Raw genomic sequence first — 168,909 nt, forward strand, 5'->3', positions numbered from 1 at the left:
TTCAAGGGCAACGCGCGCCACTTCTCTTCTGATAGGATCAAAGCCGGATAAGATCACGGCTTCCGGCGTATCGTCCACAATCAGGTCGATGCCTGTCATCGTCTCAAGCGTGCGGATATTCCGTCCTTCCCGCCCGATAATACGCCCTTTCATCTCATCGTTCGGAAGTTCCACGACAGAAATCGTCGCTTCGGACGCGTGGTCCGCCGCACACTTCTGAATGGCATTAACCACGTATTCCTTGGCTTTCCTTCCGGCTTCTTCCTTTGCCTGACTTTCCAGCTCTTTAATCATCTTAGCTGTGTCAAGCTTTACATCTTCTTCTACGCTTTTTAACAGATACTCTTTTGCCTGTTCGGAGGTTAATCCGGAGATTCGTTCCAGTTCCTGTATGCGCTGCTCATTCAGTTTGGCAACTTCCGCCTGGGTAGCTTTCAGCTTCTCCTCACGTACTGCAAAATCTTTTTCCCGCCGTTCCTGCGCGTCAATCTTTTTGTCCAAATTGGCTTCTTTCTGCTCGACGCGGCGTTCTGCACGGGATACCTCCTGCCGGCGGTCCTTGATTTCACGGTCAAGTTCGTTTTTCGACCTGATCGATTCCTCCTTCGCCTCCAGCAGCGCCTCGCGTTTTTTGCCTTCCGCTGTTTTGACAGCTTCGTCAATAATGGCGCGGGCACGGTCTTCCGCACTTCCGATCTTGGCTGCCGCGTCCTTTTCCATCTTGGATTTGGCAGCTGCATACGCGATGAAGAATGCTGCTACGGCTGCAATTGCTACTGCGATTATTGTGACGATAATCGGATTACTGGCCACAGGAGCACCTCCTTATTTCATTTTCATTGTACATATAACGAACTGTAAAATTGCTTCCATTCGATCATAAATTACAACGTTCTAATAGTATCCTTTTTTGGCGCATCTGTCAAGGTCAGCGGCAGTTATTCCGCTGCTGTTCCATCACCCGCCGGATGGCATCGGAAGAAAATCCCCGGCCGGCAAGGAACCGGTATATTCTGCCTTTTTCTCGGTAATCCGCAGTCTCCGGATCATATTTTTTCCTGACCAGAAGCCGGGCAATCAGCTCCTCTTCTTCTGTTTCGTACACTTCTTCCAGCGCCTGCTCGATCAGTTCCGCGGAAATCCCCCTCTGCCGCAGTCCTGCCCGGATCCGATTCCTGCTTTTTGTCTGCTGCTGGCTGCTGATATAAGCGCAGGCATAGCGGTAATCATCCACATAATGGTAGGATTTCACATAGGAAACCGCCTCATCTGCCACCGTTTCCGGATAGCCGTCCCGGCGCAGTTTATCCCGCAGCTGATATTCCGTCCGGTCCTGCCGCTGCAGCAGATACATCAGGCGCTTTTTCGCCCGGGGAAGCAGAACATCCCTGAAAATCTCCTCCAGGCTCTCCTGCGCAATCTCCGAACCGGCCCGAAGCGCGTATACGGATACTTCGCGGCTGTATAGCGGAAAACTGCTTCCGTCCTCCAGCGACACCACTCTGCGTCCGTTTTTCGCCGGTGAAATCTCTGTAATCTCCATGATTTACTGTTCCTGCGGACTGCCTGCCGCGCTTACGGCATCCGGGTCCGCTCCTGCTGTCCTGGCTTCTTCCGGTTCTTCCAGGCCGTACGCGACACGTACCTGACGTTCAATCTCATCAAAAATGTCGGTATGCTCCCGCAGAAATGCCTTGGCATTCTCCCTGCCCTGTCCGATCTTTTCTCCATGGTAAGAGTACCATGCACCGGATTTATCCACGACTTCACACTTGGCCGCCAGATCCAGCACATCCCCTTCCCGGGAAATCCCCTGTCCGAACATGATATCGAATTCTGCTTCCTTAAACGGCGGCGCGATCTTATTCTTTACGACTTTAATCCTGGTACGGTTGCCCACATTTTCGCCGTTCTGCTTAATCGCCTCAATCCGCCGCACATCCATGCGGATAGAGGAATAGAACTTCAGCGCGCGGCCGCCGGTGGTGGTCTCCGGATTACCGAACATCACGCCTACCTTCTCACGCAGCTGATTGATAAAGATCACCGTACAATTGGACTTGGCGATCACTCCGGTGAGTTTCCGCAGTGCCTGGGACATCAGGCGGGCCTGCAGACCCACATGGGAATCCCCCATTTCGCCGTCGATTTCCGCCTTTGGCACCAGTGCCGCCACCGAGTCCACGATCACAATATCCACAGCGCCGGAACGAACCATGGTCTCTGTAATCTCCAGCGCCTGCTCGCCATTGTCCGGCTGGGAAATGTAAAGATTGTCGATATCTACGCCTATGTTACGCGCATAAGCCGGATCCAGCGCGTGCTCCGCGTCAATAAATCCGGCAATGCCGCCCCGCTTCTGCACTTCCGCAACCATATGCAGGGCAACCGTGGTCTTGCCGCTGGATTCCGGGCCGTACACCTCAATCACACGGCCGCGGGGAATCCCGCCCAGTCCCAGCGCAATGTCCAGGCTGATGGAGCCGGTGGGGATAGTCTCCACGTTCAGTGCCGCGCCGGAATCGCCGAGTTTCATGATCGCGCCCTTGCCGTACTGCTTCTCAATCTGGCTGATCGCCGCGTCCAGTGCCTTTAATTTATCATCTTTTGCCATAGATTCTTTCTCCTTTTTCGAACTAGCGTTCGCTTGTATTGTATTAACTATATTACACTCTTTCTGCAAAGTCAACGGTTTTCGAATCCGTGTTCGATTCCGGGCGCACCATCAGAAAAAAGAGTGCAGCCGCGCTGCACTCTCATCTTATCCCGATCCGGAGAAAGCCGTCAATGTCAGTTTTTACCAAATTCCGCGAGGACCAGACCTTCATTGCGCTCCAGCGTCATTCCGATACTCCAGGAATTTACAAACAGGAGAAGGGGGCGTCCCTTCAGATCTTCGATCTTTTTCATATCCGAAGTACCGGTCAGATGTTCCAGATCAATGGTCTCATTTTCAATCCACCGGATGTATTCATAGGGAAGGTTTTCCAGACGGATTTCCACGCCGTACTCCTTCTCCAGGCGGAACTTCAGCACATCAAACTGCAGCACGCCTACCACGCCTACGATAATTTCCTCCATACCGGCATCATGCTCACGGAAAATCTGAATGGCGCCTTCCTGGGCGATCTGATAGATGCCCTTGACAAACTGTTTCCGCTTCATGGTATCGATCTGGCGCACCCGGGCAAAATGTTCCGGCGCGAATGTGGGGATTCCCTCGAATTCGAATTTTTCCTTTGCGGTAGTCAGAGTATCACCAATGGAAAAAATGCCCGGGTCAAACACGCCGATGATATCACCGGCATAGGCCTCTTCCAGTATTTTTCTTTCCTGCGCCATCAGCTGCTGGGACTGGGCCAGTTTGATCTGTTTGCCGCCCTGCACATGAAAAACCTCCATGCCCGGTTCGTATTTTCCGGAACAGATCCGCATAAACGCGATACGGTCCCGGTGGGCTTTGTTCATATTTGCCTGAATTTTAAACACAAAGGCGCTGAACGTGTCCGCAAACGGATCAATCATGCCTGCGCTGGACTTTCTGGCCAGCGGGGAAGTGGTCATGGCCAGGAAGTGCTTCAGAAATGTCTCGACGCCGAAATTGGTCAGCGCGGATCCGAAAAACACCGGGGACAGTTCCCCCGCGGATACTTTTTCCTGGTCAAATTCCGCGCTGGCGCCGTCTAACAGTTCGATTTCGTCCAGGAGCTGCTCTCTGGCTTCCGCGCCGATCAATTCTTTCAGTTCTGGGCTGTCAATGCCCAGATCTGTCTCTGTGCCCTCTTTGGTGCCTTTCCGTGTGTCAGAAAAGGTCATAACCGTCTGGCTTGCCCGGTCGTAGACGCCCCGGAAATTTTTGCCGGAACCGATCGGCCAGTTCACGGGACAGGTTTCGATGCCCAGCTCTTTCTCAATTTCATCCATAAGCTCAAAGGTATCTTTCGCGTCACGGTCCATCTTGTTGATAAAGGTAAAGATGGGGATATGCCGCATGACGCAGACCTTAAACAGCTTTCTGGTCTGTGCCTCCACGCCTTTGGACCCGTCAATCACCATGACAGCGGAGTCCGCCGCCATCAGCGTACGGTAAGTGTCTTCGGAAAAGTCCTGATGTCCCGGTGTATCCAGGATATTAATGCAGTAATTTTCGTACTCAAACTGAAGTACCGAAGAAGTGACCGAAATTCCTCGCTGTTTCTCGATTTCCATCCAGTCCGAAACCGCATGGCGCGCTGTGGCCTTCCCTTTTACGGAACCGGCCTGGTTAATCGCCCCGCCGTACAGCAGGAATTTTTCTGTCAGTGTGGTCTTTCCGGCATCCGGATGCGAAATGATCGCGAAGGTTCTTCTTCTTTCTATTTCTTTTCTGTAATCTGTCAAACTGCTTACTCCATATTTTCTTTTCAAACTGCCGGGTACAGGCTTCGGTTCCGCCTCTGTCCTCCGGCTTTCACCTGCTTCCCCTCCGGCCCATGTCTAAAACAGCGGCGTGCCGGCAATCTTTCTGGGAATTTCCAACCAGGACAGCACGGTGGCGCCAATATCCGCGAAGGTACTTCTGGTGCCGTAATTTGTTCCTGCAGCTGCCTTTGGTCCCGCGATCACCAGGGGAATGTATTCCCTGGAATGATCCGTGGAAGGCGTGGCCGGGTCGCATCCGTGATCCGCAGTAATCATCAGCAGATCATCCGCTCCAAGCTTTGCCAACAGTTCCGGAAGGCGGCTGTCGAAGTAACTCAGCGCCTTCGCGTAGCCGTCTACGTCATTTCTGTGGCCGTACAGCATATCAAAGTCCACCAGATTGGTAAAGCACAGTCCGTGAAACTCCCGGTCCATCCATTCCAGTGTGCGGTCTATGCCCTCCGCATTGCCCGCCGTACGCACAAAATCCGTCACGCCTCTTCCTGCGAAGATATCGTTGATTTTGCCTACTGCCAGGACATCCATGCCGCTGCCGCTGATCTGATCCAGCATCGTCGTCCCGGTCGGCTCCAGAGAAAAATCATGCCGGCGGGATGTACGGGTGAAATTACCCGGTGTGCCGACAAAAGGCCGCGCGATCACCCGGCCCACCGCAAGGTCTCCGGTCAGCATGGCACGGGCCGTTTCACAGTACTGGTACAGCTGATCCACCGGCACTACCTCTTCGTGGGCCGCGATCTGAAATACGGAATCCGCGGATGTGTAGACGATCAGCGCCCCTGTCTTCATATGCTCTTCCCCGTAATCCCGGATGACATCCGTACCGGAATAAGGGCGGTTCACCAAGGTTTTCCTCCCGATCGCTTTTTCAAACCGATGAATAAAAGATTCCGGGAATCCGTTGGGGAACGTGGGCATCGGACGGTCGGAAATCAGTCCCGCAATCTCCCAGTGCCCGGTCGTTGTATCCTTGCCTTTGGAACGCTCTGCCAGGCGGGCAAAAGCTCCTTCCGGATGCGCAGACGGTGTCCCGCAGGTCACTCCGTCAATATTAAAATATCCCAGTTTTCCCATATTCGGCATATGAAAATACCGGCTTTTCGAACAGCTCAGCAGGGTATTGCTTCCTGCGTCGCCGAATTCTGCCGCATCCGGCATCTCACCGATTCCCGCACTGTCCAGTACAATAAGAAATACTCGCTTCATCATCCGCCTCCTGACTTTTCTGTCCTGCCGGCCCCCGCCAGTCTGTCTGCTGCCGGAACAGAGGACAACAAAACAGCTCAGAGTCTGGCTCTGAGCTGTTGGAATAAGAACCGATCCCTCTGATTCTTATTTGTATTTGCGTTTTCTCGCTGCTTCGGATTTCTTTTTACGCTTTACGCTTGGTTTCTCGTAATGCTCTCTTTTGCGGATCTCCTGCTGGATTCCGGCTTTCGCGCAGTTACGCTTAAAACGGCGTAATGCACTATCCAAAGATTCGTTTTCTTTAACGATTACATTTGACATAGAACCACCTAACCTCCCTCCAGTTGCGTATTGTGCATATTCAACTGTTTGGGTAATTTTGCACGAAACCAATTATATCATAAATCCAATATTCGTCAAGCTATTTTTTCAGCTGATTTGCAAGAATTTCTTCTGCAGCAGCTACGGCCTCCGGAATTCCGGCCGGATTCTTTCCTCCTGCCTGGGCCATATTCGGACGGCCGCCGCCGCCTCCTCCGACCATACCGGCTACCGCTTTGATTAAATTGCCTGCATGGGCGCCTGCCTTTACGGCTCCATCCGTCGCCATGGCAACCAGGCTCACTTTTCCGCCGACCGCGGATGCCAGAAGGACCACGCCTTCACCCAGCTGTTCTTTCAGGGAATCGCCCAGCTCCCGCAGGCCGTTCATATCCACGCCGTCCACAGCTTTGGCGATCAGACGGATGCCTGCGATCTCCCGGATCTCACCGGACACATCGCCTAATGCCGCCTTCGCTTCCCTGCTCTTTAAGGATTCTAGTTCTCCATGGAGCTCCTTGACTTCATTCTGCAGATGGCTGATTTTTTCAGCGACCTCCGAAGGCGTGGTTTTCAGCAGCTGAGCCGCCTCTTTCAGCTTCTGTTCCATATCATTGTAATATGCGAACAGCGCTTCCGAAGTCAGCGCTTCAATCCGGCGTACACCGGAGGCCACTCCGCTTTCTGAAATAATGCGGAAAGCCGCAATGGAGGATGTGTTTGCCACATGTGTACCGCCGCAGAGTTCCCGGGAGAAATCTCCCATTTCCACTACACGTACACTTTCTCCGTATTTTTCACCAAACAGTGCCATGGCACCGGATTTTTTCGCGTCTTCCAGGCTCATAACCTCTGTGACAACCGGAAGTGCCTTCTGGATCTCCTGGTTTACCAGATCTTCGGTCCGGCGGATTTCCTCTTCGGTCATGGCTGAAAAATGGGTAAAATCGAACCGGAGTCTCTGCTCATTTACATCAGAGCCTTTCTGCTGTACATGATCGCCCAGAACAGTCTGCAGGGCTTTCTGCAGCAGATGGGTGGCACTGTGGTTTCTTGCGATCAGGCTTCTTCTGCGGGCATCTACAGTCAGGGTCACTGTGTCGCCGTTGCGGATGATACCGCTTTTCACCTGGCCGATATGTCCGATCTTACCGCCCAGCAGATGGATGGTATCCTCTACTTCAAAGACCCCTTCCGGTCCCTCGATGACACCGGTATCGGCCGTCTGGCCGCCCATGGTGGCATAAAACGGTGTTTCTTTGGTAAAGATCGTGCCGTTCTGTCCTTCGGTCAGAGATTCAGTGATCTCATTTTCTGTCGTCAGGACTGTTACCGGAGACTTCTGGCTCAGGGTGTCATAACCGGTAAACTTCGAAGTGACCGCCGGATCGATAGATTCGTAAACAGTCACGTCCGCTCCCATGTAGTTTGTGGTTTTGCGGGCCTTGCGGGCAGTCTCCCGCTGATGCTCCATCTCTTTTCGGAATCCCTCGTAATCTGCCGTCAGTCCTTTTTCCTGCAGGATTTCTTCTGTCAAGTCCGGCGGGAATCCATAGGTATCATACAGCCGGAACATATCTTCGCCAGTCATCACTTTGCTGCCGTTTTCCTGCATGGTCTTCTGGATCTTTTCCAGAATCGACAGACCCTGGTCAATGGTTTTTGCGAACTGTTCCTCTTCCTGAGTCAGGACTTTGAAAATAAACTCCCGGCGCTCTTCCAGTTCCGGATAGCCGTCTTCGCACTCGGCAATTACCGTTTTGCTCAGTTCTGCCAGAAAGACTCCGTCAATCCCCAGCATACGGCCATGTCTTGCCGCGCGGCGGATCAGACGGCGCAGCACATAGCCTCTGCCTTCATTCGTCGGTGTAATACCGTCTGAAATCATAAATACAGAAGAACGGATGTGATCGGTAATCAGACGGATGGATACGTCATTCATGGCATCGGTATGATACGTGGTTCCCGAAAGCTGGCATACCCGGTCCCGAATGGCCTTCATCGTATCAATGTCAAAGACAGAATCCACATCCTGCACGACCACTGCCAGACGCTCCAGTCCCATGCCGGTATCAATATTCTTCTGCGCCAGTTCGGTGTAATTTCCCTTTCCGTCACTTTCAAACTGTGTGAACACATCATTCCACACTTCCATATAACGGTCGCATTCACAGCCTACTTTGCAGTCCGGTCTGCCGCAGCCGTATTTTTCGCCCCGGTCATAGTAAATCTCAGAGCACGGACCGCAGGGACCTGCCCCATGTTCCCAGAAATTGTCACTCTTTCCGTCTTCATCCCGGTAGAAACGTGTGATTTTTTCCGCCGGCACACCGATCTCTTCGGTCCAGATCCGAAATGCCTCGTCATCTTCAAAGAAAATGGACGGATAGAGACGCTCCGGATCCAGTCCCACAACTTCTGTCAGAAATTCCCAGGACCAGTGCAGGGCCTCTGTCTTGAAGTAATCTCCAAACGAAAAATTTCCGAGCATCTCAAAAAAGGTCAGATGCCGGGCCGTTTTTCCCACATTTTCAATATCACCGGTGCGCACACACTTCTGACAGGTCGCCATGCGCCGTTTCGGCGGAATCTCCTGTCCGGTAAAGTACGGTTTCAGCGGAGCCATACCTGCATTAATCAGCAGAAGACTCTTGTCATTGTGCGGCACCAGCGAGTAGCTCGGCACCGTGAGATGATCTTTGGACTTGAAAAAGTCAAGAAACATTCTTCGTAACTCATTTACTCCATAAGCTTTCACAGCGTTTCCTCCAAACAGTATTTTCCCTCCGGAAAGGGCTCCGGATGAAAAAATAAGATAATTTGATTTCTGTCTCTGCCTGCGGTCAGCAGTCAGAAGACAACATATTAAATATTAGCACAGCGCCTGCGGAAATACAACTGCGCCTTTCCGTTTCTCCCGCCGGATATCCGCCTATCCGTTTCCTTCCGCCGGACGTCAGTCTCCCAGATCGTCCTCCAGCAGTTCGTCTCCATCCGCGGCGGAAGTGGCCAGTGTGTCACAGCGTTCATTCTGCGGATGCCCGTCATGCCCCCGCACCCAGTGAAACGTCACGGAATGGGGTTCCATGGCTGCTAAAAGCCGTTTCCAGATGGCGCGGTTTTTCACCGGCTTTTTATCTGATTTTTTCCATCCATGGCGGACCCAGCCGTCAATCCAGTGCTGATTAAACGCGTCTGTCAGATATCTGGAATCTGAATACAGGTCCACCTGGCAGGGCCGGTTTAAGGCCTCCAGCCCCACAACTGCCGCCATCAGCTCCATTCGGTTGTTTGTCGTTTTCCGGTATCCGGCGGACAGTTCCCTGGTGTGCAGGGTTCCGCTTCTGTCCACGTATTCCAGGATTACCCCGTATCCGCCCGGTCCGTCCGGGTTTCCCCGGGCGGCACCATCGGTATAGATTGTCACTTTCATGCTGCTGTGTCCTTACTTCATGCTGCGGATGATTTCATTCGCTTTGCGGTATACATCTGCGGGATCCATGCCAATATTGAATTTCTGATCTTCATAGAGGATCCGGCCATTGACCATGGTCATCTTCACGTTCTGCTTGCTGCCGCTGTATACAATATTCGTTACCAGATTATTCTCCGGCTGCATATTCGGCTGCTGCAGATCCAGGATCACCAGATCCGCCAGCTTGCCTTCCGCCAGGCGGTCGCAGTCGGTCAGTCCCATGGCCTTGGCGCCTCCGGCAGTCGCCATATACAGCACTTTTTCCGCGCTGACGCATTCGGCATCCTTTTCCCGTACTTTTGCCAGGCCGGCCGCCAGAAACATCTCCCGGAACATATCCAGGCAATTGTTGCTGGCCGGTCCGTCTGTACCGATTCCGATATTAATTCCCTCATCGGTATAGCGCTTCAGCGGCGCGATCCCGCTGGCCAGTTTCAGATTGGAGGCCGGATTGGTCACGACGGAAAGTCCCTTTTTGCGGAATATCTCAATATCTTTGTCATTCATATAGACGCAGTGATAACCGCCGCCGCCGTACTCATACATTCCCAGCGCGTCGGTGATCTCCGTTGGGGACATCTGGTAGCGTTCGTAGCACTGCCGCACTTCCAGCTCGGTTTCGGAATTGTGCATAAATACCGGCGAGTGCAGCTTCTGCGCCAGAGCCGCGATTCCCTCCATATGCTCCCGGGATGTGGTGTACTCCGCGTGGAAGCCGATCATATAGGTGGACAGGTCGCTCATCTCATTGACTTTATAGTAATTCTCCTCCACCACATCCAGCGAACCGCCGAAATCGTTGAACCCGGGGACCTGAACGGTACGGAACCCGCAGTCAATGGATGCCTGCGCATTTTCCGGCGGGAAAAAATACATGTCAAAATTGGAAGTGATCCCGCTGGTAAGATATTCCATAATGCCCAGGATATCCAGGTGGTAGACATATTCCGGCGTCAGCTGATCCTCTTTGGGGAAAACCCGGTGAAACAGCCATTCCTGCAGCGGCAGGTCATCCGCATAGGACCGGAGAAAAGTCATGGCCGTATGCGTATGGGCATTTTTAAATCCCGGAATAATCAGATTGCGCTGCACGTCAATCTGCCGGTCAAAATCCGGCACCCGGGCCGGCTTTTTCTGCCCGTCTCCGATATAGACAATGCGGCTGCCTTCTACCCAGAGTTCCCCTTCGATAACGTCAAATGTCTCATCCTCATTGGTCTGCAGGATTCTCGCGTGATAAAACCGTGTATTCATGTAACTGTGTTCTCCTTCTGTCCGTGATTATAATGCGGCTGCCATATTTACGATGGATTCGGTCACCAGCTGCCGAAAGAGCGGAGCCACACGGTCCGCTGTCTCCTGGATCTCCGCATGGGTCAGGGGATGCTCCGCGATTCCCGCGGCAAGATTGGAAATGCAGGAAATTCCGCACACTTTCATTCCCATATGGTTGGCCGCCACTGCCTCGCAGGCTGTGCTCATTCCCACCGCGTCCGCGCCGATGGCCCGGCACATTCTGATTTCCGCCGGCGACTCGTAATTCGGTCCCGGCAGCTGCACATAAACCCCTTCCCGCAGCGGTATCTTCAGATCTGCTGCCGTACTCCGGATAATCTCACGCAGGGAAGCCCGGTATATATCACTCATATCCGGGAATCTGGTACCCAGTTCCTCAATATTCGGTCCCCGCAGAACCGACGGAACGAAATCCACGATCTGATCGCTGATCAGCATAAAATCCCCGGCCTGCATACCATCCGCGATCCCGCCGGAGGCGTTTGTCAGGAAAAGGATTTCCGCTCCCAGCTTTCCCATCAGACGAATCGGCAGCACCACGTCCTCCATGGCGTATCCTTCATAATAATGCACTCTTCCCTGCATAATCACCACAGGGACCTCCCGGACATAGCCAAAGACAAACCGTCCCTTATGGCCCAACGCAGTGGAAACCGGAAATCCGTCAATGTCATGATAGTCCACCACTGCTTCGATCCGGATGTGATCAGCGTAATCGCCCAGTCCCGATCCGAGCACCAGCGCGACTTTCGGTACAAAATCAGTCTTTTCACGCACCTGCTTATAGCAGTGCATCAGTTTTTCATAAATTGGATTCATAAATTAACTCCTTTGAAAAGTATATATGAGGTTTTATAGTAATATCTATTGGGGTTAAAGGTCGGAGACGCAAGTCGTTAGTACGACTGGGCAGTTACAAGCCCATGACCTTTAGGTCGTGGGTAGTTGACTTGCGTTTTCTGCCGTATGCTTCTGCAATCATAGGCTATCATACACTATTTTTCCGGAAATTGTAACTGCCCTCCCCGGGTCTTCTGCCAAAAACGGTCCAGGAGCTCCGGGAGCCTGTCTCGGTCCACGGCTTCCCACTGCTTCCATTCCCGCGGAAACAGTTTCAGATACTCCTGCCGCAGGAACCGTTCATCCAGCAGGCCGATCACGCCCCGGTCCTCTGCCGTCCGAATCACGCGGCCGGCTGCCTGCAGCACTTTGTTCATCCCGGGATAGCGATACGCGTAATCAAATCCGCTGCCGTTTTTCCTGTCATAATAGTCCCGCAGAATTTCCCGCTCCGTACAGATCTGCGGCAGGCCGGTTCCCGCGATCAACACACCGATCAGACGGTCCTCTTTCAAATCAATCCCTTCTCCGAAGATTCCGCCCAGGACGCAGAAGCCCACCAGTGTCTGTCTGTGGCTTTCTTCAAATTCTTCCAGAAACTGACGGCGTTTTTCCTCATCCATACCCGGGTCCTGGAAGACGCACCGGATCTCCTGTCCCCGTTCTTCCGTCATCTGCCGGAATGCGTTCCCCACCTCTTCCAGCATGCGGTAGGAAGGAAGAAATACCATATAATTGCCGGATTTGCCCTCTACGGTACGGCTGATATATGCGGCAATCCGCTGATACTCCCCGGCCGTCCTCCTCCGGTAAAGGGTGCTCACATCCCTGGCGATATACAGGAGGTGCTGTTCCGGGGAAAAGGAAGTATCCGCATAGACGGCGTAGTCATCCTCCCTGGCGCTTAAACAGCTCCGGTAATAGCGAATTGGCAGAAACGTAGCCGAAAAAAACACCGTGCTTCTGGCCCGGTCCAGGCAGTGCTGCAGATTTTCCGAAGGATCCACACAGTACAGATGCAGCAGGAACTGTCCTTCCTCATCATAGTCTGTATAAATCACGTACCGGTCACCGGTCAGTTCCGCCATATTTAGAAAATGCCGGAGGGAAAAGAACTCCTGCGCGATCTCCTCCCGGTCCGGATATTCCCTGTGTTCTTTCAGGAATGTCTCCAAAAGCCCGTATGCCCGCATTACCTGAAACTGAAAGGATCCGATGGTCTCCAGTGTCATAACCGAACTGCAGTCCCGCTTCCACTCCAGCATCTGCCGGCAGCAGGCATCCAGGGCGCTGCACAGTTTCTTCTCGCCTCTGACCAGACGCCGGAGACGCTGCAGCTCTTCCTTTACCAGCACGGCACTGTACATGCGCCGCCCGCGTTCCACCAGATTGTGCGCCTCATCCACAAGAAACACCGGATTGCCGGCGGTCCCCTCCCCGAAAAAACGTTTCAGATATACATTGGGATCAAAGACATAATTGTAATCACAGATAATCAAATCACACCACAGGGACAGATCCAGCTGGAACTCAAAGGGACATACCCTCCATTTTTCTGCCTGTTTCTGAATCCGGGAAAGGTCAAAGCAGTCCTCCGCCAGCAGCAGTTCATAGACGGCCTCATTCACCCGGTCAAAATGCCCCTTTGCCCGGGGGCACGCGTCGGGATTGCATTCCATCTGTTCCAGCGGGCACAGTTTCTCCTTGGCCGTCAGGCGAATGACTTTGCCGCGGTATCCCCGATCCATGAGGATCCGCGCAGCGTCCATGGCCGCTGCTGCCGTTACGCCCTTGGCAGTCAGATAAAAAATCCGGTCCGCCAGTTCTTCCCCTGTTGCCTTTACTGCCGGAAATACCGCAGCCATCGTCTTTCCCGCTCCCGTCGGGGCCTGAAGAAACAGCTGCTTTTTCCGCAAAATCGTCCGGTATACATCCCTGACCAGCTCTTTCTGCCCGCTGCGGTAGGAAAACGGAAACTCCAGGCCTTTGACAGACTTCTGGCGGATCTGTCCCCAGTCATACTGAAAATCCGTCCACTTCCGATAGGACTGCAGCATACCGTCGAACCATTCCGTCAGTTCTTCCAGTAAAAAAGTTTCCCGAAACCGCCGGATTTCTTCCGTTTCCAGACTGCAGTAGGTCATCTGCACCGAAACCTCAGACAGGGCATGCCGTGTTCCGTACAGATACGCGTAACACATGGCCTGGGCCCTGTGAACCTCCACCGGCGCCTCCAGCTTCATCACATCCGAGTACATGGTTTTAATTTCGTCAATTACCGCTTCTTTCGACCCGTCCTCCCGGACATGCGTAATCACTCCGTCCGCTCTGCCTTCCACAGACATGAAATAACGTCCCATGTCCACGATAGTCTTTAAAAAGACCTCTGGCTCATAGGACGTTCCCATGCTTTTCTGTATTTTTCTGTGCATGCGGCTTCCGGCCTGCATCGCTTCCTGCTGCACGCCGGCGCCTGCACGGTTATCGATATCTCCGCTGCGAAGCACAAACTCCACCAGTCCGCGCACGGAGATCCGTATGGTCTGTTCCTTCATAATCCGTTACTCTGCGATTGTGGATTTCTTTTCTTCTGCATGTTTCTGTATTCCGCGTTTTCTTCCGACTCTGGTCAGGGCCTCCAGCTTCTTTTTCTGCTGTTCAAAGCGAATCTGCCGGCGGTCGTTTTTTTCCAGTTTTCTGTCACTGCGGATTTTTTTCTTCAGTTCCCGTTCTTTCTTCAGCAAATGGCGGTCCTGAATCTCCTCATATTTGATCCAGACCCCGGAGCGCAGCACATTGCGGATAATTCCCGCATGCTGTACCACCGGCATCCGTTCAAAGGAACGGCTGCACTCGGTAATCAGACTGGTCAGCAGCAGACGGCTGATAGTGTCATAGTCTTCCGGTATTTCCGCTGCCATCGGAAGGAACGGATTATAGGACCTGGTTTTGCTGTCCCGCTCCATATCGTCATAGGCGTCCATCAGATACATGAACTTGCCCAGATAAAATCCCATGCAGTGCAGTTCTTCCGCATAGGCATCTTCTTTCCAGGCAAAGATCTCGGCAAACAGGTCGCCGGCCAGTCCGGCAATCACATCGATGTTCTTTTCCCGGGATGCCTCACACAGCATCGTCCGATGCATATATTCTGAAATTGCCTTTGCCTGACGGGGATACTGCTTCAGGATTCTGCGGTTGGCTTTTTTCAGCATGCCTGCCATCATCCGGCTGGAGTAGGAATGGTCATCCAGCCAGTCATCCTGCAGATTGTGATAGGCTGTCACCAAGGTCATATCCGCTACATACCTGATGGCATCATTGATCAGCGCATATTTCTTTTTTCCGGGATGTACCGCACAGGTAAACGGCACCGGCTTTTCATCCGGATAATAGACCGCGCTGAGCAGAATCGCCAGAAATGTCATATCATGATTCAGCAACAGAGGGCCGAGACGGCCAAACTCCCTGCGCAGGCACTGACACAGTCCGCAGCGGTACGCATGGTATATTCTGTTCTCTTCTTTTGAGAGCTCTCTGTCATTGATCTGTATGTATCCGAACATTCTGTCACCTGATTTATCATTGCAACTGATACTCTACAGTATAGATGTTACGTTTTGCCGCGGATACTGTCAAGAAACGGGACAGGGATTTAAGAAACATTTTAGAAGTAAAAAGAGCGGAACGATAAGCCGGGTTATGTCGTTGGGTGATCATCTGTCTGATACAGCTGTCGCCAGCTGCCTTTAGCGACCTACCTGAAGCTGGCGGGCCGCGTACGCTTCCTGTTCGGTCTTGCTTCGGATGGGGTTTACATATGCCCCGGCTGTCACCAGCCGGGCGGTAGTCTCTTGCACTGCCCTTCCACCCTTACAGGATTCGAAAATCCTGCGGTATATTTCTGTTGCACTATCCTTGGAGTCGCCTCCACCGGACGTTATCCGGCATCCTGCCCTGTGAAGCCCGGACTTTCCTCAGCTGCGTCCTTTCGGCGCCTGCAGCCGCGATCACCTGTTCCACTCTTTTTGCAAAACAATATTAGTATTTTAACATATTCCAGTTCCGGCGGAAAGGGTTTTCTCCATAAGAACTGATTTTTTCTCCGGCAGAATCAAATCATTTTCTCCGGAAGAGCCAAAAAAATTTTCAGAAACCAGCTATTTTCAGACATTGAAGCAGCTTCCTCCGATAAATTCCCGCAGGATGGAATTATGGCCGATACTCTCACTGGGAACCGGAAGGAAATAATCCAGCAGCATCAGCATGCGCTGTGCTTCCGAATATTCCGGGCAGTCATTTGGTATCCCGTATAGCAGCGGTTCCGCGTAGGTTTTCAAGACCGCCATTTCATAGATCAGGGAGGAGTTAAACATCACATCCGCTTCTTCCTGATAGGGAAAAATATGGCGTTCCTCTCCCCGGCGCACCGACGCCCAGCGGGCAATGGTCTGCCGTGCTGTCGTATTTCTTGTCCGCGCGTCACGGACCATGCGGCGGATCATGCGGCAGTCCGTGGTGGAAAGATAGCTGTGATAATCCAGGTTCAGCTGTGTCAGCGCGCTGATATAGATTTTAAATTTCGCGCTTTTGGGAATATTCTGGGACAGCCGGTCATTCAGTCCGTGTATTCCCTCGATCACCAGCACATCATCCGGGCCCAACTGCAGCGTCCTGCCGGTGTATTCCCGTTTGCCGGTCTTGAAATTAAAGGTCGGCATCTCCACTTCCCTGCCTTCCAGCAGATCCGTCAGCGTCTGGTTGAAATACTGAATATCCAGGGCTTCCACCGCCTCAAAGTCAAAGTCACCGTTTTCATCCAGCGGCGTATGGCTTCTGTCCTGGTAAAAATCATCCATGGAGATCGGATGGGGCTTCATTCCCTGGGCAGACAGCTGAATCGACAGGCGGTGGGAAAAGGTGGTCTTTCCGGAAGAAGAAGGCCCCGCGATCAATACAAATTTAATTTTCTTTTCTGCGGCAATCTGTCCCGCGATGGATGCGATCTTCCCCTCCATCAGCGCTTCCTGCACCAGGATAATCTCCTGTACCCTGCCCTGTGAAATCTTTTCGTTGAGAAAGCCCACGGTACGGATTCCCAGCATCTCGCTCCAGCGCATGCTTTCGTCAAAAATGCCGAACAATTTGTCCGCTTTCTGGAAAGACTCTACTTTAAACTGTTCTCCCTCCGGAAAAATCAGCATGAAACCGCGCTGATACTTTTTCAGGCGAAACTGATTCAGGTATCCTGTGGAAGGCACCAGCGGGCCGTAGCAGAAGTCATAATACTCTCCCAGCACATAAACAGTGATTTCTTTATTCTGGTGAAATTTAATCATCTTCGCCTTATCCGGCATTCCCCAGACATTCAGCTGGCGGCTGACATAATTGCGGTCCGCGGATATTTTTTCAATGGGCAGATCCATCTGCTGCAGACTCCGCATCCGTTCTTCCAGCAGTTTCAGCTGTTCCGCGGTAATGACACATGGCTTTCCGTTCTGAAACAGTTCACAGTAATATCCGTTATTTACCGAATAGTAGACACGGATGGTATATCCCTTCAGCGCGCGGAAAGCCGCCGCCTGCATCAGCATGGTCAGGCTGCGGCGGTAGGCCCTGGCCCCGTCCTTGTCTGTGACTGTCAGAAACTCCAGTGTCCCGTCCTGAAAGATCTGGTCTCTCAGCTCCAGGATACTGTTGTTAAAGCGGGCCAGTACAATCGGTTCCTTATAATGCTCCTGCTCTTCTCTGGCCAGAGACAGGTAAGTGATTCCCTCTGCGTACTCCTCTGTTTTTCCATCGATGGTAATCTGACATATTGTCTTCATTTCTCATTGCTCCATTTTTTCAGGGACCGGGCAATCAGTGCCTGCCTATGGCGGACTTCCTCCCGGCGCGCCGCATTCTCCGCTGTGTCTTTTGCGCCGTGCAGACGCTTCGCGATGGCTGCCGCGGTATGCTGCTCTTTCAGAAGCCATTCCGCCAGTACCGGATCTTTTTTCTGCAGCAGCCGCGGGCCGAAGGCCGCCTCCTCTTCCGTCAGTGTCTGCCTGCGGGCAGAGGGCACAAGACGCAGGATGACATAATATTTGCCTGCATCCTTTATCATGCGCTCCTGGGCAATCTCATAGCCCGCCTGACACATCGAACTGCGCACCAGGGGAATTTCCGACTGGGGAGACAGAATCAGTTCGCGGACCCCCGCCAATCTGGATGCTCCTTCGGACAGGATCCGCAGCATAAGGGCGCCGCCCATGCCGGCGATCACAATGCTTTCTGCCTCTCCCGGATCCAGCTTCGCAAGACCATCGGAACGCCGGGTCTGTATCCGGTCTTCCAGTCCGCTCTCCCGGATGTGTCTCTGCGCAGCCTCCAGAGGACCCGCATTAATATCCATGGCAATGGCAGACGGCACACGGCCGCGGGCCGTCAGCGCAATCGGCAGATACCCGTGATCGGTGCCAATATCCGCCAGACGGTACCCCGCCGTCACCATGGATCCGATTGCCTCCATCCGTGCCGAGAGCTTCTCTTCCCTAGTCAAGGTAATCCTTCAGCTTCCGACTGCGGCTCGGATGGCGCAGTTTGCGCAGGGCTTTTGCCTCAATCTGGCGGATTCTTTCCCTGGTGACATTGAATTCCTTGCCCACCTCTTCCAGGGTGCGCGCACGGCCGTCATCCAGCCCGAAACGCAGGCGCAGCACTTTCTGCTCCCGTTCGGTCAGGGTTCCCAGCACTTCCACCAGCTGCTCCTTCAGCAGGGTAAAGGCCGCGGCATCTGCCGGCACCGGCACGTTGTCGTCCTGGATGAAGTCGCCCAGGTGGCTGTCCTGTTCCTCGCCGATGGGGGTTTCCAGGGATACCGGCTCCTGTGAAATCTTCAGGATTTCCCGCACACGCTCCACCGGCATTTCCATCTCTTTGGCGATTTCCTCCGGCAGCGGCTCCCGGCCCAGTTCCTGCAGAAGCTGGCGGGAAACACGGATCAGCTTGTTAATGGTCTCCACCATATGCACCGGAATCCGGATGGTCCGGGCCTGATCCGCGATCGCGCGGGTAATTGCCTGGCGGATCCACCAGGTTGCGTAGGTACTGAACTTATACCCCTTGCGGTAATCAAACTTCTCCACTGCCTTGATCAGGCCCAGATTTCCCTCCTGAATCAGGTCAAGGAACAGCATACCACGTCCTACATAGCGCTTCGCGATGCTGACAACCAGACGCAGATTAGCTTCAGCCAGCCGTTTTTTCGCGTTTTCCCCTTCTCTGGAAGTAATGGTCAGCTGCTTTTTCTCTTCTTCGGACAGCTGGTTTTCCGTATCTTCCTCCAGTGCTTTGTCCGCATTGATTCCGGCTTCCATCTTCATGGCCAGATCAATCTCTTCCTCTGCTGTCAGCAGCGGCACCTTTCCGATTTCCTTCAGATACATGCGTACCGGGTCATCGATATTGATTCCGTCCGGCACAGACAGATCGATGTTTTCGATATCCACATCATCCTTGGACTCTCCGTCATCATCGTCATCGTCCATGAAATCATCGTCCCCGTGCTCGGACACCTGCAGGACATCAATCCCGTTTGCTTCCAGATAGGCGAAGATTTTTTCGATATCCTCCTCTGTCATCGGCGTATCTTTAAAATAATCGTTGATCTCGTCGGTCTCAAGCACATTCTTTTTCTTTTTTGCCAGATCCAGCAGACCCGGAAGCTTTTCAAGCAGGAGTTCCGGTGTCAGCGCGGTGCCGTTCTGTGTTTGAGCCGCTTTGGTTCCGGCAGACTTTTTGCTTTTTGTGCTTTTTGTGCTTTTCGTGCTTTTCTTTACTGTCTTTTTGCTCTCGGCCATACTTTTTTCTCCCTGATCTGCTTTAATATTTTCTGTTCTTCCATGATCTGCTGCATCCGGGCCAGATCCTGATGCTGCCCGCTTCTCAGCCTGGTATCAATACTGTTCTGCTTGATGCGGAGCACGGTGTCCTGTACTGCTTTGTTCCACTCTGCCTCGCTTTCCAGCGACACCAGCCGTGCGTGAAATACCGAAGCCGCCTTTTTCTGCTGTTCCTCGTCTTCAAAACGGCTGATGATTTTCGCTGGATTCAACATGCCCTGCTGATGCTGGGCGTAGATTTCCACCGCGACTTCATGAAGGATTTCATCTGTGAAATCCTCCGGCCCGATAAAAGGAGCCGTCACCTCAAACAGGGACTCGTCCTCTGTCAGCCAGGTCAGCATCAGTTTCTGGGACATGACGATCCCGTCTTCCTTTTCCTTCTTGCGGATGCCGGATTTCGGCTTCTGCCGCAAAACTGCGGCGATGCCGCCCCGGGTGCCTTCTTCCCGCACCAGTGCCCGGAGATTCTCAAATCCCATCTGATACTTTTCCGCCACTGCCTCGATGTAATTTTCCCGCTCCTGCTCCTGGGAAAATTCCAGGATTCTGCGGGCAATTCCGCGATGGAACCGGGTCTTGTCTTCCGGATCCGTCAGGTCATACTCCCGCTCCATCATCCGAATTTCATACAGGAAGCTGTTTTCCGCATGGTCGATCCGCTCCTGATAGGCCTCCGCCCCCAGTCCCCGGATGAATTCATCCGGATCTTTATAGGGCTTTAGGTTTACCACTTTTGCTGTAATCCCGGCCTGCTTCAGGATCGGAATGGCCCGCAGGGCCGCTTTCACCCCTGCGCCGTCGCTGTCATACGTCAGACAGACTTCTTTGGTATATCTGCTCAGCAGACTGGCGTGCCCGGATGTCAGCGACGTCCCCAGGGATGCCACCGCGTTGTCAAACCCGGCCTGATGCAGCGCGATCACATCCATATACCCTTCACATAGAAGCATATAATCTCTGCGTGACGCCCTGGCGTAGTTTAATCCGTACAGATTTCTGCTTTTGTCAAAAATCGGCGTTTCCGGCGAATTCAGGTACTTCGGCTCGGCATCTCCCATCACACGGCCGCCAAAACCGATGACTTTGCTTGAAGCATCCATAATCGGAAACATGGCCCGGTTCCAGAATCGGTCATATCCGCCCCGGTCTTCCCGGTAGGAAATCAGACCGCTGTCTTTTAAGAGTTCATCCGGATAGCCTTTCTGTTTCAGATAGGTGTACAGCTCATTGCTGTACGTTCCGGAACACCCCAGCCCGAAGCGGCGGATGGTTTCGTCCGTCAGCCCCCGTCCATGAAAGTATGCCAGAGTCCGTTCTCCCTGGCCGGTGTGCAGCTTCCGGTAGTAAAACCTGGCGGCCTCCCGGTTGATATCCAGCAGATTCTGTCTGCGGTTCATTCTCTGTCTGTCTTTTGCCGACAGTTCCTGGCGGGGCAGTTTCATGCCGGCCCGGTCCGCCAGCATCTGCAGCGCTTCCGGAAATCCCGCATTCTGATACTTCATCTCAAATGTGATGACATTGCCGCCGGCGCCGCAGCCGAAACAGTAAAACATCTGCTTGTTCCTGGACACAGAAAAAGACGGGGTTTTTTCGTTATGAAAGGGGCAGAGGCCAAACCAGGTACTGCCCCTTTTCTGTAATTTCACATACTGAGAGATCACGTCCACGATATCATTGCGTGACCGGACCTCTTCAATTAAATCTTCCGAATAAAACGGCATAATATCTCCTGTTTGTTTCTTCGCGCCGTCTGTCAGTGGGACCATGCCTTCGGCACAAAATGTTCTTCAAACATGGTGATGGCATACTGATCTGTCATACCCGCGATATAATCGCAGACCACCCGGTCCAGCGGTTCGCCGCTGTGATACATCTGCTGCATATATGCCGGCAGACATTCCCAGTGTTCCATATAGACTTCAAACAGCCCGCCCAGCAGGCCTTTGGTTTTTTCCTCTTCGCTCTTCGCGATGGGATTGCTGTACAGATGCCGGAACATATACTGGCGCAGGTCTCCCATAGCTTCCTGCTTTTCCGCGGACATACGGATCTCCTGCAGGCCCTGGCTGCTGATGATCACATCATGAATTAAAGTGTTCAGACGCTCTCTGGTGGATCCCCCCAGCGTATCCCGGATCGGGCCCGGCAGATCTTCCTCCCGCAGCAGCTTTGCGCGGATCGCGTCATCCATGTCATGGTTGATATAGGCGATTTTGTCGGACAGCCGCACAATCTGCCCTTCCAGCGTGGAAGGCATGCCGGCCAGCTGGTGATTCCGGATTCCGTCCCTGACCTCCCAGGTCAGGTTCAGCCCTCTGCCGTCACTTTCCAGTTTTTCCACGATCCGTACACTCTGTTCATTGTGGCGGAATCCGCCTTCGCACAGATCATTCAGCACTTTTTCCCCGGCGTGCCCGAAGGGCGTATGGCCCAGGTCGTGTCCCAGAGCGATGGCTTCCACCAGGTCTTCGTTCAGCCGCAGCGCTTTTGCAATGGTCCGGGCCGTCTGGGAGACTTCCAGCGTATGTGTCAGCCGTGTCCGGTAATGGTCGCCCTTCGGCTCCAGGAATACCTGTGTCTTATGCTTCATCCTGCGAAACGACTTGCAGTGAAGGATCCTGTCCCGGTCGCGCTGAAACACCGGCCGGAGATCGCACTGCGCCTCTTCCCGGTCTCTGCCTTTTGAATTTTCGCTGAGCATGGCAAAAGGGCTCAGATACTCCCGTTCTGTCAGCTCCAGCTGCTCCCGAATGGTCATCAGTCGTTTCACCGCCTTTCCGTAATCAACGAAAACGTCTCTGTATATATAATTCCGCGTCCGTACCGGATTTCCTTTTTTCTTTTTCAAAAAATCCGCAAAGCAGATCAAATGCCCGAAAACTCCGCCTGCGGCAGGCTTCACCGAAGCGCCTGTTTTAAAGCTGCCAGCAGTACCGTATCCTCTTCATAGCGCAGGGCCGGATTCCTGCTCAGGCAGGTCATGATCACTTCTGTCAGCCGCCGGGTGGCGCAGTGATTCAACACACAGCGGTTCTGCCTTCTGCTGCGTCCCGGATATTCACCGGTCAGCATCACATACATCAGGACGCCCAGGCTGTAGCGGTCTGCCGCTTCCGTTACGGCAAAGCCCCCATTTCTTCCGGTTCCCCGCTGACACAGGGGATAAAAGACGTGTTCTCCCCTGCCCGCCTTTCTGTCCGTTCCTGTCAGTTCCGGCGCTGCGTAGTGTTCGGTCAGCCACCAGGTGACTGCTCCGCTTCTTTCCCGGCTTTCCTGAAGCTGCAGCGCAGAGCCGAAGTCAATCAGGGCAATGCGTCCGTGTGCCTGCAGAATTACATTGGACGGCTTCAGATCCAGGTAAACCACGGGAACGGGGCAGGTATGCAGATACATCAGCACATCCATCAGCCCCAGCACCACCGCGCAGAACGTCTGCTTCGGAAATCCGTCCGTCAGCTCCCGGGCCGACGCCAGGGTCCGGCCTTCCATATAATCCATAAAAATAATGATATGGGTGTCTGTTTCTTTGTAGTCGATAATTCGTGGAATTGAACAGTGATTCAGATGGCGCAGAATCTGGAATTCATGCAGTGCCCTTTGATCCGGCACACTGCGGCGAATCACTTTTGCCACTCGATAGATACGGAGACGGCGGTGGCGCACCAGATATACCCGGGAGGTGCCGCCGGCTCCCAGTAATTTAATCCATTCGTATTCGTTCATGTTTCTGCGGGATCAAGCAGATTACAGTCTGATCATAGCACAAATTCCCGTCCCGGGAAAGTCCCGCAAAGGCAGGGATGCGTCCGGCAGAATTTCAGCGGCGGATAACCTTCCGGACAATGCACAGCGCAATGCCGAGGATTGCCAGCAGTGTAATCACGGTTCCGGATTGATTAAATACTTCTGAATAGCGAATGATCCCCGCAAATATTCCGGCTGCAGTCGGCACAAAATAAGTGATGGACTTGCAGACGCAGGAAACGATCAGCACCACCACAAAGCCGAACAGTCCCCGGCCGGGGTCCAGGCGCAGCACTCTGCCCGCCGTCCGGTAAGCCTTCCGGGTCAGTATCCAGATCAGCTGGATCAGTGTCCACAGGAGAAACAGAACTGACAGCACCAAAAAGCCCGTGCTGGCTTCCGCCGCCAGGGTCGGTCCGCCAGTCAGTCCTCCGTTCTGATATACAGACGCAAAATTAAGCAGAAGCACTGCCAGCATGACCAGCGCCGATACCATCTGCAGAATCCGGCTGGCCTTTTGCAGCGGAGCGGCTGCTTCCTTCTTTTTCCCTCCGGATTTCTGCGATACAGGATACGGCACAGCTTCTCTGCGCACCGTCTGTTCCTGATACAGGGGCGCGGTACGGTCCATATCCGCCTCCCGGACAGCGTATCTGCTGTCTTCCTGACCGGTATACTTCTGACCGGTACCGGATATCAGCAGATCCTGCGCTTCCGGATGATCCCGAAACCAGCCGGCCGCAAACGCATTGGTGGCGATCACCTTCTGGCCGTTTTTCCGCAGTTCCCGGACTGCGAGATCCATAAGATTTCTGGCATAGCGGATCCCTTCCGGAGAATCACTGCCATAAATATGCGTAATCTCCCGGACGCCTTCTCCTGCTGCCGGATAGTCAATCTCCGCCATCCGTGTTCCGTCCTCATCTTCCAATACTATTCTGTCTGAGTGAATCTTGTAATACATATTCCTCTGCTCCTGCCTGTGTCAATGACAGCATCCAGTATCTGCCTCTGTCAGATCAAAAACAAACCGCTTCCGGCTGAGCGCCGGTGTACCTTTAGGATACGCTCCATTTGTGTCCGTCCGGTGAAAATTCATTGCCAGAAGAAACTTCTCCGCATCTCCGTTTCCTTCCGGCACTTCCGCAAGCACGCACTGTTTTCCCGCGGCACGGCAATGTGCCAGCGCGGTCTTTACCATAAATGTGCCCAGTCCGTCCCGCGCCGCTTCCGGTATGATTCCGAGAAACCTGAGCTCTGCCGTTTTCGCCGGATCTTCCGGAAGCCCTTCGCCGGACACCGGGGCGCAGCCTTCCGTAAAGTCCCCCAGTATCATCAAACCGGAGGTACGGTCTGACGCGATGCAGAGATACACGGCTCCAAGTTCCGCTGCCATCTTCAGCGCCGCGTCATCCGGCACCGGCACAGTGTCCGGAGTTTCTGCGGATTCTGCCAGTCGTCGGCAGAACTCCCGCACCAATGGATACTCTTCTGCCTCTGCAGGCCTGATTTCAACCATCGCTTCCGCCTCTCTTTTGTCTTTATTAGGAAAGAATCTCTGTGGGATGCTGACATGCTCCCGCAGACAAGCCTTTGGATTTTCACTGCAAATTTATAACAAAAAAAATGCAGGAAGAGGGACTTGAACCCTCATGAGCGCAATGCTCACACGGACCTGAACCGTGCGCGTCTGCCAATTCCGCCATTCCTGCATAAATCATATGGTATTCTGTTGTATGTGCCTCAGAACGAATACTATGATACTCATTTCCCGCCCAGAAGTCAATAGGAAATTTCAATTTTTTTCTTTTTATTTTTCCCGGATATCTGTTGACATATTTCTTTTCATTTGCTATTATATTCAAGTCGCGTGAGGCGGCAGTTATCAATCAAATAGATGCGGAAGTGTCGGAACTGGCAGACGAGCAAGACTAAGGATCTTGTGATCGCAAGATCGTGTGGGTTCAAGTCCCATCTTCCGCACTGCGAAAACAGAAGCGCAAGCTTCTGTTTTTTCGTATCCACACATTTATCCCAACCTACGGAGATTTCTTTATGAAAAGACAGCCGGAAGGAACAGAATACTATAAGATCGGCGAGGTCTCAGAGCTTTTTCATATCGGTGTTGATTCCATCCGATACTACGAAAAAGTCGGCCTGCTCCATCCCGTCCGCAGCGCGGAAAACCACTACCGCCTTTACTCCCTGGATGATATCCGTACCATGAATACCATCCGTGAGCTTCTGGATCTGGGGTTTTCCACGGAGGAAATCCTGGCGTTTGAAAACGACCGCACACTGGATCACGTCACCGCCATGCTGAAACAGGAAGAAGCGGTCATCGACCGGGAGATGAAAGAACTGCGCCGCAAGAAAAAAGAAATTCACGGCCGCCTGCTTTCCATCCGGGAAAATCTGGCCCGGGACTGTTCCGGAGAAATCAATCTTCTGGAGCTGCCTGCCCGAAACTGCTTTATGATTTCCCGCAGTGACATGCCGGATCAGATGATCAACTATCAGCTGGCCCGCTTTACCGTGGATCTGAAAAAAAAGATGGCCACCATCGGTGCCTGTGACTGCTACACCCTGGATATCCACTCCCTCAATGACACCTGCCAGGATTACCGTACCAAAAATGTCTTCTTCTACTCCGAACACCTGGAGCTCGAGACCAACTATACCCTGCCTGCCGGAATCTATCTGAGCACCTGCTACCGCGGCGACTACAGCCACACCAGGGAAGTCGTTCCACGGATGCTCCGGTACGCGCAGAATCACCGGTTCCAGGTCATGGGCGACCCCATTGAGTTCTGCCATATCGATCGCTACGAAACTGCCCTTCAGTCAGAATATCTGACAGAAATACAGCTTCTGGTCGCAAAAGAATCCACCCGGTCCTGGAGGATCCGCTGACCTCCGGACCGGATGGATTCTTTTTTCTGTCTGAAGTAATCCGAAAATCAAAGATTATAAAATCTTTCATAGCGCAGGGAGGACAGATCCAGCATCGGCGCTTCGCCGGCCGCAATCTGCGCCATCATATACCCCACTGCCGGCGCTGTTCCAAACCCATGGCCGTTAAACCCGGTGGCCAGAATCAGTCCCGGCGTCTCCTCCGGTCTGCCGAGGACGCAGACGCCGTCGCTGGTGCAGTCGCACCATCCGGTCCAGCTGCGGATGATTTTCGCGTTTTTTAACGCCGGTACGTAGCCTTCAATAGCACGGCAGCTGGCTCCCAGCGTTGCGGCATGCGCGAAATTCACTTCATCCGTATCCTCGTCCATCAGTGCCTCCGGCCCTGCCACAGCCCCGAACACGAAGGAGCCGTGGCTGGTCTGATGCCCGTAGAAATCGGCATCGGCGCAGCCCAGCATCTGAAGGAACATTTTCGGCTCCATCTCCGTTACCAAACAGCAGTCAATCTCATCTTCCATCGGAATATCCAGTCCCACCGTGTTGATAATCGCACGGCTGGCGTATCCGGCGGCCACCAGGACATTGTCCCCTTCCAGAACCGTTCCGTCCGAAAGAATCACTTTCCGGACGCTTCCTTTTACCTTGCGCAGAGCCACTGCCTTTGCCCCGGTATAAAACCGTACGCCCATCTCCAGCGCGCGCAGGTAATAACCCAGGGTTGTGGTCAGCGGATTGGCATGGCCGTCTGTGGGACAGAAGCTGGCGCCAATCACCTGATCCGACAGATAGGGATTGAGTTCATGTACCTGTCTGGCATCGATCATTTCCACATCCAGCCCCATATTTCTGCAGCTGGTGGTCAGTGTCTGCAGCTTATTCAGATGTGCCGCCGTCTTTCCCATCCGAATATTGCCCTTTTGTGTATATTCGGTATCAACACCCAGCTCCTCCGACAGACCAGGCCAGAATTTCTGCACTGCCGCCATTGCGACGGGCAGCTCCCGGATATCCCTTCCGGACTGCCGCACACCGCCTCCGTTCCTGCTGGAACCGCCATGTCCGATGGAATCCGAGCTTTCCAGGACCATCACATCTCTGATGCCCCGTTTTGCCAGATAATACGCGGAAGCGCAGCCCACAATTCCGCCACCGATTATGATTACATCTGCTGTCTTCTTCATATCTCTGCTCTCCTATTCTGCCTGCTCACCCAGATCTTTTCCGGCGATTTCCATTGCAATCGGACGCATCGGCGACCTGGATGTCGCTGCTTCGATCTCACGTACCGGAACGTTCAGTTCTTTCGCGATCAGCCTTCTTGTCAGCATTCCGCAGGTCTGCCCCTGGCACAGTCCCATGCCGCAGCGCAGAAATCTGCGAAGCTCTTCAATGGTCATAATTCCTGCATGCACTGCTTTTCTGATTTCTCCTTTGGTAACTTCCTCGCATCGGCAGACAAGAATATCATCATCCGGCTCCGGAAGAAACGGTCCGATTTCCTCTAATTTTTTCTGAATATCAAACATCTGTTTTTTTCTCCTATCCGATTTTTCTGTCTGCAGTTCAGGCTTTTGCATAAAATCTTGCCCGGTCTTTTTCCGCAATCGGCACTTTCATGGTCAACAGGTTGGTTCCGTCATAAGCTTTGCCGGAACGCACCCGGACAATCTCGGCATCGCAGATCGCCTCCCCGCTTCTGGATAGACCTTTTCCTCTGTCTCCCTCCTGGGGCAGCGGCAAAAATTCATAAGGAATGGTAATTTCCGCAGTTCCCTCTTCCGGATTCTCGCTGACCAGAAAGATTGCCTGCCCGGAGCAGCTGGCCACACACATGCCGCAGTCCACACATTTGCTGCCTTCCACAGAAATCGGCAGCGACGTGATATGCTCCCCGATGGAGATGCAGTTCATTTTGCATGCTGTCTGGCACGGGTTGCAGGGAATATTCTGCGTACACTCGATCACCGGATGCACTTTTGCTTCCGAACGGAAACCGGGGAATCTCGCGATTTCATCATCCGCGATAAATCCATGCCTGAGAAGATTTTCAGAAACTGCGATTCCTTCCTCTGTGGCCTCCACCTTTTTTCCCCGGTTCTGGGGAGCAAACATTCCCTGACGCAGCGCATCCAGAGACTGCATCAGTTCCTTTTCTCTGTGATCCCGCTCTTCTTCCGTCACATAGCCCAGATATTCGGCCACAGCTTCTCCGCTCATGCGGCCTTCGATCATGGCGGAGGACGCCTCTTCGATTCCTGCCACATCACCGGCGGCGTAGATTCCAGGTATGGATGTTTCACCTGCCGCGCTGCATTTCGGAACTGTGCCGCCTGCGTCATCCATTTCCGCCCCGTCCATCTTCAGAAGCTGTGCCATTGGCGAAAGTCCTACTGCCACACAGACCGTATCCACATCGAAGTGTTTTTCCGTGCCCGGAAGAAATTCAAAATTCCTGTCTACTTCCGCAATGGTTACACCCGTAACACAGTCGGTGCCTTCCACTTCCAGGATCGTATGGGACAGATAAAACGGTACGCCGCAGCGCGCGACCTTGGAGGCATGCACGCCGTAACCGCCGATTTTCGGTGCCGCGTCCGCAAGGGCCACCACTTCACACCCTGCCTGCATCAGCTGGAATGCCACCACCAGTCCTACATTTCCGGTTCCAAGCATCAGCACACGGTTGCCGGGTTTTACCCGATACAGGTTCATCATGGTCTGTGCCGCGCCTGCCCCGATTACCCCGGGCAGTGTCCATCCCCTGAAGTTCACCATGTTTTCCGATGCGCCTGTGGCCACCAGAATCGCGTCCGCCTTATAATGATGGACCTCTGTACCGATCTGTACCTGTATTTCCTTCTCTTTGTAAAGTCCGATCACCGTAGCGTTAAGCACCACTTCCACGCCCAGTCTGTTCGCTTCCTCCAGGAGTTCCTCGCCGATCCGGAATCCGCGGACCCTGGCTTTGTGTTCCTTGGATCCGAAGAACTTGTGGATCTGTTTAAACAGCTGGCCGCCCGGTCTCGCGTTTTCATCAAATACGGTTGCTTTGATCCCGCGGGAGGCTGCTTCAATCGCTGCCGAAAGACCGGCGGGTCCGGCTCCAACTACAATAAATTCTTTTCTTTCTACCTTCATGTCAAGCCTCCTCCCTGGCGGATACCCCATACTGCGTCTGAATTTTCATACCCTCCTGCAGTGGCGTAATGCAGGTACGCACATTAGGCTGTCCATTGACGATCATGACACAGTCCGTACATCTCCCGATCGCGCAGAACACGCCCCGGGGCTCATGGTGTTTCGCGGTGTAACGATGGATCATGATGCCATTGACCCGCAGCGCCATGGCAATCGGTTCCCCCTCGTATCCCTGATACGTCTTTCCGTCACAGGTAAAAGTCACTTGTTTTCCTTTATGTTCCGTCCCAAGAATTGGATGCTCGCTGATTCGATCCATGCCATTTCCTCCTGTCTGTTTTTCTTTCTTATCGTCTGTTTTTTTCTATCTTCGCGTCTGTTTTCTTATCTTTCTTCGCAGCGCGGTTTCGGTTCCATCCCGCGCTGCCACTTTCCTATTTCCAGATTCCCCTGCTCTTTCGGATTCGGTAATACATGATGTTTTCCATGGCCATTACCTTTTCCATCGGCACAGGCTGAAACAGCGGGATTTTCATCTTAATCCGGATCCAGAATATGGAGTAGACAAACAGCACGCCAAGGACAGCCGCCGTTACCAGCCAGATTTTTGCCCGTTCCACAGGGTCTGTTGAAATATTCAGAATCATATACACGGTTCCCGCAATGCCGACCAGCGGAAGCACCGGCCCCAGCGGAACCTTGAAGCTTCGGGGCGCTTTCGGCAGCCGATGCCGGAACACCAGCAGATCCACATGGGCCGCGATATAGGAAGCCATCCAGAATACAGAGCCTACCAGAATCAGGAAACTGATACGGTCAGATGAATCCTGGCTGATATAAGCAAAAATCATAATCGCCACAGACACAAACCATACGCCGATATGCGGCACAGATTTTCTGTTCAGTTTTCCGAAAAACTGGGGCATCAGATTGGTCTTGGCCATACCGGAAAAGATGTTGGACAGTCCCTGCACCGTTGAATTCTGTGTGCTGACGACAGCCAGGGCGGAGACAACCGTCATCCAGATCTGCCCCGGTTTTCCTAACAGCGCCATACCATACAGCAGATGCGGCGCCGCGGAAGAAGTCAGATCCTGCCAGTTGGTATAATTGTGGAATCCCAGAACCATAATGGACTGAATGCCGCAGATAATGGCCAGCCCGATGAACATTCCCAGCGGCACATTCCGCTTTGCGTTCTTTACATTTTTGGATATCGGTATCGCGTATTCCGCCCCGATAAACAGCCAGAACGCCACTGCCGTCATGGATACCACATTCAGCGGGGTCGCGTTCATCACCGCCGGCTGGCTGACTTCCGCCCCGGTTCCCATGCCCAGCATTCCGATGACACCCATAATCAGCATGGAGCCCAGCAGCAGATAGCTGACCAGGTTCTGCACTTTGGCAAACATATCCACGCCCCGCAGATTCGCGATCAGAATAATCACAGAAGCCAGTACCGTCCAGAAATAATTGGGTATTCCGAAGGGCAGATGAATGATCTCACCCATGGCATAAGCAAAAATCGATGCTTCCACGCCGCAGGACAGTACATTGGATACCATGTATCCGCCAACCATCAGCACAATGGTGGGTATCGGTCCGATGCCGGCCAGTGTGTACTGTGCCAGCCCGCCGGTTACGTTGGGCATCAGCGCATTCAGTTCTGACATGGTGGCCATCGTCAGCATATTGAACAGGCAGGCAATCACCATTGCCGCGATAAACAATACACCGATCTGGCCTGCTCCCTGTCCCAGTGATACCAGACAGCTTGTGGCAATGACCAGTCCGACGGAGACGGACACCACATTTCCCAGGCCAAGTGTTTTTTCTTTCATCATCTGCTCCTCTCCCATTCCAGTTACAGCGCGTCCGTTCCCTCATCGCCGGTGCGGATGCGGATCACGTTGTCCAGACTGTAGACAAATATCTTTCCGTCACCGATATGTCCGGTATACAGCTCCTTCATCAAGGTCTGGGTCAAAGCATCCACAGCATCGGAATCTACCACCACCGCAACCTGAATCTTAGGAAGCAATTCCATTTCATAATTCTCGTCCACTTCGTATTCTTTGGTTCCCTTTTCAATACCGCAGCCCAGCACCTGAGTAAAAGTCATTCCTCCCACGCGCAGATCGCTTTCGCTTAAGCATCTTTTTAAGGTCTGAAATTTCGACATATCACAGATAATTTCTATTCTTGATAATCCTGCCATCGTATTTTCCTCCCGCTGTCTGTTTTCCTGCCGCTGCCGATCCGTCTGTCACCGCCGGCGCGGCTTTCTGCAGTTTTTCTTTCCTTACGCCATTTCCGGTGTTTCCCAGAGATTTAATTTTGTTCCGATTCCTTCTTTGACCGCCCTCCGGTATACGCTGCAGCCCCAGGCCACATCTTCCACCGGCATACCGCCTACGGAATAGATAATGACCTGATCTTCCGAAGTCCTTCCTTCCGCTTTTCCTTCAATGATGTCCGCCATATCGGTCAGGTCTTCCCCGGAGGCTTTGCCCTCATGAATCAGGTCGGTAAATTTGCATCCGATGATTCCCATTTTCGGATAGGTGGGATAAGGGTACTCGCTGGCCCAGGCTTCATAAAGCTTCCGGTTGTCCACCACGAATTTGCACGTGCCGAGGAACTCATCATCAAACCGCGCCGCGCTTGGCATGGAAATAAATGCTCCCGGTTTCACCCAGTCTCCGCTGATATAAGGATAGGTTTCCACGATCGCCGGATCATCATCCGTCATTGCCGTGGTGGTAAAAGAGATCACATCCGCGTCCCTGACGGCCTCTTCCTCTGTCTCACACACGATGATTTCATCAAACTGCGGATATTCTTTCTTAACAAACGCGATGAAAGAATCTATGGATTTTCTTCCTCTTCCCTTGATCTTTACCCGGTGAAGTTTCGGACAGACCGCCGCAAAAGCCGCAAGAGAAGTTTTTCCCATGACTCCCGGTCCGATCACTGCTGCCGTCTCCGAATCTTTCCTGGCCAGATATTTTGCGCCTACCCCCGGGATTCCGCCGGTGCGGTACGCGGACAGCAGGTTGGCGGACATGAACGCCAGCGGAGCTCCGGTATCCTTATCATTCAGGGTCAGAGTCAGAATGGAACGGGGCAGCCCTTTCTTTTTGTTTTCGATATTGGAGCCATACCATTTCACACCGGCCATCTGGTAGCGTCCGCCCAGATATGCGGGCATGGCCATGAATCTGCGGTCCTGGGTGTTTTTCGGCATGCCCGGAAATTTCGGGTCATCCGGGAACGTCACCATGCAGCCGTGAGAGTTATGGTTCTCCCCGCCCATCATGTAATCTCCCTTTTTCAGAAGAAGGAGCATATCCTCCATGGATGCAATACAGGCCGCCATATCCTTGACTCCCGCCCGAATCATATCCGGTTCGCTTAAATATAGAAAATCAATTTTTGCACTCATTTCCGCGCCTCCGTTTTCATAAAAAAAGGAGCTGTCCGCGTTTGCGAATCAGCTCCCTTGCCTCTTGTCATTCTTAAGTTACTTATACCCTAAACCCTGGTACCATACCAGAGTCAACAGGATATTTTGTATCTATTTGAATACAAGAAACAGATGCTATTTGGTTGTTTATTCCCATTACTTACTCTTTGAAGTGTTTTCTCGCGATTTCCGCAATCAGATGGGCCGTTTCCTCAATCCCGAAAATACTGCTGTCCATCAGAAAATGATTTCCCTCGGTTCCGCCCCATTCATACTCGGAATAATAGCGGTTGTAGTTTCTCCGGGTCCGGTCTGTTTTCTTGATGATCCGGATCGCCCGGCCCCTGTCTGCTGCGCCGTACACTTCCATCACGCGGCGAATCCGGAACTCCGCCGGCGCGTAGATAAAGATCGACAGCAGATCCGGCTCATCCCGCAGCACATAGTTGGCGCAGTGCCCGACAAATACTGCGGACCCCTCTGCCGCCGCTGTCAGGATCGTCTGTTCCTCCAGATCAAAAATCTCATCCTGCTCGGTTTTCTGAAGCATCGGATCGTATTTTTTAATGAGATAGTTGCCGAAATCGGTCACATCTTTGGTCTCATCTTTTTTCGCCACATTCAGCCCTTTTTTCTGCGCCGACGCGCTGATTTTCGCCTCATCATAAAAATGGATTCCCAATTCTTCCGCTACTTTTTCAGCAATGGCATGTCCGCCGCTTCCATATTGACGTCCGATGGTAATAATCATTTTCTTCATGACAAGCACCCCTTTCGCTCTTTTCATCCGCGGCTAATCAACCGCCCGTTTCTTCTTTTTTATTATACTCCATTTCCCGGTTTCTGAACCGTTTCCGCTACTGTTTTTTTGCTTTTCAGAATAAAAAATCACCCCGGTTCTGCCGCCGAAAGAGATTTCAGCGGTTTTACCGGGGTGATTTTTGAATTGTATGAAATGATATGAACTTCCCGCGGAGGATAACGGAATCGTTTCGTTCCTATCTTCTCGGAATATATCCGTGATAATTGACCAGATTGTTAGCCATGGTAAAGTCAGCCACTGCCACAGAAATGAATTTGTGGTACGGTTTCAGGAACGGGAACTGATCCTGCTGGGCCCATGCCGGTTTTTTCAGTGTTTTTGTGGCTTCTACCGCAGTCTGATACCAGCCGGACTGATTCTCAAACCAGAACTCCAGAATATGTTCCATGCCGCTGCCGCCGTTGATTTCCTTCTTTACCTTGCTGTGAAGGATTCTGGTGCATTCCGGCGCTGCCTCAAAGACAGGGATCACCTCTTCAAAAAGCCAGCGATCCCCTTCTTCTGCGGATACCCCTTCCGGATAGCCGATGGCAACATTCCAGCGGTAGTTCGCGCCGTCCTCAATGGTGCGGCCTTTTCCCTTGATATCATCTTCCCACCAGTAAGGCGCAAAACAGAAAATGAAAGGATTGGCGCCTTCCATATTTGTGCTCCGCGCTTCATTGCCGGAATCGCCGCCGTCATCACCGGGTGCCCCGCCGTTTTTCTTCATGGCTTCCAGCATGCCTTCCGTGATATTTCCCTGCCATAACAGAACTTCCGGCGGGAATGTCTCAGCGATGGCCTTAATGCCCAGGCGCTCATCAAAGTCGCTCACCATCCAGTGATGCTCGGTCAGCTGCATGGAGCAGTAACCAAAACGCTCCCCTTCCGGCGGTGTCGGGAATGAAGGATAAAACGCGTATTTTGTCACATAGGGCTCAAACTGTCCGATGCTGTCCGGTACATGGGTTTTATACAGCCAGCGCTGGAGTTTCGGTCTGTAGTCTTCTTTTGCGCAGTTAACATAGATGAAGCTGCGCATCGGCTCAAATTTAAAATCTGCCATAAAAAATACCTTCCTTTCTCACGGATATATCTTGCATAATATAATATTAACATTCCTGCCGACGTTTTACAATCGCATTTGTGCATCCTGTCAATACTATTTCTGCATGACTCTTAACTTCCAGTTTTTTTCCCGATGGGGGTGCGGACGTTTTCTTGGACAGCCTAGGCAACCAATCCAAGAGATCGCCTGTACTCCACAGGGCTCAAATACCCTAACGATTTCTTGATTCTTTTTTCATTGTACCAATGGAGGTGACGATCTAACTCACGTGAGAATTCTTCCACGGTCACACCCGTCCAGTCCTGATTGTAGAAGAACTCATTTTTTATTCGTCCAAATAACCCTTCACACACAAGCAGCATTATCTGGAGAGCACCCTTTCTGTGACATGGATCTGGTATATCCGTTTATCTTCATTCTCTCGATCCAACCTGGCCATCGATAGTGGCATCCTCGATCCGTATGAATGATTGGTTTGGATTTTGTGCCTATGTTCGCAATCACATCGTCGAGCATGCCGTTGACGAGATCGGCATTTGGATGTTCGCTTATTCTCCACGTGACCAGCATTCCATCGAAGCAGTCTACTGCCGGAGACAGATATCCCTTGCCTGCCGGAATAGCAAACTCACTGATATCCGACAAAAGAAGTTCGTATGGTTTCTCGCTGTGAAAATCCCTCTGTGCTTCGTTTGGAACAGCAGGACTGATTTCCCCCTTATACGAACTGTATTTCCTGGCTTTTCGGATTTTTCCTTCAAGCTCCTCTTCCTTCATCACTCTACGAACGACTTTCTCCGAGACCTTTATCCATGTCTTTTTTAGTTCTGCATGGATCCTGCGATGTCCATACCGAGCTTTGTTTTCAAGGAATATACGAACAACTTCATGACGCAGATACTCATATTTATCTTCTGCTGCAAAAGCCTTTATCTGATAGTAGTAACTACTCCTTGACAGTCCAGCCCTCAATCATTAACATAGAAAATATTATTTACAGAGAATTATTCACACGCGCTGGTTTACCGTTTACCATGATTTACCGTTTACTTTACATCATTACTCATACCTCCTAAAAAAATACATATAAAAAGGCACCTTAGACTAAAATCCAAAGTGCCGATAAAAAAGCGATATTTAGTTTATTTTGATTTTCTCAAAACGTTTGAAACAGTTGATTGCGAAATATTCATCATGCTTGCAATCATCTCTTGAGTCAATTTCTGATTTTTTGATAAGTCATTTATTATCTCATTGCGCTCAGTTAATGAAGTAAATGCTGGAATAATATATTGAACATTTTTTTCTACCCCTGTCGCGGTTACCGATTTTATCAGCGTAGTTCCATTATCCAAAACTGCACGTGCAAATTTTTCCCCCGTCTTGCCATTTGTACCAAAATTCAAGCTTACAATGTCTGACAATTCCGCTGATAATTTACCTAAATCCTTTGCATTGAAAACCGAAAGTAAATTTATACCCATGTTAACCTCTTTTCTATGAATTTAATATTATTATACTATTATTCTGCTATTAGAATAATATTAAAATAGTATTTTGTCAAGGCCAATATGATTAAATATAAATATCAACATCAATATAATTCACAAATTTATAGTTTCTATCATCAATTTCAAAACTGTCAATAAATTCCGATACTCGCTTATCTTCCCAGCTGTCTTTTATTCTATTTTTCCATACTGCAGCAAAATCATCTTTCAATATATTTCCAACTACAAATGGAGCCATTCCATCTAGTCGAATATCACCATTTGATCTAATGACGGCATTAGAATATGGAATTTCCCTATGTCGTTCTAAACCCTTTTTCACACTATTGGAACTCTTTATCCTCATTTTTCCATTATACTGTTCTTGTTTTTCATGAATGATACTTATCATTTCTTTACGCTGAATATCCGTAAGCAGTAATTCTCTATTTAGAAACGTCCGCCCACTTAAGCTTAGTTCCCCAGCAATAATTTCTTTCGCACCAATACTAAATGCAAAATCACACATAGCTCCGATTTCATTTATATTAGTAGGTGTAACACAATGAGCTATTTTTAACGGAATGTTGCTTTCGGACACTTTTTTAGCAGCTTCAACTGCTTTTTTCCAACTTCCTTTGCAATTTCTAAACCAATCATGATACTCTTCTCGCAAGCCATCAATTGATATTTGTAACCAATGATATTTATACTTTTCTAATTTATGAATTTTCTCAGTATCTAACAAAAAACCATTTGTAAGAAATGTAAATATTGTTCCATCATCATGTAAAATATCCATTATCTTAAAAATGTCATTGCCTATTAATAGAGGTTCTCCACCAGATATAATGCACTCAAATATACCTCCATGTTCTACAAGGTAATTTGAAAAACGTATCCATTCTTTTGATGTCATTTCATCTTTTACAATGTTTTCCGCACCGGAATTATTATAACAGTGTCGGCAAAAAGCATTGCAACGTGAAGTCAATTCAAATTGTAAAGATGCCAAAGGAAATGTATCAGATTCCTTATAGATACCCTTTTTTTCAATCATTCTACTGATAGCTTCGCCATCTGATAAATCCATCTTTTTTATACTATTAAAAAATCCTTTTCTATCCATACTTTATATAACCTTTTAGATTATTTCTTTTTCTCTTAACTCCGCAATGAATTGATCCACATCAATCCATTTGCCTTCTTCCGGAATATAAGTACAATACCATGGTTTTTCATCAATTATTTCACTTATACTATCTGAGCGACAGTCAAAACAATTATATCTATATTCACATAGTGAACATCCACTGACCCTATCTTTATTTAATTCTCTTATTTTCTTGCTGAGTATAATATCAGAATTTGATTCAATCATTCCATGCATCATTCTCCGTTCCATAACACAAGGATATATTTTTAAATCCGCTGAAATATATAATTTATTATTAAAGCAATTATGTCCGTTTATCATTTTAATTGACATTTCTTTGTTCAAAGGTTTCCTAAACGTTTCCTTTGTGATTAACTTTTTTCTAACTAACTCTTCTGACAATAAGCATGTATTAGCACGTCCAGACATACGCACAACATCTTTTGATGGATTCAATTCATACAAATCTGTGTTCTTAACCCCCAAACATAAGTCTTTCATGAGTACATTACATACTCTATAAGGAATATCAGCTGCCTCAAGTTTTTTAATAGTATCATTTGTTTTCTTATAAGAACCTATACTATCTGTTACTTTGTCATGTTCTGTTTCTATATATGAGTAAACAGACAATGCAATATGTATCCCATTCTCTTTTATGTACTTGATCCATTCATCATCCATAAGTGTTCCGTTTGTAAATACTTCAATAAATTCAAATTTATTTTTTGAATAATCAAGCATATCCTTAAGAACGGCGCCTTCCATAAAAGGTTCCCCACCAATAATTTGTATTCTTGTAATTCCTAAGTTCTTTAACTTATCTACAACTGTACGAAAATTTTGTAATGACATTGATTCATCTCTCTGAGGATGCGAATCATTGTAACAATGCTTACATTTTAGATTACATTTTGTAGTTATCTCTATCCATGCAAATGACGGAACCGTCTGACATTTTAGATCTTCTATATCATGCCTTTCATGAAAGTTCTTTTGAACAATAATTTCATTCTTAATAAATACATCAATTACTGATTTTAGCTCATCATCTATATCATCTTTGGTCATCTCATGTTCGTTTATTTGTTCTATCTTTTCCATTAATGCAGTATTGACAGAATACATTTTTCTTGATTTAAAACTATATATGCATCCATTTACTTTCCCTTTAACTAAATAGGTTTCATCGTTCAACGATAAATACACAATTATCCCCTCCCATATAAAAAACACGCCACCAATCAGTAACGTGCTTTTTATAAATATTCCGTTTGCAAAAATACTTTTAAGCCGGAAAACAAGAACCTGGGTTACAAGCAACCGGATAACACTCTCCCATAAATGGCGAGCACTCTTCACTTTCAATGTCAGCTTCCATCTCCTCTTGTGTTAGACATTCATATTCATACATTATAAACCACCTCCTAATACTGTATAAAAATAACAACTATATCATCAGCTAACACCAATTTATTATATAATATTTACACATTTCTGTCTACGCTATTCACTTTATAATTAAAATGTGTCTGACTTTTTTGTCATACAATTTATTTCTCTTGCTTTTTTACATTAAAATTTTTGATCTGTTCCCTTATCTGCTCTCTACGTTCCTCAGATATCCTTCTCGGTTTACGATAATTAACGTACTGTTTCGGCATTGAATAGGTCTTGCTGATATCTGTTTCCTTAATGCACTTGTAAATCTCCGGATACTTGGTAACTAACGCATCAAGTTTTCTCACGCCGATGGGGGTGCGGACAAAAACCTGGACTACGTTAGGACTCCGAAAGGAGCAGATGAATGTACACAAAAAAGCAAGTAGAAGAAGCATTGAGATTTTATCGAAAATGCGGATCTGCGACATTGACAGTGAGATGCTTAGGATATCCCAGCCGTGCGATGCTGTATAACTGGGCTGAAAACGAGGAGAAAGCAAAGAACCCACGAAAAGAAAATGGAACTTTACATTGTCCGTCGAAACCCAGGTTTTCAGTCGATGAGAAAATTAATGCGGTAAAACGTTGCTTTGAGGGGAAAGAGTCTGTAGAGTTAGTAGCAAGGGAGATTGGATGCAGCAATGTTACGATCTATAACTGGCGCAATAAATATATCCGGGAAGGAGTATTTTCTCTCATGGATGAAAATAGAAAAAACGAACTCAAAATGTTATAGATTCCAATGATGTGGATCAGCTCAAGCAACAACTATATGAACTCCAGACGGAGGTAGATATTCTCAAGGAAACACTCAATGTAATAAAAAAAGACCCCGGCGTCGACTGGAAGGACCTGAAGAACAGGGAGAAAGTAGCGGTAATCGACGCCATGAAGGAGAAGTACCCGCTACCGATCCTGCTTCGAAGGATGGGTCAGGCGTGCATTTCACCCTTTACCTGCCAACGGATTTTTGTTATTCAGGCATCCGTCCCGGATACATGATCGATAATTCTCCGCGGACTCTGCCCCAGTTCCGGATCGGCATAGTCCATTTTTTGTATATTTCGAAGGATGATAAATATAAAGCTTTTAGCAAGGCTTGGGAACTCGGGAAAACGCTGCGCTGCCGGTTCAGTCGGCGGAACGACGAATTTAAGGATTCGATCGCATTTGTCGTATAGAAAGCCGTCCGCACGTCTTTCGAAAATTTGAAAATGGGCAAAATCGCATCCCAGTTTTCATGCCAGCGGTTCCTGGCATGGGGATACTGACCGGACCATTTTTCTGTTACGCGGTCAACCTGCTCCAGCGCGGCCTTTTCATCCGCAGCTGTATCAATCGTCTTTAGGTCCTTGGCAAATGATTTCATGTCCTTGTTCGCGACATATTTCAACGTATTACGCTCCATATGGACAATACAGCGCTGCTGTTCTGTTTTAGAAAAGGCAGTGCTGATGGCATCCTTAATTCCCGTCAGACCATCGGAACAAAGGATCAAGATATCCTGTATCCCACGGTTTTTTAAGCTATTTAATACACTCAGCCAGTATTTGCTGCTTTCATTTTCGCCAATCACAATCGTTAGGATTTCTTTTTTGCCTTCATCATTGATTCCCAAGACAACATAGGCAGCAAGTTTTCGTATCACGCCGTCATCACGAACAGAAAAATGAACCGCATCAATAAAAACGATCGGATATACTGCGGAGAGCGGCCGGTTCTGCCATTCTTCAATTTTGGGCAGCAACTTGTCGGTAATATCAGAGACCATGCCTTCACTCACCTCGAAGCCATAAATGTCTTCGATCGTATCCGAAATCTGACGTGTGGACATTCCCTTTGCGTACATGGATATGATTTTTTCATCGATTGACGAAATATCTTTTTTACGTTTCGGAAGGACTTTAGGGGAAAAGGTGCTTTGCCGGTCCTGTGGGACATCTACCTCAAACTCACCATATTTACTGCGGACGCCTTTGGACTTTGTTCCGTTTCGATCATTTGGTTCAGAAGAACGCTCATACTTTTCGTAGCCAAGGTGGTTGTCCATTTCAGCTTCCAGCATTTCCTGGATCGTTCCGGACAGCAGATCTTTCAGGGCGTTCTGAATATCATCCGCTGTTTCGATATCGTACTCTTCAAACAGCCCCTGCATGATATTTCTTTTGTTTTCTGTCATGGGTTTCGGTTTGTAGATATTTCGTTTTTTGTTTGCCATAATCAAAGGCCTCCTATAAATTTGATTTTATCATAGAAGACCTGGATGATACGATTAAGTATTCATTTTTACAGAGAATATTTCATAGGCTGGGGGTGCGGACGTTTTCTTGGACAGCCTAGGCAACCAATCCAAGAGATCGCCTGTACTCCACAGGGCTCAAATACCCTAACGATTTCTTGATTCTTTTTTCATTGTACCAATGAAGGTACAGATCTAACTCACGTGAGAATTCCTCCACGGTCACACCCGTCCAGTCCTGATTGTAGAAGAACTCATTTTTTATTCGTCCAAATAAACCTTCACAAGCAGCATTATCTGGAGAGCACCCTTTCTGTGACATGGATCTGGTATACCCGTTTATCTTCATTCTCTCGATCCAACCTGGCCAGCGATAGTGGCATCCTCGATCCGTATGAATGATTGGTTTGGAGTTTGCGCCTATGTTCGCAATCACATCGTCGAGCATGCCGTTGACGAGATCGGCATTTGGATGTTCGCTTATTCTCCACGTGACCAGCATTCCATCGAAGCAGTCTACTGCCGGAGACAGATATACCTTGCCGGCCGGAATAGCAAACTCGCTGATATCCGACAAAAGAAGTTCGTCTGGTTTCTCGCTATGAAAATCTCTCTGTACTTCGTTTGGAACAGCAGGACTGATTTCCCCCTTATACGAACTGTATTTCCTCGTTTTTCGGATTTTTACTTCAAGACCCTCTTCCTTCATCACTCTGCGAACGACCTTCTCCGAGACCTTTATCCCTGTCTTTTTTAGTTCTGCATGGATCCTGCGATATCCATACCGAGCTTTGTTTTCAAGGAATATACGAACAACTTCATGGCGCAGATACTCATATTTATCTTCTGCTGCAAAAGCCTTTATCTGATAGTAGTAACTACTCCTTGACAGTTTCATTCTTCGAAGCAGGATCGGTAGCGGGTACTTCTCCTTCATGGCGTCGATTACCGCTACTTTCTCCCTGTTCTTCAGGTCCTTCCAGTCGACGCCGGGGTCTTTTTTTAATACGTTAATTGTCTCCTTTAAGATATCTACTTCCAATTGGAGCTCGTACATCTGCTTTCTGAGCGATTCGACTTCTTCTGAAGATATCTTTTCATCCATATCCGGTAATTTTCCCGGCCTGATATTTTTCGTGTTCATCAGAGAAGCTGCACCTCCTTGAAGATATCGCTTTCGCCACATATATATGCTGGCTCGGCTGTATTCGATCTCCTCTGATACTGATTTTACACTCTCTCCATTCTCAAAGCAACGACGAAGCACTTGCAGCTTAAACTCCGCCGGAGGATTTCTGGGGTGCTCGGTGGTGTTTTTAAGATTAAGTTTTTTTCGCTTTTCTTTTGTTTTTCCCTCGTTACGAATCCAGGTATACAGTTGCTTTCTGCTGGGATAACCAAGTTGACGTACCACATCTGTAACAGATCCTGTCTGATGGAAAACATGCAGTGCCTTTGTTCTCTGTTCTTCTGAATACATCATTGACTCCTTTCAGAGCCCTATATGTGTCCAGGTTTTTGTCCGCACCCCCGCTCCTTTTTTACACCTCTAAAATAAGTATTATACTAACTCAATGAGTATGGCAAAGATAGCCCGAAAAATCAATAGAAATGCTGATTTTTCGGGCTGTTTCTCGATGTTTTTTCGGTTGAGTGTTAAATCTTGCCGGGAGTTAAGGTTATACGTTAATCTCAGCGGTTGCGCCAAGCAGATCATGGAACTGATCCAGAACCGGACGTACCGTCTCTGCCAGGAATTCCTCCACCTGCTGCGGCGCGCGGCCGATGTAACGCTCCGGCTGCATCGCGGACTGCAGTTCTTCCAGGGTCAGCCCGAAGCTCTCGTCTGCGGCAATCAGTTCCAGAAGATTATTGTCCATTCCCTCTTCCTTCACATTGCGGCCTGCCTGCATGGACAGCTGACGGATTCTCTCATGCAGCTCCTGACGGTCTCCGCCCTTTTTCACTGCATCCATCATAATGTTTTCTGTGGCCATAAACGGCAGCTCTGCCATCATATGCTTGCGGATGACTTTCTCATAAACCACCAGGCCGTCCACCACATTCAGGCACAGGTCCAGGACGCCGTCGATGGTCAGGAAACCTTCCGCAACTGACAGACGCTTGTTGGCGGAATCATCCAGGGTGCGCTCAAACCACTGAGTCGCGGAGGTAATCGCCGGATTCAGCGCATCCACGATCACATAACGGGACAGGGAAGCAATCCGCTCGCTCCGCATGGGGTTTCTCTTATACGCCATGGCAGAAGAACCGATCTGCGTTTTCTCAAAAGGCTCTTCCACTTCCTTCAGATGCTGCAGCAGACGGATATCGTTAGACATCTTGGTGGCGCTGGCAGCGATTCCTGCCAGTACATTTATTACGCGGGTGTCCACTTTTCTGGAATAGGTCTGTCCAGATACGGGATAGCAGCCCTTGAATCCCATCTTCTCCGCAATCATCGGATCCAGTTTCTTCACTTTCTCCTGATCGCCATCAAACAGCTCCAGGAAACTTGCCTGAGTTCCGGTGGTTCCCTTGGAGCCCAGCAGCCGGAGACTGTCCAGCACATAATTCAGATCCTGCAGATCCATCAGGAATTCCTGGGTCCACAGGGTCGCCCGCTTGCCCACAGTAGTCGGCTGTGCCGGCTGGAAATGAGTGAAGCCCAGTGTCGGCGTCGCTTTGTACTTATCCGCGAACCGGGCCAGTTCATCGATGACGCTGACCAGTTTTTTGCGGACCAGTCTCAGTCCTTCTGACATCAGGATGATGTCCGTATTGTCTCCCACATAGCAGGAAGTGGCCCCCAGGTGGATGATTCCCTTGGCTTTCGGACACTGCAGGCCGTAGGCGTACACATGGGACATGACATCGTGACGCACTACTTTTTCTCTGGCTCTGGCTTCTTCGTAGTTGATATCATCTTTGTGGGCTTTCAGCTCATCGATCTGCTCCTGCGTAATATCCAGACCCAGATCCTTCTCTGTCTCTGCCAGCGCGATCCAGAGTTTCCTCCAGGTGCGGAATTTCATATCCTGAGAAAAAATATACTGCATTTCCTTGCTGGAATAACGCTCGGAAAGCGGGCTTGAAAATCTGTCTGTACTCAATTCAAATCTCCTTTGGTTCTGTAATCTCTGATCTGGTTACATGGCAGGAACGCGCCCCGGGCAGGGCACGTTCCTGATCTGCATCATCTGAAAACAGATGATCAGCGTGTGAATTTCTCTCCGGTCAGAAGCTCATAGGCTTCTTTGTATTTTTCCACGGTTTTTTCAATGACATCATCCGGCAGATGATAATCGCTGTCCGGATTTGCCTTCAGCCAGTCACGGACAAACTGCTTGTCATAGGACGGCTGACTCTTGCCCGGCGCATAGCCTTCTGCCGGCCAGAATCTGGAGCTGTCAGGAGTCAGCATCTCATCGCCGAGTACAATGTTTCCATCCTCATCCAGGCCGAACTCCAGCTTGGTGTCTGCGATTATGATTCCGCGGGACCATGCGTAATCCGCGCACTTTTTGTAAATCGCAAGGGTCAGATCCCGGATGGTTCTGGCATACGCTTCTCCATGTCCCGGGTATGCTTTCTCCAGGACATCGATGCTCTGCTCATAGGAAATATTCTCGTCGTGATCCCCGATCTCCGCCTTGGTCGACGGTGTGTAGATGGGTTCCGGAAGTTTCTCGGACTCTTTGAGTCCTTCCGGCAGGCGAATGCCGCAGACGGTACCGTTTTCCTGATAGCTGGCCCAGCCGCTTCCGGTAATATATCCACGCACGATGCACTCAATGGGCAGCATGTTCAGTTTTCTGCATTTCATGCTGTTGCCGTTGAACCGGTCCTGACGGAAAAATTCCGGCATGTCATTCACATCTACGGACAGCATGTGATTCGGCACCAGATCCTTCGTATAATCAAACCAGAATCTTGACATCTGTGTCAGGATGGCGCCTTTGTCTGTCACCTTGTTTTTCAGAATGACATCAAATGCTGAAATACGGTCTGTGGCTACCATAATCAGAGAATCCCCGATATCGTAAATCTCCCGGACTTTCCCTTCTTTGAATGGTTTGTACTCCTGTACGCTCATAATCTAATCTTTCCTTTCCTGTCAAAACGAATGCATGTCAAGTATAGGCGATTCCCGGGAAATCGTCAATCAGTTTTCCTTTTTCACCAGCAGGGAATGTCCCGTCATTTCCGCCGGCTGTTCCATCCCCATCATCTCAATCAGGGTGGGAACAATGTCTGCCAAGCATCCGTTTTCCTTCAGGGTATAGGCCGGATCATAGTTAATCAGTACAAACGGCACCGGATTGGTCGTGTGGGCCGTAAAGCTTTCCCCGGTCTCGTAGTCCACTTCCTGCTCACAGTTTCCGTGATCCGCGCACAAAAACATCTGGCCGTCCACTTTTTTCAGTGTATCCACCGCTCTGCCCACACAGGTATCCACGGCTTCCACTGCCTTGACTGCAGCTTCCAGCACGCCGGTGTGCCCCACCATGTCCGGATTGGCGAAATTAATGATAATCACATCATATTTGCCGGATTCCATGGCCTCACAGAGCTTATCGCACACTTCGAAAGCGCTCATCTCCGGCTTCAGGTCATACGTCGCCACCTTCGGGGAGTGCACCAGGATGCGGTCCTCGCCCGGATTCGGTTCCTCCACGCCGCCGTTGAAGAAAAAGGTCACATGGGCATACTTTTCTGTCTCCGCGATCCGGGCCTGCTTCAGGCCGTGAGCCGCCAGATATTCCCCAAAGGTATTTTTCAGTTCTTCCTTCTGAAAAGCCACCAGCTTGTTGGGAATCGTCTCATCGTAATCTTTGAAGCAGATAAAACACAGATCCAGGCGGGAGCCCCGGTCAAATCCGTCAAACTCATCCGCACAGAAAGCCCTGGTGATCTGCCGTGCCCGGTCCGGCCGGAAATTATAGAAAATCACCGTATCATGCTCTGCCACCTTTGCCAGGGGCGCGCCGTCTTTCCGGATCACCACCGGCACCACAAACTCATCCGTCACACCGGCATCATAGGAATCCTGCATGGCCTGCACCGGATCCTCTGCCGTCTGCCCTTCTCCCAGGGTCAGGGCCCGATAGGCTTTTTCCTCTCTGTCCCAGCGGTTATCCCGGTCCATGGCATAGTAGCGGCCGGAAATCGTGGCGATCTCACCGACGCCGATTTCCTGCATCTTCTGCTCCAGTTCCCGGATATAATCAATGCCGGAAGTCGGCGGCGTATCGCGGCCGTCCATAAAGCAATGTACGTATACTTTCTTCAGATCACTGCGTTTTGCCAGTTCCAGCAGTGCGTACAGATGAGAATTGTGGCTGTGGACGCCGCCGTCTGACAGCAGTCCGAACAGGTGCAGCGCAGAATCATGCTCTTTCGCGTTGCGGATTCCCTGCAGCAGCACCGGATTTTCATAAAACTCCCCATCTTCGATGGCTTTGGTAATGCGGGTCAGATCCTGATAGACAATCCGTCCGGCTCCCATATTCATATGGCCGACTTCCGAATTGCCCATCTGTCCTTCCGGCAGGCCTACCGCCAGGCCGCTGGCATTTCCCTTGACAAACGGATATTCCGCAAACAAACGGTCAATATTCGGCGTATTCGCCTGTGCCACCGCATTGCTGTCAGTCCGCGGATTCAGTCCGAACCCATCTAAAATCATTAATACAGTCGGTTTTTTTCCCATATTCTGATACTCTCCTATTTCTCTGTTTCAGGCAATAAAAAGCAGAGACGCCTTCTCGCCGCCGCGTAGAAATCCGTCCCTGCTGAAACTTATCTGTAGTTGACGATCTGTCCGAATTCTGCTTTCAGAGAAGCACCGCCTACCAGGCCGCCGTCAATATCCGGCTGTGCGAAAAGCTCTGCCGCTGTCTTCGCGTTCACGGATCCGCCGTACTGAATACGGATCGCTGCTGCTGTCGCTTCGTCATAAATTTCGCCGATGCATACACGGATTGCTGCGCATACTTCCTGTGCCTGCGCGCTGGTAGCTGTTTTCCCTGTGCCAATGGCCCAGATCGGCTCATACGCAATCACTGCCGCAGCTGCCTGCTCTGCGCTCACATTCTGGAACGCGATCTTGATCTGCTGGCGAATCCAGTCGATCGTGATGCCCTGTTCCCGCTGCTCCAGGCTTTCACCGCAGCAGATGATCGGGGTCAGCCCGTGTTCAAAGGCTTTTAACACTTTTTTATTGATATCCGCGTCGGTCTCATGGAAATAGCCCCTCCGCTCAGAATGACCCAGGATGACATATTCCGCGCCGGCATCTGTCAGCATATCCGGGGAAATTTCTCCGGTATACGCGCCTTTTTCTTCAAAATACATATTCTCCGCGCCGATTCGGATGTTAGACCCTTTCGCTGCCGCAACAGCAGGAATGATATCAATGGCCGGCACACACAGGACCACATCTGCTTCCTCTGTAGCTGTTAACGGTTTTAACTCTTCAATCAGGGCAACGGTCTGGCTGGGTGTCATATTCATCTTCCAGTTGCCTGCGATGATCTTTCTGCGTGACATAATGGATTCTCCTCCCATATCTGCTATCTGCTTATTCTGATTAACTTTTTTTATTTGTCGCTGGCTGCTGCGATGCCCGGCAGTTCTTTGCCTTCCAGGAACTCCAGGGAAGCGCCGCCGCCGGTGGAAATATGAGTCATCTGATCCGCGTATCCAAGCTGCGCAACTGCTGCTGCGCTGTCACCGCCGCCGATGATTGTGATGGCATCGGTATCTGCCAGCGCTTTGGCTACCGCTTTCGTGCCTGCTGCAAGTACCGGGTTCTCAAATACACCCATGGGGCCGTTCCATACAACGGTTTTGGCTGCCTGCACAGCATCCGCGAAGAGCTGGCGGGTCTTTTCTCCGATATCCAGGCCCATCTTGTCTGCCGGAATCTTGTCAGCGTCAACGGTTTCCACCGCGATATCCGCGTCATCCAGATCCGGGAAATGATCCAGCACGACCGCGTCAACCGGCAGAAGCAGCTGTTTGCCCAGTTTTTCTGCCTTTTCCATCATTTCCTTACAGTAATCAATCTTTGTCTCATCCACCAGGGAGGTACCGATTTCATATCCTTTTGCCTTTAAGAAGGTATATGCCATTCCGCCGCCGATAATCAGGGTATCGCATTTTTCCAGAAGATTGGAAATAACATTCAGTTTGTCCGCAACCTTCGCGCCGCCCAGGATAGCCACAAAGGGACGAACCGGATTGTTTACGGCATTGCCTAAAAAGTCGATTTCCTTCTGCATCAGATAGCCCACTGCGGCTACCGGTACAAAAGAAGTCACGCCTACATTGGAGCAGTGCGCACGATGGGCGGTGCCGAAGGCATCATTTACAAACACGTCACACAGAGACGCCAGCTCCTTGCTGAATGCCTCGCCGTTTTTCGTTTCTTCCGCACGATACCGGGTATTCTGCAGCAGAATCACATCGCCGTCTTTCATGGCTGCCACAGCTGCTTTTGCGTTCGGTCCCACGACTTCGTCATCTGCCGCGAATTTCACTTCCTGTCCCAGCAGCTCACTCAGGCGTGCAGCCACAGGCGCAAGAGAAAGCTCCGGCTTCGGCTCCCCTTTCGGCTTGCCCAGATGGGAACAAAGGATCACTTTTCCGCCGTCGGCGATCAGTTTTTTAATAGTAGGAAGCGCCGCAGTCAGACGGTTTTCGTCGGTGATTTTTCCGTCTTTTAACGGTACATTGAAATCACATCTGCACAGGACACGCTTACCTTTTACGTCAATATCATCTACAGTAAGTTTATTTAACATAATCACTGCTCTCCTTTTTTTGAATTCTCTGGTCTCTGTTTCTGTCGTACAGTCGCTCTTTTTATTTTCTCATTATCCCCGGGCAATGTCAAATCCTTCGCAGGAAAATCCAGGATTGAAATGCGTTCCCGCACCGAATCTTTCTTCCGCACGAAAATCCACTTTTCCGGCAGCAAAATCCGAAAATCGGACGGCCGCACCGCATAAAAAACGAGGGTGTGCATATCTTTCCTATACGCAGCACCCCCGCAAGAATCACAGAAATCTTATTATTTCAGACCTGCGAAATATTTGATTGTACGTACCATCTGGCTGGTGTAGCTGTTTTCATTGTCATACCAGGATACTACCTGTACCTGCGTCATGCCGTTGCCTAACGGCAGAACCATGGTCTGGGTCGCATCGAACAGAGAGCCATAGGTCATACCGATGATATCGGAAGATACGATCTCCTCGTCATTGTAGCCATAAGACTCATTGGCAGCGGCCTTCATCACCTGGTTGATCTCATCCACGGTAACTTCCTTATCTACCACTGCATTCAGGATGGTAGTAGAACCGGTCGGGGTAGGAACACGCTGTGCGGCGCCGATCAGTTTGCCTGCCAGTTCCGGAATTACCAGGCCGATTGCCTTTGCGGCGCCGGTGCTGTTCGGAACGATATTCACTGCTGCTGCACGGGAACGTCTCAGATCGCCTTTTCTCTGCGGTCCGTCCAGAGTCATCTGATCACCGGTATAGGAATGAATGGTGCACATAATTCCGGATTTGATCGGGGCGAAATCATTCAGCGCCTGTGTCATGGGAGCCAGGCAGTTGGTGGTGCAGGAAGCTGCGGAAATGATGGTGTCATCTTTGGTCAGTGTTTCATGGTTTACGTTATATACAATAGTAGGAAGGTCATTGCCTGCCGGTGCGGAAATAACGACTTTCTTCGCGCCTGCATTAATATGCGCCTGTGCTTTCTCTTTGGATGTGTAGAAACCGGAACACTCCAGAACTACATCAACATCCAGCTTACCCCACGGGCAGTTGTTTGCGTCCGGTTCTGCGTAGATGTGGATCTCTTTGCCTTCTACCTCAATATAATCTTCTCCGTATTTAACAGTCTCAGCATACTGATATCTGCCCTGTGTAGAATCGTATTTCAGCAGATGCGCCAGCATCTTCGGGCTGGTAAGATCATTGATAGCTACCACTTCATAACCCTCTGCGCCGAACATCTGACGGAAAGCAAGACGACCGATACGACCAAAACCATTAATTGCAACTTTTACTGACATGTTGATTCCTCCTACCTTTTCTCTATTCTTGTCTGTTTTTGTTTTTGTTAAATTATTATCAATCTTTTACACTGACATAATAATACCTTTTGCAAAATAATGCAACTATTTTTTTGCATTTTTTTGTATTGCTTTTTATGCGCCTTGTTCCGAAATATCCTCTGTGTTAAAATCAGAGGGATTGCAAAGGAGGTTTTACCCATGTACTGGGATACACATATGCACACAAATTTTTCCGGAGACAGCGACGCCCTGCCGCAGGACATGGTTCAAGCCGCCATCACCCGCGGTCTCTCCGGCATCTGCCTCACGGACCACGAGGATCTGGATTATCCCTATGATGACGTGAACTTTGACCTGGATCTCGCTGCATACGAACAGGCGGTGCGGCAGCTGCAGGGCGCGTACGGCAGACAGATTGAGATTCTCTACGGCATTGAGCTGGGTCTGCAGCCTCATCTGGCGGACCGGCATTCCGCCATTGTCTCATCCCACGCCTATGATTACGTCATCGGCTCTTCCCACCTGGTGCACGGCAAAGATCCGTATTATCCGTCCTATTATGAAAACCGTACGGAACGGGAGGCCTATGAGGAATACTTCCGCTCCATTCTGGAAAACATCTCCGCCTGGAAGGGCTTCGACGTGTACGGACATATCGACTATGTGGTGCGCTATGGCCCGAACCGGGATGCGGATTACAGCTATGCCGCCTACCGGGAACTCATTGATCCGATTCTCACTGCCTTAATCGACGCCGGCAAGGGCATCGAAGTCAACACCGCCGGCTGGAAATACGGACTGTCCCAGCCAAATCCCTGCACCGATATTCTGCGCCGCTACCGGGAGCTGGGCGGCGAAATCATTACCACCGGGGCCGATGCCCACAAATCGGAACACATTGCCTATGATTTTCAGCGTCTTCCGGATCTGTTAAAAAGCTGCGGATTCCGCTACTATACTGTATTCCGGCAGCGCAGGCCGGTCTTCCTTCCGCTTCCGTAAAACCATGAAAAATCTCTGCAGGAAAACTATTAAAATATCAGCTCTTATATAAAAAGCCGCAGTTCTGTCTTCGAAAAGGATCTGTCTCCTTTGCCGCCCCGGTGAAGGGATCCGTCCAGAACTGCCGGCTTTTTTTCTACTCTCTTATCCGATTTTTCTAATTGCTTCGCTTTCCTTAGATGTGCTTATGCTTATCTCCGCACTGCAGCTGCAGAAGAAAAAGCGCCCAGGCATCGCCTGCCGTTGTAATTCTTCGCGCCGCGCACTTTATAGTAGTACGTAACTCCTGCTTTTCCTGTGGTGTCTTTCCAGGACGCCGTCCTGGTGTTTTTGACGCAGCGGAACCCGGTAGCGCTGCTCGTGGAGCGATAAACTTTATAATACGCTGCCGAAGTTTTCTTCCAGGACAGTTTTACGCCGGAAGCACCTGCAGACACGCCCCGCAGGTCACGGATTTTCGGTGTCGGATACTTGACCATGCTCCTGCTTACATAGTATACAGAAGATCCGTATTTTACCTTTGCCCAGGCAGCCCCATGCTTATCACTGGTCCAGCGTACAAACTGCAGTTTTGTGCCCTTTTTCACAGACTTCCGGACACGATATGCGGTTCCCGCGCCTGACCGAAGATGTGTCTTGCTGCGGGCTACCAGATGGAAGCTGTTGGTCTGGCTGGTGGAAGCTGACAGTATCCCGCTTGTTTTTCCGTAGACACGGCTGCCGTCTTCCTTTGTCTGGTATGCGCGAACCTTAAAGTAATATTCCCGGTCGCTCTTAAGCCCGTTCAGCGTAAAAGCTGTGCCGGAAACATCCGTATGCCGGTAAGAACCGTTGCGGGAAGTGCTGTAATACAAGCGGTAGCCGCCGGCATTTTCCGCCGCGTTCCAGGAAAGCCTGATGCCTGTCCGGGATACGGACTGCACGTTCAGTCCATTCGCCGTTCCTACGGAAATTCCGGAGGGAGCCGCTTTTCTGATGCCGATATTCCCACTGGTCCACGACGCGGGCCGATACCAGAAGTTTAAATCCACATTGGTATTGATTCCGCCCACGCGGGCTGTTTCCGAACACTGCCAGTAATCCACCGCAGCCCGATTCCGGTACAGATTCGACGCAGATACCGATGAGGTGGACCGGTACGCATAATTGTAATAACGGGCCATCCAGAGCGGATACCCCGCCTGATACAGTGCCGTGCCGTCCAGTTTGTTTACAAAGAAATTGCTGGAGGCATATACCATGGCGTCATATCCAGCGTCTTTCATGGCCTGGCAGTAAGCTTTGGCCACCCTTGTCTGCGCCGCTTTGGACAGATGCGCCCTGGCCAGTCTGCCTCCGTCTCCTACATACTCCACATCCATAAAAACCGGAAGATCGATGCCGTAACAGTTTGTGCCGGAGCGTCCCGATTTCTTCTCTTTCACATAATCTCCCGGGTACCACCGGCCAGTCTCTCCCTGGAGCAGCTTCAGCGTATACGCGGCCTCTGCTTTGGCTTCTGCTGTGGTCTTTGCCTGGGAGAAAAAGTATACTCCTACATGCAGTCCTGCTGCTGTCGCCTGTTTCACATTATAAATCCAGTACGGATCCGTATAAATAGAGCCGCCGGAACTGGTCCGGTACCCGCACCGGATAATCACACCGCTGACCCCGGAATTTTTCAGTTTTCTGTAGTTTACCGTACCGTCATACTTGGATACATCCACGACCGGAATCACTTCGCAGCCCTCAGTATCTTCCGGGTCATGATAAAATGACACTTTGCCGGACGTGGTTTTCCACTGGGTCTTGCTGTAGGCGGACAAAACGGATACCCTGGCCGTACTGCTGTCCGGAAGCGCCTCCTCGGTGCCTGCGGCGCGCTGCTTCATATAAGCGCGGTACCAGCCCGGATCCTCGCTGTTCCAACCTTTCGGGCAGGTCACGCTATCCTGGGCACTCTTTGTTTCTGCCGCTTCCGCCGCCCGGGCATCCGTCAGCAAAGCTGCCGGTGCACCGGCCGCCGCGGTCACAGTCAGTACAGTCACTGCAGTCAGCCATTTTCTCATTCTCTTTATCATTTTCTTAAGTCATCCCTTTCTGCAGAACACTCCAGGGCATCGCCCGTTACAGACTGTGTCGTGTTCCAATATACAAAACTGCTGTTCTGTAGCTTAACAGGCAAGAAGATGGGACCGTCCGATTACAGACGGTCCCATCCGTTTCTCATATGCATAAATCGCGGATTCATTCCAAACATCTTCCGAAATAACCAGAAAGATGCCTCCAGGATCGGCATTTTTTCTATCGAAGCTTATACTCTGGATAAATATTCGCCGGTTCTGGTATCAATCTTAATCTTGTCACCCAGCTCTACAAACAGAGGCACATTCACGATGGCGCCTGTCTCTACGGTCGCCGGCTTTGTAGCTCCGGTCGCTGTATCACCCTTCAGACCCGGCTCACACTCTGTGATCTCCAGCTCTACAAACAGCGGCGGCTCTACCGCGTAAATCTCTCCATTGTGGGCGCACATCTTAACCATGTCATTCTCTTTGACAAACTTCAGAGAATCTCCGATGGCTTCCTTGGTCAGAGCAACCTGATCATAGGTCTCCACATCCATGAAATAATAAAGATCTCCATCATTGTAAAGATACTGTTTGTCTGAACGTTCGATATGAGCCTGCTCGCACTTCTCTGTCGGCCGGAATGTCTTCTCAACGACACCGCCGCTCTTGATGTTTTTTAATTTGGTCCGAACAAATGCGGCTCCTTTGCCAGGTTTCACGTGCTGAAATTCGATGATCTGGAAGATATTGCCCTCCAGTTCGATCGTCATGCCGTTTCTGAAATCACCTGCTGATATCATTCATCTTCCTCCTTACAGTCGCATACCGCGACACATACTTTCTAATTATTTTATCGGAAATCTGTAATTATTTCAAGTATTACTTGCCGGCGGACTCTGCCTCCTCAATTTCGGAAATCAGTCCCACACGCATGGCATGGCGGTCTCCCAGCTCCTGCGCATTAAGATAGGCATCCACAATCGCATATCCCATTTCCTCGCCGACTACTCTTTCGCCAAAGCAGATTACATTGGCATGATTGTGCTCTCTGGCCAGGCGCGCGGTCACCGGTTCCGAACACACCACTGCCCGGATTCCCCGGAGCTTATTGGCCGTAATCGCCATCCCGGCGCCGGTTCCGCAGATCAGCACGCCCCGCTCGGCTTCGCCGTTCTGGATCTTTTTGCATGCGGCTGCCGCGATTTCCGGATAATTGCAGCGCTCCTCCGTGTCCGTACCCACATTAATCACTTCATAGCCTTTGGATTCCAGATAGCTCTGAATCTTCTTTTTCATAGATACTGCCGCGTGGTCATTTCCGATTACAATTTTCATAGGTCTGTTTCTCCTTCTCCTTCTGATTCCAGGCTTCTGCCACCATTGACATAACGCGCTTCCCACCAGGCTGCGCTTTTTCGGTCAGACGGGTCCTGGCGTTTTACATACATCCGGTAAAACAAAAGCACAAAAAACTCCAGCCGCCGCTTCAGCACAATCTGAATTTCTTCTTTCCAGTGAATATAACGTACAAGGATCGATGAAATCCCCGCACGATTGGCACCGAAAATATCCGTAAAAATCTGGTCTCCGATAAACAGCGTATTCCTTTTGTCTGTTCCCATGATCTCCATAGCATAACGATAGCCATCCGGAGATGGCTTGTGTGCGTCAAAGACATAGTTCACATGAACCGCGTCGTTAAACATTTTTACACGGGGTTCCTTGTTGTTGGACAGCAGACAGCAGGTAAATCCTATGCGCTTCAGCCGTTCAAACAGCCGTTTTGCCCTGCCGTTTGCCGGTGCACCATGGGTGACCAGCGTATTGTCAATATCAAAAATCAGCCCCCGGTACCCGTCCGCATACAGCTGTTCGAAATTAATCCGGTATACGGATTTCGTATAAAGTGTTGGATATAATCTGACCGCCATTATTTCTCCGTCTCCCGATCCAGCATTTTCTTCAATTCCAGTACAAAAGTATTCACGTCCTTGAATTCCCGGTAAACCGACGCAAACCGGACATAAGCCACCGGATCCAGGTCCTTGATTTTGTCCATCACCAGTTCCCCGATTACCGTGCTGGCAATTTCCTTCTCTGCCCGGGCATAAATTTCATTTTCCACATCATCGGTCAGCTGCTTGATCTGATCCACCGATACCGGCCGCTTGTGGCAGGCCCGCAGAAGCCCGGCCTCTATTTTGGATCGGTCATACTGTTCCCTGGTATTGTCCTTCTTTATTACAATCAGCGGAATGGTCTCTACTTTCTCATAAGTAGTAAATCGTTTCTTGCAGTCATCGCACATGCGTCTGCGGCGGATAGACGCATTGTCATCCACCGGGCGGGAATCAATCACCCGCGTATTGTCACTGCTGCAGTATGGGCATTTCATCGCTCATTTCCTCCCGCTGCTTTTATACATTGAAACGGAACAGAATCACATCCCCGTCCTGCACCACATATTCCTTGCCTTCCAGTCCTACCAGGCCCTTTTCCCTGGCAGCTGCCAGAGATCCGCATTCCAGAAGATCCTTATAGTTCACTACTTCCGCGCGGATAAAGCCCCGTTCAAAATCGGTATGAATCTTGCCGGCTGCCTGGGGTGCTTTTGTCCCCTTCCGGATCGTCCAGGCACGGGTTTCGTCTTCTCCCGCAGTCAGGAAACTCATCAGGCCAAGAAGATCATAGCTTGCCTGGATCAGCTTCTCCAGGCCGGACTCCTTGATCCCCAGCTCTTCCAGGAACATGGCCTTCTCATCGTCGTCCAGTTCCGCCATTTCTTCCTCGATCTTGGCACAGATCACAAACACGCCGGATCCTTCTTCTTTCGCCAGTTCACGGACTGCTGCCACATGGGGATTGGAGGCACCGTCATCTGCCAGATCATCTTCCGATACATTCGCGGCATAGATCACCGGCTTTGCGGTCAGCAGATTCAGGGAACGGAAAAAGGCCTGTTCGTCCTCATCATCGCTGAGTTCAAATGTTTTGGCCAGTTTGCCGTCTTCCAGATGCGCTTTGATCCGTTTCAGGAACTCAACCTCTGCCGCCAGCTTCTTATCCATGCGGGCGCCTTTGCTGCCTTTGGCAATTCTGCGGTCCAGAATCTCAATATCCGAAAAAATCAGCTCCAGGTTGATCGTTTCGATATCGCTGGCCGGATCAATTTTTCCATCCACATGCACCACATTGGTGTCCTCAAAACAGCGTACCACGTGTACGATAGCATCCACTTCGCGGATGTTGGCCAGGAACTGATTGCCCAGTCCTTCTCCCTTGCTGGCACCTTTCACCAGTCCGGCAATATCCACAAATTCAATCACCGCAGGGGTTATCTTTTTGGAATGATATAATTCTCCCAGAAGATTCAGCCGCTCATCCGGTACGGACACAACTCCCACATTGGGGTCGATAGTACAGAACGGATAGTTTGCTGACTCTGCGCCTGCTTTCGTCAGTGAATTGAACAATGTGCTTTTTCCTACGTTTGGCAGGCCAACGATTCCTAGTTTCATAATGTTTTATATCTCCTTAAAAAACCTTTATTTTATGGGGTTTCCGCGATTTGCTAATCTGACCGAGTGCCACGTCGAGTGCCACCGAGTGCCATTTCGCATTAAGTTTTATATGACTTTCAATGCATCTGCTACGAGATTTATTTCTCTTAATTTTTCATCTTCCGTAATATGTACGTATAGATTCATTGTAATTCCGATATTTGAATGACCAAGAATTTGCTGTAATGTCTTGGGCTTCATACCCGCTTCAATGCATCTTGTTGCAAATGTATGTCTTAAGACATGCATTGAAAATCTCGGAATATTCGCCCTGTCACAATATTTCATCAAGCCTGTATCATAGGTGCTGTTTTTCACCGGGGTGCCATTCCGACACAAAAACACCGTATCTGACCATTCTATCGGTATAACTTTTAGTTCTGAGTTTTTTGCTCTCTGATTTTTCAGGATGCGGATTGCCTCATCTGTAAGAGGGATGGTTCGATATCCCGACTTGCTTTTCGGAGGACCGATTCTCCACTCTCCTACCTTGTAACGATACTCCATAGTTCGCTCAATCTTCATTGTTTTATTCTCAAAATCAATGTCACTCCAGCGAAGCCCGATGAGTTCACCGATTCGAAGTCCCGTCTGTAAAATAAAACGATACTGATTCTCATAACTGTAACCAACTACCGCAGCCAAGAACTTCTTCTGATTCTCTATTGTGAGCGCTTCCCTTTTCACAGAAGGCTGTCCTATATCGCTTTTCAGTGAACGTTTGCAGGGATTTACAATGATCACATCATTCTCCTTGGCAAACTCTAACATGTTATAAAGAGCGATTCTGGTCTGATAGATTGTCTTTGATCGATATCCTTCATCAGCCATCTTGTTAAAAATCTGCTGGCAGTGAATCGGTTTCACATCTGCAATCAGTTTACTGCCAATAACACATCGGATATTTCTCTCGTATCGTTCTCTGTAGTTTCGTGAAGTATTGGGTCTTACCGTCTTTTCCTTCATCTCAATCCAGTAATCAAACCAGGCATCTACAATCATATCTGTTGCCTGATCCCGATCACTGTGTTTGTCTATATATGAAGCATCAGCAAGCCACTGTCTCACTTCTTGTAATTTCTTCGAGCGTTTCGATCTTCGTTTTCCAAATTTATCAACAAAACGAGCACAATAAGTGCCATTGGGTTGCTGATAAATCCCGTCTCCAAGCTCCTTTCCTTTGAGATCTTTTCCCATTTACGGCTCCTTTCTAATTTAAAGAAGCCCCAAATCAGCTCGTATATTATACACTAATCAAGGGCTCTTTACAATGTAGTTTCATTTTTTACCAGGCGAAAAAGCCCGAATTCATCACGTTTTTGCCGAATCAGATTTCTATGTTATCTGATATATATTTCTCAAATTCCTTCCGCTTTACAAGCTTCTTTTTTCCGACATATAATACAAAAGGACATCTTGGCGAGCGAAGTATGCTCTCCAGTTTGTTAATTCCAATATTTGAATACTCTGCAGCCTCTTTAATAGTGAGGGCTACCTTCGCTTCAATCGGCACTGTCTGCTTCTTCTGCTCCGACATCTTCGCCAATGTAGAATCCTTATAGTCCTCAATATTAATCATTTCCATTCGAAGGCTCCTCCTTTCCAAATATTTCTTTTAAATCCTGATAATGATCTGATGCCATCTTCTCTCGCTTACTGTTGCCACCGACATAAACCGGCGTACACATTGCGAGAATGTGGACACAAGATGCAATGTTAACGTTGCTGTAGTTGAGGCTCTTCAGCCTCAGGATTTCTCGATAATCTACCATGGTTATCGACCTCCTTATAATGATAGTCACACGTAAGTATGCCGATATCATTATAGGAGAAAAGTTTCCGCTCTGCTGTGCAGTGCGGAAAGGGTGCACTAAAACAGCGGAAGACCTGCTCTATTATAGCGTGCAGTGTGCACTACGGGAGCGGTATATACATTGATACAAGCAAAAACAAAAAATATAACAGGATACGCATAAAGGTACACAATTCCTTTATGCAAAAATCCGTGCTCCTATGTCGCCCGCGAAGAAAGGTTGCTAACGCCAATCATAGCAAAGGCACTTCTGGTCCACTGGACCAGAAGTGCCTAAAAAGAAACATTGGCAAATTCTGATAAAGTTGTTCAAGAGTTTACACCCCAAAAGTGAGACTACAAATACTCTTATAATCAAGCAGTGATTCCTTTCCATATCACATCACCCAATTCTGAAACTGTAAGCTCTCCACATTGAAATCTGCTCCACGCTCTTTCATAATCAATATTACTAGTTGATGCCTCGATTCTGAATTCTTTATTAGGAAAATACTCTGTTGATACCACCTGGTTAATTTTTTCAAGCACTATTTTTAGCATACGCATTTTAAATAGCTTCAATTGGATTTGTTTATATAAAATATAACTATCTGACAAGCCATCCGTTCCAAAACTCCATCCAATATCTCTCACTTCCCTCAAGAATTTTTTTCTATTTTTCTCAACGTGTACGTTAAAATCATATGTAGGCTCATTGTTAATTAATTCAAGTGAATTGGATGTAGCATCATATTTACCCAGTCGTTTTACAAGCTTTTTAAAGTAATTTCTATTATATCCAAACTCCTTTAATTTAAAGGTAATCAATATGCCTTCTTTAATATTCAGCTCACAAATTTCATTTGAAAAAGATTTTATGTAAAACGTACTTTTCTTAGGAATACCTTTTACTTCTCCTATATGTATAGCGCTTAGCTTTTTATCCTCTCTTCCATTCTCTTCAGTCTTTTCAGTATATTCTGGTTTTATAAAAATATATGCTTTTCCATAAACAGCCAAGCTATACAGAACTCTATCAACATTTTGGCCAAACTCATATGAAAAATCGTAATGCATTTGTGCTCTAAACAATTCTACAATTTCATTATCATTTGATATTATTCTGTAAAAATCCCTTCTACGCAATTTATTATCATTTAGTGAAAATTCATAGCCAGAAAATAAATCACTGTAAAATCTATGCGAATACAAGTTATCATGGGGACGTTTATATATTTTTTTCCATCTTTCTTTTTATTCTACGAGTATTATTCATTCAAATCATCCTCCAATGAAAACCTAGAGCGAAACCGCTTTTCTTCAGGAAGCAACGGATTGACACAAATAATCCAAAAGACCTCAGAAGGATCCGAAGAGAATCCTGCCCTTAAAAAATCAGGACAAAACGCTGTTATTATTTTACTATCTGTCTTAATTTTTTCTCCAAACAATGCATATTCAGTTTCTATTACCGCAGATTCTCTTATTGCATTTTCGACAAATTGATTCCAACGTGTCTCAAGGATATCTCTCGAACCAATACCAAACAGAAATTTATCTCTCTGTGATATAAATTCAATTAACTGTGCAGCAACCTCCGTTGATTTTTCTTCTTTTTCTCTTATAATTAATATTTGTTTAGACACTTTTTTTACAATATTACGCCATTCTATATCTTTGAAAAATTCCCCCCACAATATTCCAAGCCCTCCAATTTGTGCCCATTCAACAATCGGAGAAGTAAACATATAGTATGCATATTCTACTCTATATAAATCTTTATTCTTTATAAAATCCGATCTAATATATTCTTGATACAACAGCATTATTTTTGTAAGATTCTCAAAATCTTTTTCAAATTGCTTTTTATCTGACCTAACAATAGCGTCAACAGTATCTTCTGCTATATGGTTATAACACTCACCTAAGAAATCAGGACATTCTTCTCTCCTATCCCAGTTTTTAATTGCAAAAGCACTTGAACACTTTAGTAACATTTCCGGGAGCTCTTTTTTATATTCCAAGAATTTCGATTCCACTCCAGCTAATCTACTGCCATCCCATTTATCTTCAGAATCTAAATGATAGCTATTTAAAGCCTCCTCAACCTGATTTGCATACATGTAGAAGTTTAATAACTTAGATTCATATTCATAAAATCTTGTAAGCATAATACAAGCTTCGTAATGCATGTTCTTTTCAATAAAAAAGCGGCTCAATGAATACGCATGCTCAATACCTTCTTTAATCATGTCAAATAAAGAATTTACGTAAACAAATTCTTCTTTTGCCACATACTGCTTAATTAACCAATTAGGAGTTATCCTGTGACCTTCTGCATAAACCTCCGTAATTATTTTCTTATATATGTCAATATAATCTCTTCCTCTAACCTCTTTAATAGAATCATACGATTTTTTTGTATCAATTCCTTCAATTACAGATTTACTAATTGCATCAAGATTAAGATTATGAAGATACTTACTTGACTCTAAAATCAAATCCAAATATAAAAGGGAAATATGTTCAACTATACCTGCAAAAGCGACATTTTCTTTCATATTGGTGCTATCCACAGCGCTTTTTATAACATTTTTTAGCCAATCTATTTGTCCCACATAATAACTTGCTTCTTTTTTTTCTATTGCAGTTTTACAAATTGACTCGAACACTGCAAAATAACTGTATAAAGTTCCCCAATCATTCTTTTTAATTAAATAATTAACGCACGAATGATTTATCGACATCAATTCATCTTCAAACCAATAATAATTTGGTTCTTCCTTTGGTCGTAGTGCAGTCCCTGTTCTTAGCGCCATTGACGCTTCCGTATCATCAGCAAAATGCCACTTCTGATACGTCCCTTTTCTTCTAAACCAATATGAGTCCTTCGAAATATACCTCTTAACATTCCAATACCGTTCAATTAAACCTACATTCGTGCACATGAACTTAAGAACGGGAGAGTTGTCTGTCAAATCTGGATTACACCCATATTTTTGAATCACTTTAAGCAATTCTATTTTATCCGAAGAAATCTTACAAAAATGGTTTTGATAATTTGTATCAGCAGCATATAGTTCTTGCTTTAAATTTTTTGAAACCACTCTTTCCAAAAGAATATGTGAATCATCTGCCACCCTAAAAATATCCGACAACTGATATATTCTATTTCCAGTTATTCCAAAAGAAAGTACAACAAGTATTGACCATATAATTAATATCCCTACAGACCCCCAGCCAACTTTATACCCCAATAACAACTCAACAAGCACAATCGTTCCGTATATGATAAATCCACTAATGGCATTTAAGCACGTTACCGTTAATTTATCATATTGAAATGCAATAGCTATTTTTTCTGGAGCATTAGCATATCTTGTTGAATATACGCTTGAAATATTTGAACAGTATAAACCCAGAATAACACCTGCTACACCTAACTCTCCAATAATTACATCTGCCAACATACTGCTATCGCAAATATTATTTAAGCCAAATTCCAAAATCTGTATATCCAATATTCTTAAAACAATCGCTAAAAGGAATCCCTTTACAGCCCCCGTAATAAATCGTCTAAAAAGAAGTTGTGTAAATGATCTATATTCTTTATTAGACTGTTTTCTGCTATCAATAGTAAAACAAACTTTTTTTATTTTAAAAATCAAGTCTAATATCTTTTTTCGTATTTTCCAGTATGTCGTCGTTCTCAATGTTAATCACCTATTCTCTGACGGTTATTCAAGGTCCTTCCTTATTTCATATTCCTTTTTGTAATCATTTATTCTTTCCACTGAGTTTCTTTTGCTATATCCGTAACAAGTCGACCATTATAAGTAAAAAACGAAGGACCTGGAACATTTTTATATCCTTTAAATTGTCTTGCTACGTAAACGTCAAATCATCCGCCACCGCCCAAAGTAAGGCAGCTGACCATCTGTCAGCTGCTTTTCTTATGGCATCTTTCCGGAAGGCTGTCCGACCATGGCAGCAGTGGATCCAGATCATCTGGATCTATCGTTCCATCTTCATCTGCCAGCTCCGGCAGTTTCTCCAGCAGATCATCCAGGTAATAATAAATGTTCAACTGGTTCAGTTTCGCTGTCTCTACAATCGAGTAGATCACTGCGCTGGCGTCTGCGCCTTTCACGGAATTGATTATTACCCAGTTCTTCCTGCCGATTGTAAATGGACGGATAGCTCTTTCAGATGCTGAATTGTCCATCGGGACATTTCCATCTGTCAGGAAGACCCGCAGATATTTCTCCTGCTTCAAGCAGTATTGAATTCCGTCTCCGGCTTTCCCTCCCGGAAGGACCTCCGTCACTGACTGCAGTTCTTTCAGCCACGCAAAGAAGTCGTCAACGAGCGGTCCGATCTGTTTCTTACGTTCGCTGAGTCTTTCTTCTGCACTGAGGCTGCCCAGAGTGTTTTCTATGTCATACATCTTCGCGATCCGCTTCAGAGCCTGCCCTGCAATTGTACCAGCCGCACCTGCTTTGTCATTCTTCTTCTGCGCTTTGACGGCATCTGCAAAGAACCTTCTGCCATGCACCCAGCAGTTCGCATTTGTAAATCCCGGGATCAGCTTCTCCAGCATGTGGTACTGCTGCAGGCCGTCTGTCTCGACAACGCCATGATAGTCTCCAAGGAATGCCTGCGGATATTTGTGGTCCCGTCCCCTGCAGTACTGATAAAGGACGATCTGCCGGTCCCTGCTGAACTGTCCCGACCGGTACACCCACATGAAGTTCTTGTGTCCGGCGGAACTTTTCCTGTCAGCCGGATCAGAAGGATCATTGTCATGGATCACCTGGCAGGTGGTTTCATCCGCCTGTATCACCGGCAGCTTTAAGAGTTCTTCCTTCAGCCTTTCCCATACAGGTGTCAGATATTTCTGCGAAACACTTATCGTCCAGTTGGCCATTGTCTGCCGGGATATCTTTATCCCGTTGGCTCTGAACTGCTGCTCCATCCGGTACAGCGGCATCGCGTTGGTGTACTTGCCATTCAGGATTGCCGCTTCAAGGGAATGGGTGACTACCGAGTTACGCAGCAGGTCTTTCGGACGATCAGCCCTCAAGAATTCATCCAGTCCTTTGCCGTCATACCTTCCGGTCTGGACTGGCACTGGGCGACCACCTCCTTCCAGTGGGCAAGTCTTACTTCATGTGTTGATTGATCCATCTCTGAGTCCTCCTCTGAAAAACCTGTAGTTTTGTGAGTTTTCCAGAGTATCTCAGAAATCCAGCCGCCTGACTAGGCGTGCGATTTGACGTTTACAGAACGCAAAGGGAAAAGTACCGATTGTCTTCTCAGAGAATCTTTTTACGTCCGGAAGAATCACCATTTATTTTTTCATCTTCCTTGTAATACACTACCTTATATCTATATTCAGTAATTTGCTTATAAGGAGTAACATAGAACAGAGGGCAATGGATAATCCCGAGTCAAACTTTTTCAAGATCACTCCTCTACTCTGGATTGCTGACGATATTGTGGAATCAGCGTCATACATATGTTTCTTTATCTTCCTCGTCATCGTCTTAACTTCTGGCTCAAACAGCAAGCCAACCATCAGCATTATGCTGATTACCTGTCAGATATTATATGACATATTTAACTTCAATTATCCGACCCTCCGAGAGACACTGACAAAAGGCTTAATCACTGACAAGAAGAATGATGACAATAAAAATAATCGCAAGTGACAGGCGAGAGATTGTCATATACCAGACAAAGCCTTAACTATTGCCTCAATAAGCAGAAGTACCGCCAGTACCCCTACGCAGACAACAGCCCTCTTGAAATATTCCTGTGCCATGACCATGTAATCAACTTTTTCGTTGATTACATTCTGATTGGTCTTGACAGCATTCAACAATTCAAAAAGAAAATCTTTCTTTTTTTCCAGAGTATCCTTATCTGTCAATAACCATTCCGGGAATCCGACCACCTTAAAATTTTTTCTTGAGAGGCATTTTATCGAAAATATTATCGCTATACAAAGATATACAATCGTGACAACCACAATAACAATTGTCAAAAGTGCAGGCACCGAGACCTCTTTTTTTATAAAATCTTTCGCCAGGCTGAGCATAATCGTTGTGGCAACAGCGAAAGTTCCTATAAAGATCGATGCTTTGGATTCCACCTCTTTTCTCCTGTCATCTTCAGAAGCCTGGTATTCCTTTGCTATTTCAATAAGTTTGTCAGTCTCCTCTTCAGAAAATTTAAAGGATTCTTTTTTGAATAATTTCGGTTTTGGAACATCTCCTTCTAACAATGGAAAGAAAATTTCCCGGATCACTTTGAGTAGTTTAACCATGCAGCAACAATCCTTCTATCTCATTACTTATTGGAAATCCAAGCCTGTTTTCTATCCATGCCCACTGACCATTCGGGTTACATTCTAGAAATACTGGTTTCCCACTATCGTCAAGTGCAAAATCAATGGCAGAATATACAAGTCCAAGCTTTCTTGTCAATTCAATGCATTTATTACTGATATCCTGTGAGAGCAAGAAAGGCCTGTGTTCAAGGACTCTGGTGCTCCTGCGCCAGTCGGTCTTTGCATCTTCATCATTCTGCGAAATAATCTCAGCTGTAAATACCTTATCACCAACCACAATACTTCTCAGATCCGATCTTTTAGATATTTTTCTTTGTATGTATGCTGGAAATTCACCTATACTTTCTTCTGTAACCTCTTCCGGATCGATATCGGCTGTAAATATAATGGTCTTTGCTGTCTCCGGGTCGACATTTCCTGACCTGACTGCCTTTATAACGAAGCCTTCATCAGCATCAATTTGTTTCATGCTTTGCTTTACGAAATCCGCATCATTTGACAAAATAGTCTCCGGAATATCAAACCCTGCATCTCTGGCCATAGACAGCTGAAACAGCTTGTTCTCCGCTTCACGAATTCTGAATACGTCATTGATCCAGAAACAATCCTTAAGATTCTTGTAAACTCCATCAAGTACCGATAAAGTCTCTCTCATCAGGTACTTTCTTTCAGTTCCCGAGATATCTGCAATATACTGAAAATCCGGAAGCCCTGGTCTTCTGAAGTAAACAGCTGAGATCTCACTCAGGTCAACTTCTATCTTCTTGGCTTTGTCACAGAGTATGTACTGATCCACATCAATTCTGAATCTGACATCAACAACTGTAAAAAGGTCTTCAGTATTAAATCGATAGTATTCTATGCCGTCCTTCTGGAGCAACTTAATGATGAAATCAACAGTGACATCATCTTTATTGGTTATAATAAGAATCTTCTTCATCGTCTCTTTCTCTATCAGCAAATGTTTTGCTGAACATTTCAATCATATATCCGGGTTCTTCATCAACTCCTTCACGACTGACTTTTGTGATGGTTTCTGACTCCAGAGTCATTCTCTCTTCGTCATCTTTTTCACGGTCTGCATGCGTTAGGGTTTCACCCTCAAAAACAAGCGTCCCCTCAGTGGAACAACCACGATGAAGATGACTCTCTGTCTGTAAATTCATGGCACAGGCGCTCTCATCATCTGATTCACGCTGTTCTCTTGTTTTGGTCATCATCTCTAGACAATAACCAGGCTCCTCATCATCTCGTTCACGTTGCGCCTCAGTCTTCGAAAAGAGCTCCCGGTTACGAAGTGAACCTGCCTCGATGAAAGGTCTCCCGTTCAGCATATTCATGTCTGTGTGATAGTCGTAACGAAACAGCTTCTTTGGAGAATTCGCTCCATGTTCACGTTCTGTTTCTTTTGTGAGTAATAGTGGTCTCAAATAATATCTCCTCGTAATTCAGAATATATGGTTTAGTTCTGTCAGCACTTCGGCTCGATCTTCGGCTTAAAGGGCACAATCTTTGATTCTGTTTCAAGAGTTCCCGGTTTTAATCCCATCAGATCTTCCATGTCTCTTGAATTAAGGCAAATACCAGCATCATAGAAAGCTCTCTTAAGCTCTACTGCATTCAGATAACCTCTGTCAAAAAGAACATCTACAGCCCCTTGAAAAATAGTATTGCTGAGACTGCCTAAAACGTCTCCTGGCTCGTGCGTTCTATTTCCCCATGCCTCTCTTACAGGAATCGTCAAGTTTTCTATTTTCTCCTGCATATCCTCCAGATCAGCACTGACAACATCATTAATATCAGAATAGATTCCCATGGGTAGAGTGAGTCGAAGAGCTGGAAAGTTGACATAGTTCAGAAGGATTTCATACATTTTCCTTATGAAAAGACTTATGCTCTTCGGCAAACATTCAGATATTGTTGTTCTTCTCAAATAAACTTAATTGCTGTAATTCGTTATCCGTGGCGATATCAGATTCCAGGATGTGTGTGCTAGTAATAACACTTCCCGGATACATGATGTACTCTATTCCGCTTGCCACAGCCATTTCCTGGGCTGCCTCTTTCTTTGCCTTCACCACCTCATCATCTATCATGTTGTGGTCCTATGTCAAGATTTAGCGCAAGTTAAAATGAGAAATTTATCCTTATCTTAACTTACTAAGCGCAGTTCGTCTGTCTGCTCGTATAGCTTTTCAAAGTCATCCGGTGACATTTTTTCACAAAAAACAGCACCCTGTTCCTACAGAGTGCTGTCTGCCCCTTGCTTTTCCGATGCATTTCATCCTATTTCACATTTACCCTGAACGTCACTGTCTTCCAGGCGGACGCTTTGTATTTGTTATTTCCTGCCGCTTTCACCTTGACCTTTACCTTGTAGGTACCCTTCTTAATGCCCTTCTTTACGGTAACCTTGCCGGTGGTCTTGTTGATGACAATCTTCTTGTTGCCGCTGACTTTAGCATATGCTAATTTTCCCTGTCCCTTCTTCGTGAAGGCAACCACCTTAGTAACCGCCAGCGTCTTATTTTTCTTAAGCTTTCCGTTCTTGCCTTTCGTACTTCCTTTGACCGTAGCAGTCCTGGCTTTGATTTTCAGCGGATTGCCCTTCTTAGAACCTTTTACTGTAATGCTAATCTTCTGATCAGGCTGCTCTATACTGCCTGGTACCTTATGCCATGTGCCCCAAGCTGTGTCATAGTACATACAAGCAAGTATATCATATGTGCCGGCTTTTTCCGGAGTGAATGTCGCCATAACAACTTCCGCACCATTCCATACACATACATCACTTATAATTAGCTTCTTTCCGTTATATCTAACTTCAGTCGCCAAATAAGTAAAGTAGTTATTGCTTTCACCCTGACCATAACCCTCAACCTTGGCTTTAACAGTTATTGGCTGATTGACCTGATGCACGCTGCCATTTGCAGGTGATACAATCTTTGCACTCGGGACACTCTCAGCATACGCATTGATACCGAACGCCCATGTTGTAATCAGCAGAATAGCGGCTGCAAAAACAGTCAGCACCAAGTAATGAAAGATAGCGGAATTCCTTTTGCGCATCGAACTAGACTTCTTCATTTTCATACTCTCCATTTCTTATTTATTTTATTGTTTATTACCATGCTGCACCTCCGATATTTATAGTTAAGATAATTATTGCATGCATCGTCTTCTTCAGTCAAGCACTTTAATGCTTTGCAATTACTTTGGTTCCGCAATCTGCCGATTTGTCGTCTTAAAAAAATATATTTTTTTCAAAAAAATCCCCGGCCTGTTCCAGATCCCTGTAGACAACGGTCAGTTCTTTGGAAATCGTATCCGGGTGTGGCAGCAGTTCAAGGATCATTTCCCTGGTTTCGGCATCCAAATTGGCTACGGAGTACACAATACTGTCCATCGCCTTTTCTGTTATGATGTTTCGGCAAAATACACATTCATCACTTCCCGCCTCTCACTTTCACCCCCAACTGAAAAACCATGCTCCCCATCATACAGCCAAATCCATTGTGGATCATATCGTCCCATTCAAATAATCCCCGCATAAATACCAACTGACTGGTTTCTATGACTGCTGATACCAGCAGCCCAAACAATAAGGCCCGATACCATTTTATCTTATGGTTTGCAATGATCGGTAATAATGCCCCGGCCGGGAACAGCAGGATACAATTCAGAAGAATCTCTTTTAACAACGTCAAGTCTTTGTATTTCAAAACAGCCTTCCACGACCAGAACGGCATTAATTCATATTGGCGAACCGTGCTTGTCCTGGTAAATACCGTGGATTCAAATACGATTCCGAGAAATATCACCATCATCACAACAGCCACTGCCTGTATGATACGAATCTTTTTTCTGTATACGCATCCTGCTGCCACGATGACTGTCATAAGAAGCAAGATACTGAATGCCACTATCTCATTCCCGGACCATTCTTTATTATATGTTGTCCATATATGATAAATATCCATTTACTTACAGCTCCAAGTTATTCTCTAATGAGTCACAGCACAATTCCACAGGGAAATCATGCTTCACACGCCGCGCGGATTTTCATAGACCGTCTTTTCCCATCTGCATGGATCATTTCATCCGCATGAATCAAATTACACTCCAGGGCTTTACTATACCCTATGGAGCTCCATCCTGGTCAATACATAAATTGTATTTTCTATTTTTTTAATCATTCGTTTATAAATCATCAGTTGGCTTGCCAAAATCCAGCTGATGCATCTCCTTTGCAGGATCGTTATTGCATGTTATCCTTGCATGTGATTTCAGCTGTGGTTTCAAATGTTATTTTAAATGTTATTTCGTTCGTCCAAAAACACAAACTGTCATTTTTTGTTTTTTATATCGACAGCATCTCTGATTACTGATACAATACTTTAGATGGCGCATTTTCATTTATATTTGTGTAATAAATAATAACATTTGGAGAATCCTTATGAAAAAATTATCGATCAGCAAGATGGCTGATACCGTAACAAAAAACAGAAAAGAACTGAAGCTCACCCAGGCACAGCTTGCAGAAAAAACCGGAATCAACCGCGGCATGATCAGCCGCCTGGAAAGCTGCGACTATATTCCGTCCATTCACCAGCTTCAGGCAATCGCTGAAGTCCTTCACTTTGAAGTGGTTGATTTATTCGAAGAAGACAAACCGGCTATGCCCAAACCGGCCATCGACAGAAAATACAATATCGCCGTCGCCGGTACCGGTTACGTCGGATTATCCATTGCCACGCTTCTTTCGCAGCATAACCACGTCACTGCCGTTGACATCCTTCCGGAAAAGGTCAACCTCATCAATCAGAGAAAATCTCCCATCCAGGACGAATACATCGAACGATACCTTTCCGAAAAAATACTGGATCTGACCGCAACCCTGGACGGCGAAACTGCTTACAAAAATGCTGACTTCGTGGTAATCGCCGCTCCGACCAATTACGACAGCAGAAAAAACTTCTTCGACTGTTCCGCCGTGGAATCCGTCATCGAGCTGGTATTAAAGGTAAATCCCTCTGCCACCATGGTTATTAAATCCACGATTCCAGTGGGATATACGGAATCCGTCAGAAGGAAATACCACACAGAAAACATTATATTCAGCCCGGAATTCCTCCGTGAATCCAAGGCCCTCTATGACAACCTCTATCCCTCCAGAATCATTGTGTCCTGCGACGAAGCATCCAGGGAACAGGCAGAAATCTTTGCCAGACTGCTCCGGCAGGGCGCCCTCAAAGAAAATATTGACACCCTCTTTATGGGATTCACCGAAGCAGAAGCAGTTAAGCTTTTTGCCAATACCTATCTGGCACTCCGGGTATCCTACTTCAACGAGCTTGATACCTATGCGGAAACCAAAGGCCTGAACACACAGGAAATCATCAACGGTGTATGTCTGGATCCGCGCATTGGCACGCACTACAACAATCCAAGCTTCGGGTACGGCGGATACTGCCTGCCCAAAGACACCAAACAGCTTCTGGCAAACTTCAATGATGTCCCCCAGAATATGATTTCCGCCATCGTGGAAAGCAACCGGACGAGAAAAGACTTCATTGCCGATCAGGTGTTACATATGGTTGGCTACTATGACTATAACAACCATGGTGACTATACACCGGATCAGGAAAAAACTTGTGTAATCGGCGTATATCGCTTAACCATGAAAGCGAATTCCGATAATTTCCGGCAGTCTTCGATCCAGGGTGTCATGAAACGAATCAAGGCAAAAGGCGCTGCTGTCATTATTTATGAACCGACTTTAAAAGATGGAGAAACCTTCTTTGGTTCTGCCATCGTAAATGATCTGAAAAAATTCAAAAAGAAAAGTCAGGCAATCATTGCCAACAGATACGATTCCTGCCTGGATGATGTCAGGGAAAAAGTCTACACCCGGGATATCTTTAAACGTGATTAACCGCAGACTGACTTCCGTTTGTCTTTCAGCGCAATTAACCGCAGACTGGCTTCCGTTTGTCTTTCAGCGCAATTAACCGCAGACTGGCTTCCGTTTGAAGAGGCGCCGCAGCAGCATGCCTTGTGGCGCCTCTTCGAACGTGCCTTGCCACATCGGACGGATCCCCTTATTGGTCCTATTACTTATACAGATCCTCGATGGATATGAAAATCATATTTTCGTCCGGTTCTGCATCAAATCCGGATCTTGAAATAAAGCCGTATCTATAGCATTTCAGTCCTGTATTTTCCACCTGGTGAATCTCTTCACGGATCCGGCTTGCGCTTAAAGGCGCCTCACGGAATTTCGCTTCGTAAAAAATATATCCCTTCGAATCCTCTGTTACCACATCAAATTCACCGTTCCTGTGATTGATCGGATCATTGTAATAATATTTACCGATGCGTTCAAACGGTTCTTCCATCAATCCCTTTCGATTCCGACGGATCAGATATTGTCTGCACACTCGTTCAAAGATATGCGGTACATAGCTCTCTGCGAAATCCCTGGCAATATAGCGTTCATAGAACATCTCCGGATCCATAATATTTCTCTGCGACTGATAGCGGAAAATATAACGGTAATAAAACAGGGACAAATTATCGATGATAAAATAGCCGGCCTTACGCTTGTTATTCTCATCATTGATCGGTGCTTCCTTTGTCACAACTTCCATGCGAATCAGCTTATCAAGCACGTCTACCAATGTCGGGCCACTGCTCACATGTGACTGTGACAGAATGTCACTGTATCTGGAATATCCTTTCGCCAGCGTCTCGAAAACTTCATTGGCATTTGTTATTTTTGAAATCTCCGAACTCAGATACATAGCTACTTCATTTTCAAGACGTGCTCCCGGCTCAGCGATCAGTTCAATGATATTTTCTTTCACGGACAGTTCCGAATCGATCAATCTGTTATAATAAGGAATTCCGCCGAATACACTGTAAAGACGTACCCTGTCCTCTTCCGAAAAAGAGGAATAGAACAGCGCCGAATCATAGTAATCCATCTGTCCCAGGTCAATTGTCAGATCAATACGGCCATACAGCGGATTCTCCCTCTCCAAAAGATTTTTCATAACATCCACATAGGAACCGCAGATAATAAAATGGATCTTAGATGTTTCCCTGTATTTATCAATCAGCGACTGCAAAATACTGTCCAGTCCCTTTACTACTTCCCGCAGATAAGGATATTCATCCAGGATCAAGATTACCGGCTCCTCTTTTGCGCCTGCAAAAAGATATTCCAGCAATTCCTCGATATTCCGGAAAGAAGGCTTGGGAAAATGGTAGATTTCTGCCAGAAGTTCACACAGGCTTTCAACATTATTCATCTCTGTCGTTTTCTTGCATTCAAAATAAATACTTCTTTCGCTGCATTCCTTAAGACTCTGCTTGATCAGCTCGCTCTTTCCAATTCGCCTGCGTCCGTATATCAGCCCTACAGACATAGTATCCTTAGCGTACATTCTTTTCAGTTTCTTTAATTCAGCTTCTCTTCCATAGAACTTCATTTGCTCGATCACCTCCAACTCGGTTTGTATCGAATTAAATTATAATCCCTTTCGACAGTAGCGTCAATTTCATTCGGTCACGTCCGAGTCAGTTTTCGCCGAATTATTATAGACAGTGTTCAGCGAGTGATTGTTTGCGCTCTCAGCAACAGATACTTGATCTCTCCAAAAAATTCCCGAAGCATATTATTCATCAGATATCGTCTGGCCGATCCCGCCGAAATGCCGCACACATTCTGCAATCCCTGACTTTTTGCGATCTGCAGGGCTCGAAACATATGAAAATCGTTCGTGATAATTCCGACTGACGCATCTTCCCCAAAATACGCCCGGCTGTTCGCGATATTTTCAGCTGTTGTCTGCGATTCTGTTTCCAGAAGAATCCGATCCGAGGATATGCCGTGCTCTTTTAGATATTTTGCCATACCCTCCGCTTCCGTGAACGGTTCATTGTAACCCTTCCCGCCGGAAACAATACACAAAGTCCCGCTGTTCTCCTGTAAATACGCAATTGCGCTATCCAACCGATAGCGCAGTACCACACTGGGGCCATTCGCATGCACCTGCGCGCCAAGAACGATAATATAATCCAGATCTGCCTGACCTTTTTCATGAAATTTGCTGATCATACATCCTTCAACAATCACAAAAAAAGCCAGCCCCAGGCAGATGACTGCCAAACATATTTTTTGGATAATTCCAGGCAGCCTGCCCCAGAGATTCTTTTTCACCGCAACAGCAAACAAGGCAAACACAACAGCAAGGCCCAGCCACACCACGAAAAATCGTGTGCCGGATCCCACTGTCCCCACCGCAATGCCATATACCAGGCACAGAAGCGCCAAAAGAATCCACACGGTAAACACTATCTTCCTTTTCATTCCTGCCAGAAATTCCTCCTGCAATTATTTCAGTTTTTCTTCCCACTCAGCTTCTTTAAATCCGACTAACACAAAGTCTTCACCGACCACAAGCGAACGTTTCACAAGCATACCATCTGAAGCCAGAAGTTTTAACTGTTCGTCTTCCGTCATTTCCGGCAGTTTGTCCTTTAACTGCATTTCTTTATAGAGTTTTCCGCTTGTATTAAAAAATTTCTTCAGAGGAAATCCACTCATCTCATACCATTTTTTCAGTTCTTCATAAGACGGATGCTCCTCTTTGATCGGACGCTCCAGATATTCTATGCCTGATGCATCCAGCCAATTTAAAGCCTTTCGGCATGTGCTGCATTTTCTGTAAGCTAATATTGTAATCATAAGTGCTTCTCCTCTTTCATAACCTGTTCGAAAATGGTACACTAGTAAATCTCTAAATGTGCAAAGAAAAACAGAGCTAACATCGTTTGCACAATGCCGCTCTGCAAAAGTTTAACTTTTTCTATTTGTTTCATTCTACTCATTTGGAAAACAACTGTCAACCACTATCTTGAGAAAATCAAAAGTATTTTTAATCTTTTCATTCTCTTAATAAAAACATGCGTAATCAGGTTAGCAGCGACCAGTGTTGTTTTCTGTTATCTGATCGTACGCTGCCAGATCTTTAAATAAATAAGTCACCTAATTTAGAACTTTACCAGCGATAACAATTTGCTGTACCTGTGAACTTCCTTCATAGATAGAGCATACACGTACATCCCGGTATATTCTTTCGATTTCATACTCTCTGGAGTAACCATAGCCGCCATGTAACTGGAGTGATTTATTTACAATATCAATTGCATTTTCAGCTGTATAATATTTTGCCATAGATGCTTCTTGATCTGCTGCTACACCTTGATCAAGCAAATACGCAGCATGATATGTGAGCAATTTGGCGGCATTTAACCTTGTTTCCATATCTGCAATCATAAACCGCAACGCCTGCATTTTCGACAATGTTTTTCCAAACTGTTCACGCTGAGTAATAAAATCAATCCCAAGATCCATTGCTTCCTGTGCCATTCCCAGGCACATCGCCGATACACCAATTCTGCCAACAGATAACGTTTTCATAGCGTTAATAAATCCCATATTTAACTCTCCAATCAAACAATCCGCTGGTACTCTTACATCCTCTAAAACCAGATCACTGACCGGTACTCCTTTTTGGCCCATTTTTTCTTCAGTTTTTCCGGTGGATACTCCCGGTAAATGCATATCAACAATGAAGCAGGATATGCCTTTTACTCCCTTTTCACGATCCGTTTTTGCATATACGATGGAATAATCCGCAATTGGTGCCATTGTGATAAAACATTTCACACCATTTAACACATAACAATCCCCATCTTTTTCTGCCTTCGTGCGAATAGATGCTGCATCTGAACCGGCATTTGGCTCCGTTAGAGCAAAAGCAATAATCGAATCACCACTCGCCACTGCTGGGAGGTACTTCTTTTTTTGTTCTTCTGTACCTGATAATACAATTGGTGCAGTAGATAAGGAATTAGCGGAAGAAATAAACAGAGTAGCTGCCGCGCTTTTCTTTGCAATTTCTTCCATTACGCACACATAACTACGCATGTCTAATCCTAAGCCGCCATACTCTTCCGGGATTTTTAAACTAAAAAATCCTAATTCTCCCATCAATTTTACAATTTCTTTTGGAAACGTATCCGTTCTATCTATCTCAGCTGCGATTGGTTCCAATTCCTTCTCTGCAAAATCCCGTGCCAGCTTTCTAATCTCTTCGTGACCCTCGTCAAAGTAAATACTATTTTTCATCCTTTTTTGCTTCCTTCCCCATATAATCTCCAAGCCGTCCCCATTCTTCAAAGAAGATTTTGGGATCCATCACTTTAAGATTATCTGCTACTACCGGTTCAAACTCCATACAATTCATAATATCTTTTTCAAGATCTATGCCCGGTGCAATTTCAGTAATGGTAAGCTGATGATTGATCAATTTCATAACGCAGCGTTCTGTAATATAAATAACTTCTTGCTCCGGATCTTTATACCTTGTTGAATAAGTGATCTGTCCTACACGATTGACAAATTTTTTGATTTTTCCTTCCTGTGTCACAGTTATCTTTCCGTCACCTAATCTATACTTCGCTTTTCCTACTAATGTTCCGCAAAAAATAACTTTAGGCGTTTTTTGGGTAATATTTATAAATCCTCCAGGACCTGTAAGTCTGTTTCCCATTTTACTAACATTATTATTTCCATATTTATCGATTTCCCCAATACCCAGGATGGTTACATCTAAAAAACCACCATCTATCATGTCAAACATTGCTCCATGATCTACAATTGCCTCCGGATTATAGGCGCTGCCAAAATTTGGTAAGGCAGCTGGTACTCCTCCAATCATTCCACTTTCCGTTGTCATTATTACATCATTCTGAAAACCCTCTTCTGCAATAATGCTTGCGGTATCCGCAGCCATGCCAACTCCAAGATTAATCGTCTCGCCCTTCTTTAATTCCATTGCGCATCGTCTTGCTATAACCTTTCTGACATCAAATGGAACTGGGGCAATATGATCAACGGGCTTCTTTATATCCCCATTAAAAGCTGGCTCGTAATAAACCCCTTCTGTCTGCCAGCACGCCCTCTTATCCTGTGCAATGACTACATAATCTACTAATATTCCTGGAATTTTTATTTCCTTTGGATGTAAAGTTCCTGCCTTTGCCATATATTCGACCTGAACAATAACAATACCACCGCAATTATGGGCTGCAGTTGCTACTGCAAGACCTTCATTTAATATACTTTCGTGTGCAAAACTTATGTTTCCATTTTCATCCGCAATCGTGCCTCTTAATAATGCGACATCTAATTTAAATGAAGGATAGAATAAATATTCTTCGCCATCAATCTCAGTTAATCGAACTAATTCTTCTGTGGTACATTCATTCATTTTTCCCCCGCCAAATCGGGGATCAACGAATGTTCCCAATCCCACCTTTGTAAGCAGTCCCGGTCTTCCGGCCGCTATTTCACGCCATAAATTGACAATACAGCCCTGTGGTAAGCATGTACATTGCAATTTATTTTCAACTGCTAATTTATTAAGCGCAAATGCAGATCCAACATGTGCTCCAGACCATCGAGTGATCAATCCTTCACCAGCTTCTCCTAATACGGTAACTCCACGATCTCTCCAATCGCCCATTGCACTGCCCTGGCGCAAGGCCAAATCTGCAGGATGTCCACATTCTTTATAATTATCTCTAATCGCACAGGCTATCTCTTCCGGCCAACCTGCCAGCCCCAATCCAGCCAAAGCAACCGTTGCATGATCCGTAATACATTGTGCAGCCTCTTTTGCTGAAACAAATTTTGCCATTTTCTCTTTCTCCCGATTGAATAGTGAAAGCCTGTGACAAATTTTATTTACCACAGGCTTTCATTATTTTACTGTGACAACAATCTGATAATCTTATGATTTACATCCTAAGCCTAACATTTCTCTTCTTTAAATTCCTTCTCACGTTTTGCAACAAATCCATCCTTAATTGGAATAATCAATACAATCGCCAAAATGCAGACACCTGCAAGTACCAGATATGCCACATTGTAACCACTCCTTGCTGCTACCATCGCAGTAACCATTGCACCCGCGGAACCAAATAACTGACATATAACAACAATTACGCTATAAGCATTTTGGAAATTGTAGCGTCCCCAAAAACGAACTGTAAATGAAGTAGAGAAGTTAGAGGATCCACCTAAAATCGCTCCAAGCAAGATAAGGGCAATCCACATTAACGCTGTTACACCTAATGTAGTAAATACACATGCAACCGCTCCACAGATAAGCATAATAATCTGTGCCGGCTTTGTACCGATCTTATCGTCTAAGGCCCCAATAAACCAGCTGCCAAAACACCCAATGAATGCACATGCTGACATCATTGCAATTGCAGTAGGACGCTCATATCCTGCTTCTAATAATCTGGGGATCAGCTGTGACGGAACAGCTGATGCCAGGAACATACCGCACCCCAAGTTAATTCCTAAAACCCATGTTTGCCAAGTAGAGAGTAATCTGCGCTTTGTCCAGGGACTATTTGCTGCTAATCGCTTTCCCTCTGCAAGCATTGCATCTGCCTGCTCTCGTGTCATGCTGTGATCATTATCCGGATATCCTCCACACTCTTCTGGATAATTTCGAAGTATCACAAAGCCTAATACGGTTAATACAGCAATAGCAACACCATAGAATACATAGCTGCCAACAAATCCAAAATTTTTCAGTAATGTTGTGAATAATAAAACACCTGTACCTGCACCTAATGTAAACCCAATGGTGATAAGGCCAATTACAAGAGCTTTTTTCTTCGGAAACCAGTTTGCAACTAAGTTATTTACGACGATTAATGACATCGTCTGACTGCAAAGAAATGAAATAATGTAAATGGTTACAAATCCCGCCTGGTTAGGAATGATTCCCCATAAGGCAACACTTACAGTCCATATCAAGCCAACTGCGATTTCAAGATACCTATAGTTTGTTTTACCACCTTTTGTGATAAAGCCAAGTACAACAAACCAGATCAGTGCACCATAACCGCCATAGGATTGCAGTGATAATAAAACAGTTCGATTGAATCCTTTTTCAACAAACATATTGACTGCTAAGTTCATTGTCGCCGGTATTGCTGTACAGAGAACAATGATTAACATACCAAAGAGAACCAAAAACCATCCACGGGCTCCAAATGCATATTTTTTCATAATGTCCACCTCGCTGGGGTTACCAAACTCTGTCTTCTATGTCATATTCTGTCTTTCCAATCAAATCTTCAAAGCCTCTAAATGGCCAATCCACATTTCCATCCCAGGTCTCATATGGTAACGGGTACATAGGTAAAGGGACTTTTCGTTCATACTGACTGTATGGTTGATTAAACTTCATAGGCTTATGGAATGGAAGATCTGCCATATCTTTCGTATCCTTCCGCTTCATATACCCAATATTTTTATCCGTCATTTCAGCATCATCCACCCAGCTCTTATAGAAACTGTTTCGGAAATCTCTCCACCATTTCAAATGCCATATTTTCCATGAACCATCTTCGAGCTTAATAAAATCAGCACTATATTTGCCCCAAGCCCAATATGCCTCCATCTTTGCCTGCCCTTCCTTATAGCATTCCGGCGGCGTGTGCCTCTGATCCTCATAATAAGTTTCTATACCTGGTGACATAAATACTGCTCTTGCCGTTTTACCATCTCCTGCTACTTCAATCACTGGAGTAGTTACACAATGCATAAAGAATGCTCCCTTAGCAAATCTCGCTGTTCCTAATATTTTCAGGAAAATTGTTTCAATCCCTTCCCGGCCAACAAAAATTCCTGAATCTCCTACGTCCATACTGACATCAGGCACATCCAATGCAAACACTTCCTTAATTTTTTCCGGGAACAGAATCGGATAATGCATATATTCGTATTTACACATAACCTTTTTGATTTCTTCCATATCCAGCAGACGCTGTTTTTCTACTCGCAGGGCTTCTATGTCTGTTTTTAGTTCAATGATCTTTTTTTCTAATTCTTTTACTTCCATAAGGCTCCCTCGAAAATACATTATGTGATACGTGCTGCAAAAGCCGGCCTGCTTTTCTATAATTTGATTATACCGGTTCACGCCCCAACTTGTATAATAGTGATAAAATATCGAATGATAATCAGATTCTATTATTATCTAAAACCTTCTATACCAAAAAGATATGAAAAAGAACAGATAACGTATAATAAGTTTCGCAAATTCAATTGAATAAAAATAGACATAGTCTATTGCCATCGGTAAAATTAAGTTACCACACAAAATCCACCAAGGAGGCAATGACTATGTCCGATAACATTATACAGTTAAATCAAGACCTAATAAAGCATGATCTTAAAGATCTTGTCCGCAGCAGTGTTGAAGAAACGCTGAATGCCCTGCTCGATCATGAAGCGGATGAACTTGTCAACGCTTCAAAGTATGAACGTACAGAGAATCGTAATGGCTACCGCTCAGGTCATTATGAGAGAAACTTCACCACAACTGCAGGAGACGTGAAATTAAAGGTTCCTAAATTGAAAGGCATCCAGTTTGAGACAGCCATCATCGAACGCTATAAACGCAGGGAATGCTCCGTCGAAGAAGCTCTGATCGAAATGTATCTGGCCGGGGTATCCGTCCGCCGCGTAGAGGATATCACAGAAGCTCTTTGGGGAACTAAGGTATCTCCAGGAACGATCAGTAATCTCAATCAGAAGGCTTACGAACATATCGAAACCTGGCGCAGCCGAAAATTGACCGGTGAATACGCATACGTTTATGTTGACGGTATTTATCTGAAACGCAGCTGGGGCGGCGAAGTGCAGAACGTGTCCGTCCTTGTTGCTATCGGCGTATCTACAGACGGCTACCGCGAGATCATCGGCGCTGCAGAAGGCATGAAGGAAGATTTTGAAAGCTGGCATAACTTCTTTATCTGGCTTAAAGAGCGGGGCCTTACAGGAGTCAGACTAATCGTTGGTGATAAGTGCCTTGGTATGCTGGAATCCATTGCCGATGTATTTCCGGAAGCGAAATATCAGCGCTGCACAGTACATTTTTATCGGAATGTCTTCAGCGTAGTCCCTCGAGGCAGGATGCGGGAAGTATCCTTAATGCTGAAAGCCATCCACGCGCAGGAGAACAAAGAGGCAGCACGCGAAAAGGCAGCTTCCGTTGTTGCGAAACTTCGTGAAATGAAGCTCTCTGCAGCCGCAAAGAAAGTTGAGGACGGTGTAGATGAAACTCTGACCTACATGGACTTTCCTACAGAACATTGGACCCGTATTCGGACAAACAATGTAACAGAGCGAGTCAACCGAGAAATCAAGCGGCGTACCAAGGCAATCGGGGCGTTTCCAGATGGGCAAAGTGCTTTGATGCTGGTTTGCGCCAGACTTCGTTACGTAGCGGCTTCGGATTGGGGAACCAAGCGGTATCTCAACATGGATCATCTGTTCCAGATGGAACTTATGAACAATACGGAAACAGCTGAGGCGTCTGCCGTCTAACTACCAAGAATCCGATGGTTGAAATTGAATTTGCGAAAAAATCTTGACACTATCAAAGAACACGTCTATCGCTTACAAAACAGCCCAAAGACGAACCGACTTACATTTAATGACGCTTCTATCAAAAAAGCTGTCGGATTAACTGAACTCAGCCAATCCGACAGCTTACTTTTTTATATCCGATTTATTTCGATATTTATATTTTTCCAAATTGATTTTTTCATTATCTTCTTTCAAAAAGTCTAATAAGATCTCTATTGCTGGATTATGGTTCAGCTTATTCCAAACCAAATCCGTTTCCATGTATTGAAATGAGTCTATCAATGGAATAAATTTAACCATTTGACCATACATTTTTTCCATGGAGTGATTAAGAACCGCTATACCATTTCCTGCACTCACCTGCAATACCATTGAATTCAGTGAATCAGCCGCTATGATTCCCTTCGGAAACTTAATGTCATTTTCTGCCATTCTATTCAGCAAATAGTTATACGGCAGATGATTATCCTGTGATTTTGTAATGATGAATTTATCACCAATAAAATCATTCAATGATACCTCTGTTTCTAATCGCATCGGGTGATAATTATTAACGATCACATCCAAATGATCGTAATAAAATGGCCAGAAATCACTAAAATCCTCTTCCGATGCCTCCATATTCATCTGAAATGCAAAATCAAAAACATTACTATAAATCAAGTCCTGCGCTTCTTTGGCTGAACACCACTGCAAATTGATATCAATGTCCGGGTGGACTGTCTTGAATTGATTAATGAATGGTGTAAATCGACCATATTCAACCCCAGTACAAGCAATGCTTAAATGCATTGCAGGGCTATCACTAATTCGTTTGATTTCCTGCTCCAAATCTGCTAATGCATCGAGCAAAAATGGAGCCTTTAGATATAACGTTTCTCCCGCACTAGTAAGAGTTACATTTCTGTTGTCGCGTATCAGCAACTGTGTACCCATTTCTTTTTCAAAATCGGAAATCTTTTTACTTAAGGCAGGCTGACTGATAAACAGTTCCTCTGCCGCCCTCGTGAAATTCCGGTTTTTAGCGACACTTATAAATGCTACTAATTTATTTAAATCCACGGTGCTTTCTCTCTTTCGTAAATGGTAAAGATTGAGTGTCTTTAACCAATGTTCAACTTCTGGGATAATCAGTCTTGAGAATCTTAAGAAATCTTAGACAGGGGGTTGAACATGGATACTTCATTAACAGTCAAAACAATGCGCCGTCAGTCATGGGCGCTCATGGTCCAGGAACAGGCAAACAGCGGTCTTTCTGTCCGCGACTGGTGCGCACAGAATGATAGAAGCAGCAAGGTCACCACTCTCATGGCAGCCTTGCTGTTAAACACATAACTTTTATCTTGAAAAAACTATAAATCAATATGGTAAATAATTCGGTTTGATATCACTATATTTCTTAACTAAATCATCCCAGTCTTCAGGTAATTTTAATTTCACACATGCAGGTCCTCCATGCTCGCCCCCTCCTGCTAAATTGATACAGGTAGCATCATAATCACTTCCCGCTACAACAATAGTCATATGATCGGTCGACCAGAATTTTTTTGTGCTTAGACTATGATCGAATGGCAGCCGAACTCCTTCTGGCAAATGATTATTATCTATCATCCACCGATAATTCACAGCTTCACCCGGCTGGCGACAGTATTCACAAACGTAATCCATAACCTCTTTTTGATTTTTAAATCCTTCACGCGCTAATGCCCTAGCAAAACCAGGACTCATCACATATGTACATCCTTTATCCCAACCTTGATAATGGATATAAAACATTGTGTCAAAACATGATTTTCCATCTCGTCCATGTCCTTCTGTTCGCTCCTGTGCCCAGGAAACTGTTACAGCAGAATCTGATTCTTCTAATCCATATGTCACATGTAACGGCGGCCATGGACTTTGCTCCATATTGTCACCAATACAAATGCCCCTCCTTGCTTCATGTCCTGGCTCACACATATCCTCTAATCCGGGACGAACGCCTGAAATATTCATAATAATATAACTATACGCCAATGCAATTGCTGAGGACGCTTTCGAATATCCGCTAAGCGCAGCCGTATCCATTGATACTCCGATCTGCTTTGCAACCTTTCCACTGACAGTGATAATTGGACACCAGCTTGCGACGGAACAGGTCCAACCTTCCAGATGAATATTGGGTTCTACAATAGCCTCAACCGCTGCAATCAGCACCGGCATATGGGTTGGCAAACATCCAGCCATAACTGCATTTACTGCAATTTTTTCTACAGTTGCGTTTCCCATCATTGGAGGAATCTGTGCTACAACGTAATCTCGCGGCAAATCTGTTCCCTTCAGCATCTCCTCGATTGCTTCTTCCGTAGGAGGATAAATTGGAAGTCCCGTAGTCCATCCTTTTTGATAATAATAATCACTGATTTTTGAAATGCTTCCAGTATATTCAAAGGGCTCTGCTCCAGAATTATCCTTCTGATACGGAGTCCTTTCTATATCGCTCAGTGGTGCAGTAAGTCCCTCTACAACCTGATTTCGCACTCGATACAGTTCCGGATAAATAACATGATCCACTAAATCCTGATCTAATTTTGGCGCCCAGCTCAAATCATGAATTGTGGTTTTTACAAATCGTAAATGCGGAACAAGTCTGGAAGTTGCTGCCTTAACACCAACACCATATAAATCGTCTTTTGTAAGCATTACAACTGGAATGCCTTTTTTTTCAATCCATGCACAATTATAAGCTTCAAACATACAGCAGGATCCCGCATCACCATATGCACCAATTACACCATCTACGTCAGATAACCATTCCTCCATTTTCACTCTGAAAACTTCATCTTTTTCAATTTCTGATGTATCACGTTTATACTGAATCAATTTAAACTTTGTTGTTGGATGCTCTTCCTTTAGAATATCTGCCATTACGTTCAGCATTAATGGTGCGTGACCTTTAAAATGAGCAAATAAGCCAATTGTTTTTCCATCAATTTTGTCCAAACGCTCAGATAGTGGTTTTGCACCTGTTACATCTACATGTGCCCAAGGACTAAATAATTTCATGCTATCACCTCGTTACTGTTCAATTCTCAAGTTCTACCCTAAGTATAATTTCCAGCTCGTCTGGTGTATAAGCTTTATATTCTATCGTTTCATAACCAGATTTTATAATAACGTCTTCCTCCCCGGCATCCGCCTGCTCCATCCAAGCCCCTTGGCCCAGTCAAGCGAATCCGGATCATCATAATCCCAGTTGTCCGGAATCAGATCCAGATACTCTTCCGGCGACAGCTGATTTTCTTTGGCAATCTGCTTCCAGTATGCTTTCTCCTTAGCCTGATTGATCCCTCGAAGGAAACGGATATATCCGGAGATACCGCCTACATCGTCTAACACCGGCAATCCATCCGCAGCCAGGCAGACCGGTTTGTATTTACTGTAAATCGTAATCAGCGCTTCATCGATCTCATCCTGTGTAATGCGCCCTTCCTCGACCAGATCCTCGCAGCCTAAACTTCCTGTGATTTTCACATACCAGTTATCACCATAATCATAATTATAATACAGCGTGTCTGTGCATGAAGCAACAAATGGCTGATTCCACGGCTCATCCTGGCCTGACGCAAGGATCTCATCGATCTCAGATCTTAAATCATCGTCCATAAACTCTTCAAAAGATTCACACAGATCCTCGCTATCCGCAATCTGATCATGCAAGCCTCTGTCTCTGAACGCCAGTACCTCACCGATGCCGAGGCGCTCTAACACCTGGTTTGGAGATGTTTCAAACAGCGGAAACAGTGATTCCACAGGTAGGTCATCGATAAAAATAATTTCCTTTCGAACAATACCAAACCGCTTATCCTGCTCTGATAAGGACAGATCCTCATTTTCCTGTGCAATGTGAGCCCAAAAGATACGCTCCGTACCATCTTTCCTCCGTTCATAGCTGACAGCTACCTTCGCACACTTCTTTTTCACATACGCGATATCTTCCTTGGACTGCACAATGCCTTCCCCATGATTCAGGGACATATAGGGACCGGTATATTTCTTACGCAGCCATGTCTTGAAGCTGCCATTCTCATAATCATCTGCCCAGAAACGATCCTGCTCATCCATCATTGGAGACTGCAGCAACACTCCGACCAAAGCCATCCAGTTTGATACTTTACCGCCTGTTATTTTCCTGAACACATCATCCGGCAGTTCAAAATGATGCAGATGACTGTTCTGCCAGCCGAATGCCTTCTGAATCACATAATGAAGCGCATATAACGGCATATCTTCAGGCACTGCAATATCTCTGGAAATAGTTGGACCATATTGAAGCTTGCCATAAGACTTCAGAACGCGCTGCTGCTCTTCTCTCTCTTTCTGTTCCCGGCCGATAAACTGTGGATTTTCTTCCAGAAATTGTGGATGAGCATCCTCTATATCATCACTGTGGATGAGTTCCAGATGTAAACGCACAATATCCTCGCCCTGACATCTCGCTTTACTGAAATCCATGATACCATCCGGCAATTCGCGGAAACATAAAATGCCTGGATACTGCTCCACATGATATTCATTGATAGCAGCCTGACGTACCTTTTCTTTCTCTTTATATTCGATAATCTCCGGTATATTGCTCATCTCTGTCCAGCCCTCCTTTTCGGATAAATCGATTGTCTTCTTTATCGTGTGCTCTTTCGCTATCTCGATCCTTCTGCGGTATTCCGCGCTTTTTATTGCATCTGCAGATCTGTTCTCACTGTTGTATAACCCACGGCTGTAGGGAAGATATTGCTGCACGGCTTTTTCTGTCGTATTCAGAATCTGCGCTATCTCGGCTGTGGTCTTCTTTTCATTCAGATAATGTTTGATCTCCAGACTGGTTCGGCTGGACCAGATCCCTTCGGTGATTAAAACTTTACGTACCTTGACCGGCGATACCGACAAATTTCCAGCTGTTTTCTCAACGGATTTGGTATCCAAATAATCACATATGATATTCAAATATAAAGTGTCATCTATTTTTGTTTCCACAGTAGTATCCTCACCATTTTTGTTAAGTGAACAAGTTGAAGGCAAAAAACAAAGCGCTTATTCTCCCTGCAATTATATAATCCAATTATAAATCATCTTATTTTCGTGTCAACCTAATGATTTCATTTCATAAGTTTGGCACAGGGAATTTCTCCTGTGCCAAATTATAAATCAGATTTTATAATAATCTTAACTTCCAGCCTTTTTGACACTCAACCAATCAGCAGCCAGTAGCGGTCTCACTTACACATTACTGGCTGTTTCCTTTATTCTGTCTCCGGAGCGCCTTTAATAAACGCCATGATCTCCGCGTAAGAGCGATCACTTTTTATAACAGCTTCCATCAGTTCTTCCTTCCGCATCTCATTGCGGAGTTTGATCAGCTCTGCCAGCGTTTCTTTCTCTGCTTCGTATTTCGCTTTTGCTTTCTCCAGAGCAGCCTTCTGCTGTTCGATCTTTGCATCCAGTGTGTCTGTGTTGACCTTACGTCTTCCGCGTGCCATCTTGCTTTCCCTCCTACATCCTGACCTTCCGCACCTTCGGGTTCAGCTGGTCGCTGATCTCCCGGGCTTTCCTTTTTACATAGTTCGTGTCGATTCCAAACGCTTTCAGTATCGTTTTCTGTGTTGCCGTGACTGCATGATCAAGCCGGTACACGCCGTCTGCCTGGCGGATCATCTCTATCTTTTCAAGCTCCCGTATGGATGCCGGCACGTTCCTATAGTTCGGCTTTTCCAGAAGTTCTTCTTCCTCATCTTTCAGCTTCGTGTACATACGGTTCCGGATGATCAGCGCGACAAACGCGATCAGCATCTTTCCTTCAAGAGATTCACCCGTATATACCCTCAGACTCCGGTTGCCCAGGAAGCTCTTATCCGCTTTGAACAGCTTTTCCGAGGCGTCCCTGCTCTTATAGAGATCAAGCGCTTCTTTTGCAGACATTTCAGCTGAAGTAATGATACAGAAGTATCCGCACATCTTCAGTTCTTCTTCTATGACAGAAGCCTTTTCTATCCCGCAGACAAAACACTGGTCATCTTTTCCTTCGTGATAATACTCAAGGCTGAAGTACTTCTCATAACTCTTATCAATGATGACCGGCTGTCCTTCCTGCTTTTTCAGGTATGCTGCGATCCGGTCGATCTTTGATTCCAGGTCTTCACGCTCCGAAGCGGCTTTACTGTAGCTGTAATAAATGTGCAGATACCGATCCTTTTCATCCGAATAGAAGACCTTTGTCTTTACGGTCGTACCATTTACCTGGTACCGGCGGATCGTATACTGCCGTTTCTCCTCAAAGCTTCCCTGGACTTCCCGGATCTTATCGTTCACAAAAGACTTCATTCCCTTGACCATGATCACGAAATCATAGCCCAGATGATCCATGTACCGGATGTTCTCTCTGGAAAAATACCCTCTGTCCAGGATCAAACCAGCATTCTTATACCCATACGATACGGCCTTGTTCAGCATCAGCTGAAGCTGAGAGATATCGACGATACTGCCCGGATAGGTCTCGTAGAACAGCGGCTCCCGGTTGTTGCAATCGTACGCTATGGAATAGTTGAAGATCGGAAGCCCCCGGTCTTCCTTGGCATGTCCGAATTCAACGATCTCGATATCACCGGCCTGGCAGTTCTTATTGGTAGAATCATAGGAAATATAGATCTTATCCTGCTTTTTCTTGACCGCGTTCCATTCCTTCTGGAAAGAAACGCTGTCCTCCACTGAGATCTGGCTGATGAAGGTCGATACGGTGGAGTCGCTGTAGATCTTATACTCCGGCGTGAAAAGTGGATGGTTATAGGCATAATCCGGATAGTACTGTCCGGCATTATTCTCTGTAGTGAGATAATACGCTGCCAGATCAAGAAACAGACCTGTGCCGCGGCCATCGCCGTAAAGGCCGCTGATGATCTTGTCAAGAAGGCTTTCCACCATCAGTTTTTCGATCACGATCCATGTCCCGATGCGCAGGCAGCTGCTCCTGGCATCTCGTCCATGATCCTCCGGCAGTTCAGCGTCCGGAAAGTAAGTCAGAAAGTTTGGATTCGGATACATCATTTCCGGATCGTCTTCACATTTCTTACCGATCGTTGTGCGTTTGGGGATATTGTATTTCTTGTCCGGCTTATAAATCCGGTCATACTCGTAATTGATGTAGACGACCCCTTTGATCGTCCGTTCATAAATCTTACCCTTGACCTTGGGTATTTTGACCTTGAAATCGTAGTACATTTAGATCGTTTAACTCTCAAAAATAAAGTGCGTATACATACTCAATAATCATACTAAAGATAGCCCGGAAAATCAATAGAAACGTTGATTTTCCAGGCTTTTCAAAGTCTTTTATTCGATTGAGTGCTAACCCTCATCGGAAGTTAAGATTAAAACTTGAATGTATCCTTAATTCCTAGCCATTTCTGATCTTTATCAGAAAGATTTAATGATACCCCATCTATACAATAGCCTTCAGCAGAAGCTGAACCTTTATATTCTCCGGAAATCTTCGGCCATTCAATACCAATCACTGGATCATTCCAGGCCATGCCTCCCTCATCATTTGGATGATAGAAATCATCACATTTATAACAAAATTCAGCAGTATCAGAAAGTACAAGGAATCCATGCGCAAATCCTCTAGGAATCAGGAACTGTTTCTTATTCTCTTCAGTCAACTCAATACCATACCATTTTCCATAGGTTTTGCTACCGCTTCTAAGATCAACAGCAACATCGAACACAGCTCCCTTGATTACACGAACAAGTTTTGCCTGCGGAAAGTTTTTCTGAAAATGAAGCCCGCGAAGAACGCCTTTTGTACTCATAGATTGATTATCCTGCACAAAGACGATATTAATCCCATTTTCTTCCATATCGCGTTGATTATAAGTTTCCATAAAATAACCACGATTGTCACCATGAACTGCGGGAGTAATAACACAGAGTCCTTCAATTCCAGAGATATTTTTCTCAACATTAATCTGTCCCATTATAACTGTGCCTCCTTCAAATATCTGCTTACAGCATCCTGCCAAGTCGGCAAAGGCTCAAACCCATTCTCAACAAGTTTGCTCTTATCTAGTCTACTGTTTACCGGACGAGCAGCTTTAGATAGTCCGTATTCTGTTGTTGTAACCGGAATAACCTTTGTGGTAAGTCCATACTGCTTATAGAACTCGCAGCAAAAATCATACCAAGATATATACCCCCCTTCATTCGTAGCATGATAATATCCATACTTCTCTGTCTTGCACATGTCAACGAGCAGGCGTGCCAGATCATATGTGTATGTTGGAGTGCCAATCTGGTCATTGACAACACGAACCTCATCATGTGTCTTTCCGACACTGATCATTGTTTTAATAAAATTCTTTCCGTTTAATCCAAATACCCAGGCAATACGAACAATGAAGTACTTTTCTAAGGTAGTACTTACAGCCAATTCGCCTTCCAGTTTTGTCTGTCCATAAACATTCAACGGCTTATAGTCTTTACAGTCCGGCTGCCAGGGTTCTGTTCCCTGTCCGTCAAACACATAATCTGTGGAAAGATACAGCATTTTACAATCCACTGCTTTGCAGGCATCTGCAATATTCTGTGTTCCTCCAACATTGACTGCTCTTACCTGTTCTATCTTGTCATCATCCTCTGCCATATCTACAGCAGTCCAAGCCGCACAATGGATTACAGCATCTGGCTTGATCTCCTCAATAACTTTCATTACAGCTGCTTTGTCTGTGATATCTATACCTACATAGGGCATAGAACCCACAGCCGATCCATCATCTATTCCGATATAGGTTTCTGTAATATCTGAACCTACACCTTCATACCCTCTTTTGTTCAATTCATTCATGACATCATGACCAAGCTGACCGTTGACACCAGTTACAAAAAATTTCATGTTATCAGCTCCTATATATGAGGTACTACTTCCACTGCCAATTGCAGTGCAGCCTCTACGCATCAGTTCTTTAACCACATTATGGCCAAGCTGACCGTTAACTCCTGTTACAAAAAACCTTTACCAAAGCTTCCTATTTTCTTTAAATCTCTCAAAATTCTTAGCTTTCTGCTTTAGCCTTGTACATCTCCTCATAGTACTTCTGATAATTGCCGGAGGTTACATTGTTCATCCAATCCTCATTCTGAAGATACCAATCGATAGTCAGAACGATGCCCTTTTCAAACGAGGTCTCCGGATACCAGCCTAGATCATTCTTGATCTTGGTCGGATCAATGCCATATCTTCTATCATGCCCTAATCTATCTTCCACATGCTTGATCAACTCCTCAGAAATGTCATTGTCCTGCAGTCTGTCATGCAGCTGCTCGATGATAGTCTTTACGATAAAAATGTTCGGACGCTCATTATGTCCACCGACATTATAAACTTCACCGATCTTCCCGTCGTTTACAACCATGTCGATTGCCTTGCAATGATCCTCAACATACAGCCAATCTCTGATCTGCATGCCATCGCCGTAAACAGGCAGTTGTTTGTGATGCTTCACATTGTTAATCATCAAGGGGATTAGCTTCTCCGGAAACTGGTAAGGGCCGTAGTTATTAGAGCAGCGCGTGATGTTAATTGGCATGCCATAGGTATCATGAAAAGCCATGACAAAGTGGTCAGCTGAAGCCTTGGATGAAGAATATGGGCTGTGCGGTGTTATCGGAGTAGTCTCCATGAAATAATCGTCAACGCCGAGTGCTCCATAAACCTCATCTGTACTTACCTGCAAATACTTCTTGCCTTCCTTCCAGATCTTGGCTATTGGATCATACCAAGCTTCTTTAGTTCTCTGGAGCAGATTTACCGTACCCATAACATTTGTCTGCACAAAAATCTCAGGATTTGCGATTGAACGGTCAACATGGGACTCAGCTGCAAAGTTGATCACATAATCAAAATCATATTTCTTAAACAGTTCGGCAACTAGTTCTTTGTCGCAGATATCGCCCTGCACAAACACATGGCGTGAGTCATCCTCAACACCTTTGAGATTTTCTAGATTTCCCGCATAAGTCAGCTTATCCAAGTTAACCAGAAGAATATCGTCATATTTCTTCAGCATATAATATACATAATTTGACCCAATGAATCCGGCACAGCCGGTAACCAAATACTTTTTCATACTCTCTCCTTAAGCGTCTTAGTCAACGCAACACGTCAATGTATTTTCCGTCCAGTACATCCTTCAAATACTGACCATATTGATTCTTCTTCAGAACCTCATAAACTTTCAACACATCTTCTTTTGTAATCCAGCCATTGAGATATGCAATCTCCTCAAGGCAGGCAATCTTTCGATGCTGGTGTGTTTCAACTGTCTTAACAAAGTTGGTGGCATCTACAAGGCTCTCATGTGTTCCGGTATCAAGCCATGTAAATCCCTGTCCAAGGAGTTCTACATTTAGAGTACCGTCCTTAAGATAAATACGGTTAAGATCAGTAATTTCCAATTCTCCACGAGCTGATGGCTTCAAGTTCTTTGCATACTCTACCACGCGGTTATCATAGAAGTAGAGACCCGTAACACAATAGTTACTCTTCGGTTTATCGGGTTTTTCCTCAATAGAAATTGCTCTGCCTGCTTTATCAAATTCTACAATTCCGAAGCGTTCAGGATCATCTACATAGTATCCAAATACAGTAGCGCCTTTTCCGGATTCTGCATTCTTAACAGCTGCTTGAAGCCTCTTCTTAAGTCCATGACCGGCGAAGATATTGTCACCAAGAACCATGGCAACAGTGTCATTCCCAATAAAATCAGCTCCAATGATGAATGCCTGGGCAAGACCATCAGGACTCGGCTGAACGGCATAAGTCAAATTTACACCGAACTGATGACCATCTCCTAACAGAGCTTCAAATCTTGGCGTATCTGTCGGTGTAGAAATAATCAGAATCTCTCTGATGCCTGCATTCATGAGCACCGATAATGGATAATAAATCATCGGCTTGTCATATATGGGTAATAACTGCTTACTTGTAACCATTGTGAGCGGATACAGTCTGGTACCGGATCCGCCAGCTAAAATAATACCTTTCATATAAGTATCCTTTATTCTTTCCAATAAGTTGTAGTTCCATGCCGATATACCTGCTGCTCTACAGGTGGAAATTCCATATAATTTCCATATACGGTTTTCAGCACATTATCGTATTCAGTAGTAACGTTAACCTCAAAATCTTCGAATGGCATCTTCTGCGTTTTTTCAAACCATTTGGCAGGGTATTTTTCCTTCTTGTAGTATGTCTGCGATGCTATATTTTCCAAATATTGTTTATCCGATGAATCATTACACTGCTTTATCATGCGGTCAATCATTTTACACAAAAATGATGCCGGAAGGAAATTCAAAAAAAGATAGACTATATCAGAGATAATTGTTTTTAATACATTACTTCTTTTTGCGCGTTTTCTAATTTTAAACGCCTCAAGGAAATAAATTTTCTGTATTTTTGATATTCTATTAAGTCTTTCGTTCTCATCCGAAGGAACATAGTCTAAAGGAAATATATCTATATAAATACCGTAATAACTTTTTTTAAAGTTCTCTTCGTATAATACAGTTCTTGTATCATGTACTTTCATAAAATTAAAAGGATACTCAGAACTATTTTCTGTAGATACTATTTTATAAATGCCTGTATCCTCTTTAGAAAAAAGATTATAGAATTTATTATATTCTTCTCTTGTCATTAAAATGTCAATGTCATCATCCCAAGGTATAAAACCTTTATGGCGTATAGCTCCAATAAGCGTGCCATATGCAACAGTATACTGAATTCCATGCTTTTCGCAAAAATCAGAAACATAGTGTAAAATTTGAGCACACATTTTCTTTTGCTCATCAATATCAATTTTTCTCATTTGCATTCTCCTTTTTTTTCTTTAGCAATCTGTTTAATATGGAATTAACGAAATAATCCTTAAACACAACTCCTTGTAATAAAACGCAACAAATCACATATACGAGCGCCCCAATAGCTACAGACATTATAAATCTAGTTATGATATTATCAAAAATGTATTGCGTATAATGAACGACAAGAAGCATAATCACACCATTAATCCAGAAAGAAATAATACTTTTTATTACAGGTTTGATATATATCTTTTCTTTTGCGCCAAAGACCTGTACAACTAATACTGTTATCTCTGCAGCTATTGTACCAATTGCAGCACCATTTGCCTGGTAAGACGGTATTAGGATGGCGTTTACAATAAGGTTTACTATCGCTCCTGAAAAACAAGAAATCACATAAGCCTTATCCCTACCTTGCGGAACAAGTATTTGCATTCTCACAATATTAGCATAACTAATACAAGGTACAGTAATACAAAGCAACTTCAATATCATTCCGCTAGCCAAATACTCAGTACCATAATATATCACTACGAAGTCATCAGCTATTACTGCAACGCCGCAAGCGACTACTGAAGCTGCAAAAGAAACAAATACAAAAGAATTACTTAACATTTTCTGAATTTGTTCTTGATTTTTACTTTCATAAAGCGCTGCCATTCTTGGAAGCATTACAGTTCCCAATGCTGTAATAAAACTAAGTAAAATAGAAATCAATTTTTCCGCATTTTCATAATAGCCAACCTGAGTCATAGAACTCATTGAACCTAACATTATTTTATCCATGGTTCTATAAATGCTTACAGCTATAACCGGTATGAACAGAATTATATTTGGTTTAAGATGCTTAGCTATTTCCTTTGTTTTAACTTTTATAAGGCGATTGTCCTTTAAAACTTTTGGCCAAATAAGCAACTGACTGAGCAAGGCGCCTAAGGACATTATAAGGATGTACATTACTACATCCTCTTGACTTCTAACCAATGCAAATATAGCAACGGCAGTTATCACTTTCACTATAAGATTTCTCGCTAGAATAATTTTAAAATCTTCTTGTCCAAAAAATAGCCATGTTACATCCAGCATATATGAAATCAAAAATGGTATGTAGCATAATGCAATTTGACTATTGACGCAAAAAAATATGGAATACGCCACATATGCAACCATTGCAAAAATTCCAATAGAAAATTGCATATAAAAAATCTCGCAGAAAGTTCGATTAATCTTATCCTTTTCTCCCAAACATTTTGCAATACTTCTATTACCATAATTATTAACGCCTAACATCACAACCAAGCAAAAATAATATGCAATAGAATAATTGTACGAGTATACCCCTATTCCTTCGGCACCAAGTATTCGCGATAAGTAAGGCGCCGTTATTAACGGAATAATCAGTACTGCTACTTGATAAATCAGATTATATAAATAATTCTTCGTAACTTTTGTATTCAAAAAATACCTCTCTAATTTTCATCTGGAATATATAAATTAAACCATCAAATTTACATCCTCACGTTTTTGCTTATGCGTTATAACCAAATATACAAACGCAAGAGAAAATGAGTAATGTGTTATCGTAAGTCTAAAGAAACTTAGCATAACGATTAAAGATATCAACAAAAACCAGGAAACCGAATATTCGTTCTTTAAATCCAGCCTTTTGTACACACCCTCGCAAAAAAATCCTAATACCAAATAAAAAATTACTACCCCAAACAGTCCACCATCTAAATATGGTGCAAAAAAACTTGTTGTGAATGAATTAAATAACATTCCGGGAACTAAGTAGTAAGGATTGTCAATTTTAAGAAAAATACTTTCTATGTTTGTTAACCACCCCGGAAAACCGCATATGCCAAATTTTCTAAAGATAACAAATATCGGTCTTAAAAAACCATAAAATGTGCCTGCTCCATTAGTATGCTGAGTAAAGAGGTCATTCATTTGTTCCAAAAACGGAACACTACCACAAAAATATACATAAATAGTTTCTCCAATTTCCGAACCTCTAGTTATAGTAATCGCAATAATAGCAGTCACTGCAATAATAATTAATATTCTTGCCGTTTTGAGAACCTTTTTATTAGTGCGCAGACTTTTAAAATCAATATTTCTTCTGTAAATTAAAAAGCATACGGCTAAAGCACCTATGAAATAAAAAATAAAGAAGCGTCCGCCAGTAACAATAGTCATAAATAATATGCCGATTATTGTTAATAAAATATTTTTATTTTTTCGATAGGGGGAGAATAAGTTAGCTATTGAATAAACAATATAAAAAGTCAAAAACGGTTCACAATAATAGTTAAACAGTATTGCTATGATTCCTGATCCCAAAACATCGTTTTGCATTGAGTACCGAATCATATACAAAGAAGCGCCGCTAAGCAATAACAATAACGAGCGAACTACCGGCATAAACATAATCAGGAAAAAAGCAATAACCATTGGTTTTAGCGCAAATTCTCTTACTTCTTTTTCGAAAAATTTACGAGCCCCCACAACCAAATACTTTTTTGACGATTTGTTTACTAAAGTACCTACAAAAAAAGAACATAGTCCAAGAGCAATAATAATAAGTGTACGATTTTCTATCTCGGGTAAACCATATAATCTAAAAGAATACATCGTGAGCACGACCACCCAGATAACAGCAAATAATACAGATGGTCTATATACTTTTTCTTTATATATTAACTGTACGATAATATACAGAACACATATTCCTATTATTAAATAAATTAACATATTCCCTCACTATCACTATTTCACAAAACAACTTTTTTGAAATAGTCAATAATCTTTATTGCATTTATACCAATATCAAAATTATTTCGTGATCTCACCTTCGCATTATTACCTAGATGCTTAGGATTTATTTTTCCTTGAATTATATTAGCAATAGTTTTACTTAATTCAAGTGGTGTAAGTTCTGCGTACAAGACACCACTATTCTCGTCTATCAATTCCAAGTTTGCTCCCGTAGCGGGCGCTATCGGGCATAATCCAGCCATCATATATTCAACTGTCACTCTTCCAAAAGCCTCTGCTCTTGAGCACAGAATGCCAAAATCATAATTGGAAAGAATCTCTGGTATATTGGTCACAAACCCTCTGAAAGTAAAAATACATTCCAGATTATATTTTTCGATTAACTCCTTTACGCTTTGATAATAATATCCCTCGCATAGGCCATAAAAATCTATATGTATACTTTTACGCTGATCAGTTGGCAGCATATTAATTGCTTCTACTAATAATTTTTGATTTTTAGCCTCACAAAATGAGCCACTCATTACTGCTTGTAACTTATTGTGATCTTTTATAGAAGCAGATGAAGCAAATCTTTTTGCATCTACTCCATCATAAATAGTTTCAATGCTTGTTATTCCTTTTCTTAACCAGGTTTTTTTTACTGCATTAGAAATTGCTAAGAATCTATTGCACTCTTTATTCATAGTGCTGATAATAAATGGATTTACTGAATAAAAGTGAAAATCCTCTTTACCAAATTCTCTCAAATGCCACACATTTACTCTGCCAGTTTTCTCGGCAGCTAATGCTCCAACATCGATCACACATGAATTAGTGTGGATAACATCTACATCATTATTCAGAATGATCTTTGAAATTCCTTGAATTGCTCCGCTTCTATATCTATAATACAAAAAGCTGTGATAAAGGTATTTTGCCACAAAAATAGCTGTGATATCGTGTTTTGGTATCTGCACTTGCTCATAGTTAATACTATAATTCTGAACCCCAAGAGCATCACATTTTTTATTAATATCATTTAATTTAGGGGTTACAACAATTGGTATAATCTCATGATCTTGAAGCTCATATGAAAGAAGTTCCAAAAAACATTGAGCACTTCCGTATTTATCGTCACTACTTAAAATGTGTAATATTGTTAACATTTCTCTACCTCGAGGAAATTAAGGCATAACTCCCATTATTTTTTTGTGATAATCCTTTATGCCCCTTATTATCATTTTAATTTTCTGCGTTTTTTTATCCTCAAATCTAACAACACTATATATATGATGTATAGTTTGCAACGCCGTTGTCAGTTTGCCAACAGAAAACTTTTTGTTATAATAAAGGCGGTTTCTTGCAATATAATAGTGTCTGAATGATTGGTGCATAGAATATCCTTTTGGTGATAACTCTCCAAGCTTTTGAATCAAGCATGCTTCATTATATTGACATATTTTCCCTCCATTAAGCAATATCTGCTGGCAGATGTCTTTATCCAAACGATCAATAAAATATGCTTCATCAAAAGTGTATTTCTTTCCATATTTTTTCAGGTCAATTACACTTCCGGAAGTAATACACCAATTGACAAGTTCAAATTTTTCATTATTTTCACCAATTTTTCCACTATATATAATTTGTGGAACATATATCCATGCTTCAACTTCTTTTGAGTCAATAAAAGTAAAAAATCTACATAAATCCAGATTCGAAATTCTACTATCTTGATCAAATAACATTATGTAGTCATAGCAATCGTTTTTTGCCGCTTTACATAATTCTGAACAGGCGACTCCCAAACCATCATTTTTTCCAGTTGAAATCACCTTTATCTTACTATTTTGAAATTCTCTGTGCGTTTCCGGAGTATTATCATATACATAAATTTTTTCAAATACTTCTTCATATTGATAAAGATTATCTAAATCGCTATCATTTGGTTTATACAGAGTAATGCCAGCACATATTTTAATCACAATATAATACAGCTCCTTATGCTTCTTCAAAATCTAGTTGTGAATTTAAAATTCATATATTTGGTAAGTTTTTGTTTAATGGAAACTATATGCTTTCTTTTAATTATTAACTGTAAAAGCTGAATTATATCAGAGCGAATCCCTTCTGTCGGAGTTGCAATAGGCCTATTTGTAAATGTGACCTCTGGATTACTTTTTTCTAATTTTCTTATAGCATGTCTATTCCATTTTCCTGAATCAATTCCAGGGCAAATATTAAAAATATTCTTACGAAGTATGGCCTTATCACAATATATAACGCTATCACTTATGCAACGTTTCAAATATTTTTGTTCAAATTCTAAATCGGTAATATTATTTTTGAACTCTTCTCTTACAAATTTTTTACTTGCAATAAAAGCCACAAAACTAATGTTGTAGGCATCCACTGACGATACATATCTTAAATATTCATTTATTTTTTTCTCTTTAAATCTAAACGGGTATCTAGGTATTAGGCAGCAGTAATCTATACTTTCTTTATATAATTTATTAATTAAAGAACATACATCATTATTTTTGATTCTCCCATTGATAAACGCATCTCCCAAAAATGAAATACAATAATCATATTCACCTGATGCCATAACCCTATATAGCGCACCCGGAAGCGTACAATTTGTTCCATAATTTATCGTACTAATATTTTCAAATTGCGTTGTGTCCCCTATAGTCAAAGCCATAAAAGAATACGGACAATCTGGCCAATTTTTTTTATAGAGTTCAATAAAGTTATTACATACGTCTTTATATGAACTATGTGTAACTAAAACAATTACTATTTTATTCATTTTTCTGTAAGCCCTTGATAATTTTACCTGGAACACCCACCACAGTGCATCCATCTGGAATATCTGTCACAACTACCGCATTAGCTCCAACTGTTACATTTTTTCCTATAACAACATTTCCTAATATACAGGCTCCTGCTCCAATAATACAATTATCTCCGATAATTGGAGCTAATTGATTACTTCTATCTTTTCTTCCTAATGTAACATTTTGATAGATAATAGTATTCTTTCCGACTTTAGAATTCTGGTGGATAACAATGCCTATTGGATGCCCAAAATTTACTCCACTACCCAAATCTACTGTCGGAGGAATATAACAACCTAGAAGTAAACATGTAAGTTTATATATAATTGAAGTCAATATTCTGAAGTGATGTATATAGAGGAATCTATACATTCTATATAATTTTATAAGTATGCTCTTTTTTTCTTCCGACTTATGTTTCATATCTCTTCACATACCTTTTCTTCTTATACAATCCAAATACCAGGTTCCTTCCAGTGTTTACCACGCTACTAATGCTCCCCTGCTTCTCCGCTTCATGGAACAGTTTGTAGTGCCAGCCAATCATTGTCTTTATGCTGTGCGTGCTCACAGAGCCGGCTCTACCTTTTCTATATTGTCCAAGGTATTCATCCAGCAGATAGCAATCTGCTTTCTTACAAATCTTCAGCCACATTGCATAATCGTTGTTCTTCTTAATATCCTCAATCTGAATCAAACCAACTTCATTAGCGTCATACATAACTGTCAAGCATCCCGGCCAACAATAATTAAACATACCTGTCTCTGTGATTTTCTTCGGGCCGGTAACACTGACTCCTGTTCTGTTGCCATCAACATCTATCTCTTCATAGTTTGTATACGAGAAGTGGTATCCATTACTTTCCATGAAAGCGATCTGTTTTTCTAACTTTTCTGGCATCCAGATATCATCGGAATCCAGAAATGCAATCCACTGGCCTTTAGCTTCTCTCAATGCCCTGTTTCTGCTAACAGCCGCGCCGGAATTCTTTTCATTTTTAAACACACGAATTCTTGGATCATCGATTTCAGTCAAGACCTCATCCGTATTATCTGTAGAGCAATCATCTACGATAATCAATTCCCAATTTGTGTAAGTCTGATTCAGTACTGATTGAATAGTCTCTTTAATATAAGGAGCCGTATTATAGGAAGGCATGATAATAGAACCTAAACCTTCTTCTCCGTGATAACTCTCAGTCCTATTCAATATCTCCCTCGCCTGCTTCTGTTTCTGATCATAAGTTTCCTGATCAACTTTTCCTTCACTCAAAAGATGGTCTCCGAAGTCCATAGCTGTAGCCATTCCATCCTCGGTGATACCTTCCTGCTTGATGAAAGCTTTCTTAACTGTGTCAAACACAATACGAACATCCTCAGCCAAGCCTATATTCTCGATGTATTTCAAATCCCAACCAAGCTTATCTTCCCAGGAAATAGCATTACGTCCATTGACCTGTGCCAGTCCGCTCAGACCAGGCTTTGCAGTGTGACGCGCTCTTTGTTCTTTTGTCATAAAAGTCATATCACGCACAAGCTGCGGCCTCGGTCCAATAACAGACATGGTGCCATTCAGGATATTAAAAGCTTCCGGCAATTCATCCAAACTGGTATTTCTAAGCCATGCACCGAACTTTGTAAGTCTTACATCGTCCGGAAGCAGCTCACCATTCTCGTCTCTTTCATCGGTCATGGTCCGGAACTTGTACATCTTAAATACAGTTTCCTTGCCATCCTCTCCGACAAGTCCTGGACGATCTTGTGTAAATAACACAGGCGATCCAAGCTTTGTTTTAACTAGAGCTGCCACTCCCAAATAAACTGGAGAGAATACAACAATTGCACCTGCAGAACAAGCCACATCTACAGCTCTCTTTATGTACTTCTCATAAAATCCCATCTTTCGCGTAAGAATTGGCTCAATCGCTTCGGCTTTATATGTAGTTTTATCTGCTTTCTTCCGCATCACATGAGCTGTGACAGCCGTAGCAGCAACAGCACTAACTGCTATTATTCCTAAAGTTTTACCTTTCGACACAGTTTCCTCTCCTGTTTACGTTGATACCTCACTATTAATCTATATATTCCAAAGCCAATCAAGGCCCCTAATGTATTGCTGATTACATCATCAATTTTACACCAGCCCAGATTGAATACATATTGTGTAGCTTCTATGAAGCTCGATGTGAGTAATGCAACTAATACTACTGATTTCAGCTTTTATGCGAAAGCAAAAAACCATATGGAATGAAGAACAATACATTTTCTATGTACTGGATTGATTCTTGTTTTCCGTTAATATTTCCAAAAGCCCAGTCACGAAATGCCCAGAACAATCGAAGCTCAAATACCCTTTCTACTACGCGTGGTTCTCTCTTAACTAATGTCATCTATACAACAAATATTGCATAGATATAAAAAAGTACGATTGCCAGGATTCGTGTTTTTTCCTTACTCAAAACAGGCACGAATCACTTTAATGATTCTATCCTGCTGCTCTGCAGTCATCTTGTTATCACTCGGCAGACATAATCCTCTACTAAAGATATCCATTCCGACATCTACGGCCTCACCAGCAATATAAGCATTTGTTCTGGCTCTGCCGTTTCCATCTTGTGTAATGAACGGATTTAATCTGTAAATCGGCTGCATGTGCATCGGCTTCCAGATAGGTCTTCCTTCAGCATTGATACTGCCAATTGCATCCAGTATTTCTGTCGGGCAACTCTTGCCAGATTCAGATTTATAAAGAACATTCTGCTCTCCACGAACCTGCTTGCACATTGCATCCTGATCAATGATCATGCAGCTTAACCAGTAGTTCGGCTCACAATAATCCGGAATCGGATTCATCGATACCGGCAGTCCCTTCAGGCCTTCTTTATATCTCTCATAGATAGCTTTCTTCTGGGCAATATGTTCCCCAAGATATGGAAACTGACCTCTTACTACACCCGCAATTACATTAGACATTCTGTAGTTATATCCAAGTTCCTCATGCTGATACCAGGGGGTGCGGACGTTTTCTTGGACAGCCTAGGCAACCAATCCAAGAGATCGCCTGTACTCCACAGGGCTCAAATACCCTAACGATTTCTTGATTCTTTTTTCATTGTACCAATGAAGGTACAGATCTAACTCACGTGAGAATTCCTCCACGGTCACACCCGTCCAGTCCTGATTGTAGAAGAACTCATTTTTTATTCGTCCAAATAAACCTTCACAAGCAGCATTATCTGGAGAGCACCCTTTCTGTGACATGGATCTGGTATACCCGTTTATCTTCATTCTCTCGATCCAACCTGGCCAGCGATAGTGGCATCCTCGATCCGTATGAATGATTGGTTTGGAGTTTGCGCCTATGTTCGCAATCACATCGTCGAGCATGCCGTTGACGAGATCGGCATTTGGATGTTCGCTTATTCTCCACGTGACCAGCATTCCATCGAAGCAGTCTACTGCCGGAGACAGATATACCTTGCCGGCCGGAATAGCAAACTCGCTGATATCCGACAAAAGAAGTTCGTCTGGTTTCTCGCTATGAAAATCTCTCTGTACTTCGTTTGGAACAGCAGGACTGATTTCCCCCTTATACGAACTGTATTTCCTCGTTTTTCGGATTTTTACTTCAAGACCCTCTTCCTTCATCACTCTGCGAACGACCTTCTCCGAGACCTTTATCCCTGTCTTTTTTAGTTCTGCATGGATCCTGCGATATCCATACCGAGCTTTGTTTTCAAGGAATATACGAACAACTTCATGGCGCAGATACTCATATTTATCTTCTGCTGCAAAAGCCTTTATCTGATAGTAGTAACTACTCCTTGACAGTTTCATTCTTCGAAGCAGGATCGGTAGCGGGTACTTCTCCTTCATGGCGTCGATTACCGCTACTTTCTCCCTGTTCTTCAGGTCCTTCCAGTCGACGCCGGGGTCTTTTTTTAATACGTTAATTGTCTCCTTTAAGATATCTACTTCCAATTGGAGCTCGTACATCTGCTTTCTGAGCGATTCGACTTCTTCTGAAGATATCTTTTCATCCATATCCGGTAATTTTCCCGGCCTGATATTTTTCGTGTTCATCAGAGAAGCTGCACCTCCTTGAAGATATCGCTTTCGCCACATATATATGCTGGCTCGGCTGTATTCGATCTCCTCTGATACTGATTTTACACTCTCTCCATTCTCAAAGCAACGACGAAGCACTTGCAGCTTAAACTCCGCCGGAGGATTTCTGGGGTGCTCGGTGGTGTTTTTAAGATTAAGTTTTTTTCGCTTTTCTTTTGTTTTTCCCTCGTTACGAATCCAGGTATACAGTTGCTTTCTGCTGGGATAACCAAGTTGACGTACCACATCTGTAACAGATCCTGTCTGATGGAAAACATGCAGTGCCTTTGTTCTCTGTTCTTCTGAATACATCATTGACTCCTTTCAGAGCCCTATATGTGTCCAGGTTTTTGTCCGCACCCCCCCATGCAGCATTTTCTCTGGCCTGTGTGGACCATTTGCGAACCTTATTGCAATCCTCCAGACTATTTGTCAAGAACATTCCGCCTGCAGATCCCGTGATGATTTTGTTTCCATTAAAGGAAATACAGTTGAAGTCACCAAAGGAACCTGTCTGAATTCCTTTATATGTAGCACCAAGAGATTCAGCCGCATCCTCAACAATTAATGCGCCATGTTTTTTGGCAATAGCTTTAATCTCATCTACTTTTCCTGGTGTACCATAGAGATGTGCAACTACTATCAGCTTGATATCCGGATAGATTTCAAATGCTTTTTCAAGCGCAACTGGATCCATATTCCAGGATTCTCTCTCTGTATCAATGAATACAGGGATTCCGCCTTCGTAAACAATCGGATTCACGGTAGCGTCGAACGTCATATCACTCGCTGCGACATGGCGGTTGGATAATGTTCCTTGTCCTACCGGAGGCATACCGTACAGCTGGATTCCTGCAAGTTTCATTGCAAGATGAAGTGCCGCTGTTCCTGCAGATAAGGCTACAGCATATTTCACACCAACATGCTCTGCAGCGATTCTTTCTACTTCAGTGATGTTTTCCCCTACTGTTGACATCCAGTTGGTTTCATAAGCTTCCATGACATACTTCATACTGTCCGAATACATAGTGGGACTGGAAAGCCATATCTTATCAGCAAACTTTTTAAAGTCATGATTCTCCGCAATAAACATAGCGTCACCTCAAAATTTTGTTTATCTACATGTCTACCTGTTAATGGGATGTCATTTCTGAGCCTTATTTCCCTTGATCTTAAAACATCGAAAATACCAAGGGAGTCCTACACTCCTTTGGTATTCTCGATGTTTATGAACTTTTTAGAGCATTCCAAATTGAGCTTTCCCAAACAAGCACATGATGCACATGATTAAAGCCCATGAACATCCTCTCACCCCCTACGCCGGATGATACGTCACAACCACCTTCTGCACACGTTCCCTCATATCATCCTTGTTTTTGTATGCAGCATTCAGCAGCCCTTCCAGCTGTCCCAGGAATTCATTGATGTCAAAAGGAATCGGACAGCCGATGTGGATTAACTCATTTTTTGTCTTCCGCAGTCCTTCTTCCGCCATTAATTTCTCCTCGAAGAGTTTTTCCCCCTTCCGAAGTCCTGTGAATTCAATTTTGATATCCACGTCCGGCGTATAGCCGGACAGCCGGATCAGATTCCGGGCCAGCGTATCTATTTTAACAGGTTCTCCCATGTCCAGCACAAAGATTTCTCCGCCTTTTGCATAAGTTCCTGCAAGAAGCACCAGACTTACGGCCTCCGGGATGGTCATGAAGTAGCGGATGATGTCCGGATGTGTGACGGTAACCGGGCCGCCTGCCGCGATCTGCTTTTTAAAAAGCGGAATAACGGAACCGTTGCTGCCCAGCACATTGCCGAATCGTACGGCTACGAATTCTGTACTGGTTTTCTTTAATGCCTCGATGACTTCCGGTGCTGTCATCGCGTCCTTTACGCCATGGGTAAACAGCTGCGGGATTTCATATGCTTTTCCTTCTTTGATCTTTGCGTCGAAGGCCTGAATGATCATTTCGCAGAGACGTTTGGATGCCCCCATGATGTTGGTGGGATTCACTGCCTTGTCTGTGCTGATCAGCACAAATCGTTTGCATCCGTGCGCCATGGCGGCATACGCGGTTTTGTAGGTACCAATGGCATTGTTCTTGATTGCTTCACACGGGCTGTCTTCCATCAGCGGTACGTGCTTGTGGGCTGCCGCATGGTAGACGATTTCCGGACGGAACTTCTCAAAGAGCTGGAATACTTTTCTGCTGTCCCGGACAGAGCCGATGATGGTATCCAGTTCTAAGTCCGGATATTTTTTCTTCAGCTCCTGCTGTACTTCATAGGCATTGTTTTCGTAGACATCAAAAAGGATCAGATGCTTCGGGTGATGGGAGGCGATCTGTCTGGCCAGCTCGGATCCGATGGAACCCACGCCCGTAATCAGTACCACCTTGCCGGTGATGTACTTAAATACCTCTTTCATGTCCGGGCGGATCGGATCCCTGCCTAACAGATCCTCGATCTGTACCGGCTTCATTTTGCTGATGGAGACCTGTCCGGTGTAGATCTGATACATGCCGGGAAGATTCATCAATTCGCAGGAGGTTTCATTGCAGATGCGGAGGATTTCCCGTTTGTCTTTCGGCGCGGCGCTCGGAATGGCGACATATATTTTTTCAATTTCAAATTTCCGGACGGCTTCCAGGATGCTTTCTCTGCCGCCGAAGACCGGGACATTGTCGATGTATCTGCCCCATTTGTTCGGATTGTCGTCGATAAAGCAGCAGACCGTTTCACTGGTTTCCCGGGAACGTCTGATGTCCCGGAAGATCATCTGCCCTGCCGCGCCTGCCCCGATGAGCATCACATTCTTTCCCGCTTCATCTTCATTTCTCCTGGCCCGCAGAAGCAGAATAAACCGGTAGGAGAAGCGGATTCCCAGGGTCAGGACAAACTGAATGATAATGCCGAAGACGAAATAGGAAACAGGCATTCTGCGGACAAAGCCTGACATGCATGCGGCATAGGACGCGCCCGTAATGACTGTGGCAAGAATCATCCGCATCAGTTCCGAATAGCTGGCAAAGCGCCAGATGCTTTTGTAAAGTCGTGTCAGCCAGAAAACGATGATGCAGCATCCTGCGTATATGAGGATCGTCCGATAATAGGCATGCAGATAGTCATGTTCAATCAGGTTGAAACTGCAGTCAAACCGGATCCATAAGGCCGCAAAGTAGGATACTGTCACTGCCAGGAAATCATAGACTGCCAGCAGCAAGGATACCACTTCCCAGTGTTCCAGCCTTTTTTTTATTTTCTTTGCATTTTCACTCATTGTTCCCCCGTTGCCCCTTCAGCTATACAATACCTTTCTTTTTCCAACTATACTTATCGTTTATTCTCGGCCGAAAAATACTCCACCCTGTTTCCATATCCTATGTACCGCGGGTGGAGTATCTGCATGATGTCACAATTGAAATAATACTGTCTTACGCAGGATTATCCCACAACTACTTTTCCTTTAAAACCTGCTTTCTTAACGGATGCTTTGTAAGCTTTCAGCTGTTTTCTGGAAACTTTCTTCGTGATGACGAGCTTCATGGATTTTGTATTCAGACCCGAGAAAGCTCCTTTCGCGAATTTGATGCCTGTACTGTTTACCTTGATGGTCTTTAATCGTCTGGCGCTGGTAAATACGTTCTTGTTTACCGTGCTGACTTTGTAAGTAACACCTTTGATTTTTACCTTGGAACTGATGGTAACGGTTTTGTTCTTTGTCGGAACTTTTGCGATGGACGCAGTACCCTTTGTGGTGGTCTTATATGTGATCTTCACACCCTTGGCCGCATTCACGGTAACTGTGCGTTTCACCGGTTTCGGTTTTGCCACCGATACTTTTCCTTTGAAGCCTGCTTTTCTGGCTGCGGAGGTGTATGCCTTCAGCTGTTTTTTCGATACTTTCTTAGAAATCACCAGCTTGATTTTCTGTGTCTTCAGGCCTTTGAAGGCTCCCTTCGCGAATTTGATGTCGGTACCGGAAACGATGATGGTCTTTACGCCTTTTGCCTTGGCGAACGCGCTCTTGCTTACGGTTTTCACCTTGTAAGTCACGCCGTTGATTTTCACCGTGGTCTTGATGGTAACGGTTTTATTCTTCGTGGAAACTTTCGAAATGGATGCTGTACCCTTTGTGGTGGTCTTATATGTGATCTTCACACCCTTGGAAGCTTTCATGGTAACTGTCCGCTTGACGGGTCTCAGACCTTTGACCGGGCTTTTTGCTGCCAGGGCCGGTGTCACGGCAGATGCCGCTACTGCTGTTGACAGCGCAACTACAGATGCTTTTTTCAGAATTTTCTTCATTGGAATCTCCTCCCTCTTCCAATCTTTACAGCGAAAGCTGTAAGGTGAATTGAAATATATTGCTGCTTTCGAAGCGGAAGCTTCGTGTCTCTGGCTTATGATTTGGCATTTTCTGCTGCATGCTTTCCATAATAGTCTGATTTCCTGTAGTAACCGTATCCGTATTTTTCTTTTCCGTAGTAATACCGGGAATTTTTCTTGGAGCCGGCTCGATTCAGAACGATTCCAAGCAGCTGACAGCCGCTCCGTTCGATCTGATGGATGGATTTCTGAACCAGACGTTTGGATGTGCTGTCCGCTCTTACCACCAGGATGACACCGTCACAGAGTGTTCCCAGCAGCTGCCCGTCGGAGGCCAGCTCCAGGGGCGGAGTGTCTACAAAGACATATCGATGCGTCTTTGTCAGTTCATCCAGCAGTGATTTCATGCGGTCTCCCTCAAAGAGAATGGAGGGATTGACCACATTGTTCAGATTGGGGATGATGTGGGCGCCTTCTGTCTTTGTGGCGTAGAGCACATCTTCCAGTTCGCAGTCATTGGCCAGGTAATGGGACAGCCCCATCGGCTGTCCGCTGTCTGTTTCCATCCGGCACCGGTCTGCCAGGGTGGAATTTCTCAGATCGGCATCCACCAGCACGGAATCGATCCCTGCTTCTGCCATTCTCCGCCACAGCTGCTGCGCAATGAAGCTTTTGCCTTCGTTGGGGAAGGTGCTCGTGACCATAATCTTGCGGACTTTCTTTCCCATAAAGCTGACGTTGATGCGCAGCCGGTTGATGGCTTCTTCCAAGGCATAGCTTAATTCCTGTATTCCCTCGATTTCCAGGGAATGCTTTGGTATGATGTTTTCACCGGATCCGGACTTCCGTTCGAATCCTTCCTGATTTCTGTATTCCATCACTTCACTCCCTGTCGTCTGTTCTGTCGGTCTCTGCCGGTTTTCTTCTTTTTATGTGCTCCCCTGCTTTTGTCAAAATCGCCTTCCGGAACTACCGCCAGCGGCAGGACGCCAAATTCTTTTTCGATATCTTCATAGGTTTTGAAGGTATCATCCATCAGGAAACGGACCGTGATAACCGCAAGCACGACAACCAGTCCGATGAGCGCGCCAATCGCCGCGTTTTTCGTGTTGTTCGGTGAATCCTGGGTATCCGGGGTCACCGCTTCATCCACGATGGTTGGTTTCAGAGTTTTGGTCAGTTTCGGCAGGTAATTCACTGCTTTGTACGCCAGTGTATTGGCGATCTCTTTTGCTTCTTCCGGATTTTCGCTTCTGACAGTGATCTTTAAGACACGCGTATCCGATACGTTGGTGATGTCGATCATTCCCTGCAGCTGTTTGTAGTCGTATTTTAAGTGCAGGTCTTTGATGGTATCATCCGCGATGGTCCGGACACGGATCAGCTGCTCATAATCTGTCGCCATGGAAGAACCGGCGGTCAGGCTGGTCAGATCCACCACCTTGTTGCGGTCCGCGGACACCATATATAAAGAAGAAGTCGCTGCGTACTTCGGTGTGATCAGACCGTAGGAAATGCCGCCTGCTGCCACTGCCCCGATGACAAATGCCAGCACCAGCACTTTCCATCTGGTCAGAAAGCAGAAAAACAACTCCCCCAGATCAATTTCCGTCTGTTCACTGCTGTGCAGTCTGCGTTCTTTCTGTTTGTCAAATGTATTGTTTTCCTGATTCATGGTTCCCCGTGTTCCTATTCTGTCTTTTCTTTTTCCTTTTGGACCGCTGTCAGCGGATACAATGCCTTTACCGTATCGGCAATAGAAGATTTCGATGCATAGAATTCCGCATGCATCTCTCCATCATTCAGCGTATCCCCTTCTTTATTCTTCCCCTTTAACTGAAGGATCCCTTTGGATCTGGCACCGCTGACCGCCTGGCTCAGCGCGTAGATATCGTCGGTGGTCATATCCGTGGTGGACACATCCTGGAGTTTTGTAAATAACTGAACGGCAAACTGGCTGTCGTCGGAAGATTTCTTTTTGATAATGTCCATCAGATTGGACAGGTATTCCTTCTGCCGGCGCATCCGGGCCGTGTTGCTGCCGTCGCCGATTTCTGTCCGGGCCCTTACGAATGTCTCTGCCTGATCACCGGTTAACTTCACAGTTTCTCCCTGTTTCAGCGCCGGGAGGACTTTTGAAAAGTCATCCTCGATCTTCACGGAAACACCGCCCACCAGATCGTTCAGCTTCGAGATCTCAGACATAGGCAGGGTGTAGTATCCGTCAATGTCGATTCCGCCAAGGAGATCGGAAACCGCCCGTTCCGTGTTCTGGGCGCTCATTTCTTTGGAGCCGCCGTACCAGTGAGCGATACACAGCTGAATGTCTGCGGTGGCTTCGCCCTCTCCGTTCTGATCGAGCAGATGAATCTTGCAGATGGTATCCCGGTTGAGCTGGATGTAACCGCAGGTTTTCTTCTGTTCGTCCACTGTCACTAACAGCAGGAAATCCGCCATGGATCCCTCGTATTTCTCACCGAGTTCATTCTCGGCACCGCTGTTGTCCGTCCCCATGAAAAGGTAGGTCTTCACCGGGTGATCCACCGTGTATTTCTGCCCGTTCAGCTTCAGCACTGTCTTTTCCGAAGTCGGCGTTGTTTTTTTCTCTTCCGACTGATACTGCGCTGCCGTCTGCTGCGCGTGCTTCTGTGAAATATGATGAAAGACCCCGAATCCGGCAGCGATCACTGCCGCAGCGATCACTGCGAAAAGGATCTGTTTTCTGTGTTTTTTGCTCTTGGAAGCCATTCTCCTGTTCCTTCTGTCTGTAATTTATGTGCCGCAGCGGCCCTGAAGCAGCTGTGCGCCGCAGGCATCCATCCGGCGGAGAAACTCTTCGCCAAATTTTCCGGCAATGACTCTGCGTCCTTCCGCAAGATTTGGTACGCGGGTGCTTGTATTGTGTGTATCTGTCCCCAAGACCACCTGTCTGCAGGCAGCCATGAGCTTCAGGTTTTTTCTTGTCTGCATCCGCCCATGGAGAAAACAGCCGGCATTCATCTGGGCGATCACCGGCAGCTGAAACAGCTCCTCCCAGTAACTTCTGTCCTTCTGAAAGGAAACGTATCGCTCCACATGGGCAAGCATAACGCTTCGCTTCTGCTTTTTGATCAGAAACCGGATGTCCCGCACAACCTGCGGGTCCCACTGCTGAAAGGGAAGTTCCACCAGAAGAATGTCGGTTCCGCTGATGCAGAGTTCCTGCAGTCCTTCTGCTTCCCCCATCCCGGGAAAGTACGCCGCCTCCGCGCCCAACCGAAACTCCATGGATTTCAGTTCCTCATGACTCCCGGCTGCCTGTTTCAGCTGCTGAAAACTCTCCTCCCGCCGCCTGCAATAGGGTTCCAGGCGATCGCTGTCTGCATAAAAATGAGGTGTGAATACGACTGTATCAACACCTGCATGATGTTCCTGAAGCAGTAACTGAAGCGATTCATCCAGGTCTTTGCTGCCGTCGTCTATCCCCGGCAGAATATGTGAATGAAAGTCGATCATCTTCCCCACCTCAACTCGCATATGTCCACAAGTGTCTTTTCCTGTCTGTTCCGGTCAAAGATTCTGCGGAACACCTGTGACTGTTTTCATGGTACGATTGGATGTGTCTCTTTCGTGATGCTGTAGTGTGCCCTGGTCCGGACGGCAGGCTCTCTTTCGCATGAAAAAGCTGCCGGCAGGAATAAACAACTAATATTATAGCAGTTAAATTCCTATTTTTCAACAGGAATTATTATAAATGAAAATTCTTCACGTATCAGCCGAAAAAATACATAGTTTCAGGAAAAATGCGTATTTCCTGTCCCGCACCTGTCTTTCTGCCATACGACAGTACATTCTTCTGCGATAGGATGGCGGTTTTCCCTTGCATTTTTTCCCAATTGTATTACAATAGGAGAAAAGGTCTGTTAGCTCAGCTGGGAGAGCACCTGGGTCACAACCAGGATGTCGTGGGTTCGAGCCCCGCACAGACCATTTCAAAAAACTCTGGTCAGCAGATGATGAAGCTGACGAAAAAATTAACCCTGTGCGGGACAGGCATCTGCCGCTCTCCCGCACAGGGTGTTTTATCAGTTCGGGACTCTTTCCCGCTCTTTTTATTTGCTTCGGAATAATCAGCCGGCTTCTTTAAATATCCTAGCTTCCTCTTTACCTGATGGATCATATTTTCCTTGTTTCCCACAAGATACCTGCCAGGATTTTCCCCGCAGATCCAGCAATTTCTCCATGGTATGCATTTCATCCGCGCAGACCGGAGTTTCTTTATTATTTTACAGATAGAATCACAATTTCAGACGATATTCCTCAGTTTTTCATTTCCACCAAAGTCTTGATAAAAAACACGCATAAGACCAGCAGCATCGCCGGTTTCACAAATTTGACCCCGCCCCGCTCAAACATCGTGGAACCAATATAATTTCCGAGAATATTAAATCCCCCTGCCGCAATGCCCAGCGGTAGGAGCACCACGCCATTGAGCAGAAAGACCACCAGCGCGCTGATATTGGTGCTCAGGTTGATCACCTTGGTTACCCCGTTTGCCTCATCCAGGCGAAGCTTTGCGAATGCTGTGAGAAGCAGGATCAGGAAGGTTCCCGTGCCGGGGCCGTAAAACCCGTCGTACACGCCGATCACCAGCGCAATAAGGATGCTCACCAAGATCATCTTTCCTTCCGGCAGTTCCTCCTGGTCTGTCCGAAATGCCCTGCCCCGCATAATATACAGGGCGGTCAGGGGCAGGATCACCAGCATGACGATCCGGAAGATTCTGTCCGAAAGCAACAGAGCCAGATGCGCCCCGATATTGGAACCGACCATTGCCATCACGACAGCGCTGATGGCCACTTTCCAGCGGACATAGCCGGCGCGGGCATATTTCCATGTGGCAATGGAAGTGCCCATGGAGGAACTCATCTTGTTGGTGGCAATGGCATTATGCACCGGCAGCCCGGCGATCATATAAGCAGGGAGCGAAACCAGTCCGCCGCCGCCTGCGATGGCATCAATTAAGCCCGCCAGGAAAACCAGCGGGCAAATAATCAGATATTGTACTGCAGTGATATTCATACGTGTCCCCTGTATCAAAGATTTTGTCAGCAGGCCTCATCGTATCACAAATTGCCGCAGTTGTATACACTTCCGTGTGCATATCATGCCATATGGTACATCCCTTTCTTGATCAAATCCGTATGACAGAAAAAACACCCCGGCGTCATACCACTGGTATCCTGCCGGGATGCTCTGCTCTGCCTCATGGCATCTGTTCTGTCTCATGGATCTGTTCTGTCTCATCCTTCAGCATGTTCAAAAGCTTCACTAAACGGTCCGCATTCCTTCCGAGAATCCGAACCACCGGATGTCCGCCGGCGGTTCTTGTCACGCCGCCTTCCATATCCGGCGTGTCATCGATCCGCTGTCTGGCAGCCTCGATCCACTGCTCTTCTTTCGGGATATTTATAAACAGAAGGGTGCCCAGATGGGTATAGCCTTCATACATGCCGAACCCTTCCATATCCATCTGCCCCGGCTCATAACAGGTATGATCCCGGTACAGCAGTTTTTCTCCCTGCCGGATCCGGATGTCGTTCCGGTATTTCCGGTATCCGAATTTTTCTCCATGGGCGATCCGGCCGCAGGTCAGAACCTCTGTGAATACAAACTGCGAGGTTGCATCCTCCAGATGCACATTCAGTTCGCTCCGGTAGTCCGAGCCCGCAAAAGGAATGGTGGGAAGCGGCGTATATTCCAGCCGGGCGTTTTTCCCCACATACAGACTGGCGCTGCGGCTGGCATACCCCTGTTCCATCCGATGGATTTTGTCATAGGCCTGGGAGACAAACGCCATGTCCGCCCCTTCTTCCAGGCGGATTTCAAATTCCTGGCGGTCTCCTGCCATAATCCCTGCCGACGCGGTCAGAAGCATCACGGACATTTTGTTTTCTCTGTCATAAAAGGGGTGCATCACCTTAAACGGTGCGGTGAAGGACAGCTCAGACAGAATCGTCTTTCCGCCTTTTTTCGAGGCGGTGAGACACAGTCTGGATACTTTGCCGAACTTATTTTCCACAATCAGCACCCCTCTAACAGAACGTTTTCCTTGATCCACCGAATGACCTGATCCACACCTTCTCTGTCACGGATATTAGTAAAAAGGAACGGACGGTCGCCCCGCATCTTTCTGGAATCCCGCTCCATCACGCCCAAGTCCGCGCCTACATAAGGAGCCAGGTCAATCTTGTTGATCACCAGCAGGTCGGAACGGGTAATGCCCGGACCGCCTTTCCGTGGAATTTTGTCGCCTTCCGCCACATCAATGACAAAGATGGTCGCCTCCACCAGTTCCGGACTGAAGGTTGCGGAAAGGTTGTCTCCGCCGCTTTCGATAAAAAGCAGTTCAATATCCGGAAAACGCTCCATCATTTCATCCACGGCCTCCAGATTCATGGAGGCATCTTCGCGGATGGCCGTATGGGGGCAGCCCCCGGTCTCCACACCGATGATCCGTTCCATCGGAAGGACACTGTTTTTACTCAGGAACTCCGCGTCTTCCTTGGTATAAATATCATTGGTTATGACTCCGATACTGTAATCCTTTGCCATCTCTCTGGTCAGGGCTTCGATCAGGGCTGTTTTCCCCGAACCCACAGGACCGGCCACACCGATTTTTACATATGACATGTGTATTCTCCTCTGCTTATGACATATAGATTCTGGAATATAATCCCTCATGCTGCATACAGCGGATATCGAAGCCCGGATTGGACAGGCATAAGTCGTCTTCGGTCAGTTCCGGAAGCAGTTCCAGTATTTCCTGATACATGGCATTGCTCTGAAACAGCAGTTTCTGTCCGTCTGTCTGGCTGAGGGGGATTGTTTTGACACAGTTGGTGATCATGGAAGAGGTCTGGGCATAGAGGTAAGTCTCCATTACCTTGTCGTACGGGATTCCCACCGATCCGCAGAAAGCCCCGTACACCACCGAATGGGTGGTCGTCCTGCCCTTGCGCCGCCGGCAGTATTCCGTAAAACAGTCGTTTTCATAGGGAATATCCATGACGGATATGGTTTTGACAAACCGGGAACCCAGCTTTCTGCCGGCCTCCCGGGTCTCCATGGGCACACGGCTGGCCTCCAGGATCTCCTCCAGTTCCAGCAGCCGCTCCACTTCCTGCTTCACGGCCGCTTCATACGCAAGCCGGGCGGACAGGAATTCGTTATAAGCGAATCCCATCCGCATCCGGCGGTAGATAAATGCCCATGCCTCTTCTTTATTGGTCACCAGATTCTTCTGGATATAGGTCTCCAGCCCGTAGGAATGGGAATAGGCACCGATGGGAAACAGGGCGTCATTCACCTGAAGCAGAAGGAAATCTTTTGTTTTCTTTTGATCCAGCATTTCCTATTTCCTTAATGATGATGATTGTTGATCGAAGAAGACAGGGATTTGGAAAAATCGAATTTCACCCGGACTTTTTCCGCTGTCACTCCGTGAATCTGACTGATTTTCTGCATCAGCGCCTCATGATAGGGCGCGTAAAAGGTAAAATCATCTTCTCCGCGAAACATCGTGGTATGGGTATTGCCCACCTCATAGCACAGTTTTGCGATCTGGCGGGGATGATCTTTTCTTACCACCGCGCGAATGGCGTCGCAGGGCGGAATATCCACGGCAATGGCCGTGGTTCCGTCAAAATACAGAACATCGTCCTGCTGCAGCCCTTTCTTCAGAATGTCATTGTCCAGCCGGATCCCCACATCTCTTCCTGCCCGGGACGTTTTTCTGTGAAGTTTGGAAAAGGCCTCGTGCCATTCGATCTCCACATAGTCCACTTCGGCACCTTTGAAGGGTTCTTCCGACAGGTTGCCTAATACTTTTTCACACAGCATGCTTCTGCTTCCTTTCCCTTGCTGTTTACCATACCTGCAGCATCAGCATAACACCGGGAATCCAGGCGGTAACCACGCCTTCCACCACCTGAATCACCGGCACTGCCTTTGCGATCTTTTTCATGCCCAGGATGTCCGTAAAGAAGGAGGAACCCCAGAGCACCGCCCATGCCCACCAGATGGCAGCCCATCGCCAGTCCGGCGCAATGCCGAGGGCCGTGCTTCCAAACACGCCCTCCACACAGCCGAACACAATGGCATTCACTGCCACAAAGGAGGAAAACCAGGCAAAGGGACGGATATCCAGGTCAAAGATATCCACCATTGCCACAAACAGGTAAGTAAAGCCGAACAGGAGTCCCGTTCCCGCCGCGTAATAGTTGCCATGGACCAGGTTGACAAAGTTGATGAACAGGGACAGCCCGCCGGTCAGGATATTCATGCAGGCCGCTGCCTTCGGCGGAACCTTGCAGAGTGTGCAGACTCCGTTGTTGATCAGCACGATACCCACAAACAATAAACAAACACCTAACATTTTCTTTCTCCCTTCCGCTTAGAACAGTGAATAGAGCTGTGTCAGCGGCAGCGTTTTCGCCGGTTCCGACTCCAGTCTGACCCCGTCTGCCGTTACCACATAGGTCTCAGGATCCACCTGGATCTCAGGAGTCCCGTCATTGTATTTCATATCTGCCTTGCCGATGTTTCTGCATCCGCGCACCGGAAGCACCGTCTTTTCCAGACCGTATGTTTCCTTTACGCCATTGTCATAGGCTGCCTTTGATACAAACGTAATGCAGCTCTCGCCTTTTGCCTTTCCGTGAGCGGCAAACATGGGCTGATATAAGACCGGCTGCGTCGTGGGAATTGACGCGTTGGCGTCTCCCATCTTGGAGGCGATAATCATGCCGCCTTTGATGATCATATCCGGCTTGGCCGCGAAAAATGCCGGATTCCACAGCACCAGATCGGCAAATTTGCCCACTTCCACCGAGCCGACATAATCCGCAATGCCGTTGGTGATCGCCGGATTGATGGTATATTTCGCCACATAGCGTTTTGCGCGGAAATTGTCATTGTCATGACCCGCGTCTTCCGGAAGCGGTCCCCGCTCCTGTTTCATCTTGTGGGCAGTCTGCCAGGTTCTGGTAATCACCTCACCCGGGCGGCCCATTGCCTGGGAGTCTGAACTCATCATAGAGAACACACCCATGTCATGGAGCACATCTTCTGCCGCGATGGTCTCCGGACGGATTCTGGAGTCCGCAAAGGCCACATCCTCCGGAATATTTTTGTCCAGGTGATGGCATACCATCAGCATGTCCAGATGCTCATCCAGCGTGTTGACTGTAAAGGGCATCGTCGGATTGGTCGAAGACGGCAGTACATTCGGATATCCGGCCGCGCGGATGATGTCCGGCGCGTGTCCGCCGCCTGCGCCCTCGGTATGGAACGTATGGATGGTTCTTCCGCCGATGGCATCCAGGGTATCCTCGACACAGCCTGCCTCGTTTAAGGTATCCGTATGGATCGCCACCTGAAAATCGTATTCATCCGCCACATTCAGGCAGTGGTTGATGGCTGCCGGAGTCGCGCCGAAATCCTCATGGATCTTCATCCCCATGGCGCCGGCTTCAATCTGTTCAATGATAGGCTTCTCATCTGAGCAGTTTCCCTTGCCAAGGAAGCCGAGATTCATCGGATATTCATCTGCTGCCTTTAACATCATCCGAATATTCCAGGGCCCCGGTGTGCAGGTAGTCGCGTTGGTTCCGTCTGCCGGTCCGGTGCCGCCGCCGATCATCGTGGTGATTCCGGAATACAGGGAGCAGGCAATCTGCTGGGGCGCAATGAAATGGATATGGCTATCGATTCCTCCTGCCGTGACGATCAGGCCTTCCCCGGCCAGGGCTTCTGTGGATGCGCCGATGGTCATGCCGGGCGTTACCCCGTCCATGATACTCGGGTTGCCCGCTTTGCCGATGCCCGCGATTTTCCCGTCTTTGATTCCGATATCCGCTTTGATGATACCGGTATAATCCAGGATCAGGGCATTGGTAATCACCAGATCCAGATCCCCGTCCTTGCTGCAGGTTTTCACAGACTGACCCATTCCGTCACGGATGGTTTTGCCGCCGCCGAATTTCACCTCATCACCGTAGGTGGTATAGTCCTTTTCTACTTCAATAATGATATCAGTATCTGCCAGACGTACTTTGTCCCCCACCGTCGGGCCGTACATCATCGCATACTTTTCGCCTGAAATTTTGTTACTCATGGTCCGCCTCCTGACTGCCTATCTGATAAATCCTTTCAGCTTTGCTGTTTCCACTGCCTGTGCCTTGGTTGTCTCTGTCGCCTGGGCGCAGGTCAGGTCATTGAGCCCGTAAATCCGCTTAGCGCCGCCCATCTCCGTAAGCTGCACTTCTTTTTCCTCTCCCGGTTCAAAACGCACTGCGGTGCCGGACGGAATATCCAGGTGGTAGCCATAGGCCGCTGCCCGGTCAAACTGAAGCTGTTTGTTGACTTCAAAGAAATGAAAATGGGACCCCACCTGCACCGGTCTGTCCCCGGTGTGTTTTACCAGCAGGGTAACTGTCTTCTTGCCTTCATTCAGTGTAATTTCTCTGTCTTTTGGAATGATTGCTCCAATCTTCATATGCGGTGTCCTCCCTTTACTGAATCGGATTGTGTACGGTAACCAGTTTGGTTCCATCGGGGAATGTAGCCTCCACCTGGACTTCATGTACCATGTCAGGCACACCATCCATCACGTCCTCTGCCGTAAGAATTTTTCTTCCCAGTTCCATCAGTTCCACTACTGTCTTTCCGTCTCTGGCATATTCCAGAAGTTCGGAACTGATCAGCGCGATGGACTCCACATAATTTAATTTGAGTCCCCGTTCCTTCCTCTGTTTTGCCAGTTCTCCCGCTGCATGAAGCATCAGCTTTTCCTGTTCTTTTGGGGTCAGACGCATAATTTTGTCTCCTCTCTGCCTTATGATCGTTTGCAGTTACACTGTGCGTTTTCAAGAGCTGTCTTTCGTTTCCACCAGCTTCTGTCACCCGCCGCTTACCTCTAAAAATGCGCAAAAGGAGACCTGCACAATGCAGACCTCCTTGCCTATGGACAAGATTATATTCTTGAAAACAGATCCCGTCAATCCGTTTTCTTCTTTTAAAGCAATAATCTTTCCGTTGATTCATTTTTTTGTTAAATATGTAATTTTCTGTACTCCACACCATCTATCTGCTTCCAGGAAAACTCCCCGTCCCGGAAAATCATATAGGAATGGCTGCTGCCGTTTTTGGGAATGGAAACCGAACCGGGATTCAGGTACAAAATGTCTCCTGCCTGTTCCCAGGCCGGAACATGGGTATGGCCATGCAGAAGGATATCTCCCGGATGCAGCGGCGGCAGATGCTCTTTGTTATACTGGTGCCCGTGAGTGGCAAAAATCATCTGTTTGCCTGCCGCAAGCAGAAGATAATCCGCCAGCACCGGAAACTCCAGCACCATTTGATCCACTTCTGCTTCACAGTTTCCGCGGACACAGTAAATATCTGCTTTTCTGGCATTCAGCAATTCAATGACCTGCTTCGGGGCATACTCCCGGGGCAGATCATTCCGCGGTCCGTGATACAGAAGATCCCCCAGCAAAAGCAGGCGGTCCGCTTCTTCTCTGTCATAGGCCTCCAGCATCCGGCGGCAGTAATATGCGGATCCGTGCAGATCCGACGCAATCATCCATTTCATGACAAACCCTCTCTTTTCTCTCATCATACCCGCGGAACGCCCTGGGCGCAAGGTCTGTTTTCCGTTTGGGACACAGGTCTTATTTTGCGTTGATGAAAACCAGTCCGATCAGGCAGATGGCGATTCCCACCGCTTTATTCCAGGTAATTCCTTCATGGTACAGCACTGCCCCTACCACCAGAAGCGCCGCTGCAAGAAAGGAACTCTGCACAATAAAGGCCTTGCTCACCTGCCAGCCCGCCTTATAGGCAAAGATCCATCCGGTTTCCAGCCCGATAATCACGAGTCCCAGTACAAAGGAAGACCAGTTTAACTTGCTGTACTCTTTGATCAGCGTGCCGCCCTCCTTCTCAAATACCCGAAACAGCACAAAGGACACGGCCGCCGCCACCAGATAGGTCACCGTCAGCGAGGCAAAGGGATTCACCTTCTGGGGCACGGATTTCGCGCAGATCTGATAAATAACATTTGACACTACCACCAGGGCAAGCGGCCATACATATGCCATCATTCTCCCATAACCCCCTTTTTCGCCATCCACACATGCGGACAGCCTTCTTCTTCACCGATTTCTCCGGTACTCTCATAGCCCTGTGCGCGATAAAACTCCTCCGCCCGCACCTGGGCATGCAGTTCGATCCGTTCTTCTTTCTCCCTGCAGATTTCACGTTCCGCGGCTTCTAAAAGCAAAGCCCCCAGATGCTGTCCCCGGTAGTCCTTAAGCACGGCCACGCGTCCGATCACATATGCGTTTCGGTCCGTCGAATAGAAAAAGCGGCAGGTTCCGACGGGTTTTTCCCCGTCATAAAGAAGAATGCCTTTTGCAAAACCATCCGTTTCATCAAATTCCTCCCGAAATCCCTGTTCCTCCATAAATACCTGTTTCCGGACTGCCCGTGCGTCCTCCGGCAGCTGTTCATAAACGATCACCCTCATATAAACTCCTTCCCGCAAAAAAGCACCCAGGATCCAATCTTATAGCATATCCATGCCGTACCTGCGATTGAATCCCGGATGCTTTGAATCATTTATCCGGTGATAAATGAAAGCAAATTCTTTTTACAGAATTATATATGGGAAAGATTTCATTGTCAATATCAGCTGTTTCTTTTTCTCGCTGCAAGAATCAGCACGCCCAGCCCGGCCAGCGCCGCCGCCAGCAGGATTCCGAAAAAGATGCCTCTGTTTGTATCTCCGGTCTTCGGTGTACTGCCGGAGGACTCTGTTGTGGTGGTTTTTTTCGGATGCTTCGGTGTCGTGGGTTTTACCTTTGGCTTGTCCGGTTTTCTGGTGATCTTATGCGTATTTGTTACCGTATATCCTTTGGCACTGCTGCCGGTAATGGATGCGTGATAACCGTCCACTGCATCTTCTGTCACCGTATACTCTATTTTCTTACCGTTTGCATGAATATCCAGATCCGTAAAACTGCCGGTCCACTTGTTGTCGCTGTTCAGCACAAGTGTCTTTCCGGTGTCTTTTCCATCTGCCAGCAGATGAATCGTTACCTGCTCCGGACGGATCTTATCCACATCATTTTTGTCATTCCAGGATTTCGATACACTGACACTCGTCTTGCCCGGCGTATGGGTATTGGTCACATCATACCCGTCATACGCGGTGCTGTAGTCCGCCACTGCATCTTCTGTCACAGAATATACAATTGCAGTTCCGTTTTCATATTTCGGCAGCTGACGGAAGGACCATGCCCAGTCATCGGATGCCGTTACCTGTCTGCTCTGCACTTCTTTTCCGTTGGCCAGCAGACGGATGGTAATGCTTTCCGGTCTTGTGCCGTCCTGATTGTCGTTATCCTTCCATGTCTTTGTCCCGCTGATTTCCGTCGTCTCCGGTGTGTGCGTATTGGTGATCGTTCCATCACCGGGCACCGATGCATGGTCTGCCTCATACCCTGCCACGGAATCCTCTTTCACGGTGTACGCAATCGCAGTTCCGTTCTGATTCTTCGTCAGATTCCGGAATGTTACGGTATAGGTATCATCTCCATGATCCACAACCACCGGCGTCACATTTTTCACTTCTGTGTCACCCTTCATCAGGTGTACTTTCGCGGCATATTCTTCTGCCGTCGGACGGATGCCATCCTGGTTGCCCGCATCCGCCCACGTCTTGGTAATGCTGATGTCCGTCGTCTCCGGCGTGTGCGTATTTGTGATCGTCTCACCATTGGCAGCGCTTGTTTGGTCTGCCGTATAGCCGTCGATGGATTCTTCCGCGATTTTATAATCTGCCTTTGTGCCGTTCACATATTCCGGAAGATCACGGTAGGAAATGGTATAGGTATCATCTCCGTTGTCTGTGACAGCCGGTGTATATCCGCTCACTTCCCCGGTGCCGTTCATCAATTTTACCTTCGAAGCAAATGCTTCCTCGCTCGGACGGATGCCATCCTGATTCTGGCTGTCGTCCCATTTTTTTGTAATTGAAATATCGATTTTCAGCTTTTTGTCCGTTACCGTCTGAATCGCTCCGCCGCTTGCGTTCACTGCAAGTGTATACTCCTGCTGATTCAGTTCATACCCTGCAGGCGCCTCTTTTTCCTTTACTTTATAAGTACCTGAAGTGAGGGCTCCCGAAGTGACGGTACCGTCGGCGCCGGTTGTAAGCTCAAAGGTACTGCCGTCCGGACGGGTGACTGTAAAAACTGCATTGGCCAGTACCAGGCTGGAATCCTCTGCGTCCACTTTGATCAGTTTGATTTTATTTGCCAGCGAACCTGTACCGGAACCGCCGGATTCCGCAGTCTGATGAGTAGCACTGACTGTCTTGCTCTGCTCTGTGGAAGTCAGGGACATATTGTTACGCAATACGGTGCCTGCGGTATAGGTCGTCCGATAACGCAGCCGATACTGTTCTCCGTGTACATCACCCAGATTTAATGTAAAGGATCTGCCATCTGCCGCGATCTGAAGCTTTCCGCTCAGGTCTACAGCGCCATAGGTAGCAGAAACCGCTCCATAACTGTCCATCTCCACACGATTCAGCACAAAGCTGTCGGCGATATACGTCTCTGCACCGGTTCCTTCTGACAGGTGATCGGTAATTACCGCATTACTCAGGGTAGCCTTCTGATGGTTGATCCGGATATACCATTCTGCCTGACTTTTGTCCGGAGCTGACTGTCCCCATTTTCCAAGAATTTCCGGCTGAAGCTCCGTCGGTCCCGTAATGGAGACGGTTACGGACGTTACCTGTCCGTTGACACTTACCTGAAAGGTATTATCTTCTCCGGTTTTAATCTGTTCCTTGTCAAACCGGGCCGCAAGGCGAATCGAACCTTTTACGCCTTCTTTTCCTTCCACCCAGTCGGTAAAGGTCACGCGTACGGTTCCGCCCTTGTTGTCTGCCCCCGGCGTCACATGGGCTTTTCCGATTACAGTGGTGCCATCCGGGCCGTAAATATCAAAGTCTGCTGCGGTACTGTCTGACGGAAATACCATCTCATTCGGCAGCGTCAGGTCAAAATAGTCCCCTGCGTGCAGATTCGCCCCGTTTGCGCTTGCATCCCAGTCCATGGCAAGATAAAACGTATCGGTCTGATAAACCTTGTTCGTTTCCTGACCGCTCACATTCTGAATCTTCAGATCGGTGACTGCCGCCTGGACGGCTTTCGCTTCTTTCGGCGCAGGTGCCCGGAGCAAACGGCTGTCTGACGCGCTCTGCACCGAAAATTCTGAAAAATGCGCCGCCTTGGTTTTGATTTTTACCGACTGTCCTGCAGTGATTGTATTTCCGATCACCTCTGATGTCCCGTCATCACTGATATGATAGGCTGTCAGACGGGTCTGGCGGTCTCCGTGCTGGATCAGTCCGGAATCCGCCGCGATTGAAAAATCAACGGAAACCGGATGGCCTTCCTTGGGCTGCACCTCTTTGCCCTCTTTATTTCTGAATGTAATGTCGAATGTCACGTTTCTTTGTGACGATGCCGTCAGCGTGATCGTCACATCCGTTCCTTCGGAAAAACTGCCTTTCGGAGCCTTTGCATAGACGGTTACGCCATTATTGGTTTTTGTTCCGGTAATCGGCTCCTGATTGTAAGTAACAGCAGTTTTCTCTTCTGTTTTTTCGGTATCCGTCTGCTGTGCATCCGTCTTTTTCACGGCATCCTGCTCCGAGGAATCCGCGTTTTCGGAAGCGGATTTTTTATTGTCCGAGGCGGCTTCTGACTTTTTATCCTCTGACTCTTTATTCTCTGATTTATTGCCCTCTGCCGTCGTGTCCTTTTCATCTGCTTCTTTCACAGTTTCTTTTTTCTCATCTCTGACTGTTTTCTTTTCTTCTGCGGAAGAAGCATCCTCTTTTTTCTTCTGCACCTGCTCAGCCGATGCTTTGGCGTCTTCCTTTTTGGTCTTCGCCTCTGTACCCTTCTGCTCTACGGCTGCTTTTTCTTCCGACGCAGCGCCCGCATCTGCAGATGCCGTCTGCTCCGCGGAATTCTGCGCGCTTTCCGCAAACACACTTGGCGCTCCCATGCTGACCAGCATGATGACGGCAAGCAGAATCCCCAGAAATCTCTTTGCCTTTTTCATTTTCATACATGTTCCTCCTGTTTCCTGTTTATTTTATCTCCAAGCCAAAAAATAACACATTTCTTTATATATATAATATTAAAGTACAAATAATAAATTCAATATAAATATTTCACTCTAAAGAAACAGTTATAGCCTTTTGTTTATGTTAGCATTAAAATGGAGCAAAAACATATCCTTTTGTCCGTTATTATGTATACACGACGTTGATTCCTGAAAACCTGTGGGTTCAGTCTGTGATCTGCAAAAAACTTTCTATGCTATTCCCGTCGCAGACACATACGCCTCGGATCATGAAAGCAAATCATCAGAGACATTTCGCATGTTACCGCCAATTTTTCTCCACTCAGCGCAAACTGCGGGACAGAACGGCAAAAAATCAGTATACTTAACTCAAAAAGAAGGGAGGATTCCTGCCTATGAAAGCTGAAATCAAAATCCAGCAGTGTCCGGAACCATATGCCGTGATCTATACGGAGCAGATCACCGATGAAGTACAGCGGATTCTGAACTATATGAGAGAAAACGCCGGTACCCTGATCGGCATGGCAGAGGAAAAACGTTATGTCATCACCGCGGAACAGATTGTCAAAGTCACGGTTCAGAAGGAACATACCTATCTGCATACTGCGTCGGGAAAATTTCTTACCGGCAAACGACTGTACGAAATCAAAGATATGCTTGGCAATGCCTTCGTACAGATTTCAAAATCCGTCCTTGTGCGGATTTCCGCATGTGAAAGTATGGAATCTGATTTTGGAGGAATGATGATTCTCCACCTGAAAGACGGCGGGAAAGAATATGTATCCCGGCATTATCTTCCGGAATTCAAAAAAAGTATCGGGTTGTAAATGAATGGAGGTGTCAGATATGATGAAAAAAGCAGCGAAATCCTGCTTTATGGGAATTGCGATTGCATTAATGATCTTCTCTCTGGTGGGCGTGGTCTTTGATCAGATTTACGGCGGATACATTCTGCTTCACCACCAGTACACAAAAATGTTTCTCGGCGCGCTGATTGTGGGCGCCGGTTTCGGGCTGCCTTCCTGCATCTATGAAAACGAACGGATCCCTTACCCCCTTCAGGTGATCTTTCACATGGGAATCGGCTGCGCTGTCATGCTCATTACCGGTTTTTCCGTTGGATGGTTTCCCACAGCTGCAGGCATTGGTCCCGTAATTCTTACCATAGTCGGGGAAATCGGTGTATCCTTTGTCTTATGGATCTGCTTTACAGCCCATTACAAAAAAGAAGCCCGGTCGATCAGCCGGAAGCTTCGGTCCGGGAAATTATAGCAAGAGTATAAACTTCTGGCGGAGGAAAAAACAGCCTCCGCCAGAAAATGGCTAGACAACCGAGAAATACTTTCCTCTTTCTCCGAGTGTTCAGATCTTCCCGTATGCCGCAAGAATATTCAGTAATTTTTTCTGTATGTCTTTTACGGACTGAAACCCTTCTTTTTCAAGCGTTTGGACCGCTGATTCCAGTGCTTGCAAAAAGGTTTCCCGGAGACGATCATATTCCCGCCTGATGATTGAGGGGCTCATCCCTATTTCATGTGCCGCACGCACAAATGTCTCCCTGTCTATCTTCTTCCAATCCTTCTCACCGGCAATATATACAGACATTTCCATCGTGCTTTGCGGATATATTACAGTACTTAATATATCATATGCCGGTGCCAGTTCCGCTGTACGAAGATCCGGACTGTATAAAAGCGAAACATTTTTTACGTGATTATCTGTATTTCCAATCAGTACATCAAAAATCAAAATATCAAGCAGTGCCAGCTGATCCTGCAGCGGATTTGGTGACACATTTCGCACTAAGCGAAACATTTTCTGCAGGTATTTTCCTCCGGCTTTTTCATATTTTTCTTCCGAACTGACTCCGAGTGCCTGCGCAAAGTCTTCCTGGTGAAGACGCAGCGGACACGGCAGATCTCCGATTTTATGCACTGACTGCCCCAGTTTCCGATCATAGCGTTTGGTTGCAAGAAGAATATCCGCTTCTCCATAATCACCGGTGTTCACGATAAAACTATCTGCTGTGCGTATTCCCATTCGCGCTGCCGTCTCAAGCGCAAGTCTTTCATTTTCAACAATGTTTGACAGGCGGATATGACTCTGTTTCACAATATGCGTACTGGGTGCCATTCCATATGGCTGATACCAGGTTCCGTTTCTCTCATCCAAATAAAGCCCTGCCTTGCCTGACGCACCAGTCAGAGACAGATGAGACGCAATCAGAAGCTGTGTTGATTTCGTTGCGCCTTCTGCAGCAAGTGCTTTCACTTCATCGATTGAAAGTTTTCGATATGAACTGTCGGCAATCTCAGAGTTCTCATGATCCTCGTCTTCGATTCGAAGCGCCCCCAGGCATTCTTTTCCAAGGCCTGCCAGTATCGTCAGATAGTCCTGTTCATCCGCATGCATCCATCCCGCCACGCTTTTTCTGGAAAATCCTTCCGGCAGCAACCCCTCAAAAAAACACCTTGTCTGCTGTACGCTAAATGGCTCTGCCTTTTTCGATGATACGCGCAGGTTCTGAGAAATTGCCTGACCGCCCTTTTCCAGATATGCAGAATCATAGCAAAAAACCGCATCCGCACTTGATGTCCCGGTGATGGCGCCAGCGAGCTGCTGCCTGCCGTTAATTTCCACATACACCTTTAACCGCATCTACTCCGCTTCCCCTCTTACTTCCATCCGAAGGTCCATCCCCAAAAGCATGGTTACCATAATTGCTTTTTCCAGCTCAATTGTCTTCTTCCCATTTTCCAGATCCGAAAGAAAGCTGACGCTCAGCCCTGTAAACTCTGAAATATATGCCTGGGTGTATCCAAGCTGTTTTCGACGCGTGCGGATTGCTTCGCCAAATGTTTTTGCATCAGTGATTTTCATCGACACCCCCGTGCACGCTTAGCCGTGCGGCTTATTTTAGTTAGATTCTGTTGTTTTTTAGCCGTACGACTCATTTTGATTGACCTCTGCTGCTTTTTAGCCGTACGGCTCATATTTGCTGTTTGCCATCCGTTTTTAGCCGTACGGCTAAATTTTGTCTGATTCCATCGTATCTTAGCCGTACGAAGAAGTCAAGAGTTTCCATCTTCTGTTTCAGTCCTTGGATTCCCTATGATCTTTCTTACGCTTCATGTATTTTAAAATGATTTTTCCCAGTTTCTCACTGTGTACCACATAGCTTCTGTGGGATTCTCCGGGAAGAATCATTTTCTCGGCATGGGGAATCATTGCCGCTATTTCATCGGTTTCTTCCTGTTTGATCAGGTCATGCCTTCCCGCGATAATCAGTGTATCTGCCTGGATACTCCGCAGTTCCTGATCTGTAATGTCCGGTTCCCGCAGCAGCAGCTGCCGCAGCGGATCCCGCCGGAAGAAATTGTAAACACGCAGCGGCAGCTGAAAAAACTGCCTGAGTCCCTCCGGCCGGCGGTTCGCGCCGCAGGCAACCAATGTGGTGATCCGTTTTGTCATCGCAGCCGCAAGGAGTCCGATAATCCCTCCGTCAGAGAATCCCACATAGGTCACATCATCCAGGCCCTTTTCCTGCAGAAACAGAACCATGTCTTCCGCCATTTCCCGATAATGGTACTCCTCTACGCTGCTGCTCCTGCCATGTCCCCGGGAATCAATCAGATAGCAGGTAAAATGTTCCTTCAGCAGATGTACCGTTCGGTCAAATACCCGGTGATCCTCTCCATTGCCATGCACCAGAAGCATGGGTCTGCCCTGTCCGATTACCCGATAGAAAAATGTCAGTCCATTGAGACGGATCTGTTTCAAACGGCTCATCCTTTCTCTGTTCTGTGTTCCCTTTGTTTTTCTCTGCGTTTTTCTGCTTTCTCAACTTTCTCTGCACGCCGCATTTCCAGAAAAGCCTGCACGTAGTCTCGAAACCCATGAGAATCCAGTACAGCAAATGCCGCCTCATCCATCCACAGGGACAGGTGCTTCGGCCGGCAGACAATGTAGATGCTCTTCCACTCCGGATTGTATTTGTCCTTCGCCTGCTGCAGGGACTCAAATCCGTACATGTAGTTCATATGGGTATAAACATACTGTTCCGCCCGTTCGGAAAAGTCCGCGCGGGGATGATCCGTCGTATGGTAGAACGGAGCCGCGCCGAGGCTTGCCTGTTCCGCGCCTTCCTGTTTCAGCTGCGCCATGATGTCATGGAACAGAAGCTCCATCACACCGTGGGGACAGCCTTCTCTGCGCCGCATAATGTCAATGATCCATGCTTTTCCGGAACGGTATGGATTGAGCACATTGATTCCCTGAATGACGCCTGCGCTGTCCACCGCATAAAAATAGCGTTTGTCACACTGCCGGTCCAGCATCAGGCTGCCTACGGCAAACTGAAGACGGGCAGTATGCTTCTCCTTCAGCCACTGATCCGTAATCTCGAAAAACTGTTTCTCGATCTCCGGATTTCGTTCCTCCCAAGGTCGGTATTCTCTGACTGTCAGGCCTTTGTGCACTGCCGTATGCCAGGAAGAACGCACTTTTGCGCATTTTCCGCCGGCCATGGACCAGGTCTGCACATCAAATACGGCTTCCTCCCCGCTCTTGTGACAGCCGAATCCCGCATCCCGGTATTCTTCCAGGTGTTTTTCCATGGTCATGAGAAACACGATCCGGTATCGGCGCTTTGCCGCAAACTGCCGAAGCTGCGCCAGAAACGCTCCAAAATGCTCATCCGCGCAGACCGGGTCGCCGCAGATTACCATGGTATGACCGGAAACCGCGTAACTGGCCACTCCTTCAAATCCTTCCGGGAAAAACCACTGTTTGTCCGGTTCCAGAGAAAGGTAGGCCAGCGAATTCTCCCCGAATTTTCGCAGATAGTCCCGTGCCCGGTTCCACTGCTGCGCACGGACGCTTTCCATATCTTCCTTGTTCTGTTTCATGCGATTGCCTTCTTTCTGTCAGCCGTCCGGTTTTCTCCGCATCAGGCCGTTTCTTTTTCGATCGCTTGATGAAGATCCCGCACTACATCGCCCACATAGAACTGTTTCAGATCTTCTTCGAACTTTTTCTGTGCTTCCGCAAGCTTGCTGTCCAAAGCAGCATGAATGTTTCTTCCCACCGGGCAATTAATATTGATGCCGTCATGAAAATTAAACAGTTCTTCCTTATTGGTCTCTACGGCTTCATACACATCATAAAATGTCATTTCATCCAGCGGCCGCGCAATGGTAATGCCGCCCGGCCCCCGCTTGACCTCAATGAGTCCCGCGTCACGCAGCGATCCCATAATATTCCGGATAATCACCGGATTGCTGCCGATACTGGAAGCGAGAAGATCACTGGTGACTTTGTGGTCTTTTCCGAAGTATTCCGCCGCGGCCAGGATATGGATCGCAATGGTGAATTTTGTTGAAACCTGCATATATGGCATATCTCCTTTTTTGTTGTCAATATTTACTTTACATTTAACAATTATACCCCCAGTTTCGGTAAATTGCAAGACAGGCTGCACCGGTAAAAAAACAGGGGATTCCCACATGTACGGAATTCCCCTGTTTTCTCTGCCGCTGCTATTCCCAAACTACATCTGCCGGCTTGCGCGGCACCGTCCGCTGGTAATGCACTGCCGGATACCCGATAACCAGCACCGCTTCCACATGGTACTTCTCGCGGATCTTCAGTCTGGCTCGCAGTTCTTCCGAGCTTTCAATGGCAAATCTGGAAAATCCGCTGTACAGCATGCCCAGCCCCATGGAGTAGATCATGGTTTCCATATGTGCCGCGGCAATCCCTGCATCCAGCGTATCGTCCGATGAGATTACAATCACGGTACCGGCTCCGAAAAAGATACGATCCTTTCCGCTGCTGTGATAATCCTTATGCATATCCAGCCACAGATCCGTATAGAAAGAAGCCCGGTGTCCTGCTGCCAGCATTTCCTCGCCTTTCCGTCCCAGCTGATCAATCAGCAGTCCGCGCATCTCCGGTATGCTGTCCTGAATAACGGTATAGGCCATACGCTGGCGGTTTCCGCCGGTAGGAGAAAACCGTCCGGCTTCCAGAATCTGTTCCACCTGTTCCTTCGTTACCGGCTGATCGGTAAAACGGCGGATGCTGCGCCGCGCCTTCAGATGATTCAGATACGTCTCCGGATCAATCGCCGTATGAATCTGCTTAAGATCCAGCACTTCCGCCGAATCATAATTCAGCAGCGTCACGGCATCCGTCGGACAGACCGCCACACAGTGCCCGCAGTCAAAACACTTCTCATTCCTCGGGACTGCCTTTCCATCAATCAGATCAATATCCACCGGGAAGCAGTCTCTGACACACTGGCCGCAGCCAATACATTTCTCATTGTTGATTTCTATCATCTGTTTTCCTTTCCAAGCACGAATGCGCTTCTTCTATATTTTTTCCAGGAAGAACTTCAGAAGGGGATTTGCATCCCGTTCCGGGTAAACAATCTCCAGTTTTTCTCTGTATGCCCCTGTATCAAAAGGCACATAGGAGAGGCTGATATTGATCTGCGGTTTATAGATATCAAATTCCGGAACGACTGCAATGCCGACCCCAGCCGCAACAAATATCAATATTGTCTCAATGTCATCCAGCGTGGCAACCACACGCTTCAGATTCTCTTCACTCAGATACGGACGGGGCGTCACTTCCATACTCTCCGGTACCGTCAGATGAAAATCATGAAGAATCAGCTTCTCATCCTGCAGATCCTGTTGGGTCACACGGCGCAGCCGCGCAAAGTAATGTCCCTGCGGAACAGCCACAAAAAACGGATATTCTCCAATCGTCTCCTGCCTGCTTCCGGGGTAACGCAGCAGCCGGTTTTTCACATTAAAAATCATATCATACCGGCCGTTCAGATAGTCATCATGCAGCTGGATGGCATTGTCCCGGTTCAGTTCCATACGGATTCCCGGATAATCCTCCCGGAATTCCTGGACAGTCCTCGGAAAATGCGACAACTCCATACTCTGCAGATATCCGATCCGCAGCTTTCCGTTCATCCCGTCCCGTGCCGCGTGCACTTTGCTGACTGCCTCCCTGCTTTTCGCTACAATCAGTTTTGCTTCCGGAACCAGCGTCTCTCCTGCCGGCGTCAGACGGATCCGGTTGTTGCTGCGCAGAAACAGATCTGTGTCAAATTCATTTTCCAGCGCACGGATCTGCTGTGTCACTGCCGACTGTGAAATAAAGAACTGACGGGCAGTTTTTGTAAAGCTTAAGGTATGTGCCGCTGTAAGGAAATATTCCAGCTGTCGTATTGTCATGGTATGTTCTCCCACTGTCTGTTCCTGATGGCCGCCCCTGCTGCCACTTCTGACATCCGTTCCTGATGACCGCTCCCGGCGGCCTGTGCCTGGCGGCTGCTCCAAATGGCCGGATTTATTATAACACACGCATCGTTATTTTTTCATAATTTTTTCTTATTGAACGCAAAAAAATCCCTGTTTGAACTCGCAACTTTTCCACACTATAATAAGTTTATCTGTTGATAGCGGTACCAAATCATCACAGATTCATTTTAAAGGAGGATTTCATTTTTATGACGCATTTACCCCTCATAAAAAAATATATTTATTTTATCATCGGGCTTTTTGTGAATTCTCTCGGTGTTGCGTTTATTACCGATGCAAGTCTGGGCACATCTCCGATCTCAAGTATCCCTTATGTACTCAGCCTAAAGTTTTCGCTGACCCTTGGACAATTTACCATCATTTTCAGTCTGTTTCTGGTTGCCCTGCAGATCGTGCTGCTCAGGAAAAATTTTCAGCTGATCCAGCTGCTCCAGATTCCAGTATCGATCCTGTTTGGCTATTTCATTGATTTTTCCATGAAATATCTGCTTTTCTGGCTGAATCCACAGGCATATCCGGTAAAAATCATCAGCCTTCTGATCGGCTGTATCATTCTGGCCTTTGGAGTATCCATGGAATTTACCGCCAATGTCATCATGCTGCCCGGTGAAGGCACTGCCACTGCACTGCATCTGATTACCGGAAAAGAGTCCAGCAGCGTAAAAATCATTGTGGACGTGAGTATGATGGCGGGCGCGCTTCTTTTATCACTGGCACTGTTCCATCAGGTCAACGGCGTGCGGGAAGGCACGGTGATCTCTGCCTTAATCGTCGGCTTCATTGCCCGGCTTTTCTGTAAGCTGGTCGGTCCGGCTGCGGAAAAATGGTTCTATTCTTCTGACCGCCAGACGGCTGCCGCAATTGACGGACACGCCTTTGAACACTAAGCAGCCATGCACACCACCCAACTACTATCCGAAGGAGTCTCAAATATTATGAAAAAGAAAAAAGAACACAACCTGCTGATCTATCAATCCGTCGTAATCATCGCCGCTGCAATTTTCATTGCCCTGGTACCATCTCTGCTGGTCTGGACGTTCCACATCCTGGATCTGGACCCGGCCGTTATCATCGGTCTTATCTGCTGCTATGGATTTGCAGCGCTTGCTCTGCGCGCAGGCCTTGGTTTTCTGATGCAGGCCCGCTCGGAAGATCTGGCACATACTTCCGGCAAGCTTGCGCATGAAGGAAAATAAAGGCCGGAAAGAAAGCAGCAGAACTTTGTTCCACGGATGGATACATACGGATACCTACGAATGGATACGCACGCATAAAGAAATTTCTGCGGGGCTGCCCGGAAAAAAAGATCCAAAGATCCCAAAACCTGATTTGTTTTACAGGTTTTGGGATCTTTTTGCTGTTCCGACAGCGATCACTTATGATTTTTTCTGCCCTTATTTTTTGCCGTCTGCAGCTTTTCCGCTCTTTTTTCTTTTGCTTCCAGACGAATTTCGCTTCCTTTTTCTTTTACCTGCTGAAGCATTTCGGTTCCTTTTTCCTTTGCCTTCCGAAGATTTTCCGGTCCTTTTTCCTTTGCTTCCAGAAGTTTTCCGGTTCCCTGTTTCAGCCAGCTGCTGGTATGCTGCGCAAGTTTTTCCGGGCCATCTCCCACTGCGTCTTCTGCTGTTCCAAGCATGTTTATCATTTTTTGATACAGCGGGTTCAGCTTGGAGATCCCGGCTCCTGCAGCCAGTGTGGAGATCGTCTTTCCGATGTTTTTTTCTTCCAGCGACTGTTCCAGATTCCGGCCAATGGTCTGGAATACTTTGTCATGTCCCTTCTCCGCCTGAACGATCGCCTTATCAATTGCCGCTTCCCCGGGATTGACGAGTTCCGATTCCTCTTCTACCGCAATGATCTGTCCTCTTTCTTTTAATTCTTTTAGCAAGTCATTGGGTGTACATTCCTCCGGCGGTGTTTTGATGTCTATACAGCCGGACGCCTTTAAAACTGCGGACACAAACTGCGAACAGTAATATTTATCCTCATCCGGATTCTCGTTGGGAAGATTTAACAGCCGCAGAGACACCCCCAGTTTCGCATACTGGTACTTTTCTTTCTGCTCCACCATCTCGGCGATAATTTCATGCAGTTTCTGCCCTGCTTCCTCCGGAACCTCTATGATATAGCGGCGCATCTGTCTGGGGCGTTTTTTCAGTGAAGTCCGATACTCCTTTTTTAATCCTTTAAAATTGAAACTGTAATAATATTCCGCGTCTCTCTCCAGGCCGAGAGATGCGTGGGTAAACCCGCCGCCGTCTGCCAGATACGTCATATTTGAAAAAAATGTCAGGTCCCGCGAAAGGCAAACCACGATTTGCATATTCTGTCCCTCCAGTATCACTCACACATTCCTGCCGATCGATCACTCTACGCCGTCATCTCCATTACTCGATTCAGTCATGAATCTCTTCGGCATCTGTCTTCCAATCTTTATCGGGCTCCGTTACCCGATTCAGTCACGAACCGCTTCGGTCTGTGTCTGCAGTTCTTCCCGGATCTGCGCAATCAGTCCCCGATCCGCCGGCAGCCATTCCACGGAATCCAGCGTATCCTTTGTGAGCCATCGCGCTTCCTGTGCTTCCAGCAACTCCAGTCTGCCGCTGACGATCCTGCACCAGAAGCAGTCCATGGACAGATGAAACGTCGGATAATCATACTCTACGACTGCAATACGGTCTCCGACCGCAATTTCCGTATCCAGTTCCTCCCGGATTTCCCGGATCAGCGCTTCTTTCGGTGTTTCTCCCGGTTCAATCTTTCCGCCCGGGAATTCCCAGCCACCCTGAAATTCGCCATAGCCGCGGGCTGTGGCAAATATTCTGTCTTCTTTCCGAATCACTGCCGCGACGACCCGGACATATTTGAGCGGTTTCCCATCGGCGGGAATCACCACCCGCTTTCCGATATCGATTCCTGTTTTCGCAAGATACTGTTCGGAAAGTTCCAGGCGAAGCTCTGCTACATCCGTATTCTCCGTTTCTTCCGCATCCAGATAAACATATGCATGCGGTCCGTCCGGCGGACACTCCTCACAGCCGTAGTCGGCTTCTGTAATATCTTTCACCCTGTATATTGTCTGGTATTCCTGATTCATTAGATTTCCTTACACCTCACCGGTCAGCTTTACAACAAGATAATCATGCTCCACTGCAGGCAGGAATTTTTCAAGAATGTCCTTCATCCGGATTTTCAGGCTGGCAGTATTTACGCAGGGATGGCAGCCGAGATATTCTCCCTGCAGCACATCCTCGTCAATCAGCAGCTGTACCTGATGTTCCCGGTCATTCATGAGTCCCATGACACTCACAGCTCCCGGATGAATATCCAGCAATTCCAGCATCTTATCCTCATGGGCAAAGCTCAGTCGTGTCAGGCCCTGCTGTCCGGACAGTTCTTTTGTTTTAAACGGCTTGTCGCCGGGCATCATCAGCAGGTAATACTGTGTTTTTTTACGGTTGCAGAGAAACAGGTTCTTGCAGACCGTTGCCTCAAGAACAGCGTCCACTTCCAGACAGTCCTCCATGGTATAGGCCTCTTTCTCGTGATCTGTCTGCCAGTATTCGATTCCCAGCCGATCCAGAAAATCATAGACACGTATTTCGCGCTCCTGCCGTCCGGTCATGTCGGACGGCCTTCCGTGATGCAGTTCCATTTTTTGTACCTCTATTGTATGCAGATTCACTCTTCTGCTATTTTATTTAATCATGTACGGGTTTCGTTCAAATTATACAACTCTATCCGGATTCTGTCACCCGGGCGTTTCCAGGTAACTGCTTAGCAGCTGTAACTACCGAAACTACAGATTCTAAAATCCGCTGACCGTTTTCCGGTCAAAGAGAAAAGAACCAGGGATACTGCACGGGACATGTGCAGTATCCCCCGATCCCTCATTTTTTAAAATCATCCTGTTCCAGATGAAACACGACAAATCTCTTTTCCCCTTCCATGGTATATGTCTCTTTTAGCTCATCATATCCAGGTTCTGCCAGTGCTTCTTTGGACAGACGTTTCCCTTCTATCCCATCGTGGAATACCGCTTTTCCCGAATAACAGAACGATTCTCTCCCCTCATCCGGATGATCCACGAATTTCACATTTGGATTCCTGCGAAGCAAGCCATAAAACGCATCTGTCACTCCAATGCCAAAATACAGGCGATCCCCATTCAGCATGTGGAAAGTCACTGCTTTACACCGCATTTCTTTATCGTCGAAAACCTTTAGATAAATCGCTCCATGCTTCGCGATAGCCTGTTCGAAACAATCCCGGATCTTTCGTAATTCAGCGATACGCTCCTGCCGTTCCAAATACAGTCTTTGGGCGTCCCGGAACGATGGCTCCTGGGCAAATTCTTCTCCACGGGCTTTCGCCATTCCCCGCTGACAGCCCGGCGCAGTAAGACTGCATCCGTTCATGCAGCCGTCGCAGATATCTCCACTGATCATTTACGTTTATTCCTCCATTATCTGAGCCTTATAGTCGGACTCTCTTTTCCTGATTCCGCTGCTGCGGATTATGATGCCTTATCAAGCATGTCATGAATTTTTCCCTTAAAATCCCCTTAATCCCCAACAATATAATCATAAATATCACTTCTCACCGGAACATCCAGACGATACTGTATTTCAAAGGCTTTGTCATTTGAGGCGCCCATCGTAATCTGTTTCGGTTCGCCCTCCGCAAAAACCTCGCCAAGAAAGTAGAACTCTTTTGCTTCCCTGTCATCCTTATTCTTTCTTACAAAGAGGTAAATCCGATTCTCCTTATCCGCTTCTGTCTTCTTATAAATATGGTCTGCATCGCTGGATGTAATCTGCCGCGGACGCTTTGAAAGCGCGATCAGTGTGCTTTCGGTCAGAAACCGGTCTTCGTATGCGATAGCATCTTCTGTTTTGTCATAATTAATAAAGACCGGCATCGTCTTCGTATCTGCATCATAGAAATATCCGCCAATGTTCTGGGCATTCATATTCCGTTTCCAGCAAAGCAGACGGCACACATCTTCATAAGTATATTTCTGGTATAACTGAAAATCTGTATCTTTATACGCATGACTGTAATTATCCTGATATCGTTCTTTTGCAAATACCAGAAGTTCTTTGACCATGGCTTTGAATTCTTTGTTACGGAGCATTTGGCGAAATCTATCCGCAAGTCGATAACCTCCATTCGCTGTCCGTTCGATCAGGACGCATGCAGTATATTTTCTGCGTTCTTCTTCCTTGGGAAACTGATTGGTCAGATTCCGGTATGCGGATTCCTCTTTCAATGCTGATACCTTTACTTCATACTCCTTTTTCATATAATCTGCATAGGATGTAAACCGATCCTGTCTGCTAATTAATGATTCCAGAATGGACCACTCGTAGATCCGCTTATAGGATGAAAGTTTCCGCGACATATACTCTATAACACTTTGCTCGTTCTGGGACAGTTCACAGTGATACTCTGGTTCGTATCTTTTCAGAAATGCATAGTAGGAGCCGCATTTGTCAAAGATTTTTGTCACATCTACAGCCCCATACGCCTTAAATTCCAGAATGGTAGGAATTCTCCCCAGTTTGTTTTTCAGGGACTTGTAGGATTCCCGCAGCAGTTTCATGTCATTGGTTCTGGCGGAATCGATGGAAGAATAGATCCTCTTTTTTGAAATTTCATCGAAGTGAATGGTGGAACTGCCAGGGATCACTCTTGAGCCTTCACGGACATAGCGCCGCATCGTATCCTTGTTGTAGCTGCGATCGCCGGACAAAGCAATTGGGATCATGAAATTATTCATATAATTTCCAATAAAATCGAGAATCACCACATATTCTTTTCCCTGAAATTTACGCAGTCCCCGACCCAGCTGCTGGATGAATACTACAGGAGATTCAGTTGGACGCAGCATAATAACCTGGTTGATTTCTGGAATATCAACGCCTTCATTGAAGATATCAACCGTAAAAATATAATCAATGTACGCACCTTCGTTTTGATCCGTGGTAAGCTGAGCAACCACTTGTTCTCTCTGTTCCTGACTGTCTTCCCCTGTTAATACTTTCGTATGGTACGGACTGCCATCTTTCTTTAAACGCTGATTAAATTTGAAAGATAGTTCTTTTGCCTCTTCTTTTCTGCTGCAGAAGATCAGCCCTTTGACACGGTCGCCGCTATAACCGAAATATTCGGCCTTCTCCAGAACATAATCCACCCGGGCATCCGACACAAGATTGGCAAAGTTGCGCACTCCCGCATTATCATCAAATACTTCTCCATTGATCTCCAGGTCCGTGATTCCGAAATAATGGAATGGGCAAAGCAAATCTTCTTCCAACGCCTGCTGCAAACGAATCTCATATGCAATATTATGGTCAAACAGCTCATAGATGTCATAGTTATTGGTATCCGGGCTGGCTGTCATCCCCAGCCAGAATTCAGGCTTGAAATAGGACATGATCCTCTGGTAACTCTCAGAACCAGCGTGGTGACACTCATCCAGTACAATCACATCAAACGCCTCCGGTCCGAACTGCGTATGAATCTCCGGCTTTGCCATCATCTGCATGGTGGAAAAAATAAAGTCTTCCTCCATATCCTTCTGGTTCCCGGACAGTAAGCCATACGTTCTTTCCCTTCCAAATACCCGCTGATACGTGTGCAGCGCCTGTTTCGCAATCTGTTCCCTGTGCACGACAAACAACATCCTCTTTGGTTTGATGTCCCGCATCAGGAACGCGGAAGCCATTGTCTTTCCTGTACCCGTACTGCTCAGCAAAAGTGCGCGATGCACCTGCTGTTTCCGGAGCTGTCGCACGTTTTTCACAAATGCCACCTGCATCTTGTTGGGCGTAAGCTTATAACGGTCCAGAGAAACAACCGCTTCTCTCTGTGCTGCCCTGCGCTGCTTGCGGATCATCTGTTCCCTGAAATACGCCTGCTGGTATTCTTCAAAGAACTCATGAAACTCCTGTGTCGTCGGCGCATTCCACAAGGCATCAAACTCGCCGAGAATTTCCTGCGCCAGTTCCCCCTGTTCGGTGGAAACCAGCTTGGTATTCCATTCTCTGTTTTTGGTCACCGCATTCAGGGTCATATTGGAACTTCCAATAATGATGCGGTAGATTTCTTCCTGACGGAAAATATATCCTTTTGTATGGAATCCTTCGGCTTCATCACGGTCTGTACGGAACATCCGCAGTTTGATATTGCTTAAAGACGCCAGTTTTTCCAATGCTTCCGGCTGACTGAATGTCAGATAGTCAGTGGTAAGGATTTCCCCCGGAATCCCCTTTTGTTCCAATTCTTTTAAAAGCTGGAGCAGAGGAGTGATCCCGCCTTTTGTGATAAATGCCACACTGATTTTAAATTGGTCACAGGCAGCCAGTTCCTGCTCAATAGATACAAGAACCTTTCTTCCGCTTTGAGGATTATTGGAAATAAATTCCGGACGGTAGGCCAGATTGGACTGGAAGGCCGCATCCACAGCAGCGGTATGGAAACCGTCCGTCATTGCTTTCACATAATTTGGTTCTTTACAAGAATCGTTTTTGTTATCCCTGTTCATGCTGGAATGCTTCCTTTCTTTTTTCCAAATACTCCCGATACTGCCCCTTCCAGTACGCCGCATCCTCCTCTGTAATCGGCCGGATTACCCTGCACGGGTTCCCTGCTGCCACCACATGATCCGGGATATCCCTCGTAACGACTGATCCGGAGCCGATGACCACATCACTTCCGACCGTCACTCCCGGATTGATGACAACGTTTCCGCCAATCCATACGTCCGAACCGATGGTCACAGGCTTTGCGTACTCCACATCGGTATTTCGCACCTCGGCGTCAATCGGGTGACCCGCCGTAAAAATACTGACATGGGGCGCCAGATACACATGGTCACCGAAGATGACCTTATTCTCATCCAGAATCGTAAGTCCCGTATTGGCGTAGAAATGTTTCCCGAAAAATATGCGGTCGCCATGGTCAAAATACACCGGCGCCGTAAGGATGATATCGTCATAGGATCTGCCAAAACACTTTCTGAGTTCATTCAGTGCGCTTCGGTCCTTCCAGTATGCGGATTCATTGAATTTCTTCTGTGCCGCGTGCACTCTTTCCCAGGAATCGCCGCCGACCTTAAGCGGGCTGTAAAGCTTCTGTTCCATCATGCGGTTATATTCATATGAATTGATCAATTGTTTTTCCTCCTGCTTTTCTGCTGCGGATATGCCCTATTATAGCATCTTCTGACCAGGCGCAAACTGAAAAAAGAAAAGGCCTCCGGACACCGCATCCTGTTTGGTCCGAAGGTCTTCGTTTAGCTTTTTTTGTAAAAATACCGGTTGTTCGTTCTGGCTCCGATTTCCTCAAAATAATTGGTGTCGATGTGCTGGTTCATCAGCTGACGGAAGCATTCCCGCTCTCTGTTTTTTAGCATCTGAAGCAGCTCCTCATGCTGATGGATAATTTCCGGCAGCCGGTCATTTAGGCGGAGTTCCAGATTTCTCCAACGATAAAACAGGTTCATCTCATCGTCCAGCATATGACAGGCCGTTTCTCTGCCCACCGCCCGAAAAAGCTGTGCGTGAAACTGCGCATCCGATGTTTCAAAGGCTTCGGTAAGCTGTCCGTCTTCTGCTTCTTGCATGGCCATCTTCTGGCTCTGAATGCAGGTTTCCATGATCCGGCAGTTTTCCGCGATGACTGTATCCTCCTGATCCATCAGCAGATTGGCCGCCTGTATTTCGGCAGCTGCGCGAAGAAACATAATATTTTTCACCTGGTCGATATCCAGTAACGTGACATACGTTCCCCGCTGGGGATAGACTTCAATCAGGCGTTTCTGCTGCAGAACCGCCAGTGCTTTCCGAATCGTGTGGCGGGTCGCGCCGTATCGGGCAGACAGCTCATGTTCACTCAGCGCTTCCCCCGGCATATAGGTCAGATGAATGATTTTTTCCGACAGATCCTGACAGATTTCCTGATCGCCGGACCTCCTGTTTGTTTCTTCTGTCTTCATACTTTTCTTCTGCTGCAGACTGATTACAGACTGAAGCATACCTTTCCCGGATTTAAGAGCATTTTCGGATCACAGGCCTGCTTGATTGCGGTCATTAATTCCATCTGCGGTTTGCCCAGGAACTGTTCCAGGCGGTCAATATTCGCACTGCCGATTCCGTGCTCGCCGCTGACGCAGCCCTTTAATTCGATTCCTTTCTGATACAGCAGATCAAAGATTCCCCGGATCTTTTCTTCGAATTCTCCCTGCTCCATATCTTTGGCACATACGCTTACATGCAGATTTCCGTTGCCCGCATGGCCGGCCAGCCGGATTTCCATGCCTTCCGGAACTTCCAGATTCTGGCAGTAAATAATATATTCCGCTAGTTTTGATACCGGAACCACGATATCCACCTCATCCGTCAGATCAAAATCTTCCAGAATTGCTTCCAAGACAGATCCCCGTACTTCCCAGGCTGCATGCAAAGCGGCCGGTGTATCGTATACCACCACATCCAGGGCTCCGTTTTCCAGAAATACTTCTGCGGCCCGTTCCATGATTCCTTCCGCTTCCTCGTCACTGAAGATCTCAAAATTCACTAAAAGATATGCGCCTGCCTGCGTTCCTTCCATTTCAGTGGGGAACACCGTGCGTTTCAGATAGTGATGCACTGCGTCCACGTTGCTGCGGTCCATGAACTCCAGACACTGGGGATCCAGATTGGCATTCTTGACGGAAGCCACACAGCTGATACAGGTTTCCACATCTGCAAAAGGGGCCAGCAGACTGATGGTTCCGGCGGGTCTGGGCGCTATTTTCATGGAAAGCTCTGTAATGATTCCCAGTGTGCCCTCGGATCCGCTGATCAGATTCATCAGACTGTAGCCGGACGCACTCTTGCTGACTTCAGCGCCGAATTCCATGATGTCGCCCCGAGGCATTACCACGGTCATAGCCAGTACCCAGTCCCTGGTGGAACCATACTTGCAGGCACGCATGCCGCCGGCATTGGTGGCCACATTTCCGCCGACGGTCGCCAGTTTTTCCCCCGGATCCGGCGGATAGATCATATCTTCTGCCAGACAGGCAGCCTGCAGATCCTGGATCAGTGCGCCGGCCTGTACACGAATGACCTGATCTTCCTTATGGATTCCGAGAATCTGATTCATTTTCTGCATGTCGATCACCACACCGCCGGCGATCGGTACACAGCCGCCGGCCAGACCGGTTCCCGCGCCGCGCACCAGAAAGGGCACTTCATATTCATAGCAGATTCTGCATACCGCGGAAACGTCTTCCGTTGATTTCACTACGACTACCGCTTCCGGCATGCAATGTCCGTGTACCTCATATTCATCATGCGAATAGTCCTCGCTGATCTCTGCGCCGGTATAAACGGTACCGGTCACGGAGGCTCTCAGCTTTGCCGTCATCTCTTCTGTCACCTGATTATATTCCATCCTATTCTCCATCCTTGCGTATCGTATTACAGGCAGTTCTCTTCATCCGTACCTGCCGCTGCTGTTTCGGATCCCTGACTCTGTAATTGCAGTTTTTCATGTTTCTTTTCCTACCATACCATACAGCTTGTCGCCCAGCTTGTCAACAAGTTGGGCGACAAGTTGGCTTCTGCTGTTCTCACCGGGTTTCTTTACAGCAAAAGGCCCGGCAGACTGCCGGACCTTTTCCCTGTTTCTCTTCCATTTTCTCTCTGTTTTTATATTTCTTTGTTTTTACGCATTCCATCCCAGTTCTTCTGATCTGGAATAAATTTCATCGACGGCATTTTGTGTAATTGCCACGGATCATGACCAGACTTTTCTCGGATCCTCTGTCTTATCTGCCATGACGTTTTCCTCTTCCCTCCAGAACAATCGACACAACCACGCAGATCAGAAGAATCGCCTGGTAAAACAGCCAGCGGATAATCGAAACACTGGAGATTCCCGCCAGACTGGCCGCCACCAGAAGCTGCGCGCCATAGGGTATCACTCCCTGGAACACGCAGGAACAGGTATCCAGCAATGACGCCGTTTTTCTGGGGTCAATGCCGTATTCTTCACTGACCTGGCGCGCGATGGGACCGGCCACCACAATGGCTACTGTATTGTTTGCCGTCGCGATGTCCATCAGACCCGTCAGAAGGCCGATGCCGAACATGGCGCCCCGTTTGCCTTTTGAAAATCTGCGAATCAGTGCCAGAATCGCCGCGAATCCTCCGAAAGCTTCCATCAACGCGCTGATGGAGGCCACCAGAATCGTTACGATCATGGTTTCAAACATTCCGGATGTGCCGGTTCCCATGGCAGAGAATGCGGTGGCGTAAGTCAGCGTACCGGAGATCCATCCGGAAGCCAGAAACAGCAGAATGCCGATTCCAAGCACGACAAATACATTGATCCCGCAGAATGCCAGAATCAAAACGATAAAGTAGGGAATCGCCAAAAGGAGGTGAAAGCTGTACTGTCCCAGTTGCGCTGTGCCGCCCTGAACGGCCAGAACGATCAATATCGCAAGTGTGATGGCTGCTGCCGGCAGGGCAATTTTTATATTGGCCCGGAATTTGTCCTTCATTGCGACGCCCTGGGTTTTGGTGGCTGCAATGGTGGTATCTGAGATAAAGGACAGGTTGTCCCCAAACATGGCACCGCCCACCACGGTACCCACACACATCGGAAGGCTGAAGCCCGCTGTGCCGGCTACGGAAGCGGCGATGGGAACCAAGACGGTAATGGTGCCTACGCTGGTCCCCATGGACATGGAGATCAGACAGGCAATGACAAAGAGACCCGGTATCGCAAAGCGCCCGGGTATCACATTCATTAAAAGATTGGCTGTACTCTCGACGCCGCCGGCTTCTTTGGCAATGCCGCTGAATGCCCCCGCCATCAGGAAGATAAACAGCATAATGGTAATGTTGTCATCTCCGATCCCCTTCGCGCAGATGTGGATTTTCTTATCAAAGGACAGCCCCGGATTCTGCACAAAAGCAACGATCAGCGCCAGACCGAAGGCCACCACCACGGACATGATGTAAAACCCCATCTCCCCCTTGATCGGATGGATGTATTCATAATAGATGCCGGATCCGATATACAGAACCAGAAACACCAGAATCGGAATCAGTGCCCTTGGATTCGGTTCCTGCCGGTTGGAAGCCTGCGCGCGGATTTCGCTGATCTCCGCGTCCATTTCTTCGTATTTTTCTTTTTCTCTTTCTTTTTTTCTGCTCTGCATTAACGCTTCGGCCGGTCTGGTCAATCCGATGCTTCAATGACCAGCAGCCTGCCCTCCTCCATAGATATTGTACCGGTTTCCTCCCGCAGCTCGTTGCTGATTCCCCGTGATCTGCCAGTCTGCAGGGTGAAATTCTGTACACAGTACTCGAATCCGGTCAGTGTCAGTCCTCGTACCGGTCCGCCATAAGGGATGAGCGATACGTATCTGCCGAACAGTTCCTGCCGGCGCAGAACCGTATCCCTGTCGATCATCCGCACGCTGCACTGCCGGTTTATGAGTCGGCAGGAAACACCTGCAGCGACTGCCGTCTCCAGCAGCTGAATATTTCCCAGCAGATGATCCACTCTGCCGCCCAGGGCAGACAGTATTACAATCCCCTCCCGGGCAGGATGCTCCTTCCAGCGGGCAATGGCCGCGTTCAGCGCCAGCTCCGTGTCTGTTTCATCCTTGTGGACAGGATAGCGTTTCATACGTTCCGGAATGCGCTGATGAAAATACGCAAAGCAGCCCGAATCCGCGGAGTCGAAGTCTCCCAGGATGAGATCCGGCAGCAAACCGGCTTCCCGGCAGAGCTTCATGCCCGCATCTGCCGCAATGGTATAAGAAAAACTGTGGGTCCGGATGTACTCCTGTTCAAAGGCTCCCTGTTCCGGTCCGCCACTGACAATCAGTATTTCTGACATACGGCTCTCTCCGTTCAGTCCCGTCCGTTGATGATTTCCAGAAAATCATTGACATTTTCCCTCAGGTCGCCGCGAAATACCGCGCTGCCTGCCACGATGATATTCGCGCCCGCATCCATGATTTCCTGCACATTGTTCAGGTTTACGCCGCCGTCTACTTCAATGTCCACAGAGCAGCCCAGCGTATCGATTCTGCTGCGGAGATTGCGGATCTTCTTTGTGACATAGGGAATATATTTCTGTCCGCCGAATCCCGGATTGACGCTCATCAAAAGCACCATGTCCAGTTCCGGAAGGATTTCATCCAGGGCGGAAAGAGATGTGGCAGGATTCAGCGCCACACCGGCCAGGAGCCCTGCGTCCTTGATGGCCATAACCGTGCGGTCCAGATGTTTGCAGGCTTCTGCGTGCACCGTAATCAGATCGGCGCCTGCCTGCGCAAATTCCGTGATATAACGGACCGGCTCCTCGATCATCAGATGGACATCGAAAATCCGTTCGGAATACGGACGAATGGAACGGATCACCGGCAGCCCGAAGGAAATGCTCGGGACAAACATGCCGTCCATGACATCAATATGCACATACTGTGCGCCCAGTTCATCCAGTTCTTTTACCTGTTCTCCCAGCTGTGCAAAATCTGCCGACAGAAGGGACGGTGCCAAACAATTCATATACTTTTCCCCTTAATATTTTTTCTTGTCTTTTAATTCCCGGTAGAATTCGCAGTAGCTGTCATACCGGGACCTGCTGATTTCTCCCTGTGCCACCGCGTCCCGCACGCCGCAGACCGGTTCGGAAATATGGCTGCAGCCGGAAAACCGGCAGTATTTCTCATAAGGCGCGAATTCCGGGAACAGTTCCCCGATTTCCTCTTTTTCAAAGGAATCAATCCCAAATGAGGTAAATCCCGGTGTGTCCGCGATATACGTATGATCTGCCAGATAAATCAGCTGCGCGTGGCGGGTGGTATGGCGCCCGCGGGCAATTTTCTTGCTAACCGCGCCGGTCTCCATCTGTACCTCCGGAGACAGACGGTTGATGATCGAAGACTTGCCCACGCCGGAAGGCCCCGCCACTGCGGACGTCTTTCCCCGCAGGTTCTGCATCAGTTCATCCATGCCCTCTCCGGTCACTGTGCTGGTGAAAATCAGCAGATAGCCGGCGGTGCGGTACGCCTCTTTTAACCGATCCAGTTCTTCCTCTTCCGCCAGGTCCTTTTTGTTGAACACGATAAGCGACGGGATCTGCTGCTTTTCCATGGTAACCAGAAGCCGGTCCACCAGATTCAGATGGGGTTTCGGGTATACGGCTGCAAAGATTACCACTGCCTGGTCAATATTGGCGATGGCCGGACGGATCAGAGAATTTTTTCTGGGATGAATCTGTACGATATTTCCCTGTCTGTCTGCCTCATCGATGACCTCGATGCTGCAGTCATCTCCTACCAGAGGTTTTAAGTTATTTTTGCGGAAGATTCCTTTCGCTTTACATTCATAGATACCGGATTCCGCCACGTATACGTAGTAGAATCCGGCAATCCCTTTGATGATTTTTCCTTCCATCATGTATTCGTTTGTCAGGATGATTTTCTGAAGCTTACGTTGCTGCTGTAGGTGTGGCTGGTTCCATCCGTGAAATAGAAGGTGGCCTTCCGCACACCGGAACTGGAGTTCTCGATATTCGTAGCGGTCAGCGTATACGGAAAGTCTGTGATCTTGGACCAGTACTTGACAACGGTGCCGTTGCCGTCATACAGAGAAACCGAAGCGTATTTTACCTCCTGATCTTCATTCAGATCCGGGACATTCAGTTCGCCGGTGTAGGTGTATTTGACTGTTTTCGGTCCTTTGCTGACGGTAAGCTTAATCGTGGTGTCACTGTCTACATAAGTGCTTGCTTTTTCACTCTGGGCAATGACATCCCCTTTGTCATAATCGTCGCTGTAATCCTTGACAACCGTATATTTCAGCCCTTTTGCCTTCAGCGCGCTCTGTGCCTCGCTCTGACTCATGCCGATGACATCCGGCACTTTGATCTTTTCCATGCCCTGGCTGATGGTAATCGTCACGGTATCATTCTTATAGGCTGTTTTACCTGCCTTCGGTGTCTGGGAGATGACATCCCCGCTGTCCACCGTACTGCTGTAATCGAACTTTTTCTTCACTACAAAGCCCGCATTCTCCAGCAGTGTCTCCGCGTCAGACGCATCACTGCCCACGACATTGGGCACATCGATTTCTTCTTCCTGCTTGCCTGTGCTGACTACGACATTGATGGTCGTGCCCTTTTTCACAGAGTCGCCTTCTGATACATCCTGTGAAATGATCTCGTTTTTGTCATATTCCTCGGAAGCTTCCGTGCTCTTCTGATTGATCTTCAGTCCCATGGACTCCAGCTGGCTCTTGGCCTGGCTGTAGGTCATGCCTTTCAGGTCGATCATGGTGACTGTGTCATCCTTCTTGCTGTCACTTTCGCCGGTCTGCTCTGAAACCGCCGAAGTCTGGGTTGTGGCTGCTGTATTGTTCTTTGAGCCGAAGCGGAACCATCCGAAGATATTTCCGAGAATCAGCAGGAAAATAATGACAATGACAACAACTCCGATAATCCCGAAGGTGGTAATCAGTTTTTCTTTTCGGCTGGCTTTCGCGTCTTCCTCCGGATCAAACGTGTTCTCATTTCTCACCGGGCTGTACTGTTCCCGTGTCTCCACCGGAGCCGCGTGTTCCGGGGACACGCCTTCTGTCTGATTCTGGATCTCTTTCAGCTCTTTTTCGCTGATAACCCTTGTGGCGCCGTCTGCCACCGGGGCAAAAGATACAAAATCCGTATTCGGGGATACCAGGGAACGGCGCAGATCAATCAGCAGCTCCTCGATATTCTCATACCGGCGGTCCGGATTTTTCTGGGTACATTTCAGGATAATCTTTTCCAGACTGACGGGCAGGTTCTGGGCATATGCCCGGGGAGACACCATCTCATCCTGCAGATGCTGGATCGCGATCTGTACCGTACTGTCACCGTCAAAGGGAACTTTGCCGGTCACCATTTCGTACATAACAATTCCCAGGGAATAGATATCGCTCTTGTCGCTGACGTATCCGTTGCGGGCCTGCTCCGGAGACGCGTAGTGGACGGAGCCCATCACATCCGAATGGATGGTATTGGTCGAAGCGGCACGGGCAATGCCGAAATCGGTTACCTTTACCTTGCCGTCGGTGGAAATAATAATATTCTGGGGCTTGATATCCCGATGGATAATCCCTTTTTCATGGGCTGCCTGTATGCCGCGGCTGACCTGAATCGCGATGCTTAAGGTCTCCTTGTAGCTCAGTTTGCCCTTTTTCTGGATGTATTCCTTCAGGGTAATGCCTTCCACATACTCCATGACAATATAATAGATGCCGTTTTCACTTCCTACATCATAAATATTTACAATGTTGGGATGTTCCAGGCTGGCGGCAGACTGCGCTTCTGTACGAAACTTTGTAACAAAATTCATGTCTTCGCAGAATTCCTGCTTCAGAACTTTGATTGCCACATATCTGTCAAGCGTTGCGTCCTTCGCCTTATATACATCGGCCATTCCGCCGACGCCAACCTTTCCGACGATCTCGTATCGGTTGGCGATATACATTCCGCTCTCTAACATGTCTTCACCTCATCGGTCTGTATCAGTATCACGGTGGCATTGTCACTGCCGCCGTGCTCATTTGCTGTATCGATCAGCCGGGCTGTCTTCTCCTCCAGGGTGCCCGGTCCAAGTATGATTGACTGAATCTCCGGATCTTCCACCATATTGGATAATCCGTCTGTGCAGAGCATGACAAAGGCAGCTGGCGGCAGGTCTAATTCAAAAAAATCTGCTTCCACGCTGTCTTCTACTCCAATTGCACGGGTAATTTTATTTCTGTCCGGATGGTTCCGGGCATTGGCTTCGTTAATTTCTCCGATGCGGACCAGTTCCTGCACCAGTGAATGATCCTGTGTGATCTGCACAATACCAGGCGGGGTACTGTCTGCGGCATCGTTTTTTCTGCTGTCGGATCCCTCCGATGGAATCCTGCCGGCATCCGCCGGAATCAGATACAGCCTGCTGTCGCCTACATTTGCCACGGTCATGCGGCTGCCGTGAATCGTCGCCGCCACCAGTGTCGTCCCCATGCCCTGCATCTGCGGATGCAGATCGGCATATTTTTTGATGTAACTGTTTGCGTCACGAATCGCTTCTTTTAATATGGCAGCCTCATCCTGCTCCCGATTCTTCATCACGGATCTGACTACACGGGTCACCGCGGTGCAGGAAGCGAATTCGCCGGCATTGTGTCCGCCCATCCCATCAGCCACAAGAAACAGATCCTGCAGATTACCCACCGGTTCTTCGGAAGTGTAAAGATAATCCTGATCCATCTCACGCTTACGGCCAATGTCTGTCAGTGAACATACTTTCATAAACTAAGAAATCCTACCTTTCCGCCAGCCTCTTGCGGAGCTGGCCGCAGGCGCCGTCAATATCACGGCCCATTTCCCTTCTAATAGTAACATTTATTCCGTATTTTTCAAGCTTATTTTTGAATGCCGCAACCGCTGCGCCGTCCGGGGCGCGGTACCCTGTTTCCCTGACTGGATTCACCGGGATCAAATTCATGTGACAGTTTTTTCCATGCAGGAGATCCCGAAGTTCCGCAGCATCCTTCTCCGTATCATTAATGCCCGCAATCAGGCTGTATTCGAACGTAATGCGCCGTCCGGTTTCCTGAAAATAGTAATCGCAGGCATCCATGACCTCTTCCAGCTTGTATTTTCTGGCAATGGGCATCAGCTTCTCTCGTTTTTCCTGACTGGAGGCATGGAGGGATAACGCAAGGGTAATGGCAAACTTCTGTTTTGCCAGCGCGCGGATCCCCGGAACCAGGCCGCAGGTGGATACTGTCAGGTTTCGCTGACTGATATGCAGTCCGTGCTCATCTGTCAGCATGGTGATAAACTGAAGCAGGTTATCAAAATTATCAAGGGGTTCCCCCATTCCCATGACTACCACATTGGAAATGCGCGCGCCGATATCATCCCCGATGCAGTATACCTGTTCCAGCATCTCCGCCGGCGTAAGGCTCCGGATCAGTCCGCCGATGGTGGAGGCGCAGAAGGTGCATCCCATCCGGCAGCCCGCCTGGGAGGAAATACATACGGAATTTCCGTGCCGGTACTTCATCAGCACACTTTCCACCCGACAGCCGTCCGCCAGTTCAAACAGGTACTTCCGGGTACCGTCAATCTGTGATTCCTGCATCGTCACAAGCTTCGGCCTGCTGTAGGTACAGGTATCGTTCAGCTTCTGACGTAATTTTTTGGAAAGATCCGTCATCTCCTCAAAGCTGCCGGCATGCCGCACATGCATCCAGGCATAGATCTGCTTTGCGTGAAATTTCTTTTCTCCCATGGCTTCCAGATACTCTGTCAGCTCTTTCATTGTCATTGATTCAATTTCTGTTTTATCCATGATTTCTCACTAATTTCGCAAGGTAAAATCCGCTGCGTCCTTGCTCCGGCAGGATCTTCCGTTCTGTTTCCAGCCGCATTTCCGGATGACCGGCAAGAAAAGCGGCGACCGTTTGTTCATTTTCCTCCGGGGTCATGGTACAGGTGGAATAAATCACCGCCCCGCCCGGCTTTGCGTACTGCCAGACCGTATCCAGGATCCGGCGCTGCAGTTCTGCCAGGCTGCGGATTTCCTCCTCACTGGCATGATATTTGATGTCCGGCTTGATGCCGATGACGCCCAGTCCGGAACAGGGAAGATCCGCGATGACTAAATCCGCGGTCCCCACAGCGGAGGGATCCGGCACTGACGCGTCCCATACTTTGACTGTCAGGTTCTTATTTTCCGGCCAGATCCGCTGAAAATTTTCCTGAATCCGTTCGGTTTTCTGCGGAGACAGATCTCTGGCTTCCACAGTTCCTTCTCCATGCATCAGGGAAAAACAGTGCAGACTTTTTCCGCCCGGCGCGGCACACACATCGATCACATGATCCCCGGGCTTTGGGCTGCCCAGCTCTGCCACTTCCATGGATGAGATATCCTGTACATAAAACAGCCCCTGCTGAAATTCCGGAATCCGCTCCAGCATATCATATCCGGAAATTGCAAAGGCGTATGCCGGGCCGTCTGTCTCCGTCACCCGGATTCCTCTGGAAGAAAGACGCTGTTTCAGTTCTTTGACTGATATTCTGGCAGTTTCCGCGCGTACCGCAGTCGGACGGTCTGCCAGAAATGCCTGCAGGATTCCCTCCGTCCGATCCAGTCCGTACTGACAGATGAACCGTTTGGTCAGCCATTCCGGCATGGAATAGCGCACGGACAGCGCACCCACCGGATCTTTTTCCGGATCCGGCCAGGTAATCTGCTGTATGTTTCTGGCGATATTGCGCATCACGCCATTCACGAATCCCTTTAACCCGCGAAAGCCTCTGCGCACAGCAAGGTTCACTGCCTCCGAACAGGCTGCATGGGCCGGCACCGCATCCATATATTTGAGCTGATAGACCCCGCTGCGCAGAATGCAGCGGATCACCGGCTTCATTTTGTTCACCGGCGTGCGTGAAAACTGATTCAGGATATAGTCCATCTCGATCATACGCTCAATAGTGCCTTCACTGGCTCTCGTCACGAATGCCCGCTCCTGTTTGGACAGATAGCGGTATTTATCTAACACGCTGTGAATCGCCGTGCTGCTGAAGACCTGGTCTCTGGTCACCAGCAGCAGGATATCAAGCACCAGTTCTCTGGTCGTGGGTGAATCTGACATATTTCTACTGTCTTCCTTTCATTAGTCATCCCGGTTGCCGGCAATCAGCAGGATCCGCAGAAGCTGCAGGATTGCGGCCGCTGCGCTGGCCACATACGTCATGGCCGCTGCCTTCAGCACCCGTCTGGTGTATACAAGTTCCTCCGAATCAAGGATCTGCTGTTCTTCAAGGATTCTGACGGCCCTGCGGGAGGCGTTGAATTCCACCGGCAGCGTCACCAGCTGAAACAAAACCACCAGGGAAAAAAGAATGATTCCCAGATTGATGATATAATGTCCCACCAGGTTGCGGCTCATCAGTATCCCGATGATAATCAGAGGCCAGGACAGGGTGGCGCCGAAGTTTACCACCGGCACCATTGCGCCCCGGATACGCAGGGGGACATAATTTCTGGCATGCTGCACCGCGTGACCGCATTCATGTGCCGCCACACCCACCGCAGCTACCGAAGTGGAGCCGTAGGTGGCATCCGAAAGGGATAGTGTCCGGTTCCTGGGATCGTAATGGTCGGTCAGATCGCCGCTGACATGCTGCACCGCCACATCATAGATCCCCTGTGACTGCAGAATCCGCTCTGCCGCCTCTGCACCGGTCATGCCGGAATTGCTGCGAAACTGTGCGTATTTGCTGTAAGTCGTCCGCACCCGCGCCGAGGCGATCATGCAGATCACTGCTCCGATAATAATCAGCAGATAAGTCGGATCCCAGAAGAATCCTGCCATTCCATATCCATACATAATGACTGTCCTCACTTTTTCACGGCGGAAACTGCCGTCTTTTCACATGCTTCCCGGTTCTGCCTGCTGCCCTCTTTTTCCGGATTCCGGATCTCTTCTTCGGTCTACTGTCCCAGAATATCTCCGACGGCAAGATGATTGCCGCGAAGGAACGCGCCGGCATCCATACGTTTTTTTCCTTCCAGCTGTACTTCCAGTACTTCCAGCCGATCCTGCCCGGTGCTGACCAGGAAGCTGTTTTTCCTCACTTCCGTAACCGTTCCCGGCGGCACCTCTTTTTCAGGTTCTCCGGAAACAACTGCTGCTTTCCAGATTTTCAGTGTCTTGCCGTGACATCTGGTGTAGGCGCTGGGCCAGGGATTCATCCCGCGGATCAGGCATTCCACCGAACGGGCCGGCGCGGAAAAATCGATGGCTCCGTCACTCTTTCGAATCAAAGAAGTGTGCGTAGCCAGGGATTCGTCCTGCGGAACCGGTGTCACGGTGCCCGCCGCGAGCGCAGTCAGCGTCTCCGCGCAAAGCCGTGCCCCTGTCTGGCTCAGTTTGTCAAATAAACTGCCTCCGGTCTCATCCGGTGCCAGAGGCACCTCCTGTTTCAGCAGGATATCGCCGGTATCCAGGCCCACATCCATCTGCATGGTGGTGACGCCGGAAACCGGATCGCCGTTAATCACTGCCCACTGAATCGGTGCTGCTCCCCGGTATTTCGGCAGCAGCGAACCGTGTACATTCACACAGCCGTATTTCGGGTACTGCAGCACCTCTTCCGGAAGGATCTGCCCGAAGGCCACTACCACGATCACGTCTGCGGGATATTGTTTCAGCGAAGCAATACTCTCCGGATCGCGGATCCGTTTCGGCTGAAAAACCGGAATCCCATGGACCAACGCCGCTTTTTTTACCGGAGGATACTGCATATGCCGTCCTCTGCCCTTTGGTTTGTCCGGCTGTGTCACTGCCAGGGTGATCTGATGGCCTTCCGCAATCAGATATTCCAGGCAGGGCACGGCAAAATCCGGTGTCCCCATAAAAATCACATTCATGTCTGTTCTCCTCAGGACTCTTCCTCATCTTCCCCCGGCGCTTCTTCATAGACTACATCATGAATCTCGCCTTCGACTTTTTCTACGTACATGTGTCCGTCCAGATGGTCGGTTTCATGCAGAATTGCCCGGGCCAGGAGACCTTCTCCCTCGATTTCATAGGATTCCATATTTTCATCAAAGGCGCGGGCTTTTACATAATTGGGCCGTGTCACCTGTCCCGCTTTGCCGGGAAGGCTCAGACACCCCTCCTCGCCGGTCTGCTCTCCGGAAGTCTCCAGGATCTCTGGATTTACCATAACAATCGGGCCTTCTCCCACATCAATGACAACGATTCGTCTGAGGACCCCTACCTGCGGCGCCGCAAGCCCCACACCATTGGCCTCATACATCGTATCCAGCATATCCTGGATCAGTTCTTTCAGACGGGGGGTCAGTTCCTTGACCTCTCTGCACTTCTTTGTCAGGACTTCATCTCCCATCAGCCGGATTGTTCTTAATGCCATATTCTACACTCCTTATCATTTTTCTGTTCCTGTAACTGTCCTGACGCTTCCGGAATCCTCTGCCTGGCGGATTTCCTGATCTCTTCCCGGACAAAGTCTGCTTCCCGGCCTCCGGACAGTTACATGTATTCTAACACAAGTCATTTCTGTCTTTTCTAAAAAGATTTTTAAATATCTGTGTAGATTTCATTACACCTACATCATATTCATCGGATTCAGATCCATCTGCAGATGGATGTCCGCCGGGACCCCCAGCGCGTTCAGCTGCTGTTCCAGCCGGTTTTTGCCCGCAATCAGGCGGGACAGATTTTCATGTTTGACATAAATCTGCTTGCGGAACCGGTCCCGGATCCGGGACACAGACGCATCTGCCGGCCCCACAATCTGCCAGGTGTTCGGATCATCCCCGCGGAATACCGCCTGCAGCAGGCGGGACAATGCATCTGCTGCCGCCTGGCCCCGGGCTTCTTCCTTTCCTTCCACGTGAATCAGAAGCAAATGCCAGACCGGTGGATAGTGCATCAGTCTGCGGTACAAGATTTCCTGCCGGTAAAATGCCGGATAGTCCTGTCTGGCTGCTGCCGCAATCGCGTAATGTTCCGGCTGATAAGTCTGTATCACCACTTCACCGGCCCGCTGTCCCCTGCCTGCCCTTCCGGCCGCCTGCGTCAGCAGCTGAAATGTGCGTTCGGATGCCCGGTAATCCGGGAGATTCAGGGAAAGGTCTGCTGCCAGAACCCCCACAAGCGTCACCGCAGGGAAATCATGTCCCTTCACAATCATCTGGGTGCCGATCAGGATATCCGCTTCCTGCCGCGCGAAGGAGGACAGAATCTTTTCATAATCGCCTTTTTTTCGGGTCGTATCATAATCCATCCGCAGAACACCGGCCTGCGGAAACTCCCGGCGAATATAGGACTCCACTTTCTGCGTGCCTGCCCGGAATCCGCCGATCTGGGGCGAACCGCAGACCGGGCATGCTTTTGGCGCGGCAGTGCGGTATCCGCAGTAATGACAGACCAGCGTTCCGTCCCTATGCATGCTTAAGGAGACCGCGCAGTGGGGACAGCGGATCGGCTTCCCGCAGGTCCGGCAGATCACCGATCCGGCCATGCCTCTGCGGTTTAAAAAAAGCATGATCTGTTCGCCCCTCTCCAGCCGGTCTTCCATCCGGTCCCGGAGCCGCCGGCTTAAAATGGAACGGTTGCCGGCCTGCAGTTCCTGCCGCATGTCCTCGGTATAAACCTTGGGAAGCGGTCTGCGCGCTACCCGTTCGCGCATTTCCAGCAGCCGGTATCTGCCGTCCTGTGCTTTGCTGTAACTGTCCACCGACGGCGTGGCCGAGCCGAGGATCACACAGCCGCCGCACATTTCCGCCCGGCGGACCGCCACGTCTCTGGCGTGATAACGGGGCACCTGCTCACTCTTGTAGGACGGTTCATGCTCTTCATCCACTACAATCAGTCCCAGATTCGGAAATGGGGTAAATACCGCGCTGCGGGGGCCGATCATTACATCAATGTGCCCCCGGCGGGCCCGTTCAAACTGATCGTATTTCTCCCCATCGGACATTCTGGAGTTGATCACGGATACCCGGTCGCCAAACCGGCTGCGGAAACGGCGCTGCGTCTGATAAGTCAGGGCGATTTCCGGAATCAGCACAATGGACTGTCTTCCTTCTGCTGCCGCACGGGCAATCAGCTCCATATAGACCTCAGTCTTGCCACTGCCGGTCACTCCATGGATCAGCACCGGCCGGCGGTCCCCCTGCCGGATCCCGCGGCAGATACTGTCCGCTGTCTCCTGCTGCACGTCATTCAGGCGGGGAATCTTGGGCGCGGCAGGATCCGACAGAACCGGATTCCGCCAGCTGCGGACATGTTCCACCCGAAGCACCCCTTTTTCTTCCAGTCCCCGAATCACAGCCGCGGACACACGCAGCTCGGGCGCTGCCCGTTCATAAGGATAGGGATTCTGTTCCAGCAGCGCCTCCAGCAGTCTGGCGCGGGCGGTCTGATGTTTTTGCCGGAATTGCGCCAGCAGGCTTACGGCTTCTTCTCTGGGAATGCTCAGGCGAATGGTGCGGCGTTCCTTCTGCCCGGTTTTTTTATGAACCGGCAGCACCGTTTTCAATGCCTGATTCATCGTGCCGCCAAACCGGTCCCGCATCCAGGCGGCCAGGGAAATCAGATCGGATTCTATGGTCGTTCCGGAATCATCCGGACGGATAATCTCCTTGATTTTATCCGGGTCATAAGCGATCTGATCTGTGAGTTCGATCACATATCCGGTACGGACCCGATTGCCTTTTCCAAAAGGAACCAGTACTCTGGTTCCGGGCACAATCTGCTTCCGAAACCGATCCGGTATCCGATAATGAAACGGGCGGTCCAGTTTTTCATGAGAAATATCTATGATTATGCCGGCATACTCTGACATGTTTCACCTCTTGCCTGGCCTCTGTGCCGTACTGACACAAGTTTGATAATTAAAACGCTTTTCCTTTGTTATCCGAAAAATTGCATACGGATTTTATTATACGTGATTTCAATATATTTTGTCAAAATTTCTCTAATAGCTCTCTCCCGGTTTTTTTGTTCCTTCTATTGAATTTTATAATCCGCTACGCTATGATAAACACGACAATTACGAAAAAAATAAAGGAGGGACATATGAGACATTTGATGACTCCAATGGATTTTTCCACGGAAGAGCTGGAACAGCTGCTGGATCTGGCCAATGATATCGAGAAAAATCCTGCGAAATATGCCCATGCATGTGAAGGGAAAAAACTGGCCACCTGTTTCTATGAGCCAAGCACCCGTACCCGGTTGAGTTTTGAAGCTGCTATGCTGAATCTTGGCGGATCTGTCCTGGGATTCTCCAGCGCTGACAGTTCATCTGCCGCCAAAGGCGAAAGCGTTTCAGATACCATCCGGGTCATTTCATGCTATGCGGACATCTGCGCAATGCGCCACCCGAAAGAAGGCGCGCCGCTGGTTGCTTCCGAGCACTCCACCATTCCGGTGATCAATGCGGGCGACGGCGGACATCAGCACCCGACGCAGACCCTGACAGATCTGCTGACCATCCGTTCACTGAAACACCGGCTGAATGATCTGACCATCGGACTGTGCGGCGATCTGAAATTCGGCCGTACGGTACATTCCCTGATCAAGGCGCTGGTGCGCTATCCGAATATCCGTTTTGTTCTGATCTCGCCGCCGGAGCTGCGTCTGCCGGATTACATACGTTCTGAGGTGCTGGACAAAAACAACATCCCTTATGAGGAAATGACCCGCCTGGAAGAAGCACTTCCCGCGCTGGATATTCTGTATATGACCCGTGTGCAGAAAGAGCGTTTTTTCAATGAAGAAGACTATATCCGCATGAAGGACTACTATATCCTGGACAAAACCAAAATGGAACTTGCCCGAAAAGACATGATTGTCCTGCATCCGCTTCCCCGTGTCAACGAAATTTCCACAGAAGTGGACAGCGATCCCCGCGCCATGTATTTCCGTCAGGCACAATACGGCGTATATGTTCGCATGGCTCTGATTCTGACTTTGCTGAAAATGGCTGAACCGCAGGAAGAGTAAGTAGATCTATGCTTAATTTTGAAGGAGATATCCGCATGTTAAATATCAGTGCTATTAAGGAAGGGTTCGTCCTGGATCATATCAAGGCCGGCATGAGCCTCTCCATTTACCATGATCTGAAACTGGATGAGCTGGACTGTTCGGTGGCCATCATCAAAAATGTTCCCAGCAAAAAAATGGGTAAAAAAGATATCCTCAAGGTAGAATGTGATATCGAACAGCTTGATCTGGACATTCTGGGCTTCATTGACCACAACATTACGGTCAATATCATTAAAAATGAAGAAATCGTAGAGAAAAAGACGCTGAAGCTTCCGTCAAAAGTCGTCAATGTCATCAAATGCAAAAACCCGCGCTGCATTACTTCGATTGAACAGGAACTGGATCAGATCTTCTATCTGACCGATCCGGAAAAAGAGATCTACCGCTGCAAATACTGTGAAGAGAAATGCTCCCGCTGATCGCCCGTTTTTTCTGCAGCTGTATAAACTTAAATCACTAAAAAAAGATCCATAGGGAACTTCCGCCCAGGAAGGTCCCTATGGATCTTTCATTTTCTCTGCTTATTTCATGGATGCGATAATCGCGTCTGCCAGCGCGTCCAGCTGCGCTTCATTCTCAGCTGTCATCGCGGACTGAATGGTCACCCGATCCCCTACCAGGGTCATATTCTTCATAGAGTCAATCTTTTCCTGCATTTTATCGCCGGACTTAATAGCCCAGGTTCCGTTCTCAATAATGGATACCTTGCGGTTCTGCAGGTTCAGCGCCTTCATATCATCCAGGAACGCTGCCATCGGCGGGAAAATCCCCAGATTGTAGGTCACAGATGCCAGCACGATATGGCTGTATTTAAAGGCATTGGCGATCAGATATGAAACATGCTGTTTAGATACATCAAACACTTTCATGTGATTCATGCCTTTGGCGGACAGCTTGGCGGCCAGTTCTGCCACTGCGGCTTCCGTATGTCCGTACATGGAGCCATAGACAATCATGACGCCTTCTTTTTCCGGTTCGTAGCGGCTCCAGAGATCGTATTTGTCAATGAAATAATTGAAATCCGAACGCCATACCGGTCCGTGCAGCGGGCAGATGAATTTGATATCCAGTCCGGCCGCCTTTTTCAGCAGTTTCTGCGTGTTGTTGCCGTATTTGCCCACAATATTTGTATAGTAGCGGCGTGCCTCGTCCAGCCAGTCTCTGTCAAACAGAAGCTCGTCGTTAAACAGTCTGCCGTTCAGCGCGCCGAAAGTGCCGAAGGCATCCGCGGAAAACAGGGCGCCATTGGTTGTATCGTAAGTAACCATTGCTTCCGGCCAGTGCACCATCGGTGCCATCACAAAGGTGAGCTTATGGCTGCCGGTATCCAGGATATCCCCTTCTTTGATCACCTGGGTCTTGCCCTCTACTGCAAAGCCAAACTGCTTCATAAACTGCACTGCCTTGGCATTGCTGACAATTGTGGCTTCCGGATGATGCAGCATCATTTCGCCCAGCGTTGCCGCGTGATCCGGTTCCATATGATTGACAATAATATAGTCCAGTTTGCGTCCGTTCAGCAGGGATTCCACATTGTCAAAAAAATCCTGCCCCTTTGACCAGTCCACCGTGTCAAGCAATACGGTCTTCTCATCCAGCAGCATGTAGGAGTTGTAGGACACTCCCTCCTGGATTGGATGCATGTTTTCAAAAAGTGCCAGCCGGTGATCGTCCACGCCGACCCAGTAGAGATCATCGGTAACTAATCTGTAACTATTCAATTCTTTCGCCTCCATCCTTCGTTCGGATTTCTGTCAGTCAGAAACCTGTTTCAAAATTATTATATCGAATGGTATCTGAAAAGACAATTGCGATTCTGCTTTATTTTCTGTGCATTCTATACTGTTTGCATCCATAATGGAAACACCCAGGCGCTCAGGACCGCCGGTTTCTCCGGTTGTTTTTTACTGTCATCACGATCAGCACAATTCCCATGACTGCCAGGACCACACCGATGACAGTCAGCACTGCTGTGTGCAGAAACAGGATACTCATCACTGTCATTACTGCTGCGAGTACCAGTGCCAGCGCACCGGATACAATTCCAAAATTCTCTGGTTTCATCTTAATAATATACCTCTGTATTTTTTCTTTCTGTCTGGTTGCGAATTCCCCGGATTAAAACTTGCGGATCGCGATCTCATCCGCATTTTCCACGGTCTCAACTGAAAGGATTTCCAAGCCGTATCCGCCGCCTCCATCCAGGGCCACCTGCACAGTTTCCCCCGCTTTATGCCCCATCAGCGCCTTGCCTGCCGGTGATTCCGGCGTAATATAGCCTTTCATGGAATTTCCGCGAATGGACGTAACGATGATAAATGTATCCTCTTCGCCGTCATCCGTAAACTTTACCCGTACGCGCTTATTCAGCCCTACTTCATCCGCGGCCGCATGGTCTTCCACAATGACTGCCGACCGAATCATCCGTTCCAAATAGCGAATCCGGCTTTCGTTCTGATTTTTGTACTGTTTTGCGGCTTTGTATTCAAAATTTTCGCTCAAATCTCCTTGGGCGCGGGCTTCTTTCACTGCTTCCAGTGCTTCTTTGCGCACCACAAGAATCCGGTGGTCCAGTTCTTCCTGCATACGGGCGATATCTTCGCGGGTCAGTTTGTCATGCATCTTCTTTCTCTCCTGTTTCTTCATAATACAGCACACCATACGCATCATCGGACCAGCTTTCGGCCCGGGACTCATAGCGTTCCAGCACTTCATAAAGCTTCGGGTGTACTCCTGTTCCCTGTAATTCCGTTAAGACCTGCTGCCGGCAGTCCTCCGGGCAGGTGTCCCGGTCAAATTGCGGGCAGGCCATCCCCGCCTGCCGATACCCCAGGGCAATCGCTGCCGCCAGTTCAGTATCACTGATCAGGCTGACCGGCGGATCAAACTGCTCAGTCTTTATTTTAACTGCGTCATACGCAATGGAATATACCATATATTTCTCCTGCTGCCGGCAAACTGCCGTCTCTTATTGTTCTATCAGTTTCCGGTATTCGATCCGGGCCATGGTCTCTACAAACTGTTCCAGTTCCGGAAGGGAAAATACCTTCAGATCCGGCATGGCATCCGACTCCGACTGTTCCACCAGTATCCGCAGTTCCTGAAGCACCCGGCGCAGATCGGAAGGTTCCACTTCCTCCGGAACCCCGGTCAGCCCGTCTTCATACACCGGAATGCGTATCTGATATTTGTTGATAAAATATCCGTTGGACCTGGTGTAATCTCCGTAGTAATACGCCCCGGAGAAAAATTCCTCTACCGGCACTTCCCGGCCGCTGACTTTCAGATAGACGCTGCTGGCCTCTCTGCTGTACACTGTCCGGTTCCCAGCTCTGTCATGAAACTCCAGAATCGAATGCCAGAACTGATTCACATACCTTTCATCCAGATCCAGATGCACGTGATAGCCTAAAAGCTCCGGCGTCTGGCGCACAGCGCCATATTTTGCGCTGAAGCGGTCCAAGTCCGGGGCGATGGCCTGACGGTCCAATTCTTCCGGATTCCAGAAATGGGATGAAATCTTCTCCCTTTTGCATTTGGTATCCGGAAGAAGATTTCCCAGCAGGAACCGGTTGATCCAGTCATCCGACAAGCCGGCTCCATGCTGTATTAATTTGTCGCATACCAGAGTGGCCTCCGCCAGATGGATGATATAACCCGGCATGACATAGGGCTCCTTTCCTGCCTGTTTTTCCCGATTTTCCGCCCGGAGGCTTTTGCTGCGGTTCATTATAACACATTTTTTCTTTCTGCACACCGTCTCCCGCAGCCTCCCGCAGCACAGATTTTTTTAATTTCAGCATGCAAAAAGAAACGGCCTCCGCCCGACAATGGGAACGGAAGCCGTTTCTCTTTATGGTATAAGTGTCTGAAACCTGATGAAAGGAACTGCGACTGGTTTATTTTCTTCCTACCAGAGCGTCATCCAGCGGTTTGCCGGCTGCTTCTCTGAACTTATCATCCTTCTCTTTCACATGCTTGCCGCTGAACAGGAGCATAAGAACGATGGAAATCACGCCAAATACTGCAATTACCTTAAAGATTGCGGTATACCCCAGGGACAGCATCAGAATCGCGATCAGCACCGGGCCGAAAGCACAGATCAGATTGGCGATGGGATTCACTGCCGCGAACACGGTGCCGAAATCTTCCCTGCGCCAGTACTGAGCCGCCAGGGATACGGTAAAGTTAGAGGAAGCTCCCATAAACAGTGCCAGGCAAATCAGCGCCGCTACCAGAAGACCCGGTTTTTCCGGTGAGGAAACCGCTCCGAGGATACCGGCAATCAGCATGATAATGCAAGCAACCAGCATTCCTTTTTTGGTGCCGAATTTCTGATCCACCATACCAAGCGCGAAACTGCCCACAAGGCCGAAGATCATGATCATTGCCATTACGCCGGAAAAACCGCCGAATTTGTTCAGACCGCTGCCCATCTGGCTTAAGATCGCATTGGTCTGTGTCATGGTACCTACCGAGAACATCAGAAGAAGTCCCGCAGGAATGGTGATAAACCAGAAATCCCGTGTCGTTAACGTATGATTCAGTTTCCATACCGTCGTCTTTTTGTTTTCGATTTCTTCTTCCATCATGGCTTTCGCCATTTCCGGCGTCATATTCGCGTTGTTATCACGGAATGCGCCGACTTCCTCCGGATAATCCGGGATCAGCGCCACACCCAGCAGCCAGCCGACGATAAAGATAATCAAAAACGGCAGGAACGCCTGTGCCACATGGGGGGTTCCGCCCTTAAAAGCAACTGCCGCAAATGCTCCCAGCACACCGTTGCCGATAGGGAATGCGAAGGTGGCGATGCCCATCACGCTTCCTTTTCTTGTAGGGAACCACTGGCCTACCAGAATGGACAGTGCGAAGGTGCCATACATTACAGCCAGCACGGTACCGATTCCATAAACCGCGCGCCAGAGCATCTGCATCGGTCCGGGAATATAGCCGGGAATAAACATGATTCCAAGCAGTGCGATAATCGTTAAAAGTCCCATCAAAACGCCGAGTTTTTTCACGCTCTTTAACCGGCCGATGAAACTGGATGCAATCAGCTGAACAATTACGCCGATCACCGATGCAACAGTATAGATCGTAGACAGAACCTGCTGGCCGCCATACAGATCAGCCAAGATGTTTAACGGGTAGTTACCCACTGCAGTGTATGCAAGGAAGCCTGTGGCAATCCAGATGATCAGGATCCAGCCCCTCACACCGTAACCTCTTACTTTTTTCTGTTCCATAACGTCTCTCCTCTCTGAACTGGATACTTCCCTTTTTCTATTTCTCTTTGCTCTTATTATAACGGTTCCCCGGTAGTTTCCACATGGGAATCATAACCACATTTTCCATTGTTCTACGCTCTTAAAATGTGCATCGTGCACATTGTTTATTGATGAATTCTTTTATATCTGCTATTATTTTAGAAAATATTAATTGCTGATGTTGATTTCGCACACAGCCGAAAACAATACAATATCCCAGTAATACTTAGGAAAGGGTTTTATTTATGAAATTAAGTCTCTGGATGTTTTTAAAAAATCTGATGCCCTATCAGCCCCAAATACACTGCAGCCGCTACGACCGCGCCATCGACTCGATTCATGTGTATGATCCCTCGATGGAGCTTCAGGATGATCTCATGTATTTTTCCGATCTTGCGGCGGCACCCTTAGACCGCATCGGCGCCAAAATCGATCCCGGGATTTCCGATGGAATTCTTCTCTGGAACCGCAGAGACTGGATTTATCTGAATACCACCAGCCATACAGAAGTCATCAACTGCATCCTTTCCACCGTCCATACCTATTTCGCCTGGTCTGACGCATGTACCCAGGCAATCCGGGGAAACGCGTCCCTCAGTGAACTTCTGAATCTTTTTGAAAAAACCTTCGGCACGCCTTCCATGATCATTGACTCTGCCCAGTATCTGATCGCCATGTCAGACGGTATTACAGAAGAGGAAATCATTATGGATTCCGTCGAAGCAAACAATGTCCGAACCCTTGCGTCTGACAGTATTTTAAAGGAATTTAACCGCGTATACAAAGAAACCTTCTCCGCTGCAGGCACTTTCGCCCTGCCGGATGAATTTTTCCCCACCCGTTCCTACTGCCATAATGTAATCGTGGACAATGAGCGGATCGCTACCATTATCATCCCGCTTCTGGAGGGAAAATGGGATTCTTCCACCATTCAGAACCTGGAAATCTTTGTTCCGTTCTTAAAAGACTGGTTCCTGCAGAATCAGGAAGATGACACCGAATATCTGCTGACCTCCCATCTGGCCCGCCTGCTGGATGACAGCCCCAACGCGCTGGAGGACATCGAACGCCGTCTGACGCTGTTCGGCTGGCTGCCGGAAGATCCCCTTTGTGTGTTCACTGCCGCCGCCGTGTCCGCCCAGACCTATTCCGATGTGCGTCTGCGGCGTACGCTGCCTGCGGAAAACGAAGGCGTCTATGCCATCCCCTATCAGCAATGCCTTGTGATTCTCTGCAATTACCGGATCATGGAATCCGAAAAATTTCACGGCCTGCTGAAGAAGATGCTGATATTTAACCATTACTACGGGGCAGAAAGCCTGGTGTTTCATCATCTGTCCCAGACAAAATCCGCCTATGAGCAGGCACTGTTTACACTGCAGCACACCGAGCCTGCCCTGGGGCTTCTGGTGCAGAGCCATTCGAAAATCGTGTACTATATGGCCGATCTGATCCGTCAGCAGTCCGGTATTTCCCTCAGCCATCCGCTGGTCCAGGAAATCCGCCGTTACGACTCCCTCCATCAGACCGAATATGGCAGCACGCTGTTCTGTTTTCTGAAAAATGAGCGCAATCACAAACTCACCGCAGATGAACTGTATATCCACCGCAACACGCTTTCCCAGCGTCTGGCGAAAATTGACACTCTCTGGCATCCGGATTTCAATGACGCGGAAACCCGCTATCACATTCTCTTTTCCTTCCTGCTGAACTAGAAGACAGGCCAAAACAACGAGTTCTATACTCTTCTTTAAGAAACACTTTATGGTTTTTTCATTTCATAGCCACAGTATGGACACATTTCAGCCGTATGATAAGAACCATCAAAAGAAACTCCTCCCTAACTAATTTCTTTTGATAAGAACTCAATCATTTTCTTTTTCATTTTCTTAAGCCAGCGCTTTTCCCCCCTTTAAGCGCTGGCCCTTTCTTTTTATCGGAATGTTTTCCTGCAGACCCCCGCTCTGCAGGGCAATGAACTAAAAAAAGCTGTAATCCGGAATTTTTTCTCCGGTTACAGCCTTTTTCTCTGTGTGTTTTTTCTCTGTTAGTTCATCTGAAAAATTGTCAGCGCGCAGGTAACGGTTCCGTTCTTATGTTCCTTTACCGTGTATGTGGCGGATGTCTTCCCTGCCACAACCGCAGGACGATTGATGGAATTCTGGTAATCTGCAGACTTCAGTTCCGCATACGCCTGACGGGCCTGCCGGTCTGTCACGCTGCTGTCCATCGTCTGAACCATGTCACGATACACCGGATACATCCTGCTGTCATCAGCCGCCTGCTTCAGATACAGTTCCACGGTCTGTCTGCCGCCCGCAGCAGTTACCACTGCGCGAACGCCGTGGATCTGGTAGACATTCCCGGTTCCTGCCGGCTTTGTCTGATATTCTCCCTGCGCATTATAGGTACGGATAAATGAAGCTTCCGAATCAGAAACTCTGGCAGCCGCAGATGCACTGGTACTGCCGCTTCTGCTGATGCCGCCGATCATTCCTGTCACAGCCGCTGCCATCAGTATTCCGGCGGCAGCGAATCTTTTTTTCTGATTTTCATATGGCAAACATCCCTTTCGTCTCTGCTATCGAATCATTTCACATACTCTGCTTTGTTTCCGTAGAGATTGTATGCAATCTGCCGCCGGCTTTCCAGTCATTTTTTCGATTTTACTGGTCAAAAATTGCCTGTTTTATGTACGGAAACATTTCTGAATCGCTTTGGTGCTTCCAAGCACCATTAATACTTCGCCTTCTTCCAGCACAGTAGTGGCCATAATCTCCGGATCCAGGACACCGTTCCGTTTTACCGCAAGAATATTGACATGATGTTTTCTGCGCACATTCAGAGCGCCGATGGACTTGCCGCTCCACTCGACGGGCACCTGCACTTCCACCAGGGCATACTCATCCGTCAGCGCAATATAGTCCAGGATATGATCCGCTGAGAAGCGGGATGCTGTCCACTCTGCCATCTGCTTTTCCGGAAAAACCACATAGTCCGCACCGTTTCGCAGCAAAAACTTTCTGTGGATCTCATTATATGCTTTGGAAACGACGACCTGCGCTCCGTTGTCTTTCAGTAAAAAAGTAGTCATCAAAGACGCTTCGAAATTCTGCCCGACGGACACCAGACAGAAGTCAAAATTTCTTACCCCAAGACTTTGAATCAGCTCTTCACTGGTTCCGTCTCCGATCAGCACATCCAGCGCGTATGCCTGAATCGCCTTCAGCCGCTCCTCTTTCTGGTCGATTGCCATTACCTGATGCCCCAGCGCGCTCAGCTTTTTGACTGCATATTCACCAAAGATCCCGATTCCTATCACTAATACTGATTTCATACTGTTCTACCTTTCCGCATTTTTCCAGAAAACCGTTCCCCATATGCCTAACCAACCGCGATATCTTCCGTCAGGAACCTGCCGGAACCGGAGCTGTTCGGAGACCGCATGGCAAAAATCAGGGTGAGTCCTCCCACGCGTCCCACATACATCAGCAGGATCAGCAGCAGCCTGGACACCGGGGACAGGCCCGGCGTGATTCCCAATGTCAGCCCTACGGTACCTATCGCGGAAGCAGTCTCATACATACAGGTGAGGATCGGCAACCCCTCAAGCAGACTGATTATAATAGCTGTCAGCAGCTGCAGGGTCAGATACAGGAACACAATTGCCCCGGCACTGCGGATACTGTTTTCCGTAATTCTTCGATTCATGACAGTCACATCTTTTTTCATGCCGAATACCGCAAAAGCCGCGCAGACCATCACGACTACCGTTGTCGTTTTTATTCCGCCGGCCGTAGAAGCGGTAGAACCGCCAATCATCATGAGAATCGTGGTAACCAGTGTGCCCGCGTCACTGAGGGCATCCTGGTCCGCAGTGTTAAATCCGGCGGTACGTGGTGTCACTGACTGAAACAGCGCCATCCAAATCCGTTTGCCCAGGGGCAGCGTATGAAATTCCGCGAAGAAGAAATAAAGAAATCCCCCGGCAAGCAGTACCGCCGCGGCAAGCAAAGACACTTTGCTCTGCAGCCGCCATCGACGGATATGAAATCCATGGGTCCGGATATCATGCCAGGTCAAAAAGCCGATTCCTCCGATGAAAATCAATGCCATAATTACGGTATTTACCACCGGATCATAACGGTATCCTACCAGTGAAACATAGGGAGATTCTACCGTTCCGAACAGATCAAACCCGGCATTGCAGAATGCCGAGACTGAATGAAAGATCGCAAACCAGATCCCTTTTATGATCCCATAATCCGGAATCAGACGCGGTGCCAGAGCGGCTGCGCCGATGCCTTCGATGGCTAGGGCACTCAGAATAATAAACCGTGCAAGCTTCACAATTCCCTGGATCTGCGGTGCGGAAATCGACTGCTGCATCTGACTGCGCTGCCCCAGGCCGATCTTTTTCCCTGAGATCATATGAATGGCAACGGCCATGGTTACAACCCCCAGCCCGCCGATCTGGATCAGCAAAAGAATAATGAGCTGTCCCCAAAAAGACCAGTAGCTCGCCGTATCATGCACAATCAGGCCCGTGACACAGGACGCGGACGTGGATGTAAACAATGCGCTGAAAAAGCCCGCGCTTTTGCCGGATACTGTCGCAAACGGAAGACACAAAAGTACGGCTCCCACCAGTATTAATCCGGCGAATCCCATGGTAATAATCTGTACCGGCCTTAAATAATTTCCAATCGATCGTCTGTGTTTCATCTTTCTGTGCGCCTCTGACTTGAAAAGAAATAACAACAATCCCCTGAACCGATGCAATACCATGCACATTCAGGGGATCTGTTTCAGCAAATATAACAGGGGCAGAAGGACTTGAACCCTCGACATTTGGTTTTGGAGACCAACGTTCTACCAACTGAACTATACCCCTATATCTTATGATAAGTCCTGCGACTCACAAAAGATATAATACCAAGTTACACCATGTAAGTCAACAACTTTTCAAAAAAATTCTGTTTCTGCGAAAAGAAACGAAACGTGATTTTCTGTCCCCATGACTGTCAATGCATCAGAAAAAGCAGGACGGAAAAACCGACTGCAGCAATCAGAAGAATCAGTATGATTCCAAACAGCAGCTTTTGTCTTCCGGTTCGCCCTTTCCTGGAATATGCGGTCTGAAACGATACCGGCTGAAATTCGACGAGAAGCTCCCTGGCCCGTGCCGCGTCTTTTTCCCGCACCAGAATGTCCTGCCCCATCATGGAACTTCCCATATACACATCCTGCAGTCCCCCCTGATAAAAGGCAGGGATCCCATGACTCTGCAGAATCTGCACAATCTGATCCGCTTCTGAATACCCCGGTACATCCATGATTTTTACAAACGTATCTTCACTCATCGCTCCGTTCACCTTCCTCAGCATCTGTACCTGTTTTTTTCATTATAGCGCACAGCAGCGGTCTGTCCATTACCAATAAGGATAGAAAACAGATTTAATCCAGAATTGCAGACACTCTTTCCTGAAGCTCCGGTACTACTTCTGCTTCAAACCAGGGATTCTTCGCCTGCCAGCGAAAATTCAACGGGCTGGGATGAACAATCGGAAAATATTCCGGCAAATAATCTTTGAAACAGCGGACGGTCTCTGTAAGATTGCGCTGCATTCTTTTTTTCAGATAGTACTTCTGGGCGTATGCGCCGATTAAAATTGTCATCTGTATCCGCGGCATCATCCCGCGGATCAGTCCATGGTATTCTTCCGCAATGAACTTCCGGGGCGGAAGATCACCGGTTTTTCCTTTTCCCGGATAATAAAAATCCATGGGCATGATGGCAATGGAATCCGAATAAAATACCTCGCTGGTGATTCCCATCCATTCCATCAGTTTTTCTCCGGATTTGTCATGAAAGGGTATTAAAGACTCTTCCACTTTTTTTCCCGGCGCCTGACCGATCACCAATATTTTTGCCTCCGGATGAATCTGATAAATCGGTGGGATTCCGCGCTTTGTATACGTAAGATTTCTGGTATCCTGTTTCAGCTTTTCTGTCACTTCTTCTATTGTCATGCCTGCTCCTTTCCCTCCCGTTTCCTGCTGATACGAATAAAATTAAGAAAAGGGCTTCTCCGTCAGAAGAACTTTCCTATTTATACCAAAAAGGCGAAGTCCCATGGACTCCGCCTGCTTCTCTGCATACCTTCAAAACTTCATACAGAAGAGATGCTTCCCTTTATGATCCGCTTGCTTGGATAAGCCCTCGAACGATTAGTAACAGTCAGCTCCATACATTACTGCACTTCCACCTCTGTCCTATCTACCTTGTACTCTTCAAGGGTTCTTACTTCCTTCTGGAATGGGATATCTTATCTTGGGGTGGGCTTCACGCTTAGATGCCTTCAGCGTTTATCCCTTCCGGACTTGGCTACCCTGCGATGCGCCTGGCGGCACAGCAGATCCACCAGCGGTCCGTCCAGCCCGGTCCTCTCGTACTAAGGCCAGCTCCCCTCAGATATCCTACGCCCGCGCCGGATAGGGACCGAACTGTCTCACGACGTTCTGAACCCAGCTCGCGTACCGCTTTAATGGGCGAACAGCCCAACCCTTGGGACCTGCTCCAGCCCCAGGATGCGATGAGCCGACATCGAGGTGCCAAACCACTCCGTCGATGTGAACTCTTGGGAGTGATAAGCCTGTTATCCCCAGGGTAGCTTTTATCCGTTGAGCGATGGCAATCCCACTTTGTGCCACCGGATCACTAAGTCCTACTTTCGTACCTGCTCCACCCGTCGGTGTCGCAGTCAGCCTCCCTTCTGCCTTTGCACTCTTTAGATGGTTTCCAACCATCCTGAGGGAAACTTTGAGCGCCTCCGATACCCTTTCGGAGGCGACCGCCCCAGTCAAACTCCCCGCCTGGCATTGTCCCACCGCCGGATTACGGCGGCTGGTTAGAAGCCCAATACTGCAGGGGTGGTATCCCAACAGCGACTCTGCACAGACTGGCGTCCATGCTTCTTTGTCTCCCACCTATCCTGTACGTGCAGTACCGGACCCCAGTACCAAACTGGAGTAAAGCTCCATGGGGTCTTTCCGTCCTGGCGCGGGTAACCAGCATCTTCACTGGTACTTCAATTTCACCGGGTGCATTGTCGAGACAGCGCTCAAATCATTACGCCTTTCGTGCGGGTCGGAACTTACCCGACAAGGAATTTCGCTACCTTAGGACCGTTATAGTTACGGCCGCCGTTTACTGGGGCTTGAATTCAAAGCTTCGCTTGCGCTAACCTCTCCTCTTAACCTTCCAGCACCGGGCAGGCGTCAGCCCATATACCTCACCTTTCGGTTTCGCATAGACCTGTGTTTTTGCTAAACAGTTGCTTGAGCCTATTCTCTGCGGCCCACTCACGTGGGCACCCCTTCTCCCGAAGTTACGGGGTCATTTTGCCGAGTTCCTTGACAATGCTTCTCCCGCCGGCCTTAGGATTCTCTCCTCATCCACCTGTGTCGGTTTACGGTACGGGCATACCGGTAACGATAGCGGCTTTTCTCGGCACAGGGGCGGCGCTCTTCGCTACTGTTATTTCGCTCCGCGTCACACAGCCCCCCTCCCCCATAAGGATTTGCCTCATGGCAGGGCCTGTGCTTGCGCCGGGCTTTCCGTTCCCGGCTCGCGCTCTCCCCATGCGTCCCCGCAGTTCTGTACCGGTATGGTACAGGAATTTCAGCCTGTTGTCCATCGGCTACGCCTTCCGGCCTCGCCTTAGGTCCCGACTTACCCAGGGCAGATCAGCTTTACCCTGGAAACCTTAGATATTCGGCCTGGAGGATTCCCACCTCCATCTCGCTACTCATTCCGGCATTCTCTCTTCCCGGAAGTCCACGGCTCCTTATCGGTACCGCTTCATCCCTCCGGCAATGCTCCTCTACCAATGCATTGCTGCATTCCTGAGCTTCGGTGCTGTGTTTGAGCCCCGGACATTTTCGGCGCAGGACCTCTCGACTAGTGAGCTGTTACGCACTCTTTGAATGAATGGCTGCTTCTGAGCCAACATCCTAGCTGTCTTCGAAATCCCACATCCTTTTCCACTTAACACACACTTTGGGACCTTAGCTGCAGGTCTGGGCTGTTTCCCTTTTGACCGCCCGACTTATCTCATGCGGTCTGACTCCCATGGACCATCTCTGCGGCATTCGGAGTTTGATATTCTTTGGTAAGCTTTGACGCCCCCTCAGAAATTCAGTGCTCTACCTCCGCGAGACTCCCATGAGGCTAGCC

At 47.5% G+C, this 168,909-nt stretch carries 157 protein-coding genes, 4 tRNA genes, 1 rRNA gene, 1 other RNA gene and 2 pseudogenes (2 of these 165 running past the window's edge); 15 read left to right on the forward strand and 150 right to left on the reverse strand.

Features of this window, described 5'->3' with window-relative positions; genetic code table 11:
* The 22 genes from rny to CXIVA_RS12425 form a co-directional block, all read right to left on the reverse strand.
* Positions 1 to 813, reverse strand: partial view of a ribonuclease Y gene (rny, locus tag CXIVA_RS12325; protein ID WP_013978374.1) — the 5' portion only. 750 nt of this gene lie to the left of the window's left edge; only the first 813 of its 1,563 coding nucleotides appear in the window; its start codon is at positions 811 to 813; the stop codon falls past the left edge of the window.
* A 115-nt stretch (positions 814 to 928) separates the two neighbouring features.
* Positions 929 to 1,543: a regulatory protein RecX gene (locus tag CXIVA_RS12330; RefSeq protein WP_013978375.1), complete on the reverse strand. Its 615-nt coding sequence runs from the start codon at positions 1,541 to 1,543 to the stop codon at positions 929 to 931.
* 3 nt (positions 1,544 to 1,546) lie between these two features.
* Positions 1,547 to 2,614, reverse strand: a complete 1,068-nt coding sequence (gene recA / locus CXIVA_RS12335) for a recombinase RecA (RefSeq protein ID WP_013978376.1) — start codon at positions 2,612 to 2,614, stop codon at positions 1,547 to 1,549.
* 176 nt (positions 2,615 to 2,790) lie between these two features.
* Positions 2,791 to 4,380: a peptide chain release factor 3 gene (locus CXIVA_RS12340; RefSeq protein ID WP_013978377.1), complete on the reverse strand. Its 1,590-nt coding sequence runs from the start codon at positions 4,378 to 4,380 to the stop codon at positions 2,791 to 2,793.
* A gap of 96 nt (positions 4,381 to 4,476) precedes the next feature.
* Positions 4,477 to 5,628, reverse strand: coding sequence for a phosphopentomutase (locus CXIVA_RS12345; RefSeq protein WP_013978378.1), 1,152 nt, complete (start codon positions 5,626 to 5,628; stop codon positions 4,477 to 4,479).
* Between the two features lie 126 nt (positions 5,629 to 5,754).
* Positions 5,755 to 5,931 (reverse strand): 30S ribosomal protein S21, encoded by a 177-nt coding sequence (gene rpsU, locus CXIVA_RS12350; protein ID WP_013978379.1) that lies wholly within the window; start codon positions 5,929 to 5,931, stop codon positions 5,755 to 5,757.
* 100 nt (positions 5,932 to 6,031) lie between these two features.
* Positions 6,032 to 8,656, reverse strand: coding sequence for an alanine--tRNA ligase (gene alaS / locus CXIVA_RS12355; RefSeq protein WP_347475651.1), 2,625 nt, complete (start codon positions 8,654 to 8,656; stop codon positions 6,032 to 6,034).
* Positions 8,657 to 8,887: 231 nt separating this feature from the next.
* Positions 8,888 to 9,364 carry a ribonuclease HI gene (rnhA, locus tag CXIVA_RS12360; RefSeq protein WP_013978381.1) on the reverse strand — a complete coding sequence of 159 codons (477 nt, stop codon included), beginning with the start codon at positions 9,362 to 9,364 and terminating at the stop codon, positions 8,888 to 8,890.
* 12 nt (positions 9,365 to 9,376) lie between these two features.
* Positions 9,377 to 10,660 (reverse strand): amidohydrolase, encoded by a 1,284-nt coding sequence (locus tag CXIVA_RS12365; RefSeq protein WP_013978382.1) that lies wholly within the window; start codon positions 10,658 to 10,660, stop codon positions 9,377 to 9,379.
* Positions 10,661 to 10,687: 27 nt separating this feature from the next.
* Positions 10,688 to 11,521: a purine-nucleoside phosphorylase gene (locus tag CXIVA_RS12370; RefSeq protein ID WP_013978383.1), complete on the reverse strand. Its 834-nt coding sequence runs from the start codon at positions 11,519 to 11,521 to the stop codon at positions 10,688 to 10,690.
* Between the two features lie 176 nt (positions 11,522 to 11,697).
* Entirely contained in the window at positions 11,698 to 14,097 is a 2,400-nt protein-coding gene (locus CXIVA_RS12375) for an ATP-dependent DNA helicase (protein ID WP_013978384.1), read from the reverse strand.
* Positions 14,098 to 14,103: 6 nt separating this feature from the next.
* Complete coding sequence (locus CXIVA_RS12380) at positions 14,104 to 15,108, reverse strand: DUF5685 family protein (protein ID WP_013978385.1); 1,005 nt, start codon at positions 15,106 to 15,108, stop codon at positions 14,104 to 14,106.
* Positions 15,109 to 15,217: 109 nt separating this feature from the next.
* An RNA gene (gene rnpB, locus CXIVA_RS13605) (RNase P RNA component class A) lies at positions 15,218 to 15,568 on the reverse strand.
* Positions 15,569 to 15,708: 140 nt separating this feature from the next.
* A complete protein-coding gene (locus CXIVA_RS12385; protein WP_013978386.1) occupies positions 15,709 to 17,370 on the reverse strand; it encodes a nucleoside kinase in 1,662 nt (553 codons plus the stop codon).
* Positions 17,367 to 18,086 (reverse strand): class I SAM-dependent methyltransferase, encoded by a 720-nt coding sequence (locus CXIVA_RS12390; protein ID WP_013978387.1) that lies wholly within the window; start codon positions 18,084 to 18,086, stop codon positions 17,367 to 17,369. The genes CXIVA_RS12385 and CXIVA_RS12390 overlap by 4 nt, the downstream gene beginning before the upstream one ends.
* Positions 18,079 to 19,386, reverse strand: coding sequence for an RNA polymerase sigma factor RpoD (gene rpoD / locus CXIVA_RS12395; RefSeq protein ID WP_013978388.1), 1,308 nt, complete (start codon positions 19,384 to 19,386; stop codon positions 18,079 to 18,081). The genes CXIVA_RS12390 and rpoD overlap by 8 nt, the downstream gene beginning before the upstream one ends.
* A complete protein-coding gene (dnaG, locus tag CXIVA_RS12400; RefSeq protein ID WP_347475631.1) occupies positions 19,362 to 21,197 on the reverse strand; it encodes a DNA primase in 1,836 nt (611 codons plus the stop codon). Before dnaG ends, rpoD begins: the two co-directional genes overlap by 25 nt.
* Complete coding sequence (locus tag CXIVA_RS12405; protein ID WP_013978390.1) at positions 21,185 to 22,189, reverse strand: deoxyguanosinetriphosphate triphosphohydrolase; 1,005 nt, start codon at positions 22,187 to 22,189, stop codon at positions 21,185 to 21,187. The genes dnaG and CXIVA_RS12405 overlap by 13 nt, the downstream gene beginning before the upstream one ends.
* 140 nt (positions 22,190 to 22,329) lie before the next feature.
* Positions 22,330 to 23,154 (reverse strand): serine/threonine-protein kinase, encoded by an 825-nt coding sequence (locus CXIVA_RS12410; protein WP_013978391.1) that lies wholly within the window; start codon positions 23,152 to 23,154, stop codon positions 22,330 to 22,332.
* Positions 23,155 to 23,248: 94 nt separating this feature from the next.
* The gene (locus CXIVA_RS13580; RefSeq protein ID WP_013978392.1) at positions 23,249 to 24,139 is read right to left on the reverse strand and encodes a GNAT family N-acetyltransferase; all 891 of its coding nucleotides are present in this window, start codon (positions 24,137 to 24,139) and stop codon (positions 23,249 to 23,251) included.
* 21 nt (positions 24,140 to 24,160) lie between these two features.
* A complete protein-coding gene (locus CXIVA_RS12420; protein WP_013978393.1) occupies positions 24,161 to 24,694 on the reverse strand; it encodes a GNAT family N-acetyltransferase in 534 nt (177 codons plus the stop codon).
* Positions 24,695 to 24,802: 108 nt separating this feature from the next.
* Positions 24,803 to 24,887 (reverse strand) — tRNA-Leu (locus tag CXIVA_RS12425).
* A gap of 187 nt (positions 24,888 to 25,074) precedes the next feature.
* Here CXIVA_RS12425 and CXIVA_RS12430 point away from each other — a divergent pair.
* Positions 25,075 to 25,158 (forward strand) — tRNA-Leu (locus CXIVA_RS12430).
* 72 nt (positions 25,159 to 25,230) lie between these two features.
* Complete coding sequence (locus tag CXIVA_RS12435) at positions 25,231 to 26,088, forward strand: MerR family transcriptional regulator (RefSeq protein ID WP_013978394.1); 858 nt, start codon at positions 25,231 to 25,233, stop codon at positions 26,086 to 26,088.
* A 47-nt stretch (positions 26,089 to 26,135) separates the two neighbouring features.
* Here CXIVA_RS12435 and CXIVA_RS12440 read toward each other — a convergent pair whose 3' ends face one another.
* From CXIVA_RS12440 to CXIVA_RS12500, 14 genes are all read right to left on the reverse strand, one after another.
* Positions 26,136 to 27,272 (reverse strand): FAD-binding oxidoreductase, encoded by a 1,137-nt coding sequence (locus CXIVA_RS12440; RefSeq protein WP_013978395.1) that lies wholly within the window; start codon positions 27,270 to 27,272, stop codon positions 26,136 to 26,138.
* Positions 27,273 to 27,284: 12 nt separating this feature from the next.
* Positions 27,285 to 27,617: a (2Fe-2S)-binding protein gene (locus CXIVA_RS12445; RefSeq protein WP_013978396.1), complete on the reverse strand. Its 333-nt coding sequence runs from the start codon at positions 27,615 to 27,617 to the stop codon at positions 27,285 to 27,287.
* A 37-nt stretch (positions 27,618 to 27,654) separates the two neighbouring features.
* Positions 27,655 to 29,229, reverse strand: a complete 1,575-nt coding sequence (locus tag CXIVA_RS12450; protein ID WP_013978397.1) for an FAD-dependent oxidoreductase — start codon at positions 29,227 to 29,229, stop codon at positions 27,655 to 27,657.
* 1 nt (position 29,230) lies between these two features.
* The gene (locus CXIVA_RS12455) at positions 29,231 to 29,548 is read right to left on the reverse strand and encodes a (2Fe-2S)-binding protein (protein ID WP_013978398.1); all 318 of its coding nucleotides are present in this window, start codon (positions 29,546 to 29,548) and stop codon (positions 29,231 to 29,233) included.
* 115 nt (positions 29,549 to 29,663) lie between these two features.
* Positions 29,664 to 31,076 (reverse strand): APC family permease, encoded by a 1,413-nt coding sequence (locus tag CXIVA_RS12460; RefSeq protein ID WP_013978399.1) that lies wholly within the window; start codon positions 31,074 to 31,076, stop codon positions 29,664 to 29,666.
* A 20-nt stretch (positions 31,077 to 31,096) separates the two neighbouring features.
* A complete protein-coding gene (locus CXIVA_RS12465; protein ID WP_013978400.1) occupies positions 31,097 to 31,450 on the reverse strand; it encodes a P-II family nitrogen regulator in 354 nt (117 codons plus the stop codon).
* Positions 31,451 to 31,534: 84 nt separating this feature from the next.
* Entirely contained in the window at positions 31,535 to 32,677 is a 1,143-nt protein-coding gene (locus tag CXIVA_RS12470) for a tyramine oxidase subunit B (RefSeq protein WP_013978401.1), read from the reverse strand.
* Between the two features lie 181 nt (positions 32,678 to 32,858).
* Positions 32,859 to 33,458: a cytidylate kinase-like family protein gene (locus tag CXIVA_RS12475; RefSeq protein ID WP_041727953.1), complete on the reverse strand. Its 600-nt coding sequence runs from the start codon at positions 33,456 to 33,458 to the stop codon at positions 32,859 to 32,861.
* 238 nt (positions 33,459 to 33,696) lie between these two features.
* Positions 33,697 to 34,569, reverse strand: coding sequence for a hypothetical protein (locus CXIVA_RS12480; RefSeq protein ID WP_013978403.1), 873 nt, complete (start codon positions 34,567 to 34,569; stop codon positions 33,697 to 33,699).
* Positions 34,570 to 34,733: 164 nt separating this feature from the next.
* Positions 34,734 to 34,934 carry an IS3 family transposase gene (locus tag CXIVA_RS14420; protein WP_013978404.1) on the reverse strand — a complete coding sequence of 67 codons (201 nt, stop codon included), beginning with the start codon at positions 34,932 to 34,934 and terminating at the stop codon, positions 34,734 to 34,736.
* Positions 34,918 to 35,544, reverse strand: a complete 627-nt coding sequence (locus CXIVA_RS13960) for an IS3 family transposase (protein WP_242822901.1) — start codon at positions 35,542 to 35,544, stop codon at positions 34,918 to 34,920. Before CXIVA_RS13960 ends, CXIVA_RS14420 begins: the two co-directional genes overlap by 17 nt.
* 170 nt (positions 35,545 to 35,714) lie before the next feature.
* The gene (locus CXIVA_RS12490) at positions 35,715 to 36,056 is read right to left on the reverse strand and encodes a hypothetical protein (protein ID WP_013978406.1); all 342 of its coding nucleotides are present in this window, start codon (positions 36,054 to 36,056) and stop codon (positions 35,715 to 35,717) included.
* Positions 36,057 to 36,147: 91 nt separating this feature from the next.
* Entirely contained in the window at positions 36,148 to 37,191 is a 1,044-nt protein-coding gene (locus tag CXIVA_RS12495; protein WP_013978407.1) for a radical SAM protein, read from the reverse strand.
* 15 nt (positions 37,192 to 37,206) lie between these two features.
* Positions 37,207 to 38,580 (reverse strand): radical SAM protein, encoded by a 1,374-nt coding sequence (locus CXIVA_RS12500; RefSeq protein ID WP_242822935.1) that lies wholly within the window; start codon positions 38,578 to 38,580, stop codon positions 37,207 to 37,209.
* Positions 38,581 to 39,025: 445 nt separating this feature from the next.
* Between CXIVA_RS12500 and CXIVA_RS12510 the strand changes: the two genes are divergently transcribed.
* Positions 39,026 to 39,397, forward strand: coding sequence for a helix-turn-helix domain-containing protein (locus CXIVA_RS12510; RefSeq protein WP_013978411.1), 372 nt, complete (start codon positions 39,026 to 39,028; stop codon positions 39,395 to 39,397).
* Positions 39,398 to 39,634: 237 nt separating this feature from the next.
* Here the strand turns inward: CXIVA_RS12510 and CXIVA_RS12520 are convergent, their stop codons facing one another.
* The 8 genes from CXIVA_RS12520 to gap form a co-directional block, all read right to left on the reverse strand.
* Positions 39,635 to 40,858: an IS256 family transposase gene (locus tag CXIVA_RS12520; RefSeq protein WP_173363206.1), complete on the reverse strand. Its 1,224-nt coding sequence runs from the start codon at positions 40,856 to 40,858 to the stop codon at positions 39,635 to 39,637.
* Positions 40,859 to 40,997: 139 nt separating this feature from the next.
* Entirely contained in the window at positions 40,998 to 42,383 is a 1,386-nt protein-coding gene (locus CXIVA_RS12525; protein WP_347475625.1) for an IS3 family transposase, read from the reverse strand.
* Positions 42,384 to 42,579: 196 nt separating this feature from the next.
* Positions 42,580 to 44,013: an adenylosuccinate lyase gene (purB, locus tag CXIVA_RS12530; protein WP_013978414.1), complete on the reverse strand. Its 1,434-nt coding sequence runs from the start codon at positions 44,011 to 44,013 to the stop codon at positions 42,580 to 42,582.
* Between the two features lie 101 nt (positions 44,014 to 44,114).
* On the reverse strand, positions 44,115 to 44,996 hold the full coding sequence (locus tag CXIVA_RS12535; RefSeq protein WP_013978415.1) for a phosphoribosylaminoimidazolesuccinocarboxamide synthase: 882 nt from the start codon (positions 44,994 to 44,996) through the stop codon (positions 44,115 to 44,117).
* 69 nt (positions 44,997 to 45,065) lie between these two features.
* Positions 45,066 to 46,613, reverse strand: coding sequence for a 2,3-bisphosphoglycerate-independent phosphoglycerate mutase (gene gpmI / locus CXIVA_RS12540; protein ID WP_013978416.1), 1,548 nt, complete (start codon positions 46,611 to 46,613; stop codon positions 45,066 to 45,068).
* An 89-nt stretch (positions 46,614 to 46,702) separates the two neighbouring features.
* Positions 46,703 to 47,452, reverse strand: a complete 750-nt coding sequence (gene tpiA / locus CXIVA_RS12545; RefSeq protein ID WP_041729178.1) for a triose-phosphate isomerase — start codon at positions 47,450 to 47,452, stop codon at positions 46,703 to 46,705.
* 50 nt (positions 47,453 to 47,502) lie between these two features.
* On the reverse strand, positions 47,503 to 48,708 hold the full coding sequence (locus tag CXIVA_RS12550; protein ID WP_013978418.1) for a phosphoglycerate kinase: 1,206 nt from the start codon (positions 48,706 to 48,708) through the stop codon (positions 47,503 to 47,505).
* A gap of 269 nt (positions 48,709 to 48,977) precedes the next feature.
* On the reverse strand, positions 48,978 to 49,991 hold the full coding sequence (gap, locus tag CXIVA_RS12560) for a type I glyceraldehyde-3-phosphate dehydrogenase (RefSeq protein WP_013978420.1): 1,014 nt from the start codon (positions 49,989 to 49,991) through the stop codon (positions 48,978 to 48,980).
* A gap of 201 nt (positions 49,992 to 50,192) precedes the next feature.
* On the opposite strand from gap, the gene CXIVA_RS12565 reads away from it, so the two are divergent.
* A complete protein-coding gene (locus CXIVA_RS12565) occupies positions 50,193 to 50,996 on the forward strand; it encodes a histidinol-phosphatase HisJ family protein (RefSeq protein WP_013978421.1) in 804 nt (267 codons plus the stop codon).
* A 191-nt stretch (positions 50,997 to 51,187) separates the two neighbouring features.
* On the opposite strand, the gene CXIVA_RS12570 is transcribed toward CXIVA_RS12565, so the two are convergent.
* The 20 genes from CXIVA_RS12570 to CXIVA_RS12665 all read right to left on the reverse strand — a co-directional run bounded on the left by CXIVA_RS12570 (position 51,188) and on the right by CXIVA_RS12665 (position 68,731).
* Positions 51,188 to 53,056, reverse strand: a complete 1,869-nt coding sequence (locus CXIVA_RS12570) for a GH25 family lysozyme (RefSeq protein ID WP_083835036.1) — start codon at positions 53,054 to 53,056, stop codon at positions 51,188 to 51,190.
* A 233-nt stretch (positions 53,057 to 53,289) separates the two neighbouring features.
* Positions 53,290 to 53,847, reverse strand: a complete 558-nt coding sequence (gene efp / locus CXIVA_RS12575; RefSeq protein WP_013978423.1) for an elongation factor P — start codon at positions 53,845 to 53,847, stop codon at positions 53,290 to 53,292.
* A 79-nt stretch (positions 53,848 to 53,926) separates the two neighbouring features.
* Positions 53,927 to 54,382 (reverse strand): ribose 5-phosphate isomerase B, encoded by a 456-nt coding sequence (rpiB, locus tag CXIVA_RS12580; protein WP_013978424.1) that lies wholly within the window; start codon positions 54,380 to 54,382, stop codon positions 53,927 to 53,929.
* Complete coding sequence (locus CXIVA_RS12585; RefSeq protein ID WP_013978425.1) at positions 54,379 to 54,978, reverse strand: YqeG family HAD IIIA-type phosphatase; 600 nt, start codon at positions 54,976 to 54,978, stop codon at positions 54,379 to 54,381. The genes rpiB and CXIVA_RS12585 overlap by 4 nt, the downstream gene beginning before the upstream one ends.
* Positions 54,978 to 55,442 (reverse strand): transcriptional regulator NrdR, encoded by a 465-nt coding sequence (gene nrdR, locus CXIVA_RS12590; protein ID WP_013978426.1) that lies wholly within the window; start codon positions 55,440 to 55,442, stop codon positions 54,978 to 54,980. Before nrdR ends, CXIVA_RS12585 begins: the two co-directional genes overlap by 1 nt.
* Positions 55,443 to 55,464: 22 nt before the next feature.
* Positions 55,465 to 56,565 (reverse strand): redox-regulated ATPase YchF, encoded by a 1,101-nt coding sequence (gene ychF, locus CXIVA_RS12595; protein ID WP_013978427.1) that lies wholly within the window; start codon positions 56,563 to 56,565, stop codon positions 55,465 to 55,467.
* A 108-nt stretch (positions 56,566 to 56,673) separates the two neighbouring features.
* Entirely contained in the window at positions 56,674 to 57,804 is a 1,131-nt protein-coding gene (locus CXIVA_RS12600) for a site-specific integrase (RefSeq protein WP_013978428.1), read from the reverse strand.
* Positions 57,805 to 57,934: 130 nt separating this feature from the next.
* On the reverse strand, positions 57,935 to 58,144 hold the full coding sequence (locus CXIVA_RS12605; protein WP_041729184.1) for an excisionase: 210 nt from the start codon (positions 58,142 to 58,144) through the stop codon (positions 57,935 to 57,937).
* 34 nt (positions 58,145 to 58,178) lie between these two features.
* On the reverse strand, positions 58,179 to 58,379 hold the full coding sequence (locus CXIVA_RS12610; protein WP_013978430.1) for a hypothetical protein: 201 nt from the start codon (positions 58,377 to 58,379) through the stop codon (positions 58,179 to 58,181).
* 395 nt (positions 58,380 to 58,774) lie between these two features.
* Positions 58,775 to 59,476, reverse strand: a complete 702-nt coding sequence (locus CXIVA_RS12615; protein WP_197535548.1) for a hypothetical protein — start codon at positions 59,474 to 59,476, stop codon at positions 58,775 to 58,777.
* Between the two features lie 191 nt (positions 59,477 to 59,667).
* Entirely contained in the window at positions 59,668 to 62,112 is a 2,445-nt protein-coding gene (locus CXIVA_RS12620) for a type II restriction endonuclease subunit M (protein WP_148267823.1), read from the reverse strand.
* A gap of 227 nt (positions 62,113 to 62,339) precedes the next feature.
* Positions 62,340 to 63,482 carry an IS66 family transposase gene (locus tag CXIVA_RS12625; RefSeq protein WP_242822936.1) on the reverse strand — a complete coding sequence of 381 codons (1,143 nt, stop codon included), beginning with the start codon at positions 63,480 to 63,482 and terminating at the stop codon, positions 62,340 to 62,342.
* A 642-nt stretch (positions 63,483 to 64,124) separates the two neighbouring features.
* On the reverse strand, positions 64,125 to 64,727 hold the full coding sequence (locus CXIVA_RS12635) for a hypothetical protein (RefSeq protein WP_013978434.1): 603 nt from the start codon (positions 64,725 to 64,727) through the stop codon (positions 64,125 to 64,127).
* Complete coding sequence (locus CXIVA_RS12640) at positions 64,720 to 65,691, reverse strand: MvdC/MvdD family ATP grasp protein (protein WP_013978435.1); 972 nt, start codon at positions 65,689 to 65,691, stop codon at positions 64,720 to 64,722. Before CXIVA_RS12640 ends, CXIVA_RS12635 begins: the two co-directional genes overlap by 8 nt.
* Positions 65,663 to 66,181 carry a hypothetical protein gene (locus tag CXIVA_RS12645; protein WP_013978436.1) on the reverse strand — a complete coding sequence of 173 codons (519 nt, stop codon included), beginning with the start codon at positions 66,179 to 66,181 and terminating at the stop codon, positions 65,663 to 65,665. Before CXIVA_RS12645 ends, CXIVA_RS12640 begins: the two co-directional genes overlap by 29 nt.
* Positions 66,182 to 66,222: 41 nt before the next feature.
* Positions 66,223 to 66,684, reverse strand: a complete 462-nt coding sequence (locus CXIVA_RS12650; protein ID WP_193763327.1) for a hypothetical protein — start codon at positions 66,682 to 66,684, stop codon at positions 66,223 to 66,225.
* The gene (locus CXIVA_RS12655) at positions 66,662 to 66,847 is read right to left on the reverse strand and encodes a hypothetical protein (protein ID WP_013978438.1); all 186 of its coding nucleotides are present in this window, start codon (positions 66,845 to 66,847) and stop codon (positions 66,662 to 66,664) included. Before CXIVA_RS12655 ends, CXIVA_RS12650 begins: the two co-directional genes overlap by 23 nt.
* Positions 66,848 to 67,037: 190 nt before the next feature.
* Complete coding sequence (locus CXIVA_RS12660) at positions 67,038 to 67,844, reverse strand: hypothetical protein (RefSeq protein ID WP_148267825.1); 807 nt, start codon at positions 67,842 to 67,844, stop codon at positions 67,038 to 67,040.
* Positions 67,845 to 67,995: 151 nt separating this feature from the next.
* Complete coding sequence (locus tag CXIVA_RS14145; protein WP_013978440.1) at positions 67,996 to 68,157, reverse strand: hypothetical protein; 162 nt, start codon at positions 68,155 to 68,157, stop codon at positions 67,996 to 67,998.
* 40 nt (positions 68,158 to 68,197) lie between these two features.
* On the reverse strand, positions 68,198 to 68,731 hold the full coding sequence (locus CXIVA_RS12665) for a VanZ family protein (protein WP_013978441.1): 534 nt from the start codon (positions 68,729 to 68,731) through the stop codon (positions 68,198 to 68,200).
* Between the two features lie 476 nt (positions 68,732 to 69,207).
* Between CXIVA_RS12665 and CXIVA_RS12670 the strand changes: the two genes are divergently transcribed.
* A complete protein-coding gene (locus tag CXIVA_RS12670; protein WP_013978442.1) occupies positions 69,208 to 70,686 on the forward strand; it encodes a nucleotide sugar dehydrogenase in 1,479 nt (492 codons plus the stop codon).
* 178 nt (positions 70,687 to 70,864) lie between these two features.
* Here CXIVA_RS12670 and CXIVA_RS12675 read toward each other — a convergent pair whose 3' ends face one another.
* The 7 genes from CXIVA_RS12675 to CXIVA_RS12705 all read right to left on the reverse strand — a co-directional run bounded on the left by CXIVA_RS12675 (position 70,865) and on the right by CXIVA_RS12705 (position 78,748).
* On the reverse strand, positions 70,865 to 72,244 hold the full coding sequence (locus tag CXIVA_RS12675; RefSeq protein WP_013978443.1) for an ATP--cob(I)alamin adenosyltransferase: 1,380 nt from the start codon (positions 72,242 to 72,244) through the stop codon (positions 70,865 to 70,867).
* Between the two features lie 119 nt (positions 72,245 to 72,363).
* Positions 72,364 to 73,125, reverse strand: a complete 762-nt coding sequence (locus CXIVA_RS12680; protein WP_041729192.1) for a YdcF family protein — start codon at positions 73,123 to 73,125, stop codon at positions 72,364 to 72,366.
* Positions 73,126 to 73,149: 24 nt separating this feature from the next.
* Positions 73,150 to 73,500, reverse strand: a complete 351-nt coding sequence (locus CXIVA_RS12685) for an arsenate reductase family protein (protein WP_347475652.1) — start codon at positions 73,498 to 73,500, stop codon at positions 73,150 to 73,152.
* Positions 73,501 to 73,803: 303 nt separating this feature from the next.
* Positions 73,804 to 74,949: an acyl-CoA dehydrogenase family protein gene (locus CXIVA_RS12690; protein ID WP_013978446.1), complete on the reverse strand. Its 1,146-nt coding sequence runs from the start codon at positions 74,947 to 74,949 to the stop codon at positions 73,804 to 73,806.
* Positions 74,939 to 76,522 (reverse strand): acyl CoA:acetate/3-ketoacid CoA transferase, encoded by a 1,584-nt coding sequence (locus CXIVA_RS12695; RefSeq protein ID WP_013978447.1) that lies wholly within the window; start codon positions 76,520 to 76,522, stop codon positions 74,939 to 74,941. Before CXIVA_RS12695 ends, CXIVA_RS12690 begins: the two co-directional genes overlap by 11 nt.
* 113 nt (positions 76,523 to 76,635) lie before the next feature.
* On the reverse strand, positions 76,636 to 77,913 hold the full coding sequence (locus CXIVA_RS12700) for an MFS transporter (protein WP_013978448.1): 1,278 nt from the start codon (positions 77,911 to 77,913) through the stop codon (positions 76,636 to 76,638).
* A 19-nt stretch (positions 77,914 to 77,932) separates the two neighbouring features.
* Entirely contained in the window at positions 77,933 to 78,748 is an 816-nt protein-coding gene (locus CXIVA_RS12705; protein ID WP_013978449.1) for a nuclear transport factor 2 family protein, read from the reverse strand.
* A gap of 278 nt (positions 78,749 to 79,026) precedes the next feature.
* On the opposite strand from CXIVA_RS12705, the gene CXIVA_RS12710 reads away from it, so the two are divergent.
* Positions 79,027 to 80,238, forward strand: coding sequence for an IS256 family transposase (locus CXIVA_RS12710; protein WP_148267826.1), 1,212 nt, complete (start codon positions 79,027 to 79,029; stop codon positions 80,236 to 80,238).
* A gap of 165 nt (positions 80,239 to 80,403) precedes the next feature.
* Here the strand turns inward: CXIVA_RS12710 and CXIVA_RS12715 are convergent, their stop codons facing one another.
* The gene (locus CXIVA_RS12715) at positions 80,404 to 81,342 is read right to left on the reverse strand and encodes a LysR family transcriptional regulator (RefSeq protein ID WP_013978451.1); all 939 of its coding nucleotides are present in this window, start codon (positions 81,340 to 81,342) and stop codon (positions 80,404 to 80,406) included.
* Positions 81,343 to 81,453: 111 nt separating this feature from the next.
* Between CXIVA_RS12715 and CXIVA_RS14150 the strand changes: the two genes are divergently transcribed.
* Positions 81,454 to 81,615 (forward strand): hypothetical protein, encoded by a 162-nt coding sequence (locus CXIVA_RS14150; RefSeq protein WP_013978452.1) that lies wholly within the window; start codon positions 81,454 to 81,456, stop codon positions 81,613 to 81,615.
* 24 nt (positions 81,616 to 81,639) lie between these two features.
* On the opposite strand, the gene CXIVA_RS13585 is transcribed toward CXIVA_RS14150, so the two are convergent.
* The 25 genes and pseudogenes from CXIVA_RS13585 to CXIVA_RS12835 form a co-directional block, all read right to left on the reverse strand.
* Complete coding sequence (locus CXIVA_RS13585) at positions 81,640 to 83,325, reverse strand: hypothetical protein (protein WP_013978453.1); 1,686 nt, start codon at positions 83,323 to 83,325, stop codon at positions 81,640 to 81,642.
* A gap of 102 nt (positions 83,326 to 83,427) precedes the next feature.
* Complete coding sequence (locus tag CXIVA_RS12725; protein WP_041727965.1) at positions 83,428 to 85,293, reverse strand: hypothetical protein; 1,866 nt, start codon at positions 85,291 to 85,293, stop codon at positions 83,428 to 83,430.
* Between the two features lie 266 nt (positions 85,294 to 85,559).
* Positions 85,560 to 85,796 carry a hypothetical protein gene (locus CXIVA_RS12730; protein ID WP_013978455.1) on the reverse strand — a complete coding sequence of 79 codons (237 nt, stop codon included), beginning with the start codon at positions 85,794 to 85,796 and terminating at the stop codon, positions 85,560 to 85,562.
* Between the two features lie 13 nt (positions 85,797 to 85,809).
* On the reverse strand, positions 85,810 to 87,531 hold the full coding sequence (locus CXIVA_RS12735; RefSeq protein WP_013978456.1) for a transposase: 1,722 nt from the start codon (positions 87,529 to 87,531) through the stop codon (positions 85,810 to 85,812).
* A 149-nt stretch (positions 87,532 to 87,680) separates the two neighbouring features.
* Positions 87,681 to 88,286, reverse strand: a complete 606-nt coding sequence (gene rfbC, locus CXIVA_RS12740) for a dTDP-4-dehydrorhamnose 3,5-epimerase (protein WP_013978457.1) — start codon at positions 88,284 to 88,286, stop codon at positions 87,681 to 87,683.
* Entirely contained in the window at positions 88,286 to 89,200 is a 915-nt protein-coding gene (rfbD, locus tag CXIVA_RS12745; protein ID WP_013978458.1) for a dTDP-4-dehydrorhamnose reductase, read from the reverse strand. The genes rfbC and rfbD overlap by 1 nt, the downstream gene beginning before the upstream one ends.
* 160 nt (positions 89,201 to 89,360) lie before the next feature.
* Complete coding sequence (gene rfbB, locus CXIVA_RS12750; RefSeq protein ID WP_013978459.1) at positions 89,361 to 90,434, reverse strand: dTDP-glucose 4,6-dehydratase; 1,074 nt, start codon at positions 90,432 to 90,434, stop codon at positions 89,361 to 89,363.
* Positions 90,435 to 90,456: 22 nt separating this feature from the next.
* Entirely contained in the window at positions 90,457 to 91,353 is an 897-nt protein-coding gene (gene rfbA / locus CXIVA_RS12755) for a glucose-1-phosphate thymidylyltransferase RfbA (protein ID WP_013978460.1), read from the reverse strand.
* An 11-nt stretch (positions 91,354 to 91,364) separates the two neighbouring features.
* A complete protein-coding gene (locus tag CXIVA_RS12760) occupies positions 91,365 to 92,177 on the reverse strand; it encodes a LicD family protein (protein WP_013978461.1) in 813 nt (270 codons plus the stop codon).
* Positions 92,164 to 93,630, reverse strand: a complete 1,467-nt coding sequence (locus tag CXIVA_RS12765; protein ID WP_013978462.1) for a flippase — start codon at positions 93,628 to 93,630, stop codon at positions 92,164 to 92,166. Before CXIVA_RS12765 ends, CXIVA_RS12760 begins: the two co-directional genes overlap by 14 nt.
* Positions 93,631 to 93,666: 36 nt before the next feature.
* Entirely contained in the window at positions 93,667 to 94,926 is a 1,260-nt protein-coding gene (locus tag CXIVA_RS12770; protein ID WP_013978463.1) for an O-antigen polymerase, read from the reverse strand.
* A 20-nt stretch (positions 94,927 to 94,946) separates the two neighbouring features.
* Positions 94,947 to 96,098, reverse strand: a complete 1,152-nt coding sequence (locus CXIVA_RS12775) for a glycosyltransferase family 4 protein (RefSeq protein ID WP_013978464.1) — start codon at positions 96,096 to 96,098, stop codon at positions 94,947 to 94,949.
* A gap of 18 nt (positions 96,099 to 96,116) precedes the next feature.
* Entirely contained in the window at positions 96,117 to 96,914 is a 798-nt protein-coding gene (locus CXIVA_RS12780; protein ID WP_013978465.1) for a glycosyltransferase, read from the reverse strand.
* Positions 96,915 to 96,940: 26 nt separating this feature from the next.
* The gene (locus CXIVA_RS12785) at positions 96,941 to 97,744 is read right to left on the reverse strand and encodes a hypothetical protein (protein ID WP_013978466.1); all 804 of its coding nucleotides are present in this window, start codon (positions 97,742 to 97,744) and stop codon (positions 96,941 to 96,943) included.
* Positions 97,737 to 98,195 (reverse strand): DapH/DapD/GlmU-related protein, encoded by a 459-nt coding sequence (locus CXIVA_RS13965; RefSeq protein WP_013978467.1) that lies wholly within the window; start codon positions 98,193 to 98,195, stop codon positions 97,737 to 97,739. The genes CXIVA_RS12785 and CXIVA_RS13965 overlap by 8 nt, the downstream gene beginning before the upstream one ends.
* Positions 98,185 to 99,810, reverse strand: a complete 1,626-nt coding sequence (locus CXIVA_RS14560; protein ID WP_013978468.1) for a sugar transferase — start codon at positions 99,808 to 99,810, stop codon at positions 98,185 to 98,187. Before CXIVA_RS14560 ends, CXIVA_RS13965 begins: the two co-directional genes overlap by 11 nt.
* A 413-nt stretch (positions 99,811 to 100,223) precedes the next feature.
* A pseudogene (locus CXIVA_RS12795) lies at positions 100,224 to 100,784 on the reverse strand (DegT/DnrJ/EryC1/StrS family aminotransferase); the annotation flags it as partial.
* Between the two features lie 24 nt (positions 100,785 to 100,808).
* Positions 100,809 to 102,194 carry an IS3 family transposase gene (locus CXIVA_RS12800; RefSeq protein WP_347475625.1) on the reverse strand — a complete coding sequence of 462 codons (1,386 nt, stop codon included), beginning with the start codon at positions 102,192 to 102,194 and terminating at the stop codon, positions 100,809 to 100,811.
* A gap of 49 nt (positions 102,195 to 102,243) precedes the next feature.
* Positions 102,244 to 102,972: pseudogene (locus CXIVA_RS12805) on the reverse strand (DegT/DnrJ/EryC1/StrS family aminotransferase); the annotation flags it as partial.
* A 222-nt stretch (positions 102,973 to 103,194) separates the two neighbouring features.
* Positions 103,195 to 105,153, reverse strand: coding sequence for a nucleoside-diphosphate sugar epimerase/dehydratase (locus CXIVA_RS12810; RefSeq protein ID WP_013978471.1), 1,959 nt, complete (start codon positions 105,151 to 105,153; stop codon positions 103,195 to 103,197).
* Positions 105,154 to 105,317: 164 nt separating this feature from the next.
* Entirely contained in the window at positions 105,318 to 106,181 is an 864-nt protein-coding gene (locus CXIVA_RS12815) for an NAD-dependent DNA ligase (protein WP_013978472.1), read from the reverse strand.
* 95 nt (positions 106,182 to 106,276) lie between these two features.
* Positions 106,277 to 107,080 carry a CpsD/CapB family tyrosine-protein kinase gene (locus CXIVA_RS12820; RefSeq protein ID WP_013978473.1) on the reverse strand — a complete coding sequence of 268 codons (804 nt, stop codon included), beginning with the start codon at positions 107,078 to 107,080 and terminating at the stop codon, positions 106,277 to 106,279.
* Positions 107,080 to 107,877 carry a Wzz/FepE/Etk N-terminal domain-containing protein gene (locus tag CXIVA_RS12825; protein ID WP_013978474.1) on the reverse strand — a complete coding sequence of 266 codons (798 nt, stop codon included), beginning with the start codon at positions 107,875 to 107,877 and terminating at the stop codon, positions 107,080 to 107,082. Before CXIVA_RS12825 ends, CXIVA_RS12820 begins: the two co-directional genes overlap by 1 nt.
* Before the next feature lie 14 nt (positions 107,878 to 107,891).
* Entirely contained in the window at positions 107,892 to 108,950 is a 1,059-nt protein-coding gene (locus CXIVA_RS12830; protein ID WP_013978475.1) for an LCP family protein, read from the reverse strand.
* Between the two features lie 24 nt (positions 108,951 to 108,974).
* A complete protein-coding gene (locus tag CXIVA_RS12835; RefSeq protein WP_148267827.1) occupies positions 108,975 to 109,697 on the reverse strand; it encodes a CpsB/CapC family capsule biosynthesis tyrosine phosphatase in 723 nt (240 codons plus the stop codon).
* 401 nt (positions 109,698 to 110,098) lie between these two features.
* Between CXIVA_RS12835 and CXIVA_RS12840 the strand changes: the two genes are divergently transcribed.
* Positions 110,099 to 110,171: transfer RNA gene (locus CXIVA_RS12840), tRNA-Val, on the forward strand.
* A gap of 330 nt (positions 110,172 to 110,501) precedes the next feature.
* Here CXIVA_RS12840 and CXIVA_RS12845 read toward each other — a convergent pair.
* The 13 genes from CXIVA_RS12845 to CXIVA_RS12905 all read right to left on the reverse strand — a co-directional run bounded on the left by CXIVA_RS12845 (position 110,502) and on the right by CXIVA_RS12905 (position 122,396).
* Positions 110,502 to 111,263 carry a sulfite exporter TauE/SafE family protein gene (locus CXIVA_RS12845; RefSeq protein WP_013978477.1) on the reverse strand — a complete coding sequence of 254 codons (762 nt, stop codon included), beginning with the start codon at positions 111,261 to 111,263 and terminating at the stop codon, positions 110,502 to 110,504.
* Between the two features lie 184 nt (positions 111,264 to 111,447).
* Positions 111,448 to 112,263 (reverse strand): urease accessory protein UreD, encoded by an 816-nt coding sequence (locus CXIVA_RS12850; protein ID WP_013978478.1) that lies wholly within the window; start codon positions 112,261 to 112,263, stop codon positions 111,448 to 111,450.
* Positions 112,264 to 112,265: 2 nt separating this feature from the next.
* Positions 112,266 to 112,874, reverse strand: a complete 609-nt coding sequence (gene ureG, locus CXIVA_RS12855; RefSeq protein WP_013978479.1) for an urease accessory protein UreG — start codon at positions 112,872 to 112,874, stop codon at positions 112,266 to 112,268.
* Between the two features lie 16 nt (positions 112,875 to 112,890).
* Positions 112,891 to 113,592, reverse strand: coding sequence for an urease accessory protein UreF (locus CXIVA_RS12860; protein ID WP_013978480.1), 702 nt, complete (start codon positions 113,590 to 113,592; stop codon positions 112,891 to 112,893).
* Between the two features lie 11 nt (positions 113,593 to 113,603).
* Positions 113,604 to 114,083 carry an urease accessory protein UreE gene (locus tag CXIVA_RS12865; RefSeq protein WP_013978481.1) on the reverse strand — a complete coding sequence of 160 codons (480 nt, stop codon included), beginning with the start codon at positions 114,081 to 114,083 and terminating at the stop codon, positions 113,604 to 113,606.
* 25 nt (positions 114,084 to 114,108) lie between these two features.
* Entirely contained in the window at positions 114,109 to 114,618 is a 510-nt protein-coding gene (locus tag CXIVA_RS12870) for an AmiS/UreI family transporter (RefSeq protein WP_013978482.1), read from the reverse strand.
* 18 nt (positions 114,619 to 114,636) lie between these two features.
* Positions 114,637 to 116,358: an urease subunit alpha gene (gene ureC / locus CXIVA_RS12875; protein WP_013978483.1), complete on the reverse strand. Its 1,722-nt coding sequence runs from the start codon at positions 116,356 to 116,358 to the stop codon at positions 114,637 to 114,639.
* An 18-nt stretch (positions 116,359 to 116,376) separates the two neighbouring features.
* Complete coding sequence (gene ureB / locus CXIVA_RS12880) at positions 116,377 to 116,739, reverse strand: urease subunit beta (protein ID WP_013978484.1); 363 nt, start codon at positions 116,737 to 116,739, stop codon at positions 116,377 to 116,379.
* A 16-nt stretch (positions 116,740 to 116,755) separates the two neighbouring features.
* Complete coding sequence (ureA, locus tag CXIVA_RS12885; protein WP_013978485.1) at positions 116,756 to 117,058, reverse strand: urease subunit gamma; 303 nt, start codon at positions 117,056 to 117,058, stop codon at positions 116,756 to 116,758.
* Between the two features lie 236 nt (positions 117,059 to 117,294).
* Positions 117,295 to 117,837 (reverse strand): phosphodiesterase, encoded by a 543-nt coding sequence (gene yfcE, locus CXIVA_RS12890; protein WP_013978486.1) that lies wholly within the window; start codon positions 117,835 to 117,837, stop codon positions 117,295 to 117,297.
* A gap of 79 nt (positions 117,838 to 117,916) precedes the next feature.
* Positions 117,917 to 118,348 (reverse strand): EamA family transporter, encoded by a 432-nt coding sequence (locus tag CXIVA_RS12895; protein ID WP_013978487.1) that lies wholly within the window; start codon positions 118,346 to 118,348, stop codon positions 117,917 to 117,919.
* Positions 118,345 to 118,773 (reverse strand): GNAT family N-acetyltransferase, encoded by a 429-nt coding sequence (locus tag CXIVA_RS12900; RefSeq protein ID WP_013978488.1) that lies wholly within the window; start codon positions 118,771 to 118,773, stop codon positions 118,345 to 118,347. The genes CXIVA_RS12895 and CXIVA_RS12900 overlap by 4 nt, the downstream gene beginning before the upstream one ends.
* A 161-nt stretch (positions 118,774 to 118,934) precedes the next feature.
* Positions 118,935 to 122,396, reverse strand: coding sequence for a Cna B-type domain-containing protein (locus CXIVA_RS12905; protein ID WP_013978489.1), 3,462 nt, complete (start codon positions 122,394 to 122,396; stop codon positions 118,935 to 118,937).
* 413 nt (positions 122,397 to 122,809) lie between these two features.
* Between CXIVA_RS12905 and CXIVA_RS12910 the strand changes: the two genes are divergently transcribed.
* Together CXIVA_RS12910 and CXIVA_RS12915 are read left to right on the forward strand one after the other, a co-directional pair.
* On the forward strand, positions 122,810 to 123,241 hold the full coding sequence (locus CXIVA_RS12910; protein ID WP_013978490.1) for a LytTR family DNA-binding domain-containing protein: 432 nt from the start codon (positions 122,810 to 122,812) through the stop codon (positions 123,239 to 123,241).
* Between the two features lie 19 nt (positions 123,242 to 123,260).
* Positions 123,261 to 123,686, forward strand: coding sequence for a DUF3021 domain-containing protein (locus CXIVA_RS12915; RefSeq protein ID WP_013978491.1), 426 nt, complete (start codon positions 123,261 to 123,263; stop codon positions 123,684 to 123,686).
* 90 nt (positions 123,687 to 123,776) lie between these two features.
* Here the strand turns inward: CXIVA_RS12915 and CXIVA_RS12920 are convergent, their stop codons facing one another.
* The 7 genes from CXIVA_RS12920 to CXIVA_RS13595 all read right to left on the reverse strand — a co-directional run bounded on the left by CXIVA_RS12920 (position 123,777) and on the right by CXIVA_RS13595 (position 129,670).
* Positions 123,777 to 125,072 (reverse strand): HipA domain-containing protein, encoded by a 1,296-nt coding sequence (locus CXIVA_RS12920; protein ID WP_013978492.1) that lies wholly within the window; start codon positions 125,070 to 125,072, stop codon positions 123,777 to 123,779.
* Entirely contained in the window at positions 125,073 to 125,294 is a 222-nt protein-coding gene (locus CXIVA_RS12925) for a helix-turn-helix domain-containing protein (RefSeq protein WP_013978493.1), read from the reverse strand.
* 213 nt (positions 125,295 to 125,507) lie between these two features.
* Complete coding sequence (locus CXIVA_RS12930; RefSeq protein ID WP_013978494.1) at positions 125,508 to 126,194, reverse strand: alpha/beta fold hydrolase; 687 nt, start codon at positions 126,192 to 126,194, stop codon at positions 125,508 to 125,510.
* Between the two features lie 5 nt (positions 126,195 to 126,199).
* Positions 126,200 to 127,321, reverse strand: a complete 1,122-nt coding sequence (locus CXIVA_RS12935; RefSeq protein ID WP_013978495.1) for a DUF2156 domain-containing protein — start codon at positions 127,319 to 127,321, stop codon at positions 126,200 to 126,202.
* A gap of 41 nt (positions 127,322 to 127,362) precedes the next feature.
* Positions 127,363 to 127,803: an Rrf2 family transcriptional regulator gene (locus CXIVA_RS12940; protein ID WP_013978496.1), complete on the reverse strand. Its 441-nt coding sequence runs from the start codon at positions 127,801 to 127,803 to the stop codon at positions 127,363 to 127,365.
* A gap of 148 nt (positions 127,804 to 127,951) precedes the next feature.
* Positions 127,952 to 128,755 (reverse strand): nitroreductase family protein, encoded by an 804-nt coding sequence (locus CXIVA_RS12945; RefSeq protein ID WP_013978497.1) that lies wholly within the window; start codon positions 128,753 to 128,755, stop codon positions 127,952 to 127,954.
* 33 nt (positions 128,756 to 128,788) lie between these two features.
* Positions 128,789 to 129,670 (reverse strand): LysR family transcriptional regulator, encoded by an 882-nt coding sequence (locus CXIVA_RS13595; RefSeq protein ID WP_013978498.1) that lies wholly within the window; start codon positions 129,668 to 129,670, stop codon positions 128,789 to 128,791.
* Positions 129,671 to 129,945: 275 nt separating this feature from the next.
* Between CXIVA_RS13595 and CXIVA_RS12955 the strand changes: the two genes are divergently transcribed.
* Both CXIVA_RS12955 and CXIVA_RS12960 read left to right on the forward strand, forming a co-directional pair.
* Entirely contained in the window at positions 129,946 to 130,644 is a 699-nt protein-coding gene (locus CXIVA_RS12955) for a DUF6198 family protein (protein WP_013978499.1), read from the forward strand.
* Positions 130,645 to 130,692: 48 nt separating this feature from the next.
* On the forward strand, positions 130,693 to 130,953 hold the full coding sequence (locus CXIVA_RS12960) for a hypothetical protein (protein ID WP_013978500.1): 261 nt from the start codon (positions 130,693 to 130,695) through the stop codon (positions 130,951 to 130,953).
* Positions 130,954 to 131,129: 176 nt separating this feature from the next.
* On the opposite strand, the gene CXIVA_RS13600 is transcribed toward CXIVA_RS12960, so the two are convergent.
* From CXIVA_RS13600 to priA, 20 genes are all read right to left on the reverse strand, one after another.
* Complete coding sequence (locus CXIVA_RS13600) at positions 131,130 to 132,080, reverse strand: hypothetical protein (protein WP_013978501.1); 951 nt, start codon at positions 132,078 to 132,080, stop codon at positions 131,130 to 131,132.
* A gap of 132 nt (positions 132,081 to 132,212) precedes the next feature.
* Positions 132,213 to 132,647, reverse strand: coding sequence for a (deoxy)nucleoside triphosphate pyrophosphohydrolase (locus tag CXIVA_RS12970; RefSeq protein ID WP_041729217.1), 435 nt, complete (start codon positions 132,645 to 132,647; stop codon positions 132,213 to 132,215).
* A gap of 216 nt (positions 132,648 to 132,863) precedes the next feature.
* Positions 132,864 to 133,412 carry a prolyl-tRNA synthetase associated domain-containing protein gene (locus tag CXIVA_RS12975; RefSeq protein WP_013978503.1) on the reverse strand — a complete coding sequence of 183 codons (549 nt, stop codon included), beginning with the start codon at positions 133,410 to 133,412 and terminating at the stop codon, positions 132,864 to 132,866.
* A 235-nt stretch (positions 133,413 to 133,647) separates the two neighbouring features.
* The gene (locus CXIVA_RS12980; RefSeq protein WP_013978504.1) at positions 133,648 to 134,205 is read right to left on the reverse strand and encodes a hypothetical protein; all 558 of its coding nucleotides are present in this window, start codon (positions 134,203 to 134,205) and stop codon (positions 133,648 to 133,650) included.
* A 116-nt stretch (positions 134,206 to 134,321) separates the two neighbouring features.
* Positions 134,322 to 137,306, reverse strand: a complete 2,985-nt coding sequence (locus CXIVA_RS12985; protein WP_013978505.1) for a DEAD/DEAH box helicase — start codon at positions 137,304 to 137,306, stop codon at positions 134,322 to 134,324.
* The gene (locus CXIVA_RS12990; protein ID WP_013978506.1) at positions 137,293 to 137,934 is read right to left on the reverse strand and encodes a sugar O-acetyltransferase; all 642 of its coding nucleotides are present in this window, start codon (positions 137,932 to 137,934) and stop codon (positions 137,293 to 137,295) included. Before CXIVA_RS12990 ends, CXIVA_RS12985 begins: the two co-directional genes overlap by 14 nt.
* Before the next feature lie 122 nt (positions 137,935 to 138,056).
* A complete protein-coding gene (locus tag CXIVA_RS12995; RefSeq protein WP_013978507.1) occupies positions 138,057 to 138,758 on the reverse strand; it encodes a GntR family transcriptional regulator in 702 nt (233 codons plus the stop codon).
* 23 nt (positions 138,759 to 138,781) lie between these two features.
* Positions 138,782 to 140,200: an FAD-binding oxidoreductase gene (locus CXIVA_RS13000; protein ID WP_013978508.1), complete on the reverse strand. Its 1,419-nt coding sequence runs from the start codon at positions 140,198 to 140,200 to the stop codon at positions 138,782 to 138,784.
* Positions 140,201 to 140,576: 376 nt separating this feature from the next.
* Positions 140,577 to 141,977, reverse strand: a complete 1,401-nt coding sequence (locus CXIVA_RS13005; protein WP_347475632.1) for a Na+/H+ antiporter NhaC family protein — start codon at positions 141,975 to 141,977, stop codon at positions 140,577 to 140,579.
* 20 nt (positions 141,978 to 141,997) lie between these two features.
* Positions 141,998 to 142,663 carry a thiamine diphosphokinase gene (locus CXIVA_RS13010; protein WP_013978510.1) on the reverse strand — a complete coding sequence of 222 codons (666 nt, stop codon included), beginning with the start codon at positions 142,661 to 142,663 and terminating at the stop codon, positions 141,998 to 142,000.
* Positions 142,664 to 142,677: 14 nt separating this feature from the next.
* The gene (rpe, locus tag CXIVA_RS14045) at positions 142,678 to 143,337 is read right to left on the reverse strand and encodes a ribulose-phosphate 3-epimerase (protein ID WP_013978511.1); all 660 of its coding nucleotides are present in this window, start codon (positions 143,335 to 143,337) and stop codon (positions 142,678 to 142,680) included.
* A 12-nt stretch (positions 143,338 to 143,349) separates the two neighbouring features.
* Positions 143,350 to 144,231, reverse strand: coding sequence for a ribosome small subunit-dependent GTPase A (gene rsgA / locus CXIVA_RS14050; protein ID WP_013978512.1), 882 nt, complete (start codon positions 144,229 to 144,231; stop codon positions 143,350 to 143,352).
* 11 nt (positions 144,232 to 144,242) lie between these two features.
* The gene (pknB, locus tag CXIVA_RS13025; RefSeq protein WP_013978513.1) at positions 144,243 to 146,315 is read right to left on the reverse strand and encodes a Stk1 family PASTA domain-containing Ser/Thr kinase; all 2,073 of its coding nucleotides are present in this window, start codon (positions 146,313 to 146,315) and stop codon (positions 144,243 to 144,245) included.
* Complete coding sequence (locus tag CXIVA_RS13030) at positions 146,309 to 147,115, reverse strand: PP2C family serine/threonine-protein phosphatase (protein WP_013978514.1); 807 nt, start codon at positions 147,113 to 147,115, stop codon at positions 146,309 to 146,311. The genes pknB and CXIVA_RS13030 overlap by 7 nt, the downstream gene beginning before the upstream one ends.
* Before the next feature lie 13 nt (positions 147,116 to 147,128).
* Entirely contained in the window at positions 147,129 to 148,163 is a 1,035-nt protein-coding gene (gene rlmN, locus CXIVA_RS13035) for a 23S rRNA (adenine(2503)-C(2))-methyltransferase RlmN (protein ID WP_013978515.1), read from the reverse strand.
* Positions 148,156 to 149,469 carry a 16S rRNA (cytosine(967)-C(5))-methyltransferase RsmB gene (gene rsmB / locus CXIVA_RS13040; protein ID WP_013978516.1) on the reverse strand — a complete coding sequence of 438 codons (1,314 nt, stop codon included), beginning with the start codon at positions 149,467 to 149,469 and terminating at the stop codon, positions 148,156 to 148,158. Before rsmB ends, rlmN begins: the two co-directional genes overlap by 8 nt.
* 21 nt (positions 149,470 to 149,490) lie before the next feature.
* Complete coding sequence (locus CXIVA_RS13045; protein ID WP_347475653.1) at positions 149,491 to 150,210, reverse strand: zinc metallopeptidase; 720 nt, start codon at positions 150,208 to 150,210, stop codon at positions 149,491 to 149,493.
* A gap of 101 nt (positions 150,211 to 150,311) precedes the next feature.
* The gene (gene fmt, locus CXIVA_RS13050; protein WP_013978518.1) at positions 150,312 to 151,250 is read right to left on the reverse strand and encodes a methionyl-tRNA formyltransferase; all 939 of its coding nucleotides are present in this window, start codon (positions 151,248 to 151,250) and stop codon (positions 150,312 to 150,314) included.
* Positions 151,251 to 151,261: 11 nt separating this feature from the next.
* On the reverse strand, positions 151,262 to 151,756 hold the full coding sequence (def, locus tag CXIVA_RS13055) for a peptide deformylase (RefSeq protein ID WP_013978519.1): 495 nt from the start codon (positions 151,754 to 151,756) through the stop codon (positions 151,262 to 151,264).
* A 195-nt stretch (positions 151,757 to 151,951) separates the two neighbouring features.
* The gene (priA, locus tag CXIVA_RS13060) at positions 151,952 to 154,195 is read right to left on the reverse strand and encodes a primosomal protein N' (RefSeq protein WP_013978520.1); all 2,244 of its coding nucleotides are present in this window, start codon (positions 154,193 to 154,195) and stop codon (positions 151,952 to 151,954) included.
* A 233-nt stretch (positions 154,196 to 154,428) separates the two neighbouring features.
* Between priA and pyrB the strand changes: the two genes are divergently transcribed.
* Positions 154,429 to 155,358, forward strand: coding sequence for an aspartate carbamoyltransferase (gene pyrB / locus CXIVA_RS13065; protein ID WP_013978521.1), 930 nt, complete (start codon positions 154,429 to 154,431; stop codon positions 155,356 to 155,358).
* A gap of 35 nt (positions 155,359 to 155,393) precedes the next feature.
* Positions 155,394 to 155,819: an aspartate carbamoyltransferase regulatory subunit gene (locus CXIVA_RS13070; RefSeq protein WP_013978522.1), complete on the forward strand. Its 426-nt coding sequence runs from the start codon at positions 155,394 to 155,396 to the stop codon at positions 155,817 to 155,819.
* Positions 155,820 to 155,921: 102 nt separating this feature from the next.
* Here CXIVA_RS13070 and CXIVA_RS13075 read toward each other — a convergent pair whose 3' ends face one another.
* From CXIVA_RS13075 to CXIVA_RS13100, 6 genes are all read right to left on the reverse strand, one after another.
* Positions 155,922 to 157,136: an FprA family A-type flavoprotein gene (locus CXIVA_RS13075; protein ID WP_041727983.1), complete on the reverse strand. Its 1,215-nt coding sequence runs from the start codon at positions 157,134 to 157,136 to the stop codon at positions 155,922 to 155,924.
* Between the two features lie 139 nt (positions 157,137 to 157,275).
* Positions 157,276 to 157,464, reverse strand: a complete 189-nt coding sequence (locus CXIVA_RS13080; RefSeq protein WP_013978524.1) for a hypothetical protein — start codon at positions 157,462 to 157,464, stop codon at positions 157,276 to 157,278.
* Between the two features lie 54 nt (positions 157,465 to 157,518).
* On the reverse strand, positions 157,519 to 158,022 hold the full coding sequence (greA, locus tag CXIVA_RS13085; RefSeq protein ID WP_013978525.1) for a transcription elongation factor GreA: 504 nt from the start codon (positions 158,020 to 158,022) through the stop codon (positions 157,519 to 157,521).
* Positions 158,015 to 158,335: a DUF3837 family protein gene (locus tag CXIVA_RS13090; RefSeq protein ID WP_013978526.1), complete on the reverse strand. Its 321-nt coding sequence runs from the start codon at positions 158,333 to 158,335 to the stop codon at positions 158,015 to 158,017. Before CXIVA_RS13090 ends, greA begins: the two co-directional genes overlap by 8 nt.
* Before the next feature lie 33 nt (positions 158,336 to 158,368).
* Positions 158,369 to 159,130: a hypothetical protein gene (locus CXIVA_RS13095; RefSeq protein ID WP_041727987.1), complete on the reverse strand. Its 762-nt coding sequence runs from the start codon at positions 159,128 to 159,130 to the stop codon at positions 158,369 to 158,371.
* A gap of 169 nt (positions 159,131 to 159,299) precedes the next feature.
* A complete protein-coding gene (locus CXIVA_RS13100; RefSeq protein ID WP_013978529.1) occupies positions 159,300 to 160,649 on the reverse strand; it encodes an MFS transporter in 1,350 nt (449 codons plus the stop codon).
* Positions 160,650 to 160,915: 266 nt separating this feature from the next.
* Between CXIVA_RS13100 and CXIVA_RS13105 the strand changes: the two genes are divergently transcribed.
* On the forward strand, positions 160,916 to 162,385 hold the full coding sequence (locus CXIVA_RS13105; protein ID WP_013978530.1) for a helix-turn-helix domain-containing protein: 1,470 nt from the start codon (positions 160,916 to 160,918) through the stop codon (positions 162,383 to 162,385).
* 332 nt (positions 162,386 to 162,717) lie between these two features.
* On the opposite strand, the gene CXIVA_RS13110 is transcribed toward CXIVA_RS13105, so the two are convergent.
* The 7 genes from CXIVA_RS13110 to CXIVA_RS13140 all read right to left on the reverse strand — a co-directional run.
* Positions 162,718 to 163,233, reverse strand: a complete 516-nt coding sequence (locus CXIVA_RS13110) for a hypothetical protein (RefSeq protein WP_041727990.1) — start codon at positions 163,231 to 163,233, stop codon at positions 162,718 to 162,720.
* Between the two features lie 126 nt (positions 163,234 to 163,359).
* Positions 163,360 to 164,007 carry a TrkA family potassium uptake protein gene (locus CXIVA_RS13115; RefSeq protein ID WP_013978532.1) on the reverse strand — a complete coding sequence of 216 codons (648 nt, stop codon included), beginning with the start codon at positions 164,005 to 164,007 and terminating at the stop codon, positions 163,360 to 163,362.
* A gap of 47 nt (positions 164,008 to 164,054) precedes the next feature.
* Positions 164,055 to 165,395 (reverse strand): potassium transporter TrkG, encoded by a 1,341-nt coding sequence (locus CXIVA_RS13120; RefSeq protein ID WP_041727992.1) that lies wholly within the window; start codon positions 165,393 to 165,395, stop codon positions 164,055 to 164,057.
* Between the two features lie 96 nt (positions 165,396 to 165,491).
* Positions 165,492 to 165,564: transfer RNA gene (locus tag CXIVA_RS13125), tRNA-Trp, on the reverse strand.
* A gap of 130 nt (positions 165,565 to 165,694) precedes the next feature.
* Positions 165,695 to 166,033 carry a DUF2007 domain-containing protein gene (locus tag CXIVA_RS13130; RefSeq protein ID WP_013978535.1) on the reverse strand — a complete coding sequence of 113 codons (339 nt, stop codon included), beginning with the start codon at positions 166,031 to 166,033 and terminating at the stop codon, positions 165,695 to 165,697.
* Between the two features lie 94 nt (positions 166,034 to 166,127).
* Positions 166,128 to 166,703, reverse strand: coding sequence for a uracil-DNA glycosylase family protein (locus CXIVA_RS13135; protein ID WP_013978536.1), 576 nt, complete (start codon positions 166,701 to 166,703; stop codon positions 166,128 to 166,130).
* A 178-nt stretch (positions 166,704 to 166,881) separates the two neighbouring features.
* Positions 166,882 to 168,909, reverse strand: a 23S ribosomal RNA gene (locus CXIVA_RS13140) (it continues 866 nt past the right edge of the window).

This window comes from Clostridium sp. SY8519, assembly GCF_000270305.1.
Lineage (GTDB): Bacteria > Bacillota > Clostridia > Lachnospirales > Lachnospiraceae > SY8519.

Excerpts from the sequence above, each read along its gene's own strand:
- CXIVA_RS12330 (WP_013978375.1), bottom strand. The coding sequence starts at position 1,543 with ATGGAGATTACAGAGATTTCACCGGCGAAAAACGGACGCAGAGTGGTG.
- recA (WP_013978376.1), bottom strand. The coding sequence starts at position 2,614 with ATGGCAAAAGATGATAAATTAAAGGCACTGGACGCGGCGATCAGCCAG.
- CXIVA_RS12345 (WP_013978378.1), bottom strand. The coding sequence starts at position 5,628 with ATGAAGCGAGTATTTCTTATTGTACTGGACAGTGCGGGAATCGGTGAG.
- rpsU (WP_013978379.1), bottom strand. The coding sequence starts at position 5,931 with ATGTCAAATGTAATCGTTAAAGAAAACGAATCTTTGGATAGTGCATTA.
- alaS (WP_347475651.1), bottom strand. The coding sequence starts at position 8,656 with ATGTTTCTTGACTTTTTCAAGTCCAAAGATCATCTCACGGTGCCGAGC.
- rnhA (WP_013978381.1), bottom strand. The coding sequence starts at position 9,364 with ATGAAAGTGACAATCTATACCGATGGTGCCGCCCGGGGAAACCCGGAC.
- CXIVA_RS12365 (WP_013978382.1), bottom strand. The coding sequence starts at position 10,660 with ATGAATACACGGTTTTATCACGCGAGAATCCTGCAGACCAATGAGGAT.
- CXIVA_RS12370 (WP_013978383.1), bottom strand. The coding sequence starts at position 11,521 with ATGAATCCAATTTATGAAAAACTGATGCACTGCTATAAGCAGGTGCGT.
- CXIVA_RS12375 (WP_013978384.1), bottom strand. The coding sequence starts at position 14,097 with ATGAAGGAACAGACCATACGGATCTCCGTGCGCGGACTGGTGGAGTTT.
- CXIVA_RS12380 (WP_013978385.1), bottom strand. The coding sequence starts at position 15,108 with ATGTTCGGATACATACAGATCAATGACAGAGAGCTCTCAAAAGAAGAG.
- CXIVA_RS12385 (WP_013978386.1), bottom strand. The coding sequence starts at position 17,370 with ATGAAGACAATATGTCAGATTACCATCGATGGAAAAACAGAGGAGTAC.
- rpoD (WP_013978388.1), bottom strand. The coding sequence starts at position 19,386 with ATGGCCGAGAGCAAAAAGACAGTAAAGAAAAGCACGAAAAGCACAAAA.
- dnaG (WP_347475631.1), bottom strand. The coding sequence starts at position 21,197 with ATGGTCCCACTGACAGACGGCGCGAAGAAACAAACAGGAGATATTATG.
- CXIVA_RS12405 (WP_013978390.1), bottom strand. The coding sequence starts at position 22,189 with ATGACCATTCGGGAGCAGCTGGAGCTGACAGAACGGGAGTATCTGAGC.
- CXIVA_RS12410 (WP_013978391.1), bottom strand. The coding sequence starts at position 23,154 with ATGAACGAATACGAATGGATTAAATTACTGGGAGCCGGCGGCACCTCC.
- CXIVA_RS13580 (WP_013978392.1), bottom strand. The coding sequence starts at position 24,139 with ATGTATTACAAGATTCACTCAGACAGAATAGTATTGGAAGATGAGGAC.
- CXIVA_RS12420 (WP_013978393.1), bottom strand. The coding sequence starts at position 24,694 with ATGGTTGAAATCAGGCCTGCAGAGGCAGAAGAGTATCCATTGGTGCGG.
- CXIVA_RS12435 (WP_013978394.1), top strand. The coding sequence starts at position 25,231 with ATGAAAAGACAGCCGGAAGGAACAGAATACTATAAGATCGGCGAGGTC.
- CXIVA_RS12440 (WP_013978395.1), bottom strand. The coding sequence starts at position 27,272 with ATGAAGAAGACAGCAGATGTAATCATAATCGGTGGCGGAATTGTGGGC.
- CXIVA_RS12445 (WP_013978396.1), bottom strand. The coding sequence starts at position 27,617 with ATGTTTGATATTCAGAAAAAATTAGAGGAAATCGGACCGTTTCTTCCG.
- CXIVA_RS12450 (WP_013978397.1), bottom strand. The coding sequence starts at position 29,229 with ATGAAGGTAGAAAGAAAAGAATTTATTGTAGTTGGAGCCGGACCCGCC.
- CXIVA_RS12455 (WP_013978398.1), bottom strand. The coding sequence starts at position 29,548 with ATGGATCGAATCAGCGAGCATCCAATTCTTGGGACGGAACATAAAGGA.
- CXIVA_RS12460 (WP_013978399.1), bottom strand. The coding sequence starts at position 31,076 with ATGATGAAAGAAAAAACACTTGGCCTGGGAAATGTGGTGTCCGTCTCC.
- CXIVA_RS12465 (WP_013978400.1), bottom strand. The coding sequence starts at position 31,450 with ATGGCAGGATTATCAAGAATAGAAATTATCTGTGATATGTCGAAATTT.
- CXIVA_RS12470 (WP_013978401.1), bottom strand. The coding sequence starts at position 32,677 with ATGAGTGCAAAAATTGATTTTCTATATTTAAGCGAACCGGATATGATT.
- CXIVA_RS12475 (WP_041727953.1), bottom strand. The coding sequence starts at position 33,458 with ATGAAGAAAATGATTATTACCATCGGACGTCAATATGGAAGCGGCGGA.
- CXIVA_RS12480 (WP_013978403.1), bottom strand. The coding sequence starts at position 34,569 with ATGGCAGATTTTAAATTTGAGCCGATGCGCAGCTTCATCTATGTTAAC.
- CXIVA_RS14420 (WP_013978404.1), bottom strand. The coding sequence starts at position 34,934 with ATGCTGCTTGTGTGTGAAGGGTTATTTGGACGAATAAAAAATGAGTTC.
- CXIVA_RS12490 (WP_013978406.1), bottom strand. The coding sequence starts at position 36,056 with ATGGGTATAAATTTACTTTCGGTTTTCAATGCAAAGGATTTAGGTAAA.
- CXIVA_RS12495 (WP_013978407.1), bottom strand. The coding sequence starts at position 37,191 with ATGGATAGAAAAGGATTTTTTAATAGTATAAAAAAGATGGATTTATCA.
- CXIVA_RS12510 (WP_013978411.1), top strand. The coding sequence starts at position 39,026 with ATGTACACAAAAAAGCAAGTAGAAGAAGCATTGAGATTTTATCGAAAA.
- CXIVA_RS12525 (WP_347475625.1), bottom strand. The coding sequence starts at position 42,383 with ATGATGTATTCAGAAGAACAGAGAACAAAGGCACTGCATGTTTTCCAT.
- CXIVA_RS12535 (WP_013978415.1), bottom strand. The coding sequence starts at position 44,996 with ATGAGCGTACAGGAGTACAAACCATTCAAAGAAGGGAAAGTCCGGGAG.
- gpmI (WP_013978416.1), bottom strand. The coding sequence starts at position 46,613 with ATGGGAAAAAAACCGACTGTATTAATGATTTTAGATGGGTTCGGACTG.
- tpiA (WP_041729178.1), bottom strand. The coding sequence starts at position 47,452 with ATGTCACGCAGAAAGATCATCGCAGGCAACTGGAAGATGAATATGACA.
- CXIVA_RS12550 (WP_013978418.1), bottom strand. The coding sequence starts at position 48,708 with ATGTTAAATAAACTTACTGTAGATGATATTGACGTAAAAGGTAAGCGT.
- gap (WP_013978420.1), bottom strand. The coding sequence starts at position 49,991 with ATGTCAGTAAAAGTTGCAATTAATGGTTTTGGTCGTATCGGTCGTCTT.
- CXIVA_RS12565 (WP_013978421.1), top strand. The coding sequence starts at position 50,193 with ATGTACTGGGATACACATATGCACACAAATTTTTCCGGAGACAGCGAC.
- CXIVA_RS12570 (WP_083835036.1), bottom strand. The coding sequence starts at position 53,056 with ATGATAAAGAGAATGAGAAAATGGCTGACTGCAGTGACTGTACTGACT.
- efp (WP_013978423.1), bottom strand. The coding sequence starts at position 53,847 with ATGATATCAGCAGGTGATTTCAGAAACGGCATGACGATCGAACTGGAG.
- rpiB (WP_013978424.1), bottom strand. The coding sequence starts at position 54,382 with ATGAAAATTGTAATCGGAAATGACCACGCGGCAGTATCTATGAAAAAG.
- CXIVA_RS12585 (WP_013978425.1), bottom strand. The coding sequence starts at position 54,978 with ATGGCGGTCAGATTATATCCAACACTTTATACGAAATCCGTATACCGG.
- nrdR (WP_013978426.1), bottom strand. The coding sequence starts at position 55,442 with ATGAAATGCCCATACTGCAGCAGTGACAATACGCGGGTGATTGATTCC.
- ychF (WP_013978427.1), bottom strand. The coding sequence starts at position 56,565 with ATGAAACTAGGAATCGTTGGCCTGCCAAACGTAGGAAAAAGCACATTG.
- CXIVA_RS12600 (WP_013978428.1), bottom strand. The coding sequence starts at position 57,804 with ATGGGAAAAGATCTCAAAGGAAAGGAGCTTGGAGACGGGATTTATCAG.
- CXIVA_RS12605 (WP_041729184.1), bottom strand. The coding sequence starts at position 58,144 with ATGTCGGAGCAGAAGAAGCAGACAGTGCCGATTGAAGCGAAGGTAGCC.
- CXIVA_RS12610 (WP_013978430.1), bottom strand. The coding sequence starts at position 58,379 with ATGGTAGATTATCGAGAAATCCTGAGGCTGAAGAGCCTCAACTACAGC.
- CXIVA_RS12615 (WP_197535548.1), bottom strand. The coding sequence starts at position 59,476 with ATGCATTACGATTTTTCATATGAGTTTGGCCAAAATGTTGATAGAGTT.
- CXIVA_RS12635 (WP_013978434.1), bottom strand. The coding sequence starts at position 64,727 with ATGGTTAAACTACTCAAAGTGATCCGGGAAATTTTCTTTCCATTGTTA.
- CXIVA_RS12640 (WP_013978435.1), bottom strand. The coding sequence starts at position 65,691 with ATGAAGAAGATTCTTATTATAACCAATAAAGATGATGTCACTGTTGAT.
- CXIVA_RS12655 (WP_013978438.1), bottom strand. The coding sequence starts at position 66,847 with ATGATAGATGATGAGGTGGTGAAGGCAAAGAAAGAGGCAGCCCAGGAA.
- CXIVA_RS12660 (WP_148267825.1), bottom strand. The coding sequence starts at position 67,844 with ATGAAAATGAAGAAGTCTAGTTCGATGCGCAAAAGGAATTCCGCTATC.
- CXIVA_RS14145 (WP_013978440.1), bottom strand. The coding sequence starts at position 68,157 with ATGGACAGTATTGTGTACTCCGTAGCCAATTTGGATGCCGAAACCAGG.
- CXIVA_RS12665 (WP_013978441.1), bottom strand. The coding sequence starts at position 68,731 with ATGGATATTTATCATATATGGACAACATATAATAAAGAATGGTCCGGG.
- CXIVA_RS12670 (WP_013978442.1), top strand. The coding sequence starts at position 69,208 with ATGAAAAAATTATCGATCAGCAAGATGGCTGATACCGTAACAAAAAAC.
- CXIVA_RS12675 (WP_013978443.1), bottom strand. The coding sequence starts at position 72,244 with ATGAAGTTCTATGGAAGAGAAGCTGAATTAAAGAAACTGAAAAGAATG.
- CXIVA_RS12680 (WP_041729192.1), bottom strand. The coding sequence starts at position 73,125 with ATGAAAAGGAAGATAGTGTTTACCGTGTGGATTCTTTTGGCGCTTCTG.
- CXIVA_RS12690 (WP_013978446.1), bottom strand. The coding sequence starts at position 74,949 with ATGAAAAATAGTATTTACTTTGACGAGGGTCACGAAGAGATTAGAAAG.
- CXIVA_RS12695 (WP_013978447.1), bottom strand. The coding sequence starts at position 76,522 with ATGGCAAAATTTGTTTCAGCAAAAGAGGCTGCACAATGTATTACGGAT.
- CXIVA_RS12700 (WP_013978448.1), bottom strand. The coding sequence starts at position 77,913 with ATGAAAAAATATGCATTTGGAGCCCGTGGATGGTTTTTGGTTCTCTTT.
- CXIVA_RS12705 (WP_013978449.1), bottom strand. The coding sequence starts at position 78,748 with ATGGAAGTAAAAGAATTAGAAAAAAAGATCATTGAACTAAAAACAGAC.
- CXIVA_RS12710 (WP_148267826.1), top strand. The coding sequence starts at position 79,027 with ATGACTATGTCCGATAACATTATACAGTTAAATCAAGACCTAATAAAG.
- CXIVA_RS14150 (WP_013978452.1), top strand. The coding sequence starts at position 81,454 with ATGGATACTTCATTAACAGTCAAAACAATGCGCCGTCAGTCATGGGCG.
- CXIVA_RS13585 (WP_013978453.1), bottom strand. The coding sequence starts at position 83,325 with ATGAAATTATTTAGTCCTTGGGCACATGTAGATGTAACAGGTGCAAAA.
- CXIVA_RS12730 (WP_013978455.1), bottom strand. The coding sequence starts at position 85,796 with ATGGCACGCGGAAGACGTAAGGTCAACACAGACACACTGGATGCAAAG.
- CXIVA_RS12735 (WP_013978456.1), bottom strand. The coding sequence starts at position 87,531 with ATGTACTACGATTTCAAGGTCAAAATACCCAAGGTCAAGGGTAAGATT.
- rfbC (WP_013978457.1), bottom strand. The coding sequence starts at position 88,286 with ATGGGACAGATTAATGTTGAGAAAAATATCTCTGGAATTGAAGGACTC.
- rfbD (WP_013978458.1), bottom strand. The coding sequence starts at position 89,200 with ATGAAATTTTTTGTAACTGGTGTCAACGGTCAGCTTGGTCATGATGTC.
- rfbB (WP_013978459.1), bottom strand. The coding sequence starts at position 90,434 with ATGAAAAAGTATTTGGTTACCGGCTGTGCCGGATTCATTGGGTCAAAT.
- rfbA (WP_013978460.1), bottom strand. The coding sequence starts at position 91,353 with ATGAAAGGTATTATTTTAGCTGGCGGATCCGGTACCAGACTGTATCCG.
- CXIVA_RS12760 (WP_013978461.1), bottom strand. The coding sequence starts at position 92,177 with ATGAGAAAAATTGATATTGATGAGCAAAAGAAAATGTGTGCTCAAATT.
- CXIVA_RS12770 (WP_013978463.1), bottom strand. The coding sequence starts at position 94,926 with ATGTTAATTTATTTAATAATAGGAATATGTGTTCTGTATATTATCGTA.
- CXIVA_RS12775 (WP_013978464.1), bottom strand. The coding sequence starts at position 96,098 with ATGTTAACAATATTACACATTTTAAGTAGTGACGATAAATACGGAAGT.
- CXIVA_RS12785 (WP_013978466.1), bottom strand. The coding sequence starts at position 97,744 with ATGAATAAAATAGTAATTGTTTTAGTTACACATAGTTCATATAAAGAC.
- CXIVA_RS13965 (WP_013978467.1), bottom strand. The coding sequence starts at position 98,195 with ATGAAACATAAGTCGGAAGAAAAAAAGAGCATACTTATAAAATTATAT.
- CXIVA_RS12800 (WP_347475625.1), bottom strand. The coding sequence starts at position 102,194 with ATGATGTATTCAGAAGAACAGAGAACAAAGGCACTGCATGTTTTCCAT.
- CXIVA_RS12810 (WP_013978471.1), bottom strand. The coding sequence starts at position 105,153 with ATGAGTGAAAATGCAAAGAAAATAAAAAAAAGGCTGGAACACTGGGAA.
- CXIVA_RS12815 (WP_013978472.1), bottom strand. The coding sequence starts at position 106,181 with ATGAAGAAAATTCTGAAAAAAGCATCTGTAGTTGCGCTGTCAACAGCA.
- CXIVA_RS12820 (WP_013978473.1), bottom strand. The coding sequence starts at position 107,080 with ATGGAATACAGAAATCAGGAAGGATTCGAACGGAAGTCCGGATCCGGT.
- CXIVA_RS12825 (WP_013978474.1), bottom strand. The coding sequence starts at position 107,877 with ATGAATCAGGAAAACAATACATTTGACAAACAGAAAGAACGCAGACTG.
- CXIVA_RS12830 (WP_013978475.1), bottom strand. The coding sequence starts at position 108,950 with ATGGCTTCCAAGAGCAAAAAACACAGAAAACAGATCCTTTTCGCAGTG.
- CXIVA_RS12835 (WP_148267827.1), bottom strand. The coding sequence starts at position 109,697 with ATGATCGACTTTCATTCACATATTCTGCCGGGGATAGACGACGGCAGC.
- CXIVA_RS12845 (WP_013978477.1), bottom strand. The coding sequence starts at position 111,263 with ATGAATATCACTGCAGTACAATATCTGATTATTTGCCCGCTGGTTTTC.
- ureG (WP_013978479.1), bottom strand. The coding sequence starts at position 112,874 with ATGTCATATGTAAAAATCGGTGTGGCCGGTCCTGTGGGTTCGGGGAAA.
- CXIVA_RS12860 (WP_013978480.1), bottom strand. The coding sequence starts at position 113,592 with ATGCTGGATCAAAAGAAAACAAAAGATTTCCTTCTGCTTCAGGTGAAT.
- CXIVA_RS12865 (WP_013978481.1), bottom strand. The coding sequence starts at position 114,083 with ATGCTGTGTGAAAAAGTATTAGGCAACCTGTCGGAAGAACCCTTCAAA.
- CXIVA_RS12870 (WP_013978482.1), bottom strand. The coding sequence starts at position 114,618 with ATGTTAGGTGTTTGTTTATTGTTTGTGGGTATCGTGCTGATCAACAAC.
- ureC (WP_013978483.1), bottom strand. The coding sequence starts at position 116,358 with ATGAGTAACAAAATTTCAGGCGAAAAGTATGCGATGATGTACGGCCCG.
- ureB (WP_013978484.1), bottom strand. The coding sequence starts at position 116,739 with ATGAAGATTGGAGCAATCATTCCAAAAGACAGAGAAATTACACTGAAT.
- ureA (WP_013978485.1), bottom strand. The coding sequence starts at position 117,058 with ATGCGTCTGACCCCAAAAGAACAGGAAAAGCTGATGCTTCATGCAGCG.
- yfcE (WP_013978486.1), bottom strand. The coding sequence starts at position 117,837 with ATGAAATGGATGATTGCGTCGGATCTGCACGGATCCGCATATTACTGC.
- CXIVA_RS12895 (WP_013978487.1), bottom strand. The coding sequence starts at position 118,348 with ATGATGGCATATGTATGGCCGCTTGCCCTGGTGGTAGTGTCAAATGTT.
- CXIVA_RS12900 (WP_013978488.1), bottom strand. The coding sequence starts at position 118,773 with ATGAGGGTGATCGTTTATGAACAGCTGCCGGAGGACGCACGGGCAGTC.
- CXIVA_RS12905 (WP_013978489.1), bottom strand. The coding sequence starts at position 122,396 with ATGAAAATGAAAAAGGCAAAGAGATTTCTGGGGATTCTGCTTGCCGTC.
- CXIVA_RS12910 (WP_013978490.1), top strand. The coding sequence starts at position 122,810 with ATGAAAGCTGAAATCAAAATCCAGCAGTGTCCGGAACCATATGCCGTG.
- CXIVA_RS12915 (WP_013978491.1), top strand. The coding sequence starts at position 123,261 with ATGATGAAAAAAGCAGCGAAATCCTGCTTTATGGGAATTGCGATTGCA.
- CXIVA_RS12920 (WP_013978492.1), bottom strand. The coding sequence starts at position 125,072 with ATGCGGTTAAAGGTGTATGTGGAAATTAACGGCAGGCAGCAGCTCGCT.
- CXIVA_RS12925 (WP_013978493.1), bottom strand. The coding sequence starts at position 125,294 with ATGAAAATCACTGATGCAAAAACATTTGGCGAAGCAATCCGCACGCGT.
- CXIVA_RS12935 (WP_013978495.1), bottom strand. The coding sequence starts at position 127,321 with ATGAAACAGAACAAGGAAGATATGGAAAGCGTCCGTGCGCAGCAGTGG.
- CXIVA_RS12940 (WP_013978496.1), bottom strand. The coding sequence starts at position 127,803 with ATGCAGGTTTCAACAAAATTCACCATTGCGATCCATATCCTGGCCGCG.
- CXIVA_RS12945 (WP_013978497.1), bottom strand. The coding sequence starts at position 128,755 with ATGATAGAAATCAACAATGAGAAATGTATTGGCTGCGGCCAGTGTGTC.
- CXIVA_RS13595 (WP_013978498.1), bottom strand. The coding sequence starts at position 129,670 with ATGACAATACGACAGCTGGAATATTTCCTTACAGCGGCACATACCTTA.
- CXIVA_RS12955 (WP_013978499.1), top strand. The coding sequence starts at position 129,946 with ATGACGCATTTACCCCTCATAAAAAAATATATTTATTTTATCATCGGG.
- CXIVA_RS12960 (WP_013978500.1), top strand. The coding sequence starts at position 130,693 with ATGAAAAAGAAAAAAGAACACAACCTGCTGATCTATCAATCCGTCGTA.
- CXIVA_RS13600 (WP_013978501.1), bottom strand. The coding sequence starts at position 132,080 with ATGCAAATCGTGGTTTGCCTTTCGCGGGACCTGACATTTTTTTCAAAT.
- CXIVA_RS12975 (WP_013978503.1), bottom strand. The coding sequence starts at position 133,412 with ATGGAACTGCATCACGGAAGGCCGTCCGACATGACCGGACGGCAGGAG.
- CXIVA_RS12980 (WP_013978504.1), bottom strand. The coding sequence starts at position 134,205 with ATGATCAGTGGAGATATCTGCGACGGCTGCATGAACGGATGCAGTCTT.
- CXIVA_RS12985 (WP_013978505.1), bottom strand. The coding sequence starts at position 137,306 with ATGAACAGGGATAACAAAAACGATTCTTGTAAAGAACCAAATTATGTG.
- CXIVA_RS12995 (WP_013978507.1), bottom strand. The coding sequence starts at position 138,758 with ATGAAGACAGAAGAAACAAACAGGAGGTCCGGCGATCAGGAAATCTGT.
- CXIVA_RS13000 (WP_013978508.1), bottom strand. The coding sequence starts at position 140,200 with ATGGAATATAATCAGGTGACAGAAGAGATGACGGCAAAGCTGAGAGCC.
- CXIVA_RS13005 (WP_347475632.1), bottom strand. The coding sequence starts at position 141,977 with ATGCAGAGCAGAAAAAAAGAAAGAGAAAAAGAAAAATACGAAGAAATG.
- CXIVA_RS13010 (WP_013978510.1), bottom strand. The coding sequence starts at position 142,663 with ATGTCAGAAATACTGATTGTCAGTGGCGGACCGGAACAGGGAGCCTTT.
- rpe (WP_013978511.1), bottom strand. The coding sequence starts at position 143,337 with ATGAATTGTTTGGCACCGTCCCTTCTGTCGGCAGATTTTGCACAGCTG.
- rsgA (WP_013978512.1), bottom strand. The coding sequence starts at position 144,231 with ATGATGGAAGGAAAAATCATCAAAGGGATTGCCGGATTCTACTACGTA.
- pknB (WP_013978513.1), bottom strand. The coding sequence starts at position 146,315 with ATGTTAGAGAGCGGAATGTATATCGCCAACCGATACGAGATCGTCGGA.
- CXIVA_RS13030 (WP_013978514.1), bottom strand. The coding sequence starts at position 147,115 with ATGAAAGTATGTTCACTGACAGACATTGGCCGTAAGCGTGAGATGGAT.
- rlmN (WP_013978515.1), bottom strand. The coding sequence starts at position 148,163 with ATGGATAAAACAGAAATTGAATCAATGACAATGAAAGAGCTGACAGAG.
- rsmB (WP_013978516.1), bottom strand. The coding sequence starts at position 149,469 with ATGTCAGATTCACCCACGACCAGAGAACTGGTGCTTGATATCCTGCTG.
- fmt (WP_013978518.1), bottom strand. The coding sequence starts at position 151,250 with ATGAATGTGATTTTTATGGGGACACCGGATTTTGCCGTGCCCTGCCTG.
- def (WP_013978519.1), bottom strand. The coding sequence starts at position 151,756 with ATGGCATTAAGAACAATCCGGCTGATGGGAGATGAAGTCCTGACAAAG.
- priA (WP_013978520.1), bottom strand. The coding sequence starts at position 154,195 with ATGTCAGAGTATGCCGGCATAATCATAGATATTTCTCATGAAAAACTG.
- pyrB (WP_013978521.1), top strand. The coding sequence starts at position 154,429 with ATGAGACATTTGATGACTCCAATGGATTTTTCCACGGAAGAGCTGGAA.
- CXIVA_RS13070 (WP_013978522.1), top strand. The coding sequence starts at position 155,394 with ATGTTAAATATCAGTGCTATTAAGGAAGGGTTCGTCCTGGATCATATC.
- CXIVA_RS13075 (WP_041727983.1), bottom strand. The coding sequence starts at position 157,136 with ATGGAGGCGAAAGAATTGAATAGTTACAGATTAGTTACCGATGATCTC.
- CXIVA_RS13080 (WP_013978524.1), bottom strand. The coding sequence starts at position 157,464 with ATGAAACCAGAGAATTTTGGAATTGTATCCGGTGCGCTGGCACTGGTA.
- greA (WP_013978525.1), bottom strand. The coding sequence starts at position 158,022 with ATGCATGACAAACTGACCCGCGAAGATATCGCCCGTATGCAGGAAGAA.
- CXIVA_RS13090 (WP_013978526.1), bottom strand. The coding sequence starts at position 158,335 with ATGGTATATTCCATTGCGTATGACGCAGTTAAAATAAAGACTGAGCAG.
- CXIVA_RS13095 (WP_041727987.1), bottom strand. The coding sequence starts at position 159,130 with ATGAACCGCAGCAAAAGCCTCCGGGCGGAAAATCGGGAAAAACAGGCA.
- CXIVA_RS13100 (WP_013978529.1), bottom strand. The coding sequence starts at position 160,649 with ATGGAACAGAAAAAAGTAAGAGGTTACGGTGTGAGGGGCTGGATCCTG.
- CXIVA_RS13105 (WP_013978530.1), top strand. The coding sequence starts at position 160,916 with ATGAAATTAAGTCTCTGGATGTTTTTAAAAAATCTGATGCCCTATCAG.
- CXIVA_RS13115 (WP_013978532.1), bottom strand. The coding sequence starts at position 164,007 with ATGAAATCAGTATTAGTGATAGGAATCGGGATCTTTGGTGAATATGCA.
- CXIVA_RS13120 (WP_041727992.1), bottom strand. The coding sequence starts at position 165,395 with ATGAAACACAGACGATCGATTGGAAATTATTTAAGGCCGGTACAGATT.
- CXIVA_RS13130 (WP_013978535.1), bottom strand. The coding sequence starts at position 166,033 with ATGAGTGAAGATACGTTTGTAAAAATCATGGATGTACCGGGGTATTCA.
- CXIVA_RS13135 (WP_013978536.1), bottom strand. The coding sequence starts at position 166,703 with ATGACAATAGAAGAAGTGACAGAAAAGCTGAAACAGGATACCAGAAAT.